Origin of the sequence: Streptomyces doebereineriae, from assembly GCF_031845645.1 — a bacterium.
GTDB lineage: Bacteria > Actinomycetota > Actinomycetes > Streptomycetales > Streptomycetaceae > Streptomyces > Streptomyces canus.
The window spans coordinates 565,676-742,243 of the sequence record NZ_JAVREZ010000003.1; the positions used below are offsets into that span (position 1 = coordinate 565,676).

Annotated in this window: 148 protein-coding genes, 1 other RNA gene and 6 pseudogenes; 71 read left to right on the top strand and 84 right to left on the bottom strand. The window is 70.1% G+C overall.

Annotation, left to right across the window (positions count from 1 at the left end; genetic code table 11):
• Positions 1-169: 169 nt before the first annotated feature.
• The gene (glnII, locus tag RNB18_RS12185; protein WP_266530191.1) at positions 170-1,198 is read right to left on the bottom strand and encodes a glutamine synthetase; all 1,029 of its coding nucleotides are present in this window, start codon (positions 1,196-1,198) and stop codon (positions 170-172) included.
• Positions 1,199-1,455: 257 nt separating this feature from the next.
• On the opposite strand from glnII, the gene RNB18_RS12190 reads away from it, so the two are divergent.
• The 3 genes from RNB18_RS12190 to RNB18_RS12200 all read left to right on the top strand — a co-directional run bounded on the left by RNB18_RS12190 (position 1,456) and on the right by RNB18_RS12200 (position 5,140).
• Positions 1,456-2,721, top strand: coding sequence for a sensor histidine kinase (locus tag RNB18_RS12190; RefSeq protein ID WP_311714116.1), 1,266 nt, complete (start codon positions 1,456-1,458; stop codon positions 2,719-2,721).
• Positions 2,712-3,365 carry a response regulator transcription factor gene (locus RNB18_RS12195; RefSeq protein WP_311714117.1) on the top strand — a complete coding sequence of 218 codons (654 nt, stop codon included), beginning with the start codon at positions 2,712-2,714 and terminating at the stop codon, positions 3,363-3,365. The genes RNB18_RS12190 and RNB18_RS12195 overlap by 10 nt, the downstream gene beginning before the upstream one ends.
• Before the next feature lie 182 nt (positions 3,366-3,547).
• A complete protein-coding gene (locus RNB18_RS12200; RefSeq protein ID WP_311714118.1) occupies positions 3,548-5,140 on the top strand; it encodes a DUF1996 domain-containing protein in 1,593 nt (530 codons plus the stop codon).
• A 59-nt stretch (positions 5,141-5,199) separates the two neighbouring features.
• On the opposite strand, the gene RNB18_RS12205 is transcribed toward RNB18_RS12200, so the two are convergent.
• Positions 5,200-5,634 carry a hypothetical protein gene (locus RNB18_RS12205; RefSeq protein WP_266381194.1) on the bottom strand — a complete coding sequence of 145 codons (435 nt, stop codon included), beginning with the start codon at positions 5,632-5,634 and terminating at the stop codon, positions 5,200-5,202.
• A gap of 128 nt (positions 5,635-5,762) precedes the next feature.
• Here RNB18_RS12205 and RNB18_RS12210 point away from each other — a divergent pair, with 128 nt between their 5' ends.
• The 3 genes from RNB18_RS12210 (at position 5,763) to RNB18_RS12220 (ending at position 9,000) form a co-directional block, all read left to right on the top strand.
• Positions 5,763-6,272 carry a tetratricopeptide repeat protein gene (locus RNB18_RS12210; protein ID WP_311714119.1) on the top strand — a complete coding sequence of 170 codons (510 nt, stop codon included), beginning with the start codon at positions 5,763-5,765 and terminating at the stop codon, positions 6,270-6,272.
• A gap of 48 nt (positions 6,273-6,320) precedes the next feature.
• Entirely contained in the window at positions 6,321-8,246 is a 1,926-nt protein-coding gene (locus RNB18_RS12215) for a hypothetical protein (protein WP_311714120.1), read from the top strand.
• 64 nt (positions 8,247-8,310) lie between these two features.
• Positions 8,311-9,000, top strand: a complete 690-nt coding sequence (locus RNB18_RS12220) for a TetR/AcrR family transcriptional regulator (RefSeq protein WP_311714121.1) — start codon at positions 8,311-8,313, stop codon at positions 8,998-9,000.
• Between the two features lie 63 nt (positions 9,001-9,063).
• Here the strand turns inward: RNB18_RS12220 and RNB18_RS12225 are convergent, their stop codons facing one another.
• From RNB18_RS12225 to RNB18_RS12265, 9 genes are all read right to left on the bottom strand, one after another.
• Positions 9,064-9,417, bottom strand: a complete 354-nt coding sequence (locus RNB18_RS12225) for a 5-carboxymethyl-2-hydroxymuconate Delta-isomerase (RefSeq protein WP_311714122.1) — start codon at positions 9,415-9,417, stop codon at positions 9,064-9,066.
• A 28-nt stretch (positions 9,418-9,445) separates the two neighbouring features.
• Positions 9,446-11,065, bottom strand: a complete 1,620-nt coding sequence (locus tag RNB18_RS12230; protein ID WP_311714123.1) for a fused response regulator/phosphatase — start codon at positions 11,063-11,065, stop codon at positions 9,446-9,448.
• Between the two features lie 73 nt (positions 11,066-11,138).
• Positions 11,139-16,538 (bottom strand): pullulanase-type alpha-1,6-glucosidase, encoded by a 5,400-nt coding sequence (gene pulA / locus RNB18_RS12235; RefSeq protein ID WP_311714124.1) that lies wholly within the window; start codon positions 16,536-16,538, stop codon positions 11,139-11,141.
• A gap of 125 nt (positions 16,539-16,663) precedes the next feature.
• Positions 16,664-18,049 carry an alpha-amylase gene (locus RNB18_RS12240; RefSeq protein ID WP_311714125.1) on the bottom strand — a complete coding sequence of 462 codons (1,386 nt, stop codon included), beginning with the start codon at positions 18,047-18,049 and terminating at the stop codon, positions 16,664-16,666.
• A gap of 122 nt (positions 18,050-18,171) precedes the next feature.
• On the bottom strand, positions 18,172-18,738 hold the full coding sequence (locus tag RNB18_RS12245; protein WP_311714126.1) for a dihydrofolate reductase family protein: 567 nt from the start codon (positions 18,736-18,738) through the stop codon (positions 18,172-18,174).
• 127 nt (positions 18,739-18,865) lie between these two features.
• A complete protein-coding gene (locus RNB18_RS12250; RefSeq protein WP_311714127.1) occupies positions 18,866-20,533 on the bottom strand; it encodes a glycoside hydrolase family 13 protein in 1,668 nt (555 codons plus the stop codon).
• Positions 20,534-20,649: 116 nt separating this feature from the next.
• Positions 20,650-21,558: a sugar ABC transporter permease gene (locus RNB18_RS12255; RefSeq protein WP_307074816.1), complete on the bottom strand. Its 909-nt coding sequence runs from the start codon at positions 21,556-21,558 to the stop codon at positions 20,650-20,652.
• A gap of 13 nt (positions 21,559-21,571) precedes the next feature.
• On the bottom strand, positions 21,572-22,576 hold the full coding sequence (locus RNB18_RS12260; RefSeq protein WP_311714128.1) for a carbohydrate ABC transporter permease: 1,005 nt from the start codon (positions 22,574-22,576) through the stop codon (positions 21,572-21,574).
• 134 nt (positions 22,577-22,710) lie between these two features.
• The gene (locus tag RNB18_RS12265; RefSeq protein ID WP_311714129.1) at positions 22,711-23,979 is read right to left on the bottom strand and encodes an extracellular solute-binding protein; all 1,269 of its coding nucleotides are present in this window, start codon (positions 23,977-23,979) and stop codon (positions 22,711-22,713) included.
• 361 nt (positions 23,980-24,340) lie between these two features.
• On the opposite strand from RNB18_RS12265, the gene RNB18_RS12270 reads away from it, so the two are divergent.
• Complete coding sequence (locus RNB18_RS12270) at positions 24,341-25,375, top strand: LacI family DNA-binding transcriptional regulator (protein ID WP_311714130.1); 1,035 nt, start codon at positions 24,341-24,343, stop codon at positions 25,373-25,375.
• A 131-nt stretch (positions 25,376-25,506) separates the two neighbouring features.
• On the top strand, positions 25,507-26,367 hold the full coding sequence (locus RNB18_RS12275; protein WP_311714131.1) for a phosphatase PAP2 family protein: 861 nt from the start codon (positions 25,507-25,509) through the stop codon (positions 26,365-26,367).
• 270 nt (positions 26,368-26,637) lie between these two features.
• Here the strand turns inward: RNB18_RS12275 and RNB18_RS12280 are convergent, their stop codons facing one another.
• A complete protein-coding gene (locus tag RNB18_RS12280; RefSeq protein ID WP_311714132.1) occupies positions 26,638-27,519 on the bottom strand; it encodes a LysR family transcriptional regulator in 882 nt (293 codons plus the stop codon).
• Positions 27,520-27,592: 73 nt separating this feature from the next.
• On the opposite strand from RNB18_RS12280, the gene RNB18_RS12285 reads away from it, so the two are divergent.
• On the top strand, positions 27,593-28,516 hold the full coding sequence (locus RNB18_RS12285; protein WP_311714133.1) for a DMT family transporter: 924 nt from the start codon (positions 27,593-27,595) through the stop codon (positions 28,514-28,516).
• Here the strand turns inward: RNB18_RS12285 and RNB18_RS12290 are convergent.
• Together RNB18_RS12290 and RNB18_RS12295 are read right to left on the bottom strand one after the other, a co-directional pair.
• Positions 28,504-31,491 (bottom strand): bifunctional [glutamine synthetase] adenylyltransferase/[glutamine synthetase]-adenylyl-L-tyrosine phosphorylase, encoded by a 2,988-nt coding sequence (locus RNB18_RS12290; RefSeq protein WP_311714134.1) that lies wholly within the window; start codon positions 31,489-31,491, stop codon positions 28,504-28,506. The two genes, RNB18_RS12285 and RNB18_RS12290, sit on opposite strands and share 13 nt — an antisense overlap.
• Before the next feature lie 300 nt (positions 31,492-31,791).
• Complete coding sequence (locus tag RNB18_RS12295) at positions 31,792-32,622, bottom strand: hypothetical protein (RefSeq protein ID WP_311714135.1); 831 nt, start codon at positions 32,620-32,622, stop codon at positions 31,792-31,794.
• 161 nt (positions 32,623-32,783) lie between these two features.
• Here RNB18_RS12295 and RNB18_RS12300 point away from each other — a divergent pair, with 161 nt between their 5' ends.
• From RNB18_RS12300 to RNB18_RS12310, 3 genes are read left to right on the top strand one after another with little or no spacing between them, the layout of a single operon-like run.
• Complete coding sequence (locus RNB18_RS12300; protein ID WP_311714136.1) at positions 32,784-33,527, top strand: helix-turn-helix transcriptional regulator; 744 nt, start codon at positions 32,784-32,786, stop codon at positions 33,525-33,527.
• The gene (locus RNB18_RS12305; protein ID WP_311714137.1) at positions 33,527-34,036 is read left to right on the top strand and encodes a pyridoxamine 5'-phosphate oxidase family protein; all 510 of its coding nucleotides are present in this window, start codon (positions 33,527-33,529) and stop codon (positions 34,034-34,036) included. Before RNB18_RS12300 ends, RNB18_RS12305 begins: the two co-directional genes overlap by 1 nt.
• Before the next feature lie 40 nt (positions 34,037-34,076).
• Positions 34,077-34,511 carry a VOC family protein gene (locus RNB18_RS12310; protein ID WP_057611706.1) on the top strand — a complete coding sequence of 145 codons (435 nt, stop codon included), beginning with the start codon at positions 34,077-34,079 and terminating at the stop codon, positions 34,509-34,511.
• Positions 34,512-34,629: 118 nt separating this feature from the next.
• Here RNB18_RS12310 and RNB18_RS12315 read toward each other — a convergent pair whose 3' ends face one another.
• The 3 genes and pseudogenes from RNB18_RS12315 to glnA all read right to left on the bottom strand — a co-directional run bounded on the left by RNB18_RS12315 (position 34,630) and on the right by glnA (position 38,224).
• Positions 34,630-35,988 (bottom strand): hypothetical protein, encoded by a 1,359-nt coding sequence (locus tag RNB18_RS12315; protein WP_311714138.1) that lies wholly within the window; start codon positions 35,986-35,988, stop codon positions 34,630-34,632.
• A gap of 367 nt (positions 35,989-36,355) precedes the next feature.
• Positions 36,356-36,786 (bottom strand): annotated as a pseudogene (locus tag RNB18_RS12320) (GNAT family N-acetyltransferase).
• Between the two features lie 76 nt (positions 36,787-36,862).
• Positions 36,863-38,224, bottom strand: coding sequence for a type I glutamate--ammonia ligase (gene glnA / locus RNB18_RS12325; RefSeq protein WP_057611816.1), 1,362 nt, complete (start codon positions 38,222-38,224; stop codon positions 36,863-36,865).
• A gap of 339 nt (positions 38,225-38,563) precedes the next feature.
• On the opposite strand from glnA, the gene RNB18_RS12330 reads away from it, so the two are divergent.
• The 3 genes from RNB18_RS12330 (at position 38,564) to RNB18_RS12340 (ending at position 41,949) form a co-directional block, all read left to right on the top strand.
• Positions 38,564-39,223, top strand: coding sequence for a DUF3105 domain-containing protein (locus RNB18_RS12330; RefSeq protein ID WP_311714139.1), 660 nt, complete (start codon positions 38,564-38,566; stop codon positions 39,221-39,223).
• Positions 39,224-39,234: 11 nt separating this feature from the next.
• Positions 39,235-39,837: a DUF305 domain-containing protein gene (locus RNB18_RS12335; RefSeq protein ID WP_311714140.1), complete on the top strand. Its 603-nt coding sequence runs from the start codon at positions 39,235-39,237 to the stop codon at positions 39,835-39,837.
• A 171-nt stretch (positions 39,838-40,008) separates the two neighbouring features.
• Positions 40,009-41,949 (top strand): S53 family peptidase, encoded by a 1,941-nt coding sequence (locus tag RNB18_RS12340; RefSeq protein WP_311714141.1) that lies wholly within the window; start codon positions 40,009-40,011, stop codon positions 41,947-41,949.
• Positions 41,950-42,027: 78 nt separating this feature from the next.
• Here the strand turns inward: RNB18_RS12340 and RNB18_RS12345 are convergent, their stop codons facing one another.
• The gene (locus tag RNB18_RS12345; protein WP_311714142.1) at positions 42,028-42,456 is read right to left on the bottom strand and encodes a hypothetical protein; all 429 of its coding nucleotides are present in this window, start codon (positions 42,454-42,456) and stop codon (positions 42,028-42,030) included.
• Positions 42,457-42,616: 160 nt separating this feature from the next.
• Between RNB18_RS12345 and RNB18_RS12350 the strand changes: the two genes are divergently transcribed.
• A complete protein-coding gene (locus tag RNB18_RS12350; RefSeq protein ID WP_394817611.1) occupies positions 42,617-44,644 on the top strand; it encodes an NAD(+) synthase in 2,028 nt (675 codons plus the stop codon).
• Positions 44,645-44,896: 252 nt separating this feature from the next.
• Positions 44,897-46,166 (top strand): annotated as a pseudogene (locus RNB18_RS12355) (RNA-guided endonuclease InsQ/TnpB family protein).
• On the opposite strand, the gene RNB18_RS12360 reads toward RNB18_RS12355, so the two are convergent.
• Both RNB18_RS12360 and panB read right to left on the bottom strand, forming a co-directional pair.
• Entirely contained in the window at positions 46,163-46,711 is a 549-nt protein-coding gene (locus tag RNB18_RS12360; RefSeq protein ID WP_311714144.1) for a VOC family protein, read from the bottom strand. The pseudogene RNB18_RS12355 and the gene RNB18_RS12360 sit on opposite strands and share 4 nt — an antisense overlap.
• 132 nt (positions 46,712-46,843) lie before the next feature.
• Complete coding sequence (gene panB, locus RNB18_RS12365; protein WP_057611698.1) at positions 46,844-47,710, bottom strand: 3-methyl-2-oxobutanoate hydroxymethyltransferase; 867 nt, start codon at positions 47,708-47,710, stop codon at positions 46,844-46,846.
• Between the two features lie 181 nt (positions 47,711-47,891).
• On the opposite strand from panB, the gene RNB18_RS12370 reads away from it, so the two are divergent.
• The 6 genes from RNB18_RS12370 to RNB18_RS12395 all read left to right on the top strand — a co-directional run bounded on the left by RNB18_RS12370 (position 47,892) and on the right by RNB18_RS12395 (position 54,891).
• A complete protein-coding gene (locus RNB18_RS12370) occupies positions 47,892-49,478 on the top strand; it encodes an MFS transporter (RefSeq protein WP_311714145.1) in 1,587 nt (528 codons plus the stop codon).
• A gap of 223 nt (positions 49,479-49,701) precedes the next feature.
• Positions 49,702-50,325 (top strand): TetR/AcrR family transcriptional regulator, encoded by a 624-nt coding sequence (locus RNB18_RS12375; RefSeq protein WP_311714146.1) that lies wholly within the window; start codon positions 49,702-49,704, stop codon positions 50,323-50,325.
• A gap of 223 nt (positions 50,326-50,548) precedes the next feature.
• Positions 50,549-51,598: an endonuclease/exonuclease/phosphatase family protein gene (locus RNB18_RS12380; RefSeq protein ID WP_311714147.1), complete on the top strand. Its 1,050-nt coding sequence runs from the start codon at positions 50,549-50,551 to the stop codon at positions 51,596-51,598.
• Positions 51,599-51,701: 103 nt separating this feature from the next.
• Positions 51,702-52,922 (top strand): MFS transporter, encoded by a 1,221-nt coding sequence (locus RNB18_RS12385; protein WP_311714148.1) that lies wholly within the window; start codon positions 51,702-51,704, stop codon positions 52,920-52,922.
• A 131-nt stretch (positions 52,923-53,053) separates the two neighbouring features.
• On the top strand, positions 53,054-54,079 hold the full coding sequence (locus tag RNB18_RS12390; protein ID WP_311714149.1) for an ATP-binding cassette domain-containing protein: 1,026 nt from the start codon (positions 53,054-53,056) through the stop codon (positions 54,077-54,079).
• Complete coding sequence (locus RNB18_RS12395; protein WP_311714150.1) at positions 54,076-54,891, top strand: ABC transporter permease; 816 nt, start codon at positions 54,076-54,078, stop codon at positions 54,889-54,891. Before RNB18_RS12390 ends, RNB18_RS12395 begins: the two co-directional genes overlap by 4 nt.
• Positions 54,892-54,910: 19 nt before the next feature.
• Here the strand turns inward: RNB18_RS12395 and RNB18_RS12400 are convergent, their stop codons facing one another.
• Positions 54,911-58,339, bottom strand: coding sequence for an AfsR/SARP family transcriptional regulator (locus RNB18_RS12400; protein ID WP_311714151.1), 3,429 nt, complete (start codon positions 58,337-58,339; stop codon positions 54,911-54,913).
• 70 nt (positions 58,340-58,409) lie between these two features.
• Positions 58,410-59,033, bottom strand: a complete 624-nt coding sequence (locus RNB18_RS12405) for a DUF6578 domain-containing protein (protein WP_311714152.1) — start codon at positions 59,031-59,033, stop codon at positions 58,410-58,412.
• Between the two features lie 105 nt (positions 59,034-59,138).
• Here RNB18_RS12405 and RNB18_RS12410 point away from each other — a divergent pair, with 105 nt between their 5' ends.
• Positions 59,139-59,906 (top strand): site-2 protease family protein, encoded by a 768-nt coding sequence (locus RNB18_RS12410; RefSeq protein WP_311714153.1) that lies wholly within the window; start codon positions 59,139-59,141, stop codon positions 59,904-59,906.
• Here the strand turns inward: RNB18_RS12410 and RNB18_RS12415 are convergent.
• Both RNB18_RS12415 and npdG read right to left on the bottom strand, forming a co-directional pair.
• Entirely contained in the window at positions 59,891-60,130 is a 240-nt protein-coding gene (locus RNB18_RS12415) for a hypothetical protein (RefSeq protein WP_311714154.1), read from the bottom strand. The two genes, RNB18_RS12410 and RNB18_RS12415, sit on opposite strands and share 16 nt — an antisense overlap.
• 4 nt (positions 60,131-60,134) lie before the next feature.
• Positions 60,135-60,842: an NADPH-dependent F420 reductase gene (gene npdG / locus RNB18_RS12420; RefSeq protein WP_311714155.1), complete on the bottom strand. Its 708-nt coding sequence runs from the start codon at positions 60,840-60,842 to the stop codon at positions 60,135-60,137.
• A 180-nt stretch (positions 60,843-61,022) separates the two neighbouring features.
• Here npdG and RNB18_RS12425 point away from each other — a divergent pair, with 180 nt between their 5' ends.
• Positions 61,023-61,625, top strand: a complete 603-nt coding sequence (locus RNB18_RS12425; protein WP_311714156.1) for a hypothetical protein — start codon at positions 61,023-61,025, stop codon at positions 61,623-61,625.
• A gap of 51 nt (positions 61,626-61,676) precedes the next feature.
• Positions 61,677-62,975: an MFS transporter gene (locus RNB18_RS12430; protein ID WP_394817607.1), complete on the top strand. Its 1,299-nt coding sequence runs from the start codon at positions 61,677-61,679 to the stop codon at positions 62,973-62,975.
• On the opposite strand, the gene RNB18_RS12435 is transcribed toward RNB18_RS12430, so the two are convergent.
• Positions 62,976-63,206: a hypothetical protein gene (locus RNB18_RS12435; protein ID WP_057613847.1), complete on the bottom strand. Its 231-nt coding sequence runs from the start codon at positions 63,204-63,206 to the stop codon at positions 62,976-62,978. It abuts the gene before it with no gap.
• 58 nt (positions 63,207-63,264) lie between these two features.
• Between RNB18_RS12435 and map the strand changes: the two genes are divergently transcribed.
• Positions 63,265-64,122 (top strand): type I methionyl aminopeptidase, encoded by an 858-nt coding sequence (gene map / locus RNB18_RS12440; RefSeq protein WP_311714157.1) that lies wholly within the window; start codon positions 63,265-63,267, stop codon positions 64,120-64,122.
• A 112-nt stretch (positions 64,123-64,234) separates the two neighbouring features.
• Positions 64,235-64,882 (top strand): biliverdin-producing heme oxygenase, encoded by a 648-nt coding sequence (locus RNB18_RS12445; protein ID WP_311714158.1) that lies wholly within the window; start codon positions 64,235-64,237, stop codon positions 64,880-64,882.
• A 3-nt stretch (positions 64,883-64,885) separates the two neighbouring features.
• Here the strand turns inward: RNB18_RS12445 and RNB18_RS12450 are convergent, their stop codons facing one another.
• Positions 64,886-65,530 (bottom strand): PhzF family phenazine biosynthesis protein, encoded by a 645-nt coding sequence (locus RNB18_RS12450; protein ID WP_311714159.1) that lies wholly within the window; start codon positions 65,528-65,530, stop codon positions 64,886-64,888.
• 157 nt (positions 65,531-65,687) lie between these two features.
• On the opposite strand from RNB18_RS12450, the gene efeO reads away from it, so the two are divergent.
• From efeO to RNB18_RS12470, 4 genes are read left to right on the top strand one after another with little or no spacing between them, the layout of a single operon-like run.
• Positions 65,688-66,833, top strand: coding sequence for an iron uptake system protein EfeO (efeO, locus tag RNB18_RS12455; protein WP_311714160.1), 1,146 nt, complete (start codon positions 65,688-65,690; stop codon positions 66,831-66,833).
• 10 nt (positions 66,834-66,843) lie between these two features.
• On the top strand, positions 66,844-68,103 hold the full coding sequence (gene efeB / locus RNB18_RS12460) for an iron uptake transporter deferrochelatase/peroxidase subunit (protein ID WP_311714161.1): 1,260 nt from the start codon (positions 66,844-66,846) through the stop codon (positions 68,101-68,103).
• Positions 68,104-68,106: 3 nt separating this feature from the next.
• The gene (efeU, locus tag RNB18_RS12465) at positions 68,107-68,979 is read left to right on the top strand and encodes an iron uptake transporter permease EfeU (protein ID WP_311714162.1); all 873 of its coding nucleotides are present in this window, start codon (positions 68,107-68,109) and stop codon (positions 68,977-68,979) included.
• Entirely contained in the window at positions 68,939-69,937 is a 999-nt protein-coding gene (locus RNB18_RS12470) for a hypothetical protein (RefSeq protein ID WP_311714163.1), read from the top strand. The genes efeU and RNB18_RS12470 overlap by 41 nt, the downstream gene beginning before the upstream one ends.
• 15 nt (positions 69,938-69,952) lie before the next feature.
• On the opposite strand, the gene RNB18_RS12475 is transcribed toward RNB18_RS12470, so the two are convergent.
• Together RNB18_RS12475 and RNB18_RS12480 are read right to left on the bottom strand one after the other, a co-directional pair.
• Positions 69,953-70,690 (bottom strand): bifunctional DNA primase/polymerase, encoded by a 738-nt coding sequence (locus RNB18_RS12475; RefSeq protein ID WP_311714164.1) that lies wholly within the window; start codon positions 70,688-70,690, stop codon positions 69,953-69,955.
• A gap of 90 nt (positions 70,691-70,780) precedes the next feature.
• Positions 70,781-71,410: a TetR/AcrR family transcriptional regulator gene (locus RNB18_RS12480; RefSeq protein WP_311714165.1), complete on the bottom strand. Its 630-nt coding sequence runs from the start codon at positions 71,408-71,410 to the stop codon at positions 70,781-70,783.
• Between the two features lie 106 nt (positions 71,411-71,516).
• On the opposite strand from RNB18_RS12480, the gene RNB18_RS12485 reads away from it, so the two are divergent.
• On the top strand, positions 71,517-71,750 hold the full coding sequence (locus RNB18_RS12485; protein ID WP_311714166.1) for a DUF6243 family protein: 234 nt from the start codon (positions 71,517-71,519) through the stop codon (positions 71,748-71,750).
• Here the strand turns inward: RNB18_RS12485 and RNB18_RS12490 are convergent.
• The 3 genes from RNB18_RS12490 to RNB18_RS12500 all read right to left on the bottom strand — a co-directional run bounded on the left by RNB18_RS12490 (position 71,671) and on the right by RNB18_RS12500 (position 75,147).
• Positions 71,671-72,660, bottom strand: coding sequence for a small ribosomal subunit Rsm22 family protein (locus tag RNB18_RS12490; RefSeq protein ID WP_311714167.1), 990 nt, complete (start codon positions 72,658-72,660; stop codon positions 71,671-71,673). The genes RNB18_RS12485 and RNB18_RS12490 overlap by 80 nt on opposite strands.
• 61 nt (positions 72,661-72,721) lie before the next feature.
• Complete coding sequence (locus RNB18_RS12495; protein WP_311714168.1) at positions 72,722-73,897, bottom strand: serine hydrolase domain-containing protein; 1,176 nt, start codon at positions 73,895-73,897, stop codon at positions 72,722-72,724.
• Positions 73,849-75,147, bottom strand: a complete 1,299-nt coding sequence (locus RNB18_RS12500) for a multidrug effflux MFS transporter (protein WP_311714169.1) — start codon at positions 75,145-75,147, stop codon at positions 73,849-73,851. The genes RNB18_RS12495 and RNB18_RS12500 overlap by 49 nt, the downstream gene beginning before the upstream one ends.
• Positions 75,148-75,263: 116 nt before the next feature.
• Between RNB18_RS12500 and RNB18_RS12505 the strand changes: the two genes are divergently transcribed.
• Entirely contained in the window at positions 75,264-76,289 is a 1,026-nt protein-coding gene (locus tag RNB18_RS12505) for a Gfo/Idh/MocA family protein (protein ID WP_311714170.1), read from the top strand.
• Here the strand turns inward: RNB18_RS12505 and RNB18_RS12510 are convergent.
• Entirely contained in the window at positions 76,276-77,916 is a 1,641-nt protein-coding gene (locus RNB18_RS12510; RefSeq protein WP_311714171.1) for an alkaline phosphatase D family protein, read from the bottom strand. The genes RNB18_RS12505 and RNB18_RS12510 overlap by 14 nt on opposite strands.
• A 146-nt stretch (positions 77,917-78,062) precedes the next feature.
• On the opposite strand from RNB18_RS12510, the gene RNB18_RS12515 reads away from it, so the two are divergent.
• The 3 genes from RNB18_RS12515 to RNB18_RS12525 all read left to right on the top strand — a co-directional run bounded on the left by RNB18_RS12515 (position 78,063) and on the right by RNB18_RS12525 (position 81,384).
• Entirely contained in the window at positions 78,063-78,842 is a 780-nt protein-coding gene (locus RNB18_RS12515; RefSeq protein ID WP_311714172.1) for an SDR family oxidoreductase, read from the top strand.
• Between the two features lie 343 nt (positions 78,843-79,185).
• Complete coding sequence (locus RNB18_RS12520) at positions 79,186-80,652, top strand: ABC transporter permease (protein WP_311714173.1); 1,467 nt, start codon at positions 79,186-79,188, stop codon at positions 80,650-80,652.
• Positions 80,653-80,694: 42 nt separating this feature from the next.
• Positions 80,695-81,384 (top strand): ABC transporter ATP-binding protein, encoded by a 690-nt coding sequence (locus RNB18_RS12525; RefSeq protein ID WP_057613862.1) that lies wholly within the window; start codon positions 80,695-80,697, stop codon positions 81,382-81,384.
• Between the two features lie 19 nt (positions 81,385-81,403).
• Here RNB18_RS12525 and RNB18_RS12530 read toward each other — a convergent pair whose 3' ends face one another.
• Together RNB18_RS12530 and RNB18_RS12535 are read right to left on the bottom strand one after the other, a co-directional pair.
• Positions 81,404-82,384, bottom strand: a complete 981-nt coding sequence (locus RNB18_RS12530) for an aldo/keto reductase (protein ID WP_311714174.1) — start codon at positions 82,382-82,384, stop codon at positions 81,404-81,406.
• Between the two features lie 65 nt (positions 82,385-82,449).
• Positions 82,450-82,776: a nuclear transport factor 2 family protein gene (locus tag RNB18_RS12535; protein WP_311714175.1), complete on the bottom strand. Its 327-nt coding sequence runs from the start codon at positions 82,774-82,776 to the stop codon at positions 82,450-82,452.
• A gap of 132 nt (positions 82,777-82,908) precedes the next feature.
• On the opposite strand from RNB18_RS12535, the gene RNB18_RS12540 reads away from it, so the two are divergent.
• From RNB18_RS12540 to RNB18_RS12550, 3 genes are all read left to right on the top strand, one after another.
• Positions 82,909-83,484, top strand: a complete 576-nt coding sequence (locus tag RNB18_RS12540) for a DoxX family protein (protein WP_311714176.1) — start codon at positions 82,909-82,911, stop codon at positions 83,482-83,484.
• A gap of 35 nt (positions 83,485-83,519) precedes the next feature.
• A complete protein-coding gene (locus tag RNB18_RS12545) occupies positions 83,520-83,864 on the top strand; it encodes a MazG-like family protein (protein WP_311714177.1) in 345 nt (114 codons plus the stop codon).
• Between the two features lie 90 nt (positions 83,865-83,954).
• Complete coding sequence (locus tag RNB18_RS12550; protein ID WP_311714178.1) at positions 83,955-85,073, top strand: aminopeptidase P family protein; 1,119 nt, start codon at positions 83,955-83,957, stop codon at positions 85,071-85,073.
• Between the two features lie 21 nt (positions 85,074-85,094).
• Here the strand turns inward: RNB18_RS12550 and RNB18_RS12555 are convergent, their stop codons facing one another.
• From RNB18_RS12555 to RNB18_RS12570, 4 genes are read right to left on the bottom strand one after another with little or no spacing between them, the layout of a single operon-like run.
• Positions 85,095-86,384: an NAD(P)/FAD-dependent oxidoreductase gene (locus RNB18_RS12555; protein WP_311714179.1), complete on the bottom strand. Its 1,290-nt coding sequence runs from the start codon at positions 86,382-86,384 to the stop codon at positions 85,095-85,097.
• Positions 86,381-87,175, bottom strand: a complete 795-nt coding sequence (locus RNB18_RS12560) for an amino acid ABC transporter ATP-binding protein (protein WP_311714180.1) — start codon at positions 87,173-87,175, stop codon at positions 86,381-86,383. Before RNB18_RS12560 ends, RNB18_RS12555 begins: the two co-directional genes overlap by 4 nt.
• Entirely contained in the window at positions 87,172-87,921 is a 750-nt protein-coding gene (locus RNB18_RS12565) for an amino acid ABC transporter permease (RefSeq protein ID WP_311714181.1), read from the bottom strand. Before RNB18_RS12565 ends, RNB18_RS12560 begins: the two co-directional genes overlap by 4 nt.
• Positions 87,922-87,930: 9 nt before the next feature.
• Positions 87,931-88,869, bottom strand: coding sequence for a substrate-binding periplasmic protein (locus tag RNB18_RS12570; protein WP_311714182.1), 939 nt, complete (start codon positions 88,867-88,869; stop codon positions 87,931-87,933).
• 240 nt (positions 88,870-89,109) lie between these two features.
• Here RNB18_RS12570 and RNB18_RS12575 point away from each other — a divergent pair, with 240 nt between their 5' ends.
• Positions 89,110-90,312 (top strand): CdaR family transcriptional regulator, encoded by a 1,203-nt coding sequence (locus tag RNB18_RS12575; protein WP_311714183.1) that lies wholly within the window; start codon positions 89,110-89,112, stop codon positions 90,310-90,312.
• Between the two features lie 201 nt (positions 90,313-90,513).
• Here RNB18_RS12575 and RNB18_RS12580 read toward each other — a convergent pair whose 3' ends face one another.
• A complete protein-coding gene (locus tag RNB18_RS12580; RefSeq protein ID WP_057613871.1) occupies positions 90,514-90,828 on the bottom strand; it encodes a hypothetical protein in 315 nt (104 codons plus the stop codon).
• Complete coding sequence (locus RNB18_RS12585; protein ID WP_311714184.1) at positions 90,825-92,540, bottom strand: MFS transporter; 1,716 nt, start codon at positions 92,538-92,540, stop codon at positions 90,825-90,827. Before RNB18_RS12585 ends, RNB18_RS12580 begins: the two co-directional genes overlap by 4 nt.
• 67 nt (positions 92,541-92,607) lie before the next feature.
• On the opposite strand from RNB18_RS12585, the gene RNB18_RS12590 reads away from it, so the two are divergent.
• Positions 92,608-93,096 (top strand): MarR family winged helix-turn-helix transcriptional regulator, encoded by a 489-nt coding sequence (locus RNB18_RS12590; protein WP_266381507.1) that lies wholly within the window; start codon positions 92,608-92,610, stop codon positions 93,094-93,096.
• A 92-nt stretch (positions 93,097-93,188) separates the two neighbouring features.
• Here RNB18_RS12590 and RNB18_RS12595 read toward each other — a convergent pair whose 3' ends face one another.
• Genes RNB18_RS12595 through RNB18_RS12625 form a run of 7 tightly spaced genes read right to left on the bottom strand, consistent with a single transcriptional unit; the run spans position 93,189 to position 100,053 of the window.
• Positions 93,189-94,325 (bottom strand): alpha/beta hydrolase family protein, encoded by a 1,137-nt coding sequence (locus tag RNB18_RS12595; RefSeq protein ID WP_311714185.1) that lies wholly within the window; start codon positions 94,323-94,325, stop codon positions 93,189-93,191.
• Complete coding sequence (locus RNB18_RS12600; RefSeq protein ID WP_311714186.1) at positions 94,318-95,871, bottom strand: class I adenylate-forming enzyme family protein; 1,554 nt, start codon at positions 95,869-95,871, stop codon at positions 94,318-94,320. Before RNB18_RS12600 ends, RNB18_RS12595 begins: the two co-directional genes overlap by 8 nt.
• Positions 95,868-96,821, bottom strand: a complete 954-nt coding sequence (locus RNB18_RS12605; protein ID WP_311714187.1) for an aromatase/cyclase — start codon at positions 96,819-96,821, stop codon at positions 95,868-95,870. The genes RNB18_RS12600 and RNB18_RS12605 overlap by 4 nt, the downstream gene beginning before the upstream one ends.
• Entirely contained in the window at positions 96,818-97,075 is a 258-nt protein-coding gene (locus RNB18_RS12610) for an acyl carrier protein (RefSeq protein WP_311714188.1), read from the bottom strand. Before RNB18_RS12610 ends, RNB18_RS12605 begins: the two co-directional genes overlap by 4 nt.
• A gap of 10 nt (positions 97,076-97,085) precedes the next feature.
• On the bottom strand, positions 97,086-98,327 hold the full coding sequence (locus RNB18_RS12615) for a ketosynthase chain-length factor (RefSeq protein WP_311714189.1): 1,242 nt from the start codon (positions 98,325-98,327) through the stop codon (positions 97,086-97,088).
• Complete coding sequence (locus tag RNB18_RS12620) at positions 98,324-99,595, bottom strand: beta-ketoacyl-[acyl-carrier-protein] synthase family protein (protein WP_311714190.1); 1,272 nt, start codon at positions 99,593-99,595, stop codon at positions 98,324-98,326. Before RNB18_RS12620 ends, RNB18_RS12615 begins: the two co-directional genes overlap by 4 nt.
• A gap of 14 nt (positions 99,596-99,609) precedes the next feature.
• Complete coding sequence (locus RNB18_RS12625) at positions 99,610-100,053, bottom strand: nuclear transport factor 2 family protein (protein ID WP_311714191.1); 444 nt, start codon at positions 100,051-100,053, stop codon at positions 99,610-99,612.
• Between the two features lie 129 nt (positions 100,054-100,182).
• Here RNB18_RS12625 and fabG point away from each other — a divergent pair, with 129 nt between their 5' ends.
• Positions 100,183-100,983: a 3-oxoacyl-ACP reductase FabG gene (gene fabG, locus RNB18_RS12630; RefSeq protein WP_311714192.1), complete on the top strand. Its 801-nt coding sequence runs from the start codon at positions 100,183-100,185 to the stop codon at positions 100,981-100,983.
• 84 nt (positions 100,984-101,067) lie between these two features.
• Here the strand turns inward: fabG and RNB18_RS12635 are convergent, their stop codons facing one another.
• The 10 genes and pseudogenes from RNB18_RS12635 to RNB18_RS12680 form a co-directional block, all read right to left on the bottom strand.
• Complete coding sequence (locus RNB18_RS12635; protein WP_311714193.1) at positions 101,068-102,216, bottom strand: acyl-CoA dehydrogenase family protein; 1,149 nt, start codon at positions 102,214-102,216, stop codon at positions 101,068-101,070.
• 25 nt (positions 102,217-102,241) lie between these two features.
• On the bottom strand, positions 102,242-102,766 hold the full coding sequence (locus RNB18_RS12640; RefSeq protein WP_311714194.1) for a flavin reductase family protein: 525 nt from the start codon (positions 102,764-102,766) through the stop codon (positions 102,242-102,244).
• On the bottom strand, positions 102,763-104,472 hold the full coding sequence (locus tag RNB18_RS12645) for an NAD(P)/FAD-dependent oxidoreductase (RefSeq protein ID WP_311714195.1): 1,710 nt from the start codon (positions 104,470-104,472) through the stop codon (positions 102,763-102,765). Before RNB18_RS12645 ends, RNB18_RS12640 begins: the two co-directional genes overlap by 4 nt.
• A gap of 91 nt (positions 104,473-104,563) precedes the next feature.
• Positions 104,564-105,205 (bottom strand): antibiotic biosynthesis monooxygenase family protein, encoded by a 642-nt coding sequence (locus tag RNB18_RS12650; RefSeq protein ID WP_311714197.1) that lies wholly within the window; start codon positions 105,203-105,205, stop codon positions 104,564-104,566.
• A gap of 39 nt (positions 105,206-105,244) precedes the next feature.
• Positions 105,245-106,156 carry an MBL fold metallo-hydrolase gene (locus RNB18_RS12655; protein WP_311714198.1) on the bottom strand — a complete coding sequence of 304 codons (912 nt, stop codon included), beginning with the start codon at positions 106,154-106,156 and terminating at the stop codon, positions 105,245-105,247.
• A 49-nt stretch (positions 106,157-106,205) separates the two neighbouring features.
• Entirely contained in the window at positions 106,206-106,427 is a 222-nt protein-coding gene (locus RNB18_RS12660) for an acyl-CoA carboxylase epsilon subunit (protein WP_311714199.1), read from the bottom strand.
• Positions 106,424-107,968, bottom strand: coding sequence for an acyl-CoA carboxylase subunit beta (locus RNB18_RS12665; RefSeq protein ID WP_311714200.1), 1,545 nt, complete (start codon positions 107,966-107,968; stop codon positions 106,424-106,426). The genes RNB18_RS12660 and RNB18_RS12665 overlap by 4 nt, the downstream gene beginning before the upstream one ends.
• Before the next feature lie 54 nt (positions 107,969-108,022).
• Positions 108,023-109,516, bottom strand: a complete 1,494-nt coding sequence (locus RNB18_RS12670) for a cation:proton antiporter (RefSeq protein ID WP_311714201.1) — start codon at positions 109,514-109,516, stop codon at positions 108,023-108,025.
• 229 nt (positions 109,517-109,745) lie between these two features.
• A complete protein-coding gene (locus RNB18_RS12675; protein WP_311714202.1) occupies positions 109,746-110,528 on the bottom strand; it encodes an AfsR/SARP family transcriptional regulator in 783 nt (260 codons plus the stop codon).
• A 952-nt stretch (positions 110,529-111,480) separates the two neighbouring features.
• A pseudogene (locus RNB18_RS12680) lies at positions 111,481-112,053 on the bottom strand (RNA-guided endonuclease InsQ/TnpB family protein); the annotation flags it as partial.
• Positions 112,054-112,240: 187 nt separating this feature from the next.
• On the opposite strand from RNB18_RS12680, the gene RNB18_RS12685 reads away from it, so the two are divergent.
• Positions 112,241-112,804, top strand: coding sequence for a dihydrofolate reductase family protein (locus RNB18_RS12685; RefSeq protein ID WP_311714203.1), 564 nt, complete (start codon positions 112,241-112,243; stop codon positions 112,802-112,804).
• Positions 112,805-113,137: 333 nt separating this feature from the next.
• Here the strand turns inward: RNB18_RS12685 and araD are convergent, their stop codons facing one another.
• The 7 genes from araD to RNB18_RS12720 all read right to left on the bottom strand — a co-directional run bounded on the left by araD (position 113,138) and on the right by RNB18_RS12720 (position 122,465).
• A complete protein-coding gene (gene araD, locus RNB18_RS12690; protein ID WP_311714204.1) occupies positions 113,138-113,878 on the bottom strand; it encodes an L-ribulose-5-phosphate 4-epimerase AraD in 741 nt (246 codons plus the stop codon).
• Positions 113,879-113,900: 22 nt separating this feature from the next.
• Complete coding sequence (araA, locus tag RNB18_RS12695; RefSeq protein WP_311714205.1) at positions 113,901-115,418, bottom strand: L-arabinose isomerase; 1,518 nt, start codon at positions 115,416-115,418, stop codon at positions 113,901-113,903.
• A 50-nt stretch (positions 115,419-115,468) separates the two neighbouring features.
• A complete protein-coding gene (araB, locus tag RNB18_RS12700; protein ID WP_394817608.1) occupies positions 115,469-117,181 on the bottom strand; it encodes a ribulokinase in 1,713 nt (570 codons plus the stop codon).
• Positions 117,182-117,241: 60 nt separating this feature from the next.
• Positions 117,242-118,261, bottom strand: a complete 1,020-nt coding sequence (locus RNB18_RS12705; RefSeq protein ID WP_311714207.1) for an ABC transporter permease — start codon at positions 118,259-118,261, stop codon at positions 117,242-117,244.
• Positions 118,258-119,862 (bottom strand): sugar ABC transporter ATP-binding protein, encoded by a 1,605-nt coding sequence (locus tag RNB18_RS12710; protein WP_311714208.1) that lies wholly within the window; start codon positions 119,860-119,862, stop codon positions 118,258-118,260. The genes RNB18_RS12705 and RNB18_RS12710 overlap by 4 nt, the downstream gene beginning before the upstream one ends.
• A gap of 2 nt (positions 119,863-119,864) precedes the next feature.
• Positions 119,865-121,007, bottom strand: a complete 1,143-nt coding sequence (locus tag RNB18_RS12715; protein ID WP_311714209.1) for a substrate-binding domain-containing protein — start codon at positions 121,005-121,007, stop codon at positions 119,865-119,867.
• A 408-nt stretch (positions 121,008-121,415) separates the two neighbouring features.
• Positions 121,416-122,465, bottom strand: coding sequence for a LacI family DNA-binding transcriptional regulator (locus RNB18_RS12720; protein WP_311714210.1), 1,050 nt, complete (start codon positions 122,463-122,465; stop codon positions 121,416-121,418).
• A 621-nt stretch (positions 122,466-123,086) separates the two neighbouring features.
• On the opposite strand from RNB18_RS12720, the gene RNB18_RS12725 reads away from it, so the two are divergent.
• Positions 123,087-124,607 (top strand): arabinofuranosidase catalytic domain-containing protein, encoded by a 1,521-nt coding sequence (locus tag RNB18_RS12725; RefSeq protein WP_311714211.1) that lies wholly within the window; start codon positions 123,087-123,089, stop codon positions 124,605-124,607.
• A 125-nt stretch (positions 124,608-124,732) separates the two neighbouring features.
• Entirely contained in the window at positions 124,733-127,342 is a 2,610-nt protein-coding gene (locus RNB18_RS12730; protein WP_311714212.1) for an alpha-L-arabinofuranosidase C-terminal domain-containing protein, read from the top strand.
• Positions 127,343-127,355: 13 nt separating this feature from the next.
• On the opposite strand, the gene RNB18_RS12735 is transcribed toward RNB18_RS12730, so the two are convergent.
• Positions 127,356-127,946, bottom strand: a complete 591-nt coding sequence (locus RNB18_RS12735) for a hypothetical protein (protein WP_311714213.1) — start codon at positions 127,944-127,946, stop codon at positions 127,356-127,358.
• 2 nt (positions 127,947-127,948) lie between these two features.
• A complete protein-coding gene (locus RNB18_RS12740) occupies positions 127,949-128,566 on the bottom strand; it encodes a hypothetical protein (protein WP_311714214.1) in 618 nt (205 codons plus the stop codon).
• A gap of 547 nt (positions 128,567-129,113) precedes the next feature.
• Here RNB18_RS12740 and RNB18_RS12745 point away from each other — a divergent pair.
• Positions 129,114-132,686 (top strand): SpoIIE family protein phosphatase, encoded by a 3,573-nt coding sequence (locus tag RNB18_RS12745; RefSeq protein WP_311714215.1) that lies wholly within the window; start codon positions 129,114-129,116, stop codon positions 132,684-132,686.
• Between the two features lie 297 nt (positions 132,687-132,983).
• Here the strand turns inward: RNB18_RS12745 and RNB18_RS12750 are convergent, their stop codons facing one another.
• Complete coding sequence (locus RNB18_RS12750) at positions 132,984-133,481, bottom strand: SRPBCC family protein (protein WP_311714216.1); 498 nt, start codon at positions 133,479-133,481, stop codon at positions 132,984-132,986.
• 176 nt (positions 133,482-133,657) lie between these two features.
• Here RNB18_RS12750 and RNB18_RS12755 point away from each other — a divergent pair.
• Positions 133,658-133,999, top strand: a pseudogene (locus RNB18_RS12755) (transposase); the annotation flags it as partial.
• A gap of 27 nt (positions 134,000-134,026) precedes the next feature.
• On the opposite strand, the pseudogene RNB18_RS12760 reads toward RNB18_RS12755, so the two are convergent.
• The 7 genes and pseudogenes from RNB18_RS12760 to RNB18_RS12790 form a co-directional block, all read right to left on the bottom strand.
• Positions 134,027-134,146, bottom strand: a pseudogene (locus RNB18_RS12760) (helix-turn-helix domain-containing protein); the annotation flags it as partial.
• Positions 134,147-134,176: 30 nt separating this feature from the next.
• Positions 134,177-134,902, bottom strand: a complete 726-nt coding sequence (locus RNB18_RS12765; RefSeq protein ID WP_311714217.1) for a hypothetical protein — start codon at positions 134,900-134,902, stop codon at positions 134,177-134,179.
• A 246-nt stretch (positions 134,903-135,148) separates the two neighbouring features.
• Positions 135,149-136,387, bottom strand: a complete 1,239-nt coding sequence (locus RNB18_RS12770) for an ROK family transcriptional regulator (RefSeq protein WP_311714218.1) — start codon at positions 136,385-136,387, stop codon at positions 135,149-135,151.
• Between the two features lie 9 nt (positions 136,388-136,396).
• Positions 136,397-139,006, bottom strand: coding sequence for a beta-galactosidase (locus RNB18_RS12775; protein ID WP_311714219.1), 2,610 nt, complete (start codon positions 139,004-139,006; stop codon positions 136,397-136,399).
• On the bottom strand, positions 139,003-139,935 hold the full coding sequence (locus RNB18_RS12780) for a carbohydrate ABC transporter permease (protein WP_311714220.1): 933 nt from the start codon (positions 139,933-139,935) through the stop codon (positions 139,003-139,005). Before RNB18_RS12780 ends, RNB18_RS12775 begins: the two co-directional genes overlap by 4 nt.
• Positions 139,935-140,840 (bottom strand): carbohydrate ABC transporter permease, encoded by a 906-nt coding sequence (locus RNB18_RS12785; protein WP_311714221.1) that lies wholly within the window; start codon positions 140,838-140,840, stop codon positions 139,935-139,937. Before RNB18_RS12785 ends, RNB18_RS12780 begins: the two co-directional genes overlap by 1 nt.
• A 6-nt stretch (positions 140,841-140,846) precedes the next feature.
• Positions 140,847-142,133 (bottom strand): ABC transporter substrate-binding protein, encoded by a 1,287-nt coding sequence (locus tag RNB18_RS12790; RefSeq protein WP_311714222.1) that lies wholly within the window; start codon positions 142,131-142,133, stop codon positions 140,847-140,849.
• Positions 142,134-142,600: 467 nt separating this feature from the next.
• On the opposite strand from RNB18_RS12790, the gene RNB18_RS12795 reads away from it, so the two are divergent.
• The 5 genes from RNB18_RS12795 (at position 142,601) to RNB18_RS12815 (ending at position 149,667) form a co-directional block, all read left to right on the top strand.
• Complete coding sequence (locus tag RNB18_RS12795; protein ID WP_311714223.1) at positions 142,601-142,828, top strand: hypothetical protein; 228 nt, start codon at positions 142,601-142,603, stop codon at positions 142,826-142,828.
• Positions 142,829-143,010: 182 nt separating this feature from the next.
• Positions 143,011-143,169 (top strand): hypothetical protein, encoded by a 159-nt coding sequence (locus RNB18_RS12800; RefSeq protein ID WP_311714224.1) that lies wholly within the window; start codon positions 143,011-143,013, stop codon positions 143,167-143,169.
• Positions 143,170-143,247: 78 nt separating this feature from the next.
• Positions 143,248-144,501 carry a hypothetical protein gene (locus tag RNB18_RS12805; RefSeq protein ID WP_311714225.1) on the top strand — a complete coding sequence of 418 codons (1,254 nt, stop codon included), beginning with the start codon at positions 143,248-143,250 and terminating at the stop codon, positions 144,499-144,501.
• Between the two features lie 468 nt (positions 144,502-144,969).
• Entirely contained in the window at positions 144,970-147,543 is a 2,574-nt protein-coding gene (locus RNB18_RS12810; RefSeq protein WP_311714226.1) for a GmrSD restriction endonuclease domain-containing protein, read from the top strand.
• A 231-nt stretch (positions 147,544-147,774) separates the two neighbouring features.
• The gene (locus tag RNB18_RS12815) at positions 147,775-149,667 is read left to right on the top strand and encodes a DUF2075 domain-containing protein (protein ID WP_311714227.1); all 1,893 of its coding nucleotides are present in this window, start codon (positions 147,775-147,777) and stop codon (positions 149,665-149,667) included.
• A gap of 150 nt (positions 149,668-149,817) precedes the next feature.
• Here the strand turns inward: RNB18_RS12815 and RNB18_RS12820 are convergent, their stop codons facing one another.
• Positions 149,818-150,327, bottom strand: a complete 510-nt coding sequence (locus RNB18_RS12820) for an ATP-binding protein (RefSeq protein WP_311714228.1) — start codon at positions 150,325-150,327, stop codon at positions 149,818-149,820.
• Between the two features lie 149 nt (positions 150,328-150,476).
• On the opposite strand from RNB18_RS12820, the gene RNB18_RS12825 reads away from it, so the two are divergent.
• The 15 genes from RNB18_RS12825 to RNB18_RS12895 all read left to right on the top strand — a co-directional run bounded on the left by RNB18_RS12825 (position 150,477) and on the right by RNB18_RS12895 (position 165,885).
• A complete protein-coding gene (locus tag RNB18_RS12825) occupies positions 150,477-151,343 on the top strand; it encodes a helix-turn-helix domain-containing protein (RefSeq protein WP_311714229.1) in 867 nt (288 codons plus the stop codon).
• A complete protein-coding gene (locus RNB18_RS12830; protein ID WP_311714230.1) occupies positions 151,340-151,561 on the top strand; it encodes a DUF397 domain-containing protein in 222 nt (73 codons plus the stop codon). Before RNB18_RS12825 ends, RNB18_RS12830 begins: the two co-directional genes overlap by 4 nt.
• Positions 151,562-152,492: 931 nt before the next feature.
• A complete protein-coding gene (locus RNB18_RS12835; protein WP_311714231.1) occupies positions 152,493-153,545 on the top strand; it encodes a lytic transglycosylase domain-containing protein in 1,053 nt (350 codons plus the stop codon).
• Between the two features lie 54 nt (positions 153,546-153,599).
• A complete protein-coding gene (locus RNB18_RS12840; RefSeq protein WP_311714232.1) occupies positions 153,600-154,640 on the top strand; it encodes an RNA polymerase sigma factor in 1,041 nt (346 codons plus the stop codon).
• A 195-nt stretch (positions 154,641-154,835) separates the two neighbouring features.
• Complete coding sequence (locus RNB18_RS12845) at positions 154,836-155,780, top strand: ABC transporter ATP-binding protein (RefSeq protein ID WP_057614802.1); 945 nt, start codon at positions 154,836-154,838, stop codon at positions 155,778-155,780.
• A complete protein-coding gene (locus RNB18_RS12850) occupies positions 155,777-156,547 on the top strand; it encodes an MlaE family ABC transporter permease (RefSeq protein WP_311714233.1) in 771 nt (256 codons plus the stop codon). Before RNB18_RS12845 ends, RNB18_RS12850 begins: the two co-directional genes overlap by 4 nt.
• 3 nt (positions 156,548-156,550) lie before the next feature.
• Complete coding sequence (locus tag RNB18_RS12855) at positions 156,551-157,384, top strand: MlaE family ABC transporter permease (RefSeq protein WP_311714234.1); 834 nt, start codon at positions 156,551-156,553, stop codon at positions 157,382-157,384.
• A 5-nt stretch (positions 157,385-157,389) separates the two neighbouring features.
• Positions 157,390-158,625 (top strand): MCE family protein, encoded by a 1,236-nt coding sequence (locus RNB18_RS12860; RefSeq protein WP_311714235.1) that lies wholly within the window; start codon positions 157,390-157,392, stop codon positions 158,623-158,625.
• On the top strand, positions 158,622-159,659 hold the full coding sequence (locus tag RNB18_RS12865; RefSeq protein WP_266522556.1) for an MCE family protein: 1,038 nt from the start codon (positions 158,622-158,624) through the stop codon (positions 159,657-159,659). Before RNB18_RS12860 ends, RNB18_RS12865 begins: the two co-directional genes overlap by 4 nt.
• Positions 159,660-159,853: 194 nt before the next feature.
• On the top strand, positions 159,854-160,834 hold the full coding sequence (locus RNB18_RS12870) for an MCE family protein (RefSeq protein ID WP_311714263.1): 981 nt from the start codon (positions 159,854-159,856) through the stop codon (positions 160,832-160,834).
• Positions 160,831-161,955, top strand: a complete 1,125-nt coding sequence (locus RNB18_RS12875; RefSeq protein WP_311714236.1) for an MCE family protein — start codon at positions 160,831-160,833, stop codon at positions 161,953-161,955. Before RNB18_RS12870 ends, RNB18_RS12875 begins: the two co-directional genes overlap by 4 nt.
• Complete coding sequence (locus tag RNB18_RS12880; protein ID WP_311714237.1) at positions 161,952-163,229, top strand: MCE family protein; 1,278 nt, start codon at positions 161,952-161,954, stop codon at positions 163,227-163,229. Before RNB18_RS12875 ends, RNB18_RS12880 begins: the two co-directional genes overlap by 4 nt.
• Positions 163,226-164,503, top strand: a complete 1,278-nt coding sequence (locus RNB18_RS12885) for an MlaD family protein (RefSeq protein ID WP_311714238.1) — start codon at positions 163,226-163,228, stop codon at positions 164,501-164,503. The genes RNB18_RS12880 and RNB18_RS12885 overlap by 4 nt, the downstream gene beginning before the upstream one ends.
• A gap of 8 nt (positions 164,504-164,511) precedes the next feature.
• Positions 164,512-165,015 (top strand): hypothetical protein, encoded by a 504-nt coding sequence (locus RNB18_RS12890; RefSeq protein ID WP_242436072.1) that lies wholly within the window; start codon positions 164,512-164,514, stop codon positions 165,013-165,015.
• 63 nt (positions 165,016-165,078) lie between these two features.
• Positions 165,079-165,885 carry a hypothetical protein gene (locus tag RNB18_RS12895; protein ID WP_311714239.1) on the top strand — a complete coding sequence of 269 codons (807 nt, stop codon included), beginning with the start codon at positions 165,079-165,081 and terminating at the stop codon, positions 165,883-165,885.
• Between the two features lie 293 nt (positions 165,886-166,178).
• Here the strand turns inward: RNB18_RS12895 and rnpB are convergent.
• From rnpB to RNB18_RS12925, 6 genes and pseudogenes are all read right to left on the bottom strand, one after another.
• Positions 166,179-166,585: RNase P RNA component class A (rnpB, locus tag RNB18_RS12900), an RNA gene on the bottom strand.
• A gap of 115 nt (positions 166,586-166,700) precedes the next feature.
• Positions 166,701-167,483 (bottom strand): annotated as a pseudogene (locus tag RNB18_RS53665) (DMT family transporter); the annotation flags it as partial.
• An 18-nt stretch (positions 167,484-167,501) separates the two neighbouring features.
• Entirely contained in the window at positions 167,502-168,335 is an 834-nt protein-coding gene (locus RNB18_RS12910; protein WP_311714241.1) for an AraC family transcriptional regulator, read from the bottom strand.
• A gap of 33 nt (positions 168,336-168,368) precedes the next feature.
• Positions 168,369-168,857 carry a TetR/AcrR family transcriptional regulator gene (locus RNB18_RS12915; RefSeq protein WP_311714264.1) on the bottom strand — a complete coding sequence of 163 codons (489 nt, stop codon included), beginning with the start codon at positions 168,855-168,857 and terminating at the stop codon, positions 168,369-168,371.
• A 118-nt stretch (positions 168,858-168,975) separates the two neighbouring features.
• Complete coding sequence (locus tag RNB18_RS12920; protein ID WP_311714242.1) at positions 168,976-169,413, bottom strand: DUF4260 family protein; 438 nt, start codon at positions 169,411-169,413, stop codon at positions 168,976-168,978.
• Between the two features lie 89 nt (positions 169,414-169,502).
• Positions 169,503-170,930 carry an RNB domain-containing ribonuclease gene (locus tag RNB18_RS12925; RefSeq protein ID WP_311714243.1) on the bottom strand — a complete coding sequence of 476 codons (1,428 nt, stop codon included), beginning with the start codon at positions 170,928-170,930 and terminating at the stop codon, positions 169,503-169,505.
• A gap of 77 nt (positions 170,931-171,007) precedes the next feature.
• On the opposite strand from RNB18_RS12925, the gene yaaA reads away from it, so the two are divergent.
• A complete protein-coding gene (yaaA, locus tag RNB18_RS12930) occupies positions 171,008-171,790 on the top strand; it encodes a peroxide stress protein YaaA (RefSeq protein ID WP_311714244.1) in 783 nt (260 codons plus the stop codon).
• An 86-nt stretch (positions 171,791-171,876) separates the two neighbouring features.
• Positions 171,877-172,512, top strand: coding sequence for a bifunctional 4-hydroxy-2-oxoglutarate aldolase/2-dehydro-3-deoxy-phosphogluconate aldolase (locus RNB18_RS12935; RefSeq protein WP_311714245.1), 636 nt, complete (start codon positions 171,877-171,879; stop codon positions 172,510-172,512).
• On the opposite strand, the gene RNB18_RS12940 is transcribed toward RNB18_RS12935, so the two are convergent.
• From RNB18_RS12940 to RNB18_RS12950, 3 genes are read right to left on the bottom strand one after another with little or no spacing between them, the layout of a single operon-like run.
• On the bottom strand, positions 172,495-173,652 hold the full coding sequence (locus tag RNB18_RS12940) for a bifunctional RNase H/acid phosphatase (RefSeq protein WP_311714246.1): 1,158 nt from the start codon (positions 173,650-173,652) through the stop codon (positions 172,495-172,497). The two genes, RNB18_RS12935 and RNB18_RS12940, sit on opposite strands and share 18 nt — an antisense overlap.
• A 12-nt stretch (positions 173,653-173,664) precedes the next feature.
• Positions 173,665-174,408: a zinc ribbon domain-containing protein gene (locus tag RNB18_RS12945; protein ID WP_311714265.1), complete on the bottom strand. Its 744-nt coding sequence runs from the start codon at positions 174,406-174,408 to the stop codon at positions 173,665-173,667.
• A complete protein-coding gene (locus RNB18_RS12950) occupies positions 174,405-175,244 on the bottom strand; it encodes a Nif3-like dinuclear metal center hexameric protein (protein WP_311714247.1) in 840 nt (279 codons plus the stop codon). Before RNB18_RS12950 ends, RNB18_RS12945 begins: the two co-directional genes overlap by 4 nt.
• 197 nt (positions 175,245-175,441) lie before the next feature.
• Between RNB18_RS12950 and RNB18_RS12955 the strand changes: the two genes are divergently transcribed.
• Positions 175,442-176,568 (top strand): hypothetical protein (locus RNB18_RS12955; RefSeq protein ID WP_311714248.1); only part of this gene is annotated, 1,127 nt, incomplete at its 3' end.

Genomic DNA, 176,568 nt, shown 5'->3' on the forward strand with positions numbered 1-176,568 from the left:
GCGCTGCACTTCTGGAAGCTGGCCATGAGCCCATTGAAGCAGACACGGGCCCGCGACAGGAGCCTTCTCTCACTGCTCGGACACTTCCCTGGGTGCCCGCCCCACCGGCAACACGCCGAGGGGCGCCCACCGTGGCCGGTGGGCGCCCCTCGGAGGCTGAAGGCGGGGATCAGACCTGGCCGGCCTTCTCCAGCGCGGAGCAGCACGTGTCGACGATCAGCCGCGTCACCAGGTACGGGTCGACGTTGGCGTTCGGGCGACGGTCCTCGATGTAGCCCTTGCCGTCCTTCTCGACCTGCCACGGGATACGCACCGAGGCGCCACGGTTGGAGACACCGTAGGAGTACTCGTTCCACGGGGCGGTCTCGTGCAGACCCGTCAGGCGGTCGTCGATGCCGGCGCCGTAGTTCTTGACGTGGTCGAGGGGCTTGGAGCCCTCACCGAGCGACTCGGCGGCGGTGATGATCGCCTCGTAGGTCTCGCGCATCGCCTTGGTGGAGAAGTTGGTGTGCGCACCGGCGCCGTTCCAGTCGCCCTTGACCGGCTTGGGGTCGAGGGTCGCGGCGACGCCGAAGTCCTCGGCGGTGCGGTAGAGCAGCCAGCGGGCCACCCACAGGTGGTCGGAGACCTCCAGCGGGGAGACCGGGCCGACCTGGAACTCCCACTGGCCGGGCATGACCTCGGCGTTGATGCCGGAGATCGCGAGACCGGCCTTGAGGCAGTTCTCCAGGTGGGCCTCGACGATGTCACGGCCGAAGATCTCGTCGGCGCCGACACCGCAGTAGTAGCCGCCCTGGGGGGCCGGGAAGCCGCCCTTGGGGAAGCCGAGCGGGTAGCCGTCCTTGAAGAACGTGTACTCCTGCTCGATGCCGAAGATCGGCTCCTGCGACGCGAACTTCTCGGCGACCTCGGTGAGCGCGGCACGCGTGTTGGACTCGTGCGGCGTCATGTCGATGTTGAGGACCTCGCACAGGACGAGGATGTCGTCGCCGCCGCGGATCGGGTCCGGGCAGGAGAAGACCGGCTTGAGGACACGGTCCGAGGAGTGCCCCTCGGCCTGGTTCGTGGAGGACCCGTCGAAGCCCCAGATCCCGAGCTCGGCGCCCTTGGCGTCGTCCGCCAGGATCTTCGTCTTGGAACGGAGCTTCGCCGTCGGCTGGGTGCCGTCGATCCAGATGTACTCAGCCTTGAAGGTCACGGGCCACTTCCTTCGGGGATGTGTCTACGCACTGCGGGTGCTGCGGCGCTGCGGCACTGAAACGCCGCCTCTTTGATGCCCGCGAGCCTGTCAACAGGCGATTTCCCGGTCATTGCTCGTATGTGAACCCCGTGTTACCGGGTGATGCTGTGGCGCGATTCACTGTGTGAGCGCGGCGGAGGGTGTACCTGGCACCACCCCCCGACCCGGCGGTCAGGCCCAGTGACCCGCGTCGCCCTCTCGACGAGACTGACCGTATGACCATCGAGACGCGGAACGGCAGCTGGGGTACGAGGGCGCGGGGCATCGGGCTCGCGGGCGTGCGGGGGCTCGCACTGGCGCTGGTGACGCTGCCGGGGGCGCTGCTCGGGTTCACGCTCAGCCTGGTGTCCATCGCCCTCGTCCCGGTCGGGATCGGGGTCTTCACGACACCCTGGGTGCTGACGGGCGTGCGTGCCTTCGCCGACTGGCGTCGGGTGCTCGCGGCCGAGTGGTGCGGGGTGCGGATCCCGTCGGCGTACCGGCCGATACCGGAGAACGCCAACGCCTGGGCCCGCACCTACGCGATGCTGCTCGACCCGGCGACCTGGCGGGACCTGCGGTGGTTGCAGGTGGACATGACGGCGGGGTTCGTGACGGCGCTGCTGCCGGCAGTGTTCGTCCTCTACCCGCTGGAGGGACTCGCGGTCGCGGCCGGTCTGTGGCGTCCGCTCACCGAGCTGGGCGGCGGCTACTGGTACGGCTTCGTGCATGTCACCGACCAGACCTCAGCGCTCCTCGCCGGCGTCCTCGGCACCGCCCTGCTGGGCCTCGTCCCGCTCGCACCGCGGCTGCTGACCGCCCACTTCCGGCTCACCCGCGCCGTACTGGGCGCCGGTCAGGGCGAGTTGGCCGAACGCGTCCGCGTCCTCACCGAGACCCGGCGGGACGCCGTGGACACCTCCGCGGCCGAACTGCGGCGCATCGAGCGGGACCTGCACGACGGGGCGCAGGCCCGTCTGGTCGCCATGGGCATGGATCTCGGCACCATCGAGATGCTCCTCGACAAGGACCCCGCGCAGGCGAAGCGGCTCCTCGCGCAGGCCCGTCAGTCCTCGGTGGACGCGCTCGCCGAGCTGCGCGACCTGGTGCGCGGCATCCATCCGCCGGTGCTGGCCGAGCGCGGACTGGGCGACGCCGTACGGGCGTTGGCGCTGCGGCTGCCGGTCCCGACCGAGGTGACCGTGGAACTCGAGGGCCGGCCGGACGCGCCCGTGGAGTCGGCCGCCTACTTCGCGGTCAGCGAGGTCCTCACCAACGCGGTCAAGCACTCCGGCGCCGACCGGATCTGGATCGACCTGCATCAGACCGAGGGGATGCTGCGGATCAGCGTCACCGACAACGGCCGAGGCGGCGCGCTGATCACGGCCGGTTCGGGACTGGCCGGAGTCGAGCGGCGGCTGGGTACATTCGACGGCGTCCTGGCCGTCGGCTCACCCGCGGGCGGCCCCACCATGGTCACCATGGAGATCCCTTGCGCGTAGTCCTGGCCGAAGACCTCTTCCTGCTGCGCGACGGTCTCGTGCGGCTCCTTCAGGCGCACGACTTCGAGATCGCCGCGGCCGTCGAGAGCGGGCCCGAACTGGCCCGCGCGCTGGCCGAACTGGAACCGGACGTCGCCGTGGTCGACGTACGGCTGCCGCCGACGCACACCGACGAGGGGCTGCAGTGCGCGCTGAACGCCCGGCGGGACAGACCCGGGCTGCCGGTGCTGGTGCTGTCGCAGCACGTGGAGCAGCTGTACGCGCGCGAGTTGCTGGCCGACGGCACCGGCGGGGTGGGCTATCTGCTCAAGGACCGGGTGTTCGACGCGGAGCAGTTCGTGGATGCCGTACGACGGGTCGCGGCGGGCGGTACGGCGATGGACCCGCAGGTGATCCAGCAGCTGCTGACCCGGCGGGCGGCCGACGACCAGCCGCTCGCCCGGATCACGCCCCGCGAGCGGGAGGTGCTGGAGCTGATGGCGCAGGGGCGGTCGAACGCGGCGATCGCCGCCAAGCTCGTCGTCACGGAACGGGCGATCGCGAAGCACACCGCCAACATCTTCACCAAACTGGGCCTTGAGGTGTCGGACGACGACAATCGGCGCGTTCTGGCGGTGCTCGCGTATCTCGACCAGGACCGGTGAGCGACTCCTCATTCTCTGTAACTCCTGCTGCTCAACGGGCTGTTGTCGGCCCGGTGCCCGGCAAACCTCTGATTTGTTTGTGGGGCGGCTGAACACCCCTGGGACGGCATCCGTAAGGGAGGGAGCCGCTTCACTCCTGTCGGGCGCCTCGATGGCCCGGAAAAGGAAGTCAGAGGAGTTCCATGGGACGCAATACACGTAAACGCCGCTCGTCGATGGCCAACAAGGCCATAGCCGCGTCGGCGGCCCTAGCGCTCGGTGGGGGCGGGCTGATCTGGGCGAACTTCTACGCCTCGGCGCACGAGTCCAACAACAACGGCTGGTCTCAGAACCAGACCAAGGCCGCCGCCGCGCAGGTGGCGACCATCTCCTGCCCCGATGTCGGTCAGAAGCTGACGAACGTGCCTCAGTCGGCGCGTCAGGGTGTGGCCACGGAGCTGGCCAACCTGGACAAGCAGATCACCGAGGCCTACGCCAGGCTCGCCTCGACACGACAGGCTCAGGCGGGTGACTCGGGCTTCGTCCAGAACGCCATCGTCGGCCCCCTGAAGGAGAAGCGGGCGGCCACGATCGACCGGATCCGCCTCGACATCCAGCGGGTCGGTGGCCAGTTCAACACGTCGCTCAGCCAGTTGGCCGCCTGCACCACGCAGAACGCGCAGACCAACGCCGGCGAGACCGGCGGCCAGCAGCAGAACGGCGGCCAGCAGCAGGGCGGCCAGCAGCAGAACGGCGGTCAGCAGCAGGGCGGCCAGCAGGGCGGCCAGCAGCAGAATGGTGGCCAGCAGCAGGGAGGTCAGCAGAACGGCGGCCAGCAGCAGGGCAACGGCGGTCAGGGCGGCAACGGCCCGGTGGCGGCCGACTTCGTGGACATCACCAAGGTCCAGGGCAACGCCCAGCTCGGTGTCGGCCAGAACGGCCTCCCGGCCAACGGCAACTCGGGCTCCAAGGGCTCCTTCACCACGAAGTGCGGCACCAACGGGAACGACAACCACAACACGGACAACGTGATCGTCGCCCCCGGTGTCGCCAACGGCGCCCACCACCTGCACGACTACGTCGGCAACCAGAACAACGACGCCTTCGCGAGCGACCAGGAACTGGCCGGGGCCGGCACCAGCTGCCAGAACCAGGGCGACAAGTCCTCGTACTTCTGGCCGGTGCTGCGTCTGCAGGACGGCACGCAGGACTTCGACCAGAACAACGACGGTGGTGGCAAGGAGGGCAACGTCGGCAAGATCCTTCAGCCCGCCCAGGCCCAGCTGAAGTTCGTCGGCAACAAGAAGGGCAACGTCGTCGCGATGCCGACGGCCCTGCGCATCATCACCGGTGACGCGAAGGCCTTCGTCAACGGCAACGCCAACGCCAACGTGAACTGGAGCTGCACCGGCTTCGAGAACAAGGTGCAGCTGGAGACCCAGTACCCGATCTGCCCGCAGGGCAGCCAGGTGGTGCGTACGACCAACTTCCAGAGCTGCTGGGACGGTCAGAACATCGACAGCGCCAACCACCGCACGCACGTGGCCTTCGCCGCGGCGGACGGCTCCTGCGCCAACGGCTTCAAGGCGATCCCGCAGCTCCAGGTCCGGCTCGTCTACAACGTCCCGGCCCCGAAGCTGCAGAACGGCACGGTGGTCAACCCCTACGCGGTGGACACCTTCCCGGAGAACCTGCACAAGCCGATCACCGACCACAACGACTTCATCAACTTCTTCTCCACGAACACGATGAACCAGATGGTCAACTGCATCAACACCGGCAAGAAGTGCCAGTGACGCACTGAGAAAGCCGGCGGTGAGAATCTCTCACCGCCGGCTTTCTCGTGTTCGCGTCCTCAGTGGGCCGAGTGCGTGGCGCCCATCTTCGAGTGGTCCGTGCCCTCCTCGATGTCCCCGCCGAGCGTCTTGCGCAGCACCGTCACCGTCTTGGTGGTGTCACCGACGGCGACCCATTTGCGGCCGACCAGGAAGTGACCGCCGTAGTCCTTGGCGCCGTTGATCCACTCGCGCTGGCCGCGGTCGGTGGCGAAGGTGGCGAGAATGAACTTGCCATCGGCGTCCTTGGCCTTCTTGCACACGGCCTGGCGCAGCTCGTCGGCGTCGATCTGGATGTTGGGCGTGCACTTCACCTCGGCGGCCAGGTGCTCCAGGCTGCCGGTGGCCGCGGAGGGCACCGCGGCGGCCTTCGCGTCACCGCCGGATCCGCAGCCCGCCAGCGCCAGCACCGCGGCCGCGCCGGTCAGCGCGAGCATCGGTCGGGTCAACCTCATCTGTTCCTCCGGTCACGGGTCACCTCGGACGGGCCCCGGCGGGGGTCCGTCTCCTCCCATACGGCTGCGAGGCGCGGGACGCTCAAATCCTGGTGTCACCACGGGTACGACTGTGCGAAAGTGTGCCGGTGAACGAGGACTGGGAAAAGCGCGTGATCGCCGCCTGGGCGACTTTGGACGACTATCCGGAGGAACGGGCGGCCGAGTTCCGGGCCGTGATCGACGCGCTCGTGGCCGAGCTGCCGGACGGCAGTCCGCTCGGTCTGTTCGAGCAGGCCTCCGCCTGGGACTCGACGGGGCACTCCGACAAGGCGGTCCCGCTGTACCGGGAGGCGCTCGCGAGGGGGCTCAGCCGGGAAAGCGGCTACAAGGGGCGGCGCGCCAAGATCCAGCTGTCCAGTTCGCTCCGGAACACGGGACAGGCGGAGGAGGGCGTCAAGCTGCTCACTCCCGAACTGGACGGCCCGTCCGACGAGTTGGACGATGCCGTACGGGCCACCCTGGCGCTGTGCCTGTCCAGCCTCGGCCGGGACCGCGAGGGGCTGTCGCTGGTCCTGGGTGCCCTCGCCCCCCATCTGCCGCGCTACCAGCGCTCGATGGCCCGCTACGCCCGCGCGCTGGTCGACCCGGAGGACTGATTCACCCGGGGGCGGTGACCAACCAACGATTCGCTCGTTCTGCTGAACGTGCAGTCACAGGATGTCGCCCCGCGCCCCGCACCCGCTTCCGGCTCCGCCTCCGACCCCGTCGTCGACGTCGAACAGGCCGAGGCCGCGCTCGTCGAGCACTACCCCCGGCTGGTCCGGCTCGCCTATCTGGTGCTGCCGCCGGGCCTCGGTCGCAACCGGCGGGTCCTGACCGCGCACGCCCTCACCCAGCGTGCCCTGCCCCGGGGCCGCACGGCGACGCCCGTGATCCCGGCCCAGTCGGACGGCCGTGAGGGCGACCCCGGCTACGCCTTCGTCCGCCTCCAGGTGGTGCGTACGGCGCTGGAGGCGGGCCTGCCGCTCCGGCGCAAGGCATGGCCCAAGCGCTCCCAGCTCCCGCCGCTGCTCCCCCAGGTGTGGGGCCTGAGGCTCTTCCCGCGCTCCGGCGGCGCCGACGAACTGGCCCTGGACCAGCGCCTGTCGGCCCTGACCGGCCCGGCCCGTGCCGCCTACGTCCTGCGCGGCCTGGAGAAGCTCCCCGACAGCGACGTACGCGGTCTGCTGACGGCGGCCGGCGTGGCGGACGCGGACGCGGCCCTCGAAGAGGCCGACTCCGCGCAGGCCGAGTACGCCCTCCTCGACTCCCCCGAGTTCGACCCCTGCTCGCTCCAGGCCCGGCCCACCGACCTGATGCGGCGCAGGCAGCACATGAAGGCCGCTCTCGCCGCCGCGGCTGCCGTCGCCGTGTGCGGGGCGCTGCTCGGCATGCCGGGCGACGGCTGGGGCCCCGACGGCGCGGCCGCGCCCTCCTACGCGCAGAACCCCTCCGCCCGGGCAGCCCTGGACCCGGCCCTGCTGCTGAAGGTCCCGGCCGCCGCGTGGGAGTCCTCCGCCCGCACCGACTTCTCCGTGTGGCCCGCGCGCGGCGACCTCACCGGCGACTCGGCCCTCCTGCGCCGCGCCCTCGCCGTCTGGGCCCGCCCCGGCGAGACCGTCCAGGTCTCCGCGACCCCCGGCACCCCCTCGGGCGGCCCCTCCGGCCCGCCGCAGCTGCTGTACGCCGGGACCGTCGACAACGCGCGCGTGGTCATCCTCTACGACGGCCTGCGCATCGTCCGCTACGCCGAGCCGCGGGACAGCACCAAGGGTGCCGCCCTCGACTTCGCGCGGGTCGACGGGGCCGACCGGGCGGACGCCGACGCGGTCGTCCTGGGCCGGGCCGACGGCAACGTCCGCTATCTGACGGCCCCTTGGGTGACCAAGGCCGCCGACCGGGACCTGCTGAAGCCGGGCTCCGCCGCCACGGACCTCGCGCTGACCGAGGGCACCACCGCGCCGATGGCCGGCCCCGCGCAGAGCGGCCCCTGCACCTCCTGGAACGCGCTCCAGCTGACGGACGCCTCTGGCACCCGGCTGCTGACCGACCTCGGCGAACTGGTCCCGGCCCGTCTCACCACCGGCCGCCCCGGGTCCGTGAAGGACGCGTCCGGGGTGGGCGCGCTGCGCGCCTGGGCGCCGTACGCCTGCTCGCTGGGCGCGATGCGCTCGGCGGGCGTGCGCAGTGTGAACGCCTGGGCCTACGCGACGCAGCCGCTGCCCGACGCGAGCGGGACGGCCGACTGGGTGTGCACCCGGGCCGAGACCTGGCAGGGCGGCGGGGAGCGGGTGCTGGCCCAGTTCCACACGCCGGGCGGCAGCTACGGGGCGGTCGCGGCGAAGGCCGAGAACGTGCCGGCGTGCGGGGCCAAGGATCCGCAGGTGCTGGCCGGGGTGCTGTGGAAGTCGGGGGCCGGTACCTGGTACCTGCTGGCGGCGGGGAGCCGAGGGACGTCCTCGATCAACGCGTCGGGCGGGGTCCGGGCGACGGCGGACGGCCATCTGCTGGCCGCGAAGGCGAAGCAGGGGGTCCAGGCCGAGCTGAAGGGGACCCTGGAGGACGGGCGGGCGGTCAGCGGGCTCCGGTAGAGCTGTGAACACCGCTGGTCGATCCGGCCCGTTCCAGGCCGGATCCGATCGGTAAGGTGTTCGTATGACTACCGGGGTCCGTCGAAGAATGGGCGTCGAGGAACGGCGTCAGCAGTTGATCGGCGTCGCCCTCGAGCTGTTCGCCCGCCGCTCGCCCGACGAGGTCTCCATCGACGAGATAGCAGCGGCGGCCGGTATTTCGCGGCCGCTGGTCTATCACTACTTCCCCGGCAAACTCAGCCTGTACGAGGCCGCGTTGAAGCGCGCGGCGCAGGACCTGGCGAGCCGGTTCGAGGAACCGCACGAGGGGTCGCTGGGCGGCCGGCTGCTGCGCGTGATGCGCCGGTTCTTCGACTTCGTGGACGAACACGGCCCGGGTTTCTCGGCGTTGATGCGCGGCGGGCCCGCGGTCGGTTCTTCGGCGACGAACGCGCTCATCGACTCCGTACGGCAGGTCGCCTATGAGCAGATCCTGTCGCATCTGCGGGTGACGGACCCGCCCGCCCGGCTGGAACTGCTCATCCGCTCCTGGATCTCGCTCGTCGAGTCGACGGCCCTGATCTGGCTGGACGGCCGGCGCATCCCGCGCGCCGAACTCGAGACGCAGCTCGTGCACAGCTTCGCCGCGCTGGCCGCGGTGAGCGCGGCCTACGACGAGGAGATGACCGCGCTGCTGCGCCACATGCTCAAGGACGAGCCGAACGACGGTCCGTTCACCGACCTCGCCGCCCGGCTGATCGCGCTGGCCTCCTAGGCCCCGTCGTCACATTCCCGTCGTCCGCCCGGAGCGCGGCAGGCGGGAATGTGACGACAGGGCCTACAGCACGGCCTTGGTGTAGGAGGCGTCCAGGTCACGCACCTCGGCGGAGAGGTGCACGGTGAGGCCGTCCTCGGGTTCGACGTGCTTGCGCAGGAGTTCCACGACGGCCTCGGTGAGCTTCGCCTTGGTCTCCTCGGACCGCCCGGCGAGCAGGGCGAGCGTGACGTGCACGATCGCGTGGTTCTTGGTCTCGCCGCCGACCGCCTCGTCCTCGGTGCGCAGGACCCGGGTCTTGCACGCCTCGAGCTTCGCGGCCGCCGTCTCGACGACGACCGGGTGCAGCGCCAGGGCGAATTCCTCCCACTCGACATGGTCGAGATACGGGGAGTGTTCGACGGTGATCTGCGGCATGAGGACTCCTGTTCTACGACGGCACAGGTCACCCTAGCCGCAGCGCCAGCATGGCGATGTCGTCCTCCCGGTCGTGGCCGAAGGTGTCCAGAAGGGTGTCGCACAGGGCGTCCAGGCCGGGCAGGGCGCCGGAGGAGGCCGCGCGGAGGTGTTCCAGGGAGGCCGTGAGGTCGGTCCCCCGGGTCTCGATGAGGCCGTCGGTGACCATGAGGAGCCGGTCGGTGGGTTCGAGGAACAGCTCGGTGGCCGGCGGATGGGGCAGGCCGACGCCGAGCAGCGGTCCTGCCGCCTTGGCGTAGTCGGCGGTGCCGGTGTCGCGGACGATCAGCGGCGGGATGTGGCCGGCGTTGGCGATCCGGGTGCGCCCGGTGTCCGGGTCGATGAGGGCCAGGCAGACGGTGGCCGTGGTGTCGGGGTGGTAGCGCTGGAGCGTCCGGTCGAGGCGCTCGGCGAGCACGGCCGGATCGCTCTCGTCCACGGCGTAGGCGCGCAGCGCGTGCCGTAGCTCGACCATGACGGTCGCCGCGTCCAGCGAGTGACCGACGACGTCGCCGACCGCGGTGAGCACCCCCTCGTCCACCCGCAGGGCGGCGTAGAAGTCGCCGCCGATCTCGGTCTGCCGAGAGGCGGGGACGTAACGGACCACGACGTCGATGCCCGGCAGTTCGGGCAGCCGGTGCGGCTGGGGCAGGAAGCTGTGCTGGAGGGTGAGGGCGACATGCCGCTCGACCTTGTACATGAGCAGCGGCTGGGCGGCGAGCGCGGTGGCCTGCGCGAGCTGGGCCAGCAGGGTCTCGCCCTCCAGGCCCACCCTGCGCATCCCGCGCGCGGGCGCGGCCAGGCACACCGGTGCCCGGCCGTCCTGGGTGACGACGAGCGCGAGCCGGGCGTCGTGCTCGACGCCGGGCCGGAAGAACCCGGCGGGCCACAGCGGCGCGGGCACGGTGGTGAGCTGCACCCCGGCCTGCCCCCGGGTGAGCCGGCGCAGCAGGGCGGCCACGGCCCGGTCGGCGTCCTCGTCGGGCAGGGCGACGGGAATGCGGTCGCGGGACAGACCGCGGTAGAGCACGTCGTCCTGGTCGAGGACGAAGACGGCGCCGGGGGTGCCGGTGAGCCGTGAGAGACCCTCGGCGGCCGCGTCGGAGAGCTCCTGCAGGGTGCGCGCCGCCTGGATGGTGACGATCGTCTCGGACAGCAGGGTGAGCCGTCGCACCAACGCCCGGTCACCGGCCCGCAGTTGCGCGTTGCGTACGGCGGCCCGGACGACCGCCTCGATCTCCAGGGGCTCGGCGGGCACCTTCAGATAGGCCTCGACACCCATGTCCATGCCCGCGCAGTGCACGGCCGGGGGCACCGCGGAGGCCGAGAAGTGCACCACGGGCATCCCGGCCGTGTGCGGGCGTTCCTTGAACAGCCGGCACAGGTCGAAGCCGCTCATGTCGGGCAGCCCCACGTCGACGAGGGCCACGTCCGGCAGGGTGCCCTTGCGCAGCCGTGTGTCGAGTTCCGCGAGGGCCTCGCCGCCGGTGGCGACCGGTACGACGCGATGCCCTGCCCGGCTCAGCACGGTGCCCATGGCGTACCGGCTGGCCTCCACGTCGTCCACGACCATCACGGTCGTGCCTGTCAGCTTGCCTTTTGCATCCATCTGTCCGCCCTCGGGCAACACCGGTGGAGCAGAGCGGGGTTCGGGCTCTGCTCCACCAAGGTAATGCCTTCAGCTACGGATGGCGGATGAAAACGGCCACGGTCCGTGCCGGAACGGCGAAGATGCCTGATTCCCGCTCGTAGGACGCCCCCTTGACGGTAGAGTCCGCGCCTGCCACCTGCACGGGATGCAGCTGGTATGTGCTCCCGGCAAGGGCCTCGACCCGCTGGCTCTGCGCCTTCGGCGTCGCGTTGAACACGACGACGAGATCACCCAGTTCCATCGTGATCACACCGGGCGTCTCGTCCTTCCCGGACAGCGGGAAGGACAGCTTCGACTGCACCTGCTCCGCCGTGCCGAGCGAGAACGCCTTCTCCGTCGTACGGATCCGCAGCAGGTCCTGGTAGGCGGCCGAGGCCCCCTGGATCTGAGCACAGCCGACCGTCACCGAGCCCAACAGCGGCTTGGCGTAAGGCCACTTGGACGCGTTGTCGGCCGCGATGGGCAGTCCGCGGCCGAAACCGTTGCCGTCCTGGCAGTTCCAGTGGATGGCGTTGAACCAGTCGCCGCTGTCGAAGGAGTTGCGGTCGAGGGACTTGGAGCGCAGCAGGTCGGTGCCCGCCTGGGAGAGCGACGGGCCCTGCGAGAGGGCTGCCGTGGCCATGGCGAGGACCTGCATACGGGCCCGGTCGGCGGCGCCGGTACCTGCGGGCAGCTTGTAGGTCAGCGCGTCGAACAGTGACTCGTTGTCGTGCGCGTCGGCGTAGGCGAGGGCGTCGCCGGGGGCGTCCGCGTATCCGGCGGGCTGACCGTTGTAGTCGACCTGGGCGCCGGTGACCTCCTTGCCGTCGGTGTCGGTGAAGGTGAACTGCTTGAGGTTGCCGGACAGGCCCACCTTGATGAGGTCCTGGTAGTGGAGCAGGCGGGCCTTCTGCTCCTGTGCGGTCCCGTTCGCGGTGGACGAGTTGGGGTCGGTGTACAGCCCGGAGGCAAAACCCTGGACGCCGGGGTCCTCGTCGAAGGGCCCGCCACCACGTATGGCGTCACGGGCGCGATCCGAGAAGGTCGCGATGCCCGTGCCGGCCATGTTCTTCTGCGTGGCCTGCACGAACCGGGCGTCGTCGGCGACCTCGCCGAAGTTCCAGCCCTCGCCGTAGAGAATGATCTTCTTGCCGTCGACGCCGTCCTTCTTGGGGGTCAGCGCGTCGAGGGCCTTGCGCACGGCGAGGATGTTGGCCTTGGGGTGGTGGCCCATGAGGTCGAAGCGGAACCCGTCGACCTTGTACTCCTTGGCCCAGGTGACGATCGACTCGACGACCAGCTTGCCCATCATGGCGTTCTCCGTGGCCGTGTTGGCGCAGCAGGTGCTGTTGGCCACCGAACCGTCGGCGAGGAGCCGCTGGTAGTAGCCGGGGACGATCCGGTCGAGCACGCTGGTGGAGGTCTGTCCGCTCGCCGCGGTGTGGTTGTAGACGACGTCCATGACGACTCTCAGGCCGTCGTCGTTGAGGGACTTGACCATCTTGCGGAACTCGACCGTACGGCCGGTGCCGTCCGGGTCGGTGGCGTACGAGCCCTCGGGGACCGTGTAGTGGTAAGGGTCGTAGCCCCAGTTGTAGGCGTCCTTCGCGGCGGCCGCGGAGACGCACTCCTGCTGCTTGTCGGAGTCGGCCGGGTAGGAGGCGAGGTCGCAGGAGGGGGTCGCCTGATCGGACTTCTTCTCGGGGACGGTCGCGATGTCGAAGACCGGCAGCAGGTGGACGTAGCTCGTCCCCGACCTCGCGAGTTCGCGCAGGTGCTCGGAGCCGTCGCCGTTCTTGTCGGTGAAGGCGAGGTAGGTGCCCCGGTCCTTGGACGGCACAGTCTTGTCCGCCGCCGAGAAGTCCCGGACGTGCAGCTCCTGGATCTCGGCGTCCTTGAGGGGCACGGCCTTCGGCTTGGTGTACGTCGACCAGCCGCGCGGCGCCAGGGACCTGTCGTCCAGGTCGACGACGAGGCTGCGCTCGGAGTCCGTGGTGAGGGCGACCGAGTAGGGGTCGGTCACCTTGTTGGTGACGACCTTCCTGACGCTGGGCGCCCAGACCTTCACGACGTACCGATAGGGCTTGCCCTTCCAGGACGTGGGGCCGGTGACGGACCACACGCCGGTGGTGGGGTCGCGTCGCATGTCCTTCGGGGACCCGTCGAGCTCCAGCTTCACCGACTGCGCGGTGGGCGCCCAGACGGACAGGGTGGGGCGGCCGTTGCGGAAGACCGGGCCCAGTTCCGCCTTCGCCGCCGCGGGATACAGGTCGTCGAGCACGCCGGCGATCTGGACGCCGGTCGCGGCCAGCACGGCGCCGTTGGCGGCTCGTTGGGAGGCGACGAGCTGACCGTCGAGGGCCTCGCGCACCCGGTCGCGATCACGTGGGTCGACGGACCAGGCCGAGTAGTCCTTCAGGTGCGGGAACCTGGCCTTCTGGGCGTCCGTGAGGGTCGTCCTGGTCAGCCGCAGCCACCTCTCGTCGTCGCTGGTCAGGGCTCCTGCGTCGACGGTGATCGAGCCGTCGTGGGAGTACAGCAGCTGGGTGGAGGCGGCCGCCTCGGAGCCGTTCCAGGCGACCGTGTTCCGGTCGATCCAGACGGCTTTGGAGGTGGTCAGGTCGAGCGCGGCGGCGGACCCGGCGGGCTGCGGGAGCAGATACTTCTCCTGGCCGTTCAACAGCCACACCTCGTGGCCGTTCGCCGTGAGGTCCAGGGACTGGTCGGTGGGCAGGTCCTTCTCGTCGCCCTTGTGGATGATGTAACTCAGGCTCGTGGCCCCGTCGGCCAGCGGTACCTCGAAGACCGCGCCGTAGGCGTCGGTCCTCGCCGGCTCCAGCGGCTTCGACCAGTCCGTGGGGTTCGCGGCACCCGTCCAGACGTGCAGACCCCAGCCGTCGTAGTTCCCGTCGGCGCGGTGGTAGTGGACGACGGCCTTGGTCCTGTCCTGGGCCGGGTAGTCGGGCCGCTGCGTCTGTACGGCGTCCTTGCCCTGCTCGATCCACACCTCGCCGGTTTTGGTGACGTCGATCGTGCGGTCGGCGGAGACGTCCTTGTTGCCGTCCTTGTCGATGACGAGGAAGCCGACGTTCGAGGCGCCGGGCTTCAGCTTGACGTAGGCGAAGGCGCCGTATGCGTCCCGGCCGGCGAAGGGGTGGCTGTCGGGCCAGGTGGTGGACTCGCCGTCGGCGAGGTCGCCCCAGGCGTACAGACCCCAGTCGTCGTAGTCGCCGTCGGCGCGCTGGTAGTGGACGACCGCGTAGTCGCGGGAGGAGGCGGTGGGTGGTTCCTCGGCGGGCGGGGTACCGGTGACGGACTCCGCCGTCGCTGAAGCGGTGCGTCCCGTCGAGTCGACCACAACGGCCTTGTAGCGCAGGGCTGTTCCGGCCGGTACGGCCTTGCCGATGGTCTGGGTGACCTTGTACGGCGCGTGGTCGGCGGAGCCGAGTGTCCGCCACTTGCCGCCGCCGACCTGGGCGGCGAAGACGACCCGGTTGAGCTGTCCGCCGTCCACGTCGGCGGTGAGCTCGACGGTGCCGGTGGCACCGGCGGCCGGGGCCTTGAGGGTGATCGTCGGCTTGGTGGCGGGCGGGGCGAGCTTGCCTGCCGCCTTCAGGACGATCGCGGAGCCGGCGGGGACGGTGACGGTGATCTTCTTGTCGGCGTCGGAGGTGACGCCGGAGGCACCGCCGTAGATCCCCTTGAACGCCATGTTCGCCGAGCCGGTCGCGAAGGTCGCCGACCTGACCTCGCTCGCGTTGTTGAAGGCGACGACGTACTCGGTGTTCCCTTGTGTACGGGAGAAGGCGTAGACCCCGGCCCCGTCGGCCGCGTACCGCTGCTCCTGGACTCCGTCCGTGAGCGCCGGGTTGGATTTGCGGAGCTTGGACAGGGCGCTGATCTGCTCGTACAGCGGCGCCCTCGTGTCGTAGGCGTCGCTCGCGTGCGTGCGGTCGGTGCCGATCTCGTCGTCGTCCAGGTAGTCGGACGTCCTGGACGCGAACATCGTCTGGCGGGCGTCCTTGTCGCCGCCGGAGCCGGTGAAGCCCTGTTCGTCGCCGTAGTAGACGACGGGGTTGCCGCGGCTGAGGAACATCAGCTCGTTGGCGAGCCTGTCCTTGGCGAGGAGTTCGGCGTCAGTGGCCTTCGGGTTGTCCTGGTTCAGGAAGTACCCGACGCGGCCCATGTCGTGGTTGCCGAGGAAGGTGACCTGCTCGTAGGCGTTGGCCTTGTCGGTCGTGTACTTGTAGTCGTCGCCGAAGACGCTCGCGAGCTTCTGCGCGCTGCCGCCCTGGGAGGCGTACTGCCGTGCGGCCTCCTGGAAGGGGAAGTCCAGCGTGGCGTCGAGACGGCCCTGGGTGACGTAGGGCGAGGTGATCGACGTGTCGGCGGAGTACACCTCGCCGAACATGAAGAAGTCCTTGCGGCCCTGCCTGGCCGCGTAGGCGTCGAGAGCCGTGGCCCACTGGGTCCAGAACTCCATGTTCACGTGCTTCACGGTGTCGATCCGGAAGCCGTCGATGTCGAAGTCCCTGACCCAGCGCTGGTAGATCTTCTCCATGCCGGAGACGACCTCGGGACGCTCGGTCCACAGGTCGTCGAGGCCGGAGAAGTCGCCGTAGGTCGTCGACTCGCCGGCATAGGTCGAGTCGCCGCGGTTGTGGTACATCGTCGGGTCGTTGAGCCAGGACGGGACCTTGGCGGCCGCGCCGGTGACCGTGGGCGTGCGCGGGAAGGAGTCGGTGTCCACGGACGGGAAGGCCTTGGAGCCGTCGGCGTGGTCCGCGTCGTCGAAGGGCTGTCCGTCCTTCGTCAGATACGGGAAGGCGCCCTTGGAGAGGTAGTCGTAGGACTTCTCCTCGTAGTCGACGACATCGGCCGTGTGGTTGGTGATGACGTCGAAGAAGACCTTCATGCCCTTGGCGTGGGCCTTGGAGATGAGGGTCTCCAGGTCCTTGTTGGTGCCGAAGTGCGGGTCGACCTGGGTGAAGTCCGTGATCCAGTAGCCGTGGTAGCCGGCGGAGGCGTTGGTACCCGTGCCCTGGACGGCCCGGTTCTTGAAGATCGGGGCCATCCAGATGGACGTGGTGCCGAGGCCCTTGATGTAGTCGAGCTTCTTGGTGAGGCCCTTGAGGTCGCCGCCCTGGTAGAAGCCCTTGTCGGTGGGGTCGTAGCCGGTGCTCAGCCGTGAACCGGTGAGCCCGCCCCGGTCGTTCGAGGTGTCGCCGTTGGCGAAACGGTCCGGCAGGACGAAGTAGAACTGCTCACGGGTGTCGTCGTGCCGGGCCGGTTCCGCGGCGAGCTTCGCGTCGGAGGGCGGTGGCGGCGGGGTGTCCGCCTGGGCGGACAGCGGCTGGACGAGCGCTGCGGCCAGCGCGGTCACGGTGACCGCGGCGACCCGTCCGGCGTGTGCGGTACGGCGCCTCGACGGCACCGGCCATCTCGGTATCACTGACGTGGACTCCTTGCGATGACGGCTCTGTGGGTCCGACCCCGCGCGACCGTATCGCCGCCGCAAGCCTTACAGCAATAGTCTTGAAACAGCCGGAAAGAACTTTCAGTGTTTCCGTGAGTCGCTCAGCAGCCGGCCTTGCCCGCGTAGATCGCCAGTGCCGTGTTGGACCCGAGCGTGGCCGTGAACTGGCCGTTGGAGCCGACCGTCACGCTCGTGTTGTTCTGCACGTTGCAGTACGTCCCGGCGGGCAGCGAGGTCTGGTACGTACGGCTCAGCGAGCTCGACTCGTGGTTGATGGCGACGTAGCCCTTGGCGCCCCGCCCGAAGGCGATCGCGTCGCCGCCGTTGTCCCACCAGTTGGTGACCGACTCACCGCGGGTGGCGTTGCGGAAGGCGACCATGCGCAGGATCTCCGGCCAGGCGTGCTGGCACTTCCAGCCGTCCTGCCAACAGGCGGTCACAGAACCGTTGTTGGGCGGACCGGCGTCCGTGTCGGACCATTCGTAGCCGGAGTTGATGTCCGGGGCGCCGTACGGGTACGCGAGCATGAAGACGTTGGCGAGGGTGTAGTTTGCCCCGTCCTTGTAGTTGAGCGTGGAGCCGTTGCGCTCGGTGTCGTGGTTGTCGACGAAGACGCCGGCCACCGAGCCGTTCATGTAGCCCCAGCCCTCGCCGTAGTTCTTCAGATAGGCGAGGTTCTCGTTGTTGAAGACGCGCTTGAGGTCGTAGGCGTAGCGGAACTCCTGGACGTCCCCGTTGCCCGTGTACTCGGTGGGCTGGACGGCCTCCCCGCTGCCGTAGATGACCTCCTGCTTCCAGTAGACGGAGGTGTTCGTCAGACGCGACTTGATGTTGGCGAGATCGGTGGCCGGGATGTGCTTGGCCGCGTCGATGCGGAAGCCGTCGACGCCGTAGCCGAGCAGGGAGTTCATGTATCCGGCGATGGTGGCGCGGACGTACTCCTCGCCGGTGTCCAGGTCGGCGAGGCCGACGAGTTCGCAGTTCTGGACGTTGGCGCGGTTGGTGTAGTCGGTGATGGTCGACGTGCAGTCGTCCATGTCGTACGAGGAGTACAGGCCCGGGTAGTTGTACTTCGTGTACGACGATCCGCCGGTACCGGTGCCGCTGCCCGCGGACATGTGGTTGATGACGGTGTCGACGACGACCTTCACACCGGCCGCGTGGCAGGTGCTCACCATGTTCTTGAAGGCGGTGGCGTCCCCGAGGCGCCCCGCGATCCTGTAGCTGACCGGCTGGTACGAGGTCCACCACTGAGAGCCCTGGATGTGCTCGGCGGGCGGGGAGACCTGCACATAGCCGTATCCGGCGGGGCCGAGGGTGTTGGTGCACTCCTTGGCGACGGAGGCGAAGTTCCACTCGAAGAGGACGGCGGTGACGTCCTTGGTGCCGGGCGGGGAGGCGTGGGCGGCCTGGGGGGCCAGCACGGCCGCCGCGGCGGCGAACGCGGTGGCCGTGGCGACAGCGGATGCGGTCCATCTCGATATCACGTGGGGGTTCTCCTTGCCTGACGGCCAGGCGTCTTTGCCTGGCGCCGGCGAGAACGTACCGCTGGCGAAATGTTTACAGCAAGAGTCTTGAAAGCAACGGAAAGAACTTTCACGCACTCTGCTCAGCGCTGGCTGGCGGGCTTGCCCGGAAGGTCGCCGCGGCTGCCCCGGCAGGAGTAGACGATCTCCACCGCCCCTCCGGGCAGGGCGCGTTGGCTCTGGAAGGTCAGTCCGGTCTCGGGGCTGAGCGCGGGGGTCAGCTGCATGCCGCCGCCGAACAGCAGGGGCAGGACGACCAGTTCGAGGCGGTCGAGCGCGCCGAGGGCGTGGAAGGTGCCGATCGTGCGCGGGCCGCCGATGAGGTGGACGTCGCCGCCCCGGTTGGCCGTGCGGAGCTTCTCCAGCAGCCGTACCGGGTCGCTGTCGGTGGTGACGTGGTCCGGGGTGCCCTCCGGGCGGTGCGAGCCGAGGACGAACACATCGAGGTCGGGCCACGGCCAGCGGCTGTTGGTCAGGGCGGGCTCGAAGGTCGTACGGCCCATGAGCGCGGCCTCGCAGTCCGCCAGGAACTCCCGGATGCCGTGGCTCTGGCCGGAGACGAACGCGGGGTCGGCGGTCAGTGCGGGCCAGCCGCTCGGCGTGGTCACGTAGCCGTCGGCACTCATGCTCAGGCGGGCGCGGATCTGCATGGTCTCTCCTCGGGTGCGGGGCGCTGTTCGCCCTTTCACCCAAGCGTCGAACGCGGGTCCCGCCGATCGACACGCCCGACAAAAAATCACCGGGCCCCCGTGTGGGCCCGGTGATCCCTGCCTGTGCTCAGGCCGTCGTCCACCACACCGTCGTGTCGGCCGGCACCTTCGCGTCGCCGTCGGCCTCGGCCACCTCGCCGCTCGCGAGGAGCAGTCGGCCGTACGCCGGAGTCGTCACCGCCTCACTGCCGGTGTTCGCGACGCAGACGAACTCGCCGCGCCGGAAGGCGAGAACGCCCTCGGGGGCCCGGAGCCACTCCACGGCGTCGCCGGCGCCCAGGTCGGGCTGGGCGCGGCGGACGGCGAGGGCCGAGCGGTACAGCTCCAGGGTGGAGTCGGGGTCGCCGGTCTGCGCCTCCACGCTCAGGTCCGCCCACTCCGACGGCTGGGGCAGCCAGCTGCCGCCCGCGCCGAAGCCGTACGACGATCCCTCGCGCGTCCACGGGATCGGCACCCGGCAGCCGTCGCGGAAGCCGTCCTGGCCGGCGCCGCGGAAGTACGCCGGATCCTGGCGGACCTCGTCGGACAGGTCGACGACGTCCGGGAGGCCGAGCTCCTCGCCCTGGTAGATGTACGCCGATCCCGGCAGCGCCAGCATGAGCAACGTGGCGGCGCGGGCGCGACGCAGCCCGAGCTCCCGGTCGCCGGCCGTGCGGATCTGGGTGCCGAGGCCGGGCGGGTTGGCGAAGCGGGTGGCGTGGCGGGTGACGTCGTGGTTGGACAGCACCCAGGTGGCCGGGGCGCCGACCGGTCGCATCGCCTCCAGCGTGCGGTCGATGACCCCGCGCAGTTCCTCGGCGTCCCATGCGGTGGCCAGGTACTGGAAGTTGAAGGCCTGGTGGAGCTCGTCGGAGCGGACGTAGTTCGCGGTGCGCTCGATGGTCGGGGTCCATGCCTCGGCGACGAAGATGCGCTCGCCGGAGTACTCGTCGAGGATCAGCCGCCACTGGCGGTAGATCTCGTGGACGCCGTCCTGGTCGAAGAACGGCATGACATCGTTGCCCAGCAGCTTCACCTGGTCGTGGGATCCCAGGTCGGGCAGCCCCTCCGCCTTCACCAGGCCGTGTGCCACGTCGATGCGGAAGCCGTCCACGCCCATGTCGAGCCAGAAGCGCAGGATCGAGCGGAACTCGTCGCCGACGGCCGGGTGGTCCCAGTTGAAGTCGGGCTGCTCGGGGGCGAAGAGGTGCAGGTACCACTCGCCGTCCGCGACGCGCGTCCAGGCGGGGCCGCCGAAGATCGACTCCCAGTCGTTGGGCGGGAGTTCGCCGTTCGCGCCCTTGCCGGGGCGGAAGTGGTAGCGGTCCCGGAGCGGCGATCCCGGGCCCTCGGCGACCGCCCGCTTGAACCACTCGTGCTGGTCGGAGGAGTGGTTGGGCACCAGGTCGACGATGATCCTGAGTCCCAGTCCGCGGGCGTCTCGGATCAGTGCGTCGGCGTCCAGGAGGTTGCCGAACATGGGGTCCACGGCCCGGTAGTCGGCCACGTCGTAGCCGGCGTCGGCCTGCGGGGAGGCGTAGAAGGGGCTGAGCCACACGGCGTCCACGCCCAGGTCGCGCAGGTACGGCAGTCGGGTGCGGATGCCCTCCAGGTCGCCCATGCCGTCACCGTTGCTGTCGGCGAAGCTGCGCGGATAGACCTGGTAGATCACCGCGTCCCGCCACCAGTCCCTGCGCGGGGCGGTGACGACGGCGGAGTTCGGTGCCGGGTCGGCGGCGAAGTGCTGCTGGCTCATGGCGTCCTTGGTACGTAAAGGAGTCATCGGGTTCTGAGGTAGGTGTGTGACGAGGCGGCCACGGTCACAGCGGGGTCGGATGGAGACCGCGGCCGCCTCGGGTCTTCGAGTGGGCGCTAGCCCTTCGTGCCGCCCGCGGTGAGTCCGGTCACCAGGTTCTTCTGCACCAGGTAGAAGAACACGGACACCGGTATCGCGATCAGCACGGCCGTCGCGGCCATCAGGTTCCGCTGGGCGTCGTGCTCGCTCACGAAGCTCTGCAGACCGACCGCGAACGTGTACTTCGTGTCGGAGAGCATGAACGTCGAGGCGAACGCGACCTCACCGAACGCGGTGAGGAAGCTGTAGAACGCGGCGACCGCGAGCCCGGGCTTGGCGAGCGGCAGGATCAGCCGCGCGAACGTGCCGAAGGGGGTCAGCCCGTCGACGCGTCCGGCCTCGTCGATCTCGAACGGGATGGTGTCGAAGTAGCCCTTCAGCAACCAGGCACAGTACGGCACCGCCGTCGAGCAGTACACGAGGACGAGTCCAAGGTAGCTGTCGATGAGCTGGAGGTCCGAGAGCATCTGGTACATCGGCACCATGAGTACGGCCACCGGGAACATCTGCGTGACCAGGAGCACCCACATGAACTTCCGGTAGCCCGGAAAGCGCATACGGGAGACGGCGTACCCGGTGGTCGCGGCGATCAGCACACCGATCACCGTGGTGCCGAGCGAGACGATCAGCGAGCTCTTCAGCCAGTCGAAGAACGCCGTGTGCTGGAGGACGAACGAGTAGTTGTCGAACGTCATCTTCTTCCAGATGCCGCCCGGGTGGAGGTAGTCGTCCTTGTCCGGGCCGAGGGACAGGAAGACCAGCCAGAGGATCGGGAACAGCGCGATCAGGCTCGCGACGATCAGGATGCCGTGCGAGACGAGGGAGCCGGCGAGGCTCTTGTCACCGCGGCGACGGATCCGTCCGGGTGTCTGTGCGGGCGCGGTCGGGGACACCGTGGCGGAGCTCTCAGCTGTGGTCGTACTCATGGGGACTCCTGCCTCAGATCGCGAGCTGCTGGTCATTGCGGTTCAGCCAGCGGCGGTAGAAGGAGGTGAAGACGATCAGGATGGCCAGCAGCAGGATGCCGTACGCGGCCGACTGGGCGAAGTCACGCGGCTGCTGTCCGAAGCCCAGGTGGTACGCCCAGGTGACGAGGATCTGCGCGTCGGGCGCGGTGTTGCCGAACATCAGGAAGAGCACGGCGAACTGGTTGAACGTCCAGATGATGCCGAGCAGTACGACGGTGGAGCTGACGCTCCTGAGTCCCGGCAGGGTGACGTACCGGAACCGCTGCCAGGCGCTCGCGCCGTCCATCTCGGCGGCCTCGTAGAGGGAGGCGTCGATGGACTGGAGTCCGCCGAGCAGCGAGACCATCATGAACGGCACACCGCACCAGGTGTTGACCATGATCGCGGCGAACCGCTGCCAGAAAGTGTCCTCGAGCCATGCCGGCGAGGGCAGATGCAGCGCGTCCAGCGCGGTGTTGAGGATGCCGCCGTCGGCGAGCATGAAGCGCCAGCCGAAGACGGTGACGAAGGTCGGCACGGCCCAGGGCAGCACCAGGATCAGCCGGTACAGCGTCCGTCCCCGCAGCTTCTGGTTGAGCAGCAGCGCGAGGCCGAGGCCGATGCAGTAGTGGAGGGCGACACACAGGGCCGTCCAGACGATCGTCCAGATGAAGTGCGACCAGAAGCGGTCGTAGGCGGTGTCGCCCCACAGGATGTCGGCGTAGTTGTCCAGGCCGATGAACTTGTAGGTGGCGTCGATGTGGTTGACGCCGATCGTGCGGGCCGTGTTGAGGCTGTTGGCGTCGGTGAGCGTGAGGTAGACGCCGTAGACCAGGGGGTAGAGCACGAGGACACCGAGGACGATCGCCACTGGGGTGATCATCGCGTAGGCGTACCAGTGCTTCTGGTAGCTCTGCTTCAGGCGTTGGCCCCGCCCGGGCCGTGGCGCGCGCTCACCGTGCCGTTTGCCGGTGGCGCGGTCGATGGCGACTGTCATGTTCGACACCTTCTGAAAGTTCTGCGGCTCTGAGACGTGGCTGGGCCGAGCGGCCGGCCAGGGCGGCCGGGCACAGGCCGGTGGCCGCCGGATCTCTCCCCCCCATGACCGGGAGATCCGGCGGCCACACGGGCTCACTTGCTGAAGTCGGGCACCAGCTTGGCGAGGGCGGTCTCCGCGTTGCTCAGGCCCTTGTCCAGGGATTCCTTGCCGCCGGCGATCTTGACCAGCTCGGTGTCCAGCGGGGTCAGCAGGGAGCTGTACTCCGGCAGGGCCACGCGCGGCTGGGCGGAGGAGAGGACCGACTGGTATCCGGCGATGCCCGGGTCGGCCTTGACCTCGGCGGTATAGGCGTCGTCGCGGGTGGGCAGCGTGGAGTTCTTCAGCGCGATCTGCGTCTGCGACTTCGCGGAGGTCATGAAGCCCACGAACTTCTCGGCCGCCTTCTGGTGGGCCGAGTCGGAGCCGGCGTAGACCGAGAGGTTGTGGCCGCCGGTCGGGGCGCCCGCCTTGCCGCTGGAGCCGGCCGGGACGGTGGCGATGCCGAGGTTGTTCTTGTCCTTGAAGGCCGAGCCCTTGTAGAAGTTGGTGATCTCCCACGGGCCCTGGATGATCGCGGCGACCTTGCCGTTGACGAACGCGTCCTGGATGTGGGCGTAGGCGTCGGCGGTGGTGTCGGCCTTGTGCAGGCCCTTGCCGGAGAAGAGGCTCAGCCAGGTGCCGTAGCCCTTCTTGGCGGCGTCGGAGTTCACCGTGATCTTCTTGGCGGCGGCGTCGACGGTGTCGGTGCCCTCGCCGTAGAGGAAGGTCTGGGCGTAGTAGGCCGCGGTGGAGCCCCAGTAGCCGTCGACGCCGGTCTTCGACTTGATCGTGGCGGCGGCGGCCTTCAGGTCGTCCCAGGTCTTGGGGGCCTCTACGCCGGCCTTCTCGAAGAGCTGCTTGTTGTAGACCAGGGCGAGGGTGTCGGTGACGAACGGCACGCCGTAGGTCTTGCCGTCGTACTGGGCCTGCTTGATCAGGTTCGGCTTGAACTTGGCCTGGTCGGCGAGGGCCTCGGTGCCGTCGAGGGGCAGGAAGAAGCCCTTCTTGGCGAAGGCGGGGGTCCAGCCGACGTCGGAGCGCAGCACGTCGGGGGCGCCGCTCGCGCCGGCGGCGGTGTCGAACTTGTTCTGCGCCTGGTCGAAGGGCACGTTGACGTACTTGACCTTGATGCCCTTGTTGGCGGCCTCGAAGTCCTTGATCAGGGCCTGGTACGTCGGCGCCTCATTGGTGGCGTTGGAGGTGTCCCACCAGGTGATGGTCACCGGACCGTCGGCCTTGTCGCCGCTGTCACTTCCGCCGCAGGCCGTCGCCGCGAGGGCGAAAGACGCCACCAGCGCTGTGGCCGCTATGCCACGCCGCATGAGTTCTCCTTGAGGGTGAAAGCCCGTGTGCTGCGGGGAGAGGTCCCGTCTGCCCTCCCCGTCTGCCGACTGCGCCTTTGCGGCCGCCGGGCGAGTGGGAACGTAACAGCGATGCAAGGCTTGCGAAAGAGCTTGCAGCAAAAAAGTGCAAGAGACTGCGGAAGTTACGCCGTCGTGATCCCTTGTCGACCGTCACGAGACCCTTGTTTTACGGGGCTGAGCGGGACGACTACGGGTTGTGCAAGACTCTGCAAGCTCTTGCCATCCCGCTCCCGGACGGGAATCATCCCCTTGCGGGACAATGGGCGCCGATCAGAACAGAGGGACCGCGATGACGATACGGCCGGTACAGTCCGGTGCCGTGACCACACGGCTAGCCGACATCGCTGCTCAGGCGGGCGTGAGCGAAGCGACCGTCAGCCGCGTCCTCAACGGGAAGCCGGGTGTCGCCGCCACCACCCGCCAGTCCGTGCTGGCCGCACTCGACGTGCTGGGCTACGAACGCCCGGTCCGGCTGCGGCAGCGCAGCGAGGGCCTGGTGGGCCTGATCACCCCGGAGCTGGAGAACCCGATATTCCCGGCCCTGGCCCAGGTGATCGGCCAGGCGCTGACCCGGCAGGGCTACACCCCGGTCCTCGCCACCCAGACCCCGGGCGGCTCCACGGAGGACGAGCTCACGGAGATGCTCGTCGACCGGGGCGTGGCGGGCATCATCTTCGTCTCCGGGCTGCACGCGGACACCTCCGCGGACATGCAGCGTTACGAGCAGCTGCGGGCGCAGGGCGTGCCGTTCGTGCTCGTGGACGGGTTCTCGCCGAAGGTGCAGGCGCCGTTCATCTCCCCCGACGACCGCGCGGCGATGTCGCTGGCGGTGACGCATCTGGTGTCGCTGGGGCACAAGCGGATCGGCCTCGCCCTCGGCCCGAAGCGCTTCGTGCCGGTCCAGCGCAAGATCGAGGGCTTCGTCCGCACCATGCAGGACCTGCTCGGGCTGGCCGGGGCGACCGTCGAGGCGGACCTCGTCCAGCACTCGCTCTACACCCTGGAGGGCGGCCAGGCGGCCGCGTCGGCGCTCATCGACCGTGACTGCACGGCGGTGGTGTGCGCGAGCGACATGATGGCGCTGGGCGCGATACGGGCGGCCCGGCAGCGGGGTCTGGAAGTGCCGCGGGACGTCTCGGTCGTGGGTTTCGACGACTCCCCGCTGATCGCCTTCACCGACCCGCCGCTGACGACGATCCGCAAGCCGGTGCCGGCCATGGGGCAGGCGGCGGTACGGACGTTGCTGGAGGAGATCGGCGGAACGCCCGCGCCGCACAGCGAGTTCGTGTTCATGCCGGAGCTGGTGGTGCGGGGTTCGACGGCTTCGGCACCTGGGGATCGCACTCGTCCGTAGGGCGGAGAAGCCGGGCTTTCACCCGTGCGCTGGTAGGAGAACGGGACAGTCTTCCCGTCGTAGGACATGCGACCCGAACCCGCCCGCGGGATGATCGGTGGGGTAAGGCATTTCTGGCAGACTTCATGTCTATGGGTGACTCGACCGTGACCAGCCTGGAAGACCGCGGGACCGCGGCCGCTCCGGACTCCCTCACGGCCGCGGACCGGCCGGCTCTCCTTCGCCGCCTGCGCTCCCCGCGCCGCCCTCGCCTCTGGTTCGAGATCCTGCTGATCGCGGTGAGTTACTGGACGTACTCGCTGGTCCGCAACGCGGTGCCGGAGCAGAAGACGGAGGCGCTGCGCAACGCCGACTGGATCTGGCGGATGGAGCACCATCTGGGCATCGCGGTCGAGGAGTCCGTCAACCACGCGGTGAACTCCGTGACTTGGCTCGTCGTCGGCATGAACTACTACTACGCGACGCTGCACTTCATCGTGACGCTGAGCGTCCTGGTCTGGCTCTACCGCAGCCACCCCGGCCGCTACGCGGCGACGCGTCTGGTGCTCTTCGCGACCACGGGTGTGGCGCTGGTCGGTTACTACCTGTATCCGCTGGCACCCCCGCGGTTGATGAACGGCGGCAACTTCGTCGACACGGTCATGGTCCACCAGACCTGGGGCTCGATGGCCTCCGGCGACCTGAAGCACATGTCGAACCAGTACGCCGCGATGCCGTCCATGCACATCGGCTGGTCCGTGTGGTGCGGTCTGACGATCTTCGCGCTGGCGTCGGTGCCGTGGGTGCGCGTCCTGGGCCTGCTCTACCCGACGGTGACGCTCCTGGTCATCGTCGCCACCGCCAACCACTTCTGGCTCGACGCGGTCGGCGGCATCCTGTGCCTGCTGTTCGGCTTCATGGTGGCGCGGGTCTGGTACGGGGCGCTGCCGTACGGGTTGCCGAAGGTGGTACCGCCGAAGGCGAAGGCCACTCCCCGGCCCGCCAAGGCCTAGCCGGTGCCCCGACGGGCCGCACGCCGCTGCCCCTCAACGCCTGACCGGTGCCCCCGACAAGCACCGCGCGCCCCGTCTCGACGCCCGGCACGCTCCCGCAGAGGCGGTGCCCCCCACTCGCCGCACCGGACACCGCTCCTTGACGGGCAGTCGCTGCCTGCCGGGACACCAGGGCCTGTCCGGCGGATCGGGCCGACTTCCAGCAACGGTGCCTGATCAGTGCAGATGCGCGTGCCAGACCCGGCGACGTCGGCATCCGCCGGACAGGCCCTAGCTCGCGGCCGCGTCCCGGAGCGCCTCGACGAACGCGTCGAGTGCCGGTTGCGGCAGCGCGGTCTGCCGTACGGCCGCGTGGATCGCCCGTGACGGCTCCGGGCCCCGGATCCGCCGTACCGCCACGTCCGGATGCCGGCCCCCGAGGCCCAGCCGGGGGATCAGGGTCACCCCGAGTCCCGCGGCCACGAAGCCCTGTGCCGTGGCGTAGTCCTCGCTGTCCACGACGAAGCGCGGGTGGAACCCTGCCGTGGCACAGGCGGTGAGCTGGGCCTCGAGGCAGGGGCCGGGCCACTCGCTGCCCACCCAGGGTTCGTCTGCCAGGTCGGTCAGGTGGATCGATCGGCGGGCCGCGAGGGGATGCGCTGCGGGGAGCACGGCCAGGTACGGGTCGTCGAGCAGATGCAGCAGTCGTACGCCGTCCTCGTCCGCCGGTCCCACCACCAGCGCCAGGTCCGCCCGCCCCTCCCGTACGTCCGGCAGCGGGTCGGGTCCCGTCAGCTTCAGGTCGATCTGTACGCCGGGGTGTTCGGCCCGCAGCCGCGCCACCGCGGGGGCGACCAGATGGGCTCCGGCCGTGGCGAAGTAGCGCACCGAGAGCCGGCCCGTGCGGCCCGCGAGGAGGTCCCCGAGGGCCGTCTCCGCCTCCGCGACCTGCCGGCCGATCGCGTCCGCGTACTCCGTGAGCAACAGCCCGGCGGCTGTGGGCCGCACACCCCGCCCGACCCGTTCGAGGAGCTCGGTCCCGGCCTCCTTCTCCAGTGCCGCCACCTGCTGGCTGATCGCGGAGGGGGTGTAGCCGAGCCGGGCCGCGGCCGCCGTCACCGAGCCACTGCTCACCACGGCCGCCAGCATCTGCATCCGTCGCACATCAAGCATGTACTCCAGCTTAATGATGACTCCAGGATCTTTCACTTGTCCTGACAGGTCCGGCCGGGAGACCGTGGAGGACATGTCCCCCGCCTCCACTCTCCGTATGGCCGCCCTCGCCCTCCTCTGGGGATCCGGCTTCCTCTGGATCAAACTCGCCCTCGACCACGGCCTCTCCCCCGCCCAGATCACGATCGCGCGGTGCGTGCTGGGCACGGCCGTGCTGTTCCTCCTGGCCCGCGCGGCCGGTCAGCGGCTGCCCCGCTCCCGCTCCACCTGGGGTCATCTGGTCGTCGCCGCACTGTTCTGCAACGCCATCCCCTTCGCTCTGTTCGCGGTCGGTGAGCAGAGCGTCGACTCCGGCGTCGCGGGCGTCCTGAACGCGACGACCCCGCTGTGGTCCCTGCTGATCGGCGTCCTGCTCGGCACCGACCGCGGCCTGCGCCCCCTACGGCTGACCGGCCTGCTCCTCGGCTTCGCAGGCACCGTGCTGATCTTCGCCCCCTGGCACCGCTCGGGTCTGCTGACCTGGGGCGCCCTGGCCCTCCTGGCCGCCGCCGCGAGCTACGCCGTGGCCTTCGCGTACATGGCACGCAAACTCACCTCCGGGCAGGCGCCGTTGGCGTACTCCGCCGCCCAACTCCTCATGGCGACCGGCTGGACGACCCTGTCCCTCCCGTTCGCGGGCCCCGTGGACACCGACCTCACCGGGCTGGGGGCGGTGACGGCCCTGGGGGTGCTGGGCACGGGGGTGACCTTCTACCTCAACTACCGCCTGATAGCGGACGAGGGCCCGGTGACGACGGCGACGGTCGGCTACCTGCTGCCGGTCGTGTCGGTAGCTCTGGGCGCGGTGGTGCTGGACGAGCGGGTGGAGTCGAGGGTGCTGACAGGCATGGCGATCGTATTGACGGGGATCGCGCTGACCCACTTAGGGGCGCGAGGAACTGCGCGACCAGCCCCCACCGCCCCGCAGCCGAAGAACAAACCCCACTACGCCCCGTAGAACAACTCCTCCACCACACCCCGAGCCCGCCGAGCAGTCCGCCGGTAGTCATCGAGCATGTCCCCCACATGTCCCGCCTCATACCCCAAGTACCGCCCCACCGCAGCAAGTTCCCGCGTCTCGGAAGGAAACGTGTCCCCGGCCCGCCCCCGCACCAGCATCACCGCGTTCCGCACCCGCGTCGCCAGCACCCACGCCTCGTCGAGGACCTGGGTGTCCTCCTCGGAGATCAGCCCGGCCGCCCGCGCGGCGGAGAGCGCCGCCCGGGTGCGGGTGGTCCGCAGTCCCGGCTCGCCGGCACCGTGCCGCATCTGGAGGAGCTGGACCGTCCACTCGACGTCGGACAGCCCACCGGGCCCGAGCTTGGTGTGCAGCTTGGGGTCGGCGCCGCGAGGCATCCGCTCGGACTCCATGCGCGCCTTCAGCCGCCGGATCTCGCGTACGGCGTCGTCGCCGAGGCCCGCCGCCGGATAGCGCAGTGGGTCGATCAGTTCGACGAACCGGCGGCCCAACTCCTCGTCCCCGGCGACTGGTTCGGCCCGCAGCAGGGCCTGTGCCTCCCAGACCAGCGACCAACGGCGGTAGTAGGCCGCGTACGACGTCAACGTGCGCACCAGCGGCCCGGACTTGCCCTCCGGGCGCAGGTCGGCGTCGATGAGCAGCGGCGGGTCGGCGCTCGGGATCTGGAGCAGCCGGCGCATCTCGGAGACGACCTTGTTGGCGGCCTGGGAGGCCTCCCGCTCCTCGACGCCCTCGCGCGGCTCGTGGACGAACAGGACGTCCGCGTCGGAGCCGTAGCCGAGTTCGTGACCGCCGAAGCGGCCCATGCCGATGACGGCGAACCGGGTGGGCAGGGTGTCGCCCCAGCCCTCCCGGACGACCGCGCGCAGGGTGCCGGCGAGGGTCGCGGCGGTCAGGTCGGAAACGGCGGCGCCGACGCGCTCCACCAGGGCGCCCTGGTCCGGCTCGGCCGGCTGGGTCTCGGTGCCGTAGGAGCCGACGATGTCCGCGGCGGCCGTACGGAAGAGTTCGCGGCGGCGGACGCCACGGGCCGCCGTGACGCCCTGGACGGCGCCGTCCGCGCGGCCGACCGCGGAGAGTATCTCCTGCTCGAGACCGGCCCGCCCGCGCGGAGCCAGTCCGCCGCCGTCGCCGTCCCCGAGGAGCGCCACGGCTTCGGGTGCGCGCATCAGCAGGTCGGGGGCGAGGCGCCCGGCGGACAGGACGCGTGCGAGGTTCTCGGCGGCGGCGCCCTCATCCCTCAACAGCCGTAGATACCAAGGGGTCTTGCCCAGCGCGTCCGACACCTTGCGGAAGTTGAGCAGTCCGGCGTCCGGGTCGGCGGACTCGGCGAACCAGCCCAGCAGGACCGGGAGGAGAGTGCGCTGGATGGCGGCCTTGCGGCTGACGCCGGAGGCCAGGGCCTCCAGGTGCCGCAGGGCGGAGGCCGGGTCGGCGTACCCGAGCGCGACCAGCCGCTCGCGCGCCGCTCCGGCGCTCAACCTGATCTCGCCGGGGCCGAGTTGGGCCACGGCGTCCAGCAGCGGCCGGTAGAAGAGCTTCTCGTGCAGGCGTCGTACGACGGAGGTGTGCCGCTTCCACTCGCGGTTCAGCTCGGTCACCGGGTCGGCGCGCAGGCCCAGGGAGCGGCCGAGGCGGCGCAGGTCGGTCTCGTCCTCGGGGACCAGGTGGGTGCGGCGCAGCCGGTAGAGCTGGATGCGGTGCTCCATGGAGCGCAGGAAGCGGTAGGCCTCGTCGAGCTGTGCCGCGTCGGCACGGCCGACGTAGCCGCCGGCGACGAGAGCCTGCAGGGCGTTGAGGGTGGTGCCGCTGCGCAGCGAACGGTCCTCGCGGCCGTGCACCAACTGCAGGAGCTGTACGGCGAATTCGACGTCTCTGAGCCCACCGGGGCCGAGCTTCAGTTGCCGGTCGAGTTCGGCGACGGGGATGTTCTCCACGACCCGGCGCCGCATCTTCTGCACGTCGGCGACGAAGTTCTCGCGCTCGGCGGCCTTCCAGACCAGGGGTTCGAGGGCGGCGACGTACTCCTCGCCCAGCTCGAGGTCGCCGGCGACCGGGCGGGCCTTGAGGAGGGCCTGGAACTCCCAGGTCTTGGCCCAGCGCTGGTAGTAGGCGAGGTGGCTGGCGAGGGTGCGGACGAGGGGGCCGTTTCTGCCCTCGGGCCGCAGGTTGGCGTCGACGGGCCAGATGGACCCCTCGACGGTGGTCTCGGAGCAGACGCGCATCATGTGCGAGGCGAGCTTGGTGGCGGCGCGGAGGGCCTTGCCCTCGTCGGCCCCGTCGACACCTTCACCGACAAAGATCACGTCCACGTCGGAGACGTAATTCAGCTCGTGGCCCCCGCACTTGCCCATCGCGATCACCGCGAGCCGGCACAGCGCCGCGTCCTCCGGTGCGGCCGCCCGCGCTATGGCGAGCGCGGCGCGCAGGGTCGCGGTGGCGAGGTCGGCGAGTTCGGCGGCGGTCTCGGCGAGGTCGGTGGTGCCGCACACGTCACGGGCGGCGATCGACAGCAGACAGCGGCGGTAGGCGACGCGCAGGGCGACGGGGTCGGTGGCCTCGGCGAGCCCGCGCTCGAACTCCTCGACGCCGGGGTGCAGATCGCGCGGCTCGTAGGTGACGAGGGCTTGCCAGTCGCCGGGGTGCCGGGCGAGATGCTCGGCGAGCGCGGCGGAGGCGCCGAGCACCCCGAGCAGCCGGTCGCGCAACGGCTTCGCCGCTATCACGGTGTCGAGCAGCTCCCGGTCGGGCTGCGCCTCGAGGAGCCGTACGAGACCGTGCAGGGCGAGGTCGGGGTCGGCGGTCGCGCCGAGCGCCTCCAGCAGTACCGGGTCATCGCGTACGCCGCTCAGCTCGCCGCTGTCCAGCAGCCGCTCGGCGGCCGACGGATCGGTGAAACCGTGCCGCAGAAGCCGCGTGAAGGTACTGCTCCTGCGCCCCGGCGCCGCCGTCATCCCAGCCTCCCGCCCGATCAAGGTCGTATCGATTGAGCCTAACCGGAGAGTTGGGGATGAGCGCCGGGGCGCGGATGGGGGGATTTGTGGGTGGGGGTCTGGGTGGGGCGGGGACGACGATCCCCGGGCGCGAGTCCCGGCGGGAGCGAGAGCGGGTGCCGGTGATCCCCGGTTGTCGTCCTGGCAGGGGCGGACGGACAATCCCCTGGTGAGAGTCCCGGCAGGGCACGGACGGGCGGTCCCCGGCCGAGCACTCCCGCAGGGCACGCACTGCTGGCTCCCGGCCTGGGCCCCTGCGCGTCAGCGGATCACCGTCACCGTGGTCGGTCGGGAGGGGTCCGTGAGGATCTTGTCGCCCGGTAGGCGGCCCTGGGCGCGGCTGCCGTCGGTGGGTGGCAGCTCGGCCACCGGGGCCGTGTGGCCGGCGACCGGTATCTCGATCGACCGCACGGTGCCCCGGGGGCCACCGCCGGGCATGGAGACGTACTGGACGTCGAGGCACCGCTCGCGCAGCCGCGCGAGGACCTCCGGGACGGCCGCGCCCGACTCGACCTCCGGGAGGACGACGTACCGGTTCACGACCGGGTCGACGCCCTCGCACGCGCGGCCGTCCGGCAAGGGCCGCCTTCCGCGCGGTCCGGACAGGGTGAGGTGGGTGCGTCCCACGGCGCCCGCCTTCGTCGCGTCGACGCGGATCGTGTCGCGGCGCAGCCACTGCACCGGGTGACCGTCGAGCTCGGCCAACGCCCAGTCGCCGGTGTCGACGAGGTAGGCGCTCTCGATCGCGGCGTCGTCCGGCGGCGGCAGCAGGCGTACCGCGTCGCGTGCGGCCCGCTGCCCGGACGGCGACGGCCAGTGCCTCAGCACCACGAGCAGCTTGCCCGGGGGCCGGTCGAAGGGGTACGCGCGGCCCCCGGTCACCGTGCGGTCCCCGGCCCGGGTGACCGCCGTACGGGACGTGCCGGCGACCTGGATGTCTCCGCGGGCGCCCAGCGTGAACCGTACGGACGAGAACGACGCGTCGGTGGCGGTAGGGGCGGTCGACGTCTCGCAGCCAGTGGCCAGCAGGGCGAGGGCCAACGGGACGGCGCCCGCGACCAGGGCCGCGGGTCGGTGCGGATGTGAACGCATGAGCTGCCTCCGGGTCTGCGGGCGGCCGGACCGGTCGCCCGAGACGAGCGTGCGCGCTTCCAGGCCAGTGGCCCATTCGTCATTTGGCGAATCCCGGGGTGGCCCGGACGCGTCGGGCGTAGCGTCGGTCCAGGCATCCGAATCGGCCCGGGGAGGCCGAAATGACCCCACCCCACACCACCGCCGAGGCCCATCTGCGCCGCATGGCGGACGTGCTGGAGGAGGCCCGGCAGGATCTCGCGCGCGGCGGAGTGCCGCCGACGTGCCTGTTGCCGGGGCTGATGCGGCTCATCCCGTGCGACGCCGCGAGCTTCAGCGAGCTGGACATCTCCACCAGGAGACAGCTCAACGCCCAGGAAATAGGCGACGAGGACGCAGACCTCGACATGGACGCGTACTGGCACTGGCGGCACCAGCACACCCAGTGCACCCAGGTCTCCCGGCCGCACGACATTCCCGAGACGACACAGATGGCCGACTTCCGCTCGGTCCGCGAGCTGCGGAGACTCCCCATCTACACGGAGTTCCTCGCCCCGCACCCGACCATCGCGTGCGTCGCCCTGCCGACCGCGCCGAACCGCACCCGGGTCTTCCAGCTCTTCCGGGAGGACGGGAAGGCCTTCACCGACCACGAGATGACCACACTGCGGATGCTGGCCCCGCACCTGTACGAGCTCTACAAGGACGCCGCCCGCCGCCGCAGGGAGCCCGTCCACCTCACCCACCGCGAACTGGACGTGCTGCGCTGTGTGGCCCTCGGCATGGGCACAGCGCAGATCGCCGCACAGCTCGTCGTCTCCCCCAGCACCGTACGCAAGCATCTGGAGAACGCCTTCGGCAGACTGGGAGTGTCGAGCCGGACCGCCGCGGTGGCCCGGGTGTTCCCCGAGCCGGAGGCTCTTTGATGACCGAGAAGGAACCCGAGACCCATCTCGACCCCCGCTACAGCGACCCCGATGCGACGGCGCACTCCTGGGCGGACGCCGAGTCGCTGCTGGCCGCCGCCGAACTGTTCTGGATCTCGACGGTACGACCGGACGGGCGCCCGCACGTCACGCCGTTGCCGGGCGTGTGGGCGCACGGGGCGCTGCACTTCTGCACCGGTCCCGAGGAACGCAAGGCGAAGAACCTCGCGCACAACGCGCACGTGACGCTGACGACCGGCACCAACATCTGGGACAAGGGCTACGACCTGGTGGTGGAGGGCGAGGCGGTGCGGGTGTCCGACGACACTCGTCTGCGGGAGCTGGCCGCCGCATGGGAGGCCAAGTACGGCGACTTCTGGCGCTTCGAGGTGAGGGAGGGCTACTTCCATCACGGACCGGGACACGCCCTTGTCTATGCGGTGGCGCCGCGCACGGTTTTCGGCTTCGGTAAGGGACAGCCGTTCAGCCAGACGCGGTGGCGCTTCTGAGAACGGCCCTATGCACTGACGTCGACAAGGGAGTCACGCCATGGACATGAGCCTCGAAGTGATCCTGCTGCCGGTCACGGACGTCGACCGCGCCAAGGAGTTCTACCGCGACAAGGTCGGCTTCCACGTGGATCTGGACGGCGAAGTGATGGAGGGGGTCCGCATCTGCCAGCTGACCCCGCCCGGCTCCGGCTGTTCCATCGCGCTGGTGGACGGCCTCCAGGTGCCGACGGGAGCCCCGCAGCCCGGGACGTACCACGGCATGCAACTGTGTGTGACGGACGCGAAGGCGGCGTACGAGGAACTCACCTCCCGCGGCCTGGACGTCAGCGAACCGGTCCAGTTCGCCCCGCAGGACGGCGCCACCTTCATGTACTTCAAGGACCCGGACGGCAACGGCTGGGCGATCCAGGAGTACAAGCGCCGCGAGACGGAGCCGCTGCACCAGGTACTGGCCCAGCAGGCGGCGCAGTAGCAACACCGAAGGGGGGCGCGGTCCTCCGCGCCCCCCTTCGGCAGGAATTCCCTACAGAACCGGCGTCGGTGTCGACGTGTCGCTGACCAGCGCTGGGACGGTCGTTGATGGTCGGCCTTCATCCGGGTGGCTCGACCACTGCACCGTCATGGCCATTCATGCTCACAAGAGGCGTGGGCGCGACCGGGGACGACGTACCGAAACCGCGCCAGGAGCCTTTCACATTCTCAAGTACGGCGTTTCCTTGCCGATCAATCATACGCGTCAGCGACTCTTGTCCGATACCGAACACAACCGCCCAACCGACAATTTGAGCACTATTATCCAACGCCGACAACCCCGGAATAAATTCACCGCGGATGAGGATCAGCCCAAGCACCGCAGACAACGCCCCGATGGGAAGTCTCAAGAGCAGCAATCCCAGAGGGACCATATACGGCATGGACGTTCCTTGAATCTTTCGCACTGACGCTGCACCGGCCAAGGCTGCTGCAGTCATTCCTACGACCGCAACCAGGAGAAGCGATCCCCCTGACGGCGTGGAGCCAATCGGACAAACCATCTTAGTGTTGTCGAGGTCATTCGGAAGCGGGTTTGGTGGATTGAAGCAGAGCTTCGCCGGTATACCTGCTGGTTCTCTATACCCCATCAGGACAAAAATGCCGGAAATGATTGTCGTGGCTATGAAAGTGAGGAGAAGGATGTTACGAAAACTTCGAACTCTGGATATTTCCGTCTCTTCGACGCTATTGGCGCCATACAAGACGCTGGCAGCGAGATCCTTGAAACGCTTGTCGAGGGAAAATGAGTTCTCTCGTAGATGCCCTTCCAGCAGCGCCAGTCGCGGATCCTCGGCTCCAAGGTGGTGGCGACCTTGCGTTAGTACAACGGCACCTCTCCAAGCCAACTCATGATCTGGCGTCAACTGCAGGAGGAGCACCTCAGCCTGATGCACGTTTGACGACGCTCGGTCCACAGCCGCCCCAGTCAGCCACGCCCAAAAACTCCGATCCTCGCTCGCATCGCGCGCAGCTTTCAGAAGGGAGTGTGCCTTGTCTGCCAACTGTTGATTACCAGGCGAAAGACCTCTTGCTTCGATCTTGTCGAGCTGCGCCTGAAGTGCAGCAACATGAGCGCTCTTTCGCTGACGCCAGGAGGCCGCCCTTCCTCGCGCAACCACGTCGCGAGATGCTTCATTTCGTCGCGCAACCACGTCGCGAGATGTTTCTCGCTCCTGTTCTTTGTCTGTCAGCCAGCGTAGTAGTACTTCGGCCTCGCGAATGTTTGAAGCTGCTCGACGCTTCTGGCGCATAGACAGCCAATCCGAAATACCCTTTTCTTGTGCGGCTTCTCGCGCATCAGTACAGGAGCTCACAAGCCTTTTCTGCCATCCCCTTTTCGGAATCCGGAATCCCTTTTGCTTGAATTCCCCCGAGTAGCGCTTGCAAGGTAACAGCGCGCGCACTTTCCCGTTCACGCCAAGACCAAGTCATTGCGGCACCACCATTCATCACTTCGGGTGCGGATTTTGCGGTCGCGCCGGCCAGCTCCAAAAGGACAAAGAAGTACCGCCTCGGCCCCATCGACCACCTCATAGCCAAGACCGGTCTCTTAACTACCGTAACTCCAGTCATTGAGGTTCTCTAGTTGACCCACTTGTTTCCGACGCATTCCCCGCGCCAATCGGCGGGCCCTGACCGCTCGCCGGAACCTTAAGGCTGACGGCTTCACCGCCAGATGAGGGCCACCGCAGGATCATCCCGCACTGAAACGCGGGCCGTCGTGCGTGCCAGGGTGCTACGCCTCAGGGAGTGACGCTCATTACGGTGAATCGCGGGGACAGATCAGGCCGCGAATCGGAGCCGCTCAGGAGCCGGCGTACGGTCCGTGAATCCGTGATCCGCCGTCGGTCGCGCCATCCGCTGGGCGAGCCATCCGGAAACCCGGGGTCCGCCGTCCACTGCTGTGCCCTCATGGACCGTACGAACGTGCGTGAAGCCCTGCGCGAGGTCCGCTGGAGTCTCTCGTTCGTCGTCCAGGCGTCCCACCGGAGCCATTGAGCACCCGCCCGGTGCGCACGGTCGCCAGCCCGGTCGAGCAGGCGCACACCGAGTCTCTGCCCGACGTACTCGCGTGGGACGGTGAGCTTGTTGACGAAGATCGACGGTTCGGCCAGTTCCTCGTCAGTCCACAGACCCTCTTCGGCCTCTGGGGTGAGCGTGATTGTGCCGAAGCGGAGACTCCCACCGACCTGCGGATGGCGGACTTCGCACACCTACGCCGTAGGGCCGACGGTTCGCAACCGTCGGCCCTACGTGTCGTTCTGGCGGAAAACCCGCTCTGACCTGCCCCTACAGCACCGGCAGGTTCTTCCGCAGCTCAAAGGCGGTCACCTCGGAGCGGTACTCCTCCCACTCCTGGCGCTTGTTGCGCAGGAAGAAGTCGAAGACGTGCTCGCCCAGGGTCTCGGCCACCAGGTCGCTGCGCTCCATCAGGGTGAGGGCCTCGCCCAGGTTCTGGGGCAGGGGCTCGATGCCCATGGCGCGGCGCTCGGAGTTGGAGAGCGCCCAGACGTCGTCCTCGGCGCCCGGCGGGAGCTCGTAGCCCTCCTCGACGCCCTTGAGGCCGGCGGCCAGGAGCAGGGCGTACGCCAGGTACGGGTTGGCGCCGGAGTCGATGGAGCGGACCTCGATACGGGCCGAGCCGGTCTTGCCGGGCTTGTACATCGGGACGCGGACCAGGGCGGAGCGGTTGTTGTGGCCCCAGCAGATGTAGGAGGGGGCCTCGCCGCCGGCGCCCGCGGTGCGCTCCGAGCCGCCCCAGATGCGCTTGTACGAGTTCACCCACTGGTTGGTGACCGCCGCGATCTCCGCCGCGTGCTTGAGCAGGCCCGCGATGAAGGAGCGGCCGACCTTGGAGAGCTGGTACTCCGCGCCCGACTCGTAGAACGCGTTGCGGTCGCCCTCGAAGAGGGAGAGGTGCGTGTGCATGCCGCTGCCGGGGTGCTCGGAGAACGGCTTCGGCATGAAGGTCGCCTGGACGCCCTGCTCCAGCGCCACCTGCTTCATGACCAGGCGGAACGTCATGATGTTGTCCGCCGTGGAGAGCGCGTCGGCGTAGCGGAGGTCGATCTCCTGCTGGCCCGGGGCGCCCTCGTGGTGGGAGAACTCGACCGAGATGCCCATCGACTCCAGCATGGTGATCGCCTGGCGGCGGAAGTCCATGCCGATGTTCTGGGGGGTGTGGTCGAAGTAGCCGGAGTTGTCGGCCGGGGTCGGGCGCGAGCCGTCCAGCGGGCGGTCCTTCAGCAGGAAGAACTCGATCTCCGGGTGGGTGTAGAACGTGAAGCCCAGGTCGGAGGTGCGGGCCAGGGCGCGCTTCAGCACATACCTGGGGTCCGCGAAGGACGGGGAGCCGTCCGGCATGAGGATGTCGCAGAACATCCGGGCAGTACCGGGGGCCTCGGCCCGCCACGGAAGGACCTGGAAGGTCGACGGGTCCGGCTTGGCGATCATGTCGGACTCGTATACGCGGGCGAAGCCCTCGATCGCGGAGCCGTCGAAACCGATTCCCTCGTCGAAGGCCTGCTCCAGCTCCGCCGGGGCCACGGCCACGGACTTGAGGAAGCCCAGTACGTCCGTGAACCACAGACGTACGAACCGGATGTCGCGTTCCTCCAAGGTCCGGAGCACGAACTCCTGTTGCTTGTCCATCTTCCGCTTCCCCATCCTTGCTGGTCAGGCCGCCTGTCTCCGTGTCCCGCAGGAGGCGGTCGGGCACCTGAGCATCACACCACAACAGCATTTCGTGCGCGTTGCCGACCTTGATCGTCCCGGCGACCCGGGAGTGAACGCCTCACGTGCGGCGGAGGTGCTGCTCTGCCGCCCATCTTGCCTGCTCGGACCGACATACGTAATGCCCGGCCCTCCCCGTCTCACCCCGCGCCCGGGTTTCCTGTGGGCTCCCTGCGAGAAGTCACCCCCGCCCCACTACGATCAGCAGACCGATCGTCACCATCCGACCCGCCCCTTTCCCCCAGAAGGACACACCTCATGGGTTCCGCCAAGAAGAGCACCAACGCGGCACGCAAGGCGCGCATAGAGGAGATGCGGCGCGCCGAACAGGCCAGAGAGCGCCGCAACCGGATCCTCACGATCGCCGCGAGCGTGGTCGTCGTCGCCGGCCTGGTCGTCGGCGGCGTCGTGCTGGTGCAGTCGCAGTCCGACGACAGCACGGCGGCCGACGGCAAGGGGAAGGGGCACTTCGTCACGGGCTCGGACGGTGTGAAGACCTGGAAGGGCACGCTGGGCCGCAACCATGTCGCCAAGACGGTGGACTACCCGATGGAGCCGCCGGTCGGCGGTGACCACAACCAGGTCTGGATGAACTGCAACGGCGACGTCTACACCAAGGCGCTCAACAACATGAACGCCGTGCACTCGCTGGAGCACGGCGCGGTCTGGGTGACGTACACCGACAAGGCCAAGAAGTCCGACGTCGAGGCGCTCGCGGCGAAGGTGAAGAAGACGCCGTACACGCTGATGAGCCCCGACGACAAGCAGAAGGACCCGATCATGCTTTCGGCGTGGGGCCACCAGCGGACGGTGACGGGGGCGAACGACCCGAACGTCGGCAAGTTCTTCGAGAAGTTCGTGCAGGGCGCGCAGACGCCCGAGCCGGGCGCGGCGTGCACGAGCGGTCTGTCGCAGTGAGGTCCGCGGGAGTGGCCGTGGCCGTGGCGGGCGTGCTCGTCGCGGCCGGCGCGATCACCTACGCCGTGGCCGAGGACAGCGGCTCGGCCGACACCCCGTCCGCCGGGTCCGCGGACGCCGGTTTCGCGCGTGACATGGCCGTACATCACCAGCAGGCCGTCGAGATGTCGTACATCGTGCGCGACCACACCAAGGACGTCGAGGTGCGGCGGCTCGCCTACGACATCGCGCAGACGCAGGCCAACCAGCGCGGAATGCTGCTGGGCTGGCTCGATCTGTGGGAGTTGCCGAAGGTGTCGGCGGATCCGCCGATGACGTGGATGGACATGGGTGACATGCCGTCGGCGGGCGAGGGTTCGCTGATGCCGGGCATGGCGACCGACAGCGAGATGAAGAAGCTGGGCACGCTGAACGGCAAGCAGGCCGAGATCTTCTATCTGCAGTTGATGACGGACCATCACCGGGGCGGCATCCACATGGCGAAGGGCTGCGTCGAGAGGTGCACGGTCGGTGTGGAGAAGCGGCTCGCGCAGGGGATGGTCGACGCGCAGCAGTCGGAGATCGACCTGATGGCGGGCATGTTGAAGGAGCGGGGCGCGAAAGCGCGTTCCTAGAGGGTCGCTGAGGGTTATCCCTCGGTCTTCGCAGCGTCTTAATCCTCAAATGGCCTTGTCATTAGGTTAATTGGGCTCTTCTTGGGATTCGCATTCCCCTGGCATGAACCGTTCATCGAAAGAGTGACGACGGTCGAGTGATCACTCGCGACGAACCGCACAGGGGGTTCCATGAGATCCAATCGCGCCAAGGTGCGCGCCGGAGTGAGCATGGCGGCGACACTGCCCATGCTCGCGGGCGCGCTGGCGCTCGGCATACCCGCGGCCCACGCCGCGGACAACCCGAACCGGGACACGCTGGCCGGGACCAAGCCCGCGTGGGCCACGGCCAAGGCCGACAAGGGCGCCACCTCGGACAGCTCCAAGGTCTCCGCCCGGGTCTACCTCGCCGGCAAGGACGCCACCGGGCTCGCCGCCTACGCGAAGGCCGTGGCCGACCCGAGCTCGGCGTCGTACGGCAAGTACCTGAACGCGCAGCAGGCGAAGCAGCGTTTCGGCGCCACCGCCGCCCAGGTCACAGCCGTCAAGTCCTGGCTGACGTCCGCCGGACTGAAGGTCACGGACGTCACCGAGCACTACGTCGCCGTCAGCGGTGACGTGGCCGCCGTCGAGAAGGCCTTCGGGACCCAGCTGCACAACTACACCAAGGGCTCGAAGACCTACCACGCCCCGGCCAAGGCCGCCTCCGCGCCGGCCGCCCTCGCCGGTGCCGTCCTGACCGTCACGGGCCTGGACAACGCGCCGCACAAGGCGAGCAGCAAGGACCAACTGCCGCCTCCGGACGCCGTGTTCAAGAACGCCGGGCCGTTCTCCTCGTACTACGGCTCGAACACCGCGAGCACGCTGCCCGCGGCCTACGGCTCGAAGATCCCGTACGCGATCAAGGGCTACACGGGCAAGCAGCTGCGCGCCGCCTACGGCGCGGGCGCGTACACCGGCAAGGGAGTACGCGTCGCCATCACCGACGCCTACGCCTCCCCGACCATCGCCTTCGACGCGGCCACCTACGCGAAGAAGAACGGTGACGCGGCCTACAACAGCGGCCAGCTGAAGCAGGTCCTGCCGAAGAACTACACCAAGACCGACGAGTGCGGGGCGGCGGGCTGGTACGGCGAGGAGACCCTCGACGTCGAGGCCGTGCACGCGGTCGCGCCGGACGCGAACATCACGTACGTGGGTGCCGCCTCCTGCTACGACGATGATCTGCTCGACTCGCTCAGCAAGGTCGTCGACAACCACCTGGCCGACATCGTCTCCAACTCGTGGGGCGACATCGAGGCCAACCAGACGCCGGATCTCGCGGCCGCCTACGACCAGGTCTTCCAGTTCGGCGCGGTCGAGGGCATCGGCTTCTACTTCTCCTCCGGCGACAACGGCGACGAGGTCGCCAACACCGGTACGAAGCAGGTCGACACCCCGGCCAACTCGGCGTGGGTGACGGCGGTCGGCGGTACCTCGCTGGCCGTCGGCAAGGGCGACAAGTACCTGTGGGAGACCGGCTGGGGCACCGAGAAGGCCACCCTGTCCGCGGACGGCAAGAGCTGGACCGGCTTCCCCGGCCCGTTCACCTCCGGTGCGGGCGGCGGCACCAGCAAGACGGTCGCCGAGCCCTTCTACCAGAAGGGTGTCGTCCCGGACGCGCTCGCCACGGCCAACAACGCCGCCGGCAACCGTGTCGTCCCGGACATCTCCGCGATCGCCGACCCGAACACCGGTTTCCTGGTGGGGCAGACGCAGACCTTCCCCGACGGCTCGCAGCAGTACAGCGAGTACCGCATCGGCGGCACGTCGCTGGCCTCGCCGGTGATCGCGGCCATACAGGCGCTCGCCCAGCAGGCGCGGGGCGGCAAGGCGATCGGGTTCGCCAACCCGTCGATCTACGCGAAGTACGGCTCGAAGGCCTTCCACGACGTCACGGACAACCCCACGGGGTCCGGACTCGCGGTGGCCCGCACCGACTTCGTCAACGCCTATGACGCCAGCGATGGTCTGACCGTCTCGGTCCGCAGCCTCGGCAAGGACAGCTCGCTGTCCGCGGTGAAGGGATACGACGACGTCACCGGCGTGGGTACGCCCGCGAACGGCTACGTGCAGTCGTTCGGCAGGCACTGACCCGGACGCGCGTTCCCAGGGGCCCGGTCCCGAAGGTGAGAACCTTCGGGACCGGGCCCCCGCGCATGTCCCGCCCGCCTAGTTTCCCGACACGCGGCCCGCTCGCCCGCGGCGGCCGGTCATCACGTGGATCACGCAACCCGCCACCAGCACGAGCGCCCCGGCGACGAGGAACGGAACAGGCATGTACTCGTCGGTGCAGGACTGACCGCCCGGCACCGCGTGGCACACCTCCCCCGGACCGCCCCGGTTCAGGTAAGCGAGGTAGAACAGCGGCAGAGCCACTCCCGAGACGCCGCCCACGACAGCGCGTCCGGGCCCACTGCGGAGCAGGAAGACCGCGGCCACCGCGGCGAGTACGACGAAGGCCGCGCCCACCGTCAGGATCGCCGCGAGGCCGATGCCGGCGCACGCTCCCACGAGGAGCCAGGCCAGGAACCAGCCCCATCCCGCCGCACGGCCCAGGCCGTCATCTCGCGTGCCGCTCATACCACTTATGCCGCTCATGCCGCTCATTGAAGGCAAGGTCATGACAATCCGGCAAGGGGCATCCAGGGATCATTGCCCGGCCATCACACAGACATGGCTTCGGGCAGACCGTCCTGCACCGCGCAGGCCCCCTCCCCTATCGCGTCGCTCTGACGATTACACTGATCGCGTGACTGCCTTGAACTTCTGGTCGATCTATCAGCACGGGTTCGCACGCGTCGCCGCGTGCACGGGTCACACCGTCATCGCGGACCCGCCCGCCAACGCCGAAGCGGTTCTGCGTCACGCCCGCCGGTGCGGCGACGAGGGGGTCGCCGTCGCCGTCTTCCCGGAGATGGGGCTGTGCGGCTACTCCATCGAAGACCTGCTGCTCCAGGACGCGCTGCTCGACGAGGTGGAGGCGGCGCTCGCGGAGGTGGTGGCCGGGTCGGCCGACCTGCTCCCGGTGCTGGTCGTCGGCGCCCCGCTGCGCCACCGCAACCGGGTCTACAACTGCGCGGTGATCGTGCACCGCGGCCGGGTCCTCGGTGTCGTACCGAAGTCGTACCCGCCGAACTACCGGGAGTTCTACGAGCGTCGGCAGATCGGCGACGGCGCCGACGAGCGCGGTGGGTCGATCCGTGTGGCCGGCTCGCAGGTGCCCTTCGGTGTAGACCTGCTGTTCGCGGCGGCCGACGTCCCCGGACTCGTGCTGCACGCGGAGATCTGCGAGGACATGTGGGTGCCGGTGCCGCCCAGCGCGGAGGCGGCCCTCGCCGGTGCGACCGTCCTGGTCAACCTCTCCGGCAGCCCGATCACCGTCGGGCGGGCCGAGGACCGCAAGCTGCTGTGCCGCTCGGCGTCCTCCCGCTGCCTCGCCGCCTACGTGTACGCGGCGGCCGGTCTCGGCGAGTCGACCACCGACCTGTCCTGGGACGGCCAGGCCATGGTCTACGAGAACGGCGTGCTGCTGGCCGAGACGACCCGGTTCCCGCTCGGCGAAGAGTACGCGGCGGCCGACGTGGACCTGGACCTGCTGCGGCAGGAGCGGATGCGGATGGGCACGTTCGACGAGAACCGGCGTACCCATCAGGAGCGGACCGGTGACTTCCGGACGGTGTCGTTCGAGCTCGACCCGCCGTCGGGCGACCTGGGCCTCAAGCGTCGCCTGGAGCGCTTCCCGTTCGTGCCGGCCGACGCCGACCGGCTCGCCCAGGACTGCTACGAGGCTTACAACATCCAGGTCGCGGGCCTCCAGCAGCGGCTCGCGGCGATCGGCGGTCCGAAGGTCGTCATCGGGGTGTCCGGCGGCCTCGACTCCACGCACGCGCTGATCGTCGCCGCCCGCGCGATGGACCGCGCGGGCCGCCCGCGCAGCGACATCCTGGCCTGGACGCTGCCCGGTTTCGCCACCAGCGACCACACCAAGGGCAACGCCCACAAGCTGATGCGGGCCCTCGGCGTCACCGCGGCCGAGCTGGACATCACGCCGACCGCACGGCTGATGCTCCAGGAGATGGACCACCCCTTCGCCTCCGGTGAGCCGGTGTACGACGTCACCTTCGAGAACGTCCAGGCGGGCCTTCGCACCGACTACCTGTTCCGGCTGGCCAACCAGCGCGGAGGGATCGTGCTCGGCACCGGCGACCTCTCCGAGCTGGCGCTCGGCTGGTCCACGTACGGCGTGGGCGACCAGATGAGCCACTACAACGTCAACTCCGGTGTGCCGAAGACGCTGATCCAGCATCTGATCCGCTGGGTCATCAGCAGCGAGCAGTTCGACGAGGAGACCGGCGACATCCTCGCCGCGATCCTCGACACCGAGATCAGCCCGGAGCTCGTACCGGGTGAGGAGATGCAGTCCACCGAGTCCAAGATCGGCCCGTACGCGCTGCACGACTTCACGCTCTTCCATGTGCTGCGCTACGGTTTTCGGCCGTCGAAGATCGCCTTCCTCGCCTGGCACGCCTGGCACGACGTCGATGCCGGTGCCTGGCCTCCGGGCTTCCCCGAGGCCAAGCGCGGGGCGTACGACCTGCCCGAGATCCGGCGGTGGCTGGAGGTGTTCTGCAAGCGCTTCTTCGCGTTCGCGCAGTTCAAGCGGTCGGCGATGCCCAATGGGCCGAAGGTCTCGGCCGGCGGTTCGCTGTCGCCCCGCGGTGACTGGCGGGCGCCGTCGGACAGTTCGGCGGGGGCCTGGCTGCGGGATCTGGAGCGGTTCGACTAGGGCGGTGGGGCGGGCGGCTCCGGAGTTCAGCTTGTTTCTTGCGAGGAACCCCGGGCGTTCACTCCCGGGAGGAATCGCATCCTGGGTCATGCGGCGCGGAGCGCAGCAGCGCCATGATGTCTGTCCGGCCGCGGAGCGGCCGGGTCTCTGGTCCGGTCAAGGGGCGGGCACACGACCGCGTGTGTCACTCGTTCAGGTGATCCACTTCGAACGTGCGGTGGCCTGTCGTGCGGGTGTGTACGTTCGGTGCTTGTGAAGCTGGTGGTGCAGGTCAGGCTGCTGCCGACGCCCGAGCGGGCGACGGCACTGGAGGCGACCCTGCACGCCTGCAACGAGGCCGCTACCTGGGTGAGCGAGGTGGCCTTCGCACGCGGGGAGTTCAAGAACTTCGCCCTGCGCCGACTCACCTACGACACCGTCAAGTCCCGCTGGGGCCTGGGCGCCCAGGCAGCCCAGCACGTCATCAAGAAGACCTGTGATGCGTACGCCACCTTGAAGGCGAACCTGAAGGCCAGAAACCTCGGCAGGCCCGGCTCCCAGCGCTACCGCCGGGCGGCCGAGAAGCCGGTCTCCTTCCGCCCGCAGGGTGCGCAGCCGTATGACGACCGCATGCTGTCGTGGCAGATCCCGGACCGCACGGTGTCGATCTGGACCACCGGCGGGCGGGTCAAGAGCGTGGCGTTCACCGCCTCTGCGGAGCAGCTGGCCACCCTGGCCCTGTACCGCGAGGGTGAGTCCGACCTGCTGGAGCGGGACGGCATGTGGTTCCTGAACGCCACCTGCGAGGTGCCCGAAGCACCGCTGAATACCGAGCCGGTGGACTTCCTCGGCATCGACCTGGGCGTCGTGAACATCGCCACCACCTCCGACGGCGAGATCCTGGCCGGGCGCGAGCTCAACCGGATCCGCACCCGAGAGCGCGGCCTGCGCGCCAAACTGCAGAAGAAGAACACCCCGTCCGCCAAGCGTCGGCTGAAGAAGCGGCGGCGCAAGGAAGCGCGGCGGGCGAAGGACATCAACCACAAGATCGCGAAACATGTGGTGGCCGAGGCGGAACGCACCGGTCGTGGGATCGCCCTGGAGGATCTGACGGGCATCCGCGAGCGGGTACGGCTTCGCAAGCCTGGGGGTACCTCCCACGCCCTTCAGGCAGTGGGGGAGGGCCACCCATTCCAGCTGGGCTTTCCACCAGCTGGGGCAGTTCATCGCGTACAAGGCCCGCAGGGCGGGGGTGCCGGTGGTGCACGTCGATCCGGCGTACACCTCCCGCGCCTGCGCCGAATGCGGCCACATCGACAAGGCGAACCGCGTCTCCCAGGCCTGGTTCGCGTGCCGGAGCTGCGGATTCGTTGATCACGCAGACCGCAACAGCTCCCGCAACATCCGCGCCAGAGCGTGGCAGTTGTGGCGACGCGGGGCCCAGTCAACGGCCCCTGCCCCGCCCCGGACAACCCGGGGCGGGACTGGACGCAAACGCACCATCACCGCCAGTGATGCCCGTTGTGCAAGCCCGGCGCTTTAGCGCTGGGTAGTTGACCCGTCCGTCCTGACCGGGGCGCTGCTGCGCCCACTCCCCCGCCCGGTCATCTCCGCGTCGAACGTCTCCTGCGCCACCTTCATAGCCTCCGCGTACTCCGGCATCCGCAGCCGTTTCCACATCTCCTCCTCGGCGACGTCCTCGACCTGGGCGACCACCCACCAGATGTTGCCGAAGGGGTCCTTGATCCGGCCGCCGCGCTGTCCGAAGGCGCTGTCCGCCAGGGAGGTGACGACCCGGGCGCCGGCCGCGACCGCCCGGGAGAACGTCTCGTCCGCGTCCGTGACGAAGACCCGCAGCAGGCTCGGCATGACCGGCCAGTCCGCGCTCCGGTCGAAGGCCAGGACGACCGTGTCGCCGATCCGGATCTCGCCGTGGCCGATCGAGCCGTCCTCGGTGGCCACCCTGGCGAGCTCCTCTCCTTCGAACACCTCGGTGACGAAGTCGAGGAAAGCTCCCGTGTCGTCGGTGACGACCCAGGGCGCGACGGTGGTGCAGCCCTCGGGCGCGGCGCTGGTCTGCTCGGACATGTCGGCTCCTTCGCGGCTGTCGGCTGTCGACGACCACGACGTTACGAGCGCAACAGGTCGGTTTCTGTCCTGGATACGGAACGCCCCGCCGACGGGGGAAGATCGGCGGGGCGCTGTGGTGCCGCTGTGGCTCTAGTGGACGGAGTGCTCGTCCAGCGGGAACGTACCGCCGACGACATCCTCCGCGAAGGCCTTCACCGCGTTGCCCATGACCTCGCGCAGGTTGGCGTACTGCTTCACGAACTTCGGCACACGGCCGCCGGTGAGGCCCAGCATGTCGGTCCAGACGAGGACCTGCGCGTCGGTCTCGGGGCCCGCGCCGATACCGACCGTCGGGATGTGCAGGACCCGGGTGACCTCGGCCGCGAGCTCCGCCGGGACCAGCTCCAGGACGACGGCGAACGCGCCCGCGTCCTGGACGGCCTTCGCGTCGCGCAGCAGCTGCTGGGCCGCCTCCTCGCCGCGGCCCTGGACGCGGTAGCCCATGGAGTTGACGGACTGGGGGGTCAGACCGATGTGGGCCATGACCGGGATGCCGGACTCCACCAGCAGCCGGATCTGCTCGTGGGAGCGCTCGCCGCCCTCGAGCTTCACGGCGCCGACGCCCGCCTCCTTGACCAGCCGGGTCGCCGAGCGCAGCGCCTGCACCGGGCCCTCCTGGTACGAACCGAAGGGCAGGTCACCGACGATCAGGGCGCGCGAGGTGCCCCGTACGACGGCCGCCGACAGCATGGTCATCTCGTCCATCGTGACGGGCACGGTGGTCTCGTACCCGAGATGGCAGTTGCCCGCCGAGTCACCGACGAGCATGACCGGGATGCCGGCCTCGTCGAAGACGGACGCGGTCGTCGCGTCGTAGGCGGTGAGCATGGGCCACTTCTCGCCGCGTTCCTTGGCGAGGGCGATGTCCCGAACAGTGATGCGGCGGGTGCCCTTCCCCCCGTACAGCGCCTTGCTGCCGTCGGAGGGCTTGGTGTGGGCAGCCGAAAGCTGCGTCATTGCAACGGCTCCTTACGTCATCTCGAGGCGCCCTCACGGCGTCCCCGGATCACCTCCATGGTGGCACCTCGTGCCAGTCAGGGCCAGAGGTGGTCGATGTGACCGTTCAGGCACGTAAGATCTCGGTAAAGACTTACGATACGAGACGGTTCCGTATCGTAATGCCGCTAGGCTCGCTCGCATGACTACCGCAGTCCCTGACTCACGGGTACCGGAAGCGGTGCACCGGCGCCGCTGGGCGATCCTCGGCGTTCTGATGCTGAGCCTGCTGATCGTGGTGCTCGACAACTCGATCCTGAACGTCGCGATCAAGACGATCTCGACTCCCGCGCCGACCGGCCTGGGCGCCACCCAGAGCGAGCTGGAGTGGGCGATCAACGCCTACACCCTGGTCTTCGCGGGCCTCCTGTTCACCGCGGGCCTGCTCGGCGACCGGCTCGGCCGCAAGAAGGTGCTACTGGGCGGTCTGGTCGTGTTCGGCGCCGGCTCCGCCCTCGCCGCCTTCTCCGGATCGCCGGTCCAGCTGATCACCTTCCGCGCGCTGATGGGCCTCGGCGCGGCGTTCGTCATGCCGGCCACGCTCGCCGTCCTGATGAACGTCTTCGAGCGCGAGGAGCAGCCCAAAGCCATCGGCATCTGGGCGGGTGGCGTCGGACTCGCCATCGCCATCGGGCCGATCACCGGCGGTGTGCTCCTCGACCACTTCTGGTGGGGCTCCGTCTTCCTCATCAACGTGCCGATCGTGGTGCTCGCCCTCGGGCTGATGCTGTGGCTGGTGCCCGACTCCCGTGACCCGAATCCCGGCCGGATCGACCCCGTCGGTGTCGTGCTGTCGGTCATCGGCCTGGTCCTTCTCGTCTACGGCATCATCAAGGGCGGTCAGCTCGCCGACTTCACGGACCCGACCGTGCTGGCCACCATCGGTGCCGGTCTCGCCGTGCTCGTCGCCTTCGTGGTGTTCGAGAAGCGCAGCGACCATCCGTCGATCGATGTCACCTACTTCAAGAACAAGGTCTTCTCGGCCGCGATCGGCGCCATAGGGCTGGTGTTCTTCGCGCTGATGGGCGTGACCTTCTTCTCGGTCTTCTACACCCAGAGCGTCCGGGGCTACTCGCCGCTGCAGACCGGTCTGCTGATGCTGCCGCTGGCCGCCGCGCAGCTGATCTTCGCGCCGCGCGCCCGGCTGGTCGTCGACCGCTTCGGCAACCGGGCGACGACCACGGGGGGCATGCTGCTGATCGCCGCGATGCTGGTCGCGTTCGCCGCGCTGGAGGCGGACACGCCGATCTGGCTCCTCGAGGTGATCTTCTTCCTCATGGGCACCGGCATGGCGCACATCATGACGCCGACCAGCGTCGTCATCATGCAGGCCCTGCCGCGCGAGAAGGCCGGTTCCGCGTCCGCGCTCAGCAACACCTTCCGGCAGGTCGGCGGCGCGCTCGGCATCGCCGTCCTCGGCTCGGTGCTCTCCACGGCCTACCGCAACAGCATCGAGTCCCATCTCGGGTCGGTTCCGGCAGGTGTACGGCACACCGCGGGCGAGTCCATCGAGGCCACCCTCGGCGTCGCCGCGAAGCTCGGCCCCCGGGGCGACGCCCTGGTCGGCCCGGCCAACGACGCCTTCCTGCACGCGATGCACGTCACCGCGTTGTGCGGAGCGGGCGTGGCCCTCATCGGTGCCGTCGTGGTGGCCCTGTTCCTGCCGGGCCGGCCGGCAGAGCCTCAGCAGGGACAGGAGGAACAGGACTTGGTACCCGCTAGCGAGTGACCCGGCCGGAGCGGAGGCGGGACGGTGGCGTCCGGGCCTGGGCGACCGGGCCGGGCAGAAGCCGGACGCCAACCACCTGACCAACCCGTCGGGGCCGGGAAACGAGGAGGTCACCGGTGCGGGCTCGGACCGGTCCCGTCCTGGACAACGGCCGAACCCCGCCCCTCCGCGCCGCAGTAGGGCAGGGAGAATCATCCTCATCCCACAGAGAGGACCAAGCGACGTGAGCGGCCTCGCCGAGAGTCAGCGCAGGCAGACGGGGCCCGTACGGGGCCGGCCCCGCAGTGAGGCCGTGGAGCGGTCCATCATCGAGGCCGTCATCAAGCTGCTCGAGGACGGCGTGCCGCTCGCCGAACTGTCCATCGAGCGCATCGCCCGTACCGCGGGCGTCGGCAAAGCCACCATCTACCGCCGCTGGAACGGCAAGGAGGAGCTCTTCGTCGACGTCGTGCGCACCGCCGAGCCCCCGGACGCGGAACTGCCCGGCACCTCGATGCGCGACGATCTCGTGGCGCTGCTCGAGCAGTTGCGCCAGCGGGGGCTGATGACCCGTTCCTCGGCGCTGCTGCACAGTGTCTTCGCCCAGATGAAGAGCAGCCCGAAGGTGTGGGACGCCTACCACGCGATCGTCGTCGCGCCCCGGCGCCGCAAGCAGGTCGCCATCCTGCGCCGGGGGCAGGCCAACGGCGAACTCCGGACGGACATCGACGTCGAGCTGGTCAACGACCTGTTCATCGGCCCCATGCTCTTCCGCACCATCATGCAGCCCAACGCCGCGCTGCCCGAGGGCCTCTCGGAACAGATCGTCGACACCGTCCTCGAGGGCCTACGCCCCGTCAGTTCCTAGAGCCTGTCCGGGCCCCGCGGCCCGAGTGTGCGCGTTTCGTCACAGAGGGCGCTTTCCCCGCCGGGACAGGGAACTCCGGAAGGCGACTTGTACGTCATCGCCCCCGTACGGTCGTCATGGGACGACGAGATGGGAGCCGATCATCCCCTAGGGTCGTATGGGGTGTCCGAGACCCCACGGCAACGGGGCGAACGGCGTGCACGGCAGGTAGTGAGGCGACGGTATGGCGCAGCAGGCATACATGACGGAAACGGCGGAAGGCGGCTCGGGACCCGAGCGCCGGAGAGACCGGTTCCGGCGCCTGCTCGGACGGGTGGTCTCCGGCTGGCGCGGTGACCGGCGGATCTGGCGCCGCGGCCTCGTCCTGACCGCCCTCGCGGTGCTCGTCGCCCTGGTGATGCTGCTGCACGCGCAGATCCCGAACGCCATCGGCAACCTCGGCAGTCTCATCGAGACCTTCCTGCCCTGGCTGGGCCTGTTCGTCCCGGTGCTGCTCCTGTGCGGTTTCCTCCGCAGGTCCGCGACCGCGCTGATCGCGGTGCTGCTCCCGGCGGCCGTGTGGCTGAACCTCTTCGGCGGGCTGCTCTCCGACAAGTCCGCCACCGGCGGCGACCTCACGGTGGCCACCCACAACGTCAACGCCGACAACCCCGACCCGTCCGGCACCGCCCGGGACGTGGCCGCCTCCGGCGCGGACGTGGTCGCCCTGGAGGAGCTGACCGCCTCCGCGGTGCCGGTGTACGAGAAGGCGCTGGCGTCGACGTACAAGTACCACGCGGTCGAGGGCACCGTGGGGCTGTGGAGCAAGGACCCGCTGACCGGCGTGAAGGCCGTCGACATCAAGCTGGGCTGGACCCGGGCCATGCGGGCCACGGTGGCCGCCCCGGACGGGCAGGTCGCGGTCTACGTCGCCCACCTGCCGTCCGTGCGGGTGAAGATGGAGGCCGGGTTCACCGCCCGGCAGCGCGACAAGAGCGCCGACGCACTGGGCGAGGCCATCGCCGACGAGAAGCTCCCCCGCAAGATCCTGCTCGGCGACCTCAACGGCACGATGAACGACCGCGCGCTCAACGCCGTCACCTCCCAGATGCGCTCCACGCAGGGCGCGGCGGGCAGCGGCTTCGGGTTCAGCTGGCCGGCGTCGTTCCCGATGGCGCGCATCGACCAGATCATGGTGCAGGGCGTGGAGCCGGTGAGCTCGTGGACGCTGCCCGAGACCGGCAGCGACCATCTGCCCGTGGCTGCTCGTGTGAACCTCGCCACCTCGTCGTAACCCGCCGGAGGCCCCCTGGAATACCGGGCCCGGGAGTATTTGTTCCGTACTTGAACATACACTCGTACGGAACTCCGCTCTCCCCTGAAAGGCTCGGCTCTTCATGCCCTTGGCCCTGCTCGCACTGGCCGTCGGCGCTTTTGGTCTCGGCACCACCGAATTCGTGATGATGGGCTTGCTGCCCGACGTCGCCGGCGATCTTGGAATCTCGATCCCCACTGCCGGTCATCTGGTCTCGGCGTACGCGCTGGGCGTGGTGATCGGCGCCCCGCTGCTCGCCGCGGTCACCGCCCGGATGTCCCGCCGTACGGTCCTCATCGGCCTGATGGGCCTGTTCGTGGCCGGCAACGCGCTCTCCGCCCTCGCCCCCGGCGAACACTGGCTGCTCGCGGCCCGCTTCCTGAGCGGTCTGCCGCACGGGGCCTTCTTCGGCGTGGGCGCGGTCGTCGCCACCGGCATGGTGGCGCCGGAGCGCAAGGCCCGCTCGGTGTCCCTGATGTTCCTCGGCCTGACCCTCGCCAACATCGCGGGCGTGCCCGTAGCCACGCTCATGGGCCAGCACCTGGGCTGGCGGGCGACCTTCCTCGGCGTCAGCGCGATCGGCCTGGCGGCGATAGCCTCCCTGGCTCTCCTCATCCCGCACGACCACGCGCACGCCCCCGCGGTGGGCCTGCGCCGCGAACTGGTCGCACTGAAGTCGGTGCCCGTCTGGCTGGCACTCGGCACGACGGTCGCGGGCTTCGGCGCGCTGTTCGCCGCGTACAGCTACATCACGCCGATGCTCACGGACTCCGCCGGCTACGCCGGCTCCAGCGTGACGCTGCTGCTCGCCCTGTTCGGCGTCGGCGCGACGGCGGGCAACCTGGTCGGCGGACGGCTCGCCGACCACTCGCTGCGCGGCACCCTGTTCGGCGGCCTGACCTCGCTGATCGTGGTCCTGGCCCTGTTCCCGGTGCTGATGTCGACGCAGTGGAGCGCGGCGGTGGCGGTCGTGCTGCTGGGCACGGCGGCCTTCGTAACCGGCTCCCCGCTCCAGCTGATGGTCATGGAGAAGGCCTCCGCGGCCCCCTCCCTGGCCTCCTCCGCCAACCAGGCCGCCTTCAACCTGGCCAACGCCGGCGGCGCCTGGATCGGCGGCCTCGCCCTGGCCGCGGGCCTCGGTGCTACGTCCCCGGCACTGACGGGGGCGGCCCTGGCCGTGCTCGGCCTCGGCGTCGCCGCGGTCGCCGCGGTCGTGGACCGGCGGCGCGTGGACGTGTCGCCCGGCCGGGAGCGTGTGGTCGCGACCCATCTGCCGGAGCAGGCGGAAGCCGTACGGTACTGAGCGGTCGTACGACGAGAAGGGGCGCCCGGTGAACGCCGGGCGCCCCCTTTTTTTTGCTCTGTCGGCGACCTGTAGGCCCGTGTAGGCGACCTGTCGGTGGTTTGTCGGTGGGGGCTGGCACCGTCCTCGGTATGACGCGAATCGACAAGAACCCCAAGAGCGGGGACTCCGCCGTTTCCGTGCGGGGGCTGGTCAAGCACTACGGCGAGACCAAGGCGCTGGACGGCGTCGACCTGGACGTGCGCGAGGGCACCGTGATGGGTGTGCTCGGGCCGAACGGCGCCGGCAAGACCACCCTCGTGCGCATTCTGTCCACCCTCCTCACCCCAACCGCCGGGCAGGCCACCGTCGCCGGTTACGACGCCGTGCGGCAGCCCCGTCAGCTGCGCCGGGTCATCGGGCTCACCGGGCAGTACGCCTCGGTGGACGAGAAGCTGCCGGGCTGGGAGAACCTCTACATGATCGGGCGGCTGCTCGACCTGCCCCGCAAGGAGGCCCGCACCCGGGCCGACGAACTGCTGGAGCGCTTCTCCCTCACGGACGCGGCGAAGCGGCCGGCGAGCACCTACTCCGGCGGTATGCGGCGCCGGCTCGACCTCGCCGCCTCGATGATCGGCCGGCCCCAGGTGCTCTTCCTGGACGAGCCGACCACCGGTCTCGACCCGCGCACCCGCAACGAGGTGTGGGACGAGGTCAAGCGGATGGTCGGGGACGGGGTCACCGTCCTGCTGACCACCCAGTACATGGAGGAGGCCGAACAGCTCGCCTCCGAGCTGACCGTGGTGGACCACGGCAAGGTCATCGCCGCCGGCGCCATCGAGGACCTCAAGGCGAAGGTCGGCGGGCGCTCGCTGCGGGTACGGCCCGTCGATCCGCTGCAGCTGCAGCCGCTCGCCGGATGGATCGACGAGCTCGGCATCACCGGGCTCGCCACCAGCACCGTGGACACCCAGAGCGGCACCGTCATCGTCCCGATCCTCAGCGACGAGCAGCTGACCGCCGTGGTCGGCGCGGTCACCGCGCGTGGCATCACCCTCTCCTCCATCACCACCGAACTGCCCAGTCTGGACGAGGTGTTCCTGTCCCTCACCGGCCACCGCGCCAGTGCCCCGCAGGACACCGTCCCCACCGACACCCGCGAGGAGGTCGCCGTATGAGCGCCGCCACCCTTACCGCCACGGAAGCCGACGCCCGTATCCCGCTGCGCGGCCACCTGCGCCACACCGGCGCTCTTGTCCGCCGCAACCTGCTGTGGATCCGGCAGGACCCGGAGTCCATGTTCGACGCCATACTGATGCCGGTCGTCTTCACCCTGCTGTTCGTCTACGTCTTCGGCGGCTCGATCGGACAGGCCCTGGGCGGCCGGCAGGACGGATACGTCCAGTACGTCATTCCGGGCATGATCGCGATGATGAGCATGACCCTGTCCCAGGGCGTGGGCACCGGCTTCAGCCAGGACTTCAACTCCGGTGTCATGGACCGCTTCCGGTCCCTGCCGATCGGGCGCGGCTCGGTGCTGTTCGCGAAGATCTCAGTGGAACTGCTGCGGATGCTGTTCGCGACCACCGTGCTGATGATCGTCGCCCTCCTGGTCGGGTTCGACATCAATCACTGGGCCGGACTGTTCGCGGCGGTGGGTCTGTCCGCCGTGTTCGCGTCCTCGATCATGTGGGTGTTCCTCACCCTCGGCGTGATCCTGAAGAACGCGCAGTCCGTGCAGGCGATGGGCTTCCTGGTGCTGTTCCCGCTCCAGTTCGGCTCCTCGATCTTCGCGCCGACGAACTCCATGCCGGGCTGGCTCCAGCACTTCACCGACTACAACCCGCTGTCCACGCTCGCCGACGCGGCCCGCGGGCTGATGGTGGGCGGCCCGGTCGCCCACGACCTGTGGGTGACACTCGGCTGGTCGGCGGCGATCACGGCGGTGGCGGCACCGTACGCGATCCACAAGTTCCGTACGAAGAACTGACGTTCGGCGCCGGTGCGCGTCACACCAGGGCGGCGGCCTCCTCCGGGGAGAGGCCGCCGCCCTCGGCGTACGCCGACTCGTAGGCCGCGTCGCCGAGCACCGCGCGCAGCTCCTGCTCGGCCCTGCCGCGCACGCTGCGCTCGACGGACGTCGGGAAGTGGCTGGGCGGCAGCAGCGCGTCCCCGGTCCTGAGGCAGCGGGCTCCGTCGCGGGCGCGGGCGCCGCCGTCGGCCCCGGCGAGGGCGAGCCCGGCGGTGTGCAGGTACATGGTGCGCATATGCGGGGCGATGGTCAGGGCCAGCGGATCCTCGGACTTCTCCAGCGCCCGGCGGGTCAGGGTCAGACACTTCTCGTAGCAGCCGTCCACAGCCTCCAGCCAGGCCTCCGAGCCGAGGATGAAGGCGTCGAAGATGACGAAGTGAGCGATGCCGAACTGCTGGCGCAGCAGCTGGAGTTGTTCGCGCGCCTCGGGAATGCGGCCGGTCAGGCCGAGCCGGCCGGCGAGGAACATCCGGGCGGCGGGCATCGCCTCGTTGCGGGCGCCGTCCTGGTCGGCGATCACCTCATGCAGCAGGAGTTCGCCGCGCTCGGCCTCCCCCGTCTCCAGCAGCGCGCTGCCCAGCCGGGCGTTGAGCACGGACTTCTGGGCGCGGGCGCCGAGTTGTTCGGCCCGCTCGATCGCCCGCTCGTAGTCGGCCGCGGCCGCGCGCCATTCACCCTTGCGCTCATGGGCTTCGGCGCGTGCGGAGAGCGCCTCGGCGGTGCCCCACAGATCGCCGATCCGCTCGTAGATCTCCAGCGCCTCCTCGGCGTCCTGGATGGCGTCGCCGGCCCAGTCGGAGCGGTTGGCGAGCAGGTTGGCCCGCCACTGGAGGGCCGCGGCGAGCTCCCACTCGTAGCCCGGGGTGACCCGGCAGGTGTCGACGGTCGCCTGGATGACCTCCCGCAGCCGCTCCATGTCCCCGGTGAGCATGATGGCGAAGAACCACAGGGAGCCCGGCATCCGGCAGGTCTGCGCCATGCCGGGCTCGTAGGTGGCGGCGATGGCCCGCAGCTTCGCCTGCGCGTGCTGGTTCTGCCAGGCGTCCAACTCGGTGTCCATGCAGGCGAGATGGACGAGGTGCGCGCCGCGCCGGGCCTCTTCCAGAACCTCGCCGGTCCACGGCGGCGGGGTGTCCGTGCAGCGCTCCCACACCGGCGCGGCGGGGCGGACCGGCTCGGCGAAGGGGTCGGGGCCGAGGCCCTGGACGTCACGGGACCAGTTGCGGGCCTCGATGCGCAGGTCGCGCATCTGCCAGTACCAGGCCAGCGACAGGACCAGGCACAGCCCCTCCTGCTCGTCGCGGTCGGCGACGGCCCGGCGCAGGGCGGTGCGGAGGTTCTCGTACTCGCGCTCCAGGCGCTCGATGGCGACGAGTTGGCGCGGGCCGCGCAGCAACGGGTCGGTGGTGCGCGCGAGTTCGCGGTAGTACGCCAGATGCGCGCGCTCGGCCTCGGCGCGCGAGCCGTCCGTCTCGTCGAGGCGCTCGCCGGCGTATTCGGCGACGGTCTCCAGGAGCCGGTAGCGCATCTCGCCGTCCCCCGAAGGAGCGGCCACCACAAGGGACTTGTCGACGAGCGAGCCGAGCGCGTCCAGCGCGAAGGGGCCGCACACGGCCTCGGCGGCGGCCAGATCACAGCCGCCGGCGAACACCGACAACCGCCGCAGAACGTCCCGTTCCTCTCCGTCGAGCAGGTCCCACGACCAGTCGACGACGGCCCGCAGGGTCTGCTGGCGGGGCAGCACGGTGCGACTGCCGGAGGTGAGCAGCCGGAAGCGGTCGTCGAGCCGGTCGGCGATCTGGCGTGGCGTCAACATCCGTAGCCGGGCGGCGGCGAGCTCGATACCGAGGGGCAGCCCGTCGAGGCGCCGGCAGATCTCCGCGCAGGCCGCGGCGGTCCCCTCGTCGCCGTCGACCCGGAATCCGGGCCGGGCCGCGGCCCCCCGGTCGGCGAGCAGCCGCAGCGCGACCGGCTCGGGCAGGGGCTCCACGGGCCGCAGCAACTCCCCCGGCACGCCGAGCGGTTCACGGCTGGTGGCCAGGACGGTCAGCCCGGGGCAGCGCTCCAGGAGCTTCTCCGTCAGACGGGCGGCCGCGTCGATCACGTGCTCGCAGTTGTCGAGGATCAGCAGCATGCTGCGCCGGCCGCAGTGCTCCGCGAGCCGCTCGACAGGGTCGTCCAGCCGCTCGCTCCCGGCGGCACGCATCGCCTCGGCACCGGCGCCGTACATCACGGTCTCGCGGGCACCGACGGCGGTGAGCACGGCCTCGGGCACGGCGTCCGGGTCGTCGACCGGCGCGAGCTCGGCCAGCCACACCCCGTCCCGCACCACGTCCCCCACGGCCTCGGCGGCCTCCTGCGAAAGCCGCGTCTTCCCGGCCCCGCCCGGCCCGAGCAGTGTGACGAGCCGCGCGGCCGCGAGGTCCTCGCGGATGGCATCGATGTCGGCCTCCCGGCCGACGAAGGAGGTGAGACGGGCACGGAGGTTGCCGGAGGGGGCTGAGGCCGGACGAGCGGATTCGCGATCGCCCGCTGCGCCGGAGCCGTTCTCCCGACGGCCACCCCTTCCGTCGTGTCCGCCCTGCCCGCCCTGGCCATCCGCAGCGGACGGCTCCGGTCGCAGCAACTCCCCGTGCAGCGCCCGCAGTTCGGCCCCCGGGTCCGCTCCCAGCTGGTCCGCGAGCAGCTGTCGTACCGACTCGTACGCGGCCAGTGCCTCCGCCGTGCGGCCCGTGTCGCGCAGGGCGCGCAGCCGGAGGGACTGGAGGGGTTCGTCGAGGGGGTGGGTGTCGCAGAGGGCGGTCAGTTCGGGGAGGGACTGGTCGGCGTGGCCGAGGGCGAGCGCGGCGGTGTGGCGGGCGCGCAGGGCGTCCAGCCGACGGGCCTCCGCGCGCGCCGCCTCGGCCGTACGGTCGGGCAGATCGGCCAGGGCCGGACCCCGCCACAGAGCGAGGGCGTCGTCCAGGACCACGGCCGCCTTCGCGGGGTCATCGTCGGCCAGCGCCCTCATGCCGTCACCGGCGAGCCGCTCGAAACGGTGCAGGTCGATGTCGTCGTGCCCCGCCGTCAGCCGGTAGCCGCCCTCCACCGAGGCGACCGCGTCCGCGCCGAGCGCGCGCCTGAGCCGCCCGACCAGCGCCTGCAACGCGCCGGTGGCGTCGGCCGGCGGGTCGTCACCCCACACCTCGTCCACGAGGAGGCTCACGGGGACGGTACGGCCGGGGCGCAGAGCGAGAACGGTCAGCAGCGCGCGCAGACGCGTGCCGCCGACCGGGACGGACGTACCGTCGGGACGGAGTGCCTGGGTGGTGCCGAGGATGCGATAGCGCACGGGTCCATTGTCTCCGGTGTGGTCGGGGCCGGTCACGGGGTTCCGCTCGCGGGGTGTTGACGGGTCGGCCGCCATCGGGTGCATGGACCGGGGCCGGGTCCGGGGAGTTGCGGTGAGCGCGGCCCGGGCCCCCACCACCGCGGGCTCACGCCCTGCTCAGCCCCGCCAGCAGGTCGGCGAGCTCGTCGGCCGGCAGGCCCTCGGTCTCCGTACCGGGCGGCGAGCCGGGCGGAATGCCCCGGGTCCTGCGGACGGTGCGCGACAACGCCGAGTCCGTGTCCGGGACCTCCAGGGTGACCACGAGCCCCGCCTCGGACCGCGCGTCCCCGCCGCCGGCGAACCACTTCGGGCTCGTGTCCACCGACCGCAGCGACCGGCGCCCCGGCACCGGCTCCCAGGTCCTCGAACCCGGCTCCGTCTCGCCGTACTCCTGCGTCACGACCTGCACGCACCGCACCCGGCCGCGAACCTCGGGCAGTCGGCCCCCGTGGGTCTCGACCGTGAGCAGCCCGACGAGCCGGGCCGAGCCGCCCGGTGCCGCAGCGCCACCCCCGACCCCGACGACCAGGCCGCTCCTGTCCCGCAGCACCCGTTCGGCGCCCTGTTCCACCGGACCTGCGAGCTCGGAAAGCTGGTCCCGCCAACCGCCCCCGAGGACGTCGTCGGCGGCACGGAACAGCAGCGGCCAGCCCGCCTCCTCCCCCACCGAGAACGGCGTACCGCAGCACTCCATCTGCCAGTCCGCGTAGAACATGTGCCACAGCCCCATGTCCCCACCCTTCCACGGAACCTCCGCCCCACCCCAAGACGTTTTCACCTGTGCCCGGTACCGTCGGGCCGTCCCACCGCGCGCAGGTCCAGTCCAGGGAGCCCCATGACCACCGCCACCACCCGCCACAGCGACCGGCGGATCAGCCCGGTCTTCATCGGGATCGTCGCCGTGACGGCGGTGACGGGCTGGGCCACCTGGACCGGATTCGGCGAGCGGACGGACATCGCCGTCTTCCTGTTCGTGACCGGCGCCTGGATCGTGTCCCTCTGTCTGCACGAGTACGCGCATGCCCGCACCGCCCTGCACAGCGGCGACATCACGATCGGCGCCAAGGGCTACCTCACGCTGAACCCGCTGAAGTACACCCATGCCCTGCTCAGCATCGTGCTCCCCGTCATCTTCGTGATCATGGGTGGCATCGGCCTGCCCGGCGGCGCGGTGTTCATCGAACGCGACAGGATCCGCGGCCGCTGGCGGCACAGCCTGATCTCCGCGGCGGGCCCCCTCACGAACGTCCTGTTCGCGATCGCCTGCACGGCCCCGTTCTGGCTGAATGCCCTCGACGGCGTACCGCTGGAGTTCAGCTTCGCGCTGGCCTTCCTCGCCCTGCTCCAGGTCTCCGCCGCGATCCTGAACTTCCTGCCCGTCCCGGGCCTGGACGGCTACGGCATCATCGAGCCCTGGCTCTCGCACGACGTCAAGCGCCAGATCGAGCCCTTCGCCCCCTTCGGCCTGCTGTTCGTGTTCGCGCTGCTGTGGGTGCCGCAGGTCAACGGCGTCTTCTTCGACCTGGTCCACTCGGTCCTGAACGGACTCGGGGTCAGCGAGGGGGAGGCGTCGATCGGCTGGAGCCTCTACCGCTTCTGGTAGGCGTCGTCGGCCTTGCCGCGCTTGACGTAGTACCAGCACATGTTGGACGAGAGCCCCGCCAGCAGCACCCACACGATCCCCAGCCAGCTGCCCTGTGTGAAGGAGACGACCGCGGCCGCGATGGCGAGGAGGCAGACGGCGAGGGCGTAGAGGGCGAGGCGGGGCATTTCGATGGGCTCCTGTCGGGGGGACACTGCTGTGCTACGCCGACCAGTGTCCCCCATCGGCTCACACGTCCGTGACCCGCAGCCCCGCGTGCGCCTTGTACCGCCGGTTGACCGAGATGAGGTTGGCCACCAGCGACTCCACCTGGTGGGCGTTGCGCAGCCGGCCCGCGAAGATGCCGCGCATGCCGGGGATACGGCCGGCCAGCGCCTGCACGGTCTCCACGTCGGCCCGCTCCTCGCCGAGCACCATGACGTCGGTGTCGATCTCCTCGACCTCCGGGTCCTGGAGCAGCACGGCCGACAGATGGTGGAAGGCGGCGGTGACCCGCGAGTCCGGGAGCAGGGCCGCCGCCTGTTCCGCGGCGCTGCCCTCCTCCGGCTTCAGCGCGAAGGCGCCCTTCTTGTCGAAGCCGAGCGGGTTGACGCAGTCGACGACGAGCTTGCCGACGAGTTCCTCGCGCAGCGACTCCAGCGTCTTGCCGTGGCCGTCCCACGGCACGGCGACGATCACGATGTCGCTGCGGCGCGCGGTCTCGGCGTTGTCGGCGCCCTCGACACCGTGCCCGAGTTCGTCGGCGGCGGCCTGTGCGCGGTCGGCGGCCCGGGAGCCGATGATCACCTTCTGCCCGGCGCGGGCGAGCCGGTAGGCGAGACCCTTGCCCTGCGGCCCGGTCCCGCCGAGCACGCCGACGACGAGTCCGGAGACGTCGGGAAGGTCCCAGGGGTCCTTGACGGGAGCCTTCTGTGCAGCACTGTCGGTAGAGGTCATGGGCCGACTTTACGTCCGCCCCGCTCGCCCCGGCCGGTGACCCGGGTCACGGGCACCCGCGGGGTGGTCGTCGGCAGGAACGGCTCCTCACTGTGCAGGGGCCGTGCCCCTGCCCCGGTTCGGGCGAATTCGGGGTGAACCACCGGTAACGGAGGTCCGCTTGCGGCAGGATGCGACCCCATGGACGCCGTACGGGTCGCGCTGCTGCGCGAAGTGCTCGCCGGGACCGAGTGGTTGGGCGCCACGCGACGCTTCGCGGGCGTACTGCGGGGGTCGGTGGTCTCGCACGGCGGCGGGCTGCTCCTGGTCGGCACACCGGAGTACGAACCGTGGCACCTGGCGGCCCATCTGGTCGACGAGGCCGCCTGGTCGGGCACACCGGAGCTGACCCCCACTCTCGTACGCCACGCCGCGCGCCCCACCGACCCCGCGCATCTGTCGGTCGGACCGGGCCGGCTCGCGGCGGCCCGGCGTGGCGAGACCCTGCTGGTGGTGTCCCCGGACCTGCCGGGCGCCCCGCTTCTGGAGCACGTGAACGACGCCCGACGGGCCGGCGCGACGATCCTCTCCCTCGGCCCCGGTGAGGGCGAACTCGCCGCGATGGCCCACGAGTCGCTGGCCGTACCGGAGGGCACGGATCTCGACCTGGACACCGTGCAGCACCTGGTGAGCGCGGCGGCCGGAGAGAACGCCGTGCCCACCCCCAGGGGCCGGCGGCGGTTCCGGGACCGGCTGTCGCGACTGGCCGACCAGCTGACCGCGCCGCCTCCCGCCCGCTGGTAGCCGCGAAAAGCAGTTGCCGGACCGGGAGGCCTGCCCCGACCATGGCCGGTCGTGACCGACGACGCCCCCGAACCTCCCTCCGGCCTGCGCGCCATGCTCCCCGACCTCGCCCCCTGGCGGGCCTCCCGGGACTTCCGGCGGCTGTGGTACGCGGGGCTGATCTCGAACTTCGGCAGCTTCCTGACCTTCGTGGCGCTGCCGGTGCAGCTGAAGGACCTGACCGGTTCGGCCGCGGCGGTGGGCGCGATCGGGGCCGTGGAGCTGGTCCCTCTCCTCGTCTTCGGGCTGTACGGCGGCGCGCTCGCGGACGCGTGGGACAAGCGGAAGCTGATCGTGTGGACCGAGGCCGGGCAGGGCCTGCTGAGCGTGGCCCTGCTGCTCAACGCCCTGCTGCCGCACCCCGCCGTCTGGCCGCTGTACGTCGTCGCCGCCCTGTCCTCGGCCCTGGTCTCCGTGCAGCGCCCCGCGCTCGACTCCCTCTGGCCCCGGATCGTGGCCCACGACCACCTCCCGGCGGCGGCCTCGCTGAACTCCTTCCGCTGGACGGTCGGCGGGGTCGCGGGTCCGGCGCTGGCGGGCGTGGTGGTGGCCTACGCGGGCCTCGGCTGGGCATACGGCGCGGATCTGCTGACCTTCGCCGTGTCCGTCGTCCTCGTCGTACGGATCGCGGCCTCCCCCGCCTCCCACGAGGCGGCCAAGCCTTCGCTGAAGGCCATCGCGGAGGGCGCGCGGTACGCATGGGGCCGCAAGGAACTCCTCGGCACCTACGCCGTCGACCTCGCCGCGATGTTCCTGGCGATGCCGCTGGCCCTGCTGCCGTTCCTCGCGGACGAGCTGGACGCGGACTGGTCGCTGGGCCTGATGTACGCGAGCGTTCCGCTCGGCGCGCTGCTGGTGAGCCTGGTCAGTGGCTGGACCGCGCGGATCCACCGGCATGGGCGGATGGTGGTTCTCGCGGCGGCTCTGTGGGGCCTGGCGATCGCGGCGGCCGGGACCATGAGCAACGTCTGGCTGGTGCTGTTGTTCCTGACCGTGGCCGGAGGCTGCGACATGGTCAGCGGGATCTTCCGGGGGATCATGTGGAACCAGACGATCCCGGACGAGCTGCGCGGCCGGCTCGCCGGGATCGAACTGCTGTCGTACTCGGTGGGACCGACCGTCGGCCAGGTCCGCAGCGGCGGTTTCGCCGCGTGGTGGGGCGTACGGACGTCCGTCTGGTCGGGCGGGGTGCTGTGCGCTGGCGCCGTGGGCCTGCTGGCTCTGTGCCTGCCGAAACTGATGACCTACGACGCACGCACGGACAGGCACGCGGCACAGGTGCGGGACCAGAGAGCCGCGGCCCAGGTGTGATCAGTCGTCCTCCCGGCCCCCCGCCGGGGCGTCGTGCCACTTGGGGTCGTTCTCCCACTCGAGGTTGCGCTCGCGGGCCGTCTCCATCGCCTGCTCGGCCTCTTTGCGGCTCGCGTAGGGCCCGAACCGGTCCTTGGCCGGGCACTGGGGCCCTTCCTCGACCTTCTTGTGCTCCAGGCAGTAGTACCACTCGCCCGGCTTGCCGCCCGCGCGCTTCTTGAACAAGGGCATGACCTGCTCCTCTCGCCAGGGACATGTTCCCCCATCGCCGCTGGATAGACTCGTCGCCATGTCTGGCCAGTCGCTGCTCGTGCCCGGGGAACTCTCCCCCATCCGTTCCGTGCCCGGAAACATCCGTCGTCCCGAGTACGTCGGCAAGCCCGCGCCGTCGCCGTACAAGGGTCCGGAGGTGCAGACTCCGGAGACCGTCGAGGCGATGCGGGTCGCCGGCCGTATCGCGGCGCGGGCGATGGCGGAGGCCGCGAAGCTGATCGCCCCCGGGGTGACCACCGACGCACTGGACAAGGTGGCGCACGACTACATGTGCGACCACGGCGCCTATCCGTCGACGCTCGGCTACCGGGGTTTCCCGAAGTCCCTGTGCACCAGCCTCAACGAGGTGATCTGCCACGGCATTCCGGACTCCACCGTGCTCCGGGACGGGGACATCATCAACCTCGACGTGACGGCGTACATCGGTGGGGTGCACGGCGACAACAACGCGACGTACCTGGTGGGTGACGTCGACGAGGAGAGCCGGCTGCTGGTCGAGCGCACCCGGGAGTCCCTGGCCCGCGCGATCAAGGCGGTCCGGCCGGGCCGCCAGATCAACATCATCGGCCGGGTCATCGAGTCGTACGCCAAGCGCTTCGGCTACGGCGTGGTCCGGGACTTCACGGGCCACGGCATCAACTCCTCCTTCCACAGCGGCCTGATCATCCCGCACTACGACAGCCCGCACGCGACGACGGTCATCCAGCCCGGCATGACGTTCACGATCGAGCCGATGCTGACGCTCGGGACGCACGAGTACGACATGTGGGACGACGGGTGGACGGTCGTCACGAAGGACCGGATGCGGACGGCACAGTTCGAGCACACACTGGTGGTGACGGAGACGGGAGCGGAGATCCTGACGCTGCCGTAGCGCGTCCTGGACCCGTCCTCCTGCGGGGACGGGTCTTTTCTTGGACACTTTTACCGACAGCGCGTCGGCAAAAGCATTGACTTAGGTAAGCCTAACCAGAGAAAATCTGCCCATGGACTCGTTCTCCACACTCATCCGCACCGCGTCCCACGAGCAGCACATGGAGGCGGAGACCTCGACGTTCATGAGCGACCTGCTCGGCGGCCGGCTCGGCGTCGACGCGTACGCGCGCTACACCGAGCAACTGTGGTTCGTCTACGAGGCGTTGGAGACCGGGGCCGAGAAGTCGGCCGCGGATCCGGTGGCGGGCCCCTTCATACGGCCCGAGCTGTTCCGGCTGCGCGCGCTGGAGCGGGACCTCGCCCACCTCAGGGGACCCGAGTGGCGGGCGAACCTGTCCGCATTCCCCGCCACACAGGCGTACGCGGATCGAGTGCGCGTATGCGCGGAGTCCTGGCCGGCCGGATACATCGCGCACCACTACACGCGCTACCTGGGCGATCTGTCCGGCGGACAGATCATCCGCGACAAGGCGGAGAAGACCTGGGGCTTCGAGAAGAAGGGCGACGGGGTGCGTTTCTACGTCTTCGAGGAGATCTCCAACCCCGCCGCCTTCAAGCGCAGTTACCGGGAGCTGCTGGACGCGGTGGACGCGGACGATCTGGAGAAGCAGCGGATCGTGGCGGAGTGCAAGCGGGCGTTCGCGCTGAACACCGGGGTGTTCCGGGCCCTGGGCGAGGAGTTCCCCCTGTCGGCGTGAGCCTCAGCGCTCCAGGAAGACCCTGCCTCCCACCTCCACCCATCCCCCCGGCTGCGGAGCTGTGAGGATCTGGGAGCCGGCGCCCTGGACGATGTTCAGGGCGCGGCCCAGTTCGGTGGTGAGTTGGAGAGCCGCGGCCCCCGTGGCCTCGTCCTCCTCGACACCGTCACCCCGGCCGGGAAAGCCACGGGCCCGGATCCGCCCGGCGGCCTCGTCCTCCCACGCCCAGGCGTAGATCCAGTCCCCGGCCGGCGGCACTGTCAGATCGTCCACCTCGGCGGCGGTGCCGTACTGGCGGAAGGTCCGCGGCGCCGCCCACTCGGCCCGCGCCTCGATCCAGCTGAACTCCCCGTCGAGCCGGGTACCGACGACCCCGGCGGGTGTGACGAGTTCGGGTACGTCGAGCAACCAGGCGGCCCCGACGCACGGATACCCGGCGAAGGCCAGCCGCACGGAGGGGGTGTAGATGTCGATGACCCCTCGCTCGGGATCGTCGACGAACACGGTCTCGCTGAACCCGAGCTTCGCGGCGAACGCCTGCCGCTCGTCCCGGTCCGGCATCACGGACCCCTCGCGGACGACTCCCAGCTCATTGCCGTAGCCGCCGTTCGGCGCGCAGAAGACACGCAGCACGTCGTAGTCACTCACGGGGGAATTGAAGCACCCGCGCAGGCCTGGCGCTTCCACGTGGCTCCGGAGCGGAACCTTTGAATCTCCTTTGACTTTTACTTGACGTTTATTTTAAGCCAAAGATAGATAAGCCTCAGATAAGTTAGGCGAGCCTCACCAACCCTCAGGAGCTCGTATGCGTGCCGCCAGACTGTCCGTCCTCACCTTCACCGCCGTGGCGGCCCTGACCGCCGTCACGGGGTGCACGGAGAAGGGAAGCTCGGGCGACAGCGACCGCGTCATCGATGTGACCGCCACCGACAGCAAGTGCGAGGTCTCCAAGAAGGAGTTCCCGGCCGGCCACGTGGAGCTCGCCATCGAGAACAAGGGCTCCAAGGTCACCGAGGTCTACGTCCTCTTCCCGGACGACCGGATCGTCACCGAGCGCGAGAACATCGGCCCCGGCACCAAGCAGAAGGTCACCGCCGAGGTGAAGGCAGGCGCCTACACGATCGCCTGCAAGCCGGGCATGAAGGGCGACGGCATCCGCCAGGAGGTCAAGGCCACCGGCGGGTCCGTGGCCAAGCGCGACCCGCGCCTCGACGCGGCCGTCGCCGCGTACCGCAAGTACGCGCAGGAGCAGGCCGACGCCACCCTGCCGCTCGCGAAGAACTTCGCCGCCGCGGTCAAGGCCGGCGATCTCGAGGCCGCCAAGAAGGCCTACGCCCCCTCCCGGATCGGCTGGGAGCGCACCGAGCCGGTCGCCGAGTCCTTCGGGGACATCGACCCGAAGGTCGATGTGCGGGCCGACGGGCTGGAGGGCGGGCAGAAGTGGACCGGCTGGCACCGGCTCGAGAAGTCCCTCTGGCAGGACAAGAAGATCAGCGCCGAGGACAAGACCCTCGCCGACCAGCTGATCACCGACCTCACCGACTGGCAGAACCGGGTCGGCAAGGCGGACATCACCCCGACCTCGATGGCCAACGGCGCCAAGGAGCTCCTCGACGAGGTCGCCACCGGCAAGGTCACCGGCGAGGAGGAGCGCTACTCGCACACCGACCTCGTCGACTTCAAGGCCAACGTCGAGGGCGCCGAGAAGTCGTACGCGCTGCTGAAGCCGGTCGCCGCAGAGAACAACGCGGCCCTGGTCACCGAGCTCGACAAGCAGTTCGCGGCGCTCAACACGCTGCTGGACAAGTACCGCGCCGACAAGACGTCCTACGACTTCACCTCGTACGACAAGGTCGGTGACGCCGATCGCAAGCAGCTGTCGGACGGTGTGAACGCGCTCGCGGAGCCGCTGTCCAAGCTCGCCGCCGCCGTCGTCACCAAGTCTTCCTGAGGCGGGGATCATGACGGACGCAGCAAAGGACCCGGCACCCTCGCGCCGCGCGCTCATCGGCTGGGGCGGGGCCGGGCTCGCGCTCGGTGCCGCCGCTGCCGGTGGCGCGGTCGCGATGACCCGTACCGGCGACGACATCGAACCGACCGCGGCCGAGGCCGGAGCCGCCGTCGAGTTCCACGGGGCCCACCAGGCGGGCATCGCCACCCCCGTGCAGGACCGGCTGCACTTCGCCGCGTTCGACGTGACGACGGAGGACCGCGCCGAGTTCGTGCAGATGCTCAAGGACTGGACGGCGGCCGCGCGGCGGATGGCCGCGGGGAAGGCGGTCGGGGAAGGGGCGTACGGCGGTCTGGCCGAGGCGCCGCCGGACGACACCGGGGAGGCGCTCGGGCTCAAGCCGTCGCGGCTGACGCTGACGATCGGCTTCGGGCCGTCCCTCTTCGAGAAGTTCGACCTGGCCGACCAGCGGCCCGAGGCGCTCGTCGACCTCCCCCAGTTCGCCGGGGACAACCTCGACAGGAACCGCAGCGGCGGCGACCTGTGCGTCCAGGCCTGCGCGGACGACCCGCAGGTCGCCGTGCACGCGATCCGCAACCTCGCCAGGATCGGCTTCGGCAAGGTCGTCATCAAGTGGTCGCAGCTCGGCTTCGGCAAGACGTCCTCGACGACGCCCGACGCGCAGACCCCGCGCAACCTGCTGGGTTTCAAGGACGGCACCCGCAATATCGCGGGCACGGAGACGGACCGGCTGAAGAAGTTCGTGTGGGTGGACTCCGCCAAGGAGGCCAAGGACGCCCCGTGGATGAACGGCGGCTCGTACCTCGTCGCTCGCCGTATCCGTATGCACATCGAGACCTGGGACCGCACCTCGCTGCAGGAGCAGGAGGACATCATCGGCCGGGACAAGGGCGAGGGCGCCCCGGTCGGCAAGGCCAAGGAGCGCGACAAGCCGTTCCTGCCGGCGATGAAGCCCGACGCGCACGTCCGGCTCGCGCACCCCGACTCCAACCACGGGGCGACGATCCTGCGCCGCGGCTACTCCTTCACCGACGGCACGGACGGTCTCGGCCGGCTGGAGGCGGGCCTGTTCTTCCTCGCCTACCAGAAGGACGTCCGCGAGGGCTTCATCCGGATCCAGCGCCATCTGGCCACCGACGCGCTCAACGAGTACATCCAGCACGTGGGTTCGGCGGTCTTCGCCGTCCCGCCCGGCGTCCGTGACAAGGACGACTGGTGGGGCAGCACGCTGTTCTCCAAGGAGGCCTGACCCGTGTTCTCCAACTACCTGATCGGTCTGCGCGAGGGCCTGGAAGCCAGCCTGGTCGTCTGCATCCTCATCGCCTACCTGGTGAAGACGGACCGCCGGGACGCCCTGAGGCCCATCTGGATCGGCATCGGTGTCGCGGTCGCGCTCGCCCTCGGTTTCGGGTGCGCGCTCGAATTCGGCTCCCAGGAGCTGACGTTCGAGGCGCAGGAGGCGCTCGGCGGCTCCCTGTCGGTTCTCGCGGTCGTCCTGGTGACCTGGATGGTCTTCTGGATGCGGCGCACCGCCCGGCACCTGAAGTCCGAGCTGCACGGCAAGCTCGACGCCGCTCTCGCCATGGGCACCGGCGCACTTGTCGCCACCGCGTTCCTCGCGGTGGGCCGGGAGGGCCTGGAGACCGCCCTGTTCGTGTGGGCGTCTGTGCACGCGGCGAGCGACGGCACCCCGCGCCCCCTGATCGGCGTCGCCCTCGGTATCGCCACGGCCGTGTTCCTGGGCTGGCTGTTCTACCGCGGCGCCCTGCGCATCAACCTGGCCAAGTTCTTCACCTGGACGGGCGGCATGCTGGTCGTCGTGGCCGCGGGTGTGCTGGCGTACGGCTTCCACGACCTCCAGGAGGCCGACTGGCTGCCGGGCCTCAACGACAGGGCCTTCGACATCAGCGACACCATCCCGCCGGACAGCTGGTACGGCACGCTCCTCAAGGGCGTGTTCAACTTCCAGCCGGATCCGACGGTCCTTCAGGTCACGGTGTGGCTGCTGTACTTGATCCCGACGCTCGCGCTGTTCCTCGCCCCGGTAGGGTTCGCCTCCGGGAAGGGGAAGGTGAAGGCACCTGATGAGCAGGGATCGCGGCCCTCGAAGGCTCCGCAGGCTTGACCGGAGCGCACTGATAGCAGCCTCTGTGACCGCTTTGTCGTTGACGGCGAGCGGATGCATGGTGGTGCACGGCGAGCGGGAGGTGCTTCCCGCGACCACCAAGGCGGAGGCCGCCAAGGCGCTCCAGCAGTTCACGAACGCGTACAACGCGGCGGACAAGGCGTACGACAGCTCGCTGGACGCCGCCCACGTCACCGGTGTGCTCGGCGCCATCGACGCGGCGCGGCTGAAGGCCGGCAAGGCCAACAGCCCGAGCGGCAATCCCACGCACACACCGCTGAAGCTGTCGGACGTGACGTACACCGTCCCGAAGAAGGCGGGCTGGCCGCGCTGGTTCGTCGCCGACGCGGCCGCCAACAAGGGCGGCACCGCGCGCTGGCTGTTCGTGTTCACCCGCAACGGCCTCGACAAGCCGTTCCAGGTGGCGTATCTGACGCTGGTGCCCGAGGGCAAGGTGCCGCAGTTCAAGAAGGACGCGGACGGCTGGGCCGAGACCGTGCCGGTGAACTCGGCCGAACTGGCCGTTCCGCCCGGCGAGGTGGGCGATGAGTACGCGACCTACCTCAAGAGCGGCGGCGACACCTTCGCGGACGGCGCGTACACCAGCACATGGCGTGCGGCGCGCGAGAAGGACGGCAAGCGGCCGGGCCTGGTCACCCAGTACATCGACGAACCGATGAACAGCGGCGACTACGCACCGCTGGCCCTGCGCACGACGGACGGCGGGGCGCTGGTGTTCTTCGCCACGCATCTCTACACGAAGCAGACGGCCGCCCCGGGCACCTCGATCCCCACCACCGATGACGTGGAGGCCCTGACGACCGGCGAGATCAAGCAGTCCCTGACGATGGAGATCGTCTCCAACTCGGTGGCCGTCGACCCGCCGAAGGGCGCGGGAGAGCAGCAGATCACCGTGCTCGGCCGGATCCAGGGCCTGACGTCCGCGAAGGGTTCGTAGAGACCTGCCCGCTCGCTACCGGCGCAGGGGCCAGGCCGCGTTCTCGTGGTCCGGCTCCTCGCCGACGTAGCGGGAGCAGGCGTCGGTGAGCACTTCCAGGAGGCTCAGCGGGTCGGGCAGCGGGTGTTCCGGGCCGCGGACCCAGTGCACGGCCTGGTCGCCGGGCAGCCGGGCGGGCGGTACGAGGACGTAGGAGCCCCGGCAGTGCCAGCGCAGGCCGGGGTGTTCGTCGGCCGTCTCGGGGTGGCAGTCCAGTTCGCACGGCCACCACTCGTCCTCCTCCTCGGGGGTGCCGCGGGTGAGGGTGAAGAACAGGAGCCGGCCGTCGTCGCTCTCGGCGACGGGTCCGACCTCGATCCCGGAGCCGAGGAGCCGCTCGAGCGCTTCCCGCCCGGCCTCCAGGGGGACGTCGAGGACGTCGTGCACCATGCCGGTCGCGGTGATGAAGTTGGCCTGCGGCTGGTGCCGGGCCCAGCGCTCGATCTGCGCGCGGTCGGTGGTCGACTGGGTCTGCCAGGCGAAGGACACCGGGTGCCGGGCCGGGGTGGGACAGCCGACACGGTCACAGGAACATCGGTAGCCGGGGGCGGGATGCGCGGCCGGCGCGAGCGGGAGCCCCGCTGAGGCAGCGGCCAGCAGCAGGGCCTCACGACCGCCTTCGTGCCCGGCGGCGGCCTCCTTCGGCCGGCGTCCGCGCAGCCACTGGGAGAGTTTGCCCTGCAGGCCGGTCCGGCCTCGCGACTCCGCGCTCATCTACCACCCTCGCCTCGCTGTCGTGCGGAACAGCATGCCCTATGGTCCCACCTTCCTCGGCTCCGGGTGCCCGGAACCGAGGTTGGGCATTCACCGGGGTGCGATGCCGTGGAGGGCGTAGTCGACGAGGGTGTCGGTGTAGTCGTAGGTGATCGGGCCGGTGTACTGGAGCCAGCGCTGGGCGAGAGGGGAGACCCAGAGTTCGAGGGCGATGCGCGGGTCGATCTCGGGGCGCACCTGGCCGGCGTCCTGGGCGGCGCGCACCCGGTCGACGTACAGCTGGAGCGACGGTTCGAGGAGCTTGGCCATGAAGGCCCGGCCGACCTGCTCGTTGACGACGCCCTCGGCGGCCAGGGCGCGGGAGGGGGCCTCGAAGCGGGGGTCCTTGAGCTGGTCCACGGTGAGCCGCAGTACGGCCTTGAGGTCGGCGGCGAGATCACCGGTGTCCGCAATGGTGTACGTCTCCTCGGGACCGGCCTCCCGTGCCGCCTGCTCGCTCAGGTCGAGGAAGGCCTCCATCAGCACCTCCGCCTTCGACGACCACCAGCGGTAGATCGTCTGCTTGCCGACACCGGCACGGGCGGCGATCCCCTCGATCGTGGTCTTGGGGTAGCCGACCTCGGCGACGAGGCCGAGGGCGGCGTCGTAGATGGCGCGGCGGGACTTCTCGCTGCGACGGGTGGTGTCGGGGGCGGACTGCTTGGAGCTCTGGGTGGCCATGGGGCGAATTTACCAGGTTGACAAGACGGTGCGTCTCGCCGGAGAGTGAGAGGGTCGAACGAGACGATACGTCTCGTTAAGTGCCGGGTATGTGAAAGGGGCGGTCATGGCACGAGGTGGAACGGGCGGCATGCTTGGAGTCGGCGGGACCCGCAGCAACATCAGCCGCAAGGCGCTGCGCGGGGGCAACCGCGACACCCGGATCGGCGGCGCGCGGGACCCACAGGCCCACAAGGTGACAGGGGCCCCGCGGACAGGCCCTACTCGTCCGCCGGGGGCCATCCGTCGCCCCACGCCGCGTCCCTCGCCGCTTTGTACAGGTCACCGTGCCGCTTCGTGATCGTGCGGCGGGTCAGCTGCTCGTCGGGCTCGCACAGGTCGAGGAGCACCTGTCCCTTGCGGATCTGCGGCCGTCGGATCACCCGGGCCGGGGCCGGAGTGGCCGGGAGTCGGGTCGCCGCCACGTAGCTGAACTTCTCGTCCTCGTACGGCAGTGAGCCGCCCTTGACCTGGCGGTGGAGGGACGACCGGCTGACCCTCGCCGAGAAGTGGCACCAGTCCTCGCCGGGGACGATCGGGCACGCGGCGCTGTGCGGGCAGGGCGCGGCGACCCGGAAGCCGGCGGCGATCAGGCGGTCGCGGGCCTCGATGACGCGGGTGTACCCGGCGGGGGTGCCCGCCTCGACGATCACGACCGTCTGTGCCGACGCCGCCGCGGTGTCCACGAGGGCGGTGCGGTCGGCGGGGGTGAGTTCGTTGAGGACGTACGAGACGGTGACCAGATCCGTGGCGGGCAGGGTGAGGTCCTTGCCGATCCTGGTGCGCTGCCATTGGGCGTCGCGCAGGGCCGGATTCGCGGTGGCGATCTCGCGGCCGAGGGCGAGCGCGGGGTCGGACCAGTCGAGGACGGTGACCGCGCGGTCGCCCGGCCAGGTGGCGGTGACGGCCCAGGTGGCGGCGCCGGTCCCGCCGCCGACGTCGGTGTGACTGGTGGGGGTCCAGTCGGGGGTGGCCTCGGCGAAGGCATCCAGGGCCGCGTGGACCGCCTCGAAGGTGGCGGGCATGCGGTACGCGGCGTAGGCGGCCACGTCCGCGCGGTCGCGGAGGATCGGGGTGTCGGTGGGGGTGGTTCCGCGGTAGTTGGCGATCAGGCGGTCCACCGCCTGGGCCGCCTGCTTCGGGGGGAGGCCGTCGAGGAGGGTGGCGAGGGCGGTGCGGAGGGATGCGGACGGGGGTGCGGGGGCGGTCACCCGAGGATTCTATGGGCGGCCGGTGCAGGCCCTGGCCTCGCGGTTGCTCGCCTGAAAAACCTCACGCCCCCCTCACCGCCCGCGCCACCCTCGTCGCCGCCTGCGCCCGCGGCCTGTGGTCCGGGGGGCGTCTTCGCGGGTGGACCGTGTTGGCCAGCAGCACCACGAAGGTGTCCGTCGCCGGGTCCAGGACCAGGGACGTGCCCGTGAAGCCCGTGTGGCCCGCCGCGCCCCGCCCCGCGAGCTCGCCCATGAACCACTTCTGGTCGATGGCGAAGCCCAGACCCGGTGGGGTCAGCAGCAGCTCCACGAAGTCCGGGCCGAGGATGCGGGCGGGGCCGTACGCGCCGCCCGCCAGCAGGGTCCGGCAGAAGATCGCGAGGTCGCGGGCGGTCGAGAAGAGGCCCGCGTGGCCTGCCACTCCGCCCAGCGACCAGGCGTTCTCGTCGTGGACCAGGCCCCGCAGCATCCCCCGGTCCGCCTTGGCCCACGGCCGGCGCTGGTCCTCCGTGGCCGCCGCCCCCGGGTAGGGGCCGAAGCGGGTGGCCGTCATGCCGAGGGGGCGGGTGATGCCCTCGTGGACGAGGACGTCGAGGGGGCGGCCGGTGATGCGTTCGAGGACGTGCTGGAGGAGGAGCGGGTTGAGGTCGGAGTAGGTGTAGGTGCCGGGGACTCCGATGGGCGGCTCGGCGCGCAGGAGGTTCAGGCGCTCCTCGTCGCTGCCGCAGTCGTAAAGAGGGAGTTCGGGGCGCAGTCCGGAGGTGTGGGTGAGCAGCTCGCGGACGGTGACGGAGTGCGTCGCGGCCGCCGTGAAGTCGGGCAGGTAGGCCCCTACGCGCGCGTCCATGCCCAGTGTGCCGCGCTCGATCTGCTGCACCGCGGCCACGGCCGTGAACAGCTTGGTGAGGGATGCGAGGTCGAAGGGGGTGTCCACCCGGACGGGGACGCGTGCGTCCGGGGGCAGTTCCACGCCCGCGTCGGCTTCGGGGTCGTAGGACGCGTAGCGGACGGCCCAGCCCGACGCCTCCTCCACGGCGATCACCGGGCCGCGCCCGGCGGCCAGGACGGCGCCCGGGGCCCAGGGGTGTGCGCCGGTGGTGAGGGCGTGGAACTCCCGGACGAGAAGCCGGAGTTCCCCGGGGTCGAGCCCGGCCCGTTCCGGTGTGTCGGTGCGCAGTCTCGGTGCGCTCAGCTCTCCGCTCCTTCCGTAGTCGCACGCCTGTTCCCAGAACGGCACATTGCCATGAAACAGGTGAGCGCGACCAGTGCTGCCGCCAGTTGGACGACCGCCATCGGGACGGCTGTGTCCTCCCCGGCCATCCCGACCAGCGGGGAGGCGATCGCACCGATGAGGAAGGAGGACGTGCCGAGCAGGGCGGAGGCGGAGCCTGCGGAGTGCTTGGTGCGCAGGAGGGCGAGGGACTGGGCGTTGGGCAGGGTGACGCCCATCGCCGACATCAGGACGAAGAGCGCGGCGGCGACGGGAGCCAGGCCCACCTCGCCGAAGGCCCCCGTCGCCATCAGCAGCAACGCCGCGGCCGCCGCCGTCACGACCAGCAGGCCCACGCCGAGGACCCGGTCCAGGCTCACCCTGCCCACCAGCACCTTGCCGTTGATCTGGCCGACGATGACCAGCCCTACGGAGTTCACGCCGAACAGCAGGCTGAAGGTCTGCGGGGAGGCGCCGTAGATCTCCTGGATCACGAACGGGGACGCGGAGATGTAGGCGAACAGCGCGGCGAAGGCGAAGCCGCCGGTGAGCAGGTAGCCGGTGAAGGGCAGGTCGGCGAGGAGACGGCGCATCGAGTGCAGGGCCTCGCCGACGCCGCCGGTGTGCCGCTCTGCCGCCGGCAGGGTCTCGGGCAGCCGCACCCAGACCAGGGCGGCGAGCAGCGCGCCGATGACCGTCAGGACCACGAACACGCCCCGCCAGTCGGTCACCCGCAGGATCTGTCCTCCGATCAGCGGCGCGACGATCGGCGCGACCCCGCCGATCAGCATGAGGGTGGAGAAGAAGCGGGCCATCGCCACGCCGTCGTACAGGTCGCGGACCACGGCCCGGGCGATCACTATGCCCGCCGCGCCCGCGAGACCCTGCGCCAGCCGGAAGCCGACCAGGTACTCCACCGTCGGCGCGACGACGCACAGCGCGGTGGCGACGACGTACACGACGAGACCGGCGAGCAGCGGGCGCCTGCGGCCCCAGCGGTCGCTCATCGGGCCGACCACGAGCTGCCCGAGGGCCATGCCGAGCAGACAGGCGGTGAGGGTGAGCTGGACGGTGGCGGCGGGCGCGTGCAGGGCGTCGGTGACCTCCGGCAGCGAGGGGAGGTACATGTCCATCGCCAGCGGTGGTGTGGCGGTGAGGCCGCCGAGGAGCAGGGTGACGAGCAGGCCGGTGCGGCGGACGGCGACCGTGGGTGGTGCCTTCTCCGCCGCGGCCGCCCGCTGCTCCAGGCGCGGTGTCGGTGCCCCCTGCTCGGGCATGTGCCCCTCCCTCTCCGAGTACTGCATTGTCCCGGAGGACCCCCCGGACCCCCGGCCACCTATGCTCTCAGCTCGTACAGAGTGCCGAGGGTCACGTGAGCGAGGGTGGGACCGGGATGACGACGGAGCAGAGCGTGCGCTGGGGGATTCTGGCGACGGGCGGGATCGCGGCGGCGTTCACCGCGGACCTGGTCGATCTGCCGGACGCGGAGGTCGTGGCGGTGGCCTCGCGGTCCGAGGCCTCGGCGAAGGCGTTCGCGGAGCGGTTCGGGATCGAGCGGGCCTACGGCGACTGGGGCGCCCTGGCCGAGGACGCGGACATCGATGTCGTGTACGTCGCCACCCCGCACTCGGCGCATCGCGCGGCCGCCGGGCTGTGCCTGACGGCCGGCCGCAATGTGCTGTGCGAGAAGGCGTTCACACTGAACGCGCGGGAGGCCGAGGAGCTCGTCGCGCTCGCGAAGGAGCACGACCGCTTCCTCATGGAGGCCATGTGGATGTACTGCAACCCGCTGATCCGGCGGCTCAAGGCCCTCGTCGACGACGGCGCGATCGGTGAGATCCGCACGGTGCAGGCCGACTTCGGGCTCGCCGGGCCCTTCCCGCCCGCGCACCGGCTGCGGGACCCGGCGCAGGGCGGGGGCGCGCTCCTCGACCTCGGGGTGTACCCGGTGTCGTTCGCACATCTGCTGCTCGGAGAGCCCTCGGACGTCACGGCGAAGGCCGTGCTCTCCGAGGAGGGCGTGGACCTGCAGACGGGCGCGCTGCTGTCCTGGGACAGCGGGGCGCTCGCCTCCCTTCACTGCTCCCTGACCGGCGGCACCGCCACGATCGCGTCGGTCACCGGCTCGCTGGGCCGGATCGACATCCCGAACGGCTTCTTCCACCCGGACCGTTTCGTCCTGCACCGCGACGGGCGCGACCCGGAGGAGTTCGTCGCCGACCCGGCCGACGGGCCCCGCAACAGCCTCAAGCACGAGGCCCGCGAGGTCATGCGGGCGCTGCGGGCCGGTGAGTCCCAGTCCTCGCTGGTGCCGCTGGAGGGCACCCTCGCCGTGATGCGGACGCTCGACGCGATCCGTGACCGCGTGGGCGTCCGCTATCCCGGCGAGATCGGTGAGACGGAACTCACGCCGGTGTGAGCCCCTGGTTCCCCACCTCCGTCACGAAGGACGCGGCCGTCGCGATCGGCGCCCCGGGCCTGGTCACGTAGGGCACGCTCCTGAAGTCGGCCCGGGCCCGCTCGCGGCCCAGCTCGACGGTCACGTAGCCGCGCAGCCCGTTGTAGAACTTCATGTGCGGGTTGGCCCCGGTGTACGTGTCCCAGGTATCGGGCTTGTCGGCGCCGTCCCGGCCGCTGGCGATCGACGATCCGACGATCTCCGTGCCGAGGGTGCGGGAGGCCGGGTCGTCGAAGTCGTCCTTGATGTCGTAGGCGTACGCGACATGCACGTCACCGGTGAGGACCATCAGGTTGTCGATGCCGGCCGCCTGGGCCCCGTCGAGGATCCGGCGGCGGGAGGCCCGGTAGCCGTCCCAGGAGTCCATCGACAGCCGGGCCGGGTCCGTGAGGTCGAGCTTGCGCTGCGAGAAGTTCACCTGCTGCGGTACGACGTTCCACAGGGCCCGTGAGTCGCGCCAGCCGTTGAGCAGCCACCGCTCCTGGGTCTCGCCGGTCATCGTGCGCGCCGGGTCGTCGATCTCGGGCCCTGGCAGGTCGAGGCCGTCGCCGTAGGCCTGGTCGGAGCGGTACTGGCGGGTGTCGAGGACGTCGAACTGGGCGAGCCGGCCCCAGTGCAGGCGCCGGTACAGCTGCATGTCCGGGCCCGCGGGCTGCTGCGGGCGGCGCAGCGGCTGGTTCTCCCAGTAGGCGCGGTAGGCGGCGGCGCGGCGGAGCAGGAACTCCTCGGGCGGCACGTCGTTCTCGGGGATGTCATCGGCGTAGTTGTTCTCGGTCTCGTGGTCGTCCCAGGTGACCACGAAGGGGTGTGCGGCGTGCGCGGCCATCAGGTCCGGGTCGGACTTGTAGAGGGCGTAGCGCAGGCGGTAGTCCTCCAGGGTCACCGTCTCGCGGTTGAAGACCGCCGGGAGGGTGCGGTCGGTGTAGTTGCGGTATCCGCCCACCGAGTTGACCGCGTACTCGTACAGGTAGTCCCCGAGGTGGAAGACCATGTCGACGTCCTCGGCGGCGAGATGGCCGTACGGGGTGAAGTAGCCGTCGGTGTACGCCTGGCAGGAGACCGCGGCGAAGGTGAGGGCCGCGGCGCGGCTGCCGGGGGCCGGTGCGGTGCGGGTGCGGCCGGTGGGGCTGATCCACCTGCCCACCCGGAACCGGTAGTGGAAGACGCGGCCGGAGTCGAGGTGGCCGACCTCGGCGTGGACGGCGTGGTTGAACTCGGGGTGCGCGACGGCCGTGCCGCGTCTGACGATCCGGCGGAACCGCTCGTCGTGCGCCAACTCCCAGCGGACCAGGACGCGTTCGGCCGGGAGGCCGCCGTCCGACTGGAAGGGGACAGGGGCGAGGCGGGTCCACAGGAGCACGGAGTCGGGCTGCGGATCGCCGGATGCGACGCCGAGGGTGAAGGGGTTCTCGGTGATCTTCGCGGCGTCGAATTCGGCGGCGCTCGCCGTGCCGGCGGCGGGCAGGTTCACGGAGAAGGCGAGCGCGGCGGCGGCGCCGGTGACGGTCAGGAAGCGGCGGCGGCCCATGTGCCGGGCGGCGGCGCGCAGTTCGGGGGCGTGTTGTGACGGGCGGGTGTCGAGTGTCATCCGGTCCTCCCCTGACTGATGGATGCAGGAGGCAATTGGAGTGGCCGGGAGCGACGACTGCTTGGCACGTACACAACACCCAGATGGCGGACGGATGAGTTCCGCATGGCGGACCCCGCTCGGGCCCTCCCGTACGCTGCGGGGGCATGAATGCCATGCAAACTGCGCAACATTCGAGGATCGCGGTGGTGACCGGCGCGGGCTCCGGCATCGGTCGCGCTGTCGCCGTGGAGTTGCTGCGCGCGGGCTGGTCGGTCGCCCTGGCGGGCCGGCGGACGCAGACGCTGGAGGGGACGGCGGCGCTGGCTCCCGAAGGCACCGGGGGCGCCTCGATCGCCGTACGCACCGATGTCTCACAACCGGACGACGTGGCCGCGCTGTTCACCGCCACCGTGGACCGCTTCGGGCGCGTCGACCTGCTCTTCAACAACGCGGGGACGTTCGGTCCCGGCGGGGTGCCGGTGGAGGAGCTGCCGTACGACGCCTGGCGGCATGTGGTGGACACCAACCTCAACGGGGCGTTCCTGTGCGCGCAGGCGGCGTACCGGCAGATGAAGGAGCAGGACCCGCAGGGCGGACGGATCATCAACAACGGCTCGATCTCGGCGCACACACCCCGGCCGCACTCGGTCGCCTACACCGCGACCAAGCACGCGCTCACCGGCCTCACCAAGTCGCTGTCGCTGGACGGGCGGCCGTACGGCATCGCGGTGGGGCAGATCGACATCGGGAACGCGGCTACGGACATGACCTCGCGGATGGGGACCGGGGCGCTGCAGGCCAACGGGGAGGTCGCGCCGGAACCCGTGATGGACGTGGCCGACGTGGCGCGCACGGTGCGGCACATGGCGGAGCTGCCGCTGGCGGCGAACGTGCAGTTCGCGACCGTACTGGCGACGGCGATGCCGTATGTGGGGCGTGGCTGAGCAGCCGATCTCCCCAAGCGGAATCTTCTCTTCCACCCCACTGCGGCCGGTTGGCGGCTTATGCTCATCACGCGCTCTCCACAAGAGCTTCACACTTGGGGGGTGGCGTTCCGTCGACCGCATCCGAGGGGGGAGCGCGGCGGCCATCCATGGACCGGGTGGGGGTGGATCTCGCGTGGGACCGCGGGGTACGCACCGGTCCGTGGACGGCCGCCGCGCACATTCTCAGCTCACGCACATCCCTTCTCAGCCGGCACATATCCCTTCCTCACGGCGCCGCAATGCTGCGTCCCTACCTTGAGGGCGCGCCCACAGCGGGCGCCAAGAACCTTCGAGGAACGGGATGTTTGGCATCTATCTCAAGCGCGAGCTGGGCCGGCGCAAGAAGGCGGCCCTGGTCATCGCTCTGGGTCTGGCGCTCGGTATCGCGCTGGTCATCACCGTGAACTCGGTGTCGGCCGGTATGACACAGGCTCAGGACAAGGTCCTGAAGTCGCTCTACGGGCTCGGCACCGACATGACCGTCACCAAGGCCAGGTCGGCCCCGACGTCCGGGAGTTCGGGCAGACCGAACTTCCAGTTCGACGCCAACTCCAACGACAGCGACGACACGCAGAGCTCCGACCGTGTGATGACCCAGGGCGGTCAGGCCCTGGCGTCGAGCGTGGTCACCAAGGTCTCCCAGCAGAGTGGCGTGGCGAGCGCGGTGGGCGCGCTGACCCTGAACGTCACCAAGGTCGACGGCTCCTTCACCCAGGGCAAGGCGCAGAGTTCCGGTGGAAACACCGGGAACGGCGGCCAGGGCGGTCCGGGCGGCGGCAGCAGTGGCAGCACCGCCGCGCCCCAGGTCCAGGGCGGCGGCGCCAACTTCGACGTGAACTCCTACTCCGTCGCCGGCGTGGACGTCAGCGACCAGACGCTGGGCCCGCTGGCCGGTTCCAAGATCACCACCGGCAAGACCTTCACCGCCGCGCAGACCGACGCGAAGGTCGCCGTCGTCAGCAAGGCGTACGCCAAGGAGAACTCCCTCAAGGTCGGCGGGACCCTGAAGATCTCCGGCACCAAGTACACGATCATCGGCATCGCGACGCCGGACAGCAGCGAGTCCACCACCGACGTCTACCTGCCGCTGAAGCAGGCGCAGACGCTGGCCGACGCCAAGAACCAGGTCACCACGATCTACGTCAAGGCGAGCGACTCGAAGCAGATCGACTCCGTCAAGTCGGCGATCCAGAAGAACATCTCCGGTACGACCGTCACGACCTCCGCCGACCTCGCGGAGACCGTCTCCGGGTCCCTGTCCACCGCCTCCAACCTCGCGACCAGTGTGGGCAAGTGGCTGTCCATCGCCGTGCTCGTCGCCGCCTTCCTGGTCGCCGCGCTGCTGACCTCCTCGGCGGTCTCCCGCCGGGTGCGCGAGTTCGGCACCCTGAAGGCGCTCGGCTGGCCGAGCCGCCGGGTCACCCGGCAGGTCGTCGGCGAGTCGATCGTGAACGGCCTGCTCGGCGGCGCCCTCGGCATCGGCCTCGGCCTCGCGGCCGCGTACGCCGTGACCATGATCAGCCCCAAGCTGACCGCGCAGCTCGGCAACACCGGCGGCGGCGGTGCGGGCGGCCCCGGCGGTGGCGGCGGTCCCGGACAGCAGGCCACCCAGAACACCATGGAGATCGCGCTGACCGCGCCCGTCTCGATGACCACCATCGCGCTCGCGGTGGGCCTCGCGGTGACCGGCGGGCTGATCGCCGGGGCGATGGGCGGGTGGCGGGCCTCACGGATGCGGCCCGCGGACGCGCTGCGCAGCGTGTCGTAACCGCTGCCGCCTTCCCCACTTCTTCTTCTCTACGGAGTTCTCATGTACAGACTCACCGGCGTCACCAAGCGCTACTCGCGCGGCAAGGAGACGGTGGAGGCGCTGCGGGGCGTCGACCTCACCATCGAGGACGGCGACCAGTTGGTCATCCAGGGCCCCACCGGTGGCGGCAAGTCCACGCTGTTGCAGATGATCGGCGGCCTGGACCGCCCGACCGAGGGCAGTGTCGAACTGGACGGCGTCGACCTGGCGAAGATCAGCGAGGCCAGGCTGACCCGGCTGCGGGCCGAGAAGATCGGCATCATCTTCCAGTCGTTCAACCTCATCCCGACGCTGACCGCGCAGGAGAACGTCGAGACGGCGCTGGTCCCGCTGGGGGTGAAGCCGGCGGAACGGCGTGAGCGGGCGGCGGAGGCGCTCCGCTCGGTGGGGCTGGGTGAGCGGCTCACCCACGCGCCCGCCGAGTTGTCCGGCGGGCAGCAGCAGCGGGTGGCCATCGCACGTGCGCTGGTCAAGAAGCCGAAGGTGCTGCTCGCCGACGAGCCGACCGGCAACCTCGACGAGTCGATGCGCGACGAGATCATGGCGCTGCTGGAGGGGCTGTGGCACGAGTACGGGCTGACGTTCATCCTGGTCACCCATGACTCGTCGATCGCTCGTCGGGCACCCCGCCTTGCGACCATCAAGGCGGGACAACTCACGTTGACCGAGCAGTCGTTGGCTCAGGGGTAGCCGTTCGAGGCGGGTCCGCTCACCGTTCCAGAAGGCTGTCGACCTCGGTCAGCTGATCGGCGGTGAGCGGCCCCTTCTCCATCGCCCCCGCGTTCTGTTCCGCCTGAGCCACGGACCGGAAGCCGGGGATGGGCACCGTGCGCGGGCTCCGGGCCCACAGCCAGGCCAGGGCGCCCTGGGCCAGGGTGCGGCCCTCGCTGGTGAGGATCTCCCTCAGCGCGTCGACGCGGGACAGCCACTCCGGGTCGGCGGACGAGCCGTCGCCGAAGCCCTGGAGCCAGGCCGGGGGCTTGCTGCGGATGTCGCCGGTGTCCTTGGGCCCTTGGCGCTTACCGGCCAGCAACCCCATGGCGAGCGGGCTGCGGTTGATGCTGGCCAGGCCCAACTCCTCGCACAGGGAGAGCATTTCGGGCGTGTCCTGCAGTACGTTGAGCGCGTGCTGTACGGCCGTGCAGTGCTCCCCCTGCGCGAACACCGCGGCGCGGGCCGGGTCGTCGGTGCTCCAGGCGTAGGCGCGGATAAGCCCTTGCTGCACGAACTCCTCGCACAGGTCCCGGAGTTCGGCCGCGCGCTCGGGGTCCAGGTCGTTCAGGTGCAGCTGGTAGAGGTCGACATGGTCGGTGCCGAGCCGGTCGAGGGACGCCGTGAGGGCGCGGCGGGCGTGGGCCGGGGTGTCGTCGACGCCGGTGCGGGTGCGGGTCTCCTCGTCGAAGACGTTGCCCCACTTGGTGGCGACGACGACGTCGTCCCGTCGCTTGCCCAGCGCCCGTCCGAGCACCCGCTCACTGTGTCCGGCGCCGTAGGTGTCCGCGGTGTCGAAGAAGGTGATGCCGAGGTCGAGGGCGCGGTGCACCGCCCGTACGGACTCCTCGTCATCGACCTTGCCCCACCCGAGGGGCTGTCCGTCTGCGTCCTGCCATTCGCCGCCGATCGCCCAGCAGCCGAAGCCGAGTGCGCTGACCTCGATACCGGAGCGGCCCAGAGTGCGTGTGATCTCCATGCCCGAACGCTAGGAGTTGAAGTGCGCTTCAGGGCAAGGGGTTCGGCGAGGGGGTTCTCGGGGTTTCAGGCCTGGCCGGTCTCGAAACGGGAGATCCTGCCGTCCTCCTCGACCGTGAAGTCCCAGCGGGTGCGCATCTCGCCCCAGGTGTCGTTGCTGTAGTGGGCGAGGAGGGAACGGCCGGCGTTGGACTCCTTGTCGACGTCGATGTGGCCGTGGGAGGAGAAGATCTCCCGGTCGATCCACTCGTCGAGGTCACGGTCGCTGCCGTCGTCCGCCATGGTCGCGCCGGGCGCGAGCAGGGACAGGAAGGCCTCGCGGTCATGGGCGTTGACGGCGGAGACGAAGGCGCGGACGGCCGGGTCGCTGAGTCTGGCGGTCTGAATCGTCATGCCAGCCAGACTCACACCACGCCCCCGGGGCCGCCACCCGAACGGCCGCGCGAGTATTCCGGGCAGGTGTGAGCGGTGCGACGGTGGAAACGCGAGGGGGGTCTCGTTCCACTTCTTGCGCTGGGAGTCATCGTGACCGCTTTCGACCGACGTGATCTGGGCCTGCTGCTTCTCCGGCTGGGAGCCGGGGGTGTGCTGGCCGCCCACGGCACGCAGAAACTGCTCGGCTGGTTCGGCGGGGGTGGCCTCGAGGGAACCGGCCAGTTCATGGAGTCCGTCGGCTACGCGCCGGGCCGGGCGAGCGCCACGGCGGCGGGGCTGGCCGAGGCGGGCGGCGGCACCCTGCTGGCACTGGGCCTGGCAACCCCGGCGGCGGGCGCGGCGGCGGCCGGCGCGATGGCCGGCGCGTCCGCGGTACACGCCCCCAACGGCTTCTTCAACGCAGGCGGTGGCTACGAGTACGCGGCCACGCTGGGTCTCACGGCGGCGGGCCTGGCGGTGACGGGGCCGGGCCGGATCTCCCTGGACCACGCCCTCGGCCACACGGTCAACCGGGGATGGATGGTGCCGGTGGCGCTCGCGGCGACGGGGCTGGTGACCGCGGCGGTCGTGGGGGCGCGGGGTCTGCGGCTGCGGGAGAAGGAGGACGGGGGCGATGACGCGCAGACGGCGCTGTTCGACGAGGAGGAGGCGTTGTTCGGGGAGTAGCCGAACGGGACCCACGCCGTGGGAAGCTGCTCCGCATGAGTGATCACGGCATGCCCTCTCCGGACCTCTGGAAGTCCGTCGACGCCCTGTGGGCCTGGCTGGAGGCGGATCAGCCGGTGAGCGGCCGCGAAGGCCTCCTCCTGCGCATGCTGAAGCTCTCCGAGGAGGTCGGCGAGGTCTCCGAGGCCGTCATCGGGGCGATCGGCCAGAACCCGCGCAAGGGTGTCAGCCACACCTGGGAGGACGTGCAGGGCGAGCTGTGCGACGTGGTGATCACCGCGTTGGTGGCGCTGCGCACGCTGACCCCGGACACCCGCGAGGTCTTCCACCGCCATCTGGCCCGGGTGACGGAGCGTTCACTCGGCCCCGAGGCGGCCTGATCCCTCACCCGGTCGGCCTACGCCCCCGGGCACCCCGCACCTCACTCCTCGGACGATGAACCGGACGACGGCAGCGGTCGGAGGAGCCCCATGGACGACACCCCCGTCCCCTTCACGGAAGAGGACTACGCGACCCGTATGTCCAGGGCGGCCAGGGACGCGGCCGAAACCCGCCTGGCCGGACTGCTCATCACCCCCGGCCCCGACCTGACGTGGCTCTGCGGCTACCGCCCCGCGACGACGGAACGCCTCACCCTCCTCGTCCTCACCCCCGGCTCCGAACCCCGCCTGCTGGTCCCGTCCCTCGAACGCCCCGACGCGGAGTCGGCGCCCGGCGCGGACGCCGTCCGCATCTTCGACTGGCGCGACGGCCAGGACCCGTACGCGGCAGCCACCGGCCTCCTCCTCCCCAACGGCCGCTACGCCGTCTCCGACACCACCTGGGCGCTGCACCTGCTGGGCCTCCAGGAGGCCCTCCCCCTCACCACCTACCGCCCCCTGACCGTCGTACTCCCGCTGCTGCGCGCCGTGAAGGACGACCACGAGGTGGCCCGCCTCGGGTCGGCGGCAGCGGCGGCGGACGCGGTGTACGAGGAGATCCTCGCCGTACGATTCACCGGCCGCCGCGAGTCCGAAGTGGCCGCCGACCTGGCGCGCCTGCTCCACGAACAGGGCCACAGCCAGGTCGTCACGGTGGTGTCCTCCGGCCGGAACAGCGCGAACCCGCACCACAGGACGGGCGAACGGACGCTGAAGAAGGGCGACATGGTGATCCTGGACTTCGCCGGTCTGAAGGACGGTTACGCCTCGCACCTGACCCGCACGGTCCACGTCGGTGAACCGGCGGAGGAGGAACGCACGGTCCACGATCTCGTCCGTACGGCCCAGCAGGCGGCCTTCGAGGCGGTCGCCCCGGGCGCGACCTGCCAGGAGGCCGACCGCGGGGCACGCCGGTGGATCGAGGACGCGGGGTACGGCGAGCACGCCGCCGAACGCACCGGCCACGGCGTCGGAGTCACCGCTCACGAGCCGCCGTACCTCACCGAGGGCGAGGAGACCTTCCTCGTCCCCGGGATGTGCTTCTCGATGGGGTCGGGTGTGTATCTGCCTGGCCGCTTCGGCGTCCGGGTCGCGGACGTCGTGACGTGTGCGGCGGACGGGGGGAGGCGGCTCAGCGCCACGGATCGCGGGATGGCGATCGTGGCATGAGAACGCCCGCCGCGTGCCTCCTCAGCCGCGCAGCCGGTCGAAGCCGAACGGGGCGAGGACCTCGGGGCGGCGGCCGGTGCGGATGTACTCGGCGAGCCGGTGGCCGGTGGCGGGCCCCAGGGTGACGCCGAGCATGCCGTGGCCGGTGGCCGCGAAGGCGTTCTCCAGGCCCGGCAGCCGGTCGATCACCGGGAGGCCGTCCGGCAGGAAGGGCCGGCCGCCGACCCAGGGGTCACGGATCAGGCTCACCAGGTCGTCGGGGTCGTCGAACCACCGGCCCAGGTAGTGGCGGCTGGCGAGCGCCACCGCGACGATCCGGCGCCAGTCGAGGCGGTTGTTGTTGCCGCTCAGCTCCATCGTGCCGCCGATCCGGGTGGTGGTGCCGATCGGTGAGGCGACGGCCTTGCGCTCGCCGAAGTACAGGGTGTGCCGGGGTGCCGGGTCCAGGTCCACCGCGAAGCTGTAGCCCTTGCCGGCCTGGAGCGGCAGCCGGTGTCCGAGCTCGCGCAGCAGCGCCGGGGACCGCATTCCGGCGGCGACGACGACGGCCGAACAGGGGATCTCTCCCCGGTCGGTCCGCAGTGCGGTCACCCGCCCCGTCCCGGGCCGGAATCCGGTGACCTCCGCGTTCTCGTGGACCTTCACACCCGCGGCGGAGAGCGCCTCGCCGAGCCCGCGGGCGAACCCCTCCGGATCGACCACGCCCTCGCCCTCGACGAGGTAGGCCGCGCGCACCTTGGACGAGAGCGCGCCGTCCAGCAGACGGGCCTCGTCGCCCGTGGTGATGTCGTCGGGCATCGGATAGTGGCCCTCCGCCATCTCCCGCTGGATCGCGAGGTGATGACGGGCCTCGGCCTCCGACAGGAACGCGTGCACCATGCCGGGCCGGGTCAGGGTGGTGGCCACCCCGGCCTCGCGCAGCCCGTCGAAGAGGTCGAAGGTGTCGTGGTTCAGGTCGGCGATCGCCGCGTAGCCCCGCCGGAAGGCGGCCGGTGCGCTGCTGCGCCAGAACCGCCACAGCCAGCGCAGGAACGCCGGGTCGGGAAGGGGCCGCAGATAGAGCGGCGAGTCCGGACGGCCCAGGGAGCGCAGGGCGTAGCGCAGCACTCCTGGGGACGGAACGGGCGTCGAGTGGCTGAGGCAGACCCAGCCCGCGTTGCCCCGGGACACCCCCGAGCCCAGCCCGCGCCGCTCGACGACCTCCACCGGAAGTCCGGCCGCCGCCAGGTAGTACGCGGTGCACAGTCCTATGACACCGCCCCCGACGACCACCACGGGTCCGTCGCCGGTGAGAGCCGGCGTACCGGTCATGACGGGGTTCCGTACGACGCGAGGAACTCCCGGGTGCGGGCCTGGGAGGGGCTGTCGAGCACGTCCTCGGGCCTGCCCTCCTCCACGATCCGGCCGCCGTCGACGAAGACGACGTGGTCGGACACCTCGCGGGCGAAGGGCAGTTCGTGGGTGACCAGCAGCATCGTCATCCCGTCCGCGGCGAGTTCGCGCATCACGCTCAGTACCTCCCGGGTCGCCTCGGGGTCCAGGGAGGAGGTGGGCTCGTCGAAGAGCAGCAGCTCGGGCTTGAGGGCGAGGGCCCGCGCGATGGCGACGCGTTGCTGTTCGCCGCCGGACAGCTGCTCGGGCCGGCCGAGCGCACGGTGCGCGACGCCGACCCGGCGCAGCAGCGTGACGGCACGCTCCAACGCCTCCTGCTCCGGGATGCCCGCCTTGCGCTGGGCCAGGACGACATTCTCGACGGCGGTCAGGTGCGGGAAGAGGTTGAACCGCTGGAAGACCATGCCGACGGTACGGCGCAGCCGGGGCAGGTCGCGGCAGACCGTGCGGCCGTCGCTGTGCACCACCTCTCCGGCGACCTCGATCGTGCCGCGGTCGGGCCGTTCCAGCAGGTTGACGCAGCGCATCAGGGTCGTCTTGCCGCCGCCGCTCTGTCCGATGACGCTGACGATCCGGCCGCGGTCGACCTCCAGGTCCACCTGGTCGAGGACGAGGCGGCCGTCGAAGGACTTGCTCAGGCCGTTGATCCGTACGACGGCCTCTGGCTGTGTCCGAGGCGTGGTCTGCGGGGTGGTGACCGACTCGGTCATACGGCACCTGCCTTCATGTCGGCCTCCACGGCCGGGGCGAGCAGGGCGCGTGCCGCCTTCAGGCGCCGTCGTCGCCACGGGGAGAGGGGGATGCCCGCCCGCACCTTGCGTTCGAGGAGCAGGAGCAGCTGGGAGAGCGGGTAGCACAGGGCGAAGTAGATGGCCGAGATGACCAGGTACACCTCCAGGGCCCTGAAGGTGGCCGAGGTGATGAGCCGCCCTTCGGACATCAGCTCGGCGGCGGAGACGGTGACCAGCAGCGAGGTGGACTTCAGCAGGTCGACGAGCATGGTGTTGGTGCCGGGCAGCGCCTGCCGTACGGCCTGCGGCAGCACGATGTGCCCGAAGATTCCCGCCCGGCCCAGGCCCAGCGCCTCCCCGGCCTCCGTCTGTCCGGCGTGCACCCCGCTGATCGCGGAGCGGAAGATCTCGGACAGGTAGGCGGCGTAGAAGACGACGAGGCTGAGGCAGCCGGCGGTGAAGACGTCCAGCCGGATGCCTGCCGAGGCCAGGCCGAAGTAGGTGAGGAAGATGATGGCGAGGAGGGGGACGTTCTTGAACACCTCGGTGTAGACGGCGGCGACGGCACGCGCGGGCCACGCCTTGCTGAGCCGGAGCAGCGCCACCGCGAGACCGAGCAGGACCGCGCCGACGAAGCTCACGACCGTGTAGGAGACGGTGCGCCACAGGGCGTCGACGAGGTCGGGCCGGTAGTCGGACCAGGGAACCTGAAAAAGGCCGGACATGTCGTCCCCTCACTTCGCGATGGTCGGCGGGTTCCAGTCCTGCGGCCGGTCCACGCCCCGGCGCGCGGTGGCGACGTCGGCGGCCGGCTTCAGGAACTGTTCGGGGTCGCCGCCGTACTTCTCGACGAGCTTGGCCATCTCGCCGTTCGTGTACATGGCGTCGATCTGCGCGGAGATCGCCTGCTCCAGCTTGGTGGCCTTCTTGGGCAGGTAGAAGCCGGTCTGGTACGGCTGGAAGTAGGCGTAGGCGGGCTTCGCCTTGACCTCGGCGGCGGTCGGCGGGGTCAGGTACTGGGTGCTGATCTTCAGCTCCGGGCGTTCCTTCTGCGCGGCGATGATGAGGAGCGGGTCGAGGAAGCCGACGTCGACGCGGCCCGCGCCGAGGTCGTCGAAGACGCCGTTGGCGTCGGGGTAGGCGTGCAGCTTGGCGCCGGGGACGGACTGGATCGACTTGACCCAGACATAGCCCTCGACGGTGCCGAGGCTCAGATTCTCGAGGTCGTCGACGGTCTGGTACGTCTTGCCGTTGCGGACGGCCATCGCCGGGGGCGAGTAGTAGGGCGGGTCGGTGAACAGCCCCTGCTTCTGCCGGTCCGCGGACCAGGCGACACCGCCGACGGTGATGTCCACGCGGCGGGACTGCACCCCGGCGAGCATGCCGGCGAAGTCCGTGACCTGGGGTTTGACCTCCAGGCCGAGCTTCTTGGCCACGTAGTTGAGGATGTCGCCGTCCAGGCCGACGATCTTGTCGCCCTGGACGCTGGTGTAGGGGGCGTACGGCTGTACGGCCACCTTGATGACGCCGGGTGTGAGGGTGCCCAGCGCGGCGGTCTTCGCCGACACGTTCTTGGGGCCGTCGTCGTCACCGGAGCCGCAGGCGGCGGTCCCGAGGAGCAGGAGGGCGGCGGACAGAGCGACGGCAAGCGGACGCATACGGATCATCGGCATGGGCCTTCCGTAACGATGCTGAAGGATGCAGAGGGGAGCCCGCCGACTCACCGCGCTGTGCCCCCGGCGGGGATGTGAGGGGGATGGATCGGGGAGGTGATTGCGGATGCGATTGGGGCCATACGCTACGAACCGGCTCCGGTTACGTCACCGTGTACTCCGTACAGACTTGTGGCCGAATTCGATCGATCCGCTGTACGGTGCGTCCACCCGGGCCCGCCCTCGACGGGAGAACCCCTCATGCTGAGCCCGTCACTCGCGCAGGAGATCGCCTCCGACACCACCGCCGTCATCGGCTTCAACGTGCTGATCACCGACGCGGGCGGCCTGGTCATCGGCAGCGGCGACAGCAGCCGGGTGGGCAGCTTCCACGAGGCGTCCGTCGAGGTCGTCCGCACCCAGGAACCCGCCACGCACAACGCGTCGCAGGCACAGCAACTGCGCGGAGTACGCCCGGGAGTCACCCTGCCCCTGGTCGCGAACGGAAAGGCCGTGGGCACGGTCGGGATCACCGGAACGCCCGCGCAGGTGCGCCGGTTCGGGCTGCTCGTCAAACGTCAGACGGAGATCCTGCTCAGGGAGTCCGTGATGCTGCGCTCCCGCCTGCTCGCCGAGCGGGCGGCGGAGAAGCTGCTGGCCGACGTCGCGTCGTACGACCCGCAGGTCGTGGAGGGCGACTTCCTGCTGTTCCGGGCCGCCGAACTGGGCTTCGACCTACGGCTGAGACGGGTCGCGGTCGCCATCGAGGTACGGGTCCCCGACGCGGGCACTCGACGCCAGGGCGCACCTACCCGGGACATGGCACTGGTCCGTTCGGAGCTGCTGCGCACGGTCCGCGAGGTCTTCGCCGACCCCCAGGACATCATCGCTTCCACGGCTCCCGGCTGGATCGGCGTACTGCGCAGACTCCCGGACCGGCGCCCGGTGACCTCCTTGCTGGACGACTGCCGGCGGACCACCGACGTCATCGCCGCGCAGGACGGTCTCGTCGCCCGAGCCGGTATCGGCGAACCGGCCGCCTCCGTGAGCGGACTGCACGACTCCTACCAGGACGCCTGCGACGCGCTCCGCCTCGGGGCGCGCGTGGCGAGCGACTCCCCCGTCCACCTGATCACCGAGCTGCGCGTGCACCAGGCCCTCACGGCGGTGTCCCAGCCGGCCCGCAACCGCCTGATCGAACGCACCACCGCGAACCTGCGCGACCAGCCGGACTGGCCGGTTCTGCGCGACACCATCACGGCGTGGTGCGAGAGCGGATTCAACCTCGTCCGCGCCTCCGAGGCCCTGCACATCCACCGCAACACCGTCGTCTACCGGATGAACAAGATCGAGCAGACGACCGGCCGACCGCTGCGGGACCACCGGACCACGATGGCGTTGTATCTGGCCTGTCTGGCCGATCGGTTGGGCGGAGGGACGGGGGCCGGCGACGGGGGCGAGTGAGTCTCCGCCCCGATCGCCCCGATCAGCCGGAGGCCGTGGTCGCCTCTGGGTCTCGCGGGCGGGTCACCGGTGTCCGCACGCCGAGGCTGGGCGGTATGACGATGTGGGGTCTCTCGCCGGATGCCGGGATACCCCCAGAGCGTGGCCGGGCCCCGGATCCGTCGGGGGGCGGTCGGATCCGGGGCCCTGGTGTGGTGGTGGTCAGGCGATCTGGCGCAGCTTCGGGACGATCACATGGCTGACGTGCTCCTGGACGGTCTGCATCGGGACGCGCTGCGCCTCGAGGACCACCGTGCCGTGCGGAGCGGCGTGCTCACGCACCGGCGGACGGGACTCCCACTCGACGCCGCTGCCCACCAGGACCGCGATGAACCGGCCGGTGTCCAGCAGGGAGAGCGCCTCCTCGTCACGGGTCACGCCCACCGCGTGGAAGCCGTTGGCCTCGATGATGCCGGTGGAGGCGTCGACCAGATGCCGCTCTCGGCCGAGGACCAGGACGTTCTTCTCGTTGCTCATGCCGTCACCTCGGTGGGCTCGGGGCTCACGGCGGCCGCGTCGGCGGGCCGCGAGTGCTTGGGCAGGGTCAGGAAGCCGGCGGCGGCGATCACCAGGATGCCGGCGTCCAGCAGCAGGACGGTACGGAACGCGGAGGAGTAACTGACCGAGTCGGCGCGGGCGATGGCCCCGCCGAAGGCGCCGGCGACCTTGGGGTCGTCCTTGCGGCAGTCGGCCGGGACCTCGCTCGGGTCGACGGAGTCGGCGCGCTGTTGCACACAGGTGCGGAAGTCGGCGAGCAGTTGGTCCTGAGAGGTGACGCCGGCACTGCTGAGGGCGGACTTCAGCGCCGGGGCGGCCTCGTCGGCGGCGTCACCGGACGCGCCCGCGACCTGAGCGAAGAAGACGACGCCGGTCAGCGCGACACCGAGCGCCATCCCGAGCTGCTGGACGGTGTTCAGCAGGCCCGAGGCGTTGCCCGCCTGTTCGCCGGGGACCTGGCCGAGCAGCAGGTCCAGGGTCGGCGCGACGATCAGGCCGAAGCCGATGCCGGAGACGATGTGCACCGGGATGATCTGCCAGGACGCGAGGCTGTGGCCGTAGTGGGCGACCAGGACGGAGAAGGCGACGAAGCCGATCGCGTTGACGATGCCGCCGGCCACCAGCACGTTGCGGCCGAACTTGGGGACCAGCTTGTCGGGGGCGTTGCCCGCGCCGATGCCCACCCCGATGGCGAAGGTGGCGGCGGTCAGGCCGGCGTGCATCGGCGTCCAGCCGAGACCCTGCTGCAGGAAGAGCGTCCAGACGAAGAAGAATCCGCCGACCGCGATCCAGAACAGGAACCACACCGCCATGCCGATGGAGAACGAGCGGGAGCGGAACACCCCGAACTCGACCAGCGCGGAGCCGACCTTGGCGAAGCGGCGCTTCTCGTAGGCGAGGAAGACCGCGAGCAGCACCAGGGCGCCGGCGATCATGCCGTAGGTCCAGGCCGGCCAGCCCAGGCGGCGGCCCTCGGTGAGCGGGTAGACGAGCAGCGCGACGGCGGCGAGGGCCAGCGGCATGCCGAGCAGGTCGAGCTTGGGGCGCTGCGGGGCGCGGGACTCGCGGATCACCAGGGCGCCGGCGATCAGCGCGGCGATCCCGACGGGGACGTTGACCAGGAAGATCGGGCGCCACTCCCAGCCGAAGAGGTTCCACTGCACGACCACGCCGCCGAGGGCGAGGCCGAAGACCGCGGAGGAACCCGTGACCGCGCCGAAGATAGCGACCGCCTTGCCGCGCTCGCCCGGCGGGAAGACCACGTGCAGGATCGCCAGGATCTGGGTGACCATCAGGCCTGCCATGGCGCCCTGGACGAACCGGGAGACGATCAGCATCTCGGGGTTGACCGCGACGCCGCACAGCAGCGAGGCGATCGTGAAGCCGGCCATGCCGATCAGGAAGACGCGCTTGCGTCCGAAGATGTCGCCGAGCCGGCCGCTGAGGATCAGCAGGGCGGCGAAGGAGAGCACGTACGCCGCGATGACCCACTCGATCTGGGCGAAGTCGGCGTGCAGGTCGCGCTGGATGCTCGGGACGGTGACGTTGACGATCGTCGTGTCGACCAGGTCCATGAATCCGGCGATCAGGACGACCGCGAAGGCCAGGCGGCGCTTCGGGTCGGGTGCGGTGCCACCCGCGGCTTCCTGCGGCGGGGCGGCGGGAGTAGATGCGGAGATGTCTTGGGTCACGGAACAAGTATGCACATCGAGTGACTATCCCTCAAGGTGATAATTCCTCGGAGGTATCATGGCGGGCGTGAGTACCCCATCGCTGTTCGACCACCCCGCCTGCGTGGTGACCCACCTCAGCGCCCATGTGCAGGAGCAGCTCGTCGACGTGCTCGCGCCCCTGGGCATCCACCCCCGCCAGTTCGGCCTGCTCGACCTGCTGATCGAGAAGGACGGCCTCAGTCAGCACCAGCTCGCCGGACCGTTGAACGTGCACCGGAACGTGATGGTCGGCCTGGTCGACGAGCTGGAGCGGCGCGGCCTGGTGGAGCGCCGCCGCCACCCCACCGACCGTCGCGCCCATGCCGTCCATGTGCTCCCGGCCGGCCGCGAGCTGCACACCGAGGCCGAGTCGCTCATCAGCGGCTTCGAGACCCGCCTGCTCGGCGGACTGGAGCCGGAGGAGGCGCGGACCTTCGTCACCCTGCTCAAGCGGGTCTTCGCGCACGCCGGACTCGCCGGCGACCTGCACCCCGGGCTCCTCACGTCCGAGGCCACCCTCGCCGAGAGCCGCTGACGAGGACGGTTTCGTACGAGGGTGCCCGGACGAACGCCGAGGGCCTGCCCGCCGACGATCCCGGCGGACAGGCCCCTGGTGAACGTGCCCGGTCAGGCGCGATCGGCCAGCCGTTCGGTGACCAGGTCGGCGGTGCGCAGGGTGTAGGAGTTGATCAGGTTGAGGCTGGTGTGCGCCTCCCTGGGGTGCACCTCGAGCGAGTGCCGGTCCGACCACGCGCGGTCGAGGTCGTACAGCCCCTCGATCGGGAAGATGTCGTCCAGCGCGCCGCAGATGCTCACCACCTCGGTGGCCGGAGCCGGGCCGGGGTCGATCGCCAGTTCGTCGAAGCGCGGCTGCAGGTCGGTGCCCGGCTCGGCGCCGAAGGCGAACCGGAAGTTGTCCTTCAGTCGGCGCGGCAGGCCGTCGAACTTGGCGATCGCCGGTCCGCCGCCGAAGTTGACGACGCATCGGAAGTGTTCACCGAGCTCTCGGGCCACCCGCAGCGCCAGGTAGCCGCCGAAGCTGATGCCGGCGAAGGCCAGCCGGTCGGCGGCGATCCCCGGCTCGGTGCGCAGCTTCTCCAGCAGCTCGGCGACCACCGGTTCCATCTCCACCAGTACCGGCGTGCGGCCCAGCCGCAGCCCCTGGCCCGGGCCCTCGAAGAGCACCGCGGCGATCCCGCGCTCGAGGTAGGCCTCGGCCAGCGCCACCACCTCGACCTCGGTGGCGGAGTCCAGCCCGTTGGAGAGCACCACCGCGGGCAGCGGCTCGCCCGATGCGCGCATCGCCTCGGTGCGCAGCACCCAGTAGCCCCCGCCGGTGCCGGGCAGCGACCCCTCGGTGACCTGGAGGTCGGTGCCCGCCAGGCTGCCCAGGAAGCAGTCCCGGATGCGCTGCCGCAGCCGCTGTTTGACGGTCCGGTCGTCGAAGTACTGGAACTCCGCCCAGTGGTAGGCCGCCGCGGCACCGCGCAGCGCGCGGCTGCGCCCGGCCACCGTGCCGGACGCCTCGGCGAGGGCGGTGTAGCTCTCCGCCCGGTCGGTCCAACGCTCGCGCCAGAGGTCCCAGAACCCGGCGGAGGCGAGGTCCAGGTCGTCGGTGGGGAAGCCGTCCAGCGCCGCCGCGATGTCGCCCCAGTGCACCTGCGGGGCGTAGCGCGCGTTGAGGAACATCAGCCGCGGGAAGAGATAGCCGAGCGCGCGGTACATGTGCTCGGGCACCCGCAGGCGCTCCGTGGTCTCAGTCATCGGAGCCGCCCTTCAGCAGCACGACCCGGGCCGGGTCGACGGCCGCGGCCACCTCACCGCGCATGATCTTGCCGTTGGCGCTGCGGGCGAACGGCTCAGAGGTGGCCCAGATCCGGTCGGGCCACTTCTCCGGTGCCAGCGCGCGGCGCAGTTCGGCGGTGACCAGCTCGCGCAACTCCTCGTCGCCGCGCTCACCGATCGGGCCGCACAGGCAGGCGACCGGCAGCTCGTGCGGGCCGTTCGGGTTCGGAAGGCCGACCAGCACCACCTCGTCCGCGCCCGGGGTGTCCGCGAGCACCGCCTCTATCTCCTCGGGGTAGATGCGGTGGCCGTTCTCGCTGAGCAGCACCCCGGCGAGCCGGCCCTTGAGGACCAGGTCGCCGTCGGGGCTCCACTCGGCGAGGTCGCCGGTGCGCAGCCACTCGCCGACCGGCTGGATCACACCGGTGGCGACGTCCACGTAGCCCTCCATCACCGAGTCGCCCCGGACCCAGATCTCGCCGACCCCGTCCGGGTGGCCGGCCACCGGCTCCAGACGCACCGTCAGGGAGTCGTCGGGCCGGCCGATGCAGTAGACGTGCTTGAGGTAGCGGGCTTCGGCGTGGCCCTGCTCGGCCAGGAAGCAGAACGGGCCGTAGGTCTCGGTCAGCCCGTAGCCCTGGATCCAGTCGCACCGCAGCAGTGCGCGGCCCTGCTCGAGCACCGCCCTGGGGACGGCCGCCCCGCCGTAGGAGACCACCCGCAGGCAGGACAGGTCGTCCTCGCCGGTGGCCGCTGCGGCCACGAACTGCTTGAGCGCCACCGGGCGCAGTGCCAGGTGGGTGGCCCGGTGGCGGGCCACCTGGGCCGGCCACTGCGCCGGGTCCGGGGTCTCCGGGAAGACCACGGTGGCGTCGTGCAGCAGCGCGCCGAAGGAGTTGATCACCCCAGTGGTGTTGTTCATCAGGCCGGTCATGAAGATCCGGGCGGTCGGGCCGTAGCCCATGGTCCGGGTGACCCAGCCGATCCTGGCGACGATGTGTGCCTCGTTGACGCTGATCGCCTTCGGCTTGCCGGTGGTGCCGCTGGTGAACAGCGTCAGGAAGTGCTCCACCGGCTCGGAGTGGAGCACCTCCACCTCCATCTCCGCCTCGGGTGCCTCGCCGGTGGGGAACGGCAGCTCCACCACGGTGGCGCAGCGCTCGCGCAGCACGTCCAGGCCGGTCCGGTCGCGCTTGAAGTGCAGGACCACGTCGGGCTCGGCGGCGTCCGCGATGGACAGCCACTCGGGCAGCGCCGCCGCCTGCAGGCCGTAGGGCATCAGCAGGCGCAGGCCCAGCGAACTGGCGGCGGCGAGGAAGAACACCGCCTCCGGCCCGTGGTCGAGCAGCGCCAGCACCCGCCTGCCCGGGGCCAGGCCGTGATCGAGGAGGACGGCCCGGGTCCGGGCCACCTCGCGCCGGACCTGGCGCCGGGTCAGCGAGCGGTCGCCCGCGACCATGCACACCCGGTCGGCCTCGGCGTCCGGTGACAGCGCGAGACCGACCAGCTTCGGCGTCGGGGTCATGGGCGCCGCACCACCGATGCCGCGTACGCGCAGGCCGCCCCCATGGTGGCGCGGCTGTTGGCGCTCAGGGTGTCGCGGGCGTGGGCGCACGCCTGCTCGAAGGTGGTTCCCTCACCGAGCACCCGCTCCACGGCGGCCGGGTCGACCGCCACGGTGTGGTGCGAGACGATCGCGGTGCCGCCGTCCGACTTCTCGAACTCCCAGCGGCCGCTGTGCCCGGACAACAGGGCGGGCAGCACGGTCTGCTTGTAGGCGATCCGCTCGCCCGGCACGCACAGCCGGACCGAGGCGGTGGTGTGGGTACGGCCGTCGGAGGTGACGGTGTCCATCTCCATCCGCTGCACTCCCGCCGGGTCCTCGGTGAGGTCGACCCGGCCGACGTGCGGCAGCCGCTCGGGCCACAGGTCCGACCGGTGCACGAAGTCGTAGACATCGGCCGGGTCCACCCCGGGCTCCTCCAACCTGTCGCTGAAGGAGAAGGCCAACTGCTCCAGCGGATGCGGGCGTTCGGCGAAATCACCGAGGGCGGCCAGCTCCTGGACGCTGTTGCGGTCCACCGCTTCGGCGATCCACTCCAGCGCCTCGGGTGCGTCGTCCACGGCGGTGAAGGCGTGGGTCAGCACGATCCGGGTCCGGCCGTCGCCGGCCGGATGGAAGGACCAGTCACCGGACATCGAGGCGACCGGCGCGGTGGAGCGGTCCTGCCGGAAGGCGATCCGCAGGGACCGCGGGTCCAGGGTGCGGCGGGAGGTCCAGGTCGCCACCTTGCCGTTGGTCTGCGCCCACAGCTCGATCCGCTCGTCGGCGCCGTGCCGCTCGATCTGCCGTGCCCACAGGCACGGCCCGAGCAGCACCGGCCAGCGGCTCACGTCCGCGACCAGCGCGTACAGCCGGTCGGCGGGGGCGCGCACCACCCGGCTGTGCTCCATTTCTCGGGTGCGCGGGCTCATGCGGCGGCGGCTTCCTTGGCGGAGCGGACCAGCTCGGCCAGATCACGCGGCGTACGGGCTTCGAAGAGCAGATCGTCCGGCACCGACACGCCGAACTCGCGCTCGATCGCGGAGGCGGTCTCCATCAGGGCCAGCGACTCGTAGCCGAGCTCGTCGAAGGAGGTGTCGGCGAAGTCGGCCTCGACGACCCCGGCCTCGGGGGCGCCCGCGCTGGCGATGATGATACGGCGGATCTCGTCCACGGTGATGTTCACAACTGTCTCCTCAGGAAAGGTCGTTGGTGGCGTCGGCGTCCCAGGCGCGGACGACGACGGCCGAGTTGAAGCCCCACAGACCGCGGGCGACCACGAGTGCGGTGCGTACGTCCGCGTCGCGGGCCCGGTCGCGGACCAGGTCGATGCCGTACTCGGCGGGCACCTCGTGGGTGCCGGCGGTCGGCGGGATCACGCCGTCGCGGATCGACAGCAGCGCGGTGGCGACGTCCAGCGCGCCGCCGCCCGCGTAGGTGCGGCCGGACGCGGCCTTCGGTGCGGTCACCGGCACCGCGCCCGTGCCGAACACCGCGCGCAGCGCGGCCGCTTCCGCCCGGTCGAGCTCGGGCACACCGACCGCGTCGGCGAAGACCACGTCGACTTGGCCGGCCGTCACCCCGGCGTCGGCGAGTGCCGCCTCGATGGTGCGGCGCAGCGCCGGGGGCCGGCCGGAGCCCGGCGCGGGGTCGAAGCCGCTGGCGTAGCCGGCGATCTCGCCGAGGATGTCCGGGGCGCCGCGGCGCAGCGCCGCCTCGGCGTCCTCCAGGACCAGCAGCGCGCCGCCCTCGCCGGGGACGTAACCGCCGGCGTCCCGGTCGAAGGGCAGGTAGGCGCGGTCCGGGTCGGTGCCGGTGGACAGCCGGCCGCCCGCGATCTGCGAGGCCCAGCCCCAGGGGTCGAGCGCGGAGTCCACGCCGCCCGCCACGACCAGCGGGGTGCCGCGGCGCACGGTGCGCCGGGCATGGCCGACGGCGTCCAGGCCACCGGCCTGCTCGGTGACCAGGGCGCTGGAGGGGCCGCGCATGCCGTGCCGGATGGAGATCTGACCGGCGTTCACCGCGTAGAACCAGGCGAAGGATTCGTAGACGCTGACCGTCTGCGGGCCTTCGGTCCACAGTTTGTGGAACTCGCGGTGGGTGAACTCGAAGCCGCCGAGCGCGTTGGCGGTGACCACGCCCATGTCGTAGTCGACCAGGCTGGCCGGGTCGACCTTGGCGTCCTCCAGTGCCCATCCGGCCGCGACCAGCGCGTACCGGGTGGAGACGTCGGTCTGCGGGAGCAGCCGGTCCGGCAGGTGCTCTGCCGCGTCGAAGCCACGGATCTCACCGGCCAGTGTGGCCGGGTACGTCCGCACGTCGAACCGGGTGAGTTCGCCGAGCCCGTGCCGGCCCTCCCGGGTGGCGGCCCAGTACTTCTGGGTGCCGAGGCCGTTGGCGGCGAGCGCGCCGATCCCGGTGACTACGGTCCTGGTCATTCCCTCTCCCCCGTCGGACGCTGCAACACCATCGCGGTCTGGAAGCCGCCGAAGCCGCTGCCGACCGTCAGCACGGTCCGCACGTCCCGCTCCCGCGCGGTCAGCGGTACGTAGTCGAGGTCGCACTCGGGGTCGGCCTCGTGCAGGTTGGCGGTGGGCGGCACCACGCCGTTCTTGATGGCGAGCGCGCAGGCGGCGATCTCCACCGAGCCGATGGCGCCCAGCGAGTGGCCCACCATCGACTTGATCGAGCTGACCGGCGTGCGGTACGCGTGGTCGCCGAGGGCGCGCTTGACCGCGGCCGTCTCGTGGCGGTCGTTCTGCTTGGTGCCGGAGCCGTGGGCGTTGATGTAGTCCACGGCGGTCGGGTCGATGCGGGCCTGGTTCATGGCGACCCGGATCGCCTCGGCCATCTCCCGGCCGTCCGGCTTGAGGCCGGTCATGTGGTAGGCGTTGCAGCGGGTGCCGTAGCCGGTGACCTCGGCGTAGATCGGAGCGCCGCGGCGCCGGGCCGACTCCAGCGTCTCCAGTACGAACACCGCGGCACCCTCGGCGAGCACGAAGCCGGTGCGGGAACGGTCGAACGGGCGGGAGGCGGTCTCCGGCTCGTCGTTGCGGGCGGTGGTCGCCTTGATCGCGTCGAAGCAGGCCACCACGATCGGGGTGATCGGGGTGTCGGTGGCACCGGCCACGATGACGTCGGCCGAGCCCTCCTGGATCAGCTGCAGGGCGTGCCCGACCGCGTCCAGGCCGGAGGTGCAGCCGTTGGAGACCAGCGACACCGGTCCCTCCGCGCCGACCTTCCACGCCACCTCGGCCGGCATCACGCTCGGCGCGAGGTAGTCGAACATGTGCGGCGACAGCCACTCCTCGCTGTCCACCAGCCAGTTGCGGCCGGAGTCGGACAGCACCAGGTACTCGCGCTCCAGGCTGGTCGCGGCGGCCACCGCGCTGCCCAGGGTGACGCCGATCCGCGCCGGGTCGATGCCCGCGAAGTCCAGGCCGCTGTCATGCACGGCCTCCTGGGCGCAGACCACGGCGAATTGGGTCGCCCGGTCCATGCGGCGGATCTCCCGCTGGCTCAGCCCCTCCCACACCGGGTCGAAGTCCGCCTCGCCGGCGATCTGCGACCGGTACGGCGACGGGTCGAAGAAGCTGATCCGCCGGGTCGCGGTACGACCCGCGGTGAGCAGATCCCAGAACTCCTTGGTGCCCCGGCCACCCGGGGCGCGTACGCCGATGCCGGTGATGACCACTCGTCGGCTCATCCCAACCCCCTCTCTCAGAAACCGTCGTGGTCGACGAGCCGCTCCTGGTTGCGCAGCCGCCCGTCCTCGCGGACCAGGGCATCGCGCACCACACAGCTGCGGACCATCTGCGGACCGTCGCCGGGGCGGGTGGTCAGCACCAGCGCGTAGCAGGTGCTGCGGAGCCGGCCGTCCGCCAGCTGCTCGACGTCGACCATCGTGAACATGTGGCGCCGCTGCTGCGGGTCCGCGGCGAGCCTCTCGCGCACCTCGTAGAGGTCGGACAGGATGCCGCCCCGGGTGCGCGCCGGCTCCCGGCCGGGCGTGTGGCCGAAGACGGCGTCGTCGGTGAACGTGTCGGCGTACTCCTCCACCTTGCCCGCGTCCAGCGCCTGCATCTGGCGCGCGTAGTACTGAAGAACCTCTGCGTACAACTCGGCGCTGACGCCGGTCGACTCCATCTCCTCGAACTCCTTCACGCGACCGTTGATTGCGCTCAGTCTTCAATCACGCCCAAGAGCCCCGGTCGAGACCGGCTCAACGCCCTCGCCGCCGGTCTGGAGCGGGGCTCGACCGGGGCGCGAGGCGGGACGGCGACGGTGGGGTGCATGGACACATCGACTTCCACCGCCACCGAGCGCCGAGTCGCGCTGGTCACCGGTGCCACCAGCGGCATCGGCCACGAGATCGCCCGCACCCTGGCCCGCCAGGGCTACGCCGTCTACCTGTGCGCCCGCACCGCCAAGACCCTCGAGGACACCCTCGCCGAGCTGCGCGCCGAAGGTCTCGACGTCGACGGCAGCACCTGCGACGTCACCTCGCCCGAGCAGGTACGGGCGTTGGTCGCCGCCGTCGTCGAGCGTTACGGGCGGCTCGACGTGCTGGTCAACAACGCCGGCCGGCCGGGCGGCGGCGCCACCGCCGAGGTGCCCGACGAGCTGTGGTTCGACGTCATCGACACCAACCTGAACAGCGTCTTCCTGGTCACCAAGGCGGCGCTGACCGGCGGCGGCATGCTGGAGCGCGGCACGGGACGCATCGTCAACATCGCCTCCACCGGCGGCAAGCAGGGCGTGGTGCACGCCGCGCCGTACACCGCCTCCAAGCACGGCGTGGTCGGCTTCTCCAAGTCGCTGGGCCTGGAGCTGGCCAGGACCGGCATCACCGTCAACGCGGTCTGCCCGGGCTTCGTGGAGACCCCGATGGCCGAGCGGGTGCGCGAGCACTACGCCGGGATCTGGGGTGTGGACGAGCAGGAGGCGCACAGCCGGATCACCACCCGGGTGCCGCTCGGCCGCTATGTGGAGCCGAGCGAGGTGGCCGCGATGGTCTCCTATCTGGTCTCCCCGGGCGCCGCGGCGGTCACCGCGCAGGCGTTGAACGTCTGCGGCGGCCTCGGCAACTACTGATCGGCCCCTCTGCCATGCGTAACGCCCGGGTGCCGGGACCTCGATGGAGGTCCCGGCACCCGGGCGTTACGCATGAGCGGGGGGTCAGGCCTTGAGCACCTGGTCGACCCAGCCCCGGGCGGCCGGCTCGAACTGCAGCGCCACATGGGTGGAGATGGCGGTGACGTCCCGCCACAGCCGCTGCATCGGGCCGGAGAGCGCCTGTCCCCGGGTGCCGGACTGGCGGAACAGCCGGTCCACCGCGGTCACCGACAGGTCGACGGCGAGGGCGCAGTCCCGCAGGTTCCGGGTGGCTTCCAGCGGGCCGGCGACGGCACCCTCGTCGGCGAGCCGGGCGGCCCGCCCCAGCAGCAGCCGGGCCGCGTCCACCTCGCCGGCCGAACGGGCCAGCGCCTGCTCGGCGGAGCCCCGTACGCCCTGCACCCCGGTGGTGCCGGGCAGGTTCGGGGCGTTGCCGACCTTCTCGGCGAAGTACGCCGAGAAGGTGCGGACCATGCCGAGCGCGGCGCCGACCGCCGGTGCGGCGAACATCAGACCGTTGACCGCCTGGAGGGGGGCCCGGTGGCAGGCCGCCGCCACCCCGCCCCAGGCCTCACTGGTGCGCCCGGCGAACAGGTCGGCCCGGTCGAAGGAGAGGTGCTCGGGCACGAACACCTCGTCGAGGACCAGGGTGTTGCTGCCGGTGGCGGCCATGCCGACGCTGTGCCAGGTGTCCTCGACGCGGTACGCGGAGCGCGGCAGGGCGAACAGCCGCGCCTCACTGCCCGTCCCGGTCTCCACCAGGCCGCACATCAGCGCCCAGTCCGAGTGGGCGACGCCGCTGATGTACGGCCAGCGGCCGCGGACCAGCCAGCCGCCGGGGGCCGGCCTGGCCGTGCCGAACGGCGTCACGGACCCCACCAGCACCGCGTCCGGGCCGGCCGCCCAGATCTCGGCCTGGCCCTGCTCGGGCAGGAAGGCCCCCGCCATCCGGGCGATCGAGGCGATCAGCGAGGCGCACCAGGAACTGGCGGGGCACTCCCCTGCGATCACCTCGACCGCCTCCACCAGTTCGGTGAAGGAACCGGCGGTGCCTCCGACGGCCGCGGGGGCGAAGTGCCGGGCGAAGCCCGCCCGGACGATCTCCTTCAGTACGGCGGGGTCGACGTCGCGGGCCCGTTCGGAGGCCTCGGCGCGGCGGCCGGCGGCGGGTGCGAATGCGGCCGCGGCGGTGGACAACCCGGCGGTGGGCATCTGTCTTCTCCTCACTACTCGGTGCTCAGGAGGCGGCCGGCAGCCGGTGGAAGGTGTTGCGGAAGAAGGTCAACGGCCCCTCCTCGCGCTGCACGGCCAGGTCGATCACCTCGCCGATGACGATCACGTGGTCGCCACCGTCCACCTCACGGTCGATCCGGCACTCCAGATAGGCCAGCGCATCGGAGAGCACCGGCACGCCGGTGATCCCCGGCCGGGTGTCGGCCTCGACGCTGTGCCGGGTGTGCCGGCTGGCGAAGGACCGGCACAGCTCCTCCTGGTCGGCGGCCAGGATGTTGACCGCGAAGGCGCCGGTCCCCCGGAACACCGGCAGTTCGCCCGAGTCCTTGTGGATACAGACCAGGATCAGGGCCGGGTCGAGCGAGACCGAGGTGAAGGAGTTCACCGTGAGTCCCACGGTCCGCCCGGTGGCGCCGGTGGTGATCACGGTGACGCCGGTGGCCCAGTTGGCGCAGACGCTGCGCAGCGCCTGCGGGTCCACCAGGGCCGGTTCCGGCTGCAGCACACTCGCCGCGCGGTGCTCGCTCATGCCGCACCGTCGAGCAGCGGGTCGACGAACAGGCCCTGGCTGCCCTCGGAGATCTCCTCCGCCTGCGCCAGGGTCAGCAGCACCTGCCCGCTGTACAGACCGTCGCTCTGCCAGTCGTCGGGACGCAGGCTGATCGCGTACGGGTTCACCGGCACCTCCGGGTCGGGGGTGACGTCGAGCTTGCGGGCGGCCCGGTGGAAGACGGCGACCGCCAGCGCCTCGGCGACCCTGACGTCGCGGGAGAGCTCGGCGGCCAGTTCGTCGTCGGTGTAGTCGACGACCAGGGTGGCGTGGCTGTCCTTGATCGCCTTGGCCGGCACATAGGCGCCCGCGGGGCCGTCGGTGACGACCTTCTCCAGCTCGTTCCAGTCGCGGAAGATCTGCTGGATCCGGTCGTTGAGCGTGAACAGCTTCTCGAGGTCGCCGCGCACGCGCCGCATGAACCCGTAGTCCAGGAAACGGTCCTTGACGAAGGTCAGCACCACGCCGACGTGGTTGAGCATGGCGTCCCAGCACAGCTTCGGCACCATCACCGCCGGGTTCCCGAAGGCCGGGTAGTGGTCCTCGACCTTGGAGAGCACGAACTCGAAGGTGCGCAGGTGGAGTTCGTTGTAGAACTCCAGCCGTTCGGTGATGTCCTCGCCCGCGAAGTCCCTGCTGACCAGGTCGGTGGTGACGCTGTTGCCGTAGCCGATCATGTCCGAGCCGGGAGAGTAGAAGGCGTCCGCGAAGGCGCCGGCCTCGCCGACCAGCATCCAGCGGTCCGGCGAGTACACCCGCTCGGTACCGAAGGCGAAGTCCTTGAGGCTGATGAAGTCCGCGACGTCGCCGGTGCGGCCGTCGACCACCTCGGCCAGTTGCGGCTCGTTGGCGCGCAGCCACTCCTGGACCTTCTCGAAGGTCTGGATCCCCTCGTACGGGTGGATCCGCGGGTCCGCGCAGACGCCGACCGAGATGTGGTCCGAGCCCAGCGGGATCAGCCACACCCAGTAGCCCTCGCCCATCAGGTGGTTGGTGGAGAACTTGCGGATGCCGGGGCGGTTCATCCGCGCCATCCACCGCGGGTCGTCCGTGCCCCACTCCTCCAGGTCGATGCCGCCGGTGAGGCGGAACCAGGAGGCGTTGATGGTGTGCGACACCTCGCGGGACAGGCCCAGCTTCCGCTTGACGAAGTGGGCGCGGCCGGCCGCGTCGACCAGCCAGCGGGCGGCGATCGTACGCTGCTCGCCACCCTGCGTGTAGGACACCGTGTGGTCCTGGTCGCCCTCGCGCAGCTCGATGTCGGTGATCGCGGCGCCCTGGCGCAGGTCGGCGCCGGCGTCCAGCGCCATCCGGGTCAGCTCGTTCTCGAACCGGCCGCGGTCGATCTGGTAGTTGTTGTGTGCGGGGAACTCCCGCGGGCCGAGCTCGATGCGCCGGGTGAGGTCCTGGTTGCCGCCCGCGGGCTGGAAGAACCGCAGGCCGTTCTTCTTCAGGTGGAACTTCTCCAGGTGCTCCTTCATCCCGACGGTCTGTGCGAAGTAGTGCGCGCCCGCCGGCACCGTCGACTCACCGACCTTGAACGCCGCCTCCGGCGCCAGGCCCTGCCGCTTGTCGAGGATCACCACGTCCGTCTCCGGCCGGGCGTTCTTGAGCTGGACCGCGAGCGTGAGACCCGCGAGCCCGCCGCCGAGTATCACCACGTCGGTCGTAGCCTGATCCACCATCGCTCCTCCTGCTGGTAACAAGTCGTCAAGAAGTCTGTGCGGGCGCTCTCGCGCCCCGCTCAAGCCCGCGTGGAAGCGGCCGGATGCCGGTTCACACCACCTCGGCGGCCACCTCGGCGACCACCTCGAACAGGCCCGGATTGGCCGTGGCGTACGGCGGGTTGACGGCCTTGCGGGCCTGGAACTCGGGGTCGGCCTGCAGCGCCTTCCACGCCTCGACGCTGGCGTAGTGCGCGACGTTCACCAGGGGCAGCGAGGCCTCGCCGAGCGCCTGGTGCATCCGGAAGTCGACGAAGCCCGGTGACGCGCTCGCCCGCTCGGCCCGGGGCCGCCAGGCGTCCAGGAACTCCTCGACCCGCTCGTTCGGCAGCTCGAAGGCGTTGACCATGGTCACGCCCGCGCCGTCCGCCCGCTGCCCGGACGCGACTTCGCCGATCACCCGGTAGACGCCCCGGTGGACGGTCTTGGCGTACGCCTCCGCGCCCGGGCCGCCCCGCTCGCCGGCCGCCGCCGCGGCCAGGTCGGCGGTGCTCGCCCAGTCGGCGACCGCGACCAGCTGGAAGCGGTGCTCGGCGCGCAGGGCCCGGTGCAGGCGGGCACCGCGGAAGCCGGGCGCGGTGCGCAGCAGCTCCAGGTGGGTGCGCCAACCCGCGATGAACTCCTCGGTGTTCTCCACCGGCGCTTCGAGCACCGCGATCAGGGTGACCGGGCCGCTCTCGTGCTTCGTGCTCACTTGTCCGTCCTCTCCCCGTGGGGGTTGGGAAACGTGTCGTCAGGCGTGGCAGGCGGGGAAGCCGCCGTGCAGCTCCGCCATGCCGCGGACCATCTCGTCGATGCCGGCGAAGTCCTCCGGGCGTCCACCGCGCAGTTCGCCGTACGCGCGATACAGGTTGGGCACCAGCCGTTCGGTGTCCAGGAAGTCGGCGAACTCGCCGAGGTCGGCCGCGCGGGCCGCCTCCAGCGGGTCCAGTCCCCCGGCGAGGCCGGCCTTGGCCACGTCCAGCAGCCAGGCGAGGTAACGCTCGGTGGTCTCAAGGAGCTCCGGGCCGCCGACAGGGCCGTGCCCGGGCACCACGGTGACCGCGTCGAGCGCCCGCAGCCGGGCCACGGCGTCGCGCAGACCGCTGACCGAGCCGGTCAGTACGAACGGGGTGACCGCGTTCATCACCAGGTCGCCGGCGAACAGCACCTGGCGCTCCGGCAGCCACACCACCGTGTCGCAGGAGCTGTGCGCCGGGCCGAAGGCACGCAGCCGCACCTCCTGTTCGCCGACGTGGAGCGTGAGCTCCTCGGCGAAGGTGACCTGGGGCGCGGCCGGTTCGACCGCGCCCCAGTCCACGTCGGGCCACAGGCCGGTGAGATGCAGTCCGGTACGGATCGCCTCCTGCCGGGTCCGCTCGGCGGCCACCACCACCGCTTCCGGGAAGAGGTGGTTGCCGAAGGTGTGGTCGCCGTGCGAGTGGGTGTTGACGAGCAGCCGCGGGAGTTGCGGCGCGGTGCCCGCGACCAGCTCGCGCAGCCGTCCGGCCCGCGCCTCGGTGGCGGCGGTGTCGATCAGCAGCGCGCTGCCGCCGTCGACCACCAGCCCCGCGTTGTTGAGGCACCAGCCGCCGTCGGGCTGCAGGAAGGCGTGGACCCCTTCGGCGACCTCTTCGAGTCTCGGTGCACCGGTGAAAGCTGCCATACGGCCACTGTCGTCCGGGGCGCTCGACGGTCACTCGAAGCGGACCTGATCAGCGGGCCAGACGCCAGCTGTGCCCCGGCCGGAACCCGGCGGTGCGCTCCCAGCGGTACCAACGAGCCGTGCCGGGCCCCGGCGAGCTCGGCCGGGCCTCGGCGGCACGGGCCGCCGCGACCACCAACAGCGCCGCGGTCAACGCCGCCGTCTCCTCGGGCGTCGGCCGCCCGCGTTCGATCCGCACCAGGAGCCGCTCCTCGGCGGCGGGCCCGGTCACTGCGGCGGGTTGCCGTGCTTGCGCATCGGCAGGTCGGCGTCCTTGGTGGCGAGCATCTCCAGGCCCCGCACCAGCACTGCCCGGGTATCGGCCGGGTCGATGACATCGTCCACCAGGCCGCGCTCGGCCGCGTAGTACGGGTGCATCAGCTCGGTCCGGTACTCCTCGGTGCGCGCCTTGCGCACCGCCTCCGGGTCCTCGGCGGCGGCGATCTCCCGCCGGAAGATCACGCCTGCGGCGCCGTCGGCGCCCATCACGGCGATCTCGTTGGTCGGCCAGGCCAGCGCCAGGTCCGCGCCGATGGAACGCGAGTCCAGCACGATGTAGGCGCCGCCGTAGGCCTTGCGCAGCACCACGGAGATCCGTGGCACCGTCGCGTTGCAGTACGCGTACAGCAGCTTGGCGCCGTGCCGGATGATGCCGTCGTGCTCCTGGCCGACGCCCGGCAGGAAGCCCGGCACGTCGACCAGGGTGACGATCGGGATGTTGAAGGAGTCGCAGGTCTGCACGAATCCGGCCGCCTTCTGCGAACTCTCGATGTCCAGCACGCCGGCCAGTGAGCGCGGCTGGTTGGCGACGATGCCCACCGCCCGCCCGCCCAGCCGCGCCAGGGTGCAGATCACGTTGGTCGCCCAGCGCTCGTGCACCTCGAGGTGCACCCCGTCGTCGACCAGCTCCTCGATCACCGCCCGCATGTCGTAGGGGCGGTTTCCGTCGCTGGGCACCAGTTCGTACAGCGCCTCGCCGCGCCGGTCGGCCGGGTCGTCGGTGACCACCGCCGGCGGTTGCTCCCGGTTGTTCTGCGGCAGCAGGGACAGCAGATAGCGCACCTCCTCCAGGCAGGTCTGCTCGTCGTCGTAGACGAAGTGCGCCACGCCTGACAGCTCCGCGTGCACATCGGCGCCGCCGAGGCCGTTCTGGGTGATCTTCTCGCCGGTGACGGCCTGTACGACGTCCGGGCCGGTGATGAACATCTGGGAGGTCTCGCGGACCATGAAGACGTAGTCGGTCAGCGCCGGCGAGTAGGCCGCGCCGCCGGCGCACGGGCCGAGCATCACCGAGATCTGCGGGATCACCCCGGAGGCACGGGTGTTGCGCTGGAAGATCCCGCCGTAGCCGGCCAGTGCGGAGACACCCTCCTGGATGCGGGCGCCGGCGCCGTCGTTCAGCGACACCAGCGGGGCGCCCGCGGCGATCGCCAGGTCCATGATCTTGTGGATCTTCTGGGCGTGCGCCTCGCCCAGCGCACCGCCGAACAGCCGGAAGTCGTGGGCGTACACGAACACCGTGCGGCCCTCCACCGTCCCCCACCCGGTGATCACACCATCGGTGTGCGGACGGTTGCCCTCCAGCCCGAATCCGGTGGCCCGGTGCCTCCGCAGCGCCTCGACCTCCTGGAAGGAGCCCTTGTCGAGGAGTACGGCGATCCGCTCACGCGCCGTCAGTTTCCCTTTGGCGTGCTGCCGTTCGGTGGCCTCCGGACTGGGCCCGTCCAGGACGAGCTGCTTCAGCTCGTGCAGTGTGTCGACGCTCCGGCGCATCGGACTCGTCGGATGTGTTGTGTCATCGTCACGCATCGGATCCCGCCCCGTTTCTCATGGCTGACGTGTCCCGGCCGTTCCCTGAGTCTGGGAGGGGGCTTCGACCGGGAGCAAGCCGCCTCCAGGGGTCTGCGAGAGCCGGTCGAGCCGCAGCAGACGCAGCAGCGGGTCGGTGGCCACGGTGGTCACCAGGGTCATCACCACCAGCACCGCGAACAGCCGGGAGTCGATCACCCCCAGCGACAGACCGACGTTGAGCACCACCAGCTCCGTCAGGCCACGGCAGTTCATCATCACGCCGAGCCCCAGCGACTCCCGGTTGCCCTCACCGGCCAACCGGGCCGCCGCGAACGTCCCGCCGATCTTGCCGGCCACCGCCACCAGCAGCACCAGGGCCAGCACGCCGAGCGCCGAGAGCGAGAACACCGACTGCAGCCGGGTCTGCAGGCCCACCGCGGCGAAGAAGAACGGCAGCAGCAGCCACAGCGCCAGGCCCTCGGTCCGGTGCGCGAAGTCCCGCACCGTCCGGGAGGAGCGCGGCATGACCACGCCCGCCAGGAAGGCGCCGAAGATCGCGTGCACCCCGAGCACATTGGTGGTCACCGCGCAGATCAGTACGAAGAAGGTGATCAGGGTGCCGACCGGCAGCGCCCCGCTGTGCCGGCTCTCCAGCACTCGCAGCACGTGCGCCAGCGCCGGGCGCACCGCGAACCACAGCAGCAGGGTGAAGGCCACCACCTCGGCCACGGCGACCAGCACACCGAGCGGCGAGTCGCTGCGCACCTCGGCGACCACCACGCCCAGCGCACACCAGGCGGTGACGTCGCCGACGCCGGCCATGGCCAGGCCCATCGCGCCCAGCCGGGTGCCTATCAGGCCCCGGTCGGCGAGGATCCGGGCCAGCACCGGGAACGCGGTGACCGACACCGACAGCGCCACGAACAGCAGAAAGGGCCCGGTATGCACCCCGTCGGGCTGGTACTCGTCGCGCAGTCGCAGCGCGGCGAGCATGCCCAGCAGGAAGGGCACGGCGAGCGCCGCGTGCCCCGCGGAGAGCACCTTGCCGCCGAGTCGGCGCAGCATGGTCAGCGGCATCTCCAGGCCGATCAGGAACATGAAGAAGACCACGCCGACCTGCGCCAGGTTGTTCATGATCGGCGTCACCGCCGCGGGGAACACCTCCTTGGAGACACCGGGTGCCAGCGCCCCGAACACCGAGGGTCCGAGCAGCAGGCCGGCCAGGATCTCGCCGACGACCGGCGACTGGCCGACCGCGCGGGCCGCCAGACCCAGCAGCCCCGCCGCCGCGACCACCACGGCCCCGGCCACCAGCACCTGACCGACCAGGTCGGCCGGCTCGGCCGCCTTCGTCGCGCCGGTGATCTCCTTCACCGGATGATCGACGCCGTATCTCAGCAGCAGCAGCGCCAACGCCAGGGGTACGAGGACCAGCAGGCCGTAGCTGATCAGGGCGCGGGCGGCGCCGTGGAAGCGGGGTGGATCGCCCCCGGGTTCGTTCACGAGGGACGAGGTTGGATCATGCGTCATGGCCAGGTTCTCCTCACAGGACGATGACTGCGTCAGGACGATGGCAGCGTCGCCGCTCCTGGAGCCGGGGCGGTGCGGCCGGTCCGCGGGCAGCCGGGCCGGTGTAGTCGGTTCGCGGCAGCCGGTCTGCGGTCAGCCGGGACGATGGGTCCGGTCCGCGGGCAGCCGCGGACCGGTCCGGGACGGAGCCGCCGCTCCGTCCCGGACCTGTCGGGTGGGTGACGCCGGGTCAGCCGGTGCGCAGCAGGGCGGTCACGGAGCCGCCGTGCACCCCGTTGAGCACCTCGGCCTGAAGCCGCTGCACGTCCGGGGCCGGTTCGAGGCCCAGCTCGGACTTGAGCACCCTGCGCAGATCCTGGTACGCCCGCAACGCCTCGGCGCGGCAGCCCACTGCGCGCAGTGAGTCGATCAGCTGGGCGTGCAGCCGCTCGTTGAGGCGGTGCTCCGCGACCAGCGACCGCAGTTCGGGGATCAGGTCCTGGTGCCGGCCGAGCCGGGCGTCCGCCTGGATGCGCAACTCCAGCATGCGCAGCCGCAGTTCGCACAGATGCGCCTTGTGGATCGTCAGCTCCGGCCCCAGGTTGATGTCGGCCAGCGCATGGCCGCGCCACAGGCCGAGTGCCTGCCGCAGCCGCTCGGCGGCCTCCGCGACATGGCCCTGGCGCCACAGGCAGCGACCCTGCTCGGCCACTGTCAGGAAGCGCTCGGCGTCGGTCTCCCCGGTGCGCAGGACGTAGCCCGGCGCTTTGGTGACGATGTCGCAGCGCCGATCACCCTGGGGTATGGAGTCCAGGATCCGGCGCAGCTGGTAGACGTAGGTCTGCAGTGTGGTGGCCGCACTGCGCGGCGGCCGGTCGTCCCACAGCTCGGCGAACAGTGTGTCCGTGCCGACCACCCGGTTCGCGTTGAGCGCCAGCAGCGCCAGCACCGCCTTGACCCGCGGTGCGGTCGGCGCCAGGTCGCGCCCGCCCGCGATGACCTCCAATTGCCCTAGCACATTGATCGTGACCACGATCTTTTCCCCCGTTCATAGTTGTCTCGCTCCCCGTCGTTGCGGAATCGATTCACTTTCAACCAATTACCTGTCGATGCCGCAGAGGCAACAATGCCTTTTTAACGGACCCCGCGCCAGAACCTCTCAAGCCCACCTCGAGCCGCACTTGAGAGCTGAGGAATATTGGAAGTGCAGGGCGGGCACTCCTTTAGATAGTGCGGCCACGGAACTCCACCAGAACTTAGTAAAATCGGGTGCCTCGATTGTGAATTCCCGGTTGCCGGTAGGAGCACTTGCCCAGGAGTCATGACACAGGCGAATATCAGACGACATGTCTATATTTCGACGCCTCGATTTTTGCTCCTGTGCAGGTGGGAGCGCCTGCTGAAGTCGGGAAGCACCGGCCCCCAAGCCGCCCACCCCCGAAGGCACCGCGCGCCGAACCATCGGGTGTGTGAAATGGCACACTGGATCCGCACACTCAAATAAGCGGAAAGAGGAATTCCACCTCGCAGCATGATTGACCGCTCTACCAATGATTTCCGGATCATCCCGACTTCCTGATTACAGGGTCGGTACAGATGGAAAGCGCTTGAGTGCCGCCGCGTCGAGTGGACAGACGAGTCGTGCTGTATGCCGGCCTGTAGAAATCTCAACCAACAACGGCGAAAGGTACCGCCGGTAGCCCCCTGAGTTGCCTGAGCCCGGTCGGCGCGGCGGCGTCCGGACGCTCGTCGGCTCGGGTCAGACGAATCCTGAAGGCCGGGGCAAGTACGGCTGGAAGATCCACTTCACCACTGAGCGGACTGGTCTGCCTCTGCCCGTCGTGTCTCGCGTGCCAACGTCCACCACGGTAGGCCTTCAGCCTGCTCGTCCAGGGCGTGCCGCCTGTCCGCTCGCGGCGCGACCGGCAAAGTCGCAGGCCGAACAAGCTCCGTGACTCCCCCCGGCTGAAGCCGGGGGCTTCTCGTCAAGCCGGGTTGGCGTGGCGACGGACCAGCCCGGCCCGTAGAACGTTGGTGGCTCCCACGGTGTCGGCGTGCGCGTGGTGGCCGCAGGTGACGCAGTGGAACTTTTCCTGGGTGGGCCGGTTCTCCTTCGCAGTGTGCCCGCATTGGGGGCAGGTGCGGGAGGTGTTGCGGGGGTCCACTTCGATCACTTCTCGTCCGGCGCTTTCAGCCTTGGCGTGCAGGATCGTCAGGAACACCCCCCAACCGGCATCGTGGATGGACTTGTTGGGCCCGGCCTTCGCCCCGGCCCCGTTGGGCAGGAACGCGCCCGGCCGGTCGCTGTCGGGCCTGGGTTGTGGGGCGGCCTTGCTCATGTGGCGGATCTTGAGGTCTTCGTGCGCAATGAAGTCGTGTGCGCGGACCAGGCCGAGGGCGGTCTTGTGTGCGTGGTCGAGCCGCTGGCGACGCACCTTGCCGTGCAGCTGGGCAACCTTGTCCACGGCCCGCTGGTGGTTGGCGGTGCGGTCCTTCGCCTTGCAGCGCGGGAACCGGGACAGGGCCTGCTGCGCCGCCTGGAGCTGGTCAGGGGCGCGAGAGGCCCGCCATGCGGTCTTCCGGTGGGTCACCCGCTACAACACCAGAAGGAGACGCTCCAGCATCGGTCAGATCAGCCCGATCGCCTACGCGCAAAGATCCAATACGTTGTGCCCGATGAGTAAGGCAGCCATGCCAGGTCTACAGCATTGAAACCAGTCTGGATCGATACAACAGGAGACTGAAGTGTCTACATCAGTGCTCGATATGTCGGTGTCTCTCGACGGGTACATCGCCGACCCTGACGACTTCCTCGGCGGTGAGGACGGCGAGCGGCTGCACAAGTGGGCCGACGCCAAAGGCGAGTCCGCTCGGACCGCCGCGCGGTTCCAGGAGGGATGGAACGCGGCCGGTGCGGTACTCGCGGGACGACGGACCGCCGAACTCATGGATCACTGGGGCGGTGATCATGGAGGTCTCCCGATCTTCGTGCCCAGTCACCGCCCACCCGGCCCGGCCGCCCGCTGGGGCTATCCGTTGGTGACCTACGTGAACGACGGGATCGAAAGCGCGATGGCCCAGGCCAAGGCCGCCGCCGGCGACAAGGACGTGCAGGTGCGCGGTGCGTACACGGGGCAACGAGCGCTGGAAGCCGGAGTCCTGGACGAGGTGCAGATCCACCAGATCCCGGTGCTGCTCGGCGGCGGACGACGACTGTTCGACGTCCTGCCCTCGGAGATCGAGCTGGAGATCGCCCAGGTGATCGACACGCCGGAGGCCACCCACATCCGCTACCGCGTCCGTCGCTGATCCGGTCGCCCAGCAGAGCAGTCCGATCGCCTACGACCAGAGATCGCCGTCGGAGACGTCGGAGACGATGTGCACCGAAGCCGTCCTGCTCGCTGAGGCCACAGCCTGGGCCGACGCAGGAGTGACGCCGTAGAGGCCATTGACGCCTGGGTTGTTCGCGAGGATGGCCTCGCTCCGAAGTGGCCGTACTGGCCTGGCGGTTGTCGTCGGCCTTCTGGGGCGACCGTGATCTTGGTGCCCTTGAGCGCCGCCTCGGAACAGTTGAGCCAGATGACCCAGACGGCCACCGACAACTGCTGAGCCCACGCAAGACAGAAGAGGTCCTCCGTCTCATCAGTGCAGTGGCCATCTGGAAGCCGTAGGTATGTCCGGGTTGCCGTAATACGCCTCGGGCCCGTGTTTGCGGGTGTAGTGGCGCTCCAGTAGATGACGTGGTGGTGGGGCGGCTGGGGACAGAAACAGGGTGTGGAGGGCGATGTCGGCGACCGCCTCGCAGATGATCGCGTGTTCCAGGGACTTGCGGGCGGTGGTGCCCCAGGTGAAGGGGCCGTGGTTGGCGACGAGGGCCGCCGGGACCTCGACGGCCTTCTGGTCCTCCTCCCCCAGTAGATCCACGATGACGACGCCGGTGTTGTACTCGTAGTCCTTCGCGCACTCCTCGGGGGTGAGGTCACGAGTGACCGGGATGGGTCCATTGAAGGTGTCGGCGTGGGTGGTGCCGAGGACCGGGATGTCGCGGCGGGCTTGGGCGAAGGCCACGGCGTGGGTGGAGTGGGTGTGGGTGACGCCGCCGATGGAGGGGAAGGCGCGGTAGAGGCAGCGGTGGGTCTCGGTGTCGGTGGAGGGGCGCAGGTCGCCGTCCACCACGGCGCCGTCGGACAGACGGACCGTCACCAGGTGGTCGAGGCTGAGATCTTCGTAGGGCACCCCGGACGGCTTGATCACGAAGACACCGGCCTCCCGGTCGACGCCGCTTACGTTTCCCCAGGTCAGTGTGGCCAGGCCGACCTGAGGGATGGCCAGGTTGGCGTCCAGTACCTCTTGCCGCAGGCCGTCGCGGACTCGTACGGTCATCGGTTCTCTCCCGGGACGGATGTCACAGAGCCTGTGCAAGGCGGTGGTACGCGGCGTTCCAGCGGATCTCCTTGGCGAACTGGTCGGTGCTGGTGTGCTCGTCGATGGTGAGCAGTTCGACGCCCGTCATGGCCGCGTAGTCGGTCAGCGTCTCGACGTCGACCGCCGAGCTGAGCACGGTGTGGTGCGGGGCGCCGGCCAGCAGCCAGCTCTCGGCCGACTCCGCGAGTGAGGGGCGCGGCTTCCATACCGCCCGGGCCACGGGGAGGTGGGGCAGGGGCTCGCTGGGGCCGACGACGTCGACGGCGTTGGCGGTCAGCCGGAAGCGGTCGCCGAGGTCACAGAGGCCGACGACCACGGCGGGGCCCTCGGCCGCGTCGAAGACCAGGCGGACCGGGTCCTCGCGGCCGCCGATGGACAGTGGGTGGATCTCGCAGCGGGGGCGGGCTGCGGCCACCGAGGGGCAGACCTCCAGCATGTGCGCGCCGAGGATGCGCGGGACGCCGGGGCCGAGGTGGTAGGTGTAGTCCTCCATGAAGCTGGTGCCGCCGGCCTGTCCCTGGCCCATGACCTTCATCGTGCGCAGCAGCGCGGAGGTCTTCCAGTCGCCCTCGCCGCCGAAGCCGTAGCCGTCGGCCATCAGGCGCTGGACGGCCAGGCCGGGCAATTGGCGCAGCCCGCCGAGGTCCTCGAAGTTGGTGGTGAAGGCGGTGAAGCCGCCCTCGGTGAGGAAGGTGCGCAGACCCAGTTCCTGGCGGGCGGCGTAGAGGAGGGAGTCGTGGCGGATGCCGCCGGGGCGCAGGGAGGGGACGACGTCGTAGGACTCGACGTATTCGGCGGCGAGTTCGGCGGCCGCCTTGTCCTCGACGGCGTCGACGACGGCGACCAGGTCGTTGACGGCGTAGGTGTTCACCGAGAAGCCGAAGCGCATCTGGGCCTCGACCTTGTCGCCCTCGGTGACCGCGACATCGCGCATGTTGTCGCCGAAGCGCGCCAGGCGCAGCGTGCGGGCCGCCTGGCGGCCCGCGGCGGCTCTCGTCCAGGCGGCGACGCGCCGGATCACGCGGGGGTCGGTCGCATGCCCGGCGACGATCTTGCGGTCGATGCCGAGCCGGGACTCGATGTGGGCGAACTCGCGGTCGCCGTGAGCGGCCTGGTTGAGGTTCATGAAGTCCATGTCGATGCTCGACCAGGGCAGCGACAGGTTGTACTGGGTGTGAAGGTGCAGCACGGGGCGGTCCAGCGCGCTCAGGCCCGCGATCCACATCTTCGCCGGGGAGAAGGTGTGCATCCACACGATCACCCCCACACAGCTGTCGGAGGCGGAGGCCTCCTGGCACAGCCGACGGATCGAATCGGCGTCGGTGAGCACCGGTTTCCACACGATCCGCAGGGGGATCGGCTCGGCCGCGTCGAGTCGTTCGGCGATCTTCCGTGCCTGGTGGGCGACCTGGTTCAGGGTCTCCTCGCCGTACAGGCCCTGGCTGCCGGTGAGAAACCAGATCTCCTGGCCGGCGGACGGTATTTCGGGAGCGGTCATGACGGAGGTTCCTTTCGAAGGGGGCTACTGGGGACGGGAGTTGGGGCCGTTCAGGCGGAGACCTCGGCGCGCAGACGCCGTAGCCGGTGCATGACCTCATTGGCTCCGCGGCCGAAGTAGTCGTGCAGAAGCCGGTATTCGGCGTAGAGGCGGTCGTAGGCCGCGGCGCGTTCCGGGTCCGGCTGGTAAACGCCGCGGTCGGCCTTGCCCATGGACCGGGCGGCCGCCTGGATGTCGGGGTACGCCCCCGCCGCTACGGCGGCGTGCATCGCCGCGCCGAGAGCGGGGCCCTGGGCGGAGCCGATGACGCCGAGGGGGCGGCGGGTGACGTCGGCGTAGATCTGCATCAGCAGGGCGTTCTTCGTCAGGCCGCCCGCGATGATCAGCTCGCCGACCGGCACCCCGGACGTCTCGAACGCCTCGATGATGGTCCGGGTACCGAAGGCGGTGGCCTCCAGCAGCGCGCGGTAGACGTCCTCGGGACGGGTCGACAGTGTCAGGCCGACCATCACACCGCTGAGGTCGTGGTCGACCAGGACGGAACGGTTGCCGCTGTGCCAGTCCAGCGCGATCAGCCCGTGCTCGCCCACCTGTTGCCCGGCGGCGAGAGCCGTCAGGTGTTCGTGCGCGTCGCGCCCGAGGGCGGCGGCCTCTTCGGCGTACGACGCCGGGAACCCGGTGCGCACGAACCAGCCGAAGATGTCGCCGACGCCGCTCTGTCCGGCCTCGTAGCCCCACAGGCCCGGCAGGATGCCGCCGTCGACGACGCCGCACATGCCGGGCACCGTCTCGTTGCGGTCGGAGCTCATCACATGGCAGGTCGAGGTGCCCATGATGGCCACCATCTGGCCCGGCTCCACCGCGCCCGCCGCGGGTGCCGTCACATGGGCGTCGACGTTGCCCACGCAGACCGCGATGCCCTCGGGCAGTCCGGTCCAGGCCGCCGCCTCGGCCGTCAACACACCTGCAAGACCGCCGAGTTGGCCGATCGGCTGCTCCAGTTTCTCCGTCACGAAGTCGGCGAAGCCCGGGTTGAGCGCCTCCAGGTAGGCCCGGGAGGGGTAGGCGCCCTCCTGGAGTTGGCCCTTGTAGCCGGCGGTGCAGGCGTTGCGGACGTACGTGCCGCACAGCCGCCACACGATCCAGTCCGCCGCCTCCACCCAGCGCTCCGTGCGCTGGTAGATCTCGGGGTCCTCCTCCAGCACCTGGAGGGCCTTGGCGAACTCCCACTCGGAGGAGATCTTCCCGCCGTACCGCGGCAGCCACGTCTCCTTCCGTTCGGCGGCCAGTGCGGTGATCCTGTCGGCCTGCGCCTGGGCCGCGTGGTGGCGCCAGAGCTTGACGTAGGAGTGCGGGCGGGAGGCGTACTCGGGCAACTCACACAGGGGTGTGCCGTCGGCCAGGACCGGCAGCACCGTGCAGGCGGTGAAGTCCGTGCCGATGCCGATCACCTGCTCAGGGCGCACACCGGCCGCCGCGAGCGCTGCCGGCACCGCGTGGCGGAGCACGTCGACGTAGTCCGACGGGACCTGGAGGGCCCAGTCCGGGGGCAGTCCCGTACCGTCCGGCAGTTCCCGGTCCAGGACCGCGTGCCGGTACGCGTGCTCGGCCGTCCCCAACTCCGCGCCGTCCCGCACGCGGACCACCACGGCCCGTCCGGACAGCGTTCCGAAGTCGACTCCTACGACGCAGGGTTCGGGGTTCGTGGCTGTCTCTTGTCCGGCGTTCACCGGCGGCCTCCTCCACACTGATGTGTTCGACATATCGATCTACGTTCGAAGAAATACGAGCGAAGGGTCGGCGAAGTCCACCAGCCCGACGTACTAACTCCGACTCCTGCCGAAGTAACGAGCGCGCGCCCGGTCCAGCAGGATGGCGACGCCGAGGACCGCTCCCTGGACGACCTGCTGGTCGTAGGGGCTGACCTTGAGGGCGAGCAGGCCGTTGGTGATGAACTCCAGCAGGATCGCTCCCGCCGCGATCCCCGCGATACGGCCCTCACCGCCCGAGAGTGACATCCCGCCGACCACCGCGGCGGCGATCGCGGTCAGTTCCCAGCCGGCGCCGACCGAGGGGTCGGCCACGTTCATACGGCCGATCACCAGGATGCCGACCAGGCCGGCGAGGGCCGCGCTGGCGACGTAGGTGGAGGTGATCCGGCGGGCGGTCGGGATGCCTGCCAGCCGGGCGGCCTCCTTGTTGCCGCCGACCGCGTAGATCTGGCGGCCGACGTAGGTGCGCTCCAGGACGAACCAGGCGACGGCCGCCGCACCGACGAAGAACAGGGCGGGGACCGGTATTTCGCCGAGGTAGTACTGGCTCAGGTTGCTGAACATCGGGTCGAGGTTGTTGATGGGCGAGCCGCTGGTGATCGCGAGCGCCGTGCCCTGCGCGACGGTGTAGGTGACCAGGGTGATCACGAAGGGCGGCACGTTGAGGCGGGTGACCATGACGCCGTGCCAGAGACCGACGCAGGCGGTGATCACCAGCGTGAGCAGGATCGCGAGGGGGGCGGGCAGGCCCTCGTTGACGTTCATCCAGCCGGCCAGGATGCCGGCCAGACCGGCCAGCGCGCCCACCGACAGGTCGATGCCACCGGTCAGGATGACCAGCGCCTCACCGATCGCGAGGATCCCGACCTGCGAGAGGTCGCGGCCCATCACCTGGAGGTTGCCCACGGCCGTGTACGTCTCCGCGTTGGCGGCGATGGCCACGAACACCACCACGCAGGCGATGATCACGCCGGCCTCCGGGGAGGCGGCGAGTCTGCGGGCGAGGGTCGATACGGCCGAACGGGACGGCGGCGCGACCTCGTTCGGGGCGAGCGTGGTCTGCGCGCTCATGCTGTGGCTCCGTTCGTCACTTGGTGCTCGTCGAGGGAATTCGTCGGTCGGTGCTCATCGAGGGAGGAGGTGCCGGCCGCGGCCGTCATGATCCGCTCCTTGGTGGCGTCGGCCCGGTCGATGACCGTGACCACCCGCCCGTGGTTCATCACCGCGATGCGGTGGCAGATCCACAGCAGCTCCTCCAGTTCGGAGGAGGCGACCACGATCCCCATGCCCTGCTCGGCCGCCTGGTCGATCAGCTTGTAGATCTCCGCCTTCGCGCCCACGTCCACGCCACGGGTCGGCTCGTCGAGCAGCAGCAGGCGCGGTTCGGCGGCGAACGCCCGGCCGAAGATGGCGCGTTGCTGGTTGCCGCCGGACAGCGAGCCGATCGGCTGCTCCACCGACTGCATCCGCACGTTGACGTTCTCGGTGATCTTCCGTGCCTCGGCGCGTTCGCGGCCCGGTGCGAGCAGACCCCGGGTGCTGATCCGTTTGAGCACCGAGACGACGACGTTCGCCCGGATGGACGCGAACAGGACGAGCGACTGCTCCTTGCGGTCCTCGGGGATCAGTGCGATCCCGGCCGCCACACCGTCGCCCGCGCCCCGTGGCCGGTAGGGCGTGCCGCCGAGCAGCATCCGGCCGCCGGTCGAGGGCTGTGCCCCGGCGATCGTGTGGACGAGGCGGCTGCGGCCCGAGCCCATCAGCCCGGCCACGCCCAGGATCTCGCCCTCGCGCACGTCCAGGTCGACCGGTCCGAGGCCGTCCGCGGTCAGGCCCTCGGCCTGGAGCAGGACCGGGCTCGTCGCGGGCGGTGCCTTCGGTTCGCCCTGCGCGACCTCGCCGCCGACCATCTCCCGGATCAGCCGTTCCTCACCGGCCTCGGCGGGTTCGAGGTCGGCGACCAGCCTGCCGTTGCGCAGCACCAGGACCCGGTCGCTGATCTCCCGCACCTCGTCGAGGCGGTGCCCGATGAACAGCACGGTGCCCCCGCGATCGGCGAGTTGGCGGGCCAGGCCCAGCACCATCTGGGCTTCGACCGGCCCCAGTGAGGAGGTCGGCTCGTCCAGGATCAGCAGCTTGGGTTCGCGGCCCCAGGCCTTGGCGATCTCGATCATCTGGCGGGTCGGCACCGGAAGGGTGCGGACCTCCCGGTTCACCTCGATCGTCCCGGCGGACAGGCCGATCTCCTCAAGCATCGCCTTCGCCTCGGCCCGCTGTGCCGTACGGTCCACCAGCAGCCGTCGCTTCGACTGGCGCGGGCGGCGGCCGAGGAGCAGGTTCTCGGCCACCGAGAGCTGTCCGACCAGCGGGAACTCCTGGGAGACCATGGCGATGCCGAGCTGCCCCGCGGCCTCGGTGGACCCGGCGGCGAGGGGCTCCCCGTCGATCAGGATCTCGCCGCCGTCCCGGTGCACCGACCCGGCCAGCGTGCCCATCAGCGTGGACTTCCCGGCGCCGTTCTCGCCGACCACACCGATCACCTGGCCGGCGTAGAGGTCGAGTTCGGGCAGGTCGAGGACGCGCACCGGTCCGTAGGACTTGTGCACCCCCCGCAGCCGCGCGGTGACCGCGCGGTCCGGGACGTTGTCCGGGACGTTCTTCGTGGCCGTCATGCTCAGCCGATCCCGAGCTGCGACTCGAGGGACTGGTACGCGCTCAGGTCGGACTTGGTGACCAGGCCCACGCCGGAACTCAGGGTCGAACCGTCCTTCTCCAGGTACGGCTTGACGAGCGCCATCGTCTTGTCCTTGCCCAGCACCTTCTCGGCGGCCAGGATGTACGCCCCGGTGTAGCCCTGCTGGTACGGCATCTGCACGACGGTCCCGGAGATCACGCCGGACTTGATGAACTTCAGCGTCTGGGCGTCGGAGTCGTCGGAGACGATGTGCACGGACGAGGTCTTTCCGGCCGAGGTGACCGCCTGCGCCAGTGCGGGACCGTCGTAGGAGTAGACGCCGTACAGGCCGTTGACGTCCGGGTTGTTCGCGAGGATGGTCTCCGCGTCCGAAGTCGCCGTACTGGCCTGAAGGTTGTCGTTGACCTTCTGGGCGACCGTGATCTTGGAGCCCTTGAGAGCGGCCTCGAAGCCGGCGATGCGCTGGGTGGCGTTGGAGGCGGTGAGGGAGCCGACCAGGATCGCGACCTTGCCCTTGCCGCCGAGCACCTGCTTCATCGCGGTGCCCGCCTGGAAGCCGGCGGTGTAGTTCGGGGTGCCCAGGTAGAGCGAGGCGGCGTCGGTGCCCGGCAGCGGGGAGTCGATCGCCAGGACGCCGATGCCCTTCTGGACGTCGGTGTGGATGGTCCCCGCGGCCGAGGTCGGGTCGATCGCCGAGATCGAGTAGCCGGTGACGCCCTGCGAACGCAGGGTCTCCAGCTCCGAGTTCTGCTCGGTCAGCTTGCCGCCGGGCGGGGCGAAGTAGGTGCACTTGCTCTTCGCGATGCCGAGGTCGGAGCAGCCCTTGAGGAAGCCGACCTGACCGGCCTTCCAGTAGTCGGCGGCCACGTTCACGACCATCGCGATGTCGACCTTGGACAGGTCCTTGCCGGCCAGCGCGGACTTCAGCGCCGCGTCGAGCTTGGCGAGGTTCGTCTGGTTGAAGGTGACCGAGCCGGCCAACGCGACCGGGGCGGCGGCCTTGGTACCGGCCGAGCTGGACGCGTCGGAGCCGCCCGCGCTCTTGGAGCAGCCTGCGGCGGCGAGCGAGAGGAGCACCGCGGTCGCGGTGGCCAGGGTGCGGGACCTTCTGGTGCGGAGCATGGGAATCAGCGCCCTTCTTGGCGTGTCTGGTTGGCGTGTCTGTCTGGTGTCTCGGGATGGGTAGGAACGCTGGGAACGCACACCGGTTCACGGGCATGCCGGTGCCGGGGAGGCGGGGCAGGTGTGGGGGCCGCTTGGAAGCGGTACGTGGCGGAGGGCGTCGGCGTCGCCGGGCGGGGGGCTCACCGGGGTGAGCGCGGCGAGGGCGCGGGATGCCTGACGGAGTCTCAGGACCGGGGAGGAGCCGACCCCTCGGGGTGGTCGGCGGGGGCGGAGCCGTCGCGTGTCGGGGACGTCACGGCCGATCGCTCATGGTCGGCGCGGCGGCTGCCCGAACGCCACGCTGCTCACAACAAAGCTTGTCGATGAGGGAGTTGGCACCGGAGCGCTAGCAGGGACGGGTTCGGGTCATGTGGGACTTTCCGTTCGGGGTCGCGGGCGGGTCGCCGAGGTCCGCACCACGAGGCTGGGCGGTATGACGATGTGGGGCCTCTCGCCGGATGCCGGGATCCCGGCATCCGGATCACCGACGAGCTCGACCAGCGCGCGCAGGGCGCGGCGGCCGAGTTCGTCGAAGTCCTGGCGGACAGTGGTCAGCGACGGGCCGAAGTACTCGGCCTCCGGCATGTCGTCGAAACCCACGACGCTGATGTCCTCCGGCACCCTGCGTCCTGCCTGCTGCAGGGCCCGCAGCAGGCCGAGGGCCAGGTGGTCGTTGGCGCAGAACACCGCGGTGACCTCGGGGTCGGCGGCGATCCGACGGCCGTGCTCGTATCCGGTACGAGCCGTCCAGTCGGCGCCGGCCGACGGTTCGGGCACGGGAGCCCCCCGCTTCTCCAGGGCGGCGCGCCAGCCGGCCTCGCGTTCCTGCGCGTCGAGCCAGGAACGCGGCCCGACCAGGTGGTGCACCGTGCGATGGCCGAGGTCGAGCAGGTAGGAGGTGGCCAGTTCGGCACCCGCCTCGTTGTCCACGGCGACCGAGACCAGCGCGGTGTGGGTGCCACAGCCGACCGCGACCAGGGGCACGTCCGCCGGCACGTTGGCGAGTGCGCCCACCGCGGCGGTCTGCGGCGCGATGACGACGATCCCGGCCACGTTCTGGTCGCGGAGCCGGTCCACGGCGTCCAGCACCGAGTACCGGTCGAGGGTGCCGACCGCCGCCACGGTGACGGAGTACTCATGCTCCCTGGCCGCCTGCTCGATGCCGTAGAGCATGCAAGCGGGGCCGTACAGCGTGGTGTTGAAGCTGATCACACCCAGGGTGCGGGTGCGGCGGGACGCCAGGGTGCGGGCGGCGGCGTTGGGCCGGTAGCCGAGTTCGCGTACGGCGGCGAGCACGCGTTCCCGGGTGCGGGGCCGGACGTTGGGGTGGTCGTGGAGGACCCGGGAGACGGTCTGGTGCGAGACCCCCGCGATCCGGGCCACGTCCGCCATCACCGGTGCGCGATCGCCGTCCATGTCCCGCCTCCTCACACACCGTCGTGTTGTTGTCGATGGTCTGCTACTCCGGTGGGAGCGGCACGCCGTTGAGCGAATTGTTAGCGCACACATTCTTCAGGGGCAAGGCAGCTCGGGCCCCTCGATCACGGGTTTTCCGGACTTCGACGAGCAAGCAAAGAGCCTTGTGACCTGGCAGTACGTCCCAGCCGAACGTCCCTTCCGGCATCGCCGCGCACCCGGGTAAACAGACGGCACAGCTTTTGTTTCCGCACTCTTGACTGTTCGACCGTGTTGACCCGGTATTCATCCGGCCGTAAAAAGACGGTGCCACAAAAGCGGCCGTCCAGCTCGCCGACCACGCGAGAACGGCACCCGCACAAGTCCCCCACCCCGGACCGATCCACCGCCCTGACCAGCAGTGACACTCCCCACGACGCTGCTCGATCCGCGGATCACCCAGTCCGGTCCTCCCCCCTCCCCTCCCCTCGCCCTCCAGTACGGCTCGCATCTGCGCCGATCTTCGAGGGCCCGAAATGTTAGCGCCCACATTTCTCCCGGAGCACATGGCCCCGGACGAGAGAAGAACCCCCACGACGAAAGAGGTTCACCGTGACAGGTCGAGTGAGTCGAGTGAGTCGAGTGACAGGCCGAGTGAGAAGTCGGCTGCGAGGCCCGCGCCGGAGAGGGCTCCTGCTGACACTGGGCGCGATCCTCACGCTCGTCGGAGGCGTCCTCGCCGGGGTCGTAGGCACCGCGGGCACAGCAGCGGCCGCTACGTCCCTGCCCTGCGACATCTACGCCTCCGCGGGCACACCGTGCGCCGCGGCACACAGCACCACACGGGCGCTCTACGCCTCCTACGGCGGCTCCCTCTACCAGGTCAAGCGCGCTTCGGACGGCGCGACCACCAACATCGGCGTCCTCAGTGCCGGCGGCTACGCCAACGCGGCCGCCCAGGACTCCTTCTGCTCCGGGACGACCTGCACCATCACCAAGATCTACGACCAGAGCGCGAATCACAACGACCTGACCATCGAGGGGCCAGGCGGCAACGGCGGCCAGGATGTGGGCGCGATCGCCGACGCCCTCCCGGTCACGGTCGGCGGCCACGCGGCGTACGGCGTCTTCGTGTCCGCCGGCGTCGGCTACCGCGACAACAGCACCACCGGCATCGCCACCGGCAGCTCCGCCGAGGGCGCGTACATGGTGACCAGCGGCCACCACGTGAACAACCGCTGCTGCTTCGACTACGGCAACGCCGAGACGTCCGGCAACGACACCGGCAACGGCCACATGGACGCGATCAACTTCGGTACGGAGTGCTGGTTCTCGTGTTCCGGCGCCGGATCGGGCCCCTGGGTCGAGGCGGACCTGGAGAACGGGCTCTTCTTCGGAGGGAACGGGTCGAATTCGAACAACAAGGGCAACTCCAGCGAGTACGTCACCGCCTTGGAGAAGAACAACGGCACGACCACCTACGCGATCAAGGGCGGCAACGCCCAATCAGGCTCACTGACCACCTGGTACAACGGGGCCTTGCCCAACCTCGGCGGATACACCCCGATGCACTTGGAGGGCGCCATCGTCCTCGGCACCGGCGGTGACAACAGCAACGGCTCCGACGGCTCCTTCTTCGAGGGCGTCATGACCTCCGGCTACCCGACCGACGCCGCCGACAACGCCGTACAGGCCAACATCACCTCCGTCGGCTACACCACCCCCGCCGCGAACTTCCCTGTCACCGGCACCGCCTACCGCCTGACCAACGCCAACTCCGGCAAGGTCCTGGACGCGGTCAACTGCGGTACCGCCAACGGGACGTCGATCGACATCTGGGCCTCACTCGGCAACACCTGCCAGCAGTGGAAGTTCGCCGGCGCGGGCAACGGCCACTACACCATCAGCAACGTCAACAGCGGCACGGTCCTGGACGACAAGAACTGCGCGCAGAGCAACGGCACGGCCGTCCAACTCTGGGCCTCGCTCGGCAACACGTGCCAGCAGTGGGACGTCACCAAGTTCGGCAGCCACTACACGATCACCAACGTCAACACCGGCATGGCGTTGGACGTGGCGAACTGCGGAACGGCCAACGGCACGGCGGTCCGCCAGTGGCAGCAGCTCGACAACGCGTGCCAGCAGTGGAACATCGCGCCGTGACCTGACGGTCGGGGCCATCGCGGGCCCGTCGGCCCCCTCCCCGCCGACGGGCCCGCGCTTCATCGGTTCATCTGGTTCACCTGGTTCTGGTTCACCTGGTTACATCTGACACGAAGGAACTGCGCATGCCCTCAGAAGCCGCCGGACCGTCCCGCAGGACCGTCCTGACCGCCATCGGTGTCACGTCCCTGGCCGGGACCTTCGCCGGATCCGTTCCCGCTGTCGCCGCTCCCGCAGCCGTGGCCGCTCCCGTCGCCCTCCCCGCCGCGGCCGCACACTGGAGCTTCGACGAAGGCTCCGGCACCACCGCCGCCGACGCGTCCGGCAACGCCCACACCGCCACGCTCCAGGGCGCGGCCGGCTGGGACACCGGCAAGGTCGGCGCCCACAGCCTGAGCCTCACGGCAGGCGGCAACGCCACCGCGTCCGGACCGGTCGTCGACACCTCGAAGGCGTTCTCGGTGGCCGCCTGGGTCAACCTCGCCCAGCTGGGCGGTTACCAGACCGCAGTCAGCATCGACGGCACGGTGGTCAGCGCCTTCTACCTGGGCCTACGAGACGACACCGGCACCTTCGCCTTCGCCCGGCTCGCGTCCGACGCCACCCAGGGAGCCGCCGTCGCGGCCGCCGCCTCCGCCCCGACCGCCGGCACCTGGACCCACCTGGTCGGCGTCAGCGACGCCGCGGAAGGCGTCACCCGCCTGTACGTCAACGGCGTACTGGAAGGGGAGACGGCGTACACGGCAGGCTGGGCCGGCACTGGCACCACCGCCGTCGGCCGCGCGCTGTACGGCGGCGGACAGGTAGACCAGTGGCACGGCCTGATCGACGACGTACAGCTGTTCCCGACCGCTCTCACCTCGGACCAGGTGGCGACGCTGGCCGGCGTCCCGGTGGAGTCGACGACACCGCTGCTGAGCGTGGACGTAGCGAATCCTGCTCACGCGGTCTCCCCCATCCTCCCGGGCCTGATGTTCGAGGACATCAACCACTCAGGCGAGGGCGGCATCTACGCCGAACTGGTGCAGAACCGCTCGATGATGGCCAGCGACACGTCACCGAACCACTGGTCCGCGGTGGGCGGCACGACACTGACGCTGGACACGGCCACGCCGTTGAACGAGGCGCTGAACCGCTCCCTCAAGGTGGTGCTGCCGAGCGGCACAGGGGCTGGCAGCCGAGCCGGTGTTGCGAACGACGGCTTCTGGGGCATCCCGGTCCGCCCCCGAACCACGTACACGGCCCGCCTGTTCGCGAAGGCGTCACGCCGCATTGGCCCGCTCACGGTGTCGATCGAGTCGGCGGACGGCGGAACGGTGTACGCCTCCGCGAGGATCGCGCACATCGGTACGACCTTCCCCGACCGCCCCTTCGAACTGACCCTGCGCACAGGTGCGGGCGCCCCGGTAACGGGCGACGCAAGGCTGACCGTCACCACGGCCGACCCGACCGCCGCGGGCGAGACGCTGTGGCTCCAGCACGTCTCCCTCTTCCCGCCCACCTACAACAACCGCCCCAACGGCCTGCGCATCGACCTGATGGAGAAGTTGGTAGCTCTGAAGCCGAAGTTCCTGCGCTTCCCCGGCGGCAACTTCCTGGAGGGCAACACGATCGCGACCCGCTTCAACTGGAAGAACACGATCGGCCCGGTCTGGGAGCGCCCGGGCCACATGGACGACGCGTGGGGTTACTGGTCCACGGACGGACTGGGTGTTCTGGAGTACCTGCAGTGGGTCGAGGACATGAAGGCCCAACCGGTCCTGGCGGTCTTCGCCGGCTACACCCTGAAGGGCGAACACGTCACGGGCGACGCGCTCAAGCCGTACATCCAGGACGCCCTGGACGAGATCGAGTACGTCACGGGTCCGGTCACCAGCACATGGGGCGCCCGGCGTGCGGCCGACGGCCACCCGAAGCCGTTCCCGCTGGAGTACGTGGAGATAGGCAACGAGGACTGGTTCGACGGGTCGGGGTCGTACGACTCCCGCTTCACGGACTTCTACGACGCGATCAAGGCGAAGTACCCACACCTGAAGCTGATCGCGACGACAACGGTGACGAGCCGCACCCCGGACCTCATAGACGAGCACTATTACCTGGCCCCGTCCGCAGCCCAGGCCGCCACCCACAAGTACGACAACAGGGACCGCGCCTCGACAAAGGTCTTCGTAGGCGAGTGGGCCGCCCAGGAGGGCCGCCCCACCCCCGACCTCAACGCGGCCCTGGGCGACGCGTCCTGGCTGGCGGGCTTGATCCGCAACTCCGACCAGGTGTTGATGGAGTGCTATGCCCCGTTGTTCTCCCACGTGAAGAACAACGTCTGGGCGACGAACCTGATCGCCTACGACAACCTCACGAGCTACGTCTCGCCCAGCTACTGGGCCCAACAGATGCTGACAAGCAACCTGGGAGACACGGTCCTCCCGGCCACGGCCCGCGCGCTGCCGGGCCTGGCGACGGTGGTCACGCGCTCCGGGAAGCGGCTGTACCTGGCGATGGTGAACTACGGGACGGAGAAGGTGGATGTGCCGGTGGAGCTGCGGGGCTTGGCGAGGGGGGTCAAGAGGAGCGCCACGGCTACGGTCCTGACGGGTTCATCCCCGACGGCGACGAACACCCTGACCGACCCCGACGCACTCGTGCCCACTTCGCGCACGGTGACCGGCGCTGCGGCAACCTTCACGAGCACCCTGCCACCGCTGTCGGTGACGGTCCTGGAACTCACCTTGACCTGATACCTGTATCGCCTCAGCCCTGCTGGATGTCGGTGATCTCCACGGAGAGCTCCGTGCTGCTCGCCGAAGCGGTGCTGATCAGAGACGGTCTGTAGCTGAGGCTGGTCTGGTTCGTCAGCTCGGCGGTCTGGATGACCGGCCCGGACTCGTCGCCGTGGATCTCGTAGGTGATCTCGTAGACGGCGTCCGGGTCGAGGTCGCCACTGCTGCCCAGGTAGGTGAGCTCCGGTTCCACGGTCACGTTGCAGCCCGCTGATCCGAAGCACTGGCGCGCGGTGGTGCGCAGGTCGATCGAGAAGCTGTCGGCGTCGACCTCGACGTACGTCGGTTCCGGGTCCGGCTCCCTGACGGGGCTGACGGCGTCCGCGTCCGGGACGCTCGATGCCGCGACGCCGGCCGGCTTGTCGTCGTCGTTCGTGGATTGCACGACGACAACGCCTGTGGTGACGATCGCGGCGATCACGGCGGCGGCCGAGCCGATGACGATCGCGCTGGTGCGGTGCCTCCTCGGCGGAGTCGGCACCTCGGGCGGCGGGAAGGCGGGCGGCGGCGGAGTGGTGAGCGGTTGCGGAGTGGTGGGCGGTGGTGGAGTGCTGTCGATCATCGTCAGTGCCACCCTCCCAGCAGGCCCGGACTGAGCTGGGCCATACAGATGTTGTAGTCGCCGGCCGCGTGGGCCTTCTTCGTCTTCCCGCCGGCCGTGACAGAGCAGTGGATGTCCCCGGACCCCTGGAGCTGCGCGGTGACGTTGAAGTAGATGGCGTCGTCGTCGAGGGGCAAGGTGGCCTCGAACTTGCCGTTCTTGAAAGCGCCGTCGCGGTTGTCGGAGTCGGACCCGTAGGTGATGTTGAGTGGTCCGAGGGCGCCCGCGGGTGCGGTGCCCCACACCTTGAAGACGACGACCTTCTTGTCGGCCTTCGGCTCGCTGTCGACCTTCTTGTCACTGCCCCCTGAGCCGTCGGCCGCCTTGTCACTCTTCGGCGTCGAGCCGCTGGCCTTGGTGGTGTCGGCGCTCTTGGAGTCGTTCGAGCCGGAGCCGCCGCCCGCGACGGCGCCGATGAGGGCGACCAGAACGAAGAGACCGACGAGACCGAGACAGCCCAGCCCGATGACCTTCCCCGTGCTGGCCTTCTTCTTCGGCGGAGGCCCGAACGGTGGCTGTCCGAAAGGCTGTTGGGGGCCACCCCATCCGGGCTGCTGCGGCGGGTACTGCTGCTGACTCATTGTCCCCCCTGGGGCATATGTCGTGCAGTGCAAGGTGTGTGACTTGCACAGGCCCTGCACGGTTTCCTCAAACCAGATGGATTCACCCGATCGTGGTGAACTCAACGCAAATCAACACCTTGGGCGTCCGGCAAGGAGGGGTCCTGCCGCCGCAGCTGATGGCGAAGCCAGGTCGAATCTTGAGTAGCTTCACTTGAGCAAGTCGGCCCCAGACCGGATCACCGACCACCTCGGTCCACTGCCGGCCCTCCGGCAGCGCCCTTAGCGGCCCGCCGCCTTCTTCGCGCGGTCCCGGCCTTGCCCGTCGGCGCCGACGTGTCGGCCGACCGCAGGGACCATGAGTCGACGATCATCGCCGTCGCCGTGCGGTTGCAGGCGTACACTTCTGAGCAAATGGGCGTTAATTGCTCCATATAGGCAATTCAGGCAGAAGTGTCGTCAGAACTGTCGGATCCGGCGTCCGATCTGCCTGGGAGGTCCGCAGCGAGTGGCCGTCGGCAGCCTTGGGAGGCGCGGGCGGATCACACAGGCGCCAGGAGGATTCTCGATGACCCGGCGCGATGACCCGCGCACCGCGGCGGCCCGGGTGTTCGCCGAGGGCGGCCCGTTCGGCGAGCTTCTGTCCGGGATCGACTGGGCGGCGACGCCGCTCGGGCCCCCCGTCTCCTGGCCGGGGCCCCTGGTGGACACCCTGCGCCTCATGCTCACCTCTGACCATGGGATGGCTCTGTACTGGGGGGCGGAATTCGCCACGCTGTACAACTTGGGCTCCACGCCCATTGTCGGCGCCAAACACCCCTGGGCACTCGGCAGGCCCTATAAGGAGGTGTTCCCCGAGGTCTGGGCCCACCCCGTGAGCTCCCACTTCCACTATGTGACCGACACCCGCAAGCCCCTGCTGGTCCCGGATGAGCTGCTCATCATGGAGCGCCACGGCTTTTTGGAGCAGTGCTACTTCGACTCCGCCTTCCAGCCCGTGCTGCTGGATGACGGCACCGCCGGCGGCGTGCTGCAGATCCTCACCGAGACCACCGGCCGGGTACTGGGCGAGCGCCGGCTGCGCCTGCTGAGCGAGACCGGCACGCGCACGGCCGGGCTGCCCACTCCGGGCGAGGTCGCCCGCGTGGTCGCCGAGGTGGCGGGCTCCTACCCCGACGAGATCCCGTTTCTGGGCATGTACCTGGCTTCCGAGCCAGGGATGCAGCGGCCGGCGGCCTCCACCGGGCTCCGGTCGGCGCCCGAGACCGTCTCGCTGAATGCGGCCGACGGGCCGGCGGCGGCCATGCTGGCGCAGGTGGTCGACAACGGTGCCCCGGCCACGCTGCCGGCCGCCGCGTTCACCGGCGGCAGCATGGCCGGGCAGCACGCCGCGGCCTCCCGGCTCCCGGTCGAGCAGGCGCTGGCCCTTCCGCTGCACTGCGCGGGCCAGGTGGAGGGCGTGCTGGTGGTGGGCGTCAACCCCTGCTTCCCCCCGGCCGGGGCCTACCACGACTTCCTGGAGGTGCTCGCCTCGGCTGTGGCCGGGGCGCTGTCGGCCGCGCTCGCGCACGAAGAACAGCGCAGGCGGGCGGAGGCGCTGGCCGAGCTCGACCGGGCCAAGACCACCTTCTTCGCCAACGTCAGCCACGAGTTCCGCACCCCGCTCACCCTGCTCCTGGGCCCGCTCCAGCAGGCCCTGGCCGACGAGGACCGGCCCGAGCGGCGCGAGCAGCTGGAGCTGGCCGAGCGCGGCGCCCTGCGCCTGCTGAAGCAGGTCAACACCCTCCTGGACGTCGCCCGTGCCGAGGCCGGGCAGACGCGCCCCGCCCTCGAGCCGGTCGACCTCGCCGGCGCCACGGCCGAGCTGGCCGGGGTGTTCCGGTCCGCCTTCGAGGCGGCAGGGCTGACGCTGGACGTGGACTGCCCGCCGCTGCCCAAGCCGGTGCCCCTGGACCGGGAGATGTGGGAGAAGGTCATCCTCAACCTGCTCAGCAACGCCCTGAAGTTCACCTTCACCGGCGGCGCCCAGGTCCAGGTGGCCGCGGCCAGCGACTGGGCCAGGCTGACCGTGACCGATACCGGCACCGGCATCCCCGCGGACGAGCTGCCGCGCCTGTTCGAGCGCTTCCACAGGGTCCGCGGCGCCCGCTCCCGCTCCCACGAGGGCAGCGGCCTGGGCCTGGTGCTGGTCAAGGATCTGGTGGAAGCGCACGGCGGCACCGTCGGCGTGGACAGCCGCCTCGGCCAGGGCACCACCCTCACCGTGGACCTCCCCTTCGCCACCGCCCAGCGGCCCCGCCCGGCCCCGCCCGAGGCCGACGCCGGATCCCCCGGGGAGATCCCCAGGGAAGGCGGAGGCGGCCGGCCCGGCCGCAGGGCGGCCTACGTGGACGAGGCGCTGGGCTGGCTGGCGGCCGACCCCGTCCCCGCCGCGGCCACCTCCGCGGCACCCGCCCCGCACGCCCCCGCGACCCACGATGCCCTCCATGGCCCCAGCCCGCACGAATCCGACCGCCCCCACCGGGCCCGCCTGCTGGTCGTCGACGACAACGCCGACATGCGCGCCTACCTCACCCAGCTCCTGCAGCCCGACTACGACGTGCTGCTCGCCGCCGACGGCCGGGCCGCCCTGGAGATGGCCCTGGCGCAGCCGGTGGAGATGGTGCTCAGCGACGTGATGATGCCCCGCATGGACGGCTTCGAGCTGGTCCGGGCGCTGCGCGCCGACCCGCGCACCGCCCGGCTGCCCATCGTCTTGCTCACCGCCCGCGCCGGCGAGGAGGAATCCGTGCAGGGTCGGCACGCCGGCGCCGACGACTACCTGGCCAAACCCTTCTCCGCGCGCCAGCTGCTGGCGCGTGTCCGCACCGGGCTGGAACTGTCCCGGCTGCGCGAACAGGCCCTGACCGAGACCCGCAACCAGCTGGCCGTGCTGGCCTCCCTGGCCGACGCGGGCCTGCGGCTGTCCGCCACCCTCGACCCGGACCAGATACTGCAGACTGCCGGTCAGATCCTGCTGCCCGACTTCGCCGACCAGATCAGCATCCACCTCACCCCTGCGGCACCCGCCCCGGCGCAGTCGCCCCCGCCATACATCGCCGGCACCCCCCTTCTTGCCCGCGAGGCCCTGGCCACCGCCGCCACCCGCGCGATCAACGGCACCGCCCCAGCCTCAGTCGGCCCGCACCAGGCGCCCGCCGCCGTGCTGGCCCTGCCGCTGCACGCCCACGACCAGACGCTGGGGGCCCTGGTACTGGTCCGGCACACCGGCGGCTATTCCGCGGTCGAACACAAGTATCTGGAGAACCTCGCCCACCGCCTGGCCCTGGCCTACGACAACGCCACCCGGTACCACAACGAGCGCCGCCTCGCCCTGACCCTGCAGCGCGCCCTGCTGCCCCACCGCCTGCCCCAGCTGCCCGGAGTGCGCCTGGCCACCCACTATCGGGCCAGCAACCGCGGTGCCGAGGTCGGCGGCGACTGGTACGACGTTCTCGCCCTGCCCGACGGCGCCGTGGGGCTGGCCATCGGCGACGTCATGGGCCACGACGTGGAAGCCGCCACCCTGATGGGCCAACTCCGCTCCGCCCTGCACAGCCTCGCCCTGGAGGGCGCCGGCCCGGCCCAGGTGCTGACCAGGCTGGACGCCTATCTGCAGTCGCTCGCCACCGACCGCTTCGCCACCTGCCTCTACGCGGTCTACGACCCCAACCAGCACCGCCTGCGCTACGCCGCCAGCGGACACCTGCCGCCCCTGCTGGTAGCCGCCGACACCGCCTATCTGGAGCTGCCCCCGGCGCTGCCGCTGGGTCTGGGCAGCACCCCGGTCGACCGCGAGGTGGCGTTCCCGCCCGGCACCAGCCTGCTGCTGTACACCGACGGCCTGGTGGAGAACCGGGCGCTGTCCCTGGACGACGGCCTGGCGGCCCTGCGCCGGACCTGCGCCGCGCTGCCCGCCGCCGCCCGCTCCGACCCCCAGCGGATCACCGAACGGGCCCTGGAACTGCTGAACACCCCCGACCGGGTCGACGACGACGCCGCCCTGCTCGCAGCCACCGCCGAACCATCGCGTGGAACCGGCGCCCCGCAGACCGACAGAAGCGCCATACAACCGACCGCTACGACTCGTAGTCGTTGCTGAGGAAGCTGCGGATTTGCCAATTCACTGCTACCGAACTGTCTTCATTGCTACTGAGCCCACCTCACGCCACGATCGCAGAGACCCGCACCAAGATCGACGGAACTATGATCTGGCCCGGGTAAGGCGTCCCCCGTGCCTCTGCGGCAGTGACTCTTCAGGGACTATTAGCCCTGCCAGAGGGACTTCGGAGGGACTTTCCGCCGCCTAATACTCCAGCCGTAGATCGCAATCTCGCTGGTCAGGGGCGGCGTGAAGGCGGGTACGGTCTGCGCAGAGCCCCTCCCACCGGCTAAGATCTCAGGTCGACGCAACCGACGACATCAGCTCCTCCAGCTTGTTGAGGCCCTGAGTCCAGCCTTCCTCGTGAAGAGCTTGGCGCCGCTCAGTGGCGAAGTCGCCCTGGGTGAAGACCAGTTCGGCCGAGGTACCGCCGATGTCGCGAAGGGACAGCGTCACCACCGTCTCACGATCCTCGGGATCGGGATCCTCCCACCGGAAGGTGTAGGACAGTCGTTCCGGAGGGTCCACCACAAGGAATTCCCCCACCAGGTAGAACCGATCGCCTTCCGGAGGCTGCATCGCGATCCGGTAACCACCTCCTGGCCGAAGGTCGCTTTCCACACCCGGGGTGGTGAACCCGTCGGGGCCCCACCACTTGGCCAATTCCTGCGGTTCGGTCAACGCTCGGAATACGACCGGACGGGGTGCGCGGAGGACACGTTGCATGTGCAGCCTCAGCCCGCCATCGTGCGTCATCACGAACCTCCTCCGGCCGAAGGCGTCGGGATTGAACACCGCACTTATCCTATGTATCCCCGCCGTAGGCTGCGATCTCACAGGTCAGGGGCGGTGTGGGGGCAGGTGCGGCCACCGGTGATCATCGCGTGTTGTGTGGACAAACGAAGATCAAGCGGTGGCCGCAGGCCATAGCGCAGCCCCCGCTCGCTGGCGGGAAACTGTTCGATGCCCTGATGGGCCGGATCGCGGGCCGATTCGCGCGGGTCGAACCGCGACGTCGCGCACGGTCCCTCGTCCCGGGACTGTTGTCGGACCTGCCACGGAAGAATTGCTGGACGATCGCCGAGCATGCCGGACACGCCACACCGGACGGCCTGCAGCACCTGCTGGCCCGGGCTAAGTGGGACGTCGAGGCAGCCCGCGACGACCTGCGCGGATACATCGTTGAGCACCTCGGCGGCCAGGACGCCGTATTGGTCGTCGACGAGACCGGCGATCTGAAGAAGGGCACCCCCACGGTCGGCGTGCAGCGCCAGTACACAGGCGCCGCGGGCCGCATCGAGAACTCCCAGGTCCGCCAGCTTGGCCAGGCTCCAGGTCTAGAACGGCAGGCCGTGCTCGGCCGGCCTGGACTTCGCGATCTTCTTGGTCTCCCGGCGCTCGGGAAGGGTGAAGGTCCTCGGCCGGCCGCCCTTGTACTTCGGATGGAGCCGATGCCGCCCCGTCCCGACCGTGTCGCCGGTAGCTGGTCCTCAGCGTTGCATCTCAGCGGTCTTCCGCGGATCGTCCGCCAGAATGCGGTCCGTCAGCCGCCGTACCTGCTCCTCCACGGGGTGATCGCGGGTGACGAACAACTCGTACCGGTAGAGATCCGTACGCTCGCCTGGCCCCCGGACCTGGTGGAAGTCGACATCAACACCCTGGGGGCTGGTGAACTCCTCGGGGAGACCGGGCTGCTCACGCCGTGGCCGGCAATCCGTAAGAACGCAGCCCCACCGTTCGAACCAGCCGCTGTCCGCAAGCGTCTGATCGAGGAGCCGGGCAATGGTGTCCACTGGCTCTTCCCAGCTACGGTCCGCAGCGGCCCGCGCGAGCTCAGCCTCGTACTGCGCACTGTCGAAGCGGAAGTCCGCCGGCACCGCTGTGATGTTGCTGGTGTTTTCCCAGGCGCCCCAGATCACCTGATCGCCCTCGCGACGTATCGTGACGTACAGGGCGCCGCAGCAGCCCGCCGTGCAGACCGGCTCGGTGATCATGATCCTGCGGGGTTCCTCCGTGACCGCCAGCGGCCAGCTCTCGGCCGGCCCCCTCCAGTGTCGGCAGCTGAGCCCGAGGCCTTCCGGATGGACTTCCTTCAGGACGTCCACGCCGTCGATCAGAGGATGCACTTCGGCCCAGGGATCCGCCGCCCAGTCGTCCGGAATCCTGTGCTGCAGAGTCAAGGTGCTGATCGTCAGATGTTCGGCCACACCCCCCATGATCGGTCGAGACCACGCAACTGCACACTCATTTTCTGGCTGTGATCATCCTCGGCGAGCGCACCGCGCTCGGTCATCGTTCGTGATTCGGCTGAAGCTGCTCGAACAATGCCGTGGTCAGCGAGGCCGACGACTGGCATTGACGGTCCCCGAGTACCCGTCTGATCTGTACCTTGAGGGCCGGATCGGCTGTGACCTGCTAACGCGATGCGCCTGAAGTCGCACTAGCGGCGTACCGAGAACCTCCTACGGCTCCGGGTCCGGCCGAGGCCGTGTACCCGCCGGGCTGCCCAGGCCCAGCCGTGTGAGGAACCGCTGCAGGGTGAAGGCCGCCATGCCGAGGGCCACGGCGTTGCCCGGGACCTGGGACGGCTCCACGGTGAGGCCCTGCAAGGAGCCCGGCATGACGTGGTCGGGGAGTTCGGCGCGCACGGCGGGGACGAGCCACCGGGCCAGGGCCGTGGAGGTCCAGCCGGTGAGGGTGACGCTGGGGATGTTGAGCAGGTTCACCAGATCGCCGAGGGCCGCCGCGAGGTAGCGCGAGGTGCGCAGGGCCAGTTCCTTCAGCGCAAGGTCGCCCGCGGCCAGACCGTCGGCGACCGCCTCGACGAAGTCGCGCTGCCGTGACTGCCCGAGCGTGGGGTGGTCCGGGTCGATCTCGGCGAGCGTCGTGCGCAGACCGGGGGCGCCGAGGTACGCCTCAACACAGCCACGCCGGCCGCACCGGCACGGTCTGCCGTCCAGCCGCAGGAGCGTGTGACCCCATTCCCCGGCGTTGTTGGTGGCGCCGCGCATCAGTGACCCGTCGATGGCGATGCCCGCGCCGACACCGGTGCCGAGATTGACGACGGCCATGCTGTCGACGACGCGCCCGACACCGAACCACATCTCCGACAGGACGACCGCCTTGAGCGGGTTGTCGACGTACACGGGGACCGGGAGCACCTTCTCCAGCAGCTCCTCGATGCGCACGTCGTGCCAGTCCCAGTTCGGCGCGAAGACCGAGACGCCGGCGTCGGGATGGACATGCCCCGGCATGCTGACCCCGACGCCGAGGATGCGCTTCTGCTCGACTCCCCCGTCCGCGACGGCCGCCTCGATCGCGCGGACGATTCCGTCGACGACGTACGAGGGGTCGTTCTCGTGCTCGTCAAGTGCGACCTCGCCATGCCCGAGCACGCCGAGTTCGAGGTCGTACACCGTGGCGTCGACGTATGTCTCGGCCACGTCGACGCCGACGATGCGGCCGCGCTCGGGGTCGATGGTGAGCCGCTCCTGCGGCCGTCCACCGGTGTTGTTCTCCACGGTGGCGACGCGCAGGACACCTTCGGAGAGGAACTCGGTGACGATGGTCGCCACGGTCGCCGGGCTGAGTCCGGTGTGCCGGGCGAGCTCCTGCCGGGTGGAAGGCCCGAGTTCGAACAAAGCGTGCAGAACCTCGAAACGGTTCTCGCTCCGGAGATCCCGGGCCGTGCGCCGCGCCACCGCGCTCCCTCAGTCGTCTGGATACTCCATCCGCAGTGTGCGGAGCTCCGGATTGCCCGGTCCGGCGGTGCCCCGCACCAGCAGGGTGAGGCCGGACCAGCCTGACGGTATCCATAGTATGTTCGAGTCCCCGCCGGAGAAGGCGGGCCGGCCGTCGGCCCAGACCCGGCCCAGGCACTCCCCCGCGGCCCATCCGGTCACGCGGATCTGCGTCCCGGCCGGCCGCACCGCGAAGCCCTTGTCGGACGGCGGCAGATGCGACAGATCGACGTCGAGCCACGCCTCCTCACCCGGCTCCAGGGCCAGCGGCAGCCGGATGTCGTACCGCTCGGGGTCGGCGGGGTCGGCCTCGCCAGCGAACCTCGTCAGTACGTCGTCGTTCTGGACGGCGCAGGTCCAGCCCGTCACCGGTTCCAGGCCGAGCAGTTCGGCGCGCAGGCCACCGCCGCTGGGGTGGTGCGGCAGCATGACGGAGACCCGGTGGGTTCCGGCGGGAAGCAGGACCCAGGGATCCTCCCTGTGGACAGTGCGCGGTTCGCCGTCGTCCACGCTCACCCGCACCGGCTCGACCACGCCCCTCAGGTGCAGCGCCGACGCGGTGGCCGACCGGATCTCGCGGCGGTAGGTGACGGGGATTCCGACCCGCGTGCTGCTCCAGCCGCCGAGCCCGCGGACGGGCGCGGGCAGGCCCGCCCAGTGGCCATGCACCGTCCACAGCGCCGACACGTCCGTCACGCCCCGGACCGTCCACAGCGAGCCGAGCCCACGCAGCGCGCCGAGTCGGAGGGCCGGCAGCCGCGCGTCGTCGAAGTTCGCGTGCCCCCAGATCTCCACGACGGCCTCGACGCCGACCCGGCCGCCCACTTCCCGGACGTCGATCCGCTGTGCCGCGCCGAACCCGGCGATCGTGGGATGCACCCGGCCGCCGACCGACAGGTCGACGATGTCTGCGGCGCCGACGAGTAGGAGTTCGTCAACTCCCGTCAGATCAAAGGTGGTTCGGTAGGCCCCACGCCCCCGGTACACACCGAGTGCCTCCAGCGCGGGCGGCACCTCATGGGCACCGGCCGGCTCCTCGTGGGCCCCGGCTGCCCGCCGCCGGACGTCCCGTACCTCGACAGACGGCGCCGCACTCGGCAGGGGTGCCGCATCGGCCAAGCGCACCGTTCCGTCGCGCTCCGTCGCCGGCAGTCGTACGGCGTCCCCCGGCGCCAGCGCGACAAAGGTCAGCCCCTCGACCGTCACCCGCTCGGGCGCGCCGACCGCCGGAGCCGGGATCTCGACCCGGTTGCCGCCGAGGACGACGGTGACCGGCACCTCGGAGGCGAACGTCAGCACACCGTCCGACGCGGCCACCAGATCCGCGGAGGCCAGGGTGAGCGTCCCGTCATGGCCCCAGGGCCGCAGCGGCACGTCCGTCAGCATCAGCGGGCACGAGTCCGCGGCGACGGCGACCGGTACGCCGTTCACGACCGCCGTGCCCGGTGCCGCACCTGCCGTGCCGAGATGCGGTACGGCGATGAGCTGCCCGCCTCCGTCGAGGTCCCGAGCCGAAGGTGAGGAGCTGGTCGGGAAGTCGGCGGTGACCGGCACGCGGGGCACGGACGAGCCGGCGAGTGCCAGCCGCGAGCCCAGAGCGTCGATCACGCGCGCGAGCAGCTGGGCCTGGGCGTACTCGGGGCGTTCGGCGCCGGTGGAGGAGACGTAGCCGCCGAAGTCGTAGCCGTGGCTCATGAAGTTGCCGGGGTCACCCCAGTTCCCGGTGGACGGCGTGTACCCGAAGTTCCAGCCGGACGACTGGAGATAGGGCGCGATCAGCGAGGCGCCGCTCGCCAGGAGCCGCCGCAGTGTGCGGTGACGGCGGTTGGTCTCGGTGATGAGCAGGGGCAGATCACGGTCGGCCAACACCTGTGCGTATCGCCGGACTTCGGGCTCGATGTCCGGGGAGTCGTCGTCCGGGTAGAAGTTGCACGCGGGGATGACTCCGGGGACGTCTCCGGTGGCTCCCTCGATGTCGCCCTGCCCGGAACAGGCGATGAGGGGCACGGTGATGCCGTGACGCAGGGCCTGGTCGCGCAGGGCGGTCAGGTAACCGGCGCGGTCCTCGCAGTCGAAGAAGTCGAGCTCGTTCTCCAACTGCACCATGATGACGGGGCCGTTGGCCGGGTACTGGCGCTCGGCGAGCAACGGCAGCACCTGGTCGAACCATGCGGTGACCTGGGCGAGGAAGCGCGGCTCGTGCTGTCGTACACGGAGGTCGGGATCGAGACCCAGCCAGGCCGGCAGCGCGCCGCCGTCCCACTCGGAGCAGATGTACGGTCCGGGGCGGGCGATCACGTACAGTCCGGTCTCCTGCGCGAGGTCCAGGAAGGCGGCGACGTCGCGCCGCCCCTCGAAGGACCAGCGGCCGGGTGCCAACTCGTGGAAATTCCACGGCAGGTAGACGTCCACGCAGGTGTAGCCGGAGTCCCGGACCTGTTCGAGCCGGGCGCGCCACTGCTCCCGCGGCAGACGGAAGTAGAACAGGGACGCGCACAGCACGACACGATCGGTGCCCTCGATCCGGATGCCCCGGGCGTCGAGCTCGATGCCGCTGCTGACTGTTGTCGGACGACTCACTTGACTCCCGCGCTTCCGCCGCTGATGTCCATTTCGTACAGGTACCGCTGGCCCAGGTAGTAGACGGCGATCATCGGCAGGGTGAGCAGGATCGAGCCGACCATCACCAGGTTCCACGGCGGCGGCTGGCCCGCCACGGCCGTCGTGGTGATGTACTGCACGCCCAGCGCCAGCGGCATCTTCGACTCGTCGTTGAGGTAGATCAACGGCCCCATGAAATCACCCCAGTTGTAGGTCAGGGTGAAGATGCCGATCGCGATCAGCACGGGCCACAGCATCGGGAGCATGATGCGCCGGTAGATGCCGAAGAATCCGAGCCCGTCGACCATGGCGGCTTCGTCGAGCTCGCTGGGCAGGCGGGAGACGAACTGCCGTACCAGGAAGACGTTGAAGGCGTTGGAGAAGAAGTTCGGCACGATCAGCGGGAGGTAGGTGTTCACCCAGCCCAGGTCCTTGAACAGGATGAACTGCGGGATCATCGTGATCTGTGTCGGGATCATCATCGTCGCGATGACGACGAGGAACATGACGTTCTTGCCGGGAGCCCGAAGACGCGCGAACGCATAGCCCACGAGTCCACTCGACACCATCTGGCCGATGACCGAACCGAGGGCGATGAGCAGGGAGTTGACGAGGAACCGGCCCATCGGCAGGTCGCCTTCGAAGACCTTGGTGAAGTTCCGCCACTCGAACTCGTGCGGGAAGATCGTGAACGCGTTGGTGGTCACGGTGTGGTCGGTCGACAAGGCGATCGACACGGCGAACACCAGCGGCACGGACAGTACCGCCGAGACGATGATCAGGGTCGCGTAGGTGAACGGGGTCGCCTTGAAGACGCCGAGAACGCGACTCGTACCGCCCTCGGGCTCCTCGTCCTTGTCGGCCCGGCCGCCCTGTTGGGGTGCGACGGTGGGTGCGAGGGTCGCCATCACTTCACCTCGGTCTCGTAGAACACCCAGCGGCGGGTGGTGCGGAAGGCCAGCAGGGTGAACACCAGGATCACGGCGAACAGCAGCCACGAGATCGCCGAGGCGTAGCCCATGTGGTAGTAGGAGAAGGCCTGGTCGAAGAGGTAAGGCACCATCGTCTGGCTGGCGTTGTAGGTGCCGGGCTGGGAGGCCTTCGGCATGAGGATGTACACCTGCGAGAAGACCTGGAACGCCGCGATGAGCCCCATCACCAGGTTGAAGAAGATGACCGGAGTCAGCTGCGGGACCGTGATGGACCAGAACTGCCGCACCGGCCCCGCGCCGTCGATCTCGGCGGCCTCGTACAGCTCGCGGGGGATGCCCTTCATGGCGGCGAGCAGCAGGACGGTCGCGCTGCCGGCGCCCCACACCGACAGCAGGATCAGCGCGTACTTCACCCAGGACGGGTCCAGCAGCCACTGTGGCCCCTTGATCCCGACCCACCCGAGGACGTCGTTGAGCGGGCCGGACGGGGCGAGCACGACCCGGAAGGCCAGTGACGCGGCGACCAGGGGGACGAGTGTCGGCAGGTAGATGAGGGTGCGGAACAACTTGCGGGCCCGGACCTGCTTGTTGAGCAGATTGGCCAGCCACAGCCCCACGAGCAGCCCCAGCGGAACAGAGACCGCTGCGTAGAAGAGGGTGTTCCCGAGGGCCTTCCAGAAGATGGGATCGTCGGTCAGCAACTTGGTGTAGTTGTCCAGACCGACCCATTTGGGCGGGGTGAAGGAGTCCCAGTCCGTCATCGAGAAGTAGATCGAGGAGATCATCGGCCCGAGCAGGAACGCGAGGAACCCGATCACCCACGGTGAGACGAAGACGTAGAACCAGAGCGCCTCACGGCGCCGCAACCTCGACATGGCCATGGGCGGTCATCCCGCGGACTTGATGATGGACTCGAGGTTCTTCTGGAGCGCGGTGAGCGCCTTCTTGGCGCTGCGCTCCTTGCCGAGCCAGAAGTCGGCCGTCGCGGTGTCGATGGCCGCGAGCATCTCGTTCCACTCGGGGATGAACGGCGCCTTGAAGAGGAACTCGCTGGACTCGGCGAACACACCCATGTTCACGTCCGACTTCATCCAGGCGGGCTTGAGGAACGCCTCGCTCTTCTGCACCTCGAGGTTGGCCGGCACGTCCTCGGCGGCGGCGATGATCTGCTGCTGGGCCGCGGGCGAGGTGAGGAAGTCGATCGCCTTGAAGGCGTTGTTGGGGTTCTTCGCGGTACGGGAGATGGCGAGACCGCTGCCGAAGGAGGCCACGGCCTGCTTCTTGCCGCGCCACATCGGCGCGATGTCCCACTCGAACTTGGACTCCGCCTGGCCCGCGATGGCCCAGAACCCGGTGGCGTTGACCGCGACCGTGCCGGCCGCGAAGGCCTGGTCACCGCCGACGTCCGTGCCCATGTCGGCGTACTGCGCCTTCGTCGGCACCACGCCGTGCTTGAAGGTCAGGTCACCGACCCACTGCAGCGCCTCGACGACCTCGTCGCTGTCCGCCGTCGGCTTCCCGTTGGCGTCGATGATGGCGCCACCGTTCTGGTACGCCATGCTCCACCACTGCGGCCACCAGCCGGCGCCTCCGTAGCCCCAGGTCTTGCCCTTCTCCGTCAACTCCTTGAAGGCATCGAGGGTGTCGTCCCAAGTCCACTCGGCGGTAGGAGCCTTGATGCCCTTCTTCTCGAAGAGGGTCTTGTTGTAGTAGACGATCATCGCGCCGGACCGGTCCGGTATCGCGTAGAGCTTGTCCTCGTACGAGTAGAGCGACCCGATCGTCCCGAACCGCTGCGTCAGGTCCAGCCCCGCGCTCTTGGCGAGGTCGTCGAGCGGCCGGAGCTGGTTCTTGCTGGAGTAGACGTTGACGTTCTCGGCGACCTGCATGATGTCCGGGCCCTTGCCGCCCGCGATCATCGTCTGCACCTTCTGCGCGTACGACTCCGACGGGATCAGCTGGAGCTTGACCTTCAGCTCGGGGTACTTCTTGACGAGGAGGTTGATGCGCTTCTGGTACGTCGCCCGGTCGGTCTCCCCACCCCACACGGTCATCACCAGCGGGTCATCACTCGACCCGGCGCCGGATCCGCACGCCGTGAGCGTGATGACCCCCGCCGCGACTCCGAGACCCAGAAAACCCCGACGCGAAAACTGCGCCCTGTCAAGCGTCATGGCACTGCCCTTCCTTGAAGCATGCACACGCCGTGGAGACGCCCGGGTGATCAGGTCGGGCTTCGAATGGCGGTTAAACTAACCGTCGTTTTAAGTCGGGGGCAAGGGCTTGTTTCGTGCGAGTTTCAACGGGGACCGGCGGGGGCGCTCGCGAATCCTCAGATAGGAGGGTTAGCGGTAGCTAAACATGACAATGGGCGCTGACCAGCCATCAGACCAGGTCAGGGCGCTGCGGTCTGCCTCGCGCCGTTGCTCATTCGCGTTACCTCCAGCCAGGTGAGCCAAGACGTCGAGGACCGACGCCTCGACGAAGAGCCTCGCCGGGGGCAGTCGGCGGCGGTACGCCGTCAGCACGCCGTTCGTCCACCGTCCGGCGGCGCGCGAAGCGGCGGAGGCGCGGCGTACCGCCGCGGCACAGGCGCGGGGAGGCTGAGCGATCCAGTGCCAAGCGGAAACGAGAAGCGGCGATGGACGCGGTGGACGAAGAGCGCCTCTGCAGGCGGACGCCAGTACGGCGTCATTGTGTCAAGCTGGCCGATTGCACCGAGCCTTCGGGGCTCGCGCGCAGACACGTACGCAAGTTCCTCGAAAGGTGCGCCGCGCCGGAGCGGGTCGACGCGGTGATGCGCGCACTGGTCAACGAGATTGCCGCGGGGCAGTCCGTGGGCTCGTTCAGCGCTGTCGTCCCGGAGTGAGGACGGCCGCGGATATGGTCGACATGGAGGGCAATGTCTTCGCGTGGGACGGTGAAGCCCAGTTGCGCGGCGAGTTGGACGCGTACTTCTTCCACCTGTAAGGCATCTCGGCCGAGGACACCAGCTACATTCCGAAGACCTTCCAGTCGGAGTCGGGCAGTCTGAAAAACAACGAGATCGCCATGGACGGCGAGTACCGCACCAAGCGGCTGGTGCTAACCGAGCACGACCGCATGGCCACCGCTGGCCTGAGCCTGGAGAAGCCCCTTGTGGACGGCGAGACCTACGCCTCGCCCCTCACCCCGCCCCCGGGCCACGGCCCCCGCCACCCGGCAGCCTGACGCGCAGCACGCCTACACGGCCCGGACCGAGGAGAGGAGAGCACCCCGGTCCGGGCCGCGACCCGAAAGGGAGTGACCATGGATGACGAGATTCAGCTGATCAGGGACGGCGATGGCCTAGCGGTCATCGGGAATCAAGCGACGGTCGAACGCTTCCTCGTCTCTGAGGGGCTGTCCTCGAAGGACCTCGAACCGCGACGGTTCCGATCCGCCCTCGGCAACGCGGCCGGAGCCGCGCAGGCAGGTTCCGATATCGCCGCCGGGTCAGGTCGCTGGGTGAAGTTGACCAAGGAGTCCGCGCGGCGTGTCGACAAGTACGGGCTGAGAGAGAGTTCCCCGACGGGTCTCAGCACAGGTGTACTGAAAGGGGACAGCGGCCAGATCAAGGGATTTGTCGAGTTCGCGAAGGGGCCGGGACCGCTTCGGGCCAACCCGGCGGTTCTGGCCAATGTCGCGGCGGTCATGGCGCAGCTCGCGATGCAGCAGGCCATGGACGAGATCACCGACTATCTCGCCACGATCGACGAGAAGGTCGACGACGTGCTCCGCGCCCAGGAGGACGCCGAGTTGGCGAAGATGGTCGGAGCAGAGTTCGTGATCGAGGAGGCCATGACCATCCGGGAGCAGGTGGGTCGAGTCTCCGAGATCACCTGGTCGAAGGTGCAGAACACGTCAGAGACGATCGCAACGACCCAGGTGTACACACTCCGCCGGCTCGACGCGCTCGCGGAGAAAATGGAGCGCAAGGCCAAGATCGGTGAGCTCGCCACGGCAGCCGAGGAAGCCGAGTCCAAGGCCAGGCAGTGGCTCGCCGTCCTCGCACGTTGCTTCCAGCTCCAGGACGCGATGGCCGTGCTCGAACTCGACCGGGTGCTGGACGCGGCTCCGGAGGAGCTGGACCGGCATCGCAACGGGATCCGGATCGCCCGGCGGAATCGGTTGGAGCTCATCGCCCGGAGCACCGAGCGCCTGGTGACCCGGATGAACGCGGCCGCCGACGAGGCCAACGCGAAGGTGCTGCTGCACCCGACCAAGTCCCCGGCCGTGGTCCAGTCGAGCAACCAGGTCGTGGCGGGCGTTCATGACTTCCGCGAGCGGCTCGGTATCGAGTCCGGTCGTCAGTCTTCGGAGACGAGACGCTGGGCGGCCGCGGCGGCGGAGGTGAGGGACAAGGCGTTTGAAACAGGAGCGAAGGGCGTCGGAGCCGCCAGAAGCCTCGGCAACGAGACCCTCGACCGGGCAAGATCGACTACGAGCAGGCTCTCCAGCGGGATCGCCGAGCGAGCGCGCCGCCGGCGCGGGGACGAGGAGGAACGCGACGCGGAAGGCTGAGCGAGCGGCACCCGTCGGCCACGTGGGCTTCTATCGGACTGGACCAGCAAGCTCTTCGGCCCGGGATGCCGCCGTCGGCCTCATGTGAGCCGTTTCCGATCTCATCAGCGGCCACCTCGGCTGAGCACCCCATGGTGACGGTGGGCCGGTCGCTGCTGGAGGTCGGCGGCGCCCCGAACTCAATCGCTCCCGAGGTCGTATGCGTGCGGACGGCGCCGGCCCCGGCACCTTGGTGACGGTGCGCAGCCGGCCCCGTACGACGGCCACGCGCCGTAGTGAGATGTCGTCGGGTCGATGCCCTCGACGAGCAGCCAGAGCACCTCGTACTGGTCTTCCGGTCAGCATGGCGCCTACGCGCTGTGGTGCGCGTGTTGGACGAGAACTGAAGCATTGCCGTGACTGTAAGCGGGAAGCCCTATGGTCGTTCCCACGTGCCACGACCGCATCAACTGCCAAGGGGGGACCACGATGCAGGCGAAGGAGACGCTGTTCGCCGATCTCGTGCAGGGGAGGGCCCAGCAGTTCCAAGTGCCGCTCTACCAGCGGACGTACTCCTGGACGGAGAAGCAGCTCAAACAGCTGTGGAGCGACATCCTGGAGCAGGCCGAGTTGATCGAGCGCGGAGAGAGGGCGAACACGCATTTCCTGGGGTCCGTCGTCCTCGCGCCGTCGCCGCAGAACGATGCGACGTTCCCTCGCTGGCTTGTCGTCGACGGCCAGCAGAGGCTGACCACACTCTCCCTCGCCCTGGCCGCGATCCGCGATCACGTCAGGGACGCCAAGCCGCGCGACGCCGAGCGCATCGACGAGCAGTACCTGATCAACAAGTGGCAGAACGGCAGCGACCACTTCCGGCTGCTGCCGACCCAGGCGGACCGGTCGCAGTTCGCCGCGCACGTCCGTGGCCCGCTCACGGAACAGGCCGCCGGCGGCGGTGTCGCAGCTGCCTACTCCTTCTTCCGCCGCAAGCTGGTCGAGGCGGCCGATCCCGCCGCCCCGCAGGACGTGTTCCGCATCGAGCAGGCCATCACCTCCCGGTTGACGCTGGTGACGGTGACCGCCGAGCGCGGCGACAACGTGCACCGCATCTTCGAGTCCCTGAACAACACCGGACTCAAGCTCAGCCAGGCGGACCTGCTGCGCAACTACCTGTTCATGAAGCTGCCCACCCGCGGTGAGCATGTCTACGAGACCTACTGGCTGCCGCTGCAGGCCAGCTTGAGCAACGAAGAGCTGGAACAGCTCATGTGGCTGCAACTGGTCCTCGACGGCGACGACCGGGTGCGCCGCCAAGACCTCTACGCGGCTCAGCAGCAACGCTTCGAGCGCGGCAGGGCGAGCGAGGAGGACATCGAGGCCTACATCGGGGAGTTGCACCGCAGTGCCGCTCTCTTCCGCCGCCTGCTGCACCCCGAGGAGGAGCCGGACACATCGGTCCGCGCCCAACTGCACCGCTTGGACGCCTGGCAGGCGCAGGTCACCTATCCCGCGCTGATGCTGCTGCTCGACCGGCGCGAGCGGGGGGACCTCGACTCCTCGGACGCGGCCCGTGCGATGTCGTACATCGAGAGCTTCCTAGTGCGCCGGATGATCTGCCGGGTGCCGCCCAACAACCTCAACAGGATCTTCCAGGCCGTTCCCGGGCAGCTCCCACTCGACGTGCCCGTCGCCGACGGACTGCACCAGTTGCTCTCCGCCGACAACCGGTTCTGGCCCACCGACGACCAGCTGCGCGAGAAGATCCGGAAGGCACCCTTCTACCAGTTCGGACGGCCGCAGCAGCGCAAGATGGTGCTACAGCGACTGGAGGAGAGCTACGAGCATCCGGAGCCGGTGGACTTCGCCGCCGCGCAGCTCACCATCGAGCACGTCATGCCGCAGTCGCCCGGCGACGAGTGGCTACAGATGCTGGGCGAGGATGTGGCCGACGGAGAGCGCGTGAAGGACCTGCACTCCGGGCTGCAGCACACCCTCGGCAACCTGACGCTCACCGCGGTCAATTCGGAGCTGTCGAACCACCCCTTCGAGCGCAAACAGGGCCTGCTCCACGGCAGCCACCTGGAGATGAACCGTCGCATCGCCGCCACCGAACGGTGGGGCGCGAAGGAGATCTTCGCGCGCGCCGACGAACTCGCCGACCGTGCGGTCGCGTTGTGGCCGGCCCCTCTGCGCGGAGTCGGCCGCGCCGAGCGCAGCCGGGACTGGCACCTGGCTCACCAGGTGCTCGCGGCACTCCCCCACGGCATGTGGACGTCGTACGGGGATCTCGCCGCGTTCCTCGGCTCCGGAGCCCAGGCTGTGGGCAACCACCTGGCGGCAACACCGGGGGTGGCCAACGCGTACCGGGTGCTCACCTCCGAGGGCAGGGTCTCCGAGGGATTCCGCTGGGCATCTGAGGACGAGGGCGGCGACGTCCGTTCCCTGCTGACGGCCGACGGCATCCGGTTCACAGTGACCGGATCCGCCGATCCGGTCCAGCGCCTCACCGCCGACGACCTCGCGCTGCTGGTCACTGACGACGACGACCGGGCTGAGAGCGAGGACACCGCACAGCGGACGCCGGGCAGCAGCCAGGGCGAGGAGACGCGCGCCGACCGGTTCTTCCGCCAGCTCGCGGCGGACGACTCCCCCGAGACGGTCGAGGCGGTGCGCGCCCTCTTCGCCCGATGGGAGAAGCTCGGCGGCTGGATCGGGCACGGGGCGGGCCAGGTCATGACGAGCGCGTTCCTCATGCTCGGGGAGGCGGGCGCGCCGGGCCGCGGCATCTGGCCGCTGACGCTCTACCCGGGCGGTGGACGGGGCGGCACGGCGGAGGTGGTGTTCCAGTACCTGGCCGCCCGCGAACCGTTCACCGACCGAGCACTGCGCGCCGAACTCCTCACCCGGCTCAACGAATTGGAGGACGTAGACATCCCGGAGGGCAAGCTGGAGCTGCGCCCCAACTTCCGTCTGTCAGTGCTGGAGAAGGACCGCAACCGCGAACTGCTCGCCGAGACCCTGGCGTGGTTCCAGGGCCGCTGGGAGGAGCGGGGCACGGCCTGAGCGCACTAGCCTGGACACGGGGTCGCTGACTGGCTACGGGCGGCGCTCGGCGAGCGAGACTCCACCTGACCGACCCCTCCCCCGCCCCCTCCCCGTGATCGACTCGCTCACCTAGGATGGCGAGCAACATCTCAGCGGCCCGACGGGCTTCCTGATCCGCCTACTTGGCGGACTCCGCAGGACATGCCCCCACCCGCACGAGTCTTCTTCGTGCTGCATGGGGGCTTTTTCTTGCTGTTCCGTGAGTCCGCGGCGTCCGTGGCCGCCCGCCTCCTCGAAGGGTCGCTGGCGCTGCATCTGACCGAGAACTTCCGTCACCAGCACGGCCGAAGGCCCGCACAGGCGGAGATACGGTCCTGGGAGCGCAGCCTCCCCGCCCTCGTCAACGCGCTCATCGAGGCCGGGCTCGACGATGTTGAGGTCCTCGTCGAGTACAGCCTTCCCCTGACCAGCAAGCGCGCGGACGCCGTACTCGCCGGCGTGCATCCGACCACAGGCGAACCGTCGTACGTCGTCGTGGAACTCAAGCAGTGGAGCGCGGCCTACCCGGAGGAGGACGAGCCGCTGCTGTGCCGGATCGACGCGTACGCTCAGCCCGTCCTCAACCCGATCGAGCAGGTACGGGGCTACTGCGAGTATCTGCAGTCGTTCAACGGTGCGTTGGAGCGGATGCCCAACTCGCTGGCCGGCGTGGCGTTCCTACACAACGCGACCGAGTTCCAGATCGCGGGACTGAGGAACGTCGAGGAGAGCCAGTACGGGCGGATGTACACCGGAGAACAGCGCGGCGCCTTCCTTGACTTCCTGCGCTCGCGGCTCGCCGCGAAGCCCGGCGCACACGTGGCCGACGTACTGCTCGACGCCAAGGTGCGGCCGTCGAAGCAGCTGATGTCCGTCGCGGCAGCCGAGATCCGCGACCGCGAGCAGTTCGTGCTCATCGCCGAGCAGCGGGTCGCGTACGAGAAGGTGATGTCCGCCGTCCGCAAGGCCAAGCGCGGCAACCACAAGCAGGTGATCGTGGTGACCGGCGGTCCCGGATCCGGCAAGAGCGTCATCGCGTTGTCGGTCCTGGGTGAGCTGTACCGCCGCGGAGTACCCGCGCTGCACGCGACTGGATCGGCGTCGTTCACCAAGACGATGCGCAGGGTCGCAGGGCACAAGAAGCGTGAAGTGCAGCAGCTGTTCATGTACTTCAACAGCTTCATGGACGCCGAGCCCAACGACCTCGACGTGCTGATCTGCGACGAGGCCCACCGTCTGCGGAAGACCTCCGCCAACCGCTACACCAAGGCGGCACTCCGCACCGGACGCCCCCAGGTGGCGGAACTGATCGACGCGGCCCGGGTCCCCGTGTTCCTGCTCGACCAGCACCAAGTGGTGCGACCCGGCGAGATGGGGACCAGGCAGGAGATCGAACGGGCCGCCGCCGCAGAGGGCCTCGACTGCACGGTGGTGGAACTGGACGGCCAGTTCAGGTGCGGCGGGAGCGACGCGTACGAGAAGTGGGTCATCGACCTGCTCGGCCTCGACGGCGGCACGCCCAGCCAGTGGGAGCCCGACGGCAAGCTGCAGCTACTGACCGCCGAGACCCCTCAGGAGCTGGAGGACTTCCTCGTCGCGCGCCGGGAGGAGGGCTACGGCGCCCGCATGTCGGCCGGCTACTGCTGGAAGTGGACCACGAAGATCACACCCGACATGACGACACTCCCCGAAGATGTCGTGATCGGCCAATGGTCCCGCCCCTGGAACCTCTACGGCGACCGCTCCGCCCTCGGCGCACCACCCGCACCCCTCTGGGCCACCGACCCGGCCGGCTTCGGCCAGGTCGGCTGCGTCTACACCGCGCAGGGATTCGAGTACGACTGGTCCGGCGTGATCATCGGCCCCGACCTGGTCTGGCGAACGGACCGCTGGGTAGTGGACCGCTCGGCGTCGAAGGACCCGTCTTTCACGAAGGCCACACCGGACGACGACGTCGACCGCCTCATCCGCAACACGTACAAGGTGCTCCTGACCCGGGGAATGGTCGGGACAATCCTCTACTCGACGGATGCGGAGACACGCGAGAAACTGCGGTCCCTCATTCATCCGGCATCGCGGGCCGAGGTGCCGGAACTCGTGTAGTTCGGTGTGCGCGGGAGGTGCTCAGCCGGTGGCGCCGGGATTGCGTGATCGCTGGCTCCCCGTGAGGTTCGTCCGGTGTCGATGCCGTCTCATACGAGGCGGTGCACTTCCGGACGACGCCCTCATGCGGCCAGAACATGGGTAGGGCCTTCAGTCCCACCCAGGTTCGGCGGGCACCCGGCAACGCACCTGCTTCCCAATCGCCGACCTCCGCACGTCCCATCCCGGCGCAAGCAGCTCGACTAGGCCCAGCCCACGTCCGCCTTCTGCTTCCGCGCTATCGAGCGGCGTTGCCCGGCGCATCGGCAGCGCGCCGGGGTCCGGGTCATGAACGTTCACCGCGACGCCGTGCGCCGTCACGTACACCTCGACTACGAGCGGTACGTAATCGCCGTAGGCACGTACCGAGTTGCCGACGAGCTCTGAGAGGACGAGTTGCGCAGAGTCGACGGCCTCGTCCTCGATGCCCTGAGCCAACAGTTCGGCGCGGGCCAACTGCCGTACAGCGCAGAGATTCTGGGGTGAAGCGCAAATGTGAGCGGCGAAGCCGTGGGGGCGAGGACGGAGGTAAAAACCGAGGGTCGGTGGGGTGAGTGGTGATGCGTGTGCGGTGGTACCGAGGAGCGCTGGGTGAGCAACGAGGGGCGGAGTGGGGTGCATGTCGCTTGGCCTCCGGGTTGGTTGACGGGACTGCCCCAGCTTCAGCCCCAAGCACAACTTTCCCCCTCAGGTAGAAAACTTCCAACCCGAAGGAGTGAAGTTCTCGCTACGCTGTGCGATCCACGCGAAGGCGTTGCCAGACTCCCCACATGCCCAACTCACCACTCGTTCCGACCGTTCGACGCCGCCGACTGGGCGCGAGCCTGCGGCGCCTTCGCAGTGACGCCGGCATGACACTCGAGGCCGCTGCCGGCGCCATGGGCTGGAGGGCACCGAAGCTCTCGAAGATCGAGGGCGCCACCCAGTCGATCAGCCCAGCAGACGTTGGTTCCCTGCTGTCGGTCTACGGCGTGGAAGACGCACAGGTAAGGGACGCACTGAGCGACCTCGCTCGGGACGCTGGAAAGAAAGGCTGGTGGCAGACGTACAGCGCGATCGTCTCGCCTTCGTACGCCGACTACATCTCCCTCGAATCAGACGCCGAGACGATCTACACCTGGTCCCCGCTGGTCGTACCAGGCCTGTTGCAGACAGCCGCCTACGCGCGAGAGACGATCGCTGGCGTGACGACGTCACGCACACCGGAAGAGGTGGCTGCCCTGACTGAGGTACGGATAGCCCGTCAGTCCGTCCTCTCCCGCCCGGGCACAGCTCCAGAGCTGTGGACCATCGTCCACGAGGCAGCACTGCACCAGCGCTTCGCCGTACGCCCCGCGATCATGCGTGAGCAGCTCCGGCGGCTGCTCGACGTTTCGGAGATGCCCAACGTCACCGTGCAGTTGATGCCGCTGGACTCCACCGCGCACCCCGGCGTCGTGGGCGGCTTCACCCTGACTGGCTTCCCCCAACCGATGCCCTCCGTAGTGCTCTTGGAAAACCTCAGCGGCGCGACATACGTTGAGGGCGACGACGCGACGCCCTTCGCCAAGGCCTTCGAACGCATCCGCGCGACAGCGCTTCCCGTGGAGGACTCGCTCGCGAGAATCGCCGAGCTGGAAGAGGGCCACCGGAAGTGAACGACCCCAGGGCTGAGCTGTACGCGTACGACCTCACCGAGGCGATATGGCGGAAAGCATCCGCCAGCGGCGCGGAACACGACTGCGTCGAGGTCGCAGAACTCCCCTACGGCGCAAGGGCCGTCCGTGACTCCAAGAACCCCAGCCGCGAGCCCCTCCGCTTCACAGCCTCGGAGTGGGCTGCCTTCCGCTGGGGCGTCATCTCCGGAGAACTCTGACTCAGGCCGAAGCAGACGGCGGTCTCCAGTCTCACTCAGGGGCCCGAGCCGCGATGGGGATCAGGCCTCTGACCCGGTATTTCAGCGTCGGGATGACGGGATGTGAACCCACGACCTCTTCGTCCCAAAGGACGGGCGACCGGTGAGCGAGGTCCACCAGGTCATCGCTGCGGATAAGGCCGCCTACCCGGGGCCCTGCTGTGCCGTGTCCTGCGCGTGGTCCGCTCCTCGTTCACGCCTGGCTGGAAGCGGAGAGAAGGTCCTGTCCTGCCATCCGCCACCCCCCGACCAAACCGCAGAACGCGGCTCTGACCTAGGGAAACAAAGAGCGGCAGACGAGTCGGGCTGTACGCCGGGGACAGCTGCAAGGCATGTGAAAGCGGCCGCTGAGCTGCGCGGCCGTTGCGCGTGACCAGAGACCGTGCCCATCGCGTGCACACCGGCCGGAACAGGCTCGGCTTCGAGGACAGGTACCGGCAGTCCAGGGGATCCGCGACCAAGGAGGGGCGGCCGAGGAACTCATCGAGCAAGCCGGGCTGCGGCTTGCAGCCCGGTCAAGCAGTTCGCATGCCGCTCGGTCGCTTGCAGCCACTCCGCCCCGCAGACCGGTCGTGCCCCTGCACGCCAGTCGCGTCCTCATCCCCGCACGCCGGTCGCCGCCTCGCCCCGGCACGCCAGTCGCCGCCTCGAACTCCGCAGGCCGCTCGCGACCTGCCCGGAACCGCTGGCCTGACACCGCGAAGCCCTCATGCCGGCACCCGCGCGTCTCGCCGGGTCCGCCATCGCGAGCGCGCCGCCCCGGCCGCTCGGGGAGATCTTGACGGACGTGCGTGCGGACCCCGTTTCCTGAAATCGCCCCGCTCCGTGCGACGGACCCGCCGCCCTGGCACGTAGAGCAGACGACATCAGTTCACCGGGAGGGGAGCACGACGTGGCAGGGCACAGAGTCAGAGGCGCCAGGGGTACGGCGATCGCGGCGGCGACCATGGCGGCTCTGACCGCGTCACAGGCGCCGGCGGCGCTTCCGGCACGGGCCTCCGTACCCCCGCGGCAGGCGCCCGCCGAGCACGGGCCGAGCGTGTCGGGCGACACCCGGTACCGCACCGAGCTCCCGCCGCTGCGGACCCGGAAACGCAAGGGCGGGGCGTCGGTGGCGGGCGCCGCGCTGCCGGTGAGCGTGTTCGCCGCCTACCGGCAGGCCGAGGCAGAGCTCGCGCGCACCGCGCCCGGCTGCCGGCTGCGGTGGCAGTTGCTGGCCGCGATCGGCCAGGTGGAGTCCGGGCAGGCGCGTGGCGGTCGGGTGACGGCGGACGGTACGACCGTGGCGCCGATCCTCGGGCCGCGACTGGACGGCGGCCTCTTCGCCGTCGTGCGGGACACCGACGGAGGCGCGTACGACGGGGACCCGGCCTACGACCGGGCGGTCGGACCGATGCAGTTCATCCCGTCGACCTGGGTCCGCTGGGGCACGGACGGCAACGGCGACGGGCGGGCCGACCCGGACAACGTCTTCGACGCGGCGCTCGCCGCCGGGCGCTACCTGTGTGCGGGCGGGCGAGACCTCTCCGACCCGGCCGAACTGGACCGGGCGGTCCTCGGTTACAACCACTCGCAGGACTATTTGCGCACGGTCAGTGCCTGGTACGCGTACTTCCTGGAGGGGCACCGGGTGGTGCCGGACAGCTCCGCGAAGGCGTCGACACGCCCCGAGCCGTCGCGGCCGAAACCCACGCCGGAGCCGACATCGTCCCCCTCCCCCAGCGCCTCCCCGTCCCGGACTCCGTCCGCGCCTGACTCGCCGGCCCCCACCAGGTCACGTCCGGCGGGCGGGGCCGAGAGGACCGAGGAGCCCCAACTCCCTCCGCCCGGCACGGACATCGAGCTGCCCGGCGACGATCTGCTGCCCAGCGACGGTCCGCTGACCAGCAACAATCTGGATTTGATGGCCTCCTCCCCCTCCCCAACCGCGGATACTGGGCGGTAATGTCGCCACCCGCCGGACGGCACAGGACCGGCGGGTGAGCGCAAAGGGGCCCTCATGGCGACGGACATGCCGGACATGCCTGCTGAGATACAGGCGGCCCACGACCGTTGGCAGCGCATGTGGAGTCACCGCGAGCAACTGCTCAAGGTGGCCCGGCGCAGGTCGATGAGCCCGGAGGACGCCGAGGACGCGGTGCACGAGGCGATGCTGCGCGCCGCGGAGCGCCCCGACCTGGACGACGAGCGCCTCGGCGGCTGGCTGACGACCGTGACCATGCGGCTGTGCGTCGATCGATACCGCCAGGTCAACCGTGAGACCGAGGTACACCGCAGCCCCACACTCGCCGCGCCGGGTCCGGTGCCCGTCGAGGAGGCGGTGTGCGACCGGGCCGAGGCCAGGTGGCTGGCCGTGCGCAGCGGGGAACTGCCCGCGCGCCAGGCCGAGGCACTCCGGCTGAAGTCCGAGGACCTCGACGTCGGCCAGGTCGCCGTGCGCATGGGGCTGAGCTATCGCACCGTCGAGTCGCTGCTCGCCCGGGCCCGGCGCACGCTGCGCAACTCGCTGGCCGGAACGCTGGGGCTCGCCCTGTTCCTGTGGGGGCGCGGCAGGCTGCGCGCGGGCGGACACGCGCAGGCCGTGGTGGTGACCTCGACGGCCGCGAGCCTGGTGGTGGCGGGGTTCGTGTTGCCGTACGTCCACGACGGGGACGGGCAGGGCACAGCTCCCCGTCCCTCCGTGTCCCGCATGGCCCAGGCGACCACGGAGACCGGGCCCGACAGCGTCAGCCGGGTCGCCGCCCCGAACGCCCGTGATCTCTCGGCCGCCTCGACGTCTCCCGCAGCGACGCCGGCGGTGCCGCCCGGCGATCACGACCGGTCGCTGCTGCCTCTGTCGGTGCCACCGCTTCCGGATGCCTCGCTGTCACCAGTGCCGTCCGTCCCCGACGTCCCCGGCGTGTCCGACCTGCCTAGCGTGTCCGGCCTCCCCGATCTGCCGGCCACGTCCACGGTCCCGACGACGCTTCCGTCCCTCCCGAAGGCTCCCGCCACGCCCCCCGCCCCGGCCGACGTACCGACCCCGACCGCGCTGCCATAGCACCGCTGGAAGAGCACTGCCCTAGCACCGCCGGAAGAGCACTGCCGTAGAACCAGCGGAAAAAGCGCGGCCGCCGAGCCGCCGGAACCCCGGCCGCAAGACCCCCGAAAAAAAACCGCCTCCGTCGCGACGGACGCCCCGCCCCTCCCCGTAGAGCAGATGTCGAAGCTGCTCCACGGCCGAAGGGTGGACTGGATGGGTGTCGAGATCTGTGTGGAAGGGCTGACCAAGTCCTTCGGTCACCAGGTCATCTGGCAGGACGTCTCGCTGACGCTGCCCGCCGGGGAGGTATCGGTCATGCTCGGCCCCTCGGGCACGGGCAAATCGGTGTTTCTCAAGACGCTCGTCGGACTGCTGAAGCCGGAGCGGGGTTCCGTGAAGGTCGCGGGCCGGGACGTCACCAAGCTGCGCGAGCGCGACCTGTACGAGGTGCGGAAGCTGTTCGGGGTGCTGTTCCAGGACGGCGCGCTGTTCGGCTCGATGAGCCTGTACGACAACATCGCTTTTCCGCTGCGGGAGCACACCCGTAAGTCCGAGAGCCAGATCCGGCGCATCGTGCTGGAGAAGATGGACATGGTCGGGCTGATCGGTTCGGAGGGGAAGCTGCCCGGCGAGATCTCCGGCGGCATGCGAAAGCGGGCCGGTCTCGCCCGAGCCCTGGTCCTCGACCCCGAGATCATCCTCTTCGACGAACCCGACTCCGGCCTCGACCCCGTACGCGTCGCCTATCTCAACCAGCTGATCGTCGACCTCAACGCACAGATCAATGCGACCTTCCTGATCGTCACCCATGACATCGCCTCGGCCCGCCAGGTGCCGGACAACATCGGGCTGTTGTTCCGCCGTGAGCTGATCATGTTCGGCCCCCGCGAGAAGCTGCTGACCAGCGACGAGCCCGTCGTACGGCAGTTCCTGAACGGCCGGATGCAGGGCCCCATAGGGATGGCCGAGGAGAAGGACGCCGCGCAGGTCGAGCAGGAGCTGGCCCAGCTCGGCGACGGAGCGCACACAAAATCTCCCGGCAGCCAGGCTCTGACTCCCCGCCTGCTGCCGGGACCAGGCATCACCAGGCCACCCCGCTGGGAGGCGATCGCGAGACGCGAGGCCGAGCTGCGCCAAAAGGCGGTGACCGGCGCATGAGGCTGTCACCGACCGGAGCCCTCAGACAATCCGGGAACCTCTTCGCGTTGGCGCTGGACGTCGTCCGGACCATCCCCCGACGGCCCTTCCAGGCACGGGAGTTCATCCAGCAGGCCTGGTTCGTCGCGAGCGTCACGATCCTGCCGACGGCCCTCGTGTCCATCCCCTTCGGCGCGGTCATCGCGCTGCAGATCGGCAGCCTGACCCGGCAGCTGGGCGCCCAGTCCTTCTCCGGAGCCGCCTCGGTCCTTGCGGTGTTGCGGGAGGCCTCACCGATCGTCACCGCCTTGCTGATCGCGGGCGCCGGCGGCACGGCGATCTGCGCGGACCTCGGGGCCCGGAAGATCCGCGAGGAGATCGACGCGATGCAGGTGCTGGGCATCGACCCCATCCACCGGCTGGTCGTTCCGCGGGTCCTTGCGTCGATGGTGGTGGCGGTGCTGCTCAACGGCCTGGTCTCGGTGGTCGGCGTCGCGGGCGGCTACTTCTTCAACGTCGTCCTGCAGAACGGCACACCCGGCGCCTATCTCGCCTCCTTCACCACGCTCGCCCAGCTCTCCGACCTGTGGGCGGCGGAGATCAAGGCGCTGGTGTTCGGTGCGATCGCCGCGATCGTCGCCTCGTACAAGGGACTCACCGCGAAGGGCGGTCCGAAGGGTGTGGGCGACGCGGTGAACCAGTCGGTGGTGATCACCTTCATGTTGCTGTTCGTAACGAACTTCGTGATGACCGCGGTGTACTTCCAAGTCGTCCCGCAGAGGGGTTAGCCGATGCGACGGATACGACCTCAAGGACTCCTCGACCACCCACTCCGTTCCCTCGAAGAGCTGGGCGCCCAACTCTCCTTCTACGGCCGCTCGTTGGCCTGGACGGGCCGCACCCTGCGCCGCTACAAGAAGGAGATCCTGCGGCTGCTCGCCGAGGTGAGTTTCGGGCGCGGCGCCCTCGCCGTCGTGGGCGGCACGGTCGGCGTCATCGCCTTCCTGTCGTTCTTCACCGGCACGGAGGTGGGCCTGCAGGGGTATGCCGCGCTCAACCAGCTCGGCACCTCCAACTTCGTGGCGTTCCTCTCGGCGTACTTCAACACCCGGGAGATCGCCCCGCTGGTGGCCGGGCTCGCGCTGTCCGCCACGGTGGGCGCCGGGTTCACGGCGCAGCTGGGCGCGATGCGGATCAGCGAGGAGACGGACGCCCTCGAAGTCATGGGCGTCCCCTCGCTGCCGTTCCTGGTGACGACCCGGATGATCGCCGGTTTCGTCGCGGTGATCCCGCTGTACGTGGTCGGGCTGCTGTCCTCGTACTTCGCCGCCCGCACCATCACCACCGGCTACTACGGGCAGTCGGCGGGCACCTACGACCACTACTTCCAGCAGTACCTGCCGCCGGTCGACGTGCTGTGGTCCTTCGGGAAGGTGCTCGTCTTCGCCGTCCTGATCATCCTGGTGCACTGCTTCTACGGCTACTACGCGAGCGGCGGCCCGGCCGGCGTCGGCGTCGCCGTGGGCCGCGCCGTGCGCACCTCGATCGTCGCGATCAACGTCCTGGACTTCTTCCTGTCGCTCGCGATCTGGGGCGCCAACACAACCGTACGGATTGCGGGGTGAGCCGAATGAGGGTGCTGAGACTGCGGTTGTACGGCGTCGTGTTCCTCGCCGTGCTCGCGCTGCTGCTGTCGCTGTCGGTCGCCGTGTACCAGCAGGTGTTCACCCCGGCCGTACGGATCGAGCTGGAGGCCGACAGCCTCGGCAACCAGCTCGATCCCCGCGCCGACGTCAAGCTGCGAGGACTGCTGGTCGGCGAGGTGCGCGCGGTGCACGCCGACGGGACGAAGGCGACGCTCGACATCGCGCTCAAGCCGGAGTACGTCACGCACATCCCGTCCGACGTGCACGCGCGCCTGCTGCCCAAGACGCTGTTCGGCGAGAAGTACGTCGACCTGGTCGCGCCCGCGCGCCCCTCGGCCAGGCCCATCCGCGCGGGGGACGTCATCACCCAGGACCGCACCCGCGTCGGCATCGAGCTCCAGCAGCTGATGAACGACCTGCTGCCGCTGCTGCGGACCGTGCAGCCCGGCAAGCTCAACGCCACGCTCTCCGCGTTCGCCACCGCCCTCGAAGGGCGCGGCGACCGGATCGGCGCCAACCTCACGCGCGTGGGGGACTATCTGCACCGGCTCAATCCTCACCTGCCCTCCCTCACCGAGGACTTCGCACGCCTGGCCGACGTCGCCGAGGTGTACGGCGACGCGGCTCCCAACCTGATGGAGATCCTGCGCAACACCGTCACCACCAGCCGCACCATCGTCGAGCAGCGGGACCGGCTCGCGGCCGCGCTCACCACGACGGCCACCGCCGCGGCCACCGCGGACGACTTCCTCGACGCGAACGGTGACCGGCTGATCACCCTGGGCCGGGTCTCCCGCCCCACGCTCGCCCTCTTCGCCCGCTACTCGCCCGAGTACCCCTGCCTTCTCGCCGGCCTGGTCCATGAGGAACAGGCCTCCGAGCAGGCGTTCCGCGGCGGCAAGATGCACATCACGCTCGAAGTCGTCCGCCGGCAAGGGGCGTACGAACCCGGTGAGTATCCCCGCTACGACGACCGGTCGGGGCCCGACTGCCGCGACCTGCCCCATCCCCCGGTGCCCGCCCCCGGGGTCCACCTCAACGACGGTTCGGCGAAGGGCAGTTCGTCCGGTCCGGTCGGCGTCTCCGCCACCCGGGCGGAGCAGCGCTCCGTCGGCTCGCTCGTGGCGCCCGTCATGGGCGTACCCGCCGACGAGGTGCCGCCGGTCGCGACCCTGCTGTTCGGACCGATGGCGCGCGGAACGGCGGTGAGCGTCGCATGAGGACGTCAGGAGCCCGGCAGGCCGCCGCCCCGCTGATCAAGTTCAGCCTCTTCGCCCTGGTGACAATCCTGGCGACCGCCCTGCTCGCCGCCACCATCGTCAACATCTCCCTCACCCCCGAGCACACGTATCGCGCGGTGTTCAGCGATGTGACGGGCCTGGAGAAGGGCGACGACATCCGGGTGGCCGGGGTGCGGGTCGGCGAGGTCGAGGGCATCCGGATCAAGGACCGGACGCTGGCGGAGGTCACCTTCACCGTCAGCGCGGAGCGTCCGCTGCTGAACAGCACCGGCGCGGTCATCCGCTACCGGAACCTGGTCGGACAGCGCTACGTCGCCCTGACCGAGGGCGCGGGAGACGGCACCCTGCTGAGGCCAGGCGCCGCGATCCCTCTGTCGCGCACGCAGCCCGCGCTGGACCTCAACGCGCTGCTGAACGGCTTCAAGCCACTGTTCGCCGCGCTCAGCCCGCAGGACGTCAACCAGCTCGCCACCGAGATCATCCGGACTCTCCAGGGTGAGGGCGGCACCGTCAACAGCCTGCTCGTGCACACGGCTTCGCTCACCACGACCCTGGCCGGCCGCGACAAGCTGATCGGGTCGGTGATCGACAACCTCAACACCGTGCTGGAGACGCTGGACAAGCGTGGCGCCCGCTTCTCCGGGCTCCTCAAGCAGCTGCGTCGGGTGATCTCGGGGCTGTCCGCCGACCGCAAGCCCATCGGACAGTCGCTGGTGGGCATCGGCGACTTGACGGACGCCACCGCGGGGCTGCTCAAGGACGCACGTCCGCCCCTGAAGGACGACATCGCAGAGCTGACCGATCTCACCGGAACGCTCAACAAGAACGAGAACACCGTGGAGGGCGTCCTGAAGCGGCTGCCGAACAAGCTCAACGCGCTGACGGGGACGGCGTCCTACGGCTCCTGGTTCAACTTCTACCTCTGCGACTTCGACGGCCGGATCGTGCTGCCGAAGACGAAGCAGGTGCTCACACCGGAGCTGCACGTGGCGAGGGCGAGGTGCGGCGCATGACGAAGCACTTCCTTCCGCGCAGGACCCGCAAGCGCCGCCCGGAGCCGCTGGTCAAGGTCCGCATCGACCCACCGAAGCTCCCGAAACTACGGCTCCTGCCGCGCCGGGCACCACGCCCCCGCCGCCCCGACCCCCTGGTCGAAGTTCGCGTCGACCCGCCCAAGCTGCCCCGCATACGGATACGCCGCCCACGCCTGACACCGTTCCGCGACCGCAACCCCGTGGTGATCGGAGCCGTCGGCCTCACCATCCTCGGGCTGCTGACCGTGGCCGCGTTCAACGCCGACAGCCTGCCGCTGATCGGCGGCGGCGAGACGTACAGCGCGGCCTTCTCGGAGGCGGGCGGCCTCAAGCCCGGCGACGAGGTGCGGATCGCCGGCGTCAAGGTCGGCAAGGTCGAGGACGTCGATCTGGACGGTGATCATGTCAGGGTCACCTTCAAGATCAAGGACGATCCGGGGTTCGGTACCGAGACCGGCGCCTCGATCCGGGTCAAGACGATCCTCGGCGCGAAGTACCTCGCGCTGCACCCCAAGGGACCGGGACAGCTGAGGCCCGGCAGTGAGATACCGCTGACGAGGACGGTTCCGGCGTACGACGTCGTGCAGGCGTTCAGCGATCTCACCACGACGACGGAGAAGGTGGACACCGACCAGTTGGCGAAGGCCCTGGACACCATCTCCACCACCTTCCAGGACTCGCCCGCCGAGGTACGGGCGTCCATCAAGGGCCTGTCGAAGATCTCCCGGACGGTCGCCTCGCGCGACAAGGCGCTGGGTGAACTCCTCGACCACGCGAACGGAGTCACGGGCGTGCTGGCCGAGCACTCCGAGGACTTCTCCGCGCTGGTCAAGGACGGCGACAAGCTGTTCAAGGAGATCAGCATGCGGCGCGAGGCGATCCACAAGCTGCTGAAGAGCTCGGCCATGCTCGGCATCGAGCTCTCCGGCCTGGTCGCGGACAACGAAAAGGAGATCGGGCCCGCACTCAAGGGCCTGAACCGCGTGGTGCAGATGCTCGAACGGAATCAGTCCAGCCTCGACCGGAGCGTCAAGCTGCTCGCGCCGTACGTCCGGGTCTTCACCAACGCCGTCGGCAACGGCCGCTGGTTCGACAGCTACGTCCAGAACCTGGTCGCCGCTCCGGTGGTGCCGCGGACGGGAGGCGCGCAGTGAAGAACCTGAAGAGGCGCGTGGCCGTGGTCACCGCACTCGCCCTCGCCGTCGCGCTCACCTACGTGCTGTGGCCGCGCTCCGAGTCCGTGCACGTCACCGCGTACTTCCCGCGCACCGTCGGCATCTACCCCGGCTCGGACGTCCGCGTCCTCGGCGTCCGGATCGGCGAGGTCGAGAAGATCACGCCGGAGGGCGACCGGGTGCGGGTGGAGCTGGCGTACGACGAAGGCCGCAAGGTCCCGGCGGACGCGAAGGCCGCGATCATCAACTCCTCGGTGGTCAGCGACCGTTACCTGCAGCTGCTGCCGGTGTACCGAAAGGGCCCGGTGCTCCAAAACGGCGCCGTCATCCCCGAGACGCGGACCGCCGTGCCGGTCGAGCTGGACCGCATCTTCGACAGTCTGCACACGACAGCCGACGCGCTCGGCCCCGAGGGCGCCAACAAGGACGGCTCGCTGTCGCGGCTTCTCGGAGTGAGTGCGGACAACCTCGACGGCCAGGGCGAGAACCTCAACCAGACGGTCGAAGACCTCTCGCAGGCCGTCACCACGCTGTCCGACGGCCGCAAGGACCTCTTCGGCACGGTCCGGAATCTGCAGGTGTTCACGGCGGCGCTGGCCGCCGACGACAAGAGCGTGCGGTCGTTCAACACCAGCCTCGCCGAGGTCGCCGGGCAGCTCGCGGGCGAGCGCGAGGACCTCGCGGACGCGCTCAAGAACCTGGGGACGGCGCTCGGCGACGTGTCGGACTTCGTGAAGAACAACAAGAAATCGCTGACCTCGAACGTGCAGGGCCTGAGCAAGGTGACCAAGGTGCTCGTCACCCAACGGGCCGCACTGGACGAGTTGTTGGCGGTCGCTCCCACTGGTCTGTCGAACCTGAACAACGCGTACAACCCGTCCGCGGGCACCCTCGACACCCGCAACAACGCCCAGCAGGCGCAGGATCCGGCCTCGCTGCTGTGCTCCGTGCTGAAGACGACCGGCGACGAGGGCGGCAGGAACCCCGACTGCGAGGAGCTGAAGGATCTCTTCGACTCCCTGCCGAAGGTGCCTCAGGGCTCCGCGGTGACAGGAACGGTCGACCGGACACTCGGCGGAATTCTGGGGGCGAGCGCATGAGCGCACTGCGCGGAGTCGGGGCCCTCGCGTGGGCCGCGGTCGGAACGCTGCTGTTGTCCGGGTGCGAGTTCAACGGTTGGTACGACGTCCAGCTGCCCGGTGGAGCCGCCGCCGACGGCCACGCTTACCACGTCACCGTCGAGTTCCGCGACGTCCTCGACCTGGTGCCCCAGTCGGCGGTTAAGGTCAACAACGTCACCGTGGGCGCGGTCGAGAAGGTGCAGCTGGACGGCTGGCACGCGCGCGTACGGCTGCGGGTCGCCGACTCGGTGAAGCTGCCCGCCAACGCGGTCGCGGAGCTGCGGCAGACCAGCATGCTCGGCGAGAAGTACGTCGCGCTCTCCGCCCCGTCCGGCACGGCCCCCGTGGGCCGGCTCGGCGACGGCGACCGTGTCCCGCTGTCCCGCAGCGGCCGCAACCCGGAGATCGAGGAGGTGCTGTCCGCGCTGTCGGCGCTGCTCAACGGCGGCGGAGTGGCCCAGCTCAAGACGATCACCGTGGAGCTGAACAAGGCTCTGAACGGCCGGGAGAACCGGGTCAGGTCGCTGCTCAAGGAGCTGAACACGTTCATCGGCGGTCTGGACGACCAGCGCGAGGACATCGTTCGCGCCCTCAAGGCCGTCGACCGGCTCGCGGGGCGGCTCGGGAAGGAGAAGAAGACGATCGCCCAGGCCGTCGATGCGATGCCGCCCGCGCTGAAGGTCCTTGCCGACCAGCGGCGCGATCTGACAAAGATGCTCACTGCCCTGTCGAAGCTGGGCAAGACGGGCAGCAAGGTGGTCATGGCCTCGCACGACGACACGGTCGCGAACCTCAAACAGCTGCGGCCGATCCTGAAGCAGCTGAACAAGGCGGGTGACGATCTGCCCAACTCCCTGGAGCTGCTGACCACTTACCCGTTCCCGCGCAACGCGGTGGACGCCGTCAGGGGTGACTACGTCAACCTCGACATCACGGCCGACCTCGATCTGTCCGACCTGTACGGGAACTTGACGGGCGGGTCCGGCAAGTCCGGGGAGGGGAACGGCGATTCCAAGCAGCCCGAGACCCCCGATATACCCGACCTCCCGGACCTGCCGGCCGTCCCGACCCCCACCGCGCTGCCCAGCACACCGAGCCTGCCGTCGTCCCCCTCGGCCCCGTCGGCCCCGTCGGGCGGCGGCGGTCCGTTGTGCCCGCCGGTGTGCACCAGCAGCTACACCACCCGAGGAGAGCTGCCCGAGGGGATCGACCTCGCGCTCGCAGAGCTGATGCTGAAGGGGGTTCAGCCGTGATCACACGTACGGTCAAGGCCCAGTTGCTCGCCTTCGCCACCGTCACCGCCGTCGGGGTCTCGTATGTCGGCGCCGAGTACACGGGCCTGGCGGACGACGTCCTGGGCGGCGGCTACACCGTGCGGGCGGACTTCGCCGACTCCGGGGGCATCTTCCCCGGCGCCGAGGTCACCTACCGTGGGGTGCCGGTGGGCCGCGTCGGCGCACTGCGGCTGACCGGCTCCGACGGCGTCTCGGTCGCCCTCGACATCAAGGACGGCGCGCCGCGCATCCCGGCGGACACCCTGGCCGTCGTGGCGAACCGCTCGGCGGTGGGCGAGCAATACGTAGATCTACAGCCGCGAACTTCGCATGGCCCGTATCTCCTCGACGGCAGCGCCATCCCGCGCGGCAGCACCCGCGTGCCGCTGGCAACGACGGACTTGGTCCTCAGCCTGGACGGACTGGTGAACTCCGTCGGCAAGGACGATCTACGCATCACCGTCGACGAGCTGGGCAAGGCATTCTCGGGCACCGGCCCGAACCTGAGCCGGCTGGTGGACTCGGGCAACGCGCTCGTGGAGTCGGCCTCCGAGTCACTCCCCCAGACGATCTCGCTGATCGAGGACTCGCGAAAGGTCCTCAGGACACAGGCCGACCAGGGCTCGTCCATCAAGTCGTTCGCGCACGATCTGGCGGCGCTCAGCGCACAGCTGAAATCGAGCGACGGGGACCTGCGCAAACTGATCGGCAACGCGACGCCGGCCGCACAACAGGTGAACTCTCTGCTGAAATCCACCGGCCCACGCCTGTCGGTCCTGCTGGCCAACCTGATCAGCGGCGGCCAGGTCACGCTGGCCCGACTGCCCGGCGTGGAGCAGTCCCTGGTCACCTTCCCGGCGCTGGTCGCGGGCAGCTACACAGTCGTCCCGGGCGACGGCACCACCCACTTCGGCCTGGTGGTGAACGCCGACGACCCGCCGCCATGCACCCAGGGATACGGGACAACACGGCGTGATCCCTCGGACACCAGCACGCGCGAGGCGAACACCGACGCACGCTGCACCGCCCCGCTCGGAAGCAAGACGTCGGTGCGGGGCGCACAGAACGCCCCCGGCACGTCGACCACGTCCGGCGGTGCGAACCAGGCGGCGTACGTCACGCCGTACGACCCGGAGACCGGCACCACAACCGGCCCGGACGGAAGGCCCGTCGAGATCGGCTCGACGGGCGGTCAACAGGCGATGTTCGGAGGGGAGTCGTGGCAATGGCTGCTAGTCGGACCGATGGCATGAGCAGGACCATGAGAGGTGCCCTGTCGGGCAGAGGGACGGGCAGAGCCTGGTCGGTGGGGCTGGTCGTGGCGACCGTCCTCACCACCGCACTGACGATCTGGCTGAGCTTCGGGCTCTACAACCAGCGCGAGGCGGAGCAGCGGCGCCAGGACCTCCTGGCCGCTGCCCGCCAGTCGGCGCTGAACTTCACCTCGCTCGACTACCGGCACTACGACCGGGACAGCGCGAACGTCATCGAGAGCGCCACCGGCGACTTCAAGAAGCAGTTCGCCGCGCAGACGGAGGAGCTGACGCAGCTGGTCGCCCAGAACAAGTCGGTCTCCGAGGGCCAGGTTCTGGAGGCGGGCATCGTCCGGTCCGACGAGCACTCGGCCCGCGTCCTGGTGGTCGCCGACAGCAGGGTGACCAACATCGCCGCGCCCAAGGGCGAGGCGCGCACCTATCGGCTGCAGCTCGACCTGGTGCACCGGGACGGCCGCTGGCTGACCTCCGACGTCGAGTTCGTCGGCTGACCGCGGGTCGGCTGACCGCGCCCCGACCGCCGCACGCCCCATGAGTACTTGAGGAGCAAGACCGTGACGAAGACGACCACCCGAAGCCGCGGCTCCGGTTCCGGATCCGGCACCGGGCGCACCATGACCGCAGCCGCCCGCGCGGCGGCCAAGCGCGCGGAGCGCGGCCACCGCGAACCGGACCCGGCGGCCACCGACAAGGAGACCCCGGGGCGGCCGGAGGCGTCGGAAGTCGGACGCACCGTGCTCATCGAGCCCAAGGGCGAGAACGGCTGGGACGACCCGCCCGAGCCCTCGCCGGAGTCCTTCGAGGAGGACGCGCCGCAGCGGGAGGGCGAACCCGGCGGCCCCGCTGCGCCAACGCGGCACGGTCGGCGGCGCCTGCTCACCACGACCCTGTGCGTCCTGCTCGTGGCGGGCCTGGTCGCGGCCGCCTTGCTCGGATGGCGGTACCGGGAGGGGGCGCGGGCCGAACAGGCCCGGGGACAGGCGCTCGCGGCCGCGCGGCAGGCGGCGCCCGTCGTGCTGTCGTACGACTACCGTCACCTGGACCGCGACTTCGCCGCGGCCCGCGCCCGGCTCACCGGCCACTTCCGCGACGAGTACGCGAAGACCACCACGGCGGTGGTCGGCCCGACGGCCAGGAAATACCACGGGGTGGTGAAGGCGACGGTGGCGGCTCCCACCGGCGGCTCCCCGGCAGCCTCCGTGATCTCGGCCTCGGCGGACCGCGCCGTCGTCCTCCTCTTCGTCAACCAGGTGACCACGAGCACCCAGGTCTCGGGCTCCCGCGTGGACCTGAACCGGGTGCGGATGACGCTGACCCGTACGTCCGACGGCTGGAGGGTGAGCGCGGTCGACGCGCTCTGACATCCGTATCTTCCGGACCGCGGAGGGCAGCCGAGTCGGACTGGTGTTCCAGTCGATCACCTGCATCTGGTCGATCTGCGTCGCGACGACCGCGCCTATCGCTGGCGCGTAGACGTACCGCCTCAGAGGCGTCCCTCACCCCTCCGCTCCAGGGACCTTTCAGGGACTTCCAGTGCTGCCCGGGGGACTTTCGAGGGACTTTTCGCCACCTGACGCGGCAAGCCCCTGAAAGATCGGAAAGGGCCTCCGTCGCAGGTCAGAGGCCCTTTACCAGGCAAAGCCGCAGGTGGCGGCAGACGAGTCGGGCTGTACGCCGGGTTCTGTTCTGAGGGGTTCTCGCGAATCCCTCAGCGACGGCCATCCATCTAGGACCGGCGTTGCCGCCGGTCTCGTGCGGTCTACCCGGGGACTCGGGCGGGCAGCCCTCGAACGTCCCCGCAGAGTGCGTGTTACCGCGCTCCTTTTGACCTTGCTCCGGGTGGGGTTTACCTAGCTGCTCAGGTCGCCCTGGGCACTGGTGGTCTCTTACACCGCCGTTTCACCCTTACCGAGGACCGAAGTCCCCGGCGGTTTGTTTTCTGTGGCACTTTCCCGCGGGTCACCCCGGGTGGCCGTTAGCCATCACCCTGCCCTGTGGAGCCCGGACGTTCCTCGGGAAGCCCTCCAAGAGGGGACTTCACGCGGCCGTCCGCCCGGCTCGTCTGCCGTGTCGACCATGTTACCGGGCGGGTGGCGGCCCCCTGACCCGAGGCGGTCGCCAGTACCGAGCCCGCAAGGATCAGGGTGAAGGCCGCCAGGATGGTCGCCGTCAGTGGCTCGGACAGGAAGATCGCGCCCGCTGCCACCGCTACCGCCGGGTTGACGTACGTGAAGACGGTTGCCCTGGTCGGGCCGGCCTCCTTGATCAGCTCCAGGAAGGCCACGAAGGCGACCGCGGTGCAGACCACGCCCAGGGTGGCCAGCGCGATCAGGACCGAGGGGGAGGGCATCGCCGACGGCCAGGTCATTGCCGCCGCCGGGGCGTAGACCAGGGCCGCGAGGGCCAGGCAGGGGGCGATGAGCTGGAGGGTCGGGACAGCCTTGAGGTAGCGCGCGGCGATCAACGGGGCCGTCGCGTAGCCGATCACCGTTATCAGCACCTCGGCCAGGGAGCGGGCGTCGCCGCCTGTCAGGTGCGGGACCGTGAGGACTCCTACGCCGGCCAGGCCCAGGCCGAGCCCGGCGACGCGCCGCACTCCCAGCCTCTCCGTTTCGCCGAAGAAGCGGGCCAGGGCCACTCCTACGATCGGGACGCCCGCGATCAGCAGGCCTGCTGTCGAGCTGGACAGGTGGCGTTCCGCGTCGGTCAAGGTCCACCAGGGGCCGATGATCTCGATGCACGCGAAGGCCAGCATCGGGCGCCAGTGGGTGCGAACGGTGGCGGGCAGGCCGCCCTGCCGTATCGCGAAGGGCAGGAGCAAGGCCGCACCCAGCGCGCAGCGCGTGAACACCACCATCGACGGGGACAGCGGGGCATCCACCGCCACCTTGATCAGCAGGTATGGAATGCCCCAGACCACTCCCATCAGGGAGAACAGGAACCAGCCGCGTGCAGTCATGCGGCCATGTTCGCCACGTCAGCGGCGGCCGTCTTGAACGCTGTTGCGGTACGCCGCCGGGGTGACCCCGAGGACCCGCCGGAACCAGCGGGTCAGGTGCGCCTGGTCGGCGAAGCCCACCAGGCCCGCGACCTCGGCCGGCTTGAGTCCGGATTCCAGTAGTCCGCGGGCCCGGTGTACCCGGTGCTGCGCCAGCCAGGCGTACGGGGGGATCCCCATCGTCGTACGGAAGGCTCGGAGGAGTTGGTAGCGGGACAGGCCCAAAGCGGTGGCGAGTTCGGCGAGGGAGGGGGGCTCCAGGAGGTCGTCGGCCAGGCGGTCCCGTACCGCGTGGGCGATGTGTGCGGCGCCCGGCACCGTGTCGTTCGTCGCGCGGGCCGTGGAGTGGCGGCGGGCGAGGGCCGTCAGCAGCCACGGGAGGCGGGACTCCGCCTCCAACGGGTCGGGGCAGGCGCTCAGTTCGGCGTGGGCGCGACTGAGGGCGGTGGCGAGTTCGGGGTCGTCGAGGAGGGGTTCGCGGAAGTACGGGAGGCCGCCGCCGAGGGTGCCTTCGGTGAGGAGGGCAGGGTCGGGGTACAGGGCGCGGTAGGCGTAGCCGCCGACGGAGGCTGCGGGACGGCCTGTGTGCATTTCGCCTGGGGCCAGTACGACGATCGAGCCCGGGCCCGGGCGGAGGTGGTCGCCCCGGTAGTCGATGACCTCGGAGCCGCCGACGCAGATGCCGATGCTGAACTGCTCGTGCGTGTGTGAGGCGTAGACGTGGCGGTCGAAGCGGGCGGTCAGGAGGTCCAGCGGGGGGCCGCAGCGGCCCAGCCGTGCCCTGGTCCACAGAGCCTGTTCCCGTGCGCTCATTCCCGTACCCCCGTCCACCACCCCCGTGCACCGCTAAGGGTGCAACGACTTCAGGCCCCTCTTCCATGCCGCGTTCAGGTCCGCGTCGTCCGGAAACCTGCCGTGGATCTCCAGGATCACCATGCCGTGGGCAAAGGCCCAGACCGAGCGGGCCAGGTTCAGGTCGCCGTCGCAGGCCCGCATCAGCGGCATCGCGGCGCGGTCCTCCAGGCCCGCGGGGAGGGCGGGGCGCGGGAGGGGGCGTTCGGTGCTGAGGCAGTAGAGGTGGGGGTGGGCCAGGGCGTACGTCCGGTAGGCCTCGGCCAGGGCCTGCAGGGAGCCGGGGGATCGTTCTTCGGCCGACTCCAGCGCCTCCGCCGACTCCTCCAGCATCTGCGCGATCAGTTCGACCTCCACGGCCTGCTTGTCCGGGAAGTGCTTGTAGAGGGAGGGCGCCTTGATGCCTAGGCGGTCGGCGAGGGCCCGCAGGGTGAGGGCGGTGGGGCCGGACTCCTCCAGCAACGCGCGCGCGGCCGTCACGATCTCACGGGCGCGGGGGGTGAGACGGTCGGCGGCAGCGGCCCCCTTCCCCGGTTCACGGTCGGCGGTCGTCCTCCCCCGTTCACCGTCGGCGACAGCGGCCGTCCTCCCAGCTTCACGGTCAGCCACGCTGGAAGCCCTCCTTCGTCCGCAGTCCGTAACCGAAGGCGCGATCGTACGAGATGTGGGCGAGCCAGCCGCACAGGGCCGCGAAGAGCGCCGGCGCGGTGACCGGGCCGACCGTGTACAGAGCCATCAGCGCCAGCGGGACCAGAGCCCGGTGCATCGCGTTGTAGTACGGCACCGCCCGCGGCGGCAACTGGCCCTTCGCCATCCCGGGCGCCTCGTCGAGGGCGACCAGGAAGGTCAGGTCCGGGACGACGAAGAAGGTGAGGGCGAGGGTGCCCGCGAGCCAGCCGTGGTTGACGGCCTCCAGGACCGAGAACGCGGACCAGAACAGCGCCCCCGCGAGCCAGGCCGTACGGCGGACGACAGTGAAGACGCGACCACCCCGACCCACACCCTGGGCGTGGACTGTGGCTGTGGCGACAGTGCTCATGATCCCCTCCGACAAGCTCGGCTAACGTCGTTAGCCAGAACAGTATGGCTAACGGCGTTAGCCGTCAAGGGGTGCTCCAGCGCACGCGGTCACGCAGGCGCGAACCGCACCCTCGCCCCTCCCCCACTCACCGGATCCGCCTCCGTCAGCCGAACCCTCAACCGCTCCCCCAGCTCAAGCCCCGCCCCCTCCACCCGTCCGATCACCGCCGGTGTCTCCAACTGCACGGTCCCGACGGCCGGTCGGCGTTCCTCCACGTCCACCACGCAGCCGTCGAACACCTCTCCCACCCGGTCCTTCAGCAGCGCCGCCTCGACGATGTCGACGCACTCCCGTTCGGCCGTCGCGGCGAGTCGACCGCCCGCGGCCATCTCGCGAGGCAGCGCCTCGAAGGCCGCGAGCACCCAGTCCGGTACGGCCGACCCCGCCACCGCCGCCAGGCAGATCTCCGAGGCGTACCGGTCGGCCAACCGCCTCAGCGGGGCCGTGCAGTGGGCGTAGGGGGACGCCACGGCCGCATGCGTGGTGATGGCCGGCAGCACCCCGTCCCGGAAGACCGTGTAGCCGGCGCCGCGCAGCAGGGTCGTGCACTCCTGGAGGAAGGCCGCGTGGTGGGGGATCCGCGGGTCCAGGGAACGCACCAGCGCCGCGTACGACACATGGTGCGGCCAGTCGATGTGCAGGGCGTGGGCGGTACGGCGCAGCCGTCCCACCGCGCCGTCCGGGGCGGCGGGCAGGGTGCGGAGGACGCCCGTGCCGTACGCGAGCATCAGGTCGGCCGCCGCCATGCCGGTCAGCAGGGAGATCTGGGCGTTCCAACCGTCGACGGGAACCCCGGCGCGGTACGTCAGTTCGTACGTGCCGTCAACCTGGACTATCTCCTGCTCCGGCACGTTCAGCGAGATACCGCCGCGCTCCACCTCCAGCCGTTCCCGGAGCTCACCGACCTCCTTGAGCAAGAAAAGTGGCTCCTCGGCGGCGCCCGAGTCGATCCCCTTCTGCACGCCCTCGTAGTCGAGCCTGGCCCGGCTGCGGACGAGGGCGCGGCGGACGTCGGCGGCGGTCGTACGGCCGTCCGCGTCGAGGTCGATCGTCCAGAGGGCGGCCGGGCGGACCTGGTCCGGGAGGAGGCTCGCGGCGCCCTCGCTCAGTACCGGCGGATGCAACGAAATGCGCGTGTCCGGGAAGTACAGGGTCAGCACGCGCCGGTGGGTCTCCGCGTCCAGCGCCGATCCGGGTACGACGAAGGCGGCGACGTCGGCGATGGCGTACCGGACGCGGTAGCCGGTGCCCCGCCGGGACAGGTGCATCGCCTGGTCGAGGTCGGTGGAGCCGGGTGGGTCGATGGTGAAGAGGGGGATGTCGGTGGCGTCGTCGTACGCCTTCAGGAGAGGCGGCCGTTCCGCCTCGGCCGTCACCTCGGGCGGGAAATCCGACGGCACGCCGAGTTCGGTGCGCAGGGCCGTGAAGGCGCTCCTGAAGAGGGCGTCGGTCACGCGTATGCGGCGACGGGGCATACAGCGAGCGTAGGACCGGGACCACCTAGGGGCACGCCGTACGCTGTCTCGGAGCTCAACCGAAGGAGATCGATCCCGTGCTTGTCCTGCTGCCTCCCTCCGAAGGCAAGGCGTCCTCCGGTCGTGGCGCCCCGCTGAAGCTGGAGACGCTGTCGTTGCCGGGGCTCACCGAGGCCCGTGCGGCGATCCTCGAGGAACTCGTCGAGCTGTGCGCCGGGGACGAGGAGAAGGCCCGCGAGGTGCTCGGGCTGAGCGAGGGACTGCGCGGCGAGATCGCGAAGAACACCGAGCTCAGGACGGCGGGGGCCCGGCCGGCCGGGCAGATCTACACAGGCGTGCTCTACGACGCCCTCGACCTGGCCTCCCTGGACGCGGCTGCGAAGAAGCGTGCCGCGCGTTCGCTGCTCGTGTTCTCGGGGCTGTGGGGAGCGGTCCGGGTGACGGACCGGATTCCGTCGTACCGCTGCTCGATGGGGGTGAAGCTGCCGGGGCTCGGAGCGCTGGGCGCGCACTGGCGTGCGCCTATGGCCTCCGTGCTCACCGAGGCCGCGGGGGACGGGCTCGTGCTCGATCTGCGGTCCTCCGCCTACGCGGCCGCGTGGAAGCCCAAGGGTGAGGTCGCGGGGCGGACGGCGACCGTGCGGGTGCTGCACGCGCCGACGCGGAAGGTCGTCAGCCACTTCAACAAGGCGACCAAGGGGCGGATGGTGCGCAGTCTGCTGTCGGCGGGGATCGCGCCCACGGACCCCGCCGAGCTGGTGGAGGCGCTGCGGGGGCTGGGGTACGAGGTGGAGGCCGAGGCGCCCGCAAAGGCGGGGGCGGCCTGGACGCTGGATGTGCTGGTGGACGAGGTTCACTGAGCGCCCCCAAGACTGCCCCCAGACATTAGATTGCAACATGTGCAACACCCTTTGCGCATGCTGCACACCGGGGGCAGGATGACGCCATGGCCCCCTCGCTCCTGGACCTTGCCCCCGTCGTGCCGGTCGTCGTCATTGAGGACGCGTCCGACGCCGTACCGCTCGCCCGCGCGCTGGTCGCCGGCGGGCTGCCCGCGATCGAGGTGACGCTGCGAACGCCGGCCGCGTTGGACGCGATCCGGGCGATCGCGGAGGAGGTGCCGGACGCGGTGGTGGGTGCGGGGACCGTCATCACGCCGCAGCAGGTGAAGGACTCGGTGGCCGCCGGTGCGCGCTTTCTCGTCAGCCCGGGCTGGACGGACGTACTCCTGGAGGCGATGCGCGGGTCCGGGGTGCCGTTCCTGCCCGGGGTGTCGACCACCTCGGAGGTCGTGGCGCTGCTGGAGCGCGGCGTCACGGAGATGAAGTTCTTCCCGGCCGAGGCCGCCGGAGGTACGGCGTATCTGAAATCGCTCGCCGGGCCGTTGCCGCAGGCGCGGTTCTGTCCGACGGGGGGCATAGGTTCCGCCAACGCGCCCGACTACCTTTCCCTGCCCAACGTCGGCTGTGTGGGCGGGACTTGGATGCTTCCGGCGGATGCGATCGCCGCGCGGGACTGGGGGCGGGTGGAGGCGCTGGCCCGCGAGGCCGCCGGGCTGAAAACGCTACGGGCGCAGGTGTGACGTGTCGTTGAGGAGCCGCACGCTCGCGTTGCCGTCGGCGTAGTACGCGACCGCCGACAGGGAGGCCGCCGAGAGTTCCATGCGGAACAGGGACTCGGGCGGGGCGCCGAGGGCGAGACGTACGAACGTCTTGATCGGGGTGACGTGGGTGACGAGCAGGACCGTGCGGCCCGCGTACGCCGCGACGAGCTTGTCCCTGGTCGCCGCGATCCGGGTCGCCGTGGCCGCGAAGCTCTCGCCGCCGCCGGTGGGTTCGGCCTCCGGGTCGGACAGCCAGGTGTTCAGGTCGTCCGGGTAGCGCTCGCGCACCTCGGCGAAGGTCAGGCCCTCCCAGGCGCCGAAGTCGGTCTCGATCAGGCCGTCCTCGACGGTGACCTCGATGCCCAGGCGCTCCGCCACGGCGGCGGCGGTCTGCCGGGTACGGGTGAGCGGCGAGGCGAGGATGTGCTGGATCGTGCCCCGGCCGGCCAGGGCTTCGGCGGCCCTCTCGGCCTGTTCCCTGCCGATCTCGGAGAGGGCGGGATCGGTACCGCCGCTTCCCGAGAACCGCTTCTGGGGGGTCAACGGGGTCTCACCGTGGCGCAGCAGCACGAAGGTGGCCGGAGCACCCATGTCGGCCGGCGCCCAGCCGGGGGCGGCCACCGCCTTGGCGGCCCGCACATCGGCCTCGGCCTTGGCATCAGCGACAGCATCAGCTTCAGCAGCAGGAGCCGGCTGCCGGACGGAACTCGCGGAGCCCCCCGAGTCCATCGCCTCGTTCGCCAGCCGATCCGCCCGCTTGTTCTGCTCGCGGGGGATCCACTCGTACGTCACCCGCCCCGGCGGGAACACCCGCCCCGCCTCCAGGGCGAGCGGCTTCAGGTCCGGGTGCTTGATCTTCCAGCGCCCCGACATCTGCTCGACGACGAGCTTGGAGTCCATGCGGACGTGCACGGAGGCGGACGGGTCCAGGTCGTGCGCGGCACGCAGGCCGGCCAGCAGACCCCGGTACTCGGCGACGTTGTTCGTGACGACGCCGAGGTACTCGTAGGTCTCGACCAGCGTCTCCCCCGTCGCCGCATCCAGCACCACGCAGCCGTAGCCGGCGGGGCCGGGGTTGCCCCGCGAGCCTCCGTCGGCCTCGACGATGAACTCCCGCACGTCCACTGCTCCTTACAGGCCGGACTCGGACGTGCGCACCAGGATGCGGCGGCAGTTCTCGCAGCGGACCACGGTGTCGGGCGCGGCCGCCCGGATCTCGTTGATGTCGGTGATGGCCAGCTCCTGGCGGCAGCCCTGGCAGGTGCGCTGGTACAGCTTGGCCGCGCCGATGCCGCCCTGCTGCGCGCGGAGCTTGTCGTAGAGCTTGAGCAGGTCGGCGGGGACGGTGGCGGAGATGACCTCGCGCTCCTTGGTCACCGAGGCGATCTCGCCGTCCAGCGACTCGAGGGCGGCGTCCCGGCGGGCGGTGGCGTCCTCGATCTTCGACTGGACGGAGGCGACCCGCTCGGTCAGCTCGGCGACCCGCTCCTGCGCGGACTCCAGACGCTCCATGACCTCCAGGACGATGTCCTCGAGGTCGCCCTGGCGCTTGGCGAGGGAGGTGATCTCGCGCTGGAGGTTCTCCAGGTCCTTGGGCGAGGTCGCGGCTCCGGAGTCCAGGCGCTGCTGGTCGCGGGCGGCGCGCTGGCGCACCTGGTCCACGTCCTGCTCGGCCTTGGTCTGCTCGCGGGCGGTGTCGCTCTCCTCGGTCTGGGCGGCCACGAGGAGGTCGCGCAGCTGGGTGGCGTCCTTGGTGAGCGACTCGATCTCGGCGTGCTCGGGCAGCGACCTGCGCTTGTGGGCGAGCTGCTGGAGGCGGACGTCGAGGTCCTGGACGTCGAGAAGTCGGATCTGGTCGGCGGGCGCGGCGTTCAGTTGGGGGCTCCAGGTGAAGGGGAGTGGCTGGTCCAGGGGTCGGTGACCGTCCTGGAGACGTGCACGCGCAGGTCCCAGCCGTGGCGGTCGGAGATCTCGTCGAGCTGGGCGGCGGCCAGCTCGCACCAGGGCCACTCGGTGGCCCAGTGCGCCGCGTCGAGCAGCGCGAGAGGACTGTGGGCACGCGCCTCGGATACGGGGTGGTGGCGTAGGTCCGCGGTGAGGAAGGCATCGACGCCGGCAGCGCGGACCTGGTCGAAGAGGCTGTCGCCGGAGCCGCCGCTGACGGCGATCGTGCGGACCGTGGCCTCGGGGTCGCCGGCCACGCGGATGCCCTGCGCGGTGGCGGGCAGGCGCTCGGCGGCCCGCGCGGCGAGCTCGCGGACGGTCATCGGGGGGTCGACCTCGCACACGCGCCCCAGCCCCCGGCGCCCCGAGGTGTCCGTCGGGTCCGGCACCAGCGGCCCTACGACCCGGAGGTCGAGCGCGCCCGCGAGCGCGTCCGAGACGCCGGGGTCGGCGCTGTCCGCGTTGGTGTGGGCGACGTGCAGCGCGATGTCGTTCTTGATGAGGGTGTGGACGACCCGGCCCTTGAAGTGCGAGGCCGCCACGGTCGTCGTACCGCGCAGATAGAGGGGGTGGTGGGTGACCAGCAGGTCCGCGCCCAGCTTCACCGCCTCGTCGACGATCTCCTGGACCGGGTCGACGGCGAAGAGGACCCGCGTGACCTCCTGGTCGGGTTCGCCCACGACGGTGCCGACCGCGTCCCAGGACTCGGCCCGCTCGGCGGGCCACAGGTTCTCCAGCGCGGCGATGACTTCAGACAGACGGGGCACGGGGAAAGGCTACCTGCCTGGTCTGTCCTGCTGAACCTGTGCCGCCGGTCGACGGGAACCCGTGCCCCGGCGAGCACAGTCGCCTCGGTTTCCTCAGGCGAATCGTTCCTGGGCCACCCCTTTGTGTGAAGGGGAAGCGCGGCCGTCCCACGCCTGTGCGTGCGAAAACTACCTTCGTGGCCGGAGGTGACCGGACGATGACGGCCTGTGCCATCGAACCCGCGGCGGCGAACGACGACAACGAGGACGGGCAGACCCCGCGGACGGAGTACGCGATCGCCGAGAACGGGAACGAGAACAGGAAGACGCCGCGGACCGAGTGTGTGATCACCGTCGACGGCTCCTACGCAGCCCGTCTTGCGCAGGACGGCGGCTCCTGGTTCCCGGAGCGTTGGACGCTGGACGGGCCGGAGCCCTACGCGGTGCCGCTGCCGGGCAACCAGCCCGAGGAGCCTGGCACCGAGGTGCAGCCGATGGGCGACGGACGGGTGCTGATCAGGCGGTTCGCGGCCGGGCGGCACAACTTCTCGCTGCTCTACCCGACCGGCCCGACGACCGGCGAGCTGCCACTGGGCGCGGTCGAGTGCCCGGGGGAGGAAACGATCCTACGGCTGCTGCCGCCGGCGCCGGGCGGTGAGAAGGCGTACGCCCTCGCCGTGGGCCCGCACTCCAGTGCCGTGTGGCTGGTGGCGGGCGGTGCCTTCGGCCCGGAGCACCTCGCGGAGATCCCGGGGCGCTGCTCGGGCGGGGTGTGGCTGGACCGGACCGGGCGGATGCTGGCCCTGGACCGGGAGGCCGGCGGGCGGACCAAAGCGGTCGTGGTCGATCTGGGGCGCGCCGGGCAGGTGTCGCCCCTGCTGCAAATCGCCGACGGCAGCGATGACCGGCTGCTGCTGGCCGACCCGGACAGCGGGCTGCTGCTGATCTCCTCGGACGCGCCCTCTCCGGGGTACGCGCGGCTGGGCTGGGGGGTGCTGGGCAGCACGTTGCCGGTGCGGTTCCCGGAGTGCCTGCGGGTGCCGGACTGCACGGTGACGCCGTTCGCGATCCAGCCCGGGCAGGTGCTGACGCCGGAGTGCTGCGGGGTGGCACTGCGGATCGACGGCCCGATGGGCGGCTGGGTGGGTGTGTGGCGGCCGGCCGCACGGCAGGTCCAGCATCTGCCGGGGCCCGAGGGGTGGTTGGCGGGTTCCGGGCTGTGGACCGAGGCCGGTGAACTGCTCCTGCCGTACGCGACGGCGGACGCGCCGTGCGGGGTGGCGCGGTGGGCGGCGGCACCGAGGAGCGGGGCCCTCACCGGGGAGGCGGAGGGCCCGGGGGGAAC

Excerpts from the sequence above, each read along its gene's own strand:
- RNB18_RS12880 (WP_311714237.1), top strand. The coding sequence starts at position 161,952 with ATGAGCGCACTGCGCGGAGTCGGGGCCCTCGCGTGGGCCGCGGTCGGA.
- RNB18_RS12790 (WP_311714222.1), bottom strand. The coding sequence starts at position 142,133 with ATGACGCTTGACAGGGCGCAGTTTTCGCGTCGGGGTTTTCTGGGTCTC.
- RNB18_RS12330 (WP_311714139.1), top strand. The coding sequence starts at position 38,564 with ATGGGTTCCGCCAAGAAGAGCACCAACGCGGCACGCAAGGCGCGCATA.
- RNB18_RS12710 (WP_311714208.1), bottom strand. The coding sequence starts at position 119,862 with ATGACGGCCACGAAGAACGTCCCGGACAACGTCCCGGACCGCGCGGTC.
- RNB18_RS12735 (WP_311714213.1), bottom strand. The coding sequence starts at position 127,946 with ATGATCGACAGCACTCCACCACCGCCCACCACTCCGCAACCGCTCACC.
- RNB18_RS12850 (WP_311714233.1), top strand. The coding sequence starts at position 155,777 with ATGAGGCTGTCACCGACCGGAGCCCTCAGACAATCCGGGAACCTCTTC.
- RNB18_RS12360 (WP_311714144.1), bottom strand. The coding sequence starts at position 46,711 with ATGTCCGAGCAGACCAGCGCCGCGCCCGAGGGCTGCACCACCGTCGCG.
- RNB18_RS12265 (WP_311714129.1), bottom strand. The coding sequence starts at position 23,979 with ATGCGGCGTGGCATAGCGGCCACAGCGCTGGTGGCGTCTTTCGCCCTC.
- RNB18_RS12720 (WP_311714210.1), bottom strand. The coding sequence starts at position 122,465 with ATGGACGGCGATCGCGCACCGGTGATGGCGGACGTGGCCCGGATCGCG.
- RNB18_RS12415 (WP_311714154.1), bottom strand. The coding sequence starts at position 60,130 with ATGGGGGACACTGGTCGGCGTAGCACAGCAGTGTCCCCCCGACAGGAG.
- RNB18_RS12730 (WP_311714212.1), top strand. The coding sequence starts at position 124,733 with ATGCCCTCAGAAGCCGCCGGACCGTCCCGCAGGACCGTCCTGACCGCC.
- RNB18_RS12295 (WP_311714135.1), bottom strand. The coding sequence starts at position 32,622 with ATGCGTTCACATCCGCACCGACCCGCGGCCCTGGTCGCGGGCGCCGTC.
- RNB18_RS12740 (WP_311714214.1), bottom strand. The coding sequence starts at position 128,566 with ATGAGTCAGCAGCAGTACCCGCCGCAGCAGCCCGGATGGGGTGGCCCC.
- RNB18_RS12715 (WP_311714209.1), bottom strand. The coding sequence starts at position 121,007 with ATGCTCCGCACCAGAAGGTCCCGCACCCTGGCCACCGCGACCGCGGTG.
- RNB18_RS12935 (WP_311714245.1), top strand. The coding sequence starts at position 171,877 with ATGGCCCCCTCGCTCCTGGACCTTGCCCCCGTCGTGCCGGTCGTCGTC.
- RNB18_RS12705 (WP_311714207.1), bottom strand. The coding sequence starts at position 118,261 with ATGAGCGCGCAGACCACGCTCGCCCCGAACGAGGTCGCGCCGCCGTCC.
- glnA (WP_057611816.1), bottom strand. The coding sequence starts at position 38,224 with ATGGACAAGCAACAGGAGTTCGTGCTCCGGACCTTGGAGGAACGCGAC.
- RNB18_RS12280 (WP_311714132.1), bottom strand. The coding sequence starts at position 27,519 with ATGCTTGATGTGCGACGGATGCAGATGCTGGCGGCCGTGGTGAGCAGT.
- RNB18_RS12765 (WP_311714217.1), bottom strand. The coding sequence starts at position 134,902 with ATGGGGGGTGTGGCCGAACATCTGACGATCAGCACCTTGACTCTGCAG.
- RNB18_RS12410 (WP_311714153.1), top strand. The coding sequence starts at position 59,139 with ATGACCACCGCCACCACCCGCCACAGCGACCGGCGGATCAGCCCGGTC.
- RNB18_RS12530 (WP_311714174.1), bottom strand. The coding sequence starts at position 82,384 with ATGGAGATCACACGCACTCTGGGCCGCTCCGGTATCGAGGTCAGCGCA.
- RNB18_RS12345 (WP_311714142.1), bottom strand. The coding sequence starts at position 42,456 with ATGAGCGGCATAAGTGGTATGAGCGGCACGCGAGATGACGGCCTGGGC.
- RNB18_RS12920 (WP_311714242.1), bottom strand. The coding sequence starts at position 169,413 with ATGAGCACTGTCGCCACAGCCACAGTCCACGCCCAGGGTGTGGGTCGG.
- RNB18_RS12425 (WP_311714156.1), top strand. The coding sequence starts at position 61,023 with ATGGACGCCGTACGGGTCGCGCTGCTGCGCGAAGTGCTCGCCGGGACC.
- RNB18_RS12395 (WP_311714150.1), top strand. The coding sequence starts at position 54,076 with ATGAGCGCCGCCACCCTTACCGCCACGGAAGCCGACGCCCGTATCCCG.
- RNB18_RS12400 (WP_311714151.1), bottom strand. The coding sequence starts at position 58,339 with ATGGCGGCCGACCCGTCAACACCCCGCGAGCGGAACCCCGTGACCGGC.
- RNB18_RS12910 (WP_311714241.1), bottom strand. The coding sequence starts at position 168,335 with ATGAGCGCACGGGAACAGGCTCTGTGGACCAGGGCACGGCTGGGCCGC.
- RNB18_RS12470 (WP_311714163.1), top strand. The coding sequence starts at position 68,939 with ATGAGCAGGGATCGCGGCCCTCGAAGGCTCCGCAGGCTTGACCGGAGC.
- RNB18_RS12310 (WP_057611706.1), top strand. The coding sequence starts at position 34,077 with ATGGACATGAGCCTCGAAGTGATCCTGCTGCCGGTCACGGACGTCGAC.
- RNB18_RS12300 (WP_311714136.1), top strand. The coding sequence starts at position 32,784 with ATGACCCCACCCCACACCACCGCCGAGGCCCATCTGCGCCGCATGGCG.
- RNB18_RS12245 (WP_311714126.1), bottom strand. The coding sequence starts at position 18,738 with ATGCAGATCCGCGCCCGCCTGAGCATGAGTGCCGACGGCTACGTGACC.
- RNB18_RS12795 (WP_311714223.1), top strand. The coding sequence starts at position 142,601 with ATGGACGCGGTGGACGAAGAGCGCCTCTGCAGGCGGACGCCAGTACGG.
- fabG (WP_311714192.1), top strand. The coding sequence starts at position 100,183 with ATGGACACATCGACTTCCACCGCCACCGAGCGCCGAGTCGCGCTGGTC.
- npdG (WP_311714155.1), bottom strand. The coding sequence starts at position 60,842 with ATGACCTCTACCGACAGTGCTGCACAGAAGGCTCCCGTCAAGGACCCC.
- RNB18_RS12840 (WP_311714232.1), top strand. The coding sequence starts at position 153,600 with ATGGCGACGGACATGCCGGACATGCCTGCTGAGATACAGGCGGCCCAC.
- RNB18_RS12805 (WP_311714225.1), top strand. The coding sequence starts at position 143,248 with ATGGATGACGAGATTCAGCTGATCAGGGACGGCGATGGCCTAGCGGTC.
- RNB18_RS12200 (WP_311714118.1), top strand. The coding sequence starts at position 3,548 with ATGGGACGCAATACACGTAAACGCCGCTCGTCGATGGCCAACAAGGCC.
- RNB18_RS12865 (WP_266522556.1), top strand. The coding sequence starts at position 158,622 with ATGAGGACGTCAGGAGCCCGGCAGGCCGCCGCCCCGCTGATCAAGTTC.
- RNB18_RS12535 (WP_311714175.1), bottom strand. The coding sequence starts at position 82,776 with ATGACGATTCAGACCGCCAGACTCAGCGACCCGGCCGTCCGCGCCTTC.
- RNB18_RS12575 (WP_311714183.1), top strand. The coding sequence starts at position 89,110 with ATGCTGAGCCCGTCACTCGCGCAGGAGATCGCCTCCGACACCACCGCC.
- RNB18_RS12665 (WP_311714200.1), bottom strand. The coding sequence starts at position 107,968 with ATGCGCCGGAGCGTCGACACACTGCACGAGCTGAAGCAGCTCGTCCTG.
- RNB18_RS12615 (WP_311714189.1), bottom strand. The coding sequence starts at position 98,327 with ATGACCAGGACCGTAGTCACCGGGATCGGCGCGCTCGCCGCCAACGGC.
- RNB18_RS12810 (WP_311714226.1), top strand. The coding sequence starts at position 144,970 with ATGCAGGCGAAGGAGACGCTGTTCGCCGATCTCGTGCAGGGGAGGGCC.
- RNB18_RS12505 (WP_311714170.1), top strand. The coding sequence starts at position 75,264 with ATGACGACGGAGCAGAGCGTGCGCTGGGGGATTCTGGCGACGGGCGGG.
- RNB18_RS12255 (WP_307074816.1), bottom strand. The coding sequence starts at position 21,558 with ATGAGTACGACCACAGCTGAGAGCTCCGCCACGGTGTCCCCGACCGCG.
- RNB18_RS12340 (WP_311714141.1), top strand. The coding sequence starts at position 40,009 with ATGAGATCCAATCGCGCCAAGGTGCGCGCCGGAGTGAGCATGGCGGCG.
- RNB18_RS12780 (WP_311714220.1), bottom strand. The coding sequence starts at position 139,935 with ATGGCGACCCTCGCACCCACCGTCGCACCCCAACAGGGCGGCCGGGCC.
- RNB18_RS12230 (WP_311714123.1), bottom strand. The coding sequence starts at position 11,065 with ATGGATGCAAAAGGCAAGCTGACAGGCACGACCGTGATGGTCGTGGAC.
- RNB18_RS12845 (WP_057614802.1), top strand. The coding sequence starts at position 154,836 with ATGGGTGTCGAGATCTGTGTGGAAGGGCTGACCAAGTCCTTCGGTCAC.
- RNB18_RS12435 (WP_057613847.1), bottom strand. The coding sequence starts at position 63,206 with ATGCCCTTGTTCAAGAAGCGCGCGGGCGGCAAGCCGGGCGAGTGGTAC.
- RNB18_RS12580 (WP_057613871.1), bottom strand. The coding sequence starts at position 90,828 with ATGAGCAACGAGAAGAACGTCCTGGTCCTCGGCCGAGAGCGGCATCTG.
- efeO (WP_311714160.1), top strand. The coding sequence starts at position 65,688 with ATGCGTGCCGCCAGACTGTCCGTCCTCACCTTCACCGCCGTGGCGGCC.
- RNB18_RS12545 (WP_311714177.1), top strand. The coding sequence starts at position 83,520 with ATGAGTGATCACGGCATGCCCTCTCCGGACCTCTGGAAGTCCGTCGAC.
- RNB18_RS12925 (WP_311714243.1), bottom strand. The coding sequence starts at position 170,930 with ATGCCCCGTCGCCGCATACGCGTGACCGACGCCCTCTTCAGGAGCGCC.
- RNB18_RS12390 (WP_311714149.1), top strand. The coding sequence starts at position 53,054 with ATGACGCGAATCGACAAGAACCCCAAGAGCGGGGACTCCGCCGTTTCC.
- RNB18_RS12485 (WP_311714166.1), top strand. The coding sequence starts at position 71,517 with ATGGCACGAGGTGGAACGGGCGGCATGCTTGGAGTCGGCGGGACCCGC.
- RNB18_RS12260 (WP_311714128.1), bottom strand. The coding sequence starts at position 22,576 with ATGACAGTCGCCATCGACCGCGCCACCGGCAAACGGCACGGTGAGCGC.
- RNB18_RS12380 (WP_311714147.1), top strand. The coding sequence starts at position 50,549 with ATGGCGCAGCAGGCATACATGACGGAAACGGCGGAAGGCGGCTCGGGA.
- RNB18_RS12670 (WP_311714201.1), bottom strand. The coding sequence starts at position 109,516 with ATGACGCATGATCCAACCTCGTCCCTCGTGAACGAACCCGGGGGCGAT.
- araD (WP_311714204.1), bottom strand. The coding sequence starts at position 113,878 with ATGACCGTACGAGTCCGCGACGGCCTGCGGCAAGAGGTACTGGACGCC.
- efeB (WP_311714161.1), top strand. The coding sequence starts at position 66,844 with ATGACGGACGCAGCAAAGGACCCGGCACCCTCGCGCCGCGCGCTCATC.
- RNB18_RS12560 (WP_311714180.1), bottom strand. The coding sequence starts at position 87,175 with ATGACCGAGTCGGTCACCACCCCGCAGACCACGCCTCGGACACAGCCA.
- RNB18_RS12855 (WP_311714234.1), top strand. The coding sequence starts at position 156,551 with ATGCGACGGATACGACCTCAAGGACTCCTCGACCACCCACTCCGTTCC.
- RNB18_RS12480 (WP_311714165.1), bottom strand. The coding sequence starts at position 71,410 with ATGGCCACCCAGAGCTCCAAGCAGTCCGCCCCCGACACCACCCGTCGC.
- RNB18_RS12820 (WP_311714228.1), bottom strand. The coding sequence starts at position 150,327 with ATGCACCCCACTCCGCCCCTCGTTGCTCACCCAGCGCTCCTCGGTACC.
- araB (WP_394817608.1), bottom strand. The coding sequence starts at position 117,181 with ATGTCGAACACATCAGTGTGGAGGAGGCCGCCGGTGAACGCCGGACAA.
- RNB18_RS12250 (WP_311714127.1), bottom strand. The coding sequence starts at position 20,533 with ATGAGCCAGCAGCACTTCGCCGCCGACCCGGCACCGAACTCCGCCGTC.
- RNB18_RS12555 (WP_311714179.1), bottom strand. The coding sequence starts at position 86,384 with ATGACCGGTACGCCGGCTCTCACCGGCGACGGACCCGTGGTGGTCGTC.
- RNB18_RS12635 (WP_311714193.1), bottom strand. The coding sequence starts at position 102,216 with ATGCCCACCGCCGGGTTGTCCACCGCCGCGGCCGCATTCGCACCCGCC.
- RNB18_RS12220 (WP_311714121.1), top strand. The coding sequence starts at position 8,311 with ATGACTACCGGGGTCCGTCGAAGAATGGGCGTCGAGGAACGGCGTCAG.
- RNB18_RS12860 (WP_311714235.1), top strand. The coding sequence starts at position 157,390 with ATGAGGGTGCTGAGACTGCGGTTGTACGGCGTCGTGTTCCTCGCCGTG.
- RNB18_RS12565 (WP_311714181.1), bottom strand. The coding sequence starts at position 87,921 with ATGTCCGGCCTTTTTCAGGTTCCCTGGTCCGACTACCGGCCCGACCTC.
- RNB18_RS12285 (WP_311714133.1), top strand. The coding sequence starts at position 27,593 with ATGTCCCCCGCCTCCACTCTCCGTATGGCCGCCCTCGCCCTCCTCTGG.
- RNB18_RS12475 (WP_311714164.1), bottom strand. The coding sequence starts at position 70,690 with ATGAGCGCGGAGTCGCGAGGCCGGACCGGCCTGCAGGGCAAACTCTCC.
- RNB18_RS12385 (WP_311714148.1), top strand. The coding sequence starts at position 51,702 with ATGCCCTTGGCCCTGCTCGCACTGGCCGTCGGCGCTTTTGGTCTCGGC.
- RNB18_RS12890 (WP_242436072.1), top strand. The coding sequence starts at position 164,512 with ATGAGAGGTGCCCTGTCGGGCAGAGGGACGGGCAGAGCCTGGTCGGTG.
- RNB18_RS12605 (WP_311714187.1), bottom strand. The coding sequence starts at position 96,821 with ATGAGCCCGCGCACCCGAGAAATGGAGCACAGCCGGGTGGTGCGCGCC.
- RNB18_RS12305 (WP_311714137.1), top strand. The coding sequence starts at position 33,527 with ATGACCGAGAAGGAACCCGAGACCCATCTCGACCCCCGCTACAGCGAC.
- RNB18_RS12370 (WP_311714145.1), top strand. The coding sequence starts at position 47,892 with ATGACTACCGCAGTCCCTGACTCACGGGTACCGGAAGCGGTGCACCGG.
- RNB18_RS12595 (WP_311714185.1), bottom strand. The coding sequence starts at position 94,325 with ATGACTGAGACCACGGAGCGCCTGCGGGTGCCCGAGCACATGTACCGC.
- RNB18_RS12785 (WP_311714221.1), bottom strand. The coding sequence starts at position 140,840 with ATGGCCATGTCGAGGTTGCGGCGCCGTGAGGCGCTCTGGTTCTACGTC.
- RNB18_RS12225 (WP_311714122.1), bottom strand. The coding sequence starts at position 9,417 with ATGCCGCAGATCACCGTCGAACACTCCCCGTATCTCGACCATGTCGAG.
- RNB18_RS12800 (WP_311714224.1), top strand. The coding sequence starts at position 143,011 with ATGGACGGCGAGTACCGCACCAAGCGGCTGGTGCTAACCGAGCACGAC.
- RNB18_RS12205 (WP_266381194.1), bottom strand. The coding sequence starts at position 5,634 with ATGAGGTTGACCCGACCGATGCTCGCGCTGACCGGCGCGGCCGCGGTG.
- RNB18_RS12275 (WP_311714131.1), top strand. The coding sequence starts at position 25,507 with ATGGGTGACTCGACCGTGACCAGCCTGGAAGACCGCGGGACCGCGGCC.
- map (WP_311714157.1), top strand. The coding sequence starts at position 63,265 with ATGTCTGGCCAGTCGCTGCTCGTGCCCGGGGAACTCTCCCCCATCCGT.
- RNB18_RS12600 (WP_311714186.1), bottom strand. The coding sequence starts at position 95,871 with ATGACCCCGACGCCGAAGCTGGTCGGTCTCGCGCTGTCACCGGACGCC.
- RNB18_RS12570 (WP_311714182.1), bottom strand. The coding sequence starts at position 88,869 with ATGCCGATGATCCGTATGCGTCCGCTTGCCGTCGCTCTGTCCGCCGCC.
- RNB18_RS12510 (WP_311714171.1), bottom strand. The coding sequence starts at position 77,916 with ATGACACTCGACACCCGCCCGTCACAACACGCCCCCGAACTGCGCGCC.
- RNB18_RS12620 (WP_311714190.1), bottom strand. The coding sequence starts at position 99,595 with ATGAGCCGACGAGTGGTCATCACCGGCATCGGCGTACGCGCCCCGGGT.
- RNB18_RS12190 (WP_311714116.1), top strand. The coding sequence starts at position 1,456 with ATGACCATCGAGACGCGGAACGGCAGCTGGGGTACGAGGGCGCGGGGC.
- RNB18_RS12550 (WP_311714178.1), top strand. The coding sequence starts at position 83,955 with ATGGACGACACCCCCGTCCCCTTCACGGAAGAGGACTACGCGACCCGT.
- RNB18_RS12645 (WP_311714195.1), bottom strand. The coding sequence starts at position 104,472 with ATGGTGGATCAGGCTACGACCGACGTGGTGATACTCGGCGGCGGGCTC.
- RNB18_RS12745 (WP_311714215.1), top strand. The coding sequence starts at position 129,114 with ATGACCCGGCGCGATGACCCGCGCACCGCGGCGGCCCGGGTGTTCGCC.
- RNB18_RS12405 (WP_311714152.1), bottom strand. The coding sequence starts at position 59,033 with ATGGGGCTGTGGCACATGTTCTACGCGGACTGGCAGATGGAGTGCTGC.
- RNB18_RS12825 (WP_311714229.1), top strand. The coding sequence starts at position 150,477 with ATGCCCAACTCACCACTCGTTCCGACCGTTCGACGCCGCCGACTGGGC.
- RNB18_RS12525 (WP_057613862.1), top strand. The coding sequence starts at position 80,695 with ATGTACAGACTCACCGGCGTCACCAAGCGCTACTCGCGCGGCAAGGAG.
- RNB18_RS12520 (WP_311714173.1), top strand. The coding sequence starts at position 79,186 with ATGTTTGGCATCTATCTCAAGCGCGAGCTGGGCCGGCGCAAGAAGGCG.
- RNB18_RS12290 (WP_311714134.1), bottom strand. The coding sequence starts at position 31,491 with ATGACGGCGGCGCCGGGGCGCAGGAGCAGTACCTTCACGCGGCTTCTG.
- panB (WP_057611698.1), bottom strand. The coding sequence starts at position 47,710 with ATGACGCAGCTTTCGGCTGCCCACACCAAGCCCTCCGACGGCAGCAAG.
- RNB18_RS12640 (WP_311714194.1), bottom strand. The coding sequence starts at position 102,766 with ATGAGCGAGCACCGCGCGGCGAGTGTGCTGCAGCCGGAACCGGCCCTG.
- araA (WP_311714205.1), bottom strand. The coding sequence starts at position 115,418 with ATGACCGCTCCCGAAATACCGTCCGCCGGCCAGGAGATCTGGTTTCTC.
- RNB18_RS12500 (WP_311714169.1), bottom strand. The coding sequence starts at position 75,147 with ATGCCCGAGCAGGGGGCACCGACACCGCGCCTGGAGCAGCGGGCGGCC.
- RNB18_RS12445 (WP_311714158.1), top strand. The coding sequence starts at position 64,235 with ATGGACTCGTTCTCCACACTCATCCGCACCGCGTCCCACGAGCAGCAC.
- RNB18_RS12515 (WP_311714172.1), top strand. The coding sequence starts at position 78,063 with ATGAATGCCATGCAAACTGCGCAACATTCGAGGATCGCGGTGGTGACC.
- RNB18_RS12655 (WP_311714198.1), bottom strand. The coding sequence starts at position 106,156 with ATGGCAGCTTTCACCGGTGCACCGAGACTCGAAGAGGTCGCCGAAGGG.